Origin of the sequence: Mesorhizobium sp. M8A.F.Ca.ET.057.01.1.1 (genome assembly GCF_003952565.1) — a bacterium.
Lineage (GTDB): Bacteria > Pseudomonadota > Alphaproteobacteria > Rhizobiales > Rhizobiaceae > Mesorhizobium.
Map to the genome: position 1 here is coordinate 3,137,089 of NZ_CP034454.1, position 229,702 is coordinate 3,366,790.

The 229,702-nt window shown below is 61.8% G+C and carries 202 protein-coding genes, 1 tRNA gene and 21 pseudogenes (2 of these 224 running past the window's edge); 125 read left to right on the forward strand and 99 right to left on the reverse strand.

What is annotated here, in order from left to right; all coding sequences use genetic code 11:
* From glpD to glpK, 8 genes and pseudogenes are all read left to right on the forward strand, one after another.
* Nucleotides 1-872, forward strand: the 3' portion of a protein-coding gene (gene glpD / locus EJ077_RS14625) for a glycerol-3-phosphate dehydrogenase (RefSeq protein WP_208702741.1). 655 nt of this gene lie to the left of the window's left edge; the window shows 872 of its 1,527 coding nt (coding positions 656-1,527); its start codon lies off the left edge, out of view; its stop codon occupies nt 870-872.
* Nucleotides 873-913: 41 nt separating this feature from the next.
* On the forward strand, nt 914-1,993 hold the full coding sequence (locus tag EJ077_RS14630) for an ABC transporter ATP-binding protein (protein WP_208702742.1): 1,080 nt from the start codon (nt 914-916) through the stop codon (nt 1,991-1,993).
* Between the two features lie 10 nt (nt 1,994-2,003).
* Entirely contained in the window at nt 2,004-3,071 is a 1,068-nt protein-coding gene (locus tag EJ077_RS14635) for an ABC transporter ATP-binding protein (protein WP_208702743.1), read from the forward strand.
* A complete protein-coding gene (locus tag EJ077_RS14640; RefSeq protein WP_127872516.1) occupies nt 3,072-3,938 on the forward strand; it encodes a carbohydrate ABC transporter permease in 867 nt (288 codons plus the stop codon). It begins immediately after the preceding gene.
* Nucleotide 3,939: 1 nt separating this feature from the next.
* Nucleotides 3,940-4,859 (forward strand): annotated as a pseudogene (locus EJ077_RS14645) (carbohydrate ABC transporter permease).
* A gap of 1 nt (nt 4,860) precedes the next feature.
* Nucleotides 4,861-5,148: a DUF2160 domain-containing protein gene (locus EJ077_RS14650; protein WP_208702744.1), complete on the forward strand. Its 288-nt coding sequence runs from the start codon at nt 4,861-4,863 to the stop codon at nt 5,146-5,148.
* Nucleotides 5,149-5,227: 79 nt separating this feature from the next.
* The gene (locus tag EJ077_RS14655; RefSeq protein ID WP_127872513.1) at nt 5,228-6,952 is read left to right on the forward strand and encodes an ABC transporter substrate-binding protein; all 1,725 of its coding nucleotides are present in this window, start codon (nt 5,228-5,230) and stop codon (nt 6,950-6,952) included.
* Between the two features lie 91 nt (nt 6,953-7,043).
* On the forward strand, nt 7,044-8,534 hold the full coding sequence (glpK, locus tag EJ077_RS14660; protein WP_208702745.1) for a glycerol kinase GlpK: 1,491 nt from the start codon (nt 7,044-7,046) through the stop codon (nt 8,532-8,534).
* Between the two features lie 67 nt (nt 8,535-8,601).
* Here the strand turns inward: glpK and EJ077_RS14665 are convergent, their stop codons facing one another.
* On the reverse strand, nt 8,602-9,069 hold the full coding sequence (locus EJ077_RS14665) for a BA14K family protein (RefSeq protein ID WP_127278376.1): 468 nt from the start codon (nt 9,067-9,069) through the stop codon (nt 8,602-8,604).
* A gap of 257 nt (nt 9,070-9,326) precedes the next feature.
* Here EJ077_RS14665 and EJ077_RS14670 point away from each other — a divergent pair.
* Nucleotides 9,327-9,402 (forward strand) — tRNA-Lys (locus EJ077_RS14670).
* A 434-nt stretch (nt 9,403-9,836) separates the two neighbouring features.
* On the opposite strand, the gene EJ077_RS14675 is transcribed toward EJ077_RS14670, so the two are convergent.
* Together EJ077_RS14675 and EJ077_RS14680 are read right to left on the reverse strand one after the other, a co-directional pair.
* Entirely contained in the window at nt 9,837-9,992 is a 156-nt protein-coding gene (locus tag EJ077_RS14675) for a hypothetical protein (RefSeq protein WP_208702746.1), read from the reverse strand.
* Nucleotides 9,993-10,105: 113 nt separating this feature from the next.
* Nucleotides 10,106-10,591, reverse strand: a complete 486-nt coding sequence (locus tag EJ077_RS14680; RefSeq protein ID WP_189522883.1) for a hypothetical protein — start codon at nt 10,589-10,591, stop codon at nt 10,106-10,108.
* A 175-nt stretch (nt 10,592-10,766) separates the two neighbouring features.
* Here EJ077_RS14680 and EJ077_RS14685 point away from each other — a divergent pair, with 175 nt between their 5' ends.
* The 5 genes and pseudogenes from EJ077_RS14685 (at nt 10,767) to EJ077_RS14705 (ending at nt 16,959) form a co-directional block, all read left to right on the forward strand.
* Nucleotides 10,767-11,828 (forward strand): glycosyltransferase family 4 protein, encoded by a 1,062-nt coding sequence (locus EJ077_RS14685; RefSeq protein ID WP_208702747.1) that lies wholly within the window; start codon nt 10,767-10,769, stop codon nt 11,826-11,828.
* Between the two features lie 45 nt (nt 11,829-11,873).
* Nucleotides 11,874-14,035, forward strand: a pseudogene (locus EJ077_RS14690) (glycogen debranching N-terminal domain-containing protein).
* 106 nt (nt 14,036-14,141) lie between these two features.
* The gene (locus tag EJ077_RS14695) at nt 14,142-15,947 is read left to right on the forward strand and encodes an alpha,alpha-trehalose-phosphate synthase (UDP-forming) (RefSeq protein WP_208702999.1); all 1,806 of its coding nucleotides are present in this window, start codon (nt 14,142-14,144) and stop codon (nt 15,945-15,947) included.
* Nucleotides 15,947-16,747: a trehalose-phosphatase gene (gene otsB / locus EJ077_RS14700; RefSeq protein WP_208702748.1), complete on the forward strand. Its 801-nt coding sequence runs from the start codon at nt 15,947-15,949 to the stop codon at nt 16,745-16,747. Before EJ077_RS14695 ends, otsB begins: the two co-directional genes overlap by 1 nt.
* Nucleotides 16,747-16,959, forward strand: a complete 213-nt coding sequence (locus EJ077_RS14705; protein WP_208702749.1) for a hypothetical protein — start codon at nt 16,747-16,749, stop codon at nt 16,957-16,959. Before otsB ends, EJ077_RS14705 begins: the two co-directional genes overlap by 1 nt.
* Nucleotides 16,960-16,965: 6 nt before the next feature.
* Here EJ077_RS14705 and dprA read toward each other — a convergent pair whose 3' ends face one another.
* Genes dprA through EJ077_RS14725 form a run of 4 tightly spaced genes read right to left on the reverse strand, consistent with a single transcriptional unit; the run spans nt 16,966 to nt 21,001 of the window.
* Nucleotides 16,966-18,099 (reverse strand): DNA-processing protein DprA, encoded by a 1,134-nt coding sequence (gene dprA, locus EJ077_RS14710; RefSeq protein ID WP_208702750.1) that lies wholly within the window; start codon nt 18,097-18,099, stop codon nt 16,966-16,968.
* Nucleotides 18,096-18,683, reverse strand: coding sequence for a glycerol-3-phosphate 1-O-acyltransferase PlsY (plsY, locus tag EJ077_RS14715; RefSeq protein ID WP_208702751.1), 588 nt, complete (start codon nt 18,681-18,683; stop codon nt 18,096-18,098). The genes dprA and plsY overlap by 4 nt, the downstream gene beginning before the upstream one ends.
* Before the next feature lie 54 nt (nt 18,684-18,737).
* Complete coding sequence (locus EJ077_RS14720) at nt 18,738-20,024, reverse strand: dihydroorotase (protein WP_208702752.1); 1,287 nt, start codon at nt 20,022-20,024, stop codon at nt 18,738-18,740.
* A complete protein-coding gene (locus EJ077_RS14725) occupies nt 20,021-21,001 on the reverse strand; it encodes an aspartate carbamoyltransferase catalytic subunit (protein ID WP_208702753.1) in 981 nt (326 codons plus the stop codon). Before EJ077_RS14725 ends, EJ077_RS14720 begins: the two co-directional genes overlap by 4 nt.
* A gap of 170 nt (nt 21,002-21,171) precedes the next feature.
* Between EJ077_RS14725 and EJ077_RS14730 the strand changes: the two genes are divergently transcribed.
* From EJ077_RS14730 to EJ077_RS14740, 3 genes are all read left to right on the forward strand, one after another.
* The gene (locus tag EJ077_RS14730) at nt 21,172-22,800 is read left to right on the forward strand and encodes a DNA alkylation response protein (RefSeq protein ID WP_135915885.1); all 1,629 of its coding nucleotides are present in this window, start codon (nt 21,172-21,174) and stop codon (nt 22,798-22,800) included.
* A gap of 123 nt (nt 22,801-22,923) precedes the next feature.
* The gene (locus EJ077_RS14735) at nt 22,924-23,472 is read left to right on the forward strand and encodes a hypothetical protein (protein ID WP_208702754.1); all 549 of its coding nucleotides are present in this window, start codon (nt 22,924-22,926) and stop codon (nt 23,470-23,472) included.
* Nucleotides 23,472-23,813 (forward strand): DUF6105 family protein, encoded by a 342-nt coding sequence (locus EJ077_RS14740; RefSeq protein WP_208702755.1) that lies wholly within the window; start codon nt 23,472-23,474, stop codon nt 23,811-23,813. Before EJ077_RS14735 ends, EJ077_RS14740 begins: the two co-directional genes overlap by 1 nt.
* Here the strand turns inward: EJ077_RS14740 and ruvX are convergent.
* A complete protein-coding gene (ruvX, locus tag EJ077_RS14745; RefSeq protein WP_208702756.1) occupies nt 23,731-24,237 on the reverse strand; it encodes a Holliday junction resolvase RuvX in 507 nt (168 codons plus the stop codon). The genes EJ077_RS14740 and ruvX overlap by 83 nt on opposite strands.
* 123 nt (nt 24,238-24,360) lie before the next feature.
* Here ruvX and EJ077_RS14750 point away from each other — a divergent pair, with 123 nt between their 5' ends.
* The 6 genes from EJ077_RS14750 (at nt 24,361) to EJ077_RS14775 (ending at nt 28,820) form a co-directional block, all read left to right on the forward strand.
* Entirely contained in the window at nt 24,361-25,068 is a 708-nt protein-coding gene (locus EJ077_RS14750; protein WP_208702757.1) for a metal-dependent hydrolase, read from the forward strand.
* A 24-nt stretch (nt 25,069-25,092) separates the two neighbouring features.
* The gene (locus EJ077_RS14755; RefSeq protein WP_135880424.1) at nt 25,093-25,509 is read left to right on the forward strand and encodes a hypothetical protein; all 417 of its coding nucleotides are present in this window, start codon (nt 25,093-25,095) and stop codon (nt 25,507-25,509) included.
* A gap of 88 nt (nt 25,510-25,597) precedes the next feature.
* The gene (gene gatC, locus EJ077_RS14760; protein ID WP_127280125.1) at nt 25,598-25,885 is read left to right on the forward strand and encodes an Asp-tRNA(Asn)/Glu-tRNA(Gln) amidotransferase subunit GatC; all 288 of its coding nucleotides are present in this window, start codon (nt 25,598-25,600) and stop codon (nt 25,883-25,885) included.
* A gap of 7 nt (nt 25,886-25,892) precedes the next feature.
* Complete coding sequence (locus EJ077_RS14765) at nt 25,893-26,348, forward strand: GNAT family N-acetyltransferase (RefSeq protein ID WP_208702758.1); 456 nt, start codon at nt 25,893-25,895, stop codon at nt 26,346-26,348.
* The gene (locus EJ077_RS14770) at nt 26,348-27,913 is read left to right on the forward strand and encodes an amidase (RefSeq protein WP_208702759.1); all 1,566 of its coding nucleotides are present in this window, start codon (nt 26,348-26,350) and stop codon (nt 27,911-27,913) included. Before EJ077_RS14765 ends, EJ077_RS14770 begins: the two co-directional genes overlap by 1 nt.
* A gap of 109 nt (nt 27,914-28,022) precedes the next feature.
* Entirely contained in the window at nt 28,023-28,820 is a 798-nt protein-coding gene (locus EJ077_RS14775) for a YdcF family protein (protein WP_208702760.1), read from the forward strand.
* Here the strand turns inward: EJ077_RS14775 and EJ077_RS14780 are convergent.
* The gene (locus EJ077_RS14780; RefSeq protein ID WP_208702761.1) at nt 28,793-29,512 is read right to left on the reverse strand and encodes a DUF599 domain-containing protein; all 720 of its coding nucleotides are present in this window, start codon (nt 29,510-29,512) and stop codon (nt 28,793-28,795) included. The two genes, EJ077_RS14775 and EJ077_RS14780, sit on opposite strands and share 28 nt — an antisense overlap.
* Before the next feature lie 173 nt (nt 29,513-29,685).
* On the opposite strand from EJ077_RS14780, the gene EJ077_RS14785 reads away from it, so the two are divergent.
* The 3 genes from EJ077_RS14785 (at nt 29,686) to EJ077_RS14795 (ending at nt 32,541) form a co-directional block, all read left to right on the forward strand.
* The gene (locus tag EJ077_RS14785; protein WP_208702762.1) at nt 29,686-31,089 is read left to right on the forward strand and encodes an L-serine ammonia-lyase; all 1,404 of its coding nucleotides are present in this window, start codon (nt 29,686-29,688) and stop codon (nt 31,087-31,089) included.
* 77 nt (nt 31,090-31,166) lie between these two features.
* Nucleotides 31,167-31,604: a DUF1489 family protein gene (locus EJ077_RS14790; protein WP_208702763.1), complete on the forward strand. Its 438-nt coding sequence runs from the start codon at nt 31,167-31,169 to the stop codon at nt 31,602-31,604.
* 235 nt (nt 31,605-31,839) lie between these two features.
* Complete coding sequence (locus tag EJ077_RS14795; RefSeq protein ID WP_208702764.1) at nt 31,840-32,541, forward strand: DnaJ domain-containing protein; 702 nt, start codon at nt 31,840-31,842, stop codon at nt 32,539-32,541.
* A gap of 46 nt (nt 32,542-32,587) precedes the next feature.
* Here the strand turns inward: EJ077_RS14795 and EJ077_RS14800 are convergent.
* Nucleotides 32,588-34,050, reverse strand: a pseudogene (locus tag EJ077_RS14800) (SPOR domain-containing protein).
* A gap of 285 nt (nt 34,051-34,335) precedes the next feature.
* On the opposite strand from EJ077_RS14800, the gene EJ077_RS14805 reads away from it, so the two are divergent.
* From EJ077_RS14805 to EJ077_RS14820, 4 genes are all read left to right on the forward strand, one after another.
* On the forward strand, nt 34,336-34,665 hold the full coding sequence (locus EJ077_RS14805) for a phasin family protein (protein ID WP_095774324.1): 330 nt from the start codon (nt 34,336-34,338) through the stop codon (nt 34,663-34,665).
* A 277-nt stretch (nt 34,666-34,942) separates the two neighbouring features.
* Nucleotides 34,943-35,272 carry an ATP-dependent Clp protease adapter ClpS gene (gene clpS, locus EJ077_RS14810; RefSeq protein WP_010909565.1) on the forward strand — a complete coding sequence of 110 codons (330 nt, stop codon included), beginning with the start codon at nt 34,943-34,945 and terminating at the stop codon, nt 35,270-35,272.
* Between the two features lie 6 nt (nt 35,273-35,278).
* Complete coding sequence (gene clpA, locus EJ077_RS14815; protein ID WP_208702765.1) at nt 35,279-37,747, forward strand: ATP-dependent Clp protease ATP-binding subunit ClpA; 2,469 nt, start codon at nt 35,279-35,281, stop codon at nt 37,745-37,747.
* A gap of 280 nt (nt 37,748-38,027) precedes the next feature.
* A complete protein-coding gene (locus EJ077_RS14820) occupies nt 38,028-38,927 on the forward strand; it encodes a phosphatase PAP2 family protein (protein ID WP_245458749.1) in 900 nt (299 codons plus the stop codon).
* 3 nt (nt 38,928-38,930) lie between these two features.
* Here the strand turns inward: EJ077_RS14820 and EJ077_RS14825 are convergent, their stop codons facing one another.
* From EJ077_RS14825 to EJ077_RS14845, 5 genes are all read right to left on the reverse strand, one after another.
* Nucleotides 38,931-39,362 carry an HIT family protein gene (locus EJ077_RS14825; RefSeq protein WP_208702767.1) on the reverse strand — a complete coding sequence of 144 codons (432 nt, stop codon included), beginning with the start codon at nt 39,360-39,362 and terminating at the stop codon, nt 38,931-38,933.
* Nucleotides 39,363-39,436: 74 nt separating this feature from the next.
* Entirely contained in the window at nt 39,437-41,113 is a 1,677-nt protein-coding gene (locus EJ077_RS14830) for a sulfatase-like hydrolase/transferase (RefSeq protein ID WP_208702768.1), read from the reverse strand.
* Nucleotides 41,114-41,210: 97 nt separating this feature from the next.
* A complete protein-coding gene (locus EJ077_RS14835) occupies nt 41,211-42,425 on the reverse strand; it encodes a GNAT family N-acetyltransferase (protein WP_208702769.1) in 1,215 nt (404 codons plus the stop codon).
* Nucleotides 42,426-42,480: 55 nt separating this feature from the next.
* Complete coding sequence (locus tag EJ077_RS14840; protein ID WP_208702770.1) at nt 42,481-43,209, reverse strand: glycerophosphodiester phosphodiesterase; 729 nt, start codon at nt 43,207-43,209, stop codon at nt 42,481-42,483.
* A 14-nt stretch (nt 43,210-43,223) separates the two neighbouring features.
* Nucleotides 43,224-43,688, reverse strand: coding sequence for a RidA family protein (locus EJ077_RS14845; RefSeq protein ID WP_135880413.1), 465 nt, complete (start codon nt 43,686-43,688; stop codon nt 43,224-43,226).
* Between the two features lie 138 nt (nt 43,689-43,826).
* Between EJ077_RS14845 and EJ077_RS14850 the strand changes: the two genes are divergently transcribed.
* The 5 genes from EJ077_RS14850 to tsf all read left to right on the forward strand — a co-directional run bounded on the left by EJ077_RS14850 (nt 43,827) and on the right by tsf (nt 47,571).
* The gene (locus tag EJ077_RS14850; protein WP_208702771.1) at nt 43,827-44,657 is read left to right on the forward strand and encodes a cell envelope integrity EipB family protein; all 831 of its coding nucleotides are present in this window, start codon (nt 43,827-43,829) and stop codon (nt 44,655-44,657) included.
* 36 nt (nt 44,658-44,693) lie between these two features.
* Nucleotides 44,694-44,972, forward strand: coding sequence for a DUF4031 domain-containing protein (locus tag EJ077_RS14855; protein WP_208703000.1), 279 nt, complete (start codon nt 44,694-44,696; stop codon nt 44,970-44,972).
* Nucleotides 44,969-45,580 (forward strand): LysE family translocator, encoded by a 612-nt coding sequence (locus EJ077_RS14860; protein WP_208702772.1) that lies wholly within the window; start codon nt 44,969-44,971, stop codon nt 45,578-45,580. The genes EJ077_RS14855 and EJ077_RS14860 overlap by 4 nt, the downstream gene beginning before the upstream one ends.
* A 177-nt stretch (nt 45,581-45,757) precedes the next feature.
* Entirely contained in the window at nt 45,758-46,540 is a 783-nt protein-coding gene (gene rpsB / locus EJ077_RS14865; protein ID WP_023777441.1) for a 30S ribosomal protein S2, read from the forward strand.
* A gap of 110 nt (nt 46,541-46,650) precedes the next feature.
* The gene (tsf, locus tag EJ077_RS14870) at nt 46,651-47,571 is read left to right on the forward strand and encodes a translation elongation factor Ts (RefSeq protein WP_208702773.1); all 921 of its coding nucleotides are present in this window, start codon (nt 46,651-46,653) and stop codon (nt 47,569-47,571) included.
* A gap of 13 nt (nt 47,572-47,584) precedes the next feature.
* Here tsf and EJ077_RS14875 read toward each other — a convergent pair whose 3' ends face one another.
* Complete coding sequence (locus EJ077_RS14875) at nt 47,585-48,520, reverse strand: LysR family transcriptional regulator (protein ID WP_208702774.1); 936 nt, start codon at nt 48,518-48,520, stop codon at nt 47,585-47,587.
* Nucleotides 48,521-48,636: 116 nt separating this feature from the next.
* Between EJ077_RS14875 and EJ077_RS14880 the strand changes: the two genes are divergently transcribed.
* The 13 genes and pseudogenes from EJ077_RS14880 (at nt 48,637) to lpxB (ending at nt 61,748) form a co-directional block, all read left to right on the forward strand.
* Complete coding sequence (locus tag EJ077_RS14880) at nt 48,637-49,164, forward strand: nuclear transport factor 2 family protein (protein ID WP_208702775.1); 528 nt, start codon at nt 48,637-48,639, stop codon at nt 49,162-49,164.
* Nucleotides 49,165-49,199: 35 nt separating this feature from the next.
* The gene (locus tag EJ077_RS14885; RefSeq protein ID WP_208702776.1) at nt 49,200-50,309 is read left to right on the forward strand and encodes an aldo/keto reductase; all 1,110 of its coding nucleotides are present in this window, start codon (nt 49,200-49,202) and stop codon (nt 50,307-50,309) included.
* Nucleotides 50,310-50,460: 151 nt separating this feature from the next.
* Nucleotides 50,461-51,183 carry a UMP kinase gene (gene pyrH, locus EJ077_RS14890; protein WP_027142616.1) on the forward strand — a complete coding sequence of 241 codons (723 nt, stop codon included), beginning with the start codon at nt 50,461-50,463 and terminating at the stop codon, nt 51,181-51,183.
* A 108-nt stretch (nt 51,184-51,291) separates the two neighbouring features.
* Nucleotides 51,292-51,846 (forward strand): ribosome recycling factor, encoded by a 555-nt coding sequence (frr, locus tag EJ077_RS14895; RefSeq protein ID WP_027142617.1) that lies wholly within the window; start codon nt 51,292-51,294, stop codon nt 51,844-51,846.
* A gap of 32 nt (nt 51,847-51,878) precedes the next feature.
* A complete protein-coding gene (locus EJ077_RS14900) occupies nt 51,879-52,613 on the forward strand; it encodes an isoprenyl transferase (RefSeq protein ID WP_136092093.1) in 735 nt (244 codons plus the stop codon).
* Entirely contained in the window at nt 52,610-53,425 is an 816-nt protein-coding gene (locus EJ077_RS14905; RefSeq protein WP_208702777.1) for a phosphatidate cytidylyltransferase, read from the forward strand. The genes EJ077_RS14900 and EJ077_RS14905 overlap by 4 nt, the downstream gene beginning before the upstream one ends.
* Before the next feature lie 97 nt (nt 53,426-53,522).
* Nucleotides 53,523-54,663 (forward strand): annotated as a pseudogene (gene rseP / locus EJ077_RS14910) (RIP metalloprotease RseP).
* Between the two features lie 217 nt (nt 54,664-54,880).
* Entirely contained in the window at nt 54,881-57,262 is a 2,382-nt protein-coding gene (bamA, locus tag EJ077_RS14915) for an outer membrane protein assembly factor BamA (protein WP_208702778.1), read from the forward strand.
* A 73-nt stretch (nt 57,263-57,335) separates the two neighbouring features.
* On the forward strand, nt 57,336-58,391 hold the full coding sequence (lpxD, locus tag EJ077_RS14920; protein WP_208702779.1) for a UDP-3-O-(3-hydroxymyristoyl)glucosamine N-acyltransferase: 1,056 nt from the start codon (nt 57,336-57,338) through the stop codon (nt 58,389-58,391).
* The gene (fabZ, locus tag EJ077_RS14925; RefSeq protein WP_015317790.1) at nt 58,384-58,851 is read left to right on the forward strand and encodes a 3-hydroxyacyl-ACP dehydratase FabZ; all 468 of its coding nucleotides are present in this window, start codon (nt 58,384-58,386) and stop codon (nt 58,849-58,851) included. Before lpxD ends, fabZ begins: the two co-directional genes overlap by 8 nt.
* A gap of 13 nt (nt 58,852-58,864) precedes the next feature.
* A pseudogene (lpxA, locus tag EJ077_RS14930) lies at nt 58,865-59,697 on the forward strand (acyl-ACP--UDP-N-acetylglucosamine O-acyltransferase).
* Nucleotides 59,684-60,583: an LpxI family protein gene (locus EJ077_RS14935; protein ID WP_245458750.1), complete on the forward strand. Its 900-nt coding sequence runs from the start codon at nt 59,684-59,686 to the stop codon at nt 60,581-60,583. The pseudogene lpxA and the gene EJ077_RS14935 overlap by 14 nt, the downstream one beginning before the upstream one ends.
* Nucleotides 60,576-61,748, forward strand: a complete 1,173-nt coding sequence (gene lpxB, locus EJ077_RS14940; RefSeq protein WP_208702781.1) for a lipid-A-disaccharide synthase — start codon at nt 60,576-60,578, stop codon at nt 61,746-61,748. The genes EJ077_RS14935 and lpxB overlap by 8 nt, the downstream gene beginning before the upstream one ends.
* Nucleotides 61,749-61,780: 32 nt before the next feature.
* Here lpxB and gltA read toward each other — a convergent pair whose 3' ends face one another.
* Both gltA and gltX read right to left on the reverse strand, forming a co-directional pair.
* The gene (gene gltA / locus EJ077_RS14945) at nt 61,781-63,103 is read right to left on the reverse strand and encodes a citrate synthase (RefSeq protein ID WP_015317794.1); all 1,323 of its coding nucleotides are present in this window, start codon (nt 63,101-63,103) and stop codon (nt 61,781-61,783) included.
* Nucleotides 63,104-63,286: 183 nt separating this feature from the next.
* On the reverse strand, nt 63,287-64,711 hold the full coding sequence (gene gltX / locus EJ077_RS14950; RefSeq protein WP_208702782.1) for a glutamate--tRNA ligase: 1,425 nt from the start codon (nt 64,709-64,711) through the stop codon (nt 63,287-63,289).
* A gap of 102 nt (nt 64,712-64,813) precedes the next feature.
* Here gltX and EJ077_RS14955 point away from each other — a divergent pair, with 102 nt between their 5' ends.
* Nucleotides 64,814-67,270: a ComEC/Rec2 family competence protein gene (locus EJ077_RS14955; protein ID WP_208702783.1), complete on the forward strand. Its 2,457-nt coding sequence runs from the start codon at nt 64,814-64,816 to the stop codon at nt 67,268-67,270.
* Here the strand turns inward: EJ077_RS14955 and lexA are convergent.
* On the reverse strand, nt 67,264-68,007 hold the full coding sequence (lexA, locus tag EJ077_RS14960) for a transcriptional repressor LexA (RefSeq protein ID WP_208702784.1): 744 nt from the start codon (nt 68,005-68,007) through the stop codon (nt 67,264-67,266). The two genes, EJ077_RS14955 and lexA, sit on opposite strands and share 7 nt — an antisense overlap.
* A gap of 411 nt (nt 68,008-68,418) precedes the next feature.
* Nucleotides 68,419-69,192 (reverse strand): GntR family transcriptional regulator, encoded by a 774-nt coding sequence (locus EJ077_RS14965; protein ID WP_208702785.1) that lies wholly within the window; start codon nt 69,190-69,192, stop codon nt 68,419-68,421.
* Between the two features lie 153 nt (nt 69,193-69,345).
* Here EJ077_RS14965 and EJ077_RS14970 point away from each other — a divergent pair, with 153 nt between their 5' ends.
* The 4 genes and pseudogenes from EJ077_RS14970 to kynU all read left to right on the forward strand — a co-directional run bounded on the left by EJ077_RS14970 (nt 69,346) and on the right by kynU (nt 73,381).
* Nucleotides 69,346-70,332, forward strand: coding sequence for an ABC transporter substrate-binding protein (locus EJ077_RS14970; RefSeq protein WP_208702786.1), 987 nt, complete (start codon nt 69,346-69,348; stop codon nt 70,330-70,332).
* Between the two features lie 59 nt (nt 70,333-70,391).
* Entirely contained in the window at nt 70,392-71,171 is a 780-nt protein-coding gene (locus EJ077_RS14975; protein ID WP_208702787.1) for an ABC transporter ATP-binding protein, read from the forward strand.
* A 5-nt stretch (nt 71,172-71,176) separates the two neighbouring features.
* Nucleotides 71,177-72,100 (forward strand): ABC transporter permease, encoded by a 924-nt coding sequence (locus tag EJ077_RS14980; protein ID WP_208702788.1) that lies wholly within the window; start codon nt 71,177-71,179, stop codon nt 72,098-72,100.
* Between the two features lie 34 nt (nt 72,101-72,134).
* A pseudogene (gene kynU, locus EJ077_RS14985) lies at nt 72,135-73,381 on the forward strand (kynureninase).
* Nucleotides 73,382-73,439: 58 nt separating this feature from the next.
* Here kynU and kynA read toward each other — a convergent pair.
* Complete coding sequence (gene kynA, locus EJ077_RS14990; protein WP_245458751.1) at nt 73,440-74,276, reverse strand: tryptophan 2,3-dioxygenase; 837 nt, start codon at nt 74,274-74,276, stop codon at nt 73,440-73,442.
* A complete protein-coding gene (locus EJ077_RS14995; protein ID WP_208702789.1) occupies nt 74,273-75,898 on the reverse strand; it encodes an AMP-binding protein in 1,626 nt (541 codons plus the stop codon). The genes kynA and EJ077_RS14995 overlap by 4 nt, the downstream gene beginning before the upstream one ends.
* Before the next feature lie 312 nt (nt 75,899-76,210).
* Here EJ077_RS14995 and EJ077_RS15000 point away from each other — a divergent pair, with 312 nt between their 5' ends.
* Nucleotides 76,211-77,041 (forward strand): alpha/beta hydrolase, encoded by an 831-nt coding sequence (locus EJ077_RS15000; protein WP_208702790.1) that lies wholly within the window; start codon nt 76,211-76,213, stop codon nt 77,039-77,041.
* Between the two features lie 45 nt (nt 77,042-77,086).
* On the opposite strand, the gene glp is transcribed toward EJ077_RS15000, so the two are convergent.
* From glp to EJ077_RS15025, 5 genes and pseudogenes are all read right to left on the reverse strand, one after another.
* Nucleotides 77,087-78,292: a gephyrin-like molybdotransferase Glp gene (gene glp, locus EJ077_RS15005; protein ID WP_208702791.1), complete on the reverse strand. Its 1,206-nt coding sequence runs from the start codon at nt 78,290-78,292 to the stop codon at nt 77,087-77,089.
* On the reverse strand, nt 78,292-78,774 hold the full coding sequence (gene moaC, locus EJ077_RS15010; protein ID WP_208702792.1) for a cyclic pyranopterin monophosphate synthase MoaC: 483 nt from the start codon (nt 78,772-78,774) through the stop codon (nt 78,292-78,294). The genes glp and moaC overlap by 1 nt, the downstream gene beginning before the upstream one ends.
* 2 nt (nt 78,775-78,776) lie before the next feature.
* Nucleotides 78,777-79,589, reverse strand: a complete 813-nt coding sequence (gene trpC / locus EJ077_RS15015; protein ID WP_208702793.1) for an indole-3-glycerol phosphate synthase TrpC — start codon at nt 79,587-79,589, stop codon at nt 78,777-78,779.
* Between the two features lie 3 nt (nt 79,590-79,592).
* Nucleotides 79,593-80,602 (reverse strand): annotated as a pseudogene (gene trpD / locus EJ077_RS15020) (anthranilate phosphoribosyltransferase).
* Nucleotides 80,599-82,491 carry a SurA N-terminal domain-containing protein gene (locus tag EJ077_RS15025; protein WP_208702794.1) on the reverse strand — a complete coding sequence of 631 codons (1,893 nt, stop codon included), beginning with the start codon at nt 82,489-82,491 and terminating at the stop codon, nt 80,599-80,601. The pseudogene trpD and the gene EJ077_RS15025 overlap by 4 nt, the downstream one beginning before the upstream one ends.
* 143 nt (nt 82,492-82,634) lie before the next feature.
* Between EJ077_RS15025 and tpiA the strand changes: the two genes are divergently transcribed.
* The 5 genes from tpiA (at nt 82,635) to EJ077_RS15050 (ending at nt 87,842) form a co-directional block, all read left to right on the forward strand.
* Nucleotides 82,635-83,405, forward strand: coding sequence for a triose-phosphate isomerase (gene tpiA / locus EJ077_RS15030; RefSeq protein WP_208702795.1), 771 nt, complete (start codon nt 82,635-82,637; stop codon nt 83,403-83,405).
* A 167-nt stretch (nt 83,406-83,572) separates the two neighbouring features.
* The gene (secG, locus tag EJ077_RS15035) at nt 83,573-84,049 is read left to right on the forward strand and encodes a preprotein translocase subunit SecG (protein WP_127280483.1); all 477 of its coding nucleotides are present in this window, start codon (nt 83,573-83,575) and stop codon (nt 84,047-84,049) included.
* 208 nt (nt 84,050-84,257) lie between these two features.
* Complete coding sequence (locus EJ077_RS15040) at nt 84,258-85,388, forward strand: L,D-transpeptidase (RefSeq protein WP_208702796.1); 1,131 nt, start codon at nt 84,258-84,260, stop codon at nt 85,386-85,388.
* Nucleotides 85,389-85,656: 268 nt separating this feature from the next.
* Entirely contained in the window at nt 85,657-87,294 is a 1,638-nt protein-coding gene (locus EJ077_RS15045) for a CTP synthase (RefSeq protein ID WP_281040207.1), read from the forward strand.
* 8 nt (nt 87,295-87,302) lie between these two features.
* Nucleotides 87,303-87,842, forward strand: a complete 540-nt coding sequence (locus tag EJ077_RS15050) for a DUF1697 domain-containing protein (RefSeq protein WP_208702798.1) — start codon at nt 87,303-87,305, stop codon at nt 87,840-87,842.
* A gap of 163 nt (nt 87,843-88,005) precedes the next feature.
* Here the strand turns inward: EJ077_RS15050 and EJ077_RS15055 are convergent, their stop codons facing one another.
* Nucleotides 88,006-89,463, reverse strand: a complete 1,458-nt coding sequence (locus tag EJ077_RS15055; protein WP_208702799.1) for an NCS1 family nucleobase:cation symporter-1 — start codon at nt 89,461-89,463, stop codon at nt 88,006-88,008.
* Between the two features lie 251 nt (nt 89,464-89,714).
* A complete protein-coding gene (locus EJ077_RS15060) occupies nt 89,715-90,617 on the reverse strand; it encodes a LysR substrate-binding domain-containing protein (RefSeq protein WP_208702800.1) in 903 nt (300 codons plus the stop codon).
* 385 nt (nt 90,618-91,002) lie between these two features.
* Here EJ077_RS15060 and EJ077_RS15065 point away from each other — a divergent pair.
* The 9 genes and pseudogenes from EJ077_RS15065 (at nt 91,003) to EJ077_RS15105 (ending at nt 101,002) form a co-directional block, all read left to right on the forward strand.
* Nucleotides 91,003-92,390 (forward strand): annotated as a pseudogene (locus EJ077_RS15065) (leucyl aminopeptidase).
* A 39-nt stretch (nt 92,391-92,429) separates the two neighbouring features.
* The gene (locus tag EJ077_RS15070) at nt 92,430-93,335 is read left to right on the forward strand and encodes a proline iminopeptidase-family hydrolase (protein WP_208703002.1); all 906 of its coding nucleotides are present in this window, start codon (nt 92,430-92,432) and stop codon (nt 93,333-93,335) included.
* A gap of 18 nt (nt 93,336-93,353) precedes the next feature.
* The gene (locus tag EJ077_RS15075; protein ID WP_208702801.1) at nt 93,354-95,015 is read left to right on the forward strand and encodes an ABC transporter substrate-binding protein; all 1,662 of its coding nucleotides are present in this window, start codon (nt 93,354-93,356) and stop codon (nt 95,013-95,015) included.
* 107 nt (nt 95,016-95,122) lie between these two features.
* Entirely contained in the window at nt 95,123-96,139 is a 1,017-nt protein-coding gene (locus EJ077_RS15080; protein WP_208702802.1) for an ABC transporter permease, read from the forward strand.
* On the forward strand, nt 96,139-97,110 hold the full coding sequence (locus tag EJ077_RS15085) for an ABC transporter permease (RefSeq protein ID WP_208702803.1): 972 nt from the start codon (nt 96,139-96,141) through the stop codon (nt 97,108-97,110). Before EJ077_RS15080 ends, EJ077_RS15085 begins: the two co-directional genes overlap by 1 nt.
* Entirely contained in the window at nt 97,107-98,066 is a 960-nt protein-coding gene (locus EJ077_RS15090) for an ABC transporter ATP-binding protein (RefSeq protein ID WP_208702804.1), read from the forward strand. The genes EJ077_RS15085 and EJ077_RS15090 overlap by 4 nt, the downstream gene beginning before the upstream one ends.
* 8 nt (nt 98,067-98,074) lie before the next feature.
* On the forward strand, nt 98,075-99,061 hold the full coding sequence (locus tag EJ077_RS15095) for an ABC transporter ATP-binding protein (RefSeq protein ID WP_208702805.1): 987 nt from the start codon (nt 98,075-98,077) through the stop codon (nt 99,059-99,061).
* A gap of 143 nt (nt 99,062-99,204) precedes the next feature.
* The gene (locus EJ077_RS15100; protein WP_135918485.1) at nt 99,205-99,507 is read left to right on the forward strand and encodes a DUF982 domain-containing protein; all 303 of its coding nucleotides are present in this window, start codon (nt 99,205-99,207) and stop codon (nt 99,505-99,507) included.
* Between the two features lie 1,072 nt (nt 99,508-100,579).
* Complete coding sequence (locus EJ077_RS15105; RefSeq protein ID WP_208702806.1) at nt 100,580-101,002, forward strand: hypothetical protein; 423 nt, start codon at nt 100,580-100,582, stop codon at nt 101,000-101,002.
* Nucleotides 101,003-101,168: 166 nt separating this feature from the next.
* Here EJ077_RS15105 and EJ077_RS32085 read toward each other — a convergent pair whose 3' ends face one another.
* The gene (locus EJ077_RS32085) at nt 101,169-102,050 is read right to left on the reverse strand and encodes a hypothetical protein (protein ID WP_208702807.1); all 882 of its coding nucleotides are present in this window, start codon (nt 102,048-102,050) and stop codon (nt 101,169-101,171) included.
* Between the two features lie 275 nt (nt 102,051-102,325).
* Here EJ077_RS32085 and EJ077_RS15115 point away from each other — a divergent pair, with 275 nt between their 5' ends.
* The 4 genes from EJ077_RS15115 to EJ077_RS15130 all read left to right on the forward strand — a co-directional run bounded on the left by EJ077_RS15115 (nt 102,326) and on the right by EJ077_RS15130 (nt 108,611).
* Nucleotides 102,326-103,198: a universal stress protein gene (locus EJ077_RS15115; RefSeq protein WP_245458753.1), complete on the forward strand. Its 873-nt coding sequence runs from the start codon at nt 102,326-102,328 to the stop codon at nt 103,196-103,198.
* Nucleotides 103,199-103,209: 11 nt separating this feature from the next.
* Nucleotides 103,210-104,832 (forward strand): MBL fold metallo-hydrolase, encoded by a 1,623-nt coding sequence (locus EJ077_RS15120; protein WP_208702809.1) that lies wholly within the window; start codon nt 103,210-103,212, stop codon nt 104,830-104,832.
* Nucleotides 104,833-104,933: 101 nt separating this feature from the next.
* Entirely contained in the window at nt 104,934-107,357 is a 2,424-nt protein-coding gene (locus EJ077_RS15125) for a phosphoketolase (RefSeq protein WP_208702810.1), read from the forward strand.
* A gap of 51 nt (nt 107,358-107,408) precedes the next feature.
* A complete protein-coding gene (locus EJ077_RS15130; RefSeq protein WP_208702811.1) occupies nt 107,409-108,611 on the forward strand; it encodes an acetate/propionate family kinase in 1,203 nt (400 codons plus the stop codon).
* On the opposite strand, the gene EJ077_RS15135 is transcribed toward EJ077_RS15130, so the two are convergent.
* The 8 genes and pseudogenes from EJ077_RS15135 to EJ077_RS15170 form a co-directional block, all read right to left on the reverse strand.
* On the reverse strand, nt 108,612-109,133 hold the full coding sequence (locus EJ077_RS15135) for a GNAT family N-acetyltransferase (RefSeq protein WP_208702812.1): 522 nt from the start codon (nt 109,131-109,133) through the stop codon (nt 108,612-108,614).
* Between the two features lie 105 nt (nt 109,134-109,238).
* Nucleotides 109,239-109,885 (reverse strand): annotated as a pseudogene (locus EJ077_RS15140) (helix-turn-helix domain-containing protein).
* 122 nt (nt 109,886-110,007) lie between these two features.
* Complete coding sequence (arcC, locus tag EJ077_RS15145; RefSeq protein ID WP_208702813.1) at nt 110,008-110,931, reverse strand: carbamate kinase; 924 nt, start codon at nt 110,929-110,931, stop codon at nt 110,008-110,010.
* A gap of 1 nt (nt 110,932) precedes the next feature.
* Nucleotides 110,933-111,934 (reverse strand): ornithine carbamoyltransferase, encoded by a 1,002-nt coding sequence (gene argF, locus EJ077_RS15150; RefSeq protein WP_208702814.1) that lies wholly within the window; start codon nt 111,932-111,934, stop codon nt 110,933-110,935.
* Nucleotides 111,935-111,951: 17 nt separating this feature from the next.
* Nucleotides 111,952-113,166: an arginine deiminase gene (locus EJ077_RS15155; RefSeq protein WP_208702815.1), complete on the reverse strand. Its 1,215-nt coding sequence runs from the start codon at nt 113,164-113,166 to the stop codon at nt 111,952-111,954.
* Between the two features lie 13 nt (nt 113,167-113,179).
* Nucleotides 113,180-114,781, reverse strand: coding sequence for an arginine-ornithine antiporter (gene arcD / locus EJ077_RS15160; RefSeq protein ID WP_245458781.1), 1,602 nt, complete (start codon nt 114,779-114,781; stop codon nt 113,180-113,182).
* Nucleotides 114,782-114,915: 134 nt separating this feature from the next.
* A complete protein-coding gene (locus EJ077_RS15165) occupies nt 114,916-115,509 on the reverse strand; it encodes a cytochrome b/b6 domain-containing protein (protein ID WP_367142389.1) in 594 nt (197 codons plus the stop codon).
* A complete protein-coding gene (locus tag EJ077_RS15170) occupies nt 115,487-115,765 on the reverse strand; it encodes a PepSY domain-containing protein (RefSeq protein ID WP_208702816.1) in 279 nt (92 codons plus the stop codon). The genes EJ077_RS15165 and EJ077_RS15170 overlap by 23 nt, the downstream gene beginning before the upstream one ends.
* Nucleotides 115,766-116,022: 257 nt before the next feature.
* Here EJ077_RS15170 and EJ077_RS15175 point away from each other — a divergent pair, with 257 nt between their 5' ends.
* On the forward strand, nt 116,023-116,520 hold the full coding sequence (locus EJ077_RS15175) for a cupredoxin domain-containing protein (RefSeq protein WP_208702817.1): 498 nt from the start codon (nt 116,023-116,025) through the stop codon (nt 116,518-116,520).
* A 142-nt stretch (nt 116,521-116,662) separates the two neighbouring features.
* Nucleotides 116,663-117,646, forward strand: a complete 984-nt coding sequence (locus EJ077_RS15180; protein ID WP_208702818.1) for a zinc-dependent alcohol dehydrogenase family protein — start codon at nt 116,663-116,665, stop codon at nt 117,644-117,646.
* A 14-nt stretch (nt 117,647-117,660) separates the two neighbouring features.
* Here the strand turns inward: EJ077_RS15180 and EJ077_RS15185 are convergent, their stop codons facing one another.
* The 5 genes from EJ077_RS15185 to EJ077_RS15205 all read right to left on the reverse strand — a co-directional run bounded on the left by EJ077_RS15185 (nt 117,661) and on the right by EJ077_RS15205 (nt 122,355).
* On the reverse strand, nt 117,661-118,251 hold the full coding sequence (locus tag EJ077_RS15185; RefSeq protein ID WP_208702819.1) for an NAD(P)H-dependent oxidoreductase: 591 nt from the start codon (nt 118,249-118,251) through the stop codon (nt 117,661-117,663).
* Nucleotides 118,252-118,283: 32 nt separating this feature from the next.
* Entirely contained in the window at nt 118,284-118,670 is a 387-nt protein-coding gene (locus tag EJ077_RS15190) for a hypothetical protein (RefSeq protein ID WP_172231105.1), read from the reverse strand.
* An 85-nt stretch (nt 118,671-118,755) separates the two neighbouring features.
* Entirely contained in the window at nt 118,756-120,009 is a 1,254-nt protein-coding gene (locus EJ077_RS15195; RefSeq protein WP_208702820.1) for an MgtC/SapB family protein, read from the reverse strand.
* A gap of 13 nt (nt 120,010-120,022) precedes the next feature.
* Entirely contained in the window at nt 120,023-120,472 is a 450-nt protein-coding gene (gene trxC / locus EJ077_RS15200; protein ID WP_208702821.1) for a thioredoxin TrxC, read from the reverse strand.
* Nucleotides 120,473-120,501: 29 nt separating this feature from the next.
* A complete protein-coding gene (locus tag EJ077_RS15205; protein ID WP_208702822.1) occupies nt 120,502-122,355 on the reverse strand; it encodes a heavy metal translocating P-type ATPase in 1,854 nt (617 codons plus the stop codon).
* A gap of 165 nt (nt 122,356-122,520) precedes the next feature.
* Between EJ077_RS15205 and EJ077_RS15210 the strand changes: the two are divergent.
* Nucleotides 122,521-125,201, forward strand: a pseudogene (locus tag EJ077_RS15210) (GNAT family N-acetyltransferase).
* 19 nt (nt 125,202-125,220) lie between these two features.
* Here the strand turns inward: EJ077_RS15210 and EJ077_RS15215 are convergent.
* Together EJ077_RS15215 and EJ077_RS15220 are read right to left on the reverse strand one after the other, a co-directional pair.
* Nucleotides 125,221-126,774 carry an AAA family ATPase gene (locus tag EJ077_RS15215; protein ID WP_208702823.1) on the reverse strand — a complete coding sequence of 518 codons (1,554 nt, stop codon included), beginning with the start codon at nt 126,772-126,774 and terminating at the stop codon, nt 125,221-125,223.
* A 53-nt stretch (nt 126,775-126,827) separates the two neighbouring features.
* The gene (locus EJ077_RS15220; RefSeq protein WP_208702824.1) at nt 126,828-127,226 is read right to left on the reverse strand and encodes a c-type cytochrome; all 399 of its coding nucleotides are present in this window, start codon (nt 127,224-127,226) and stop codon (nt 126,828-126,830) included.
* A 175-nt stretch (nt 127,227-127,401) separates the two neighbouring features.
* On the opposite strand from EJ077_RS15220, the gene EJ077_RS15225 reads away from it, so the two are divergent.
* Nucleotides 127,402-128,238, forward strand: a complete 837-nt coding sequence (locus EJ077_RS15225) for a universal stress protein (RefSeq protein ID WP_208702825.1) — start codon at nt 127,402-127,404, stop codon at nt 128,236-128,238.
* 81 nt (nt 128,239-128,319) lie between these two features.
* Here EJ077_RS15225 and EJ077_RS15230 read toward each other — a convergent pair whose 3' ends face one another.
* The 5 genes from EJ077_RS15230 to EJ077_RS15250 form a co-directional block, all read right to left on the reverse strand.
* Nucleotides 128,320-128,766 carry a pyridoxamine 5'-phosphate oxidase family protein gene (locus tag EJ077_RS15230; RefSeq protein ID WP_208702826.1) on the reverse strand — a complete coding sequence of 149 codons (447 nt, stop codon included), beginning with the start codon at nt 128,764-128,766 and terminating at the stop codon, nt 128,320-128,322.
* Between the two features lie 19 nt (nt 128,767-128,785).
* Nucleotides 128,786-129,472 carry a phosphoribosyltransferase gene (locus tag EJ077_RS15235; protein ID WP_208702827.1) on the reverse strand — a complete coding sequence of 229 codons (687 nt, stop codon included), beginning with the start codon at nt 129,470-129,472 and terminating at the stop codon, nt 128,786-128,788.
* A gap of 3 nt (nt 129,473-129,475) precedes the next feature.
* Entirely contained in the window at nt 129,476-129,910 is a 435-nt protein-coding gene (locus EJ077_RS15240; protein ID WP_208702828.1) for a DUF2267 domain-containing protein, read from the reverse strand.
* Nucleotides 129,911-130,029: 119 nt separating this feature from the next.
* Nucleotides 130,030-131,307, reverse strand: coding sequence for a 5-aminolevulinate synthase (hemA, locus tag EJ077_RS15245; protein WP_208702829.1), 1,278 nt, complete (start codon nt 131,305-131,307; stop codon nt 130,030-130,032).
* 134 nt (nt 131,308-131,441) lie between these two features.
* Nucleotides 131,442-132,266, reverse strand: coding sequence for a universal stress protein (locus EJ077_RS15250; protein ID WP_208702830.1), 825 nt, complete (start codon nt 132,264-132,266; stop codon nt 131,442-131,444).
* Between the two features lie 196 nt (nt 132,267-132,462).
* Between EJ077_RS15250 and EJ077_RS15255 the strand changes: the two genes are divergently transcribed.
* Nucleotides 132,463-132,849: a phasin family protein gene (locus EJ077_RS15255; RefSeq protein ID WP_245458754.1), complete on the forward strand. Its 387-nt coding sequence runs from the start codon at nt 132,463-132,465 to the stop codon at nt 132,847-132,849.
* A 91-nt stretch (nt 132,850-132,940) separates the two neighbouring features.
* A complete protein-coding gene (locus tag EJ077_RS15260; protein WP_245458782.1) occupies nt 132,941-133,216 on the forward strand; it encodes a c-type cytochrome in 276 nt (91 codons plus the stop codon).
* A 119-nt stretch (nt 133,217-133,335) separates the two neighbouring features.
* Here EJ077_RS15260 and EJ077_RS15265 read toward each other — a convergent pair whose 3' ends face one another.
* Nucleotides 133,336-133,722, reverse strand: a complete 387-nt coding sequence (locus EJ077_RS15265; RefSeq protein WP_208702832.1) for a translational machinery protein — start codon at nt 133,720-133,722, stop codon at nt 133,336-133,338.
* A 69-nt stretch (nt 133,723-133,791) separates the two neighbouring features.
* On the reverse strand, nt 133,792-134,031 hold the full coding sequence (locus EJ077_RS15270; RefSeq protein ID WP_208702833.1) for a lipoyl domain-containing protein: 240 nt from the start codon (nt 134,029-134,031) through the stop codon (nt 133,792-133,794).
* Between the two features lie 405 nt (nt 134,032-134,436).
* On the opposite strand from EJ077_RS15270, the gene EJ077_RS15275 reads away from it, so the two are divergent.
* Nucleotides 134,437-134,661 (forward strand): hypothetical protein, encoded by a 225-nt coding sequence (locus EJ077_RS15275; protein ID WP_208703006.1) that lies wholly within the window; start codon nt 134,437-134,439, stop codon nt 134,659-134,661.
* Here EJ077_RS15275 and fixJ read toward each other — a convergent pair.
* Nucleotides 134,658-135,272: a response regulator FixJ gene (fixJ, locus tag EJ077_RS15280; protein WP_208702834.1), complete on the reverse strand. Its 615-nt coding sequence runs from the start codon at nt 135,270-135,272 to the stop codon at nt 134,658-134,660. The genes EJ077_RS15275 and fixJ overlap by 4 nt on opposite strands.
* On the reverse strand, nt 135,259-136,815 hold the full coding sequence (locus tag EJ077_RS15285) for a PAS domain S-box protein (protein ID WP_208702835.1): 1,557 nt from the start codon (nt 136,813-136,815) through the stop codon (nt 135,259-135,261). Before EJ077_RS15285 ends, fixJ begins: the two co-directional genes overlap by 14 nt.
* A 185-nt stretch (nt 136,816-137,000) precedes the next feature.
* On the opposite strand from EJ077_RS15285, the pseudogene EJ077_RS15290 reads away from it, so the two are divergent.
* The 5 genes and pseudogenes from EJ077_RS15290 (at nt 137,001) to EJ077_RS15310 (ending at nt 141,940) form a co-directional block, all read left to right on the forward strand.
* Nucleotides 137,001-137,809, forward strand: a pseudogene (locus EJ077_RS15290) (universal stress protein).
* A complete protein-coding gene (gene mgtA, locus EJ077_RS15295; protein ID WP_245458755.1) occupies nt 137,809-140,439 on the forward strand; it encodes a magnesium-translocating P-type ATPase in 2,631 nt (876 codons plus the stop codon). Before EJ077_RS15290 ends, mgtA begins: the two are co-directional and overlap by 1 nt.
* 22 nt (nt 140,440-140,461) lie before the next feature.
* Nucleotides 140,462-140,917 carry an NUDIX domain-containing protein gene (locus EJ077_RS15300; protein WP_208702837.1) on the forward strand — a complete coding sequence of 152 codons (456 nt, stop codon included), beginning with the start codon at nt 140,462-140,464 and terminating at the stop codon, nt 140,915-140,917.
* A gap of 95 nt (nt 140,918-141,012) precedes the next feature.
* Nucleotides 141,013-141,282 (forward strand): DUF6455 family protein, encoded by a 270-nt coding sequence (locus EJ077_RS15305; protein WP_208702838.1) that lies wholly within the window; start codon nt 141,013-141,015, stop codon nt 141,280-141,282.
* Between the two features lie 109 nt (nt 141,283-141,391).
* Complete coding sequence (locus EJ077_RS15310) at nt 141,392-141,940, forward strand: hypothetical protein (protein WP_208702839.1); 549 nt, start codon at nt 141,392-141,394, stop codon at nt 141,938-141,940.
* A gap of 76 nt (nt 141,941-142,016) precedes the next feature.
* Here the strand turns inward: EJ077_RS15310 and EJ077_RS15315 are convergent, their stop codons facing one another.
* From EJ077_RS15315 to EJ077_RS15325, 3 genes are all read right to left on the reverse strand, one after another.
* Complete coding sequence (locus EJ077_RS15315; protein WP_208702840.1) at nt 142,017-142,715, reverse strand: CBS domain-containing protein; 699 nt, start codon at nt 142,713-142,715, stop codon at nt 142,017-142,019.
* Between the two features lie 132 nt (nt 142,716-142,847).
* Nucleotides 142,848-143,318 carry a DUF2231 domain-containing protein gene (locus EJ077_RS15320; protein WP_208702841.1) on the reverse strand — a complete coding sequence of 157 codons (471 nt, stop codon included), beginning with the start codon at nt 143,316-143,318 and terminating at the stop codon, nt 142,848-142,850.
* 120 nt (nt 143,319-143,438) lie between these two features.
* Nucleotides 143,439-143,672, reverse strand: a complete 234-nt coding sequence (locus tag EJ077_RS15325; RefSeq protein ID WP_208702842.1) for a hypothetical protein — start codon at nt 143,670-143,672, stop codon at nt 143,439-143,441.
* A 185-nt stretch (nt 143,673-143,857) separates the two neighbouring features.
* Between EJ077_RS15325 and EJ077_RS15330 the strand changes: the two genes are divergently transcribed.
* The 3 genes from EJ077_RS15330 to EJ077_RS15340 are packed head-to-tail and all read left to right on the forward strand — an operon-like array spanning nt 143,858 to nt 146,135.
* A complete protein-coding gene (locus EJ077_RS15330; RefSeq protein WP_245458756.1) occupies nt 143,858-144,127 on the forward strand; it encodes a PepSY domain-containing protein in 270 nt (89 codons plus the stop codon).
* Nucleotides 144,127-144,792, forward strand: a complete 666-nt coding sequence (locus EJ077_RS15335; protein ID WP_208702844.1) for a response regulator transcription factor — start codon at nt 144,127-144,129, stop codon at nt 144,790-144,792. The genes EJ077_RS15330 and EJ077_RS15335 overlap by 1 nt, the downstream gene beginning before the upstream one ends.
* Nucleotides 144,792-146,135: a sensor histidine kinase gene (locus EJ077_RS15340; RefSeq protein WP_208702845.1), complete on the forward strand. Its 1,344-nt coding sequence runs from the start codon at nt 144,792-144,794 to the stop codon at nt 146,133-146,135. Before EJ077_RS15335 ends, EJ077_RS15340 begins: the two co-directional genes overlap by 1 nt.
* A 7-nt stretch (nt 146,136-146,142) precedes the next feature.
* On the opposite strand, the gene EJ077_RS15345 is transcribed toward EJ077_RS15340, so the two are convergent.
* The 3 genes from EJ077_RS15345 to EJ077_RS15355 are packed head-to-tail and all read right to left on the reverse strand — an operon-like array spanning nt 146,143 to nt 149,178.
* Nucleotides 146,143-147,654, reverse strand: a complete 1,512-nt coding sequence (locus EJ077_RS15345) for an FAD-dependent oxidoreductase (RefSeq protein WP_208702846.1) — start codon at nt 147,652-147,654, stop codon at nt 146,143-146,145.
* Nucleotides 147,651-148,373: an FAD:protein FMN transferase gene (locus EJ077_RS15350; RefSeq protein ID WP_245458757.1), complete on the reverse strand. Its 723-nt coding sequence runs from the start codon at nt 148,371-148,373 to the stop codon at nt 147,651-147,653. Before EJ077_RS15350 ends, EJ077_RS15345 begins: the two co-directional genes overlap by 4 nt.
* A 25-nt stretch (nt 148,374-148,398) precedes the next feature.
* Nucleotides 148,399-149,178 carry an FMN-binding protein gene (locus EJ077_RS15355; RefSeq protein WP_208702848.1) on the reverse strand — a complete coding sequence of 260 codons (780 nt, stop codon included), beginning with the start codon at nt 149,176-149,178 and terminating at the stop codon, nt 148,399-148,401.
* 216 nt (nt 149,179-149,394) lie between these two features.
* Between EJ077_RS15355 and EJ077_RS15360 the strand changes: the two genes are divergently transcribed.
* The 3 genes from EJ077_RS15360 to EJ077_RS15370 all read left to right on the forward strand — a co-directional run bounded on the left by EJ077_RS15360 (nt 149,395) and on the right by EJ077_RS15370 (nt 150,992).
* Nucleotides 149,395-149,913, forward strand: coding sequence for a cytochrome b (locus tag EJ077_RS15360; RefSeq protein WP_208702849.1), 519 nt, complete (start codon nt 149,395-149,397; stop codon nt 149,911-149,913).
* Between the two features lie 4 nt (nt 149,914-149,917).
* Nucleotides 149,918-150,613, forward strand: a complete 696-nt coding sequence (locus tag EJ077_RS15365; RefSeq protein WP_208702850.1) for a VIT1/CCC1 transporter family protein — start codon at nt 149,918-149,920, stop codon at nt 150,611-150,613.
* Between the two features lie 163 nt (nt 150,614-150,776).
* On the forward strand, nt 150,777-150,992 hold the full coding sequence (locus tag EJ077_RS15370) for a DUF1858 domain-containing protein (protein WP_208702851.1): 216 nt from the start codon (nt 150,777-150,779) through the stop codon (nt 150,990-150,992).
* Between the two features lie 3 nt (nt 150,993-150,995).
* Here the strand turns inward: EJ077_RS15370 and EJ077_RS15375 are convergent, their stop codons facing one another.
* Complete coding sequence (locus EJ077_RS15375; RefSeq protein ID WP_208702852.1) at nt 150,996-151,697, reverse strand: Crp/Fnr family transcriptional regulator; 702 nt, start codon at nt 151,695-151,697, stop codon at nt 150,996-150,998.
* 128 nt (nt 151,698-151,825) lie between these two features.
* Between EJ077_RS15375 and EJ077_RS15380 the strand changes: the two genes are divergently transcribed.
* Entirely contained in the window at nt 151,826-152,263 is a 438-nt protein-coding gene (locus EJ077_RS15380) for a pseudoazurin (RefSeq protein WP_208702853.1), read from the forward strand.
* A 99-nt stretch (nt 152,264-152,362) separates the two neighbouring features.
* Nucleotides 152,363-153,537: pseudogene (locus tag EJ077_RS15385) on the forward strand (NnrS family protein).
* A 55-nt stretch (nt 153,538-153,592) separates the two neighbouring features.
* Here the strand turns inward: EJ077_RS15385 and EJ077_RS15390 are convergent.
* From EJ077_RS15390 to ccoN, 10 genes are all read right to left on the reverse strand, one after another.
* Nucleotides 153,593-154,462 (reverse strand): SUMF1/EgtB/PvdO family nonheme iron enzyme, encoded by an 870-nt coding sequence (locus EJ077_RS15390; protein WP_208702854.1) that lies wholly within the window; start codon nt 154,460-154,462, stop codon nt 153,593-153,595.
* A 52-nt stretch (nt 154,463-154,514) separates the two neighbouring features.
* Nucleotides 154,515-155,621, reverse strand: a complete 1,107-nt coding sequence (gene nirK / locus EJ077_RS15395; protein ID WP_208702855.1) for a copper-containing nitrite reductase — start codon at nt 155,619-155,621, stop codon at nt 154,515-154,517.
* Nucleotides 155,622-155,820: 199 nt separating this feature from the next.
* A complete protein-coding gene (ccoS, locus tag EJ077_RS15400) occupies nt 155,821-155,976 on the reverse strand; it encodes a cbb3-type cytochrome oxidase assembly protein CcoS (RefSeq protein ID WP_208702856.1) in 156 nt (51 codons plus the stop codon).
* Nucleotides 155,973-158,261, reverse strand: a complete 2,289-nt coding sequence (locus tag EJ077_RS15405) for a cation-translocating P-type ATPase (RefSeq protein ID WP_208702857.1) — start codon at nt 158,259-158,261, stop codon at nt 155,973-155,975. Before EJ077_RS15405 ends, ccoS begins: the two co-directional genes overlap by 4 nt.
* Nucleotides 158,258-158,755, reverse strand: a complete 498-nt coding sequence (locus EJ077_RS15410; RefSeq protein ID WP_208702858.1) for a FixH family protein — start codon at nt 158,753-158,755, stop codon at nt 158,258-158,260. Before EJ077_RS15410 ends, EJ077_RS15405 begins: the two co-directional genes overlap by 4 nt.
* Nucleotides 158,752-160,311 carry a cytochrome c oxidase accessory protein CcoG gene (gene ccoG / locus EJ077_RS15415; protein ID WP_208702859.1) on the reverse strand — a complete coding sequence of 520 codons (1,560 nt, stop codon included), beginning with the start codon at nt 160,309-160,311 and terminating at the stop codon, nt 158,752-158,754. The genes EJ077_RS15410 and ccoG overlap by 4 nt, the downstream gene beginning before the upstream one ends.
* A 189-nt stretch (nt 160,312-160,500) precedes the next feature.
* Nucleotides 160,501-161,364: a cytochrome-c oxidase, cbb3-type subunit III gene (ccoP, locus tag EJ077_RS15420; RefSeq protein WP_208702860.1), complete on the reverse strand. Its 864-nt coding sequence runs from the start codon at nt 161,362-161,364 to the stop codon at nt 160,501-160,503.
* Nucleotides 161,365-161,366: 2 nt separating this feature from the next.
* A complete protein-coding gene (locus EJ077_RS15425; RefSeq protein WP_140619244.1) occupies nt 161,367-161,516 on the reverse strand; it encodes a cbb3-type cytochrome c oxidase subunit 3 in 150 nt (49 codons plus the stop codon).
* Between the two features lie 12 nt (nt 161,517-161,528).
* Complete coding sequence (gene ccoO / locus EJ077_RS15430; protein WP_208702861.1) at nt 161,529-162,260, reverse strand: cytochrome-c oxidase, cbb3-type subunit II; 732 nt, start codon at nt 162,258-162,260, stop codon at nt 161,529-161,531.
* A gap of 10 nt (nt 162,261-162,270) precedes the next feature.
* Nucleotides 162,271-163,881: a cytochrome-c oxidase, cbb3-type subunit I gene (gene ccoN, locus EJ077_RS15435; RefSeq protein WP_208702862.1), complete on the reverse strand. Its 1,611-nt coding sequence runs from the start codon at nt 163,879-163,881 to the stop codon at nt 162,271-162,273.
* A gap of 246 nt (nt 163,882-164,127) precedes the next feature.
* Between ccoN and EJ077_RS15440 the strand changes: the two genes are divergently transcribed.
* Nucleotides 164,128-164,535, forward strand: a complete 408-nt coding sequence (locus EJ077_RS15440) for a hemerythrin domain-containing protein (protein ID WP_208703007.1) — start codon at nt 164,128-164,130, stop codon at nt 164,533-164,535.
* A 6-nt stretch (nt 164,536-164,541) separates the two neighbouring features.
* On the opposite strand, the gene EJ077_RS15445 is transcribed toward EJ077_RS15440, so the two are convergent.
* Nucleotides 164,542-165,270, reverse strand: coding sequence for a Crp/Fnr family transcriptional regulator (locus EJ077_RS15445; protein WP_208702863.1), 729 nt, complete (start codon nt 165,268-165,270; stop codon nt 164,542-164,544).
* A gap of 163 nt (nt 165,271-165,433) precedes the next feature.
* On the opposite strand from EJ077_RS15445, the gene hemN reads away from it, so the two are divergent.
* Nucleotides 165,434-166,783 (forward strand): oxygen-independent coproporphyrinogen III oxidase, encoded by a 1,350-nt coding sequence (hemN, locus tag EJ077_RS15450; RefSeq protein ID WP_208703008.1) that lies wholly within the window; start codon nt 165,434-165,436, stop codon nt 166,781-166,783.
* A gap of 103 nt (nt 166,784-166,886) precedes the next feature.
* Here the strand turns inward: hemN and EJ077_RS15455 are convergent.
* From EJ077_RS15455 to EJ077_RS15465, 3 genes and pseudogenes are all read right to left on the reverse strand, one after another.
* Nucleotides 166,887-167,230: pseudogene (locus EJ077_RS15455) on the reverse strand (DUF779 domain-containing protein).
* Between the two features lie 67 nt (nt 167,231-167,297).
* Nucleotides 167,298-168,815 (reverse strand): aldehyde dehydrogenase, encoded by a 1,518-nt coding sequence (gene adh, locus EJ077_RS15460; protein ID WP_208702864.1) that lies wholly within the window; start codon nt 168,813-168,815, stop codon nt 167,298-167,300.
* Between the two features lie 141 nt (nt 168,816-168,956).
* Nucleotides 168,957-169,925 carry a GAF domain-containing protein gene (locus EJ077_RS15465; RefSeq protein WP_208702865.1) on the reverse strand — a complete coding sequence of 323 codons (969 nt, stop codon included), beginning with the start codon at nt 169,923-169,925 and terminating at the stop codon, nt 168,957-168,959.
* A 410-nt stretch (nt 169,926-170,335) separates the two neighbouring features.
* On the opposite strand from EJ077_RS15465, the gene EJ077_RS15470 reads away from it, so the two are divergent.
* From EJ077_RS15470 to EJ077_RS15505, 8 genes and pseudogenes are all read left to right on the forward strand, one after another.
* Nucleotides 170,336-170,977, forward strand: coding sequence for a hypothetical protein (locus EJ077_RS15470; RefSeq protein WP_245458758.1), 642 nt, complete (start codon nt 170,336-170,338; stop codon nt 170,975-170,977).
* 579 nt (nt 170,978-171,556) lie between these two features.
* Nucleotides 171,557-173,344: a DNA ligase D gene (gene ligD / locus EJ077_RS15475; protein WP_245458759.1), complete on the forward strand. Its 1,788-nt coding sequence runs from the start codon at nt 171,557-171,559 to the stop codon at nt 173,342-173,344.
* Nucleotides 173,345-173,579: 235 nt separating this feature from the next.
* A complete protein-coding gene (locus EJ077_RS15480; protein ID WP_245458783.1) occupies nt 173,580-174,497 on the forward strand; it encodes an ArdC family protein in 918 nt (305 codons plus the stop codon).
* Nucleotides 174,494-174,865 carry a DUF2958 domain-containing protein gene (locus EJ077_RS15485; protein WP_208702867.1) on the forward strand — a complete coding sequence of 124 codons (372 nt, stop codon included), beginning with the start codon at nt 174,494-174,496 and terminating at the stop codon, nt 174,863-174,865. The genes EJ077_RS15480 and EJ077_RS15485 overlap by 4 nt, the downstream gene beginning before the upstream one ends.
* Nucleotides 174,866-175,035: 170 nt before the next feature.
* A complete protein-coding gene (locus EJ077_RS15490) occupies nt 175,036-177,168 on the forward strand; it encodes a ParB/RepB/Spo0J family partition protein (RefSeq protein WP_208702868.1) in 2,133 nt (710 codons plus the stop codon).
* Between the two features lie 137 nt (nt 177,169-177,305).
* A pseudogene (locus tag EJ077_RS15495) lies at nt 177,306-181,614 on the forward strand (strawberry notch-like NTP hydrolase domain-containing protein).
* Nucleotides 181,611-182,651, forward strand: a complete 1,041-nt coding sequence (locus EJ077_RS15500) for a DUF7146 domain-containing protein (RefSeq protein WP_208695150.1) — start codon at nt 181,611-181,613, stop codon at nt 182,649-182,651. The pseudogene EJ077_RS15495 and the gene EJ077_RS15500 overlap by 4 nt, the downstream one beginning before the upstream one ends.
* A gap of 340 nt (nt 182,652-182,991) precedes the next feature.
* The gene (locus EJ077_RS15505; protein WP_208695151.1) at nt 182,992-183,918 is read left to right on the forward strand and encodes a DUF2493 domain-containing protein; all 927 of its coding nucleotides are present in this window, start codon (nt 182,992-182,994) and stop codon (nt 183,916-183,918) included.
* A 279-nt stretch (nt 183,919-184,197) separates the two neighbouring features.
* Here the strand turns inward: EJ077_RS15505 and msrB are convergent, their stop codons facing one another.
* From msrB to EJ077_RS15520, 3 genes and pseudogenes are all read right to left on the reverse strand, one after another.
* Nucleotides 184,198-184,668 (reverse strand): peptide-methionine (R)-S-oxide reductase MsrB, encoded by a 471-nt coding sequence (msrB, locus tag EJ077_RS15510; protein ID WP_208695152.1) that lies wholly within the window; start codon nt 184,666-184,668, stop codon nt 184,198-184,200.
* 134 nt (nt 184,669-184,802) lie between these two features.
* A pseudogene (locus tag EJ077_RS15515) lies at nt 184,803-185,434 on the reverse strand (glyoxalase).
* A gap of 116 nt (nt 185,435-185,550) precedes the next feature.
* A complete protein-coding gene (locus EJ077_RS15520; RefSeq protein WP_208695153.1) occupies nt 185,551-186,855 on the reverse strand; it encodes an epoxide hydrolase family protein in 1,305 nt (434 codons plus the stop codon).
* Nucleotides 186,856-186,997: 142 nt separating this feature from the next.
* Here EJ077_RS15520 and EJ077_RS15525 point away from each other — a divergent pair, with 142 nt between their 5' ends.
* Nucleotides 186,998-187,402 carry a hypothetical protein gene (locus tag EJ077_RS15525; protein ID WP_208695154.1) on the forward strand — a complete coding sequence of 135 codons (405 nt, stop codon included), beginning with the start codon at nt 186,998-187,000 and terminating at the stop codon, nt 187,400-187,402.
* 63 nt (nt 187,403-187,465) lie between these two features.
* Nucleotides 187,466-188,458 carry a helix-turn-helix domain-containing protein gene (locus tag EJ077_RS15530; RefSeq protein WP_208695155.1) on the forward strand — a complete coding sequence of 331 codons (993 nt, stop codon included), beginning with the start codon at nt 187,466-187,468 and terminating at the stop codon, nt 188,456-188,458.
* 541 nt (nt 188,459-188,999) lie between these two features.
* Here EJ077_RS15530 and EJ077_RS15535 read toward each other — a convergent pair.
* The 3 genes from EJ077_RS15535 to EJ077_RS15545 all read right to left on the reverse strand — a co-directional run bounded on the left by EJ077_RS15535 (nt 189,000) and on the right by EJ077_RS15545 (nt 191,241).
* On the reverse strand, nt 189,000-189,224 hold the full coding sequence (locus EJ077_RS15535; RefSeq protein ID WP_031257363.1) for a helix-turn-helix domain-containing protein: 225 nt from the start codon (nt 189,222-189,224) through the stop codon (nt 189,000-189,002).
* A gap of 492 nt (nt 189,225-189,716) precedes the next feature.
* On the reverse strand, nt 189,717-190,175 hold the full coding sequence (locus EJ077_RS15540; protein WP_208695156.1) for a MucR family transcriptional regulator: 459 nt from the start codon (nt 190,173-190,175) through the stop codon (nt 189,717-189,719).
* Between the two features lie 484 nt (nt 190,176-190,659).
* Complete coding sequence (locus EJ077_RS15545; RefSeq protein ID WP_208695157.1) at nt 190,660-191,241, reverse strand: amino acid synthesis family protein; 582 nt, start codon at nt 191,239-191,241, stop codon at nt 190,660-190,662.
* Nucleotides 191,242-191,404: 163 nt separating this feature from the next.
* On the opposite strand from EJ077_RS15545, the gene EJ077_RS15550 reads away from it, so the two are divergent.
* From EJ077_RS15550 to EJ077_RS32795, 9 genes and pseudogenes are all read left to right on the forward strand, one after another.
* A complete protein-coding gene (locus EJ077_RS15550) occupies nt 191,405-193,204 on the forward strand; it encodes a helix-turn-helix domain-containing protein (RefSeq protein ID WP_208695158.1) in 1,800 nt (599 codons plus the stop codon).
* A 176-nt stretch (nt 193,205-193,380) separates the two neighbouring features.
* Complete coding sequence (locus EJ077_RS15555; RefSeq protein WP_208695159.1) at nt 193,381-194,358, forward strand: flavin reductase family protein; 978 nt, start codon at nt 193,381-193,383, stop codon at nt 194,356-194,358.
* A gap of 22 nt (nt 194,359-194,380) precedes the next feature.
* Nucleotides 194,381-195,892: an aldehyde dehydrogenase gene (locus EJ077_RS15560; RefSeq protein ID WP_208695160.1), complete on the forward strand. Its 1,512-nt coding sequence runs from the start codon at nt 194,381-194,383 to the stop codon at nt 195,890-195,892.
* 28 nt (nt 195,893-195,920) lie between these two features.
* On the forward strand, nt 195,921-196,997 hold the full coding sequence (locus EJ077_RS15565) for an LLM class flavin-dependent oxidoreductase (protein WP_208695161.1): 1,077 nt from the start codon (nt 195,921-195,923) through the stop codon (nt 196,995-196,997).
* Nucleotides 196,998-196,999: 2 nt separating this feature from the next.
* A complete protein-coding gene (locus tag EJ077_RS15570) occupies nt 197,000-197,827 on the forward strand; it encodes an alpha/beta fold hydrolase (protein WP_208703011.1) in 828 nt (275 codons plus the stop codon).
* 259 nt (nt 197,828-198,086) lie between these two features.
* Nucleotides 198,087-198,920 carry a transporter substrate-binding domain-containing protein gene (locus EJ077_RS15575; protein ID WP_135867623.1) on the forward strand — a complete coding sequence of 278 codons (834 nt, stop codon included), beginning with the start codon at nt 198,087-198,089 and terminating at the stop codon, nt 198,918-198,920.
* Between the two features lie 53 nt (nt 198,921-198,973).
* Nucleotides 198,974-199,948: an amino acid ABC transporter permease gene (locus EJ077_RS15580; RefSeq protein WP_208695162.1), complete on the forward strand. Its 975-nt coding sequence runs from the start codon at nt 198,974-198,976 to the stop codon at nt 199,946-199,948.
* A pseudogene (locus EJ077_RS32790) lies at nt 199,945-200,393 on the forward strand (ATP-binding cassette domain-containing protein); the annotation flags it as partial. The gene EJ077_RS15580 and the pseudogene EJ077_RS32790, both read left to right, overlap by 4 nt.
* A gap of 21 nt (nt 200,394-200,414) precedes the next feature.
* A complete protein-coding gene (locus EJ077_RS32795) occupies nt 200,415-200,687 on the forward strand; it encodes a hypothetical protein (RefSeq protein WP_416859559.1) in 273 nt (90 codons plus the stop codon).
* A gap of 506 nt (nt 200,688-201,193) precedes the next feature.
* On the opposite strand, the pseudogene EJ077_RS15590 reads toward EJ077_RS32795, so the two are convergent.
* A pseudogene (locus tag EJ077_RS15590) lies at nt 201,194-201,385 on the reverse strand (glyoxalase); the annotation flags it as partial.
* Between EJ077_RS15590 and EJ077_RS15595 the strand changes: the two are divergent.
* The 3 genes from EJ077_RS15595 to EJ077_RS15605 all read left to right on the forward strand — a co-directional run bounded on the left by EJ077_RS15595 (nt 201,357) and on the right by EJ077_RS15605 (nt 203,188).
* Nucleotides 201,357-201,983 carry a hypothetical protein gene (locus tag EJ077_RS15595; RefSeq protein ID WP_208703189.1) on the forward strand — a complete coding sequence of 209 codons (627 nt, stop codon included), beginning with the start codon at nt 201,357-201,359 and terminating at the stop codon, nt 201,981-201,983. The pseudogene EJ077_RS15590 and the gene EJ077_RS15595 overlap by 29 nt on opposite strands.
* 263 nt (nt 201,984-202,246) lie before the next feature.
* The gene (locus tag EJ077_RS15600; protein ID WP_208695163.1) at nt 202,247-202,741 is read left to right on the forward strand and encodes a hypothetical protein; all 495 of its coding nucleotides are present in this window, start codon (nt 202,247-202,249) and stop codon (nt 202,739-202,741) included.
* A gap of 54 nt (nt 202,742-202,795) precedes the next feature.
* Nucleotides 202,796-203,188: a hypothetical protein gene (locus EJ077_RS15605; RefSeq protein WP_208695164.1), complete on the forward strand. Its 393-nt coding sequence runs from the start codon at nt 202,796-202,798 to the stop codon at nt 203,186-203,188.
* 405 nt (nt 203,189-203,593) lie between these two features.
* Here EJ077_RS15605 and EJ077_RS15610 read toward each other — a convergent pair whose 3' ends face one another.
* The 4 genes from EJ077_RS15610 to EJ077_RS15625 all read right to left on the reverse strand — a co-directional run bounded on the left by EJ077_RS15610 (nt 203,594) and on the right by EJ077_RS15625 (nt 208,199).
* A complete protein-coding gene (locus EJ077_RS15610) occupies nt 203,594-205,678 on the reverse strand; it encodes an ATP-binding protein (protein WP_208695165.1) in 2,085 nt (694 codons plus the stop codon).
* On the reverse strand, nt 205,675-206,985 hold the full coding sequence (locus EJ077_RS15615; RefSeq protein ID WP_208695166.1) for an SIR2 family protein: 1,311 nt from the start codon (nt 206,983-206,985) through the stop codon (nt 205,675-205,677). Before EJ077_RS15615 ends, EJ077_RS15610 begins: the two co-directional genes overlap by 4 nt.
* A 527-nt stretch (nt 206,986-207,512) precedes the next feature.
* On the reverse strand, nt 207,513-207,752 hold the full coding sequence (locus EJ077_RS15620; RefSeq protein WP_245458423.1) for a helix-turn-helix domain-containing protein: 240 nt from the start codon (nt 207,750-207,752) through the stop codon (nt 207,513-207,515).
* A 246-nt stretch (nt 207,753-207,998) separates the two neighbouring features.
* On the reverse strand, nt 207,999-208,199 hold the full coding sequence (locus EJ077_RS15625; protein ID WP_416859524.1) for a helix-turn-helix domain-containing protein: 201 nt from the start codon (nt 208,197-208,199) through the stop codon (nt 207,999-208,001).
* A 158-nt stretch (nt 208,200-208,357) separates the two neighbouring features.
* On the opposite strand from EJ077_RS15625, the gene EJ077_RS15630 reads away from it, so the two are divergent.
* Nucleotides 208,358-208,867 (forward strand): helix-turn-helix domain-containing protein, encoded by a 510-nt coding sequence (locus EJ077_RS15630; protein WP_245458424.1) that lies wholly within the window; start codon nt 208,358-208,360, stop codon nt 208,865-208,867.
* A gap of 16 nt (nt 208,868-208,883) precedes the next feature.
* On the opposite strand, the gene EJ077_RS15635 is transcribed toward EJ077_RS15630, so the two are convergent.
* The 4 genes from EJ077_RS15635 to EJ077_RS15650 all read right to left on the reverse strand — a co-directional run bounded on the left by EJ077_RS15635 (nt 208,884) and on the right by EJ077_RS15650 (nt 212,535).
* Nucleotides 208,884-210,137: a CapA family protein gene (locus tag EJ077_RS15635; protein ID WP_208695167.1), complete on the reverse strand. Its 1,254-nt coding sequence runs from the start codon at nt 210,135-210,137 to the stop codon at nt 208,884-208,886.
* A gap of 75 nt (nt 210,138-210,212) precedes the next feature.
* The gene (locus tag EJ077_RS15640; RefSeq protein ID WP_208695168.1) at nt 210,213-211,061 is read right to left on the reverse strand and encodes a transporter substrate-binding domain-containing protein; all 849 of its coding nucleotides are present in this window, start codon (nt 211,059-211,061) and stop codon (nt 210,213-210,215) included.
* A 51-nt stretch (nt 211,062-211,112) separates the two neighbouring features.
* Entirely contained in the window at nt 211,113-211,862 is a 750-nt protein-coding gene (locus EJ077_RS15645) for an ABC transporter permease (protein ID WP_208695169.1), read from the reverse strand.
* 13 nt (nt 211,863-211,875) lie between these two features.
* The gene (locus EJ077_RS15650; protein WP_208695170.1) at nt 211,876-212,535 is read right to left on the reverse strand and encodes an ABC transporter permease; all 660 of its coding nucleotides are present in this window, start codon (nt 212,533-212,535) and stop codon (nt 211,876-211,878) included.
* A gap of 271 nt (nt 212,536-212,806) precedes the next feature.
* Between EJ077_RS15650 and EJ077_RS15655 the strand changes: the two genes are divergently transcribed.
* The 4 genes and pseudogenes from EJ077_RS15655 to EJ077_RS15670 form a co-directional block, all read left to right on the forward strand.
* Complete coding sequence (locus tag EJ077_RS15655; protein WP_208695171.1) at nt 212,807-213,748, forward strand: LysR family transcriptional regulator; 942 nt, start codon at nt 212,807-212,809, stop codon at nt 213,746-213,748.
* Nucleotides 213,749-213,796: 48 nt separating this feature from the next.
* Nucleotides 213,797-214,174 carry a hypothetical protein gene (locus EJ077_RS15660; RefSeq protein WP_245458425.1) on the forward strand — a complete coding sequence of 126 codons (378 nt, stop codon included), beginning with the start codon at nt 213,797-213,799 and terminating at the stop codon, nt 214,172-214,174.
* 39 nt (nt 214,175-214,213) lie between these two features.
* A complete protein-coding gene (locus tag EJ077_RS15665) occupies nt 214,214-215,275 on the forward strand; it encodes a DMT family transporter (protein ID WP_208695172.1) in 1,062 nt (353 codons plus the stop codon).
* 23 nt (nt 215,276-215,298) lie between these two features.
* Nucleotides 215,299-215,532: pseudogene (locus EJ077_RS15670) on the forward strand (DUF892 family protein); the annotation flags it as partial.
* 278 nt (nt 215,533-215,810) lie between these two features.
* On the opposite strand, the gene EJ077_RS15675 reads toward EJ077_RS15670, so the two are convergent.
* From EJ077_RS15675 to EJ077_RS15690, 4 genes are all read right to left on the reverse strand, one after another.
* Entirely contained in the window at nt 215,811-216,113 is a 303-nt protein-coding gene (locus tag EJ077_RS15675; RefSeq protein ID WP_208695173.1) for a hypothetical protein, read from the reverse strand.
* Between the two features lie 26 nt (nt 216,114-216,139).
* The gene (locus EJ077_RS15680) at nt 216,140-216,346 is read right to left on the reverse strand and encodes a KTSC domain-containing protein (RefSeq protein ID WP_208695174.1); all 207 of its coding nucleotides are present in this window, start codon (nt 216,344-216,346) and stop codon (nt 216,140-216,142) included.
* 12 nt (nt 216,347-216,358) lie between these two features.
* Complete coding sequence (locus tag EJ077_RS15685; RefSeq protein WP_208703014.1) at nt 216,359-216,664, reverse strand: hypothetical protein; 306 nt, start codon at nt 216,662-216,664, stop codon at nt 216,359-216,361.
* 99 nt (nt 216,665-216,763) lie between these two features.
* The gene (locus EJ077_RS15690; RefSeq protein ID WP_208695175.1) at nt 216,764-217,936 is read right to left on the reverse strand and encodes an alpha/beta hydrolase family esterase; all 1,173 of its coding nucleotides are present in this window, start codon (nt 217,934-217,936) and stop codon (nt 216,764-216,766) included.
* A 269-nt stretch (nt 217,937-218,205) separates the two neighbouring features.
* Between EJ077_RS15690 and EJ077_RS15695 the strand changes: the two genes are divergently transcribed.
* From EJ077_RS15695 to EJ077_RS15710, 3 genes are all read left to right on the forward strand, one after another.
* Nucleotides 218,206-220,944 carry a caspase family protein gene (locus EJ077_RS15695; RefSeq protein WP_245458426.1) on the forward strand — a complete coding sequence of 913 codons (2,739 nt, stop codon included), beginning with the start codon at nt 218,206-218,208 and terminating at the stop codon, nt 220,942-220,944.
* A 419-nt stretch (nt 220,945-221,363) separates the two neighbouring features.
* Nucleotides 221,364-222,461, forward strand: coding sequence for an OmpA family protein (locus EJ077_RS15705; protein WP_208695176.1), 1,098 nt, complete (start codon nt 221,364-221,366; stop codon nt 222,459-222,461).
* An 80-nt stretch (nt 222,462-222,541) separates the two neighbouring features.
* The gene (locus tag EJ077_RS15710) at nt 222,542-223,708 is read left to right on the forward strand and encodes a caspase family protein (protein ID WP_208703017.1); all 1,167 of its coding nucleotides are present in this window, start codon (nt 222,542-222,544) and stop codon (nt 223,706-223,708) included.
* Nucleotides 223,709-223,761: 53 nt separating this feature from the next.
* On the opposite strand, the gene EJ077_RS15715 is transcribed toward EJ077_RS15710, so the two are convergent.
* Nucleotides 223,762-224,229 (reverse strand): DUF6931 family protein, encoded by a 468-nt coding sequence (locus EJ077_RS15715; RefSeq protein ID WP_245458427.1) that lies wholly within the window; start codon nt 224,227-224,229, stop codon nt 223,762-223,764.
* 283 nt (nt 224,230-224,512) lie between these two features.
* Here EJ077_RS15715 and EJ077_RS15720 point away from each other — a divergent pair, with 283 nt between their 5' ends.
* Complete coding sequence (locus EJ077_RS15720; protein WP_135864711.1) at nt 224,513-225,016, forward strand: OmpA family protein; 504 nt, start codon at nt 224,513-224,515, stop codon at nt 225,014-225,016.
* Between the two features lie 83 nt (nt 225,017-225,099).
* Here the strand turns inward: EJ077_RS15720 and EJ077_RS32800 are convergent.
* The 4 genes and pseudogenes from EJ077_RS32800 to EJ077_RS15740 all read right to left on the reverse strand — a co-directional run.
* Nucleotides 225,100-226,325: pseudogene (locus tag EJ077_RS32800) on the reverse strand (caspase domain-containing protein).
* A 231-nt stretch (nt 226,326-226,556) separates the two neighbouring features.
* A pseudogene (locus EJ077_RS15730) lies at nt 226,557-228,985 on the reverse strand (peptidoglycan DD-metalloendopeptidase family protein).
* Entirely contained in the window at nt 228,982-229,413 is a 432-nt protein-coding gene (locus EJ077_RS15735) for a DUF1036 domain-containing protein (protein WP_245458429.1), read from the reverse strand. The pseudogene EJ077_RS15730 and the gene EJ077_RS15735 overlap by 4 nt, the downstream one beginning before the upstream one ends.
* Before the next feature lie 81 nt (nt 229,414-229,494).
* Nucleotides 229,495-229,702 (reverse strand): annotated as a pseudogene (locus EJ077_RS15740) (protein kinase); it runs 2,497 nt beyond the window's last position.

Genomic DNA, 229,702 nt, shown 5'->3' on the forward strand with positions numbered 1-229,702 from the left:
TGCTGTCCGGCGTTGTCGGACAGAATGACGTTCACAACGTCCGCCTCGTGCAGGGCAGCCACATCGTCATCGCCAAGAAGTTCGACGATCCGCGCGCCTATTTCTTCCAGAACAGGGACGGCCGCATCATCTTCGCCATTCCCTACGAGGACGAGTTCACGCTGATCGGCACCACCGACCGGGATTATCCCGGCGATCCGCACGATGTGAAGATCAGCGATACCGAAATCGATTATCTCTGTGCCGCGGCGAGCGAGTATTTCGCGGTTCCCGTCAAGCGTTCGGACATTGTCTGGACCTATTCGGCCGTGCGTCCGCTTTATGATGACGGTGCCTCCAAGGCTCAGGAAGCGACGCGCGACTACGTGCTGAAGGCTGATGGCGGCGAGGGCGCCGCGCCGCTGGTCAACGCGTTTGGCGGCAAGATCACCACCTACCGGCGGCTGGCGGAATCAATGCTGGAGAAGATCGAAGGTTTTCTCGGCAAGCGCGGCAAGCCGTGGACATCCGATGCGCCGCTGCCTGGCGGCGATTTTCCGGCCACCGGTTTCGATGCGCAGGCGGCGAAGCTGAAAAGCGCCTATCCTTTTCTCGACCAGCGTTTGGCCCGCCGGTTGACCAGGCTTTACGGGACGCGTGCGCAGGCTTTGCTCGGTTTGGCCAAGTCGATTGCCGATCTCGGCCGCAATTTCGGTGGCGATCTGCACGAGGCCGAAGTGCGCTATCTCATTGAAAACGAATGGGCTGTCACGGCGGAAGACGTACTGTGGCGACGCACCAAGCGCGGCCTGCATCTTAGCCGCGAGCAGGTCTCGGTACTCGATGAATTCATGCGCGGCATAAGCCGGCAGCATGTCGCGGCCGCCGAATGAAGAGGTTTTGAGCTGATGCGGAAAGCCTGGGAGGAGGCGTCATGCTGGAACTGAGAAACGTCACCAAGACGGTCGGTGCGGTCGAGCACATACGCGACGTGTCGCTGACGCTTCAGCACGGCTCGCTCAACGTTTTGCTCGGGCCCACGCTTTCCGGCAAGACCAGCCTGATGCGGCTGATGGCCGGCCTCGATGTGCCGACTTCCGGCTCGGTCTGGTTCGACGGCCAGAATGTCACCGGCACGCCGGTGCAGAAGCGCAAGATCGCCATGGTCTACCAGCAGTTCATCAACTATCCGGCGATGACAGTCTATGACAACATCGCCTCGCCGCTCAGGGTGGCCGGTGTCGAGCAGGGCAAGATCGACAGCCAGGTGCGCGAAGCGGCAGCTCTCCTCAAGCTGACACCCTATCTCGACCGCACGCCGCTCAGCCTGTCGGGCGGCCAGCAGCAGCGCACCGCGCTGGCGCGCGCCATCGTCAAGAATGCCAGCCTGGTGCTGCTCGACGAACCGCTTGCCAACCTCGACTACAAGCTGCGCGAGGAATTGCGGGCCGAACTGCCGAGGATCTTTGCCGCTGCCGGCACCATCTTCGTCTATGCCACCACCGAGCCGCATGAGGCCCTGCTGCTCGGCGGCAACACGGCAACGCTGTCGGAAGGCCGCATCACCCAGTTCGGGCCGACCATCGACGTATTCCGCAAGCCGGTCGATCTGGTGACGGCCAGGACCTTCGCCGATCCGCCGCTCAACAGCATCGTGCTGGCCAAGAAGGGCGCGGACTTTCTGCTCGAGGGCGGCGTCAAGCTGCCGGTGCCCGCGGAACTCGTCGGCATCGCCGATACGAACTATACGATCGGCTTTCAGCCGCACCATCTTTCGCTCGACCGGCCCAATGCTTCCGCGGTGCCAGTGCGGGCAAAGGTCACCATCACCGAAATCACCGGGTCAGAGAGTTTCATCCATCTCGACTTTGCCGATGCCCGCTGGGTCATGTTGACCCACGGCATCAGGGATTTCGAGACAGACGCGGTGGTCGAAGTGTTCATCGATCCGCGTCACATCATGGTCTTCGACGAGCACGGCCGAGCCGTGACCGCGCCGAAGCTGGCGGCTTAGGAGGGGCGATATGGCACGCATCGACGTCAACCATGTCAGGCATTCCTATCTGCCGAACCCGCGCACGGATGCCGATTTCGCGCTGCGCGAAGTGCATCATACCTTCGAGGATGGCGGCGCCTATGCGCTGCTTGGGCCGTCCGGCTGCGGCAAGACCACGCTGCTCAACATCATTTCAGGGCTGCTTCATCCCTCGCATGGCCAGTTGCTGTTCAACGGCAGGGACGTGACCAATTTGTCGACGCAGGAGCGCAACATCGCGCAGGTGTTCCAGTTCCCGGTCATCTACGACACCATGACGGTCTACGACAATCTGGCGTTCCCGCTGCGCAACCGCGGCGTGCCGGAGGCCGACGTCGACCGCAAGGTGCGCGAGACGCTGGAGATGATCGACCTGGCCTCATGGGCGAAGAAGAAGGCGAGGGGCCTGACCGCGGACCAGAAGCAGAAGATCTCGCTAGGCCGTGGCCTGGTGCGCTCGGACGTCAACGCCATCCTGTTCGACGAACCGCTGACCGTTATCGATCCGCACATGAAATGGGTGCTGCGCTCGCAGTTGAAGCAGCTTCATCGCCGCTTCGGCTACACGATGGTCTATGTCACGCACGACCAGACCGAGGCGCTGACCTTCGCCGACCAGGTCGTCGTCATGTATGATGGCGGCATCGTGCAGATCGGCACGCCGGCGGAACTGTTCGAGCGGCCGCGCCACACTTTTGTCGGCTATTTCATCGGCTCGCCAGGCATGAATGTCGTGCCGGTGGCAATCGAAGGCAGGACGGCGACGCTCGGCTCGCAACGGATCGAATTGCCTGGGGTGCCGAAGGCCATCGCCGGGGCCGTCGAGCTTGGCATCCGCCCGGAATATGTACGGCTCGGCCGCGACGGCATGGCCGTTTCAATCAGCAAGGTCGAGGATGTCGGCCGCCACAAGGTGGTGCGCGCCAGGCTGGAGGGCCGAGAGATCGCGGCCGTCATCGGCGAGGACGAGACCGTTCCGGCCGAACCGAAAGTTCGTTTCGACCCGGCCGGCATCAACATCTATGCCGATTCCTGGCGTGTCGAGATGGGGGCATAGATGGACAAGACCTGGAACAACAAAGCCTGGTTCCTGGTGCTGCCGGTGCTGGTGCTGGTGGCCTTCACCGCCGTCATCCCGCTGATGACGGTCGTCAACTATTCGGTGCAGGACACGTTCGGCAACAACGTCTTCACCTGGGCCGGCACGGAATGGTTCGAGGAATTGCTCTCCTCCAGCCGCTTCTGGGAAGCGATGGTCCGCAACCTCGCTTTCTCCTTCATCATCCTGGCTATCGAGGTGCCGCTTGGCGTCTTCATCGCGCTCAACATGCCGAAAAAAGGCTGGGGCGTGCCGGTTTGCCTGGTGCTGATGTCGCTGCCGCTGCTGATACCGTGGAACGTGGTCGGCACCATCTGGCAAGTGTTCGGACGCAACGACATAGGTCTGATGGGCTATTACCTCAACGCGATCGGCATCGACTACAATTACGTGCAGGATCCGTTCGACGCCTGGGTGACGATCATCATCATGGACGTCTGGCACTGGACCAGCCTTGTCGTTCTGCTCTGCTATGCAGGACTGGTCTCGATCCCGGATGCCTTCTACCAGGCGGCCAAGATCGACGGCGCCTCGCGCTGGGCGGTGTTTCGCTACATCCAGCTGCCGAAAATGCAGCGCGTGCTTTTGATCGCCGTGCTGCTGCGCTTCATGGACTCGTTCATGATCTACACCGAGCCCTTCGTCGTCACCGGCGGCGGTCCGGGCAACTCGACGACGTTCCTGTCGATCGACCTCGTCAAGACTGCACTCGGCCAGTTCGACCTCGGTCCGGCGGCGGCGATGTCGCTGGTCTACTTCCTCATCATCCTGTTGTTGTCATGGGTGTTCTACACCGTGATGACCAATTACGACGCGGAGCGCTGACATGGCTGGCGCCAACGAACGCACCGAGCGCAATGCAATGAACGGGCCCGCCGCCACCGAAGGGCTCGCCAGTTCGCTGTCACAGAGCGAACTCGACAGGCGGATGCGCCGGCGCGGCGAGGAGTCGCGCTGGTGGTGGATCGTGCCGACGCTCTACATCATCGTCCTTCTGCTGCCGATCTACTGGCTCATCAACATGAGCTTCAAGACCAATGCCGAGATCGTCAACTCGCTGACGCTTTATCCGCACGCGCCGACGATCGCCAACTACGTCACCATCTTCACGCAGAAGGCCTGGTATTCCGGCTACATCAACTCGATCACCTATGTCGTCATGAACATGGTGATTTCGGTATCGGTGGCTCTGCCGGCGGCTTACGCTTTCTCGCGCTATCGTTTCCTTGGCGACAAGCATCTGTTCTTCTGGCTGCTGACCAACCGCATGGCGCCGCCGGCCGTGTTCGCGCTGCCGTTCTTCCAGCTCTATTCGGCCTTCGGCCTCATCGACACGCACATAGCGGTGGCGCTGGCGCACTGCCTGTTCAACGTGCCGCTGGCGGTGTGGATCCTGGAAGGCTTCATGTCGGGCGTGCCGAAAGAAATCGACGAGACCGCCTATATCGACGGTTATTCGTTCCCGCGCTTCTTCCTCAAGATCTTCATGCCGCTGATCGCCAGCGGCATCGGCGTCGCCTGCTTCTTCTGCTTCATGTTTTCATGGGTCGAGCTGCTGATCGCCCGCACGCTGACCACGACCGACGCCAAACCGATCGCTGCGACCATGACGCGTACGGTGTCGGCCTCGGGCATGGACTGGGGCTGCTGGCAGCCGCCGGCGTTTTGACGCTGATCCCCGGCGCGCTCGTGATCTGGTTCGTGCGCAACTATATCGCCAAGGGTTTTGCGCTGGGGAGGGTGTGACATGAACCTCGACTTTTCCTGGATGGCGTGGACCTGGCCGACGGCCGCGTTCTTCACCGTCGTCGCGCTGCTTCTCCTTGGCATGGGCGTTTGGGAATACGCTTCGCCGGGTGGCAATCCGCGCGTCGGCGTGCTGCGCTTCGAGACGACGCGCGGCGACCGTCTGTTTCTATCGCTGCTTGGCAGCGCCTTTATCCATCTCGCTTGGCTGGGTCTTGTCGGACCGAGCCTCTGGTGGGCTCTCGCTCTCTCCGTGGTCTACGCCATCGGCGTGTTCCGCTACGTATAGAGGGGGAAACTGTTGGAGCGGCCGCGTGCCGGCGGTCGCTCCAGATCGCACTTGAAACCTAAAACAGTGGAGGAAACACATGCGACGGCAATTTTTAACATCAACAACGGCCCTTGTCCTGTTGCTCGGCGTAGGCAATGCCTATGCCGGCATGGATGAAGCAAAAGCCTTTCTGGACAAGGAGATAGGCGGCGTGTCGACGCTATCGCGCGCCGACCAGGAAAAGCAGATGCAGTGGTTCATCGACGCCGCCAAGCCCTTCGCCGGCATGGACATCAAAGTCGTGTCGGAAACCTTGACCACCCATCAGTACGAGTCTCAGGTGCTGGCGCCGGCCTTTACAGCCATCACCGGCATCAAGGTCACGCATGACGTCATCCAGGAAGGCGACGTCGTCGAGAAGATCCAGACCCAGATGCAAACCGGCCAGAACATCTATGACGGCTGGGTCAACGATTCGGATCTGATCGGCACTCACTGGCGCTACCAGCAGGTGCGCAACCTGACCGACTGGATGGCGGGCGAAGGCAAGGATGTCACCGATCCGATGCTCGATGTCGACGACTTCATCGGCACCAAGTTCACCACTGCGCCGGACAAGAAGCTCTACCAGCTTCCCGACCAGCAGTTCGCCAACCTCTACTGGTTCCGCTACGACTGGTTCAACGACGAGAAGAACAAGGCCGACTTCAAGGCCAAGTATGGCTACGAACTCGGCGTGCCGGTCAACTGGTCGGCCTATGAGGACATCGCCGCGTTCTTCACCGGCCGCGACGTCAACGGCAAGAAGGTCTATGGCCACATGGACTACGGCAAGAAGGATCCGTCGCTCGGCTGGCGGTTCACCGACGCCTGGCTGTCGATGGCCGGCAACGGCGACAAGGGCCTGCCGAACGGCGTGCCGGTCGACGAATGGGGTATCAAGGTCGATGCGAATTCGCGACCTGTAGGCTCGTGCATGGCACGAGGCGGCGACACCAATGGACCAGCATCGGTCTATGCCATCCAGAAGTATCTGGATTGGCTGAAGGCCTATGCGCCGCCGGAAGCCCAGGGCATGACCTTCTCCGAATCCGGCCCCGTGCCGTCGCAAGGCAATGTTGCCCAACAGATCTTCTGGTATACCGCCTTCACCGCCGACATGGTCAAGCCGGGCCTCCCGGTCATGAATGACGACGGTACGCCGAAATGGCGCATGGCGCCGTCTCCGCACGGCTCCTACTGGAAAGACGGCATGAAGCTCGGCTATCAGGATGTCGGTTCCTGGACGCTGATGAAGTCGACACCGACCGACCGCGCCAAGGCCGCCTGGCTCTATGCGCAGTTCGTCACCTCGAAGACCGTCGACGTGAAGAAGAGCCAGGTTGGTCTGACCTTCATTCGCGACTCCACCATCCATGACAAGAGCTTCACCGAACGTGCGCCGAAGCTCGGCGGCCTGATCGAGTTCTACCGCTCGCCGGCCCGTGTGCAGTGGACGCCGACCGGTACCAACGTGCCGGACTATCCGAAGCTGGCGCAGCTTTGGTGGCAGAACATCGGCGACGCGTCCTCTGGTGCCAAGACGCCGCAGGAAGCCATGGATTCGCTTTGTGCCGACCAGGAAAAGGTCCTGAGCCGTATCGAGAAATCCGGTGTCCAGGGTGACATTGGTCCGAAGATGGCCGAAGAGCACGACCTGGCCTATTGGAACGCCGATGCGGTCAAGGCCGGCAATCTCGCGCCTCAGCTGAAGCTCGAGAACGAGAAGGAAAAGCCGCAGACCATCAATTACGACGAACTGGTCAAGAGCTGGCAGAAGTAACACGGTCTATGCGGGCGTTCGCGCCCGTGTGAAATTGGGGGAGGCGGCGCGTTGCCGTCTCCCTTCTTTGTATCAAGGCGGAGGATGCGGAATGAGTGGTTTTGTGCTGGCCATCGACCAGGGAACGACATCGACCCGGGCGATCCTGTTCGATGGCCAGATGAAGGTCGTGGGTAGCGGGCAGAAGGAATTCACCCAGCACTATCCGGCCTCCGGCTGGGTCGAACATGATCCGGAAGAGATCTGGGCAAGCGTCGTGACCACCGTGAAGGCTGCACTGAAAAAGGCCGGCCGTACGGCTGCTGATGTCGTGGCCATCGGCATCACCAACCAGCGCGAGACCGTCGTCGTCTGGGACAGGGCGACGGGCAAACCGGTCCACAACGCCATCGTGTGGCAGGATCGGCGCACCGCACCGCTCTGCCAGAAGCTCAAGAAGCAGGGGCTCGAGAAGAAATTCACCCGCAAGACAGGACTGCTGCTCGACCCCTATTTCTCGGGCACCAAGATCACCTGGATGCTGGACAAGGTGAAAGGGGCAAGGCGGCGCGCCGAGGGAGGCGAGTTGCTGGCGGGTACCATCGACAGTTTTTTGATCTGGCGGCTGACCGGCGGCAAGGTTCATGCCACCGACGCCACTAACGCCTCACGCACGCTTGTCTACAATATCGAGAAGAATGCTTGGGACGACGAACTGCTTTCCATCCTGCGCATCCCGGCCGCGATGCTGCCGGAGGTAAAGGATTGCGCCGATGATTATGGAATCACAGAGAAAAACCTGTTTGGCGCCGAGATAAGGATCCTTGGCGTTGCCGGAGACCAGCATGCCGCGACCATCGGGCAGGCCTGCTTCGAGCCGGGTATGATGAAATCCACCTACGGCACCGGCTGTTTTTCGCTGCTCAACACCGGCAGCGATCTGGTGCGTTCGAAGAACCGCCTGTTGACGACCATCGCCTACCGGTTGAACGGCAAGACCACCTATGCGCTGGAAGGCTCGATCTTCATTGCTGGTGCCGCGGTGCAATGGCTGCGGGACGGCATCAAGGTGATCGGCAAGGCCGAGCAGAGCGGCAAGCTGGCTGCCGAGGCCGATCCGACGCAGAACGTCTACCTTGTGCCGGCTTTTGTCGGACTTGGCGCGCCGCACTGGGATGCCGGGGCGCGGGGCGCTATCTTCGGGTTGACCCGAAATTCCGGTCCTGCCGAGTTTGCCCGAGCGGCTTTGGAATCAGTCGCTTACCAGACCCGCGACCTGCTCGACGCCATGCACAAGGATTGGAAGGGCCCCAAGTCAAAGACCGTGCTCAGGGTCGATGGCGGCATGGTGGCTTCGGACTGGACCATGCAACGCCTCGCCGACATCCTCGATGCGCCGGTCGATCGGCCGACAATCCTGGAGACGACCGCGCTGGGGGCGGCCTGGCTCGCCGGCTCGAAGGCGGGCGTGTGGCCCGCCGCGCAGGAGTTCGCTAAAAGCTGGGCGCTCGAGCGGCGGTTCAAGCCTGATATGGACGCGTCCAATCGTACTGCGAAACTAGCAGGCTGGCGTGATGCAGTGCGCAGGACACTGAGCGCATAAAGGAAAGGCCCGCGCCGTTTCCAACGCGGGCCTTCGGCTCACACACTTTTAGGCCACTCATACTCACTCAGTAAGGCGAACGGCACTCCCGACGAGGACCATTGTTCGGCTGGAAGGTGTTATCCGAAGCGCGGTAGCTCCGATAATGATCGTAGCACCACTGCACATGGGCATTGCCTTCATAGACGCGGTTGTTCTCATTGACGATCGCGCCGGTGATCAGGGCGCCAGTCGCGAAGGCAGCGAGCGGGAACCAGTAATCCCCATGACGGCGATAGCCGCGGCGATATTCCCGATAGCCGCGATGACCATTCCAATACATGTCACCGTTGCGGCTGAAGCTGCGATTGCGCGAGAAATTGCGGTCGAAGGAGCGGTTTCTCCGCCATTCCCGGTATTGCACTGTCTGCATGTCCGACGTTGTCGCCTGGGACAATGGCACGTAGGCCGGCTGGGCGTTGACCGGCACCACCTCCGCCGCGACGAATGTGGCCGAGAGCGTGGCGGCTAGCAGACCCGTTGTCACTCTATTCATTGGTCTTCTCCTCGAAGGTTTGGCGAACGTCCCTTTGGCGGAAAACGATGGTGCTTCGGATTTGTTCCGCCGTGTTGGCAGCCGTTGCCGGACGGAAACCGAAACCGCGGGCTGCTCGCCTGGACCCGGGGAACAAAAGCAAGGGGCAGCGATTTAGGGCAAAGAGCGGGTTTGAAACCCATCTTTTCCGGTTGACCGGTCGCGGCACTCTCCCTATGTTCCGCGCAATTTCGGGGGCGGCCTTTTCGAGCCCGCGGGAGCGCGTAGCTCAGCCGGTAGAGCAACTGACTTTTAATCAGTAGGTCATGGGTTCGAATCCCATCGCGCTCACCAAATCAGGTCTCAGTATCCGTAAATCTGTGTCAGCTCGGTGTTCGCAAAATTGAGGCGGGCAGGCCCAAGGCTTTCCGCGATCACACCATAGGCTAACGCGATCACACAGTTCACAATAGAACTACAAGCGGTCGATTCCTTCAGGGATGTAGCCACTCCAAAAGCCCGTCGCAGGTCGCTCCTGTGGCGGGTTTTTCATTAACCAGGGACTGAGGGGCCACGGCGTACGGCATTGTGACCGTCAGCGCCCCGTGCAGCCTTGCACTAGTCGCTGGGGGACAAGCAATTGGCTGTCGCGCATTTGAACCCCGTCCATGTATTTTAGCATCTGCTTGAATTTCTTCTGAAGCAGGATCATGATGCAACAGGTTTGAAGGGGGTAAAGCGTCATGGAATTCGCAAGCTGCTATGACCAAAGCGCGAGCATCTTTGCGTCAACGATGTTCTTGAACATCACGGCGTTTTTCATAATTCTGGCCGCGTTTGCCGTTGCACGGCTGGTTGTAATATCCGGCGAAGGTTCCGTGAACCGGCTTCAGATCGCGTAAAGCCCCGGGGCATATGGCCGGAAAGAAGGTGATCGCGGTCAAGGACTGGACTTGCGCTATAAGCGACGAGCTTGGCCGTGTGGTCCTGACGATCAACCGACTTAAGGTGACGGGGTTTTCGTTATGATGACGACGCCCCGACGAGCAGTGACCCCTTAGACGCTCCGTGACAGGTGCACGTCCAAGACGGCGGCTTTCTTGGCGATCAGTCCTTCCAGGTCCGCGTCGGATCGCTTGGTGCCGGTCCGTTCGCGCAGCAGGGAGATCACCGCGCTCATCGAAAGTTGGGCGGTACGACCGCTCAGGATGGCATCCACCGCGCCGGCAACATCCGGGGTTTCCGTCGGTGCTCGCATGATCGGTTCCTTTCTGTTCAAGTCGGCCTCGGCGCCGCCGGCTGGTCCCCGCACGCCCCGGTCGAAGATGACGGCCAGGCCGTTCTTTACGGCGAGTGCGGCGACCATGTCGTCAAGGTCGTGATCGGAAAGTGCTGGCTCCGAAGGATCGGGTTTCAGGGTTCTGCGGATCACTCGGGCAGCCTGGTCCGTCGACACAAAGCCAAAGTGCCGTTTTCTGGCCTCGACATATTGTTCGACGATCATGCTCAGACGCCGGGCTGCGATATCCCTGGGTTGCTGCATCTGGACCTCCTTCGGCTGCCGTAAAGCGCAAAGCCGGCATTGCCGACAGGAGATAGGGCGGCCCGTCGAATCAAACAGGGGACGGCTCATTCGACGCATCTTCCAATGATTCAGGAACGATCCCGGCCCTGATGCATTTTGGCTCTATGACCAGCTCATTGAGGGACGCCGGGACATGAAGATCGCCCATGTCGCACCACTTTACGAATCGGTGCCGCCAAGACTCTACGGGGGCACCGAACGCATCATCTCATATCTTACCGAAGCGCTCGTCGACCTCGGCCACGACGTGACATTGTTCGCCAGCGGCGACACGAAGACCTCCGCAAAACTGGTGCCATGCCGCGAAAGGGCGCTTCGTCTCGATCCCCGTCCGCTGAAGTCCGAGATCGCGGCGCATCTGGCGATGCTCGACGAAGTGAGGAAACGGGCCGACGACTTCGACGTCGTCCATTTCCATCTCAGCCATTTCCTGCATTTTCCGTTTTTCCGCGATATTCCACAGCGCACCGTGACGACGCCGCATGGCAGGCTGGATTACGCGGACCTCGCGCAGGCCTATGACCGGTTTCCGCGGTTTCCCATGATTTCCATATCCCGCAGCCAGCGGGCGCGGTTCGCGTCCGCGAATTGGCTGGCGACAATCTATCATGGGCTGCCGCTGGGGCTTTATGAGCCCGATTTCGAGGCAGGCACGGATGGCGCCTATCTGGCGTTCCTCGGCAGGATGTCGCGCGACAAGCGGCCGGACCGGGCGATCGAGATCGCTCGCTGCACCGGCCTGAAACTGAAGCTCGCCGCCAAGGTCGGCGATGGCGACCGCGCCTATTTCGAGGAAGTCGTGCAGCCCCTGATCGATGGCGACCGGGTCGAGTTTGTCGGCGAGATCGGCGAGGACCAGAAGAGCAGGTTTCTGGGCAATGCGGCCGCTTTGCTGTTTCCCATCGATTGGCCCGAACCCTTCGGGCTTGCGGTGATCGAGGCCATGGCCTGCGGAACCCCAGTCATGGCCTGGAGTTGCGGGGCCATGCCCGAGATCATCGATTATGGGGTCACCGGCTTTGTCGTCGAAACCATCGAAGATGCTGTCGCCTCGATGCCCGATCTCCTGCAACTCGACAGGCGAAGAATAAGAACGGTCTTCGAAAGGCGGTTTTCCGCCGACAGAATGGCCAGGGATTATGTCGCGGCGTATTCGCGGCTGACCAATGGCGTCGAGGAGAGCAGAGCCTCGTAGACCGTCACCCCGTTCGGAAACCAGCACGGGACAATCTTCTTGACCATTACCCAACTCGACGAGCGAAAGCTCGATCCTGCAATAGCACTGGCTTCGCTGGACGAAACCGCCCCCAGGGAGCCGCATCGGCTTTATGCTCTCAAGCATGGCGATTGCTTTGCCGTCGCCGATGCCTATGGCGACATACGTGGCGCCGGCGACGGCTTCTTCCGCGACGACACGCGTGTGCTTTCAGAATTTCGCCTGACGGTTGGCGGGCGGTCGCTGTCGTTGCTTGGCGCATCGCTCAGCCAGGACAACGTCCTGTTCACCACCAACCTGACCAATCTGCCGATCGAGAGCACCGCAAGCCGCCAGATTCCGCAGGGCGCGATCCATATCGAGCGCGCCAGGCTTCTGTGGGAGGAAAGGCTGTATGAACGCATCACGCTCTCCAACTACAGTCGGGAGCATTCGACGGTCCTGGTGTCGCTGCGCTTTGGTGCCGATTTTCGGGACATGTTCGAAGTCCGGGGCTCGACCCGGTCCAAACGCGGCACCGCCCACACGGCCGAGATCGACGGGAACTCGGTCGTGCTCCGCTACGAAGGCTTAGACAAGGTGGTACGAACATCCGCGATATCGTTTTCGCAGACGCCCGATCAATTGACCTCCGAGCGGGCGGATTTCTTCATCGCGATTACCAAGCGAAGCAGCCAGACGCTTTACGTGGAAGTGGGCGGCGAGACGTCAGACCGCCCCGAAAGCCGGCGGTTCCGGGCTGCCGCCGCCCGCGCCCGTTTCGGCATGCGCGCCAAGCGCCGGCACGGGGCGACACTCCACAGTTCGGGCCGCGTCTTCAATGATTGGATGGAGCGGGCCCGCGCCGATGTGGCGTTGCTCACGACGGAATTGGCGACCGGCCCTTACCCATACGCCGGGATTCCATGGTTCTCCACCGCCTTCGGCCGGGACGGCGTGATTTCAGCTCTGCAGATGCTTTGGCTCAATCCCGGCCTGGCTCGTGGTGTTCTTGCCTTTCTCGCCCAGCATCAGGCGACCGAGACCTCCCCTTCAGCGATTCCGAGCCCGGCAAGATCATGCACGAGACCCGCAAGGGCGAGATGGCGGCGCTGAGTGAGTTGCCGTTCGGCCGCTATTATGGCGGCGTCGACACGACGCCGCTCTACATCCATCTCGCCTGCGCCTATGCGGATCGCACGGGAGACACGGCTTTCATCGACGGCCTGTGGCCATCGCTGTGCGCCGCCGCCGAGTGGATCGAGACAGCCAGTCGCTCGACAGGGTTCCTTACCTACCAGCGCGCCGCGGAGTCCGGCCTTGCCAACCAGGGATGGAAGGACAGTTTCGATTCCGTGTTCCATGCCGATGGCCGCATTCCGAAAGGACCGATCGCGCTGGTCGAGGTGCAGGGCTACGTCTTTGCAGCATTCCAGGGATTGGCAAAGCTTGCACGGCTGCGCGGCGAAGAGGAGCGGGCCGAAAATTGGGAAGTGCGCGCCGATGTCGTTCGCCAACAAGTCGAACGCCATTTCTGGATCGAGGACCTCAGCTACTACGCGTTGGCGATCGATGGTGATGGCCAACCCTGCAAGGTGCGCACGTCCAACGCCGGCCACCTGCTGTATGTCGGCCTTCCCGATCCGGATCGCGCACGCATGGTCGCCGACCAGCTGCTGTCGGCTTCATTCCATTCCGGCTGGGGGCTGAGGACGCTGGCCGACGACGCGATCTTCTTCAATCCGATGTCGTATCATAACGGGTCCATCTGGCCGCACGACACCGCGATCTGCGCCGCTGGACTGGCGCGCTACGGCATCCGCGACAGCGTGGTGCGGTTGATGAGCGGGACCTTCGAATCCGCGGTTCATTTCAACATGCGGCTGCCCGAACTGTTCTGTGGGTTCACGCGCGCCGCCGGCGAAGCGCCGATTGCCTATCCAGTGGCTTGCCTGCCGCAGGCCTGGTCCGCAGGCTCCGCCTTCATGCTCATGCAGGCCTGCCTCGGCCTTCAGGTCGACGGTCGGACGAACGAAATTCACGTGACCCAGCCGCGTTTGCCGATCGGTATCGACAATCTCGTCATTCGTCATCTCTCGGTAGGACATGTGGCGGTGGATCTGACGTTTCAACGCGTGGGAGATCGCGTCGGCGCCTTCCTTGCGGATGCGCATGAGGGACTGGTGCCTCTGGTGGTCAGAAGTTGAAAAATCGGAACCATCATGTGTGCGGAACGTTGGATCACCACGCCAAGGATGCCGGAGTTCCTGTCGGTGGACCTGCCGCATCCCATTGAAAGGTAATCAATTCGAAATGCCCGACAACAGTTCGTACCTGGTCGTCCCGTCGGCCGCACTGTGGCTCTTCATTCTCGCAATTGTCGGTATCTTATGCATCGCGCTTGCGGTGGTGGTGTCACGGGCGCGTCGGACCAGAAACACGAAGCTCGCCAGTTTCGAACCGGGGCCCGTTCGCGGTCCATTGCCGGAATTCGAAAAGAATGGGCAATCCGCGACCGCCGCGCTCGTCCAATGGTCGCCGGAAACTCTGCGTCACATTTTGGCGAAGGAACTTCCCGATGCGCAGGTGATCGTGGTTTCAAATCGCGAACCCTACATTCATAACCGCAAGGGGGACGATATCGAGCTGGTCGTGCCTGCCAGCGGGCTGGTTTCAGCGCTGGAGCCGATTACGCGTGCCTGCGCCGGCACATGGATCGCCTATGGCGGTGGTTCGGCCGATGCGCTTGTCGTCGATGAAAATGACCGCGTCGAGGTGCCGCCTGAAAATCCTTCCTACACGTTGCGCCGCGTCTGGCTGAGCGAGGAAGAACAGCAAGGCTATTATCTCGGCTTTGCCAATGAAGGGCTCTGGCCGCTGTGCCACATAGCCTTCACCCGGCCGATATTCCGCGCCTCCGACTGGGAGGCCTATGAGGCGGTCAACCGCAAATTCGCCGACACCGTTGTTGCGGAGGCCCGCAACGAGCGGCCCATCGTGCTGGTCCAGGACTATCACTTCGCGCTGTTGCCGCGGATGATCCGGGAGCGCCTCCCGGAAGCGATCATCATCACCTTCTGGCACATTCCGTGGCCGAATTCCGAGGTGTTCAGCATCTGTCCATGGCGCGAGAAGATTCTCGAAGGGCTGCTGGGCAGTTCAATCGTCGGCTTTCATACCCAGTTCCATTGCAACAACTTCATCGATAGCGTCGACCGCTTCCTGGAGAGCAGGATCGAGCGTGAGGATTCCGCTATCTCCTATGGCGGCCAGATCAGCCTGGTTCACGCCTATCCGATTTCAATCGAATGGGAGCCGCCGCATCTGAGCAAACTGCCTGCCGTTGCAGAATGTCGCCAGCTCATTCGCGAAAAATTCGGGCTGGCCGAAAACGTCAAGCTCTGCGTGGGCGTCGAACGCCTCGACTATACCAAGGGCATCCTCGATCGTCTCAACGCGCTCGATGAGCTGCTGACCCTGCATCCGGAATGGATCGGCAAGGTCGCGTTCCTGCAGATCGCCGCGCCCAGCCGCGGCACCTTGCCTGCCTACCAACAATTGTACGAGGAATGTCTGCGCCATGCCGAGGATATCAACCAGCGCCATGGTCGTGACGGCTATACCCCCGTGGTGCTGGTGACCGAACATCACTCGCAAGCGCAGGTGTACGAGATCTACCGGGCCGCCGACGTCTGCATGGTCACCAGCCTTCACGACGGCATGAACCTGGTTGCAAAGGAATTTGTTGCGGCGCGCGAGGATGAACAGGGCGTGCTGATGCTCAGCATGTTCGCCGGCGCGTCGAAGGAATTGCTGGAGGCGCTGATCGTCAATCCCTACGACGCGGCGATGATGGGCGACGCCCTGCTGCAGGCCTTGACCATGTCACCGGAAGAGCAACGTCAGCGCATGCGACGCATGCGCGAGGTCGTGCGCGAAAACAATGTCTATCGATGGGCGGGCAGCATGCTGTTCGACGCGGCGCGCCTGCGCAAGCGAGATGCGGTCGATCGTGCCGTTAGCGCCACCCCACGTTCTCCTGGCTCCAGTTCTCTTGGCCCCAGTTCTCCCCGCAATGTGATATCGCTGCTCGACCGCAAGCGCGTGGCTGCGCTGTGATGTCGGCATTGTCAAACTTGACCGAACCCAACGTCCCGCAGGATGCGTGGGCCTTGTTCCTCGATATTGACGGCACGCTTCTCGAACATGCCGCGCATCCGGATGCGGTGGTTGTCGGCGACGAGTTGCGGACGCTGTTGGCGGGGCTCGAATTGCAATTGGGCGGAGCTCTGGCGTTCATCACGGGACGGTCGATCGCTGCTGTCGACCATCTTTTTCAGCCCCTCAGATTGCGCGCCGCCGGGCTTTACGGCCTTGAGCATAGGCTCACGCGTGATGGTCCGGTCGAGGCGGCGGGAGAGCCGGCCGACATTGCCGCACTTGCCGAGGAGATCGAAGCGGAGCTGGGCAGTGCGGACGTCTATATCGAGCGCAAGGGCCCGATCCTGGCAATCCACACACGCGCGGCACCGCACTTGTTGCAGCGCGCGACGCAACTGATCGAGCAGGCGCTGGACAGGTTGCCCGTGGGGTATCGGGTGCTGGCCGGCAATGCCGGCGTCGAGTTGATGCCGTTGGAGGCAGCGAAGGGAGCGGCAATCAGGCGCTTTTTGGATCTGCCGGCTTTTGAGGGGAGGCGGCCGGTGTTTCTGGGCGACGACACATCCGACGAGAATGGTTTCGAGGCCGTCAATGAGATGGACGGCATTTCGATCCGGATAAAACCGCGCGGACCGACAGCGGCGCGCCATGCGCTGGCTGACGTTGGCGAGGCTTTGGCTTGGCTGGGTGCGGTGAGCCAGAGCAATTTGGGTGGATCGACCGGTCTGGTCCATCCCTTGAATCGAAGGAGTCGGTGATGACCCAATTCACCAGTCTCATCCGGGAGATCATTCCTGCTTGGCTACTCCGGCGGTCGCTCCCGAATGCGCACGAGGGCGAGCCGAGTTTGGATCCGTCGCGCCCGCCGGACGCGGACGAGGTCTGGCTCCAGTTTGTCCAAAAGGATCTCTTTGACGCCAACACACAGGATTACGCCGAGGCGGAGGATAAAAAGACCGACCGGCACTGAGGCGGGTTAGCCGTCTCCGAAAACCAGCGAAACATTGCCGCCGGCGTGGCGTTCAAGCCGGCCGGCGAGGTCGAGTTCAAGCAGCACCATGAAAACCTGGGCGGGGTGCAGGCCGGTGTGGCGGATGATCTCGTCGACCGGCACCGGTGTCGGCCCCAGCGCTTCGATCACCTTGGCTCGGTCGCTCTCGCCTGGTGGCGGTGTGGCCGAAAAGTCTGGTGGGTCCTCAAACGGCGGCGGATCGGGCGCCCGCATACCGGTCAGCGGAAGGATCGCCCTGGAAATGTCGGAAGCTTCGGTGACCAGCGTGGCGCCGTCCTTGAGCAGGCCATTGGTGCCGGCTGCGCGCGGATCGAGCGGGGAGCCGGGCACGGCAAAGACCAGTCGGCCCATCTCGCCGGCAAGCCTGGCGGTGATCAGCGAGCCGGAGCGCTGCGCAGCCTCGACCACGACCAATCCAAGGGCGGCACCGGCGACAAGGCGGTTGCGGCGCGGGAAATCCTGGGCACGCGGCTGCCAGCCGAACGGCATTTCCGAGATGACGGCGCCGCGCTCGGTGATGTCATCGCACAGGCCGGCATTTTCGGGCGGGTAGGGCAGGTCGAGGCCACCGGCGAGCACTCCGACCGTACCGGTCAAGAGACTGCCCTGATGCGCTGCCGTGTCGATGCCGCGCGCCAGGCCGGAGATGATGCCGTAGCCGTCTCTTGCGAGATCGGCTGCCAGCATGCGCGCCATCTTGATGCCCGCGAGCGACGCGTTGCGCGCGCCGACGATCGCGACCCCCGGCAACCGGAACACCGCGGCATTACCCTTGAGCGCCAGCAGCGGCGGCGGATTGTCCATGCTGCGCAGCAGCGGCGGGTAGTCTGCCTCGCCGATGCCGACAAAGCGTGCACCGACCCGCCGCGCGGCCTCCATCTCGGTCTCGGCTTCGGCCAGGGAAGGGATGCGCACGATCCGGTTGGCGCCACCGGAAATCATCAGTTCCGGCAGCATTTCCAACGCGACCTCGGCCGAACCGAAACGGTTGATCAGGTCGCGAAAGGAGGCCGGGCCGACATTCTGGGTGCGGATCAGCCGCAGCCAGCTCAGTCGCTGGCGATCGGTGAGACGCGGCCCGGCGGCCGGTTCGCTCACCCCTTGGCTCCGATCTTGCCTTCGGTGCCGGCCATCAGCCGCGAAATGTTGGCCCTATGCTTGATGAAAACGATGATGCTCATCACCACGAACAGCGCTGCAACCTGGGGTGTGCTCATGAAGTAGAGGGCGATCGGGACGACGACGGCTGCCGCAAGCGCTGCCAGCGAGGAGAAGCGAAACAGAAAAGCCATCACCAGCCAGACGACGGCGAAGATCAGCGCCACCTGCCAGGCGAGGCCGGTCAGCACGCCGAGATAGGTCGCGACGCCCTTGCCTCCTTTAAACCCCAGCCATGCCGGAAACAGGTGCCCCAGAAAAGCGCCAAGCCCAGCCCAGACCGCCGTTTCAGGCGCGAAATGGCCTGCTATCAGCACGGCGGCCGTGCCCTTCAGCGCGTCAAGCAGCAAGGTCGCGGCGGCAAGCCCCTTGTTGCCGGTGCGCAGTACATTGGTGGCTCCGATATTGCCGGAGCCGATCTTGCGCACGTCACCGAGGCCGGCCGCGCGGGTAAGCAGCAGGCCGAACGGAATTGAGCCCAACAGATAACCGAACACCAACGCCAGGATCAGGCCATAAGTCATTGTTTCCCCCGCATTTCCCCCGGCCATGCTCGATGTCGCATGGCTATTGCCGGCTCAGGCGGAAAACACTGTGCGGCCCGCCACCAGCGTTTGCAAGACCTTGCCTTGCAGCCGTGCGCCTTCGAAACAGGTGTTTTTCGAGCGCGAGCGGATGCCGCTTTCACTGACGATCCAGGGTTCATCGAGATCGACAAGCGCCAGGTCGGCTGCCGCGCCCGGCTTCAGCGTGCCGCCGGGCAATCCGAACAGCCTCGCCGGCGCGGTGGACAAGGTTTCGATCAGCCGGAGCAAAGGCACATCGCCATTGTGGTAGAGCCGCAAGGCGGCGCCCAGCAGGGTTTCGAGGCCGATGGCTCCAGCCGCGGCGTCGGCGAAGGGCAGGCGCTTGGTGTCGACATCCTGTGGATCATGCGAAGAGACGATGACATCGACCGTACCGTCCCTGACCGCCTCGATGACAGCCAGCCGGTCTTCCTCGGCGCGCAGCGGTGGTGTCAGGCGGAAGAAGGTGCGGTATTCGCCGACGTCGTTTTCATTGAGCGACAGATTGTGGATCGACACGCCCGATGTCACTGCCGCGCCGTCGGCCTTCGCCCGCGCCATGGCGCTTGCCGCCATGGCCGTCGAGATCTTCGCGGCATGGTACGAACCCCGCGTCAGCCGCGCCAGCGCAAGGTCCCGCTCGAGCGGGATGGATTCGGCTTCACGCGGAATGCCGGAAAGACCGAGCCAACTGGCGTACAGGCCTTCATTCATGACGCCCGATGACCCAAGGTCGGCATCCTGCGTTTCATGGACAATGGTGGCGCCGAAATCGCGCGCGTAGGTCAGCGCGCGGCGCATCACCAGCGCGCTCGATATGGTGTGCCGGCCATCGGTGAAGGCGACCGCGCCGGCCTCGCGCAGCAGGCCGAACTCCGTCATCTCGCGCCCGTGGAGGCCCTTGGTGATGGCGGCGGCCGGAAAGATGTTGACGACGGCCGTATCCTTGGCGGTGCGCAGCACGAATTCGACCAGCGCCACATTGTCGATCACGGGGTCGGTGTCGGGCATCATGACGATCGACGTCACCCCGCCGGCGGCCGCGGCGACACTGGCCGAAGCGATGGTTTCGCGATGCTCGCCGCCCGGCTCGCCGATGAAGACCCGGCCATCGATCAAACCTGGCATGATCGCCTTGCCGGCACAGTCGATTGCCGTGGCGCCGTCAGGGACGCCCTGGTTCAGCGCCGCCTTGCCCGCGGCAACGATTTTCTTGCCATCGACTATGACGGAGCCGACTTCGTCGATGCCGCGCGAAGGGTCGACGATGCGGGCGCGTTCAAAGACAGTCGTGCTCATGCGCCGCGACCCTCTTGATTGCGGCCGTCTTGATTCCGACGGGGATCAAGCAGCGCTTCCATCACCGCCATGCGCACGGCGACGCCCATTTCCACCTGTTCCTGGATGACGCTTTGCGGGCCGTCGGCGATTTCGGAGGCGATCTCGACACCGCGGTTCATCGGGCCGGGATGCATGACAAGCGCGTCGTCCTTGGCAGCCTTCAGCTTCTCGGCATCAAGGCCGAAATAGCGGAAATATTCGCGCACCGACGGCACGAAGGCGCCTTCCATGCGCTCGCGCTGCAAGCGCAACATCATCACCACATCCGCGTCCTTCAAGCCTTCCGCCATCGAGCGGCAGACGATCACGCCCATCCTGTCGATGCCCGAGGGCAGCAGCGTCGAGGGCGCCACCACCCGCACCTGTGCGCCGAGGGCGTTGAGCAGCATGATGTTGGAGCGCGCCACGCGCGAATGCAGGATGTCGCCGCAGATCGCCACGATCAGCTTCGACAGTGGACCCTTGGCGCGGCGAATGGTGAGCGCGTCGAGCAGTGCCTGTGTCGGGTGTTCATGCGCGCCGTCGCCGGCATTGACAACCGAGCAGCCGACCTTCTGCGCCAGAAGAGCCGCGGCGCCCGCCGACTGGTGGCGGATGATCAATATGTCGGGCCGCATGGCGTTCAATGTCATTGCGGTATCGATAAGCGTTTCGCCCTTCTTCACCGAGGAGCTTGCCACCGACATGTTCATGACATCGGCGCCGAGCCGCTTTCCAGCCAGTTCGAACGAGGACTGCGTGCGGGTCGAGGCTTCGTAGAAGAGGTTGATCTGGGTGCGGCCGCGCAGCGTCGAGGTCTTTTTCTCAGACTGCCGCGAGATCGCGACCGCCCGATCCGCCCTGTCGAGCAACAGCTCGATGTCGGCGGGCGAAAGATCGCTGATGCCCAAAAGATGGCGGTGAGGATAGAGTGGCAGGGACGAAGCGTCGGTCATCTCAAGGGGCTGCTATAGGGTGCAGATTTCGCGCCCGCAAGCACCCGCTTTGCATTGACGCCGTTCTCCCCGGTATTTTCGTCGCGCGCGCAGCAGCGCTTGGCTATATCTAGCCGACGGCCTCGGATTCGAGGCTTCCCGACGATAAGGCCTTTCTAGAAGGATTGGGCGTGACCGACGACGTAACGAACCAGCCGCCGCCGCTGACGGGCGGCAACGCCTGGCGAGGCGATCCGTTGCTGATCCAGCTTGCCGAGCGCTTCTCCGATCCGGTGCGCAAGGATCTCGACGGGCTTGGCCGTTTCGTGCTCACGCAAGAAGCGCAGGAACTGGCGCGCCTCGCCAATGTCGAGACGCCTAAACTCAGGACGCACGATCGCCAGGGACGGCGCATCGACCTGGTCGAATTCCATCCTGCCTACCACGCCTTGATGCGCCGTTCGGTGGCCAACGGCCTGCACTCCTCGGTCTGGGAAAATGGCGATGCCGAGATTGGCCGCCGCCATCAGGTGCGGGCCGCCCGTTTCTACCTGACGGCGGAACTCGAGACCGGGCACCTGTGCCCCATCACCATGACCAGCGCCTCGCTGGCGGCATTGATGGCCAGCCCAAAACTGTTTCGCGAATGGGCGCCGCGGGTGACGACCCGCAAATACGACCAGAGCCAGAAGCCACCGGTCGAGAAGACCGGACTGACGCTCGGCATGGGCATGACCGAGAAACAGGGCGGCACGGATGTGCGTGCCAATGTGACCAGGGCGGAACGCGTCGGAAGCGGGTTCTACCGCCTGACGGGACACAAATGGTTCATGTCGGCGCCGATGTCGGATGCCTTCCTGGTGCTGGCGCAGGCGCCGGAGGGGCTGTCGTGCTTCCTGGTGCCACGTGTGCTCGGCGACGGGTCGGGGAATGGCTTCCGCTTCCAGCGGCTGAAAGACAAGCTCGGCAACCGCTCCAACGCGTCTTCCGAGGTCGAGTTCGTCAACGCCATCGGCGAGATGGTCGGCGAGCCCGGCGCCGGCGTCAAGACGATCATGGACATGGTGACGCTGACCCGGCTCGACTGCGCGGTGGCGTCTTCGGCGATCATGCGGGCGGGGCTGGCCGAAGCGATCCACCATGCCCGCCATCGCCAGGTGTTCGGAACCAACCTGATCGAGCAACCGCTTATGCAGCGCGTGCTGGCCGACATGGCGCTCGATGTCGCCGCGGCGACCGCGCTGTCATTCCGGCTGGCGCGTTCCTTCGACGAGGCGGCAAGCGACCGCGGCGAGGCGGCGTTCGCCCGCGCCATGACGCCGGTCGTCAAATACTGGGTCTGCAAGATCGCGCCGCCGCTGCTCTACGAGGCGATGGAATGCCTTGGCGGCAATGGCTATGTCGAGGAAGCTCCGCTCGCCCGCTATTACCGTGAAGCGCCTGTCAACGCGATCTGGGAAGGATCGGGCAATGTCATGGCGCTCGACGTGCTGCGCGTGCTTGGCCGCGCGCCCGGCCTTTTCGAAGAGGTGCTGGGTGGCATCGACCGCGACCTCGGCGCCGGCGGGCGCGGCACGATCGGTGTTCTGAAGGCGGCCATGCAGGTCGCTTCGACCGACGAGGGCTCGGCCCGGCTGCTGACGGAACAGCTTGCGCTGTCGGCGGCGGCCGCCGAGTTGCGCCGGCTGGGGGCAGGGCGGATCGCCGATGCTTTCGTCGAGACGCGGCTCGCAGGCCAGTGGCGCAATACCTACGGTATGCTCGATTCGCGTCACGATGCGCGCATGATCATCGATACGCTCTATCCGCCGGTGAATTGACGGGGATGTCGCTCGCCGAGGGCGTTGCCGACGCCCACCGTTGCCGTTAACCTTAACAAATGGTTTCCATTGCGGTGACGAACCGCAAAGCCCACTGTCATTCCTGTCGAAGCAGGAATCACGATGCGACACGTATTGACCTCCTTTCTGTCGGTGCACTGGGCGATCGTTTTCGCTCTGCTCGCGCTGATCTGTATCGATGGAAATCGAGGTGTGGCGGCGGCTCTTGGCGTACTCGGCGTGACCGTCGAGAGCGCCCGATTGATCAATCTGGAGAACATCGTCGTGGTCGCCCCGCTGGCGACCGCATTGCTGGTCGTGGCGGTGCTGTTCTTCTGGGCCTTTGTCGATACGCTGATCAATGACGCGTCCAGTCCGGGTGCCGACAGCGTCGTTCGCATCGCCTTTATTTCCGCTTCCGGCGTGATGTCGATGATCCTGATCGGCGGCGCGGCCCAAGGCATCAACGGTCTGTTCATGGTGGTGGCGGTGCAATTGGCCGCACTTCTGGCCTCCTATGTCGCGATGCTCGCCGAACGACGGTCGGTAGCCGCATTGGGTGAGGACGATTTCCACGCCACCGCGCACAGCATGGCGAAGGCCGCGGCGCACAATTCACTGCTCTCCCTGATATCGGGCCGGACCGGCCCGAAGGGCAAGGGAGGTCGCTGATGCGTTATATCTTCGGAATGTGGGCCGCCCCGATGGCAATTTTCTGGGGCTGGTTCTATCTGTCGGCCAACGACATCAATTTCGGCTACGTCATGTTCAGCCGGCAGACGCACGACTTCTTCTTCCAACTCTACGGCCAGATTCTGGGCATCGACCCATCGATCATTCCCGGAATGGTAGCGAAGACTTGCGTCTTCGACGGGCTTCTGCTGATGGCCTTGTGGGCGTTCCGCAGGCGTCGTGAGATTTTGGGCTGGGTCAGCCGGAGCTGGACGGGTCCGGTTCCGTTCGATCGGCTGCATCGAGCGACTGAAGCCGGTCCAAAACTCCCTGCAGAATAAAGGCGGCTGCCGCCGAATCGATCTTGCCGGCGCGTTTGGCGCGCGAGAAGTCCATTTCTATCAGCGTCCGTTCGGCCGCCACCGTCGATAGCCGCTCATCCCAGAACACGAAGGGCAGGTCGCTCAGTTGCGCCATGTTGCGCACGAAGGCGCGGGATTTCTGGGCGCGTGGGCCTTCGGATCCATCCATGTTGATCGGCAGGCCGATCGCCACCGCACCGACATTCTCCTTCTCCAGCAACGCCAAAAGGACGGCCGCGTCGAGCGAGAATTTCTTTCTGAGGATGACCGGGCGGGGATGAGCGAAGGAGAAACCCCGGTCGGAAACCGCGACACCGATCGTCTTGTCGCCGAGATCGAGCCCCGCCAGGGTCCTGCCGTCGGCGAGGCGCGCCGGCAATTGTTCAATCGTGATGACAGCCAACGGTTTTCCCTCGTCTTTTCGGTAGCACGCGTCTTTTCGAGTGCGCGGCGGACACTATACCCTTTGATCTCGGGGCTAGCGGCGTTCTATCCTCTGGCTCGGCAAAAATCGAGGAATGCATTGATGAAATTGACCTGGTACGGCCACTCGGCCTTCCGCATCGAAACCGGTGCCGCGAAAATCCTGATCGACCCTTATCTGATCGGCAACCCGTCCTGGACCGGCGGTTGGGAAGGGCCGGCCGAAGGGATCACGCACGTACTTTTGACGCACGGGCACAGCGACCACATCAGCGGCGCCGTGGAAGTGCTCGGCAAGAGTGGCGCCCAACTGGTCGCCAATTTCGAAATCTGCATGTATCTCGTCGGCAAGGGCGTCAGCGACAAGAAGATCAATCCAGGCAACATCGGCGGCACGGTCGATTGCGGCGGCTTCACCACCACCTTCGTCCAGGCGCTGCACTCCTCCTCATTTGGCGAAGACGGCGGCAGGAACGTCTATCTCGGCAATCCGGGCGGGCTCGTCCTGCATTTCCCGGATGACCGCACGCTCTATCATATGGGCGATACCGACATCTTTTCCGACATGGCGCTGATCAACGAGCTGCACGAGCCGAAGATCGGCATCGTCCCGATCGGCGACCGCTTCACCATGGGCGGCGCGGTGGCAGCCCTTGCCTGCCGCCGCTTCTTCAAATTCGACACGGTTGTCCCTTGCCATTTCGGCACGTTTCCGATGATCGATCCGACGCCCGAGAAGTTCGAAGCCGGCTTGGAAGGGTCGGGCGTCAAGGTCGCGTTGCCGAAGATTGGCCAAGCGATTACCATCTAGAAACTACGAAAGCGGAACAAACCCATGGCGTTGGGGCGATCTCTTTGCGTGTCGATGGTTGTCGCGGCGTCGCCCGCGCTCGCCGCCGATGATTTCATCGACGGCGTCTATCTGCAGTCCGAGGAGCTTTGTGGACAGGCCAGGAAGGAGACGCTGCAGACGCTTGTCGATGCCGGCAACATCGTGCTTTCGGTGCATGGCCTGCAGGGCGTCGAATATAGCTGCGAGTTCGTTCAAGTCAGCAAAGCGACGCGCTCGCCGAGCTGGGCGGTGACAGCCATCTGCCAGGAACCGGGCTACGTCTTTCCGGATGTCCTGTCGGTGACGCGGATCAGCCCGACGCAGCTCGATCTCGTCTCGGTCCGACCCATCGACGATGAGAGCGAGGCGAGCGGTAACAGCGGCAGCTATTATCTGTGCGAGGGCGTTGCCCTGCCATGAAGCTGTTTGCCCGATTGTCGGCCGGCGCATGTTGCGCGCCGCGCGCCGCGCCGCTATAGCGCGATCTGGTTTTCCCCGAGGCTGAAGCATGTCCGTTGATGTCAAGACAGTGAAGCGCGTCGCGCATCTCGCCCGCATCGCCGTGAGCGAGGAAGATGCCGAGCGGATGACCGGCGAGTTGAACGCCATATTGGGCTTCGTCGAACAGTTGAACGAGGTCGATGTTTCCGGTGTCGAACCGATGACCTCAGTGACGCCGATGGAGATGAAGAAGCGCGCGGATGCCGTCACCGACGGCAACAAGGCGGCCGACATCGTCGCCAACGCACCGGCGACCGACGAGAATTTCTTCCTCGTGCCGAAGGTCGTGGAGTAAGGCGGCGATGGCAATCGAGATCGCCATCGAGACGCCGCTGCAGGACGACGTGCGCGGCCTGGTGAGTGAGCTCGACGAAACCTTGCTCGAATTGACGCCGCCGGAGCATTGCTACCATCTGACTGTCGAGCAGATGGCGGGGCAGGACACGACGGTTTTCATCGCTCGCGATAATGGGATCGCCATTGGTTGTGGCGCGCTGAAGCGGCACGGCGACGCGATCGGCGAGGTCAAGCGTATGTATATCAGGCCATCGCATCGCGGCCGCAAGATCGGCGCCGGCATCGTCGAGAGGCTCGAGGCGCTGGCGCGCGATGAAGGATTGAAGCGGCTGGTGCTGGAGACCGGTGATCGCCATCCGGCCGCCTGGACCGTCTATGAACGTGCCGGGTTCTCGCGCTGCGGGCCGGTGCTCGATTATCCCGATTCCGAGTGGTCGGTGTTTTACGAAAAGAGCCTATGATGAGCGACCTGACCCGACTGACGATTTCGCAGGCCCGCGCCAAGCTGCGCGGCAAGGAAATCACCGCGACCGAACTGACGGAAAGCTATCTCTCGGCGATCGATCGCGCCAATGCCGCGCTCAATGCCTATGTCGCGGTCACCGGCGACAAAGCGCGCGACATGGCCAAGGCATCCGACGCCAGGCTGGTCAAGGGTGAGGGCGGCGCGCTGGAAGGCATCCCGCTGGGGATCAAGGACCTGTTCGGCACCGAGGGCGTCCATACCCAGGCCTGCAGCCATGTGCTCGATGGCTTCAAGCCGCGCTATGAATCGACCGTCACATCCAATCTGTGGGCCGATGGCGCGGTCATGCTGGGCAAGCTCAACATGGACGAGTTCGCCATGGGCTCGTCCAATGAGACCTCCTACTATGGCCCGGTCATCAATCCGTGGCGGCGTTCGCGCCTCGATACGGTGGTGATGCCGACGACACATCAAGGGGATGGCGGCTTCGTGTCGGCCGGCGGCACGAGGACCCAGCGTAGCCTCGACAATGCACAGCTGGTGCCAGGTGGGTCTTCCGGTGGTTCGGCGACTGCCGTCTCGGCCTTCCTGTGTGCCGGTGCGACGGCGACCGATACCGGCGGCTCGATCCGCCAGCCAGCCGCCTTCACCGGCACGGTTGGCATCAAGCCGACCTACGGCCGCTGCTCGCGCTGGGGCATCGTCGCCTTCGCCTCGTCGCTCGACCAGGCCGGGCCGATCGCTCGCGACGTGCGCGACGCTGCCATTCTTTTGAAATCCATGGCCTCGGTCGATCCGAAGGACACGACGTCCGTCGACAGGCCGGTGCCGGACTACGAGGCTGCGATCGGCAAGCCGATCAAAGGCATGAAGGTCGGCATTCCCAAGGAATACCGCGTCGAGGGCATGCCGGAGGAGATCGAGGCCCTGTGGCAGAAGGGCATTGCCTGGCTCAGGGACGCCGGCGCCGAGATCGTCGACATCTCCCTGCCGCACACCAAATACGCACTGCCGGCCTATTACATCGTGGCTCCCGCCGAGGCGTCGTCCAACCTCGCGCGCTATGACGGCGTCCGCTACGGCTTGCGCGTGCCGGGCAAGGACATCGTCGAGATGTATGAGAAGACCCGCGCCGCCGGCTTCGGCCGCGAGGTCAAGCGCCGCATCATGATCGGCACCTATGTGTTGTCGGCCGGCTATTACGACGCCTACTATCTGCAGGCACAGAAGGTGCGCAATCTGATCAAGCGCGACTTCGAAAACGTCTTCGCCGCCGGCGTCGATGTCATCCTGACCCCGGCTACACCGTCCGCCGCCTTTGGCATCGCCGACGAGGACATGGCGGCCGATCCGGTCAAGATGTACCTCAACGACATTTTCACGGTCACCGTGAACATGGCCGGTCTGCCCGGCATTGCCGTGCCCGCCGGCCTCGATCCCAAGGGGTTGCCGCTCGGCCTGCAATTGATCGGCAGGCCGTTCGAGGAAGAGACGCTGTTTCAGACCGCCGCCGTCATCGAGCAGGCGGCCGGCACCTTTCAGCCGGAGAAATGGTGGTAAGGGTATCGCTGGTCTGACGCATGGCCCCGAAAATCGCGATCGATTTTCGGATAGGATCATGCGTAAAACTGAAGCATTACGGCGTCCTTGACGCTGTAAGGGTTGAGCGATGTTCTACTATCTTTCCAAGGTCTTCTGGTTCTTCATCCAGCCACTCAATCTGACAATCTTCCTGCTTTTGGCAGCGCTGATCGCGGGAATGATCGGCCGGCGGCGACTTGCCGTCACCGGCAGTGTGCTGGCGTTTCTGATCCTTGCGCTGTCGGCCTGGACGTCGCTCGGCGCCATGATGCTCAATCCGTTGGAGGAACGCTTTCCCAAGCCGTCGCTGCCGGAGAAGGTGGACGGTATCGTCGTGCTCGGCGGCGGCTTCGAGGGTGCTATCAACCTCGCGCGTGGCGGCCATGAATTGAACAGCAGCGGCGATCGCATGGTCGAGACCGCAATTCTCGCCCTGCGTTTCCCGCAGGCAAAAGTGGTGGTCTCCGGTGGAAACGGCTCCCTGGTCTTCGATGGCGAAGGTGATGCCGACACGGCGCCGCGCCTGCTCGAGGCGCTGGGTGTGCCGGCCGACCGTCTGATCCTCGAAGACAAATCCCGTAACACTTACGAGAACGCGGTCTTCAGCCGCGAACTGGTCAAACCCAAGCCGGGCGAGACATGGCTGCTGGTGACATCAGCCTTTCACATGCCTCGCGCCAAGGCGCTGTTCGACAAGGCCGGTTTTCCAACCGCTCCATGGCCGGTCGACTATCGCACCTCGGGCAAGGAAGGCATCGGCCTGTTCCGAGACAATCCGTCCGATTCGCTGCAGGCGACCACGATGGCGGTTCGCGAGTGGATCGGACTTTTAGCCTATTGGCTTTCCGGGCGCATCGATCAGCCGTTTCCGGCGCCGGGCGGCTGACCGATGACGGCGCGCCGTGCCTCCGAGAAGAACTGGCGCCGCACCAGGACGGCCAGCAGCAGAAGCGTCGAAAGCACGAACACCAGGGGATCGACGAACCAGCCGAGATAGCCGATCGAGAAGAACACGCCGCGCAGGCCCGAGTTGAAATGCTTGCCCGCCAGCATGTTCATTTGCGTCGCGCGCCACACGGCCGTTTGCGTAACCGGATTGCGCGAGGCTTCGCCATGCGGGATCGGCACCGCGCCGATCAGGATCGAGCAATAGTTGAACAGCCGGTAGGCCCAGCCGAACTTGAAGAAGGAAAAGGCGAGAATCAGCCCCAGCCCCAGCACCTTGATCTGAAAAGCGGCTCGATCCGGCACGCCGCCCAGCGGGAGGTCGCTGAGAACCTCGATGACGCGGTCCGACGCGCCAAGCAGGGCGAAACAGCCGCCGAGCGCGATCAGCGAACTGGAGGCGAAGAAGGCGGTTCCCTGCTGCAGGCCGCTCATAATGGCGGTGTCGACGATGCGGATCTCGCGCTCGGCCATGGTGCGCATCCAGGCCTCGCGTTGCGCATTCATGGCGGTCGTCAGCGACATGCGGCTAACCAGCTTGCCATCGGACGCGAGCGTGTGCAGCACCCATGCAAGGAGGAAAAAGCCAAGCGCCGCGAGATCGGCCGCCGACAGATAGGAGGAATCGCCCATGGTTGAGTTTACCATATCCAGTGCGATCGCTTCGATCGCCGCATATGGCGACAAACAATCAATGTCGCTGCAGGAGCAAACAAGGTCGGCAGGTGCTGCGCCGCGATCGTCAAAAGAGCGGAAACATCCCGGGAGTTCCTATATGTAGTCCTCGACGTGACCCAGGAGACAGCGTGTTCCTTTCGGTTTTCGACCTGTTCAAGATCGGCATCGGCCCTTCGAGTTCGCACACGATGGGCCCGATGACGGCCGCGCGCCGCTTTCTCGACGAGGTCGCGGGCGACGACTGGCCGCGCCCGGCCGGCACCAAGGTCGCACGCATCGGCGCCAGCCTGCATGGATCGCTCGCCTATACGGGCGTCGGCCATGGCAGCGATCGTGCCGTCATTCTCGGCCTTGCCGGAGAGACGCCGCAGACGGTCGACCCCGATCAGGCCGATGGCATTGTCGCCCGCATCACAACCGACAAGCTGATTTCACCGCCCGGTCACCCCTCCTACCATTTCGACCCGGCCACCGATCTGGTGCTCGACCGCAAGACGCCGCTCACCGGTCACGCCAACGGCATGGCGTTCCATGCCTACGACGCCGGCGGCCGGTTGCTGCTCAAGCGCATCTACTATTCCATCGGCGGCGGGTTCGTGGTTTCGGAAGAAGAGCTGCAGCGGATGAAGGTCAAGGGCTCGGTCACGACCGAGGGCAAGAAAGTGCCGTATCCCTTCAAGAACGCGGTCGAGATGCTGAAGATGGCGGCCAAGAGCGGCCTTTCCATCGCCGACATGAAGCGCACCAACGAGGAAACGCAGATGTCGCGCGAGGAGCTCGACACCGGCCTCGACGCCATCTGGGGCGCCATGAAGAGCTGCATCGACCGCGGCCTGTCGCAGGACGGAATCATGCCGGGCGGGCTGAAGGTACGGCGGCGAGCCAGGCAGCTCCATGACAAATTGCAGGAGCAGTGGCAGCAGAACCGGCCGAACCCGCTGCTCGCCAATGACTGGCTGTCGATCTACGCAATGGCCGTGAACGAGGAGAATGCGGCCGGCGGGCGGGTGGTCACTGCGCCGACCAATGGCGCGGCGGGCACGTTGCCGGCGGTGCTGCGCTACTGGCTGCATTTCCATCCCGAGGCCGACCAGCCGAGCATCCGCGATTTCCTGCTGACGGCAGCGGCGGTCGGCGGCATCATCAAGTCCAATGCGTCCATCTCCGGCGCCGAGGTCGGCTGCCAGGGCGAGGTGGGCTCAGCCTCGGCAATGGCGGCCGCCGGCCTGTGCGCCGTCATGGGCGGCACGCCCGAACAGGTCGAGAATGCCGCCGAAATCGCGCTCGAGCATCATCTCGGCATGACCTGCGACCCCGTCGGCGGGCTGGTGCAGGTACCGTGCATCGAACGCAACGCGCTGGGTGCCGTCAAGGCGGTCACGGCCGCGTCCCTGGCGATCAAAGGCGACGGCGTGCATTTCGTGCCACTCGATGCCGCGATCGAGACCATGCGCCAGACCGGCCTCGACATGAACGAGAAGTACAAGGAAACCAGCCTTGGCGGTCTTGCCGTCAATGTCGTGGAGTGTTGAGAGCTTGCCCAATCCGGCACTGTGGAGAAGTCCGCCAGGCCGTTGACGTCTCGGCGCTCCGGACTAAACCTTAGCGCATGGCTCTCAATCTCCTAAAGCTTTGCGTCGGCTGCGACAGTGTCGAGGATCTCGAAGAGTGGATCGCCTTCCGTCTCGACGAACGCCGCCGTGCCGGCGAACCAGCCGAACACTGGCACACCACCCGCATGGTGCCGACACGTGGCGACGAGGTCACCGATGGCGGTTCGCTCTACTGGGTGATCAAGGGCAGCGTGCAGTGCCGCCAATTGATCACGGAAATCCGGCCGTTCATCGATGACGACGGCATCGGTCGCTGCCATCTGATGCTCGATCCCGAGGTGGTGCGCACCGACTGGCAGCCGCGCCGCGCCTTCCAGGGCTGGCGTTATCTGAAGCCAGCGGACGCCCCGGCGGATCTCGGCAAGGGCAAGGCGGGGTTGGTCGAGATGCCGCCGAAACTCAGGCGCGAGCTGGCCGATCTCGGCTTGCTCTAGACATTTCTGGCCCTCAAACTTGCCTCGCGCTGGACTTGCAAGCGACGCGACAACGCCACATCTTGAAATCCATGCGCGATGAAGAACTGTCGAAGTCGACAAAGGCCGCGGCGTTGGAGTTCGTATGATGGTCCTCTTCCAGCGGGGGTAAAGGCCATGATTCTGGCGCAGAAAAAGTGTTGAAGGACATCACGCGGCTGTCAAGGCGGACAGGATACCTGCGGGGCGGTGGGAAATGTTAGGCGCAATTATCGTTGTGGTCGCGTTGTTGCTGGTGCTCCTGGGGATGGCGACGGCCTTTCTCCGTGCGGATCCGGCGCAACTCGCAAGCGGGATGAGGACCTTGGGGCCGATCCTGCTGGCGCTGGTCGGCGGCGCCGTTCTCCTGGTCGGGCGTCAAGGCATCGGCGGCATCATCCTGTTCGTGGCAATCGCCTGGTACGGCGCCACGCGTACCGGGCGGCCAAATGCCACGCCAGCTGCTGGAAAACGCTCAACCGTGCGGACGGCGGCACTCGAGATGGAACTCGATCACGATACGGGCAGCCTTGAAGGGCTGGTTCTTGCCGGTCGGCACGACGGCAAGATGCTTGGCTCGATGACCCAAGCGGAATTGCAGCATCTCTACCGCGAGCTCTCCGGCGATCCGGAGAGCCGCCAACTGCTAGAGACGTATCTTGACGGCAGATTTCCCGTCTGGCGCAAAAACGCTGAGACGAACGGTGGCGAAGGGCTGGGTGTTGCGCCAGGTCCGGGCGCCATGACTAAGGAGGAGGCCTACAAGGTCCTTGGTCTTGAAGCGGGGGCCGCCGCGGCGGATGTCCGCAAGGCGCACCGCCGCCTGATGCAGCGCCTGCACCCCGACATCGGCGGCACGTCTTTCCTGGCGGCGCGAATTAACGAAGCCAAGGACGTCTTGCTCTCCAATCACAACTAGTCTCCTTCGACGCAATATTTTTCCGGGAGATATCTTCCACGCAGTCCTATTGCTGGACGGCGTAGCACTCGATTTTCTTCTTCTTCAAAGCGGTGCAGGCCTTCCATGCGGCGTCCTTCGACCCAAAGCCGCCGAAACGGGCGCGGTAGTAAGTGACGCCGCCCTTGTCGAAAGCGACGGTGAAGCCGGAAGCGTCGGCCAGCACCTTGGGAGCCTGCTTGGTGGTCGCGTCGAGGAAAGCCTGGGCTTCTGACTGGTTGGGCGAGGAGGCAACCTGGATGGCCCAGCCTGACGGAACCGAAGCGGTGTTGACGGGATCGACGGCGGCCGGGGCGGGCTCGGTATAGGCGGCCACGACCTGTGCGGTGGCGACCTTGGGGCGGAGACGATAACCGTCTTCACCTTCTTTGCCGGGACAACCAGCTTGGGCGCCTCTGCCTCGGCTGTATCCTCGTCCTCGCTGTCGCCCTGGGCAACTGTCGCGTCGTCCGCGACAGCCGTGGTCGCGTCGTCCGCGGCAGCGTCGTCCGCGGCAGCCGTATCGGCTTCCGCCACGGCCACCGGCTTTTCGTCCGGGGTCGGCGCGTCATGCTTGGGCAGGAGAACCTTCGCAAGTGCCTTGATTGGATTGCTGTCCGCCTTGGCAACCAGGTCGCCGCCACCGCGGGTCGAGGCCCTCGGCAGATAGGTGTTGATCAGGCCGGCCATCTGGTTGTCGCGGCTGCCGCCCGACGTGCCGCCCATGACAACGGCGACAAGGCGGCGGTTGCCGTCATTAACGGACGAGACGAGATTGAACCCGGAGGCGCGAGTATAGCCGGTCTTGATGCCGTCGACGCCCTTGATGCGCCCGAGCAGGCGGTTGTGGCCATTGATGCGCTGGCGACCGTAGAGAAAGGACCGCTGCGCGAAATAGCCGTAGTACTGGGGGAAATGTTCCCGCAGCGCGATGCCAAGGGTGGCCATGTCGCGCGCGGTGGTGAACTGTCCCGGATCAGGCAGGCCGTTGGCGTTGCGGAAGACGGTGCCATTCATGCCGAGCTGCCGTGCCTTGGCCGTCATCATGCGGGCGAAATTGGTTTCGTTGCCGCCGATCATTTCGCCAAGCGCCGTCGCCGAGTCGTTGGCCGACTTGGTGACTATCGACAGGATCGCCGTCTCGACCGTGACCGATCCGCCCGGCTTCACGCCCAGTTTGGTCGGCGCCTCGGCGGAGGCATGAGCCGAAAACACGACCGGCGAGTTTCTGCTGATCTTGCCCTTCGCCATCGCTTCGAAGGTCAGATAGAGCGTCATCATCTTGGTCAGCGAGGCAGGATAGCGCCGGCCATCCGCGTTTGCCGAATAGAGCACCTTGCCGGTCTTGGCGTCGACGACGATGGCCGCCGACTTTGCCGCCAGCGACGATGCCGCATCCGCGACGACGAATGTCATCGCCATGGCGAGGATCATGATCGTTTTGAGAGGGGACGCGGATTTGGAAACGATGCCCGACAACGCCTGACGCACTGGTAGTTCCTTTGAATTTCTCGTTGCGCTGGAGGCGGCAAAGGGATCCTGCCTCGCTTCCGGCCAAGCTAGCGGGGCAGCGTTACCAATCCGTTTATGGTAACCGCCGCGTTCACCATTTTCTGGTGGTTTGAGCCTTCCTTTATTCGAATTTTAGCCATTGCCGGTGCCAGCGGGGTGGCGAGCCCTTGAATTCTTGACTTTTGTGCGGCGCACAATATATTATCATGCATTGCACAACGGCGCTCGGGGCAGGGCGCTTCAACCGTCCAGGGAGAGTACGAAATGACCCAGACCTATGAGGACTTCAGCAAGTACGGCAAGGAATTCGCCGACACCGGATTGAAGAGCTTCGCCTCTTTGTCCAAGGGCGCGCAGGCGATCGCCACCGAGGCCGGGGAATACACCAAGAAGAGCTTCGAAGCCGGCAGCGCCGCGTTCGAGAAGCTGTTCTCGGCCAAGTCGCTGGACAAGGCGATCGAGATCCAGTCCGACTATGCCAAGCAGTCCTATGAGGCGTTCGTCGCCGAGGCCACCAAGATTGGCGACCTCTATGCCGAACTCGCCAAGGAAGCCTACAAGCCGTTCGAATCGATCGTTGCCAAGGCGAAGTAATTTTCGCCCGACAATTTTCAGATCCAGCCCTTCGTGGGTGGGGCAGAGCCCGGTCGTGGAAACGCGACCGGGTTTTTTCATGCCAGTTTCCGATCCGCGACAGCGTAGCGCTTCACGAATGCGAAAATCCGCCAAGTTGGTCACCTAGCCATATTGTCAGCTAACCAGAAGGGCTTAAAATCGTGCATCGAACACCTACATGTCGAACTCGCATGAGGATTCGAAGAGGCAGGATTACGTGACGATCGGTTTGACTGCCACGAGACGAGTGGCGCGGATGCAAAACGGCGGCGGCGACGGCAATGAGGCCGGCCGCGGGACGGCCGTTATCACGCGCACCAAAACCAAGACCAAAAAGCCCAGCCTTTACCGGGTCCTCATCCTTAACGACGACTACACTCCGATGGAGTTCGTGGTTCACGTGCTGGAGCGTTTTTTCCAGAAGGACCGCGAAGCCGCCACACGCATCATGCTTCATGTTCACAATCATGGAGTGGGCGAGTGCGGGGTCTATACATTCGAGGTGGCCGAGACCAAAGTGTCCCAGGTCATGGATTTCGCCCGACAGAATCAGCATCCGCTGCAATGCGTGATGGAGAAGAAGTGAGGTAACATGCCGGCTTTCTCCCAAGGCCTGGAAAAGGCGCTTCATCAAGCGCTGACGCTCGCCAACGAGCGGCACCATGAATATGCAACCCTTGAACACCTGCTGCTCGCTCTTATCGACGACACCGAGGCGGCCGCCGTCATGCGCGCTTGCAACGTCGATCTCGACGAGTTGAAGCATACCGTTCTGACCTACATCGATACCGAGCTCGACAATCTGGTCACCGGCTATGATGAGGATTCCAAACCGACGGCCGGTTTCCAGCGCGTCATCCAGCGCGCGGTGATCCATGTGCAATCATCCGGCCGCGAGGAAGTGTCGGGTGCCAACGTGCTCGTCGCCATCTTCGCCGAGCGCGAGAGCCATGCCGCCTACTTCCTGCAGGAACAGCAGATGACCCGCTACGACGCGGTCAACTACATCTCGCATGGCATCGCCAAGCGCCCCGGCGCGTCCGAGAGCCGCACTCCGCGCGGCGCCGATGACGAGCAAGGCGGCCAGAACGGCGCCGAGCCGCAGGAGGAAGGCGGCAAGAAAAAGCAGCAGCAGGACGCGCTGACGGCTTACTGCGTCAACCTCAACAACAAGGCCAAGGCCGGCAAGATCGATCCGCTGATCGGCCGTGAGAGCGAGATCAACCGCACCATCCAAGTGCTGTGCCGCCGCTCCAAGAACAACCCGCTCTATGTCGGTGATCCCGGCGTCGGCAAGACGGCGATCGCCGAAGGCCTGGCCAAGCGCATCGTCGAGGGCGACGTGCCCGAAGTGCTGCACAATGCCACCATCTTCGCGCTCGACATGGGCACACTTTTGGCCGGCACGCGCTATCGCGGCGATTTCGAGGAACGGCTGAAGCAGGTCGTCAAGGAGCTCGAGGATTATCCGGGCGCCGTCCTGTTCATCGACGAGATCCATACGGTGATCGGCGCCGGCGCGACTTCGGGCGGCGCGATGGATGCGTCGAACCTGTTGAAGCCGGCGCTGTCTTCCGGCGCTATCCGCTGCATCGGTTCTACCACCTACAAGGAGTTCCGCCAGTTCTTCGAAAAGGACCGGGCCCTGGTGCGGCGTTTCCAGAAGATCGACGTCAACGAGCCGACCATCGAGGACGCCATCGAGATCATGAAGGGCCTGAAGCCCTATTATGAGGAATTCCACAAGGTGAAGTTCACCAACGAGGCGATCAAGGCCTCGGTGGAGCTGTCGGCGCGCTACATCAATGACCGCAAGCTGCCGGACAAGGCGATCGACGTGATCGACGAGACCGGCGCCTCGCAGATGCTGGTGCCGGAAGCCAAGCGCAAGAAGACGATCGGCATCAAGGAAATCGAAGCGACGATCGCTACCATGGCCCGCATCCCGCCGAAGACGGTTTCGGCCGATGACGAGAAAGTACTGCAGGGCCTGGACATCGAGCTCAAGCGTGTCGTCTATGGCCAGGACACCGCGATCACCGCGCTGACCTCGGCGATCAAGCTGGCACGAGCCGGCCTGCGCGAACCGGAAAAGCCGATCGGCTCCTACCTGTTCTCAGGGCCGACTGGGGTCGGCAAGACGGAAGTCGCCAAGCAGCTCGCCGCCTCGCTCGGCGTCGAACTGATCCGTTTCGACATGTCGGAATATATGGAGCGCCACACCGTCTCGCGGCTGATCGGCGCGCCTCCCGGCTATGTCGGCTTCGACCAGGGCGGCCTTTTGACCGACGGTGTCGACCAGCATCCGCACTGCGTGCTGCTGCTGGACGAGGTCGAAAAGGCGCATCCGGACCTGTTCAACATTCTGTTGCAGGTTATGGACCACGGCAAGCTGACCGACCACAATGGCAAGCAGATCGACTTCCGCAATGTCATCCTGATCATGACCACCAATGCGGGCGCATCCGATGCGCAGCGCGCGGCGATCGGTTTCGGTTCGACCAAGCGCGAAGGCGACGATGTCGAGGCGATCAACCGGCTGTTCACGCCGGAATTCCGCAACCGCCTCGATGCGATCATCCCGTTCGGCTCGCTGCCGGTGCCGGTCATCCACCAGGTGGTGCAGAAGTTCGTCATGCAGCTGGAAGCTCAGCTTTCCGAACGTGGCGTCACCTTCGACCTGTCGCCGGATGCGATCGCCTGGCTCGCCGACAAGGGCTATGACGAGCGCATGGGTGCACGGCCGCTCGGCCGCGTCATCCAGGAGCACATCAAGAAGCCGCTGGCCGACGAGGTGCTGTTCGGCAAGCTCAAGAAGGGCGGAACGGTGCGCGTCACCGTCGAGAAGAAGGAAACCGGCGAGACCGGCCTGAAGCTCGAATCGCTCGCCGACGAGGCGCCGGTGAAGCCCAAGAAGGAAGAGCCGGAAGACGCGCCGAAGCCGCCCAAGGCGGTGGCCAAGACGCCTGCGGCAAAGAAGGTCGTGGCGCAGAAGCCGGAGCCTAAGGGCAAGGACGGTGGCAAGCGCAGCCTTGTGCCGCAACTGCCCAGAAAGGGCTGAGCCTGGCGAAAGTCGAAAAAAGCCCCGGAAACGGGGCTTTTTTCATTGGAGCGGCTCATGGAAAGGCGCGCCGCCAGCGCTGCGGGCGGGGGGGCGAAGTACGTAAGCGGCTTCTAATATAGTGCGTTCGGCTGCCTTCAAGAGAATCTTGGATGCGTACTCCGCGATCCATTAGCCCTCCTAACTGTCGACGGCCAATTTTCACTCGGAATTAACGCCGCTTGGCCATTTTCCAAACATGGTCTTACTACCCGCAGAACGGACAATACTGGCTGTCGTTTTGGCACTGGCCGCTGTCTGCTTGTTCGTTGCGTGGGACAAGGACATCACCGTTGCGCTCGATGGCTATGGTTTTTCCACCGGCTTTGCCATCGTCATGACGGCCCTTGGACAATTCTATCGCCGGATCCGCAAGGCCGAGCGGATCGCGCTTACCGCGCATGCCCTGGCGCTGTTCATCCTGTTTTCAGTGGTCGCCTCGCTCTTCAATCTTCTGCTCTTGCCACGCTACTCGGCGCCGATGGACGCCAGTCTGGTGTGGATCGATTCCTGGTTCGGTTACTCGTGGCCAGCTGCCTGTGGGTGGATTTCTCGATACCCATTCCTTTCGGATGCTCTCAGGCAGGTCTACAGTCTGACGCTGGCTCAGGTCCTGTTTGTCTTTCTCTTCCTGGGTATGGCCAATGACCGGCGGCAACTGCACGCGGCCATGTTCGCAATGGTTTTTGCGGCGCTGGCCACCATCTTTTGCTGGGCGCTGTTTCCGTCTAGCGGGGCTTCCGCCTACTGGACCTTGGACCCTGAAATCGATCGCGTTGTTCGGCCCGTGGTCGATTCCGCTTATGGAGCGGAATTGAATCGCCTGCTTGTTGAAGGCATCAAGGACATTACAGCCATAAAGGTGACCGGTCTGATAGGATTCCCTTCGTTCCATACGGTGATGGCGCTGATGTCTCTTATCGCGATCTGGCCGTATCGCTTTGCACGTTTCGCGCTGATCCTGGCCAACGCCGCACTGTTGCCGGCAATTCTCATCCATGGCGGGCACAATCTGATGGACGTGTTCGGCGGCACGGTGATTACAATAGTCTGCTGGCGACTGGGGCTGCTGGCATTTGAAGCGCAGCAATGCTTGCCATTGCCGGTGGCCAAATGCGAGGCGTTGCGAACAGAGGGCTGAGCGTCACTGCCCAGCCAGCGCAGCCCGTATCTTTGCGGCGTTCTCAGCCAACACCTCTGGCTTTTCCATGGCGCCCGTGTGCGGCTTCAAGGGGATGCCGTCGAATCGGGGGACGACATGGACATGCAGATGGTAGACAGTCTGCCCGGAGGCCGGCTCGTTGAACTGCATGACGGTGACACCATCGGCATTGAGGGCTTTCCTGACCGCCAGCGCCACTTTCTGAACGACGGTGAAGAGCGGACCAAATGTCGAGAGGTCGGCGTCCAGCAGATTGCGCGACGGCGCTTTCGGCACCACCAGCGTATGGCCCGGTCCTTGCGGCATCACATCCATGAAAGCCACGACAGCCTCGTCCTCGTACACACGGTGCGAGGGTATTTCGCCGCGCAGTATCCTTGCGAAGATGTTGTCGGTGTCATAGGCCTCAGTCATGGCGAACGCTCCGGAGTGTGTCTTGCCGTCCGGTGTAGCGAAGCCGCCTCCGAGCGGCAAGATGAAGCGCCATGCTATCGGCGGAGATCGACCATGCCTGCTTCAACGAGGGTGCGATGGAAGCGTCTTTTGCGCGGCGAGCCACTGTCGAAATAGGAGGCGGCGCAGTCGTCCAACAGGGTGGCCCGCGTGGCGAAAACCGGGTCGAGCGGAAGGCCGGCCGCCACCAGGGTCAGCGTCGACAGGAAGGCGCAATCGAGGATCGGCGGGGCCATGACATCGTCCGGCGGCCGGCAGTTCACGGCTTCGACCGCGTAGAATGTCCGATGCAAGGCCGGGTCGGAAGGCGGCAGTCCGGTCAGCGCCGTGGTGAATGATGGCTGGTGGTCGCCGTAGCGGACGATGATCGCCGGCTGGCCGTTCAGCATCATTTCGAACCGTCCGCGAAACATGGCGTAGGCTTCGACGCTCTCGGCCAGCCGCACGGCATATTCGCCATAGAATGGAACGCCGCTTGCCGCGATGGCTTCGTGGCGCAGGTCGGCATGCCTGTCGATCGGGAAGACGCGGCGGCGATGGTCGCCATGGTTCATCAAAGTGGCGATCGAAAGGAAGGATGGCTTGCCGGCCGCGATCCGTTTCGAAAGCTGGTCGAGCGCGTGATCGTAGAGTTGCTCGTCATGACTCTCCCGCTTCCAGCGTTCGGCGTCGAACGGCGGCGGCAAGGTTTCGGCATAGCTGATCGCGTCGAAGCCGACCGATTGGTAGAACCGGCCGCAATTGACGAAGGAAGGCCGGTCGCAGCTGACATGGGACACGCTGTAGCCGATACCGCTCAGCGTGGATGGAAGCGTATGCCGCATACGTCCGCTCAGAAGGTGGTAGACGTAGCGGCTGTCATTGCCGAACGATAGTGACGACAGGCCGGTCAGCACCGAGAACTCGGTCTGCAGGGTGCTGCCGCCGAAGACGTCGACATGCAGCGCGCCGGAGAGGGCACCAGGCGGCGTGAAGAACCGCCCGAACGCATTATTGACCGCCAGGCCGAACCGCCTCGGGTCGAATGTCGATTCATGCAGGATCATGACGATGTGCGGCATTCGTTCGCCCGCCGGTCGTCTTGACGGCACGGGCGGCAGGAGCGGCAGTGGATCAGGGTCGATATCGACGAACGCCGGACGCCGCGACGGCCCCGCGCCGAACCATGAGGCGACAAAGGCGGAAAGATGAACCCTGTCGCCGGTCAGATGATGAAACCGAAACCGCTTCGGACCACCGCTCGCCCAGAAGACGCACAGATACACAAGCACCGCCGCGCTGAACAAAGCAAGGCGCTGCGGGAGCGGCAGCGCCGGTTCGGCGAGCATCAGCGCCATGGCAAATATCCCCAGGACGGTCGCGATCATGGCCGCGAGGGCAGGGACCATCATGCGCGCATGGTCGGCCAGCACGCTTCGAAAGCTGCTTGCCGCGAGATGATAGATGTCGCCGGCCAGGAGATTGAAGCCGAGATGGCGATACTTCAGTTTGGAAACGATGCCGATGATCGCCGTCAGCACCACTGCCGCCCACAGGGCGACGATATTGCCCGGGAACAGGAGATGCGCGGCGCCGAAAAGGAGAAAGAAGGTCGCGAAGCCGAGCGGCCATGCCGTGCGTTTGCCCTCGAGCCAGGCAACCAGTGGCGGCGTGACCAACAGTCCCGCCGCGCCAAACCATTGCCCGACACCCAGAGATGCCAAACCCTGCATGTTTCCCCCTGGGCGCTTGCGCACCCACGTCCCCGGGGCATGGTTTAGCGGATTCCGTCCTGACGGTAAACGGCGTCAGCAGGCACGCAAAAGCCTGCTATTCCCCGAGATCTTTGCGGAACGGGGTATGTTCTTCCAGATATTCGCCCATCCGCTCCACCTCGCGCCGTTCGCGCCCGAGATAATCGGCGACCGCTTTGCGCAGGCCGGGGTGGGCAATGTAGTGCGCCGAATGCATGGTCACCGGCCGGTAGCCGCGCGCCAGCTTGTGTTCGCCTTGCGCGCCCGCTTCGACCACCTTCAGCTTGCGTTCGATGGCGAAGTCGATGGCCTGGTGATAGCAGACCTCGAAATGCAGGTAGGGGTGGTCCTCGATGCAGCCCCAATTGCGGCCGTAGAGCGCATCGGAGCCGATGAAGTTGATGGCGCCGGCAATGTAGCGCCCGTTGCGCCTGGCCATCACCAGCAGAATGTCGTCCGCCATGCGTTCGCCGATCAACGAGAAGAACTGGCGGTTCAGATAGGGGCGGCCCCATTTGCGGCTGCCAGTGTCCATATAGAAGGCGTAGAAATCGTCCCAGGCCTTTTCGGTCAGGTCCTTGCCAGTGAGCCAATCGATCGTGATGCCATCGGCGAGCGCTTCGCGCCGTTCCTTCTTCATCGCCTTGCGCTTGCGCGAGGCAAGCGTGGCGAGGAAGTCGTCATAGGTGGAAAAACCTTCGTTGAAGAAATGGAATTGCTGGTCGGTGCGATGCAGGAACCCTGCGGCCTCCAGCGTCGCGACGTCGCCCTCCTGCGCGAAAGTGACATGTGCCGAGGATACGCCGAGTTTGTCGGTCACCATTTTGAGCCCGGCGGCAAGCCCAGCCTTCACCGCATCCTGATCCTCACCTTTGCCGACCAGCAGGCGAGGGCCGGTGACGGGCGTGAACGGCACGGCACTTTGCAGTTTGGGATAGTAACGGCCGCCGGCGCGTTCGAACGCATCCGACCAACCATGATCGAACACATATTCGCCCTGGCTGTGCGACTTGAGATAGCAGGGAACCGCACCGAGCAGCCTGCCTTGCGCGGTCTCCAGCCGCAGGTGATGGCCTTGCCAGCCAGTGCGCCGCACGGCGCATCCGGAATCCTCCAGAGCGCTCAAAAAAGCGAATGAAACGAGCGGGTTATACCCGGCTTCCGCATCGCCGCGCGTGGTTCCGGCAAAGCCGTTCCATTCATCGCAGGTAAAGGCGCCTATACCGGCGGCGATGCGGATCGAATAGTCCGCATTCGCCGTTTGTCCGTCGCCGTCGTCGCCCTGATCCATGAGGCTTATTTAAGCTCCATTCGGGCCGCTACAAGTCACGTTTCGGGCACCCTGCTCAGGCGACTTTGACCAGGTCGGGTTCGAACCCTTCGAACGTCATCTGATCGGCATATCTAAAGGTCAGGTCGACTGCCGGTTGGTCATGCACCGTCCAGGTGATGACAGGCATTTTGAGCTTTTCGCGCACGAAGCTGACAAACGGGTTCGGCAGATCGCCGGCGGCGTAGGAGGTAAAGGAGAGATCGTGAGCCAGCATGGAGAAATGCGCTTCGATCAGCTTGGCGTCCTTGCCATAGGCGGTCAATCCGGCCGGAATGCCGGGCGCGTGTTTGGGGAAATCGCGGATCAGCCAGTGATCGAACGACATGATCGCAGCCTTGCCCTTGTAGCGCTTCAGCATCTTGCCGACGCGCGCCACCAGGCCTTCATCGCGGCCGGGAGTTCCTTTCAGCTCGACGACCATGGGCACACGACCGTCGACAAGGTCGAGCGTTTCCTGAAGCGTCGGCACGTGATCCGCCGTGCCGCCAACCTTGAGCGCGGTCAGTTCGGCCGCGCTGCGTTGCCAGACGAATCCGTCCTGCCCGGTGAGCCTTTGCAGATCATCATCATGGATGACGATGGGAACGCCATCCGACGACAGATGCACGTCGCATTCGATCGCGTAGCCGCGTTCGGCCGCGGCAGCGAAGGCGGAAAGCGTATTTTCCCAGCGCGTCTTGTTCATGTCGTGAAAGCCGCGATGGGCAACCGGCCGGGCAGTCAGCCAGGAGAGGTCGGTCATGTCTGCACCTTCACTTATTCGACTTCGAAGATCGCTTCGATCTCCACCGCGGCATTAAGCGGCAGGGAGGCGGTGCCGACGGCGGAGCGTGCGTGCTTGCCGCCTTCGCCGAGCGCGGCAACCAGGAAATCAGAGGCGCCGTTGGCGACCAGATGCTGCTCGACGAAATCGGGGGCCGACGCCACGAAGACGGTGATCTTCACCAGGCGGCGGATCTTCTCGAGGTCGCCAAGTGCCGCCTTGGCTTGCGCCAGGATGTTGATGGCGCAGTATTTCGCCGCGTCCTTGCCGCTTGCCGTGTCGACGTCGCGGCCAAGCAGGCCGCTCGCCTGGAGCTTGCCGTCCTTGAGCGGCAATTGTCCCGCCGTGAACAGCAGGTTGCCGGTCCTGCAATAGGGAACGTAGTTGGCGGCAGGCGCGGCGGCAACAGGAAGCGTCACGCCGAGATCACTTAGCCGCTTTTCGATTGTTTCACTCATTGCTTTTCCCTATTGCTGGAAGGTGCCGTGCTAGCCGGGCCGAAATTGCTATTTTTGCCTCGCTTCCGCCACGACTTTTTTTAAGCTGGACCATCTTTCCCTGCGGCCTGCCATCAGCCGCGACGATTGGAGTACCTCATGCGCGCAACGCGCCTTGCATTCCACGCCGTTCTGTTGTCGGCGCTGTTCCCTGTGGGCTCCGCTTTCGCCGTACCGGCGCTGCAGGCGCATCGCGCCGTCTACGATCTCACCCTCAAGAAGGCGGATGATCGCTCCGGCATTACCGGCATCACCGGCCGCATGGTCTACGAGTTCAATGGCTCGGCCTGCGAAGGCTATACGGTGAAATTCCGTTTCGTCACCCAGATCGCGACCAACGACAACACCAAGCTGACCGACCAGCAGACCACCACGTTCGAGGACGCGGAAGGCAAGATGTTTTCTTTCGTGACGAAGTCCTTCGTCGACCAGAACCTCGACAAGGAGGTCAAGGGCGTCGCGACAAAGAATGCCAAGGGCCTGAAGGTCGATATCGACAAGCCGGAGAAGAATAGTCTCGAACTCGCGGCCACCCAGTTCCCGACCCAACATCTGGTCGAGCTGATCGGCAAGGCCGAAAAAGGCGAAAACTTCTACCAGACCAACCTGTTCGATGGCTCGGAGGACGCCAACAAGGTGATGACGACCACGGTTGTCGTCGGCAAGAAGACCGAAGCCGACAAGGCCGATCCGGAAGCGCCGGCACTGGCGAAGCTTGCCGCCGACAAATATTGGCCGGTCGACATCGCCTATTTCGACGACAGTGCCCAGAACGGCGAGGAAGTCCCGGAATACCGGATCAGCTTCAAGCTGCACGAGAACGGCATCACCCGTGATCTCGTCATGGACTATGGCGACTTCTCCATGACCGGCAAGCTGGTCAATCTGTCGCTGTTCGACCAGACAAAGCCTTGCCCGGTATCGAAATAGCGGCGAGGCGCAAGTGAGCTGGCCGTGGCGGGCTTGATGGCGGTCTATGTCGATGCGGCGATCTGGAAGTGGGCCGGCCATCGCTGGTGCCACCTGATGGCCGACGACACCGACGAGCTACACCGGTTCGCATCGCGGCTTGGCGTGAAACGCTCGTCCTATCAGGGGCCGCCCAGGACATCGGCGCCACACTATGACATAACCGGCTTCGAGCGCGACCGCGCGGTACGGCTCGGCGCCATCGAATGCAGCCGCGAGGAGATCGTCGCGATCTTCCGGCGCGTGCGGGTGCCCAACGGAAAGGCCAAACCATGACACCAACGGCATTTCTGGCTTATTGCGCCGCAGTCACGCTCGCCGCCGCCACACCGGGACCCGCGATGTTCGCCGTCATCACCAATGGCGTGTCGCGTGGTTTCCTTCGCGCCTTCATAGCCGGCGTTGGGGTCGCCGCCGGCGATGCCGTACTGGTCACTCTGGCCCTGCTCGGGCTGGTGGCCCTGGCCCAGACATTCGAATGGATCTTCCTCCTGCTGAAATATGCAGGCGCCGCCTACCTGATTTTTCTCGGCATCAGGATGTGGCGGGCCTCGACCGCGCAAACGAATGAGCCGCAGACGGCGTGGACGAGATTGTCGCGCTTCTTCTTCCTTGGTGCGTCGATTGCGCTGGGGAACCCGAAGGCGATTCTGTTCCATGCCTCGATCATGCCGTTGATCCTCAATCTCGACACGCTGACGTTTGTCGATGGCCTGCTGGTGGTGGCCGTCGTCATCAGCGTCAATATCCTCACGATGGGTGTCTATGCCGGGCTTGCTGGCCGGGCTTCGGGCTGGTTCAGGACGCCCAGGCGCATGCGGCTGATGAACAGGTTTGCCGGCAGCGCCATGATCGGCACCGGAGCGCTGATTGCCGCACGCTAGACGTTAAAGCGCCACACGGCTTGCGTTCGCAGCACTTCCCCTCTATATGCGCGCTCATTCCACACACGGACTTTGGTGTCTGCCCGGGAGAAATCCGGCTGAAACCTCCGGTGGCGTTCGAGGATTTCGGTCCAAAAATGCCTGTGTCCGTGGAGGCTAACCGGAAAGGAAATGAGAATGGCACTGCCTGATTTCAGCATGCGCCAGCTTTTGGAAGCTGGCATTCACTTCGGCCACCAGACCCACCGCTGGAACCCGAAGATGGCGCCTTACATCTACGGCGCACGCAACAACATCCACATCATCGACCTCTCGCAGACGGTGCCTTTGCTGCACCAGGCGCTGAAGCAGGTTTCCGACACTGTTGCCAAGGGCGGCCGCGTGCTGTTCGTCGGCACCAAGCGCCAGGCGTCCGACATCGTCGCCGATGCGGCGCAGCGTTCGGCCCAGTACTACGTCAATTCGCGTTGGCTCGGCGGCATGCTGACCAACTGGAAGACGATCTCGAACTCGATCCAGCGCCTGCGCAAGCTCGACGAGATGCTGGCCGGCGAGGCGCAAGGCCTGACCAAGAAGGAACGCCTGAACCTCGACCGTGAGCGCGAGAAGCTCGACAAGGCGCTCGGCGGCATCAAGGACATGGGCTCGACGCCCGACCTGATGTTCGTGATCGACACCAACAAGGAGGCGATCGCCATCCTCGAGGCGAAGCGTCTCGGAATCCCGGTCGTCGCCATCATCGATTCGAACTGCGATCCGGACAAGATCGACTTCCCGATCCCCGGCAATGACGACGCGGCCCGCGCCATCCAGCTCTATTGCGACCTGATCGCCAAGGCTGCGATCGACGGCATCGCCCGTCAGCAGGGCGCGCTCGGCGTCGACATCGGCGCTTCGGTCGAAGCTCCGGTCGAACCGGCGCTCGATCCGGCTCCGGCGTCGGAAGCCCCCGAGGCTTGATAATCGAAGGCCGGCTTGCGGCCTTCATCTTTCTCATATTTTGGCACGCTAAACAGACGCACCGTCGAGATTCGATGGTGCGTCGGCGCATTTGAAACAAAGAGGCGACAATGAGCATTTCGGCTGCACAGGTCAAAGAACTCCGCGACTTGACCGGCGCGGGCATGATGGACTGCAAGGCGGCGTTGAACGAGACCAACGGCAACATGGAAGAGGCCGTTGACTGGCTGCGCAAGAAGGGCATCTCCAAGGCCGACAAGAAGGCCGGCCGCACCGCCGCTGAAGGCCTGATCGGCGTCGACAACGGCGTGCGCGAAGCCGCCGTCGTCGAGGTGAATTCCGAGACCGACTTCGTCGCCCGCAATGCCGCCTTCCAGGAAATCGTCGCCAACGTCGCCAAGGTGGCGCTTGCCTACGGCACGACCGAGGCTGTCGCTGCCGCGAAGTATCCGGGCTCCGACAAGTCGGTCACCGACACCATCAAGGACGCTGTCGGCACCATTGGGGAGAACCTGGGCTTCCGCCGCTCGGCCAAGCTGACCGTGCCGCATGGCGCGGTTGCGACCTACGTCCACAATTCGGTTGCCGATGGCCTTGGCAAGCTCGGCGTGCTGGTCGCGATCGAGACCACCGGCAACGAGCATGCCGCCAACGCCTTTGGCCGCCAGGTCGCCATGCATGTCGCCGCCACCAACCCGATGGCGCTGACCGCCGAGCAGATCGACCCGGCAGCTGTCGAGCGCGAGAAGGCCATCTTCTCCGACCAGGCGCGCCAGTCCGGCAAGCCGGAAGCGATCATCGAGAAGATGGTCGAGGGTCGCCTGCGCAAGTTCTATGAGGAAGTCGTGCTCTTGAAGCAGGCCTTCGTGCTCAATCCCGACATCACCGTCGAGAAGGCGCTGAAGGATGCCGAAAAGGACATCGGCGCGCCCGCCAAGATCACGGCCTATCTGCGCTTCGCGCTTGGCGAGGGCATCGAGAAGGAAGAGTCCGATTTCGCCGCGGAAGTCGCGGCGGCGGTCAAGAAGTAAGCGTCCTACCGCATTATTGCGACTGTGTTTTTCGGCCTGATGTCCGCAGGGATGTCAGGCCGATTTCGTTTGCGGTGTCGATAAAGGCCCTGAGCTTGGGCGCCATCGCGGCGCGGCGCGGGAAGTAGAGGAAAAGGCCGGGTTCCTCGATCGCCGATTGCGGCAAGACTTGCACCAAGCGACCGGCCCCGAGATCCGCGCGCGCCAGCGGCTCGAACAGGTAGGCCAGGCCTACTCCGGCGAGTGCAAGATCGATGGCGGCGAGCGAGTCCGTCACGATGGCCGTACCGCTGGTTTCCATGACGACATCCTTGCCATCCCAGGTCAAATCCCAGCGATAGAGCGCACCCGAGCGGACAAGCCGGTACCCGATGCAATTGTGGTTCGCGAGATCGGCCACGCTGCGCGGACGCCCACGTCGTCCGATATAGGCGGGAGAGGCGACGATGACGACTTTGAAGGACGGCGTCAGTCGGATGGCCACCATGTCCTGCGCGATCATCTCGCCGAGTCGGATGCCCGCGTCAAAACCTTCGCCGACGATGTCGACCAGCCCCTGATCGGCAAAAATCTCCACCACAATGTCGGGATAGCGCTCGGCCATCGCGGCGACGACCGGCGTCACCGCCAATGGGATCGCGATGTTGGAGGCATTGATCCTGAGCAGGCCGGACGGCCTGCCCTTGACGCTGCGGATGCGGTCCATGCGCTCGGCAATATCCTGGAGGGCAGGGGCGGCCGTTTCCACCAGCGCCTTGCCGGCCTCGGTGAGCGAAACGCTGCGCGTCGTGCGCGCAAACAGCGGCTGGCCCATCCGCTCCTCGACGAGGCGCACCGCATGGCTGACCGCCGACGGGCTCATACCGAGTTCGGCCGCCGCAAGCGCGAAACCGCCGCGTCGTGCAACGGCGACGATGACAGGCAGATGAGAGAGCAGATCCCGATCCATTCATGAATAATATCGCATGGTCCTTGCGAACAATGCAATCTTATCGATGCCAAGACACCGATCCATATTGTCGCCGACACATCCGCGGTTGGCTGATGGCATCGAGGAGAAGAGACATGAACGCGTTGAAGCACCTAACTTTCGCGGCCGGCGTGGCGTTATCACCGGTCGATGCCGGCGGGGCGGAACCACCCGGCTGGCAAGCGCTCGCGGACGAACGCGCGGTCATCCGCATCGCCGATGCCATCGACCGCGCGGTCGACGCGCAGGACTGGAAACTCGCTCGCAGCTATTTCGCGGACCGGGTCACCGCCGACTTCAGCAGCCTGTCCGGCCAGCCCGCGGCCAACATTGCGTCCGACGATCTGATCGGCGTCTGGGCCGGCAATCTCAAGGGCAGCAAGACCAGCCTGCACCTGCGCACCAATCACCAGGTCGTTATCGAGGCCGACAGCGCGACCGTTCTGTCGAACGGCTATGCCTGGAACCGGATGGAGGGCAATGGGGATCCGCTCTGGGAAGTCTGGGGCACGTATGAGCACCACCTGACACGTTCTGGCTCCGTCTGGAAGGTCGATGGCTTCGCCTTCCGCATGATGCATGAACGCGGCAATCCCTGGGTCAAGGCGACTCCGGTCCAATGACGCCCGCATCAACCGGATCAGGATCGGAGAAGACAATGGCGATGAGCTACTACACTCTCGGCAACAGCGGCCTGCGCGTCAGCCGGCTGGCGCTGGGCACGATGACCTTCGGCACGGAATGGGGCTGGGGCGCGGACCGGGACACGGCGCGCGCGATGTTCGACGCTTATGTCGAGGCCGGCGGCAATTTCTTCGACACCGCCGACCTTTATACCGGCGGCACGGCCGAGACCTGGCTCGGTGAATTCGTGGCCGAGCGAGGCTTGCGCGACAAGGCGGTGATCGCCACCAAATTCACCATGAACTCGAACCCCGGCAATCCGAACGCCGGCGGCAATGGCCGCAAAAACATCATGCGTGCCGTCGACGCCTCGCTGAAGCGGCTGGGCACCGACTACATCGATCTCTATCTCATGCATATCTGGGACAGGCTGACGCCGGCCGAGGAAGTGCTGCGAACGCTCGACGATCTGGTTCGGGCGGGCAAGATACGTCACATCGGCCTGTCCGACGTGCCGGCCTGGTATGCCGGACGGGCTCAGGCGATCGCCGAACTGCGCGGCTATGAGCCGATCTCGGCGTTGCAGCTCGAATATTCCCTGGCGGAGCGTGCCATCGAGCATGAATTCGTGCCGTTCGGGACACGCCATGGCGCCGGCATCATGGTCTGGAGCCCGCTGGCCAGCGGGCTGTTGAGCGGCAAATACCGCCCGGCGCAAGCGGGCAATGCCGGCCGGCTCGACGGCTTCCGCAACACCACCCATCCAGGCTTCCAGAAATTTACAGAGCACAATTGGGCTGTTGTGGCGGAGTTGGAGAAAGTCGCCGCCGAGCTCGGCCGCGGCATGGCTCAGGTGGCGCTCAACTGGGTGGCGACACAACCAGGAATTGCCACCGTCATCCTTGGGGCAACGAGGCTTTCGCAGTTGCAGGACAATCTCGCGGCGCTCGATTTCTCCATACCGCCCGCGCTTCGCCAGCGGCTGGAAAAGGTGAGCGGCACGCCGGCGCCGTTCCCGCATTCCTATTTCGGTCCCGAGATCCAGGTTCGTGTCGCCGGCGGTGTCGTGACCGGCGACAAGCCGTCCGGTTATGCATTGCCGGTCGTGGTCGAAGGCGAGGCCGTTGCCATCAGCAGCAATTGATCCAAAACGCCTGGAATTTTGCACAAGGGCGCGGCGTGACATCGCTGCGCCCTTCGTGTATCCGGTCAACCCGTCATGACAGCACCGCCGGGCGAAGCAGGAGGCCTTTTTCGCCTTCGGAGCTTGCCGCGCCGGATTTTCGAGGAACCAGATGACGGTGAAGCCCCTCTACCGACGTGTTCTGCTGAAGGCTTCGGGCGAAGCGTTGATGGGCGAACAGCATTTCGGCATCGACGTCTCGGTCGTCGACCGCATCGCCGGCGACATCGCCGAGGCGCGCGCGCTGGGCATCGAGGTGGGTGTCGTCATTGGCGGCGGCAATATCTTTCGCGGCGTGGCCGTCGCCTCCAAGGGTGGAGACCGCGTTACCGGCGACCATATGGGCATGCTTGCCACGGTCATCAATTCGCTGGCGCTGCGCACATCGCTGAACAAGATCGGCGTCGACGCCGTCGTGCTGTCCGCTATCGCCATGCCCGAGCTTTGCGAGAGCTTTTCGCAGCGCCAGGCGACCGCCTACATGAACCAGGGCAAGGTGGTGATATTCGCCGGCGGCACCGGCAATCCGTTCTTCACCACCGATTCGGCTGCCGCGCTCCGTGCGGCCGAAATCGGCGCCGACGCGCTGTTCAAGGGCACGCAGGTCGACGGCGTCTATTCGGCCGATCCGAAAAAGGACCCCAGCGCGACGCGTTTCGAGCGCATCAGCCACGCCGAAGTCATAAATCGCGGCCTTTCGATCATGGATACGGCTGCGATTGCACTTGCGCGCGAAAACAACATTCCGATAATCGTCTATTCGATCCACGAAAAGGGTGGTTTCGGCGATATTCTGAGGGGCGGCGGCCGCTGTACGGTCGTCGCGGACGAGTGATCCGGGGCCTGATCCCGAAGAAGGGAAGCCGGGTTTCGAAATCAGGCTCGAACACGGGGCCTTGCCCCGAAGCAGTGAACCCGCGGCAGACGGGTCGAGGAGACTAGAATGAGTGGTGAGTACGACGATCTCAAGCGGCGCATGGATGGGGCAATCGCGGCGTTCAAGCATGATCTGGCCTCGCTGCGGACCGGCCGCGCCTCCAGCAACCTGCTCGACGCGATCCAGGTGCAGGCCTATGGCACCACCATGCCGATCAACCAGGTGGCCAACGTTACAGTGCCGGAGCCGCGCATGATCTCGGTCTCGGTCTGGGATAAATCGATGGTCGGCGCGGTCGACCGCGCGATCCGGGAATCCAATCTGGGCTTCAACCCGATCGTCGACGGCACCAATCTGAGGATTCCGCTGCCGGAGCTCAACGAACAGCGCCGCAAGGAGTTGGTCAAGATTTCGCACGGCTATGCCGAAAACGCGCGTGTCGCCGCGCGCCATGTGCGGCGCGACGGCATGGACTTCCTGAAGAAGGCGGAGAAGGACGGCGACATCAGCGAGGACGATCAGCGCAAGCGTTCCGACCAGGTCCAGAAACTTACCGACGAAACCATCAGCACCATCGATCATCTGCTTTCCGACAAGGAAGCTGAAATCATGCAGGTTTAGGGTTGGCCCTTGGCTGACCCGAAAGCGAGATCATGACAACGCCCGCGCATGTCGCGATCATCATGGATGGAAACGGACGCTGGGCCAAGGCGCGCGGCATGCCGAGGCTCGCGGGTCATCGCGCCGGCGTCGAGGCGCTGCGCAAGGCGGTGCGTGCCGCCCCCGGTCTCGGCATCTCCTTCCTGACCGTCTACGCTTTCTCGTCGGAGAACTGGTCGCGGCCGAAGTCCGAGGTCAGCGACCTTATGGGTCTTTTGAAGCTGTTCATCCGTCGCGACCTTGCCGAGTTGCACCAGAGCGGTGTGCGGGTCAGGATCATCGGTGACCGGGCAGGGCTGAAGGCGGACATCAGGGGGCTGCTCGAGGAAGCCGAATCGCTGACGATCCACAACACCTCGCTGACGCTGGTGATCGCCTTCAATTACGGCGGGCGCGACGAGATCGTCCGCACCGCGCGCAAGCTTGCCCTGGCCGTGGCGCGCGGTGAAATCGACAGCGAGGCGATCACCGCCGAAAGCTTTGCCGGCTCTCTCGACACCCAAGGCATTCCCGATCCGGAACTGGTCATCCGCACCAGCGGCGAGCTCCGCCTGTCCAACTTCCTCTTGTGGCAAGCTGCCTACAGCGAACTCGTCTTCCTGCCCTGCTACTGGCCGGACTTCAACCGCGAGCACCTCGCCGAGGCCTTGCGCGAATATGCCGGCCGCGAGCGCCGCTTCGGCGGACTAGGCCCGCAAGACGTCGCTTCGCGACCGGCCGCGGGATGAGCAACCTTCAGCTGCGTGTGATTTCGGCGGTTGTGCTCGCCATTGTCGCCCTTGGCCTGACCTGGCTTGGCGGCCTGCCTTTCCGGCTGCTGTGCGCCGTCATGTCGGCAATGATCTTTTATGAGTGGACACGTATGTCGCGGCCCGCCGCGGCCGAAGGGCTTGGTTTGCTGCCGGAAGCGCTGATGGTCATTTTCGTCGGCGCCTTGATCGCTGGCCTGTCCGCATTGTGGCTGCTGCCGCTCGTCATGATTCTGGTTGCGATAACGGCGACCAGCGCAGGACTTCGCAAGATCGGCCAGTGGGACGCTGGCGGCCTTGCCTATGCCTGCGTGTCGGGACTGTCGCTTGCCCTGCTGCGCGATGGCGACCATTCGGGCCTCGTCGCCATCCTGTTCCTGTTCGCGGTCGTCTGGGCAACCGACATTTTTGCCTATTTCGTCGGACGCGCCGTCGGTGGGCCCAAACTGGCGCCGTCGATTTCGCCAGGCAAGACGCGTAGCGGCGCGTTCGGCGGGGCGGTCGGTGGCGTCGTCGCGGGACTTCTGCTGGCAGCCATTGCCGGCGCCGGCAACCTGGCGTTGCTGGGCCTTGTGGCGCTGGTGCTGTCAGTTGTCGCCCAAGCCGGCGACCTGTTCGAATCCTGGGTCAAACGGCGGCACGGCTGCAAGGATTCCGGCGTGCTCATTCCTGGCCATGGCGGCATCATGGATCGTGTCGACGGGCTTGTCGCGGCCGCTCTTGCCCTATACGTCATCTGTTGGATTTCTGCGGGCGCCGACCATCCGGCACAGGGGCTGTTTCCCATTTGAATGGTGTCATGCCACGATCTGGCGCCGACGTGCCTTGGATTCGCCTGGATTGATGTCACAGTCACGGCGCGACCGCGGAAGAATTTGAGGGCCTGAGTTGAACGAGATTCTTCACGCGATTTTCAGCACGGAAGGCCTCTTTCTCGGCACGCTCGTGCCGTTTCTCTTCGTGCTGACCGTGGTGGTGTTCGTTCACGAGATGGGCCACTACCTCGTTGGCCGCTGGTGCGGCATCGGGGTCAAGGCCTTCTCGATCGGCTTCGGTCCGGAGCTCATCGGCTTCAACGACAGGCATGGCACGCGCTGGAAGCTTTGCGCCATACCGCTCGGCGGTTATGTCAAGTTTGTCGGCGACATGAGCGCCACCTCCAGCCAGCCGACATCGGAAGAGCTCGAAACGCTGACCGAGGAGGAACGCAAGGTTGCCTTCCACACCCAGGCGATCTGGAAGCGCGCGGCAACGGTGGCGGCCGGGCCTCTGTTCAACTTCCTGCTGACGATCGTGGTCTTTTCCGTGCTGTTTGCCTCCTATGGGCGTTATGTCGCGGAACCCATGGTGGCGGAGGTTACCGCCGACAGCCCGGCGGCCAATGCCGGCATTTTGCCTGGCGACCGATTCGTCAGCGTCGACGGCAGCAAGGTCGAAACCTTCGGAGACGTGCAGCGGCTGGTTTCGGGCCGGGCCGGTGACACCATCACCTTTGTCATGCTGCGCAACGGCAAGGAGGTCACGGTGACCGCATCGCCGCGGCTGATGGAGCAGGAGGACGCGCTCGGCAACAAGATCAAGGTTGCGGTGATCGGCGTCGTCAACAACAAGGAACTCGGCCAGCCCCGTCTCATCACCTACACCCCGTTGGGGCAGTCGCGGCGGCGGTTGAGGAAACGGGCCACGTCATCGAGCGCACCGGACAGTTCCTGCAGCGTTTCGCTGTGGGGCGCGAGGACAAGTGCCAGCTGGGTGGCCCGGTCAAGATCGCCGACATGGCCGGCAAGGCTGCCAAACTCGGTTTCGAGTGGCTGGTGCAGCTCGTCGCGCTGCTGTCCGTCGGGATAGGCATCCTAAACCTTTTGCCGATTCCCCCCTCGACGGCGGCCATCTGTTGTTCTACGGGGTGGAGGCCGTCATCCGCCGGCCAGTGTCGGAACGGATGATGGAAATGGCCTATCGGGCCGGTCTGCTTGTGGTGCTGTGCTTCATGGGGTTCGTGTTCTGGAACGATCTCTTTGGGTGCTGAAATCATGAAGGAATTTGGCCTGGGCATGGGCGATGTTGAGACGCCGTTTACCATGCACGGGGATATGAGTGACGCGAAAGCCACGCAACAGGGTTAAGTAAATACAAATTAACCAGAAGCCTTGCGTGTAGGGAAAATCCGGTTAATACGGTAGGGGAAATGACCGCACGTCCGGTTTTCTCGCCGTGGGGACTACGAGAAAAGGTTATTAAGCCCGATGAAGGCAGCATCCAAGTTTCTAAACGCCGCGTCAGCGGCGGCACTGTCCGCCGCTCTGGTCGTACCAGGTGCGCTCGCAGTGCAGTTCGTTGCCACATCGGCGGCCGAAGCCGCTGTCGTAAGCAGGGTTGAGGTGAGCGGCAACCAGCGTGTCGACGCCGATACCATCCGCAATTACATCACCATCAAGCCGGGCAAGGCCTTCTCCAGCTCCGATGTCGACGCGGCCGTCAAGGCGCTGTTCGGCACGGGCCTGTTCTCGGACGTCCAGATCAATCAGGTCGGTTCGACCCTGGTGGTCAAGGTTTCGGAATACAAGGTCGTCAACCAGGTGCTGTTCCAGGGCAACAAGAAGCTCAAGGACAATGCGCTGCAGATGGCGGTTCAGCTGAAGCCGCGCGGCACGTTCTCTCAGGCTACGCTGGATTCGGACGTCGAGGCGGTCAAGGCTGCCTACAGGCGCATCGGCCGTGACGATGCCGGCGTGACCGCGCAGGTCATGGAGCTCGGCGACAACCGCGTGAACGTGGTCTTCCACGTCACCGAAGGCGATCGCACGCAGATCGCGGCAATCAATTTCGTCGGCAACAGCGCCTATTCCAGCCGCCGCCTGTCGGACGTGATCAACACCAAGCGTTCATCCTGGGTCTCGTTCATCCTGCGCGACGACGTCTATGACGAAGACAAGCTGCGCGCCGACCAGGAACTGCTGCGCCGTTTCTACTACAATCACGGCTATGCCGACTTCCAGGTCGTGTCCGCTGTCGGCGAACTCGACAGCGCGACCAACAAATACACGGTCACCATCACCGTCCAGGAAGGGGATCGTTATAATTTCGGCGACATCAGCGTCGAAAGCACGATCCCGGAAGTTGACTCGAAGTCGCTGGAATCGGTGGTCGAAACCCGCAAGGGTGATGTCTACAACGCCAAGGATGTCGAAGACTCGATCATCGCGCTGACGGAAAAGGTGGCCGGTTCCGGCTATGCCTTCGCGCAGGTGACGCCGCGCGGCGACCGCAACTTCGAGAACCACACGATCTCGGTGGTCTACACGGTCGACCAGGGCACCAAGGCCTATGTCGAGCGCATCGAGATTCGCGGCAACGATCGCACGCGTGACTATGTCATCCGCCGCGAATTCGATGTCAGCGAAGGCGACGCGTTCAACCAGGTGCTCATCCAGCGCGCGAAGAAGCGTCTGGAAGACCTGAATTATTTTGAAAAAGTCGACATTTCGACCGTGCCTGGCTCGGCCCCTGACCAGGTCGTGCTGGTTGTCGATGTGGTCGAGAAATCGACGGGCGAGTTCTCGGTTGGTGCGGGCTATTCGACCGGCGGCGATTCGGCTGGACCGTCCGTCGAGGGTTCGATCACCGAGCGCAATTTCCTCGGCCGCGGCCAGTTCATCAAAGTGTCCGCCGGTGGTGGCAAGAATTCGCGCGACTACAGCCTGTCCTTCACCGAGCCTTATTTCCTCGGGCGGCGCATCGCTGCCGGTTTCGACATCTACAAGTCAACGCGGGAATACAACAACAACTACGACAGCGACACCGTCGGCGCGACGATCCGCTTCGGACTGCCGATCACCAACAGCATCACGACCCAGCTGGCGTACAACATCTCGCAAGAGAAATATAAGGTCGACAACAGTTGCGGTCCTACCAGCGACGTCGATCCCGACGGCACCTGTAACATCTCACAGGCCGTCCTGGACGGCATCGAACAGAGTCCGTGGATCAAGTCCTCGGTCAGTCTGGGGCTGGTCTACAACACTATCGACGACATGAAGAACCCGCATGAGGGTATCTACGCCAACACCACCGTGGAGGTCGCGGGTCTTGGCGGCGATGCCAAGTTCGTGAAACTCACGGGCCGTGCGAGCGTTTATCAGACACTGTCCGAGCAGCTTGACCTTGTCGGCCTCGTTTCAGGTGGCGCCGGTCATGTCGAGGGGTACGGCAACGACGGCGACCTGCGCATCTTCGACCACTTCCAGAGCACCGATCGCATGATCCGCGGCTTTGCCTATGGTGGCATCGGTCCTGTCGCTTCCGGTACCAGTGGAGATCATCTGGGCGGCACGACCTATTTCAACGCGTCGGCCGAAGCGCAATTCCCGCTTCCGGTTATTCCCGAGAGCTTCGGCTTGCGTGGCGCGGTGTTTGCGGATGCGGCGACGCTCTACGGCAACAAGATTGCCGATCAGTCACTGGTCAATCAGGACTCGACCGGCTTGAAGATACGCGCCTCTGTCGGTCTTGGCCTGATGTGGGCCTCGCCGTTCGGCCCGATCCGTATCGACTATGCTATCCCGGTCAAGAAGGAAGCGAGCGACGACGTGCAGGAATTCAACTTCGGCATATCGACCCGCTTCTGATCGGCGGCCTACGATGCTCCCGGGTTTTGGATCCGGGAGAAATGTTCCGACCTAGCTGGATATAGCTTCTGGAATGACCGATCCGGTGTTCTTCGCGCCATCACGCCGGTATACGGCGGCCGAAGTCGCGAATCTGACCGGCTCGGTGCTTGTCGATTCCGGCCAATCCGACGTTTCGATCGAAGCATTGGCGCCAGCCAGTGAAGGTGGCGCCAACGCGCTCGTGTTCGTCGACGGCAGGCGCAATTCCGCGCTGATGCCGTCGCTGCGGGCGGCGGCGGTGCTGTGTCCCGCGGAATTCGCGAACAAGGCGCCTGCCGACATCGCCGTCCTGATCCATCCGCGGCCGCAACAGGCTTTCGCGCTGGTTGGGCGCCTGCTGTTTCCGACAGCCGCCACGCCGGGGCCGATGACCGGCGAAACCGGCGTTTCGCCGCATGCCCATGTCGACCCGACCGCCCATGTCGAAGCCGGCGTCGTCATCGAGGCCGGCGCCGTCGTCGGGCCTGGCGTCTCGATCGGCAGCGGCACCGTCATTGCGCCGAACGCCGTCATCGGACAGTCCTGCCAGATCGGCCGTGATGGCTATGTCGGCCCGGGCGCCAGCATCCAGTACGCACTGATCGGCAATCGGGTCATCATCCATGGTGGCGCCAGGATCGGCCAGGACGGCTTTGGCTTTGTCGGCGGCGCCAAGGGCCCGGAACGGGTTCCGCAAATCGGACGCGTCGTCATCCAGGACGATGTCGAGATCGGCTCCAATTCCACAGTCGATCGCGGCGCCATGTCCGATACGATCATCGGGCAAGGCACCAAGATCGACAATCTCGTGCAGATCGCCCATAACGTCCGCATCGGTCGCAATTGCATAGTAGCCGGGCTTTCGGGTATTTCCGGTTCCGTGGTGGTCGGTGACAATGTCACCATGGGCGGCGGCGTCGGGCTTGCGGATCATCTGACGATTGGTACAGGTGCCAAGCTTGCCGCCAGAAGTGGATTTATGAGCAATGTTCCCGCCGGCGAGATATGGGGTGGCTATCCGGCGCAGCCGATGGCGGAAGCCATGCGAGAGATAGCCATGTTGCGCACGATGGCCAGGGCACGCAAGCAGGGCAAGGACAATGGCTGACATGGTGGCGGCGACAACGCTGGAAGCGGTCGACATATTGGGGCTGATGAAGCTCCTGCCGCACCGTTACCCCTTCCTCATGATCGACCGCATCGTGGACATCGATGGTGACGACTCCGCTATCGGCATCAAGAACGTGACCATAAACGAGCCGCATTTCCAGGGGCATTTCCCGGAGCAGCCGGTGATGCCGGGCGTGCTCATCGTCGAGGCTATGGCGCAGACGGCCGGCGCCATCTGCATTCGCAGCCTCGGGGCGTCGAAACCGTCGCTGGTTTATTTCCTGACCATCGACAACGCCAAATTCCGCAAACCGGTCGTTCCCGGCGACCAGTTGAAGATCCATGTCAAGAAAATCAAGAAGCGCGGCAACCTGCTCAAATTCGCCTGCGAAGCCCTGGTCGAAGGTACCAAGGCGGCCGAGGCCGAGATTTCAGCCATGATGGTCACCGGCGACTGACGATCGAGTGCCTATGAAAATCAAGACGTCAATCCATCCTTCCTCCGTCGTGGAAGAAGGCGCCCAAATCGGCCAGGGGTACGCATTGGGCCGTTCTGCCATGTCAGCGCCGATGCTGTGATCGGCGACGGTGTCGAACTGGTCAGCCATGTCTCGGTGATGGGCGCCACCACTATCGGGGCGTCGACCAAGGTCTATCCGATGGCGATCTTGGGCGCACCGCCGCAGAACACCAAGCACAAGGGCGGCCGCACCACGCTGGTCATCGGCGCCAACTGCACCATCCGCGAAGGCGTGACCATGCATGTCGGCAGCGACACCAGCCGCGGCGAAACGACGGTGGGCGACAATGGCAATTTCCTTGCCTACGCCCATATCGCCCATGATTGCGCGGTCGGCAAGAACGCCACCTTCGCCAATGGCGCGACGCTGGGCGGACACTGCGAAATCGGTGACAACGTCTATATTGGCGGCCTCAGCGCCGTTCATCAATTCGTGCGTGTTGGCGACAACGCTTTTCTTGGCGGGTGCTCGGCTTTTGTTGGTGATGTCATTCCCTATGCCATCGCGGTCGGCAACCGCGCCAGCTTGCGCGGCTTGAACATCATCGGCCTCAAGCGCGCGGGTTTGCCGCGTTCCGAAATCTATCTGCTGCGCAAGGCCTATAAGACGATCTTCGACCGCTCCCGCACCGTCGGCGAGAATATCGAGTTCGCCAAGGCCGAGTTCGCCTCGTCACCGACTGCAATGAAGATCATCGACTTCATCACCAGTCGCGGCAAGCGGCACTATGCGGTGCCATCGCTCAAGGGCGGCGATGGCGACGACACCGATGACGAAGGCTGAGACGGCCGCGGCTGGTCTTGATCTCCCGCCTGATGCCAGGGTCGGCATCATCGCCGGCGGCGGCAGCCTTCCGGTCGAAGTCGCCGCCGGTTTGGCCGAACAGGGTCATGCGCCCTTCATCGTGCTCATGGACGGTGAGGCCGACCGTCTGGCTGAGTTGTGCCGGTACGAGCATGATACCCTTTCCCTGGAGGCGATAGGATCGCTCGTTCCACTGCTCAAGCGCAACCGGATTACCCATCTGGTGCTTGCCGGCGAGATAAAGCGCAGGCCAAGACTGACACATCTGCGCCCAAGCCTCGGCCTGCTCGCCGTGATACCCGTCGTTGTCATGGCGTTGGCGCGTGGCGACGATGGGCTGCTCAAGGTGGTGGCGCGCGGGCTAGAGGCCCGGGGGATAAAGGTGGTGGGCGCCCACGAGATCGTGCCCAACCTTGTCGCCGCCGAAGGGGTGTTGACCAAGGCCGCGCCTCTGAAATCGGACTGGCGCGACATCGAGGCAGGTTTTGCCGCGGCAAAGGCAATCGGGGCGCTGGATATCGGCCAGGCGGCAATCGCGGTCGGCGGCCGGACCATTGCGCTTGAAGGCATTGAGGGCACGGCCGGATTGCTGGACCGCGCCAGGCTGCTGCGCGGCCACGGTCGTATCGCCGGCAGGACGCGCGGCGTTCTGGTCAAATGCGCCAAGCCTGGCCAGGAGCTGCGCGCGGATCTTCCTTCCATGGGGCCGCAGACGGTAGAAGCAGCGCATGCGGCCGGGCTTGCGGGTATTGCCGTCGAGGCGGGGCGCTCCCTGATCCTCGAAGGTCCCGCAACCCTCTCGCGTGCCAATGAGCTCGGGCTGTTCATCGTCGGCCTGGCCGCAGCGGAGTCCGGACATGGCTGACAGGGCGCTGAAGATCGCGATCGTCGCGGGCGAGGAATCAGGCGACCTGCTTGGTGCCGACATCGTCCGGTCGCTCCGCCAGGCTACGGGGCGCGAGGTGCAACTCGTCGGCCTTGGCGGCCGTCATCTGCAGGCGCTTGGGCTGGTTTCTCCGTTCGACGCCGGCGAGGTCGCGCTGATGGGGTTCAGCGCCGTCCTGCGTGACCTGCCGCGTCTGATGCGGCGGATCGGCCAGCTGGCGGGGATGGTTGCGGATGCCAAGCCTGACTGCCTCGTCACCATCGACAGCCCCGATTTTTCGCTGCGCGTCGCCAAGAGGGTGCGCGCGGGCAACCCGTCGATCCCGATCGTCCACTATGTCTGCCCGAGTGTCTGGGCATGGCGGCCGGGCAGGGCGGTGGCGATGAAGCCCTATGTCGACCACATACTGTGCATCCTGCCGTTCGAGGTGAAGGAGCTCGATCGACTGGGTGGTCCGCCCGGCACCTATGTCGGGCATCGCCTGTCGCATGATCCGGGCGTGCTCTCGGCGGCAAAGGCCCAAGGCCAGCCGCGTGATCTTTCACCGGACCGCGTGAAGACGATGCTTGTCCTGCCCGGCTCGCGGCGCGGCGAGGTGCGGCGGTTGCTCGAGCCCTTTGGCGAGACCGTGTCGATGTTGCGGGCTCGCGGGCACCGGCTCCGGCTGATGCTGCCGACGGTGCCGCACGTCGCGGATACTGTGCGGTCCGCGGTCACGCGCTGGGACGAAAAACCCGAGATCATCCTTGAGCCCGAGCGCAAATGGCAGGCCTTCGGCAAGGCCGACGCGGCGTTGATCGCGTCCGGCACGGTGTCGCTGGAACTGGCATTGTCCGGGGTGCCGATGATCTCTTGCTACCGGCTCGACCCTGTCGCGCGTGTCGTCGCGCCATATCTCGTTTCCGTCTGGTCGGCGCTGCTGCCCAACTTGATCTCGGATCGCGCCTTGATCCCCGAGTTCTACAACGAGTACGTCAAACCGAACAATCTGGCGCGCCAGCTGGAAGCGCTGTTGGCCGACACTGGCATGCGCGCCTGGCAGAAAGACGGGTTTGCCGAGATCACGCGGCGCATGGCAACGGACAAGCCGTCCGGTGAGATCGCCGCGAGTGTGGTCCTGCGTCATATAAAAAAGGCGCCCTGACGGACGCCTCTTTCAGTCATGAGCCAGCGCGCTCACCGCTTGGCGATCGGCACGTAGTCGCGCTCCGGCGCGCCGGTGTAGAGCTGGCGCGGGCGACCGATCTTCTGGCGCGGATCCTCGATCATTTCCTTCCACTGCGCGATCCAGCCGACCGTGCGGGCGACCGCAAACAGCACGGTAAACATGGTGGTGGGGAAGCCCAGCGCCTTCAGCGTGATACCGGAGTAGAAGTCGACGTTCGGATAGAGCTTCTTCTCGATGAAATAGGGATCGGTCAGCGCGATCTTTTCCAGCTCCATCGCGATGTCGAGCAGCGGATCGTCCTTGATGCCGAGCTCGCCCAGGACCTCATGCGCCGTCTTCTGCATGATCTTGGCACGTGGATCGTAGTTCTTGTAGACGCGGTGGCCAAAGCCCATCAGCCGGAACGGATCGTTCTTGTCCTTGGCACGCGCGATGAATTCCGGGATGTGATCGACATGGCCGATCTCGCCCAGCATGTTGAGCGCCGCTTCATTGGCGCCGCCATGGGCTGGGCCCCACAAGCAAGCGATGCCGGCGGCAATGCAGGCGAAGGGGTTGGCGCCTGAAGAGCCGGCCAGACGAACGGTCGAGGTCGAAGCGTTCTGCTCATGATCGGCATGCAGGATGAAGATGCGCTCCATGGCGCGCGCCAGCACCGGGTTGATCTTGTATTCCTCGCACGGCACGGCAAAACACATATGCAGGAAGTTTGCCGCGAAACCGAGATCGTTCTTCGGATAAATAAAGGGCTGGCCGATGTGGTACTTGTAGGCCATGGCGGCGATCGTCGGCATTTTGGCGATCAGGCGCATGGACGCAACCATGCGCTGATACGGGTCGGAGATGTCGGTCGAGTCGTGATAGAAGGCGGACAGCGCGCCAACCACGCCGCACATCACCGCCATCGGGTGCGCGTCGCGGCGGAAGCCGGTGAAGAAGCGCGACATCTGCTCGTGCACCATGGTGTGGCGCGTCACACGGTAATCGAAATCGTCCTTCTGCGCCTTGGTGGGCAGTTCGCCGTAGAGCAGGAGATAGCAGACCTCGAGGAAGTCGCCATGTTCGGCCAATTGGTCGATCGGGTAGCCGCGGTGCAGGAGGATGCCGGCATCACCATCGATGAAGGTGATCTCCGACTCGCAGCTTGCCGTCGAGGTGAAGCCGGGGTCATAGGTGAAAGCCCCGGTGGTGCTGTAAAGCGAGGCGATGTCGATGACGTCAGGTCCGACCGAGCCGCTTCGCACCTTGAATTCGTGAGTCTTACCGGCGAATTCCAGCGTTGCCGTGGCCTCTTGGCCGCCCACATCCAGTTTTTTCGCAGCTTCGGTCATTGCAAACTCCTTCTTGTTTCCTCATGCCGGCAAAGGCAAATTCCGCAGAGCGACACGTCGAAATCACCGCAATGCGCGTATTCGCCACCGCATTCTAGGAGGTGCGTGCCAGATTGGGCCAAGACACAATGTTGCACTGCGAAACGCGCCTTTCAATGCCAATCTTCTTGGGCCAGTTTGCTCCTAATCGATTTGATCCGCTATGCGGGCCAGGCTTTCCTCACGCCCCAGCACGGCCAGCACGTCGAATACACCCGGCGAGGTGCTTTTGCCGGTCAAGGCAGCCCGCAACGGCTGGGCCACGGCACCAAGCTTATGGCCGCCAGCCAGGGCGTACTCGCGGATAGCGGCCTCAGCCGTGGCCGCCGTCCACTCACCCGACAGCGACTTCAAAGCTTCGTGAGCGCCGCGCAGGATCTTGCGGGCATCGTCATTAAGCAGGAGCGCCGCCTTGTCGTCGATCGGCAGCGGCCGCGCGGCAAACAGGAAGGCCGCGCCATCGACGAGCTCGACCAGCGTCTTGGCGCGCTCCTTCAGGCCCGGAAGGGCTGCCAGCAACTGCGCCTTGTTCTTCTCGTCGAGGCGCGCCGCCATCGCCGGGCCGCCCTCCAGATAGGGCAAGGTGGCGATGAAAATGTCGAACAATTCGGAATCGGCCATGCGGCGCATATGGACGCCGTTCAGCGCCTCGAGCTTGGCGAAATCGAAGCGCGCCGCGCCCTTGTTGACGTCGCCGATGTCGAACCACGAGATCATATCCTTGATCGACATGATCTCGTCGTCGCCATGGCTCCAGCCCAGACGCGCCAGGTAATTGAGCAGGGCCTCCGGCAGATAGCCCATGGCGCGATAGGCCTCGACACCAAGCGCGCCGTGGCGCTTCGACAGCTTAGCGCCGTCGGCGCCATGGATCAGCGGGATATGCGACATCGAAGGCACCTCCCAGCCCATGGCGTTGTAGATCACGGTCTGGCGGGCGGCGTTGGTCAGATGATCATCGCCACGGATGATGTGGGTGACGCCCATGTCGTGATCGTCGACGACGACGGCGTGCATGTAGGTCGGGTTGCCGTCCGAACGCAGGATGATGAAGTCGTCGAGATCCTTGTTGGGGAAGCGCACCTCGCCCTGGACCCGGTCCTGCACCACCGTCTCGCCGTCGGCCGGTGCCTTGATGCGAATGGCACCCCTGACGCCGGCGGGTGCCTCCGATGGATCGCGGTCACGCCAGTGGCCATTATAGCGTGGCGGCAGGCCCTTGGCGCGTGCTGCCTCGCGCATCGCCTCGAGCTCGGCTGGAGTCTCGTAGCTGTAATAGGCCTTGCCCAGGCGCACTAGGTCCTCGGCCACCTCACGATGGCGCGGCGCGCGCTCGAACTGGGAAACCGCATCGCCGTCCCATGTCAGGCCGAGCCAGGTCAGGCCGTCGAGAATGGCTGATGTCGCCGCATCGGTCGAACGCTCGCGATCCGTGTCCTCGATGCGCAAAAGCATCGTGCCGTCGGTATGCTTTGCATAAAGCCAGTTGAACAGCGCCGTACGCGCGCCGCCAATGTGCAGATAGCCGGTGGGCGAGGGGGCAAAACGGGTGACGACCTTGTCGGACATGAAACTCTCGGAAATCATCTGAAGCGGGGTGCGGTTGCGCGGACTTTCGCGCGTCGCGCGTTCATGTAGCATAGGGTGTCGAGGGCGCAAGGGGCAGACCCGATGACTGGACGAGGCCGGAGCTCGGATCGGGGCGAGGGCGCCATTGTCGGCGTCAGCGAGCGGTCCCTGTTTGCGACGCCTCCGGCGATCCCGCTGCCGTCGCCGCTCGTGGCTGCGCCGGCAACCCAGCCGTTGCAAGCTGGCTTGCCAGCGCCAACTCCGTCTCCTGCTGCACGCAGTATTGTCCGCGTGCGCCGGCAAATGGGCCTGGTATCCTTGCCTCGCCTGCGCCACGGCTTGGCCAAGGCGGCGGAGCTGGAACTCGACCGGGGCATCGCCTTCCTGCTGGTGCCGGTCTGCCTGGCCGTCGGGGCGATCGGCTACTTTTCGCTGGCGACCGAGCCCGATTTTGCAAAGCCCGTCGCGGTCATGGTGCTGGCGGCGACCTGTGCGTTCGTCTCGCGCTCCTGGCCGAAAACCCATCTGTGTTTCATGGCAGTGCTGTTGTGCGCGTTGGGCCTGCTCGCGGCGAAGGTCGAAACATGGCGAGCAGGAACCCGGATGCTGGGTTCGGAAATCTCGACTCAATTGACCGGCCGCGTGGTCTCGCTCGAGGAGATGGAGAGCGGCCGCATCCGGTTGACCATGGACGTGATTTCGACCGCCCGGCCGAAATTGCGCTATGCGCCGGAAAGGGTCCGGCTTTCGGCACGCAAGATACCGCCGGAAATGACCGCTGGCTCGCTTATCACAGGCTACGCCAAACTGCTGCCGCCGACCGGTCCGGTGCGGCCGGACAGCTACGACTTCTCCTTCGACAGCTATTTCGCAGGCATCGGCGGCAGCGGCTTCTTTCTCGGTAATCCAACGGTTGTCGCTACCGACGATGGTGAGATGCCGCTGTCGGCACGCCTTTTTTCAGGCATCGAAAATGCCCGCGAAGCCATCGCCGACCACATCAGGGGCAGCATTGGTGGCGCCGAAGGCGAGATCGCGGCGGCGCTGATCGTCGGCGTGCGCGCCGGCATTCCCGATGAAATCAACGAAGCGATGCGGCGTACCGGCATCTATCACATCATCTCGATTTCCGGATTGCATATGGCGCTGGTCGCCGGCACCATCATGGGTCTGCTGCGCGGTGCCTTCGCGCTGTTTCCAGACTTTTCCGCGCGCCGGCCGGTGAAGAAATATGCTGCCGCCGCCGCACTTTTCTCGATCGCCGCCTATCTCGTCATTTCCGGGGTCGTCGTAGCGGCAGAACGCAGCTTCATCATGTTGGCGGTGATGCTGATCGCCGTCTTGTTCGATCGCGCGGCGCTCACCATGCGCAACCTGGCGATCTCGGCGATCGCCGTCATCCTGGTTTCCCCGCACGAGGTCGTCGGCCCGAGCTTCCAGATGTCGTTCGCGGCAACAGCGGCCCTGGTTGGCGCCTATGCCGGCTGGGCGGACCACCATGCGGGCAAGACGAAGCCACCGCCGCCGAAGCGATCCCTTCCCGGGTTCCTGATGCGAAAATTCCTGCTGGCGACAGGTGGATTGGCCATGACGTCCATCATCGCCGGTAGCGCGACGGCGCTGTTCGCCATCTGGCATTTCCAGCGGGTGTCGCCGCTCAGCCTGTTCGCCAATCTGGCCGTCATGCCGATCGTGTCGCTGGTCGTCATGCCTTTTGCGGTCCTCAGTTCGCTGGCGATGCCCTTCGGTGCCGACGGTCCGTTTCTCTACGTGATGGGTAAAGGCCTGACAGCGATGATCGCCGTATCGTCATGGATATCGGAGCGCTCGCCAATCGATGGGGTAGGGCTGATCTCGCAGCAATCCGTGCTGCTGGTGGCCGTCGCGCTGGTCATCGCGACGATGGCGACGACCTGGCTGCGGCTCGCGGCGCTGCCATTCGCACTTGCCGGTCTGTTGACTGTGTCGGACATACGCACGCCCGATGTGCTGATCTCGGAAGACGCGCGGCTGGTCGCCCTGCCGATCGGCAATGGCGAACTGGCCGTCAACCGGGAACGTCCGAACGAATTCGCAGCCGACAACTGGAAACGCGCTCTGATCTCCGAAACAATCGTCAAACCGGAAATGTTCGACAAGGCGGACGGGCAATTCGATATTGCCGCTCCCACCGACCTGCCGCAGGGATCGCCGTTCTATTGCCGCGAAGGCCTTTGCCTTGCCAGGCACCCTTCCGGCGCGATCGTAGCCTATGTCGAGGATCGCAAGAACACCTGGAAAGCCTGCGCTTTCGCCGACCTGATCGTCGTCAATGATGCGACCGCCTATGACGCCTGCCACAATCCGCTGGTTCTCGTCGTCACGAAACGGCAACTCGCCCGCAAGGGAAGTGCTGCCGTCTTCTTCGATCCCCAGTCGGCTACAACTCCGGCTGCGATCGAATTCGCTGTCGAGGGACCATACCGGCCCTGGCACGAGCAGCGAAAATTCTCACGCGAGGCGAGGGGGCTGCCGCCCTATAAAAAGCCCGACAAGTCCGATGGCAAACCGTCTCAGTAGCGCCTGATCAGCCCGACAAGCTTGCCTTGTACCTTGACCCGGTCCGGCCCGAAAATGCGCGTTTCATAGGCGGGATTGGCGGCTTCGAGCGCGATCGAGGCGCCTTTACGGCGGAACCGCTTCAGCGTCGCTTCCTCCTCGTCGACCAGCGCCACGATGATTTCGCCCGGACTTGCCGTATCGGCATTGCGGATGATGACCGTGTCGCCGTCGAAGATACCGGCCTCGATCATCGAGTCGCCCTTGACCTCCAGCGCATAGTGCTCGCCGCCCATGATCATATCCGGCGGCACCGAGATCGAATGGGTCTGATGCTGGATGGCATCGATCGGCACACCGGCGGCGATACGGCCCATGACCGGGATGGACACGGCTGAAACCGCATCGTCGTCATTGCCGGCGGCAGGCAGGCGCGAAGGGGCCGTCACGGGCTTGAGCTGGCGGCCAAGATTGTTTTGACCAAGGCTGCCCTGGATGACGCTTGGCGAGAATTTCTTCGCCGCGTTCAGGCCGGGCGCGATCGAATCCGGAAGCCGCAGCACTTCCAGCGCACGCGCCCGATTGGGTAGCCGGCGAATGAAGCCGCGTTCCTCCAGCGCCGTGATCAGGCGATGAATCCCGGATTTGGAGGCAAGATCGAGCGCTTCCTTCATCTCGTCGAAGGAGGGCGGTATCCCGCTTTCCTTGAGCCGTTCGTGGATAAACATCAGCAGTTCATGTTGCTTGCGTGTCAGCATGGCGGCCCCCAAGGCATTGAACGAAGGTCTGAACCGGAATCGAAAAAACAAACCCAGAACAAACACTATCTGTTCCAGTTGTGTTCCGCAACCGTTTAAAGTTTAATGAAGTTGTTAAGGCGTCTGAAGTTTTTTGTCCGTGACCGCGCGCCGAAACCGACCTTTTCCGCCATCGGCAGGCTCATTGAAATCGTTATGGTTAATAGGCTGTGGCCCATCCTCTGCCCAGACTTGGCATCAGCCATTTCGGAAGGCTTTTGCCGGTCGGATCGTATAGTTTATCGGTCCGCTACTCGCGGAACGAAACGAAACCAAAACGCCAACGACTGGTGGCCTCGGGGCTGCGATGGACCCAGGCGTCCGGCCCCCTGCGACCAGCGCGTGCGAATAGGTGTCGCGGAAGCGCCGAAGTCATCCCGAACCCGCTTTCAAGCTGCCGGCGCGGGCGGCGTATTTGGTAGCGCCGCTGTCTTCGCTGTGGACATAGACGTGCAGGGTGTAGCCGATATGGGCCGCCATCAGTGCCTTGGCCCGCTCGACGTCACGATCGAGTGCCGCTTCCATAATCGCGGTATGATGTTCGATCGCAATCGCTTCGCGCAGTGCCTCCATCGCCTCTTCGTAGCCATCCTTGAGGCCGGCCGCGGCCCGCAATGTCGGCGCCAGACCAAGAAAACGATGATGCCGCCGCAGTTGATCCGAGATCGTCGAGCGGAAACGCAGCAGCCAATCGCATGTGGCGGCGCTCAGCAACGCCGCATGGAAAGCCTCGTGATTCTCGTCCCATTTGTCGACGGCCGCATCCGAGGGATCGTCGACCGCGGTCTTGCAACGGGAGAGCCGGTAGTGGGCGGTGACCACGGCATCCTCCCACTCCTTGCCGCCTTTCTCCATCGATTCGAGGAACAGCGGGATCTCGACCACCATCCTGGCGCGCGCCAGGTCCTCCAGTTCGGCTCGCGACACCGGAGCCACGGTAAAACCGCGGTTGCTGATGGCGGTGACCAGGCGTTCGGCCTCGAGCCGCGACAAGGCTTCGCGTAACGGCGTCCAGCCGACGCCATAGGTCCCTCGTAGCGCACTCAGCTTCAGCGGGGCGCCGGGCATGAGGCGCGTGGTCAGGATATCGCGCCGCAACAGCTGATAGGCTGCCTCCGTCTTTGTGGAGCTCGTTTTGTCCTGCATCGCGGTCCGTCCAGCGTCGGGCCTGCGAAAATTATATATGAAGTTGGGTCATGGCAAGAATTATATATAATGTTTGACACGCAGCGAGGGACTGACCATGATCGCTGCAAGTGCGGCCCGATGGGCGGCACCAATCAAATCTGGGAGGAAATGATGTTGAAGTCGAAATCTGCTTGGCTGTCGGGATTGGCCCTGGCAGGGGCATTGATCATCAGCGCCGGCAGCGCCGCCGCCGACCAGATACGCGTCGGCATTGCCAATTTCGGCGAGCATCCCCAGCTCAACGCCGCCATAGCCGGCTTCAAGAAGGCGCTGACGGACAATGGCTTCGTCGAGGGCAAGGACGTCGTCTACACGGAAAGCCATACCAATTTCGATGCATCGCTGGTGCCGCAGATGATTGCCAAGCTGCAGGCCGAGCAGCCCAAGCTGATCTACACCATCACCACGCCGGTCTCGCAGATCGCCAAGAAGGCGCTCGCCGGTTCCGGCATTCCGATCGTCTTTGCCGCCGTCACCGATCCAGTGGCGGCCAAGCTGGTGCCGTCGTGGGACGCCGGAGACGAAGGCATGACCGGCGCCAGCGATCTGCAGGACGTCGCCGCGGTGATGGCCTTCACCAAGAAGTTGCTGCCGAACGCCAAGCGCTTCGGCGTGCCTTACAATCCGGGCGAGGCCAATGACGTTGCCTTGGTCGAAAAGATCAAGGCGGCAGCGCCCGCCGCGGGCTTCGAGGTGGTGGAGGTCGGCATCGACAACGTCAATGACATCCAGCAACGCATCGCTTCGCTCGCCGGCAAGGCCGACGTCATCTACGGCCCGGCCTCGAACCTGATCCAGCCGGCGATCGCCGCTGTCTCCGCCGCCGCCCGCCAGGCCGGTATCCCGGTCGTCAACTCCGATGACAGCGCGGTCCGCAACGGCACCGTGCCGGCGAGCTTCGCGGTCAATTACACGCAGGTCGGCATCAACGCCGGCAACATCGCCGCAGAGATACTCAAGGGCAAGGATCCCAAGACGATCGCGCCGTCGCGGCCGGCCTACAAGGATCACATGGCAACGATTTCCCGCAAGGCGATGGCCGCGTTCGGCATCGAGATACCGGCTTCGATGGCCGATTGCGGCTGCATCGTCGACTGACGTCGGAGCTGCATGGGTGACGGCGTGAGCGCCGTCACCTTTCAGGCCAGGGAGGAACGATGCTCGAAATCCGATCCGCGCGCAAAGTATTCTACAAGGGCCAGGCCGACGAGAAGGTCGCGCTGGACGGTCTCAGCCTGTCGCTGGCCACGGGCGAGTTCGGCATCGTCATCGGCTCCAACGGGGCGGGCAAGAGCAGCATGCTCAACGCCATTTCCGGCGCTCTGATCCTCGATTCCGGCCAGATCCTGATCAATGGCGCCGATGTGACTGATATGCCGGTGCACAAGCGCGCCGCGAAACTGGCCCGCGTCTTCCAGGATCCGATGCGCGGCACCGCCGCCAGCATGACGGTCGCGGAAAACATGCTGCTGGCTGATTTGCGCAGCAACAAGCGCACCTTGCGCCAGGGGCTGAACGCCACGCGGCTCGCGTCCTACAAGGAACGCCTGTCGATACTGGGCCTAGGCCTCGAAAACCGTCTCGACACGCGCGTCGACCTGCTCTCGGGTGGACAGAGGCAATCCCTGTCGCTGATCATGGCGGTCGGCGGATCGCCCGACTTGCTGCTGCTCGACGAGCATACCGCGGCGCTCGACCCGCGCACGGCCGAGATGGTCATGCGGGCAACGGTGCGCGCCGTCAGCGCGCTGAAACTGACGACGTTGATGGTGACCCACAACATGCAGCATGCCGTCGACTACGGCAGCCGGGTGATCATGCTCGACGCTGGCCGCGTCCTCCTGGAGGTCACAGGCGAAGAGAAGGCGAGGGTCACGGTTATCGATCTGATCGGCCATTTCTCCATCAAGACCGACCGCATGTTGCTGGCGAGCTGATCATCATGGGCTTTATTCAGGACGTTCTCACCAGCTTCGTCGCGATCATGCCGGTCACCCTGGCGCAAAGCCTGATCCTGGCCTTTGTCGTGCTCGGGATCATGATTCCGTTTCGCATGCTGAATTTTCCCGATCTCACCAGCGAGGGCGCCTTTCCGCTGGGCGGCTGCACCTGCGGTGTTCTCCTTGCCGCCGGCGCATCGCCCTTGGTCGGCATCGCCGCCGCCCTTGTTACCGGCTTCGCGGCGGGCTGCTGCACCGCCTTCGTCCATCTGCGCTTCCGCATCCACACGCTTCTCGCGGGCATCCTGATGATGACAATGCTCTACAGCATCAACCTTCGCATCATGGGCAAGTCCAATCTCTCCGTGTTCGGCTCGCCGACGGTGTTCGACTGGGTACCGTTCGCGCGGCCGGGTTTTCCCGTCAGCAAGATCGTCGTTGCGGGTCTTCTCTCGCTGATCGCCTTCATGCTGCTCTACATGTTCTTCAGGACCGAGAAGGGGACGGCTGTGCGTGCCGTGGGCGCCAATCCTGACATGGCCGAGGCGCAAGGCATCAATGTCTGGGCTGCCACCATAGGCGGTGTCGGGCTGGCGAGCGCTTTTTCGGCTTCAAGCGGCGCGCTGATGGTGCAGTCGCAGGGATTTGCCGACGTCAATATGGGCCTGGGGATCCTCATCAACGGCCTTGCCGCGCTGATGATCGGCGAGGCCGTCGTCGGCAAGCAGACGGTCTGGCGCCAGCTGCTGGCGCCCTTCGCCGGCGCGATCATCTACTACCAGCTGGTGTCGTTCTGCCTTGCCGCCGGCATGCCACCGCCCGATCTGAAGCTTGCCACGGGTCTGTTCGTGCTCGCCATGCTTGCCTTGCCTAGCCTCAAGCGCAGCCGTGGGCCGGCGCCGGCGCGCGAAGCGATCCGTGAATAACCAGGGCGTGGATAATCAGGGAATGTCACAAATGATGCACGCAACGCTCGATCTCGCAGACGTCGAGGCCATGGATGCGGCGGACCCGCTGCGTGCCATGCGCGACCAGTTCATTTTGCCGGAAGGCGTCATCTATCTCGACGGCAATTCGCTTGGCGCCGCGGCACCCGCCGTCTTCAACGAGCTGCAGAAGGCCGCCGCCCAGGAGTGGGCGCAGGATTTGATCCGCGCCTGGAATACTGCCGGCTGGTTCGACATGCCGGTGGCACTTGGCGACCAGCTCGGACGGCTGATCGGCGCCGCGCCCGGTCAGACCGTGGTGTGCGACACGACCTCGATCAACATCTACAAGGTGCTGCATGCCGCACTCGGCATGCGGCCGGACCGGTCGGTCATCGTCGCCGAGGGCGACAGCTTTCCAACCGATCTTTACATGGCCGAAGGTGTGGCATCGACGCGACCCGGCACCGTCTTGCGGCTCGAGGGCGTTGATGCGCCGACCATTGAGGAACTGATCGACGAGCGCGTCGCCGTCATCCTGGTCAACCATGTCAATTACAAATCCGGCCAGTTGCGCGACATGGCGGCACTGACATGCAAGGCCCATCAGGCCGGCGCGCTGATCGTCTGGGATCTCTGCCATACGGCCGGCGCCTTGCCGGTCGAGCTCGACAGCGCCAATGCCGATTTCGCCATCGGCTGCACGTACAAATATCTCAATGGCGGCCCGGGAGCGCCAGCTTTCATCTACGCCGCCACGCGTCATCACGACAAAGTCCAGCAGCCGCTCAGCGGCTGGTGGGGGCACGCGCGGCCCTTCGCCTTCGAACAGGGTTATGAGGCCGGCAGCGGCATCCGCCGCTTCCTGTGCGGCACGCAACCGGTCTTGTCGATGCGGGCGCTCAAGGGGCGCTGGATATCTGGGACGATGTCGACATGGCGGCGGTGCGCAAGAAGAGCATCGCGCTCACCGACCTGTTCATCCGACTCGTCGAGACCAGATGCGGCGCCTACGGCCTGGAGCTGGAAAGCCCGCGCGATGGCAAGCAGCGCGGCAGCCAGGTTTCGTTCCTCCACCCCAACGGCTACCAGGTAATGCGGGCGCTGATCGAGCGCGGCGTGATCGGCGATTTCCGTGCGCCATCGACGATTCGCTTCGGCTTCACGCCGCTCTATGTCGGTTACGCCGATGTATGGCAGGCGGTCGAGGTGTTGGAAGATATCCTGCGCACCGGCGCGTGGAAGGACGCGCGCTTCGCGGTCAAGACCGCGGTGACCTGAAGAGTCGGCGCAATTCCAGGAAAAGTGTCGCGCCGTTTTTCAATCCGCACCAAGGAGCTCAGAGCCGGGTACGGACGTTCCAGAGTTCCGGAAACAGGACGACCTCGAGCATCTTCTTGAGATAGGAGGCACCCGACGTGCCGCCGGTGCCGCGCTTCAGGCCGATGATGCGCTCGACCGTGGTGACGTGGTTGAAGCGCCATCGGCGGAAATAATCCTCGAAGTCGACCAGCTTCTCGGCCAGCTCATAGAGCATCCAGTAACGCTGTGGATCGCGGTAAATGGTCTGCCAGGCAGCGAGGACCTCTTCGTTTTCGCCGCGCGTCTCGCGCCAGTCCGTGCGCCTGGGATCGGCGCCGATGTCGAACCCGTGGCGTGCCAGAAGCAGCAGCGCTTCATCGTAGAGCGACGGCTCGGTCAGGATTGCCTCCAGCCTGTCCGTGAGGTCCGGCCGGTGCTTGTGCGGCCCGAGCATGGCGAGGTTGCGATTGCCGGCCATGAATTCGATCGCGCGGTACTGCCAGGACTGGAAACCCGAGGACTGGCCGAGCGCGTCGCGGAACTCGGTGTATTCGCTGGGCGTCATCGTGCGCAGCACGTCCCAGGCGTTGTTCAACTGCTCGAAAATGCGGGCGACGCGCGACAGCATCTTGAAGCTCGGTTCGAGCCGGTCGGCACGGATCGAGCGGATCGCGGCGCCAATCTCGTGCAAGGCGAGCTTCATCCAGAGTTCCGATGTCTGGTGCTGGATGATAAACAGCATCTCGTCATGCGCCGACGACAGCGGCGCCTGCGCGTCGAGTACTTTCTCCAGGTGCAGATAGTCGCTGTAGGACATGCGTTCGTGGAACGACATCTGTGCGCCTTCGGACGCCGGATCGTAGGGCTCGCTCAATTGATTTTCTCCGTGCGCAGCCGGAAGCGCTGGATCTTGCCGGTCTGGGTCTTGGGCAGCGCGGCGATGAATTTGACCGAGCGCGGATATTTGTAGGGCGCGATCGTTGCCTTCACGTGATCCTGCAGGCGCTTGACGGTCATCGCGTCCGGCGAAACACCTTGCACCAGCACGACATGCGCCTCGACGATCTGGCCGCGCTCGCCATCCTCGGCGCCGATGACTGCGCATTCAGCGACATCGGGATGCGAAAGCAGCGCCGACTCGACCTCGGGTCCGGCGATGTTGTAGCCGGCGCTGACGATCATGTCGTCGGAACGCGCGGCGAAGTGGAAGAAGCCGTCCTCATCCTGCGTGAAGGTGTCGCCGGTGAGGTTCCAGCCGTCGCGCACATAGTCCTTCTGTCGGTCATCGGCCATGTAGCGACAGCCGGTTGGCCCGCGCACCGCCAGCCGTCCGGTCTCGCCACGCGGCACTTCGCGCATGTCGTTGTCGACGATGCGCGCCTCGTAGCCGCCGACCGGTTTGCCGGTCGAAGCCGGCTTCCTGTCGTCAAAGCGGTTGGAGATGAAGATGTGCAGCATTTCGGTGGCGCCGATGCCATCGAGGATCGGCTTGCCGGTCTTTCGTGTCCACTCTTCGAAGACCGGAGCCGGCAAGGTCTCGCCGGCGGAAACGGCAACACGCAGCGATGACAGGTCGGCACCCTCATCCATGGCCTTCAGCATGGCGCGGTAGGCGGTCGGCGCGGTGAAGGAAATGGTCGCTTTGTAGGTCTCGATAATGTGGATCATGTTGGGCGGCGTCGCCTGCTCCAGCAGGGTCGCCGCCGCGCCGAAGCGCAGGGGAAAGATGGCCAACCCGCCAAGGCCGAAGGTGAAGGCGAGCGGCGGCGAGCCGACGAAGATGTCGTCCGGCGTCACCTGCAGGACTTCGCGGGCGTAGGCGTCGGCGATGATCAGCAGGTCGCGGTGAAAATGCATCGTCGCCTTCGGCACGCCCGTCGTGCCCGAGGTGAAGCCGAGCAGGGCGACATCGTCGCGGCCGGTGCTGACGGCGGTGAAGGTGACGGGCTTGTCGAGGGCGACGCGGTCGAGCTCGGCATCATGGTTGGCGGTGCCGTCGAAGCCGATCACCTGCTTCAGGAACGCGCTGTCCTTGGCGCAGGCGGTCATCTCGTCCATCAGCCTGGTATCGCAGAGCGCGATCGTGATCTCGGCCTTGTCGACGATCTTTGTGAGTTCGCCGGCACGCAGCATCGGCATGGTGTTGACGACGACGGCGCCGACCTTGGTGGCGGCCAGCCAACAGGCGACCATGGCCGGGTTGTTGGCGGAGCGGATCAGCACCCGGTTGCCTGGCTTGACGCCATAATTCTCGACCAGCGCGTGGGCGAGCCGGTTCGTCCAGTCGGACAGTTCCTTGTAGGTGCGGCGGCGGCCATTGCCGATCAGGGCGGTGTGGTCGCCGAGACCCTTCTCGACCAGCCTGTCGGTCAATTCGACACCGGCGTTGAGGTGTTCTGGATAGTCGAAGCCGTCGAGCAGGAAGTCGGGCCATTGTTCGGGCGGCGGCAGATGATCGCGCGTGAACGTGTCGGTATGCGCTGAAGGCCCAAGCATGTCGCCGCTGTCCCTGTCTGCTGCCCGGCCAGAGTGCGGGGCACCTGGCCGGAGGCGGTGGATCTGAAATTCCCATCTTTCGCGGAAGGCTCGTGCAGCCGGCTACACCTGCTCGACCATGTCGCCGGAAAGGTGACGATTGGCAGATTCGGACAGCACAGCGGACCTCCCATTGTCGACTGTTCCGCAGGCAGGATCGCACCAGTCGAAATTTGTTTCAAGCCTAAAATGTTTTTGCCTTGGAGCATTGACGCTTGACGCGGCAGTGGCCATTGCTAGCGCAGAAACGACGCCGCTTCGGGGAGGGTGCCGATGCCACACCATCACATTGCCGACTGGGACAATGCCTACGCCAACGGCGCCAATATCGCCGGCAGCGACCGTTGGCCGGCCGCTTGGGCGGAACCTGCACAAGCGTTTCGCGATGCGTTGTCGGCGCAGGGCCGGGCACGTATCGACATCGCCTATGGCGATCGTCCGCGCAACCGCTTCGACCTCTTTCTGCCCAAGGCCGCGCCGAGGGGCCTCGTGGTGTTCATCCATGGCGGCTATTGGATGGAGACCGACAAGAGCTTGTGGTCGCACCTCGCCGGCGGCGCGGTCGACAACGGTTTTGCCGTGGCGATGCCGTCCTACACGCAGTGTCCGGACATACGCATCGCCGGCATCGTCACCGAAATCGGGGCGGCTATCAGCAGGGTCGGGGCAATGGTCGACGGGCCGTTGGTTCTGACCGGACATTCGGCCGGTGGACATCTCGCCAGCCGCATGGTGACGGTGACCACGCCTTTGGCTGCCGATGTCGCGCGGCGCATACGCCATGTCGTTTCGATTTCAGGCTTGCATGATTTGCGCCCGCTGATGCGCACGGACATGAACGCGACGCTGAAAATCGATGAGCGTGAGGCGCAGATGGAAAGCCCGGCACTGCTGCGCCCCCTGGATGGTGTCCGTATCACCTGCTGGGCCGGCGGCGGCGAGCGTTCCGAATTCCTGCGCCAGAATGCGTTGCTGGCCAACATCTGGACCGGACTGGGTGCAATTACCAATGCCGTGGTCGAACCCGATCGGCATCATTACGATGTTGTCGATGGCCTTGCCGATCCAGCGCACGCCTTAACGCGGACTTTGATCTCGGAATAGCCGAGATCATTTTGTCCTGTTATCAGCTATTTATGAGATAATTCTTCAACGCAACATCAGAACGCTGCAAGCGTCTCCAGCAACAGATGCGGGAGCAAAAGGCGCGCGCACGACCAATCCGTTGGCATCGGCAAGCATCCTCAGCATCGAAGAATCCTGGATGCCGAACGGCATTGCCACCAGTTCGCCGCGGTCTTCTTGGACCACCGCCCGCACATAATCCTGGCGCAGATCGTTGGCCGCCATTGCGGCGCCCAGCCGCGCTTGGCGGATATCCTGATGATGATGGCGACCGCCGAGCCTCGCCAGAAGCGGCTTCAGGAACAATTGCGAGCAGACCAGGCTTGCCACCGGATTGCCGGGCAGGCCGATGCATCTGACATCGCCGAGGCGTCCGAACATCAGCGGCTTGCCAGGACGCATGGCGATCTTCCAGAAGCCGAGGGTCATGCCTTCGCAGGTCAGCACGTCATGGATAAGGTCATGGTCGCCCACCGAGGCACCGCCCAGAGTGACGATAACATCGGCGCCGGCGGCCACCGCTTTCCTGACCAGGGCGGCGATGGCGTCCATGCGGTCAGCGGCGATACCGAGATCGAGCGCGCGCGCACCGACCGACTGTGCTGCCGCGGCGACGCCATAAGCGTTGGACGAGATGATCTGGTCCGGCCCGAGTTCGCTGCCGGGCGGCAACAGCTCGTCACCGGTGGCGATGATGGCGACCAGCGGCCGTTTCACCACGCTCACTCGCGGATGGTTGGCCGATGCCGCTAGCGACAATGCCGCAGGGTCGAGGACGCGTCCCTTTTCCAGCAGCACGTCGCCTTTAGAAAAATCGAGGCCGACGCGGCGGATGTGACGCCACTCGGTGGTGGGCTCGAACACTTCGATGTTGCCACCGCCGAGATCTCTGACATTCTCCTGGATGACGATTGTATCGGCGCCATCAGGCAGCGGTGCGCCGGTGAAGATGCGCACGGCCTGTGCCCGGCCGACCGTGCCGTCAAAGCCACGCCCTGCCGGCGCCATGCCGATCACCGAAAGTTTCGACGGCACCGACGCCACGTCGGCGGCTCGCACCGCATAGCCGTCCATGGCAGAAGCGTTGAACGGCGGCTGGGTGCGAAGCGCCACCACAGGTTCCGCCAGCACACGATCGACAGCCTCGATGAGAGGGACGCTTTCGCCGGCCAGCGACACGGCACCATCGAGCAGGCGTTCGAGCGCCTCGGCAACCGGAACCAGCGTCATCAGGCACCTGCCTTGTAGTCGCCGGACTTGCCGCCGGTCTTTTCGACCAGCCGGATACCTGAGATGACCATGGCCCGGTCCACCGCCTTGGCCATGTCGTAGATGGTCAGGCAGGCCACGGACGCGGCGGTCAATGCTTCCATCTCGACGCCGGTCTTGCCGGTGACGCGCGCCAGTGCCGTGACCCTGAGGCCGGGCAGAGCATGGTCTGGCTCGATGTCGACGGAAACCTTGGTCAGCAGCAGAGGGTGGCAGAGCGGGATCAACTCATGCGTCTTCTTGGCCGCCATGATGCCGGCGATGCGCGCTGTGCCAAGCACGTCACCTTTCTTGGCGTTGCCGGCGAGAATGGTCTTCAATGTCTCGGGCTGCATGGAGACGAAGCCTTCGGCGATCGCGGTGCGCGTCGTCTCTTCCTTGTCGCCGACATCGACCATGTTGGCCTCGCCCTGCGCGCCAAGGTGCGTGAGGTTGGCCGCCACGATCAGATTGCCTCGGCTACTGCCTTGCCCGTCAGGAGCAAGCGCGTCGCCGCGGCGACGTCCTGTTGCCGCATCAGGCTTTCGCCCACGAGGAAGGTGCCGATGCCGCTCTTCCGCATCCTGAGGCAATCGTCATGGGTGAAGATGCCGCTCTCACTGACCAGCAGGCGATCGGCGGGTACCATCGCCACCAGCCGTTCGGAGGTCTCGAGGCTGGTCTCGAACGTTCTCAGATTGCGGTTATTGATGCCGATCAGCCGCGACGACAATTTCAACGCGCGCTCCGTCTCGGCCTCGTCGTGCACCTCGATCAGCGCATCCATGCCGAGTTCGAACGCGGTCGTTTCCAACTCATGTGCCAGGGCGTCGTCAACGCTGGCCATGATGATCAGGATGGCGTCCGCTCCCCAGGCGCGGGCTTCATGGACCTGGTAGGAATCGAACAGGAAATCCTTGCGTAGCGCGGGGAGGGCGACGGCTGCCCTTGCCCTGGTGAGGAATTCCGGCGCGCCCTGAAAGGACGGCCCGTCCGTCAGTACGGAAAGGCAGGCGGCGCCGCCTTTTTCATAGGCCTTCGCCAATGCCGGCGGATCGAAGTCCGCACGGATCAGCCCTTTGGAGGGGCTTGCCTTCTTGATTTCAGCGATCAGGGCGAAATCGCCGGATCTGCGTTTCGCGTCGAGCGCCGCCAGAAAGCCGCGCGGTGCGTCGGCGTCTTTTGCGCGCGCCTTGATCTCTGCGATCGGTACGCGTGCCTTGGCGGCGGCGATCTCGTCGCGCTTGTAGGCTTCGATCTTGCGCAGAATGTCAGACACGGTTCACCCGTTCGAAATTTCGACCAGCCGGTCGAGCACCTGCAGCGCCCGGCCGCTGTCGATCGCCTGCGCGGCGATGGCGATGCCGTCACCAAGCGTCGCCGCCTTGCCCGCAATCACCAGTCCGGCGCCGGCGTTCATCAGCACCGTGTCGCGGTAGGCGCCGGCTGCGCCGCCCAGCATATCGCGCAACGCCTTGGCGTTGTAGGCGGCGTCACCACCGCGCAGCTCGTCCTTGGTGTGGCGCTTCAGTCCAACCTCTTCAGGGGTCAGCGTAAAGCTGCGTATCTCGCCGCCAACCAGTTCGGCAACCTGCGTTTGCCCGGTGGTGGTGATCTCGTCATAGCCGTCGCCATGGGCGACCCAGGCATGCTCGGTGCCGAGCGCCTTCAGCGTCTCGGCCACCGGCATGATCCATTCCGGCAGGAACACGCCAACCATCTGCCGCTTCACCCCGCCGGATTGGACAGCGGGCCGAGGAGGTTGAAGATGGTGCGGGTGCCGAGTTCGACGCGTGTCGGGCCGACATGTTTCATCGCCGGATGGTGCGCGGGCGCGAACATGAAGCCGACGCCCGCCTCGCGAATGCAACGGCCGATGAACTCGGGCGAGAGGTCGATCTTGACGCCGAGCGCGATCAGGACATCGGCCGCACCGGTCAGCGAGGACAGGCCGCGATTGCCGTGCTTGGCGACCGGCACGCCACTGGCCGCAATGACGAAGGCTGATCCCGTCGAGATGTTGACCGAGTGCGAATTGTCGCCGCCGGTGCCGACGATGTCGATGGCGCCGTCAGGGGCATCGACGCGAAGCATCTTGGCACGCATCGTGGCGACAGCACCTGAAATTTCGCTGACCGTCTCGCCGCGCACGCGCAGCGCCATCAGGAAGCCGCCGATCTGCCCTGGGGTCGCATCGCCCGACATGATGATGTCGAAGGCCTCGCACGCCTCCTCGAAGGACAGGGCGGTGCCGGTCGCGACCTTGGCGATATGGGTTTTCAGCGCGCTCATCTTGTCGAGGCTTGGGCAACGGCGGCCTGGTCGATGCGGACATCGTATTGCGTCTGCAACTGCGCCACCAATTGGTCGAGCAGGTCGTCGGACATGCCGGAGGTGAATGATTTCTGCGCGTCGTCCGGCACCGAGCTGGCGTCGGCGCCTGCCGGTTCGAACACTTCGGCGACCTTGAACAGGATCTGGCCGTCGCCGGTGGGCGAGGGGATCAAGCCGCTGCCGCCTTCGCCGACGCCGAACATCCCGGCGGCGCCCTCCTTGCCGAAATCGGCATCATCGGCCTCGCGCTTCAAACCGCGCTTGGTCTGCTTTTCCAGCTTGAGTTCACTGGCGATGACATCGAGCGTGGCGCCGGCCTTGAGCCGCTTCTCGAGTTCGTCCGCCTTGGCGGCTAGCCGCTTGGTGGTCTCGGCTGCCGTCCAGTCGGCGACCACCTTCTGGCGCACCTCATCAAGAGTGCGGTCGCGAGCCGGTGTGATCGAACCAACCTCATAGAAGACGAAGCCGTTGTCCGCCGTGGTCAGCGCTTCGTTTTCGGTGTTGGGTTCGGCATCAAAGACGGCCTTGATCAGCGACGGCGATTCCGGCAGGTCCTTGACGATGGAGCCATCGGGCCTCAGGCCATTGCGATCGATGGCGTCGACAGTGATGTCCTTAAGCTTCAATTTGGCGGCCGCGTCGGCCAGCGAACTGCCCGATGCACGGGTGTCCTCATAATTGTCGTGCACATCCAAAAGGATGCGGCTTGCCTCACCCAGCGCCAGGTCCTTGCGAATCTGGTCGGACACTTCGGCGAGCGGCTTCACCACCTCCGGCTTGATCTCAGTCACGCGCAGCAGCACCGGACCGAAGGTGCCCTGAACGACCTGGCTGACTTCATTGGCGTTAAGCGCGAAGGCGGCATCGGCAACCGCCTTGTCGGCGATCTTGTCCTTGGCAAGCGTACCAAGCAGGATATCGGCCGGGGTCTTGCCTTCGGCGGTCACCAGCTTGTCGAAGGTGGCGCCGGCCTTGAGCGAATCGAGCGCTGCCTTGGCGGCATCCGGCGTCTTGAACACAAGCTGCTCGATGGTGCGCATTTCGGGCGTGGTGTAGCGCGCCTTGTTCTTGTTGTAGTCGTCACTGACCTGCTGGTCGGTGACCGCGGTCGGATCCATGATGTCCACCGGTTCCAGGCGAACATAGGAGAATTTGCGGTATTCAGGTGCGGCGTAGGTTTTCTTGTTCGCCTCGAAATAGGCCTGGAGCACGCTGTCGCTCGGCGCCTCGATTGGCTCGACCAGCGTCTTTGGCAATGTCAGGTAGTCGACGGTGCGGTCTTCACCGCGGTAGAGCGCGACTGCCTTGAAGAACGTGTCCGGCGCCTTGAGGCCGTCCGAGACAGCCTCGACGATCTGCTGGCGCACCGCCACCTGGGCGCGGTTCTTCAGGTAATCCTCGGGCCGCATGCCGACCTGGTGGAGCATGTAGTCGAATGTCCGTCGGTCGAACTGACCGCCAGGGCCCTTGAACGCCGGATCTTCGCGGGTGAGTTCGGCCAGCCGGTCCTTGGAGAGGCCGAGGCCCAGCTTGCGTGCCTGTTCGTCGAGAACGGCACCGGAGACGAGTTGCGCCAGCACCTGATTGTCGATGCCGAGCGCCTTTGCCTGTTCATGAGTGAGGCGCTGACCGAACTGCTGCGACATGACGGCGAGCTGGCGGTCATAGGCAAGGCGGTATTCGTTGATCGATACCTTGGTTCCACCAGCGGTTATCACCGAATCGTGGCCCGCAAAGCCGCCCATGAGCTTTCCGGAGATGCCCCAGGCAGCGAAACTGACCACCAGCAGCGAAAGCAGCGTCTTCGCGACCCAGGTACCCGCCGCGCTTCTCAATATACCAAGCATGGTTACTTCCGATTTATGCGCATTTTCGCATGCGCCGAGTCTGAAACAAGCGCAATAGCGCCCTTCCGGTCCACTGTCGATTGCTTTGTGGCCTGATTTTGGTAGTGAGGGCCAGAGCCTGATATCGCCCGGAGAAGCACACCATGACGCCAGGAATTCGCCCGCTTGTCGCCGGCAACTGGAAAATGAACGGCACCAGCGCCTCGCTCAACGAACTCAGGATGATCGGCAACGGTTTCATGAGCGGGCTCGACGCCGAGACCGAAGCACTGGTCTGTGTTCCCGCGACGTTGCTTTCCCATGCGGCGGAGATCCTGTCGCGCACGCCTGTCCATGCCGGCGGCGAGGACTGCCACCCCAAGGAAAGCGGCGCCTATACCGGCTGCATCTCGGCGGAGATGCTGAAGGACGCGGGCGCGAGCCATGTCATCGTCGGTCACTCCGAATGCCGCGAACAACGCGGCGAGGACGATGCGACGGTCCAAGCCAAGGCCACCGCGGCCTGGCGTGCCGGACTGGTGGCCATCGTTTGCATCGGCGAGACGCAGCAGCAGCGTGAAGCGGGCGCCACGCTGGATGTGCTGTCGCGCCAGGTCGAAGGCTCGGTGCCGCCGAGCGCCACGCCGTCCAATACCATTATCGCCTACGAGCCGGTGTGGGCGATCGGCACCGGCCTGACGCCAACGGCGGCCGATGTGGCCGAGGCGCATGCGCATATCCGCGAAAAGCTGTCGGAAAAGCTGGGGACCGCCGCTGCCAGGATGCGCATTCTCTATGGCGGCTCGGTCAAGCCGTCCAACGCGGTCGAACTGCTGGGCGTCAGGAACGTCGATGGCGCGCTGGTCGGCGGCGCCAGCCTGAAAGCGGCTGATTTCCTGGGTATCGCCGAAGCCTATCGCAGCATTGCAGGCTGAGATCCATGACGATGGGCGGGTCCCATCCCGTCCGAATTCGTTGCAAAGGGCGCGTTGCTTCCCATATTCCGGCCACGGGCTTGGAAATGCCGTGAAAGCATTGTATTGAGCCGCCTCCAATTCACCGGTCGTGTCCGCGGCCGGGCAAGGCCTTGCCAGGATAAACTATGCAAACCGTACTGATCGTCATCCATCTCATGGTCGTGCTCGCCCTTGTCGGCGTGGTGCTGCTGCAGCGTTCCGAAGGCGGCGGCCTGGGCATTGGTGGCGGATCGGGCTTCATGACGGCGCGCGGCGCGGCCAACGCATTGACCCGGGCGACGGCGATCCTGGCGGCAGCGTTCTTTGTGACGTCGCTGACCTTGTCGATCATTGCCCGCTACGGCGAGAAGCCGATCGACATTCTCGACCGGGTTCCCGTGACCTCGGACGGCGCCGGCAAGGGCGTGCTCAACCAACTGCCTGGCACCACCACCCCGGCTCCCGCCGGCACCACCACGCCGACGCCGCCATCCGGAAACGACGCCGCCGCAAAGCCTCCGGCAACGGCCCCGGCCACTGCCCCCGCCGCAGGCTCAACGCCGCCGGCCACCAATGGAACCACCAACACGGCGCCGGCGGCGCCCCAGGTTCCGAACCAGTAAACCTCGACGTTTCCAAACCGCGATCTGTGATCGTTTGAACACAGTCGCGGCAAATGCTGCGCGATCACGAAGATTCCACGGGCAGCAGTGCGGTCTCGCGCTTGAGGCATCCGCGCTTATTCGACTATAGATTGCACGCGGCATTTTCGGCGTCCTTGGGGGACGCTGGGCGACGCCGTGGGAAGCATTGAACGATCGGATCTTCGCCATGCAGCTTCGCAGCTTCATTTTCCTGGGACTTTGCGCCGCAATCGGCATGAGTTCCCCGGCCTTCGCCGCCATGCCGGCAAACATGGCCGCACAACAGCCGGTGTCGCTTGAAAAAACCGACGCCATCCCCGTCGCGGCCAAAAGCGATGCGACGCAGTTGAAGCTTCTCAAGAAGAAGAAAAACCCGACGCCGGACGATCTTGCCCAAATCAAGAAGATCGAGGCCAAGATCGTTGCCGACAAGGAGAACGCCAAGGCCAAGGCGCTCGAGGCCAGGAAGCTGGCGATGCGCGAAGCGGCGAAAGCCAAGGCCGATGCCGCACGGCAGGCCTTCCTGGCCCAGAAGGGCAAAAGCGCACCGTCGGCTGAAGTGGCCGAGGCCAAGCCAGCCAAGAAGACCACCAAGATCATCGAACCGATTGAACCCGTCACGCCGATCCAGTCAGCAGAGCCTATCCCCGCCGAAGCGATGAATGTCGCTTTGACCGGCAACAATGGCGAACTGCGCAGCGAGGTCGTCGGCGGCCAGAAGCAGTCGAGCGGCGGCCTGTTCGCCGGCCTGTTCGGTGGAACCTCATCGGGCTCATCGATCAGCTATCTGCCCGAGACCCGCGCGCTCGATTCGGCACTTGCCCAGAGGAACGCCAAGAAGCCGTTCAAGGTGAAGCCGGAATTCGTGCCTCAGGACGTGGAATTCACGGGCTATGATGCCGGCACGATCGTCATCGACACCAGCGCCCGCCGGCTCTATCTCGTCGAATCGTCCACAACCGCGCGTCGCTACGCCATCGCGGTCGGCCGCGAAGGGCTGCAGTTCAAGGGCACGGTCGCGGTCGGCGACAAGCAGGAATGGCCGCGCTGGATCCCGACCCTCGACATGCAGAAGCGCGAGCCAAAGCACTACGGCCAGTACAAGGACGGCATGGCCGGCGGCGGACAGAATCCGCTCGGTGCCCGCGCCATCTATCTCTATGACGGCAAGAAGGACACGCATCTGCGTATTCACGGCACCATCGCGCCGCAGTCTATCGGCACCAGCGCCTCCAATGGCTGCTTCCGTATGATGAACGAGCACGTCATGGACCTCTACAGCCGCGTCCGGGTCGGCACCAAAGTCGTCATCATCTGACGTTTCCATCATCATGCCGAAAGGGCCGGCTCAGCCGGCCCTTTTGTTTTGCTTGGAGCGGTTCACCGTTTGATAGAATCGCCGACCTGCTCTAAGTCTTTGTTTTTACGCCAATTCCGGACGAAAGGTCCCGATCAAAACCCGTTTTGGTCGGGATCCTGTCCGAAAAACCGGATTCCATTTTAGGGATCATGGTCCGAGCGCCTTCTTGGGAAAAGCCTTCGCGGCGGTTTTTTCTCTGGCGGAATCAATCCGGCCGCGTTAAGCGATGACTCCCATGGCGCGATATGTATTCATCACAGGCGGCGTGGTTTCCTCACTTGGAAAAGGCATTGCCGCAGCGGCCCTTGGGGCTCTCCTGCAGGCGCGAGGCTATCGCGCACGCATCAAAAAACTCGATCCCTACCTCAATGTCGACCCCGGCACGATGTCGCCGTACCAGCATGGCGAGGTGTTCGTCACCGATGACGGTGCCGAGACCGATCTCGATCTTGGTCATTACGAGCGCTTCACCGGCCGTTCCGCCAATCAGCAGGACAACATCACGACCGGGCGCATCTACAAGAACATCATCGAGCGCGAGCGGCGTGGCGACTATCTCGGCGCGACCGTGCAGGTCATCCCGCACGTTACCGACGAGATCAAGAACTTCGTCCTCGACGGCAATGACGACTATGATTTCGTGCTGTGCGAGATCGGCGGCACGGTCGGCGACATCGAGGCGATGCCGTTTCTCGAGGCAATCCGCCAGCTCGGCAACGATCTGCCGCGCAACAATGCCGTCTACGTGCATCTGACCTTGATGCCCTATATCCCGACAGCAGGTGAGCTGAAGACCAAGCCGACCCAGCATTCGGTCAAGGAATTGCGCGGCATTGGCATTGCGCCCGACATTCTTCTGGTGCGCGCCGACCGCGCCATTCCCAAGGAAGAGCGCCGCAAGCTGTCGCTGTTCTGCAATGTCAGGGAGAGCGCCGTCATCCAAGCGCTTGACGTGCCACACATCTACGACGTGCCGATGGCCTACCACAAGGAAGGTCTCGATTCGGAAGTGCTGGCGGCCTTCGGCATCGACCCGGCACCCAAGCCGCGCATGGAACCATGGCAGGCTGTGTCCAACCGCATCCACAATCCGGAGGGCGAGGTCACCATCGCCATCGTCGGCAAGTATACCGGCCTCAAGGATGCCTACAAATCGCTGATCGAGGCACTCTCGCATGGCGGGCTGGCCAACCACGTCAAGGTCAAGCTCGACTGGATCGAATCGGAAATCTTCGAAAAGGAGGACCCGGCGCCTTGGCTGGAGAAGGTGCACGGTATCCTGGTGCCCGGGGGCTTCGGCGAACGCGGCTCGGAGGGCAAGATCCTTGCGGCGAAATTCGCGCGTGAGCGCAAGGTGCCGTATTTCGGCATCTGCTTCGGCATGCAGATGGCCTGCATCGAGGCGGCGCGATCCCTGGCCGGCGTCGAACATGCCTCGTCGACCGAGTTCGGCCCGAGCAAGGAACCGGTCGTCGGCTTGATGACCGAATGGCTGAAGGGCAACATGCTGGAAAAGCGCCGGGCGACCGGCGATCTCGGCGGCACCATGCGGCTCGGCGCCTATCAGGCCGAGCTGGCCAAGGGCTCGAAGATCGCCGATATCTATGGCGACACCCAGATTTCCGAACGTCACCGGCACCGCTACGAGGTCAATATCGATTACAAGCAGCGCCTGGAGGATTGCGGGCTGGTCTTTGCCGGCATGTCGCCTGACGGCGTGCTGCCGGAGACGGTCGAGTATCCTGACCATCCCTGGTTCATCGGCGTACAGTATCACCCCGAGCTGAAGAGCCGGCCGCTCGATCCGCATCCGCTGTTCGCCAGCTTCATCGAGGCGGCGGTGGAGCAGAGCCGGCTGGTCTGACTGATTCCATGCGGACTTATGTCGCGCTCCTCTACAGCATCATCCTGGGAGAGGGGCGGCGGGTCGTCATGTCCGACCTCAAGGCGATGGCGGAAGGCATCGGCCTGAAAAATGTCCGCACCTTGGTGGCGACCGGCAACCTGGTGTTCGAGAGTGAAAAGATTTCGATCGCCACGCTTGAGACACGCCTGGAGGTCGCCTTCGAAAAGGCCTTTGGCCGCCACGTCGACATCATTGTCCGCAGCGCCAGCGATTGGCTGACACTCGCAGCCAGCAATCCATTCCCGGCTGAATCGGTGGAAGCCGGCGACCAGGTCGCGGTGCGCGTAATGCGCAAACCTGTAGCCGAAGATGCCATATCGGGTCTTCAGACCCGTGCCGCCGGGGACGAAAAGGTGCTTCTGGTCGGTGGCGACATATGGCTTGTGTTTTCGCGCGAGAGGCCAAGTTCGCGCCTGCTCGCGGCCACCAATCACAAGCGCCTCGGCGTTGGCACCTCGCGTAACTGGAATACGGTGCGCAAGCTGGCTGAAATGGTCGGCGGATAGCTCTCCTTCCCCCTTTGTGGGGGAAGGTGGATCGGCGCGATAGCGCCGAGACAGATGAGGGGTGTTCCAGCGGAGTGAGACGTCGGCGTTCCCTGGGACACCCCTCATCCGACCTCGCTTCGCGAGGCCACCTTCTCCCACAAGGGAGAAGGGTAGTCGGCGCTCAAGCCTTCGCCGTCTTGGCACCGGCGCCCACGGCCGCGGTGCGGAGCACGTAGTAGATGACGCCGGCGATCGCCACGCCGAAGAACCAGCCATAGACGCCCCACCAGGACGGCAGCCAGTTGGTGAAGTTCGGCAGGATCGAGGAGAATACGGCGCCGATGCCGGCGGCGATGAAGGCATTGACGTGCCAGCCGCCCTGGAAGCGGAATTCGCCGTCCTCGCGGTAGAGCGCCTCGACGTCGACCTCGCCCTTCCGGATCAGATAGTAATCGACCATCATGACGCCGAAGATCGGCCCCATCGTCGCGCCGATGATGTTGACGAAAGAGGCGGCGCTGCCTTCCCACGGCGCGAAGGGATAGAGCACGAGCGCGATCAGCGCGGCGATGTAGCCACCCTTCTTGAAGTCGATCTGACGCGGGAAGACGTTGGAGAAGTCGAACGCGGGTGAGACGAAGTTGGCCACCACGTTGATACCCAAGGTCGCCACCGCGAAGGTCAAGGCCGCAAGCGCAGCCAGGAACCAGCTGTCGAACTTGGCCGAGATCTGGTCGGGATGCAGCAGCACTTCATGGTAGACGTCGTAGGCGGCGATGGTGGTGACGCCGGCGACCAGCGAGAACAGGATGAGGTTGACCGGCAGGCCCCAGATATTGCCCTTGCGCAGCGCCGCCTGATCGGGCGCATAACGGGCGAAATCGCAGAAATTGAGATAGAGCGCCGAAAAATACGTCACCCAGATCGCGGCCACCGCGAACAGCGACGTCCACGAGCCCGGCGTTCCAGGCACGCCGGCATCCTTGGTCTTCTCCAGAAGCACGTCCATCGGGATGTCGCTGGTGAAGGCGAAGGTTCCAGATTTGACGCAGAGATAAATGGCCAGGAGCAGCATCATTACCCAGACGGCGGGTCCTGCCCAATCCTGGAAGCGGCGCACCGTCTCCATGCCTTTCTGGATGATCAGCAGTTGCAGCGCCCAGATGACGACGAAGCAGATCACCTCCAGCCCGGAATGGCCGAGGAAATGCGTGCTGGCGTTGAAATCGGCGAACCATTGCGAGCGGATGAGCAATGCGACGATGGCGCCGGAGGCGGCGGCAGTCTGCGCGCCGTACCAAAAGCAGGCGACGATGGCGCGCACCAGTGCCGGAATGTTGGCGCCCCAGATGCCGAAGGAGGCTCGGGCCAGCACGGGGTAGGGCACACCGGTTTTCACACCGGCATAGCCGACCATGTTCATCAATGCGTAGATGATCAGCGAGCCGATGCCGATGGCGATGATGAAATTGACGAAGCCGCCGCAGAACAGAAACAGGCTGGCGGCGAGATAGTAGCCCCACAGGCTATGGACGTCCGACGTCCAGACATTGAAGATCGAGAACGGTCCCCAGTTTCGAACCTTGGCGGGAGCGAGGTCTTCATTATACAGGTCAGGCGATGCGCCTTGTATCGTCATTGCAATATCCCCTTCTTGCAGCACGCGCCCTCACGCGTTGACCGCAGAGGTTACGCCTGACGCAGGGGAACCGACAAGCAACCGATTTGCCGGCTTTGGCCTTAAAGATATTCAATGCGAACCGCGATTATCGGCAGACGGTGATGGTGAGCCGCTTTTGAAAAGCGCCCATCTTTCGATTCGAATTTTCGATCCACGGCGTCAGGTTGGATGAACCCGCCTTCCCAACTTCTGTCGGCAAGAGCGGCAGCCTAGGCGATGGCCATCACCCGCTTGTGGTCCTCGACTTCGGAAAGCAGCCAATCCTGAAACAGGCCGGTACCCGGCTTGTTGCCGATACTGCGGCGCTGATGCAGGTAGATGCCGGCCGGATAGGTATGGCGGGCGCTGAACGGGGCGACCAGCTTGCCTTGCTGCAGCAGATCCTGGGCCATCATCGTGTCGGCAAGCGCTATTCCAGCGCCATTGATGGCCTCGCGCATGATCAGCGTGCAATCATCCAGCGTCGTGCTGGATTTCGGCGTCGTGTCCAAAACGCCTTCCTGCTCCAGCCAGCGCTTCCATCGCATGGTCTCGCATTCGTGGATCAGGTGGTGGTTGACCAGATCGGCGGGCGACAGTAGCGGCATCGGCCCTTCAAGCAACGAGGGTGCACAGACCGGCGTCAGAACCAGCGGGATCAGCAGCGTCAGCGCCGGGCCGGCCTTGTAGACGAACTCGTCGACAATGGCCAAATCGAAATTGGCCCGCTTGCCCGATGTCGAGATCTCCAGATCCACGGTCGGATGCTGCCGGCGAAAACTCGGCAATCGGTCCGCCAGCCAAAGGTTCAGGACAGCGGGCACGCACAGGACCCGGACACGCTGGGTCCTGCCGTGGCTCGGGCCGTCGGCGAGACTGACATCGTCGGTGGCGCGCCAGATGGCCTCGAACGCCTCGGAGAGGCTGCGCGCATAGTATGAACCCCGGATGGTCGGGGTTATCTGGCGAAAGCCGCGCTCGAACAGGTCCTGGCCGAGATTGCGTTCGAGTGCACGGATGTGGCGGCTGATCGCCGAGGGCGTCAAATGCAGCTCCTCAGCCGCATCCTTGATGCTGCCGAGGCGTGCGGCGGCCTCGAAAGCGCGCATGCCGTTAAGTGAGGGTAGGGCCATCGGCCGATCATGAATTGTCAGTTGAGTTTTTGTCAATCGACATGGACAAAATTGGCGTTTGATCGCCTGGCCCGTTCAGAGATACCCAAGAGGTAAGAGCAACTAAGTCGTCTCAAGAAAACGGCTATTCGGGAACTTCGGCACCATTCCACCAACGGCGGCGACCGGTTTGACCGGCTTACACCGGTGGCGGCGAAGCATTGCGCAACCGTCAAGCAGCGCTTCGGCCAAAGCCCCGCAATGAGGAGAACGCCCGCCTATGCCTCAATCGCCAGTGCCGGTCTTTGAAACGGCGGACGAAATTTCCGCGGAAACCTCCGTCGTCGTGATCTTGCAGACTGCCCAGACAGGCTTTGGCCCGCGGGCAATGGCACTAGACACCGAAATGAGCGGGATCCTCTCCCGAGCCTGTTCCGATGTGGCCCTGCTGGCTGAATCCGGCGCCTGCATCGATGTCATCGCCCCTCAGGCGGTATCGGCCCGGCGCGTGATCGTCCTGGCGCTTGGCAAGGCCGAGGCCGTCACCGCGCTCTCCTTGACGCGTGCCGGCGGCCTGTTGGCCGCGCATCTGGAAAGCAAAGGGGAATGCGCGGCTACCCTGATCCTGGATGCCATCGCGGGCGTCGATCTGCCCGGCGCCGAAATAATGGCGCGGGTGGCGCTCGGCATGCGGCTGCGGCGCTATCGTTTCGACATGCGCAACCGGCGCGCGGGAGCGGGGGCCGATCGGACCCTGCGGGTGCAACTGGTCGGAGCCGGCGGTCCGGCGCTGAATTCGGCGCTGGCACGGATCGATGCGATCGCGGATGGCGTCGAATATGCGCGCACGCTGGTCAACCTGCCGCCGAACCATCTCCATCCCGACAATTTCCACGATCATCTGGAGCCATTGCGCGAAGCCGGCATCGACGTCGAGATACTCGATACGGCAAGGCTCGGGGAACTCGGCATGAACGCGATCCTGGCTGTGGGATCAGGCTCGGTGCGACCCCCGCGCGTCGCGGTCCTGCGCTATCGCGGCAAGGGTGCCCCGCACAGCCGCTGGCCTTCGTCGGCAAGGGTGTCTGTTTTGACTCCGGCGGCCTCTGCATCAAGCGCGGCGAGCAGATGTTCGATATGAAGGCCGATATGGGCGGCGCGGCTGCGGTGGTCGGCCTGCTGATCGCGCTCGCCCGGCAAGGCAGCCCGGTGCACGCGGTCGGCGTGCTCGGCATTGCCGAGAATATGCCGTCGGGCACCGCGCTGAAGCCACGCGACATCATCACGACAGCGTCCGGCCAGACCGTTGAAGTGTTCGACACGGATGCGGAAGGACGCCTGATCCTGGCCGACTGCCTGTACTATACCGCCTCGCGCTTCAATCCGTCGGTGATCGTTGACCTCGCCACTTTGACCTATTCGGTAATGCGCGGTCTGGGATCGGTATTCGCCGGCCTCTTCAGCACAGACGACGCCATCGCCTCGCGGATGATCGCGGCCGGGGAAGCGGTCGGCGAGCGGTTTTGGCAGTTGCCACTCGACCGGGCTTACGACGAGGGACTGCAATCGCCGTTCGCGGACCTGCGGCATCACGCCAAGGACATGGAAGACGGTGACGCGCCCTACGCCGCGGCATTCCTGCGTCATTTCACCGAGGATCGGCCCTGGGTGCATCTCGACATTGCCGGCAAGGAACTGGCCGATGCGGATCGGCCCCTTGGTCGGCAAGGCGCCACGGCCTTCGGCGTGCAGATGCTGGAAGAGTGGGTTCAGGCCAGCCGGGCGGCGAACTAGGTGACGAACAGCATGTCTTCAACCACGCAACGAGCCGCGATGTCACTGGAGATCGTCACCAGGCAAGGTCGGGCCGGCTTCGGCGACTACGAAACCTGGTATCGGGTCAGTGGCGAGCTGGATACCGGGAAGGCTCCGGTCGTTATTCTCCATGGCGGGCCAGGTGCCGCCCACAATTACGTCGATGCCTACAAGTTGCTTGCCCGAACTGGCCGTGCCGTCATCCACTACGACCAATTGGGCTGCGGCAATTCCACCTTGCTGCCTGACAGAGGCGCCGATTTTTGGACGCCCAGGCTGTTCATTGATGAACTTGAAAACCTCGTCGACCATCTCGGCATCCGCGGCGGCTTCCACGTGCTCGGACAGAGCTGGGGCGGCATGTTGGGCGCTGAGTATGGGGTGACGCGGCCGAGGGGCCTGAAGTCGCTGACCATCGCCAACTCGCCGGCTTCCATGAAGCTTTGGGTCGAGGAGGCCAGCCGGTTACGCGCGGACCTGCCCAGCGATGTACAGGAGACGCTGACCCGGCACGAGCAGGCCGGCACGACGGATCATCCGGACTACCAGGCAGCGACGATCGTGTTTTACGAGCGGCATGTCTGCCGGGTCGTTCCCTTCCCGCCCGAGGTGGCGGAGACCTTCGCTCAGGTCGTACGCAATCCGACCGTGTACAACGTCATGAACGGTCCGAACGAATTCCACGTCATCGGAACGCTGAAGAGCTGGAGCATCATCGACCGGTTGCCCGCCATCGATGTTCCCACGCTGATCATCTCCGGCCGTTACGACGAAGCCACGCCCGCGACCGTGCAGCCCTTCAAGGACGGCATCAAGGGATCGCGCTGGCAGGTCTTCGAGCATTCCAGCCATATGCCGCATGTCGAAGAGCAGGATCTATGCATGCGGGTGGTGGGAGACTTCCTGGACGACAACGACAACTGAGAAAAGGGGAACTACGACATGAAGAAACTGCTTCTGGCGGCATCGGCCGCGGCATTGCTGGCCGGCATGTGGGTGGCTCCGGCGCAGGCCGAGTACCTCAAGGAACATCGAGGCGGCACTATTCGCCTGCTGGCGCGCTCGGCGGCCGGAACGCTCGATCCGCATATCAATTACACCGACCAGGGCTGGCAAATGTATCAGCCGATCTATGACGGGCTGGTCGCTTTCCGCAAGGCCGAGGGCATGGACGGCTTCACCATCGTCCCCGATCTCGCCGAGGCGCTGCCGCAGGTCAGCAATGACGGCAAGACGTTTACCTTCAAACTGCGCAAGGGCATCAAGTTCTCCGACGGCAAGGATCTCGGCGTCAAGGACGTCGTTGCTTCCTTCCAGCGCATCTTCAAGGTCTCCGGACCGACATCCGGAACCTTCTATGCCGGCATCGTCGGCGCCGACAAATGCCTTGCCGACACCAAGAGCTGCACGCTGGAAGGCGGCGTTGTCGGCGACGAAGCGGCCGGCACGATCACCGTCAACCTGACCAAGCCGGACGCCGAGATTCTCTACAAGCTTGCCTTGCCGCACGCCGTGGTCCTGCCGGCGGACACGCCCGCGGAAGACATGGGCTCCAAGCCCATCCCCAGCACCGGCGCCTACATGATCTCCGCCTTCGATCCCAACAAAGGCATGACGGTGACCCGCAACCCCAACTTCAAGCGGTGGAGCGAGGAAGCCCAGCCCGACGGCTACCCTGACGTCGTCCAGTATGATTTCGGGCTCTCCGAGGAAGCCGCCGTCACCGCGATCCAGAATGGGGAAGCCGACTGGATGTTCGACGCGCTGCCCAGCGATCGCCTTGGCGAACTCGGCACAAAGGCCATGGACCAGTTGCACATCTCGCCGCTTTCGGCGTGGTGGTATGCGCCGCTCAACAATCGTCTGGCGCCGTTCGACAATGAAAAGGCGCGCCAGGCCGTCGCCTATGCGATCGACCGCAACACGCTGGTCAAGCTGTTCGGCGGCAAGGTGCTCGCCTCGCCGGTATGCCAGGTTCTGCCTCCGGATTTCCCCGGCCACGAGGACTACTGCCCCTTCACCAAGAACCCCGGCGCCAAATGGTCGGCGCCTGACCTCGACAAGGCAAAACAACTCGTCCAGGAATCGGGCACCAAGGGCCAGAAGGTGACCATTATCGTCGAGGACACGGCCATTTCCCGGTCCATCGGCGTCTATCTGCAGAGCGTGCTGACCACCATCGGCTATATCGCCGACGTCAAGCCGATCTCGTCCAACATCCAGTTCACCTACATCCAGAACACCAACAACAAAGTGCAGATGTCCGTTACCCAGTGGTACAAGGACTATCCCGCGGCTTCGGACTTCCTGAACATCCTGTTCAGCTGTGCCTCGTTCCGCGAGGGTTCGGACGCTTCGATCAACATCGCCGGCTTCTGTGACAAGGATATCGACGCCAAGATGCAGAAGGCATTGGACCTAGGCGTGACCGACCAGAAAGCCGCCGACAAATTGTGGGCTGAAATCGACAGGCAAGTCACGGACAAGGCACCGGCCGTCGGCCTCTTCACGCCCAAGCGGCTTGACTTCGTCAGCAAACGCGTTGGCAATTTCAAGTTCAACCGGCAGTTCAACTGGATGATCACCCAATCCTGGGTACAGTAATGGCCTGGGTACAGTAATGGCCTGGGTACAGTAATGGCCTGGGTACAGTAATGGCCTGGGTACAGTAATGGCCTGGGTACAGTAACGAACCGCGGAGGGGCACGTCCGTGTCGAACGAAGCTGTCGCCATGCCGCACAAGACGCGAGGGCCTTGGGCCGTCGCGTTTGCGAAGCTGGCAACGGACAGGGCCGCCATGGCGTCCCTGGCCGTGTTCCTCCTCATCGTCTTCGCCTGCCTCGGCGCGCCTCTCTACGCGAAATGGGCAGGAACCGACCCGTTCGCCTCGACGCTCGACGCCGTCATCCAAATCGACGGCGCCGACGTTCCGGTGATGGAACAATCGACAGAGGGGCTCGGGCTCGGCTACACGCCGCTCGGGCCGACCTGGCGGCTCGGCAATTATTTCCTTGGCGCCGACAGCCAGGGGCGCGATGTCATGGCCCGGATGCTCTATGGCGGGCTGAGCTCGCTGCTGATCTCCGGGGCGGCCACCATCTTCACTCTGATTCTGGGCACGGCGGCGGGATTGATCGCGGGGTATTTCGGCGGCGTCACCGACACGGTGCTGTCGCGCTTGCTGGATGTGCTTTGGGCGTTTCCGATCTATCTCCTGGCGATTTCGCTTTCCATCGTCACCATCGCGCAAGGCATCTCGATCGGGCCGATCGAGATCGAGTCGGGCAGTCTGTGGCTGCCGGTCATCATCATCGGTATCGTCTACATACCCTATGTGGCGCGCCCGATACGCGGGCAGGTCCTGTCGCTGCGCAACAGCGAGTTCGTGCTCGCCGCGATCAATCTGGGGGTGCCGGGGCCGCGGATTCTGTGGCGCGACATCCTGCCCAACATCACCACCACGCTGATCGTCTTCGTGCCGCTGATGATGGCATTGAACATGCTGACGGAATCGGCGCTTTCCTTCCTTTCGATCGGCGTGCAGCCGCCCGCCGCGAGCTGGGGCACCATCATCCAGGACGGCCAGGCGCTGCTCTACACCAGGCCATTGGTGGCGCTGGTGCCGGGCCTGGCGATCGCGGTTTCCGTCATGGCGCTCAATGTCTTCGGCGACGGTCTGCGCGATGCGCTCGACCCGCGCTCCAAGGTTCGGCTGGGGCGCGACTGATGATCTACGCCATCCTGCGCCGTTTCGGTCAGATGCTGTTCGTGATGTTCGGCATCTCGGTCATCGTCTTTCTGATCTTCTTCGCGACCCCGGGGGCCGACCCGGCGGCGCGCATCGCCGGCCGCAATGCCTCGCCCGAGGTGCTGGAGGCGGTGCGCCACAGCTTCGGCTTCGACCGGCCGCTCTACGTGCAATATGTGAAAATGATGGAGAAGATCTTCGTCACTGGCGATCTGACCTCCTTCGTCAATCGTGGCTGGAAGGTGGTGCCGGCGGTCATGGATTCGATCCCCGTCACGCTCTCGCTGGTGTTCGGAGCGGCGATTCTGTGGGTGGTTGTCTCCATCGCCATCGGCATCGTCGCTGCCGCCACCCGCGACAGCTGGCTGGACAAGCTGCTGATGGCGTTGGGTCTGCTCGGCATTTCCATGCCGGTCTACTGGCTGGGGGAGGTGATGAACCTGATCACCCAGAGCCGCTACCACGACAGCTGGGCGTTCTCCTGGGTGCCGCCGCTCGGCTACAAGAATTTTTCCGACGATCCGAAAGGCTGGTTCCTGACGCTCGTCATACCTTGGATCACGCTGGCCATCCTCTACATCGGCATCTACGGGCGGGTGTTGCGCGCGGCAATCATCGAATCCATGCAGGAAGACTATATCCGCACCGCCCGGGCCAAGGGCCTGTCGGAGACGCGTATCCTGCTGCGCCACGCCTTGCGCACGTCGCTCATCGCCTTCGTCACCCTGTTCGGCCTCGACTTCGGCGCGCTGGTGGGCGGCTCGGCCCTGCTGACCGAGGTGGTATTCGGGCTGCACGGCATCGGCAAGCTCACCTATGACGCGCTGCAGAACCTGGATCTGCCGATGATCATGGCGACGGTGATGTACGCTTCCATGTTCGTGGTGGTCGCCAACGCGGTTGTCGATTTCGTCTACATCCTTCTCGATCCGCGCCTGAGGACATCATGATACTGTCGGTGCGCGACCTCAGAGTGTCCTTCCGGACCGGCGACGGCCTGGTGAGGGCCATCGATGGCGTTTCCTTCGATCTGGCGGAAAGCGAAATTCTCGGTGTCGTCGGCGAGTCCGGCTCCGGCAAGACAGTGTCGCTGCTGGCGGTGATGGGGCTGATCACCGATCCCAACGCGATCATCGAAGGCTCGATCCGCTACAAGGGCCGCGAGCTGGTCGGACTGCCTGCGCGCGAACTCAGGCGCCTGCGGGGCAACGAGATCGCGATGATCTTCCAGGATCCGATGACGGCGCTGACGCCGGTCTACACGATCGGCTGGCAGATCGCCGAGCAGATCCGCGCGCATCGCGGTATCAGCAAATCCAGGGCCATGGAGCGGGTGGAGGAACTGCTGGCGGAGGTGAATTTTCCCAACCCCCGCGAAGCGATGTCGCGCTACCCGCACCAGCTCTCCGGCGGCATGCGGCAGCGGGCGGTGATCGCGATGGCGCTGTCCTGCAACCCGGCACTGCTGGTGGCGGACGAGCCGACCACCGCGCTCGACGTCACCGTGCAGGCCGGAATTCTCGATCTCGTGCGCAAGCTGCGCTCGACGCACAAATCCGCCGTCGTCTTCATCACGCATGACATGGGCGTGGTCTCCGAACTCGCCGATCGGGTCATGGTCATGTATGCGGGCCGCATCGTCGAACGCGGCAGCCGCACGGAGCTGTTTTCCGACCCGCGACACCCCTATACGCGTGCATTGCTTGGTTCGATCCCGCCGCTGACCGGTGCGAAACCCCGCCGCCTGCCGGCTATTCCCGGGTCACCACCATCGCTGCTGCGATTGCCGCAAGGCTGCGCCTTCGGGCCGCGTTGCCCGGTCCGGTACGAGACTTGTCTAACCGACAAGCCCGATCTTGGCGCCGCCACGCACGCGGCGGCCTGCTTTCGGGTGGCGCAGGCATGAGCGGACCGATGATCGACAAAGACCGCCCAATCCTCGAAACACGCTCGCTCGGCAAGCGCTTCTCGATCGGCACGCGTTTTTCAGCCGAAGGCAGGCGAACCGTCCACGCGGTCGACAATGTCTCGCTGACGGTGCGGCGCGGCGAAACCGTCGGATTGGTCGGGGAGTCCGGATGCGGCAAGTCCACGCTGGCGCGCTGCCTGGTCAGGCTCTACGACATTTCGGACGGTCAGCTTCTGTTCGAAGGCGACGACATCACGTCGAAGTCGCTGTCTGAACTGAGGCCGCTGCGGCGGCGCCTGCAAATGGTGTTCCAGGACCCGTCGGCTTCGCTCAATCCGCGCCGGCGCGTCGGCGACCTCGTGGCCGAACCGCTGCGTATCCACGGCAAGCTTTCATCGCGCGAGATCACCAACCGCGTCGCGGAACTGTTCGACCTCGTTGGATTGTTGCCGGACCATGTCATGCGCTTCCCCCATGAATTCTCGGGCGGGCAGCGCCAGCGTGTCGGCATCGCGCGCGCCATCGCCCTCAATCCCGACCTCGTCGTTCTCGACGAACCGGTCTCGGCGCTCGATGTGTCCGTACAGGCGCAGATCGTCAACCTGCTTGCCGACCTGCAGGAGAAGCTCGACCTGACCTATGTCTTCATCGCCCACGATCTGTCCGTAGTGCGCCAGGTCTCGACTCGCATCGCGGTCATGTATCTCGGCTCGATCGTGGAGGAGGGACCAGCGGAAGAGGTGTTTTCAGCCCCCGCCCATCCTTACAGCCAGGCGCTGATCTCGGCGGTTCCCGTCGTGGAGACGACGCCCGGCGGGACGCGCAGGCGCATTATCCTCACGGGCGATGTACCCAGCCCGCTCAACCCGCCATCCGGCTGCCGGTTCCATCCCCGATGCCCAATAGCGGTCGAGCGGTGCCGTACAGAGCGGCCCGAGTTGAACGAGTATAGGCCCGGCCGCAAGGTGGCGTGCCACTTTCCAACGGTATAAGCAAACATCCCGCCTTGTACCGCGGAGGGCCGCATCCGGTTGGAAAATTCTTCAAAAATTCAGTTTTCCGCGTGGAACCAACCGACGGGCGGCGCGTTTCATTTGGTTCGACCGAGCGCATCTCGATCGACCGGGAGGAAACAATGGACTACCTGCATTTCTTTTCGCCCGTGCGGATATCGCGCGGGCAGGGGCATCCTGTAGAGGAAGTGGATAGTGTCGCCGAGGCGATGGTTTTCTTGCGTAAATGGCCGACGGGACGACGTGGGCCAGTGTATCAGTGCGCGTTGAATTGCTGCTCGGCCGCCCTGTCGGGACAGATGTCGCCAGAGGAAGCAAGGAAGGCGTTCATCGGCTTTGCCCGGATCACGCGGCTTCTCGACGATGACATGGCATTGCCGATGGGCAGCGACAGCATGGCGAGCATACACGCGCTACGGCGCTAGGTGCTGGATTGTCTTGAACTCGACGCTGCGTCCGCGACGGCCGCGGCGGGTTTTTTGTGCGCCCTTGCCCTACTGTGATGCGCGATGGATTCGTCCGCGCCGGGCCCAGGTCCCGCGCTGAACTTGCAAGTTCCACCATTTGCGTCATCTCTCCCTGAAAGCCTCTGAGCCTACCTTGGCGAGTGGTGAGAGCAGATAGTCGATCACACGGCGGCTGTCGGTTTTGATTTCCACGCTCACCGTCATCCCCGACGTCAGAGGGATCATCTCTCCGCTTACGTTCATCACCTGCTCATCGAGCGCGATAGCGGATGCTTATGAACACTATGGGACACTAGATTCGGTTCTGGGATAGGGTGCGAGGCATCGACATCTGGCACCCGCGCCTTGACAGCCCCAGGACAAGCGCTCAAGTCCTGAACGGCAGCCTTATGCCTGTTGGTCAGCCGTAGGGGCGAGCTTATCCGTTGGCTGGAAGCAGACATTTCATCCGATGCTCGACTCCAGCCGTCCCTTATAACCAGGGCAGCGGCTATCGCGCCGCCTCGGCGACTTCCTTCGAGGAGATCGTGCGCAAGTCCGAAATTATTGTGATCTGTCTTGGGCGCGTCTGAAATTACCCCGCCTTTGGTCGAAAAGTCGTTACCGGTAGCCAAACGTGGCCGGCGATACCCGAGAATGACTGTCAGCCTGTTGTCAGGTTGGATTCGCTATTCCGTACCGGTGACGGCCGCAAGCCGTTGTGGCCTGAGGGTCGAAATACCCATCGCATTGCAACTTCCCCCATCACCTGAAAGGAGGCCTCATGCATCGCGTTCTCATTGTAGCCGCCTTCGCGGGCACGTTCGCCGGACGTGTTCTGGCTGCCGCAGTTGGTAGCTTTGTTGGACAAGCCAGCAACAGCGACTGCGAGGGACTGCGGTGCCCGCCGGGCCCGAGCACGCTCACGATAGGGCTCTCACCTTTAGCGGTCGCTAAAGTTTCTTCGGTGTATTTAAGCGCATGGTAATATACGCGGACCGATAAAATCGAATCGCTCACATCGGGGTGGCAAGCTGTATTGGAGGAATCGATGAAAAAATTTCCCTTGTTGTTGGCGTCCTCGGTAGGTGTGCTGGGCGTTCTCATGACGGCGAGTGCATTTGCAAGCCAGGTCTCCGATCATGGTGGTACTGCGACCGCCACCGCATCAAATGGCGACAGCCAGGATGCCAGCACCGGCGTGCAGGATGATGATAATGCGGTCGAAAATGAAGCCAGCAACGGCGACCAGAGTGACGACAGCGTCACCGCCGGCCAGCAGCAGGGTGACGACGATCAGGCTGAGAACTCCGGTGATGACAGCAGCGACCATCAGAGCGGCGAGCATACAGCGGGCGACAGCGGCGGGGGTGGCGAGGGCGGTAAAGGTGGTGGCGGTGGTGGCGGTGGTGGCGGCGGCGGCGGTGGAGACGGCGGTGGAGACGGCGGCGGCGGTGGCGGAGGTGACGACTGATACCGCGACAGTCAGGCTGGCGGCATCGACGAAGTTTCTAAGTTGACTATAGACACCCCGTACTCAAGCCCGCTGGCTCCGCCGGCGGGTTTCGTACCTTGGGACGATGCATGCCATTCGGGCAGCATGTGCCGATTGCAGGCGATACCGGGCGATGGCTGCAGCTCTAGTTGGTCTGCAGCAGCAAACCGAGGATCTCGACTTGAGGCAGCGACCGACCCTTGGCATAAAAGCGGAGTGAGAAAGAAACAACAGCGTACATGACGGCCATTCGCCGCTGAGGCAATTTCGGCCAATGTTGTCCCGATGCAGATGCGGTCAGGACGGAAAACAAATATGTCGACAGGGCATGAGTTTGGCTGGGGTTCCTGGAAGCTTTTCGAACTTCTGGGTTGGCGAGCCTGTCAAGTTCATCCTGCGTCGGCCGCCTGTCGCGTTCGTTGCCCTTCCCAACGAGGCCAAGCCTCTTCAGGGCGATACGCGCCAGATCAATCGGTTCGACCCTGACTGGTAGACCGTGAACCGCAGCGGCATGAGCCAGAATGAGTTTTACAAAGCCAACGTCGATGCCGAGGGTCATCGGACAGCCACCTTGGGTGGCTCTATCACGACCAAATCGAATGAGCCGTTCGCGATCGAGAGACGCGATGCTGCACTTCCCCAAATGCCTCTGCAGCATATCCAGGGCTGCGGCCTTGGAGCGGCGAGGGGACTTGCCTACATCGCACATGTCGTCGATATGAAGGTCTATGAGGTCGCCGAACGTCTTTAGGCGCGCTATGCGGGACTTGGTCGGCGTCTCACCGCGATCGACCTGGCGCTCGGTTTCGGTTTGCCCAGCGCCGTGCGTCGTCTCGGCGCAGACGGACCCGGACACGCCAGGAGCCGGACGAGAGTTTTGTGTAGGTGGCCATTTTTCGTGTGCGCTCCGTGTGCCCTGACAGATCGAAACGTGGCGAAAAGGGTCGTATTTTGGCGTAAAGTGGCGCAGCCGCGATTGCGACCAACGAATTGATATTAAGAAAAAATGCTGAAGAATCAAGAGCATAGACTCGCCATTGCGCCGATGATGGATGGGGCGGACAAATAAGTAAAATCAGATAGTTATGGGAGATCGTGTGCAAAAACTGCACACGAAAGCTCTGCTTCTATTCTATTTCTGATCCTGCGATAGACCCGCCGATCAGCGGGGTCAGAAACTTGAATCTGTTCGAACTCCCCGGGATCGATGAAGCTGTAAATTACGAATTCACGATTGACGGGCAGCATTTGCGCTAGGTCAAAGCTCGCCTCGCCCTTTGCAACTACAGGATGTTGCCAAGGATGGCAGTGAGCCGTCCGACGATGGAGACGATCCCGATGAAGTTGATGGCATCTCTGTCCTTGGCGACCTATCCAGACGCGAGTTCCTCGAGAATCGCAGCGAACGCGGTCGCTCTCGTCCAGCAGATCGACGCGGCGCTGCATGTCGTTGCCATCAATGTCGACATCCCCGACGTTTCGAACGCGCTCTCAAAGTACTTGCTGGACCTTCCCTACAAGATACAAGAGGTCGAGGCGACCAGCCGCAAACGTGGCAAAGACCTGCTCAAGGCAGTAACCCAAGAGGCCGCGCGCGGGGGTGTGACCCTCACCACGCAGGAGTTGACCGCACCACCGGCCTTGATGGGCGATGTTGCCGCAAACCACTCCCGCTATTTCGATGTCTGTCTGGTGGGCTGGGCGCCTGCCAAACAGACGGCGCGAATGCTAGCCGAGGCGATACTGTTCAGCTCGGGTCGACCGACCCTGCTTCTTCCCGACTCCCAAGACATCGAGGTCCTTGGACATGTCGTTATCGCCTGGGACGGCAGCCGAGTCGCTGCACGGGCTGTTGCCGACGCGCGGGCTTTTCTCGAACGTGCCTCGATGGTCACCGTCGTGACCGTGACCGACGAAAAGCCGCTTCCGGGGCAGGGCATCGGCGAACGCCTTGCGCTGGGCTTGAGGATGCGTGGTCTGGTGGCCGAGGCCGTCTCTATCCAGGCAGGGGACAGTTCAATCGGAACGGCGCTTCAGGAGCATGCTCTCAAGATCGGCGGCAACCTGCTTGTCATGGGCGGATATGGTCACTCCCGCATCAGGGACTTCGTGCTTGGCGGTGCCACCGAACGCATTCTCGCGGATCTGCGCCTGCCTGTTCTGCTGTCGCATTAGGTTGTGGCGAGATGAAAGGCGACACTGATCCTATCCTGCGTTTCCACGGCGCGGCCCATGGCGTCACTGGCTCATGTTATGAGATCGAGAGGCCGCATTCGCGCATCCTCATCGACTGCGGCCTATTCCAGGGGTCGAAGTCCGAACGGGAATTGAACTATGGTGCGTTCCCGTTCCCACCGGAAGCGATTGACGCCGTCATTCTGACGCATGCGCATATCGACCATAGCGGCCTCTTGCCGAAACTGGTGAAACGGGGCTTTTCTGGTCCGATCCATACGACCCGCGCCACCATTGATCTTTGCTCGGTCATGCTGCCGGACTCGGCGCATATCCAGGAAATGGAGGTCGAGCACCTGAACCGTCGCAACGCGCAGCGCGGGCGCCCGCCCGTCGAGCCGATCTACAGTCAGCAGGATGCCGCCGCGTGCATGACATTGTTTCGGGCCTTGGAATATGGCGAATGGACCACCGTCGCCGAAGGTCTCCGCATCCGCTTCTGGAACGCTGGCCATCTACTCGGTTCGGCATCTGTCGAGCTGGAGATCGACCGACACGGTGCGCCGCTGCGCATCATATTTTCGGGCGACATCGGTCCGGGCCACAAGCTGCTTCAGACCGATGCGGAGGGGCCCGCCGACGTCGACTATCTGATCTGCGAATCGACTTATGGCGACCGCGACCGGCCGGACGTTTCGCCCGAACAGCGGCGATCCCATCTCGGTGACATCGTGCGTGGCGTCGCCGAGGCGGGCGGTCCCCTCATCATACCGTCCTTTGCTGTCGAGAGGACGCAAGAACTGCTGGTTGATCTGTATTTGCTCATGACGACCGGTGCCGTGCCGACGGCTCCAGTCTTCGTCGACTCGCCGCTGGCGACGCGTGCCAGTGCGATTTTCGAGCGGCATGCCGACGAGATCGAACAGGGTGACGTGCTGCGTCAGGCCCTCAACTCGAAGCAACTGCGCTTCACCGAGACGGTGGAACAGAGCAAGGCGATCAACCGCCTGAGCGGTTTCTTCGTGGTGATCGCCGCCAGCGGCATGTGCGACGCCGGGCGTATCCGCCATCATCTCAAGGCCAATCTCTGGCGCCGGAATGCGACGGTGATGATGGCCGGATATCAGGCCCAGGGGTCACTCGGCAGAATACTGCTCGACGGGGCGCGGCGCGTGCGCATCCAGGGTGCGGAAATCGAGGTTAAGGCACACATCAGCCTGTTCGACCTCTATTCCGGCCACGCCGACGCCAGTGAACTGGTCGCTTGGCTCAGGGCCCGAACTCCGGTGAGGCAGCAGGTGTTCCTGACGCATGGCGAGGAGGCTGGACTCAACGGCCTGCGTGGCAGGCTTGCAGGACTGATACCCGACGACAAGATCATTATCCCGAGGCTAGACGATGCTTTCCAATTGACCCCCGGTCGCAGTTTGCCGGTCGAGATCAACGAGCCCCGCCGTCTGAAGCCGGAAAAGATTGCCCGCCTCGACTGGCACAATGACCTTTCAAAGCTTCTCCTCGATATCAATGAGGCGGTCAGCGCTGCAGCTGACGAACGAGGTCGCGCAGCGGTGGTCAGGCGCGTGCGCAGAGCGCTTGAGGACAAGGACGCGAGGGGCCGCGAAGCGATGAACTGAACGCGCGCGAGCGCGTTGGTGTCCATTCGCTGCAGATCGACGAACACTGGCTCATGTCGCAGTTCAGGCGACAGGGCGCTAACAGGCGATGGGAGCCGGACATGACCGAGCATACGACAATACCAGCTTCCGGCGACCGGCTTTCAGAGCGCCAGCTGCGCGACATTGATGCCTATTGGCGCGCCGCCAACTATCTGACGATCGGCCAGATCTATCTGCTCGACAATCCGCTGCTGCGCGAACCGTTGCGGCTGGAGCACGTCAAGCCGCGTCTCCTCGGCCACTGGGGAACGTCGCCGGGTCTAAGTTTCATTTACGCGCACCTCAACCGCGTCATCCGCCTCAGGGACACGAATGTGATCTACATCTGCGGCCCCGGCCATGGCGGCCCGGCAATGGTGGCGAACACTTATCTCGAGGGCACGTATAGTGAGCTAAATCCCGATATTTCGATGGATGAGCAGGGAATGCGCAAACTGTTCCGGCAGTTCTCGTTTCCCGGCGGCATCCCGAGCCATGCCGCACCAGACGTGCCCGGCTCGATCCATGAGGGCGGCGAGCTGGGCTATTCGCTCTCGCATGCCTATGGCGCCGCCTTCGACAATCCCGATCTGGTCGTTGCCTGTGTTGTCGGTGACGGTGAGGCGGAAACAGGGCCACTCGCCACTGCATGGCATTCCAACAAATTCCTCAACCCCGCGCGCGACGGGGCTGTTCTGCCGATCATGCACCTGAACGGCTACAAGATTGCCAATCCGACCATCCTGGCCCGCATTCCCGAAGACGAATTGCGGTCGCTGTTCGTTGGCTACGGCTACGAGCCGTTGTTCGTGGAGGGCTATGAGCCGGCCCTTATGCATGAGCGAATGGCGAGCGTCCTCGACGATGCGTTTGATCGCATCCAGGTTATCCAGCATGCGGCACGCAACGGATTTGCGGCGACCGCGTCACGGCCGAGATGGCCGATGATCGTGCTGCGCAGCCCCAAAGGGTGGACGGGGCCGAAAGAGGTTGACGGCCTAAAGACCGAGGGCTTCTGGCGGTCCCACCAGGTTCCGTTGTCAGGTCTTGCGGAGAACCCCGCCCATCTCAAGCTGCTTGAGGAGTGGCTGAAAAGCTACCGCCCCGAAGAGCTGTTCGATGCCGCCGGCGCTCCTGTCGCCTCGATCAGCGCCACGGCACCGGCGGCATCAAGACGGATGAGCGCCAACCCGCATGCCAATGGCGGCCTACTGCGCAGGTCTCTCGATCTGCCGGCGTTGCAAGATCACGCGATTGCGCTCGAGCGCCCTGGCGCCATCAAGGCCGAGTCGACGCGGGTCATGGGCAGCTTCCTGCGTGATGTCATGCAGTTGAACGAGGCCTCGAAGAACTTCAGGATCGTCGGCCCGGACGAGACTGCCTCAAACCGCCTTCAGGACGTGTTTGAAGTGACCGAGCGTGGCTGGATGGAAAAAATCCTGCCCGAAGACGTTCATCTCGGGCGTGATGGCCGGGTCCTCGAAATCCTCTCCGAGCACACCTGCCAGGGCTGGCTGGAGGGCTACCTGCTCACCGGGCGCCATGGCCTGTTTTCCTGCTACGAGGCGTTCATCCACATCGTCGATTCCATGTTCAACCAGCATGCGAAATGGCTGGATGCCTGCCGCGACATCCCTTGGCGGCGGCCGATCGCATCGCTGAATTATCTGTTGTCGAGCCATGTCTGGCATCAGGAACACAATGGCTTCAGCCATCAGGATCCCGGCTTCATCGACGTCGCTCTCAACAAGAAGGCCGATGTCGTGCGGGTCTACCTGCCGCCGGACGCCAACACCTTGCTCTGCGTGACCGACCACGTGCTGCAGACGTGGAACCGCATCAACGTCATCGTCGCCGGCAAGCCGCCGTCTTGGCAGTGGCTGTCGATGGACAAAGCAATCGTTCACTGCAGGGCAGGGATCGGCGTCTGGGACTGGGCGTCAACAGACGATGGCGCTGAGCCCGACGTCGTGATGGCTTGCGCTGGCGACGTCCCAACCCTCGAGACGCTAGCTGCAGTGCAGATCTTCACGCAAAAGGTTCCTGATCTCAGGATCAGGGTGGTCAACGTCGTCGATCTGATGACACTCCAGCCAAAGGAATATCATCCGCACGGTCTGTCGGATCGAGATTTCGATGCGCTGTTCACCGCCGACAAGCCGGTCATCTTTGCCTATCACGGCTATCCCTGGACGATCCACCGCCTGACCTATCGACGCACCAACCATGACAACATCCATGTCCGCGGCTACAACGAGGAGGGCACGACCACGACACCCTTCGACATGACGGTGTTGAATGGCCTCGACCGGTTTCATATCGTCAAAAGCGTCCTCGACTGGGTTCCGCGATTGAAGAACATGCGGGTCGCCCTGAAGCAGACGATGGACAGCAAGCTGCTTGAACATCGAGCCTATATTCGCGCCCATGGGCAGGATATGCCGGAGATCCTTGCGTGGAAGTGGGAACAGGATCCTGATGCGGCGCCGAAGCGTCCAGTTTGAGCGGATGCCCGTTCGCAAGCGCATAGGGGCGGCAACATATCGGATGGCTTCATGACCGATGCGGTCCTTGTCCTGAACGGCGGTTCTTCGAGCCTGAAGTTCGCCGTCTTCGAGCGACGAGGCGAACTCCCCCTGCTGCGCGGCAATGTCTCCTCTCTCGGTCAACAACCGCGGCTGCGTGTCGAGGTCGCGGCCGGCAGGCCCAAGATCGACAGGAGCTTGGGCGAAGCACCGATCGATATGGCGAAGGCATTCGCGGCGGTTGCATCCGTGCTCGCAGAAAACGATCTCCTGCGTCGGATCGACAGGGTAGGGCACAGGATCGTTCACGGCGGGCGTGACTTTACCGAAGCGACGCTGCTCGACGACCGCGCGCTCAAAGCACTGCGCCTGCTCGAGCCGTTGGCGCCCATCCACCAACTGATCAATCTCGAGATTGTCGCGCTGGCTGCTAAACTATTGCCGCAAGCCCTCCAGATCGGGTGCTTCGACACAGCGTTTCATTCAACAAGGCCGGAGCACGCCAAAATTTATGGGCTGCCGCGCGCGATGACTAACGCGGGCATCGTTTCTTACGGCTTTCATGGGCTGTCTTACAGCCACATCGCTGCGAAGCTGCGTGACCGATACGGTGCGCGCGCCGGCGGTCGCGCGATCGTTGCCCATCTCGGCAGCGGCGCCAGCCTGTGCGCCATGGACGCCGGACGAAGCGTCGCCACGACGATGGGGTTTTCGACGCTCGACGGCCTGGTGATGAGCACGCGTTGCGGCGCGCTCGACCCAGGCGTCATCTTCCATTTGCTGCAGGAACGGCGACTGTCTGCGGACGAACTGGTCACGCTTCTGTACGAGCAATCGGGCCTGCTCGGTGTGTCTGGAATATCGGGTGATATGCGAACGCTGATCGCCTCAGAGGATCCCGCCGCCGCCGAGGCTGTCGATCTATTCGTTTATCGAATCGGACGTGAGATAGGATCGCTGGCCGCTGCCATGGGAGGACTGGACACGCTGGTGTTCACGGCCGGCATCGGAGAGAACGCGCCGTTGATCCGGGAGGGGATTTGCGTTGCCGCTGCCTGGCTTGGAGTCGGTCTCGACGAGGAGCGAAACCGAGAAGGCGACGAGGTGGTCAGCAATGGGACTTCCCGCGTCGATGTCCTTGTCATTCCAGCGGATGAAGAAAGAGCTGTGGCCGCGGAAATGCTCGTCTTTCGATCTGCCGCGTCCACAATGGCCCGCGAAGGACCGCGTTAGCTAAGCTTCTGATCGCGCCCCCAACTCCCGCCGAACCAGAACAAGCGTTGCATCGTCGGGATCGGTCGTGACGGTGAAACCCATGTCGCGCTCGACCTCGATCGCGGCACGATTCTCACGGCTCTCGATCGACTCGATGGTTTCGAGGCCAAGGTCTTCGGCATATTTCGCGATATAGGCAAGCAACTCCCAGCCAACGCCCAGATGCTTGCGATCCGCGCGAATGCAGATCGCGACCTCACCGGTTCGGTCGGCACGATCGCTTGCCAGCGTCGCAACGGCGATCAGCATCCCGTCGGTCGAGAAGGCCAGAAAATTATGGATATGCGCGTCGTCTGAACGCGTCATCGCCACCAGCCGTTCATGCGAAACTTCCTTCATGGCGCCGAGGAAGCGGAAGCGCAGGTCTTCCGGAGTCACATGGGTGAAGAATTCCGCCAGGGTTGGCTCGTCCTCGGGCCGAGCAAGGCGTACTTCGAAACGAAATCCAGTACGTGTGGTAATTGCGCCGTTCGTGGACATGGGTGGAACTCTAATCCTGAGTTTTTCTGAATGGCCGGATGCCGCGGAACCAAGTGGATATGGCTTCCTTTGGATATCTCCGTGCCACCGTTCGACGATGTCTGGTCATTCGCTCATGCAATGGAGCGCGTCGTGCTTGACGATTTCGATGCTGCGCAGGTTGAGGAGGCGGATGACGCCCTTGTCCTTCAGCCGGGTGAAGACCCGTGACACGGTCTCGATGGTGAGGCCGAGATAGTCACCGATATCCATACGCGACATTGGCAGTTCCACCTGCCGCAAGCCGCCCTGGCGCTCCGCCATGTCGACAAGGAATGCAGCCACGCGTTCGATGGCGTTCTGGCGACCGAGAACCAGAAGGTGTTCCTGGGCCCGGGTCAAACCCTTGAGCGCCAAGGGCAGCAGCTGGCGCGATATGTCCGCGCCGGCAGTGAGTCGCAAGACACGGACAGCGGTGGCGTTGATTGACTCTGCAAAGAAATGATGTGTCGTGTCAGCCTCGAAGCCGAATGTCTCTCCAGCCAGGTGAAAGGCGCTGATCTGCCGGCGGCCGTCGGCAAGCAGGCGGTAGATGCGCACGGCGCCGAACTCCACCTGATAGAAGGCACCGGCCTTCTCACCCTGAGCATAGATTTCCGCGCCGGCGGGAAAAAGCTGACCGGCTGCAGAGGCGCGGGGTCGAAAGCGTCCGGCAGGCTTGGCTGAGCAGAATGCGACGACAATGAAATTCTGGAGGCTGTGTAGGCGTGCATGGCTGTTTTCCCGGTTGTTCCGTGACACAGCAATCGCGCGAATCCGCTCGTCGCGAAATTCGGTTATATCCCTACGGGAAACTACTTAGGACGGAGCGGACGTCCGGTTGAAAGCATCGATATCACGGGTGAAGCGGCGCGCCGGCTTCGAACCACGTTCCGCACTCGCCTTTGACAATTTTGACGGCATCATCCAGCTTGCCGATGGCGGCAGGCTTGCCCATTGCTTTAGCGAACTCGATTGCGGCACGGACCTTCGGCCCCATAGAGCCCGCTGGAAAATTTCTTTCAGATATTTCCCCGGAGCTCACGCGCCGGAGCGCCCGGGCAGTCGCTGTTCCGTAGTCGACATAAACGGCGTCGACGTCAGTCAGCATCAGCAGCATGTCGGCCTTCAATTGACGCCCAAGAAGCGAACTTGCCAGATCCTTGTCGATAACCGCCTCCACGCCGCAAAGGCTGCCATCATATCGGGCTATCACCGGAACCCCGCCGCCGCCGGTGCAGATGACGATCACACTGTGTTCGACAAGGAACGAGATCACGGATGCTTCCAGGATCTCCAGCGGCTTGGGCGAGGGCACAACACGGCGCCATTTGTCGCCATCGGGCGCAATCTGCCAGCCGCGTTCCTCGGCAAGCCCGCGGACCGTTGCCTGATCGTAGACCGGGCCGATTGGCTTCGTCGGATGAGCGAAAGCCGGATCATGGGGATCGACCCTCACCTGCGTCAGCAGGGTCGCAAATAGCCTCTCTTTGAGGAGGTTGCCGAGTTCCTGCTCAATGACGTAACCGATCATGCCTGCGCTTTCGGCGCCGAGCACGTCGAGTGGAAATGTCCGGCCATCCGAAGTGGCTGCTGCCTGCAGGGCCAGAAGTCCCACCTGCGGACCGTTGCCGTGCGTGACTACGATCGAGTGCCCTTCGCCGACGAGTTTGGCCAATACAGCCGCAGCGCGCACGATGTTGGCGCGCTGGTTCCCGGCCGTCATCGGTTCTCCACGGCGTAGCAGTGCGTTTCCGCCGAGCGCAACGACGATAAGCATCTCAGTTGCCGATCGTGGCGACGAGCAAGGCCTTGATCGTATGCATGCGGTTCTCCGCCTGGTCGAAGACGATCGACGCAGCCGACTCGAACACCTCGTCGGTAACCTCCATGCAGTCGATACCGTATTCCTTCGCAACGAAGGCGCCGATCTCGGTATCGGTGTCGTGGAATGCCGGCAGGCAATGCATGAATTTGACGTGGGGGTTGCCGGCGGCAGCCATCACTTCGCTGGTAACGCGGTAGGGCGTCAGAAGGCGAATGCGCTCGGCCCAGCCGGATTTGTCCTCGCCCATCGACATCCAGACGTCGGTGTAGATGAAATCAGCATCCTGGACGCAGCCCGTCACGTCTTCATCGAGCCGGAAGCGGCCGCCGCTGCGCTGCGCCAGCTCCCGGACATGGGCGCAGAATTTCTCGTCCGGCCAGAGTTCCTTCGGGGAAGCGATGCGCATGTCTATGCCGACCTTGGTAGCTCCAAGTGCCAGCGACAGCGCGACGTTGTCCCGACCCTCACCAACGAAGGTAACGGTCATGTCCGATAGATGCTTGTGCGTGAATTCACGCATGGTCATGAGGTCGGCGAGGATCTGTGTCGGATGCGCCTCGTCGGTGAGACCGTTGTAGACCGGCACGCCGGCATGCGCGGCAAGCAGATCGGCCTGGTGCTGGCCAAAGCCGCGATACTCGATCGCATCATACATGCGGCCGAGTACGCGCGCCGTGTCCTTCATGGATTCCTTGTGGCCGATGTGGCTGCCGGTGGGGCCGAAGTAAGTGACATGGGCACCCTGGTCATAGGCCGCCACTTCGAACCCCGTCCGCGTGCGCGTCGAATCCTTTTCGAAGATCAGGGCGATGTTCTTTCTGACAAGCCGCGGGATTTCGTGACCGGCAAGCTTGGCCGCTTTGAGATCGGCGGCGAGCTTGAGAACGAACCGGATCTCTTCCGCAGTGAGATCGTCCAGGGTAAGGACGGAACGGCCGTGAAGATTGATGGACATCGGGAATTCCTCTCTGGTCAGATCGGATCGCGGACAATGGGACAGGTCATACAGTGACCGCCGCCACGGCCGCGGCTGAGCTCCGCGCCCTCGACCGTGATCACTTCAATCCCGGCGCGGCGCAGCAGCGTGTTGGTGTAGACGTTGCGGTCGTAGCCGATGACCACGCCAGGCTCGACCGCGACGACATTGTTGCCATCATCCCATTGCTCGCGCTCGGCCTCGTATCGGTCGCCGCCGGTGGTGATGATGCGCAGCGATTTTAGTCCAAGAGCTTCGGCAACCACGGCCGTGAACGGTTTTGCCTCATCGGTGACCTCGACCGCCGCCTCTCCATCGCCCGGCCGCAGGGAGAAGGTGCGCAACCGGTCGACCACCGGCGGATACAAGGTGACGAGGTCGCGATCGCAGAAGGTGAAGACGGTGTCGAGATGCATGAAACTGCGGTCGCGCGGCATCAGTGCGGCAATCACGCGCGTGGCCTCACCGGCTGCGAACAGCTTGCGGGCCAGATCGCCTACCGCTTGCGGCGTGGTGCGCTCCCCCATGCCGACGAGGACCGATCCACCTCCAATCGGCATGACATCGCCGCCTTCAAGGCTGGTGCCCGTGCCCAAGTCTGTCGACACGAAAGGAGTACCGCTCTCGCGAAAGCGGGGATGGAAGCGGTAGACGGCTTCGACATTGGCCGCTTCAGGGCGCCGAGCCGGCCAGTACATGGAATTGACCGAAACAGAACCGTAGATCCAGCAGGAGCTGTCGCGGGTGAACAGCTGGTTCGGCAAGGGCGGCAGCACGAAATCCTGAGGCACGAGCGTCCTTCCGGTCAGCCCCTTGGGTTCGAAAGGAAGCTCCGCCCGGGCAATGCCGCCTACAAGGTAAGACGACAGTTGCTCCGGCGGCATCTCGTTGAGCCATCCGCGCATTTCGTCGACCATGTCGAGCCCGACGACGCCGGGATGGACCCGGCGGTCGAGAAGCCAGTCGCGGGCCTTGGCCAGGCTCATTGTCTCAGCCAGGAGCTCACCGAAAGAATGCACCAGTACGCCACGTTCACGCAACGCGTCGACGAAGACATCGTGTTCCTGACGGGCGCGCTTGACCCACAACACATCGTCGAAAAGCAGCGCCTTGCAGTTCTCCGGCGTCAGCCTGCGCAGGCTGAGGTCCGGGCGATGGACCATCACCTCGCGCAGGCGGCCGACCTCGGAATGGACACCCAGGCTTGTCATCACGCCAATCCTCTCACAGCGGGCTGATGGCGCCGGTCCACATCTCGTAAACGGCGAGGATAGCGACAGCGATGAGGGTTCCGGCGAGTGCCGCTTCGGCAGTATGGAACACACGCTGATCAGTTTCGCGGCGCGCCCAGATGTAGAAGATAATACCGGGCGCATAGAGGATCGCGCACATGAACAAGTATGCAGGTCCTGCTGCGTACACGAGCCACAAACCGTAGACCGTCGCCAGCAACCCCGCAAAAAGCGGACCGGCGCGCTGCTCGCCGCTCGCGTAGCTCTCTCCCGTCAACGCGAGCTTGGCCGCGTAGGCTCCGGAAAAGATGTAAGGAACCAGGATCGCCGCCGAGGCGATGTAGAACAGCGCCTGGTAGGTGCTTTGGGCGAAAAGCGTAATCACCAGGAAGGCCTGGACGAGCAGATTGGTGATCAGAAGCGAGGTCGAAGGCACGCCACGCGAGCTTTCATGGCCGAAGAATTTGGGCATCGTGCCATCCTTGGCGGCAACATGCGGGATTTCGGCGGCCAGCAGCGTCCAGCTGAGGAAGGCGCCCACCACGGACACGACAAGCGCGACGTTGATCAGGATGGCGCCCCAGGGGCCGACAACCGCCTCCAGGACACCCGCCATTGATGGGTTCTTCAGCGCGGCAAGTTCCGGTTGGCTCAGGATGCCAAGCGAGAGCAACGACACCAGGGCATAAAGCGCGAGGCAAGTGACGAAGCCGAGTACTGTCGCCATGGCGATATCCTTGCGGCGTTCGGCCCGACCAGAGAAGACGCTGGCGCCCTCGATGCCGATGAACACCCAGAGCGTCACCAGCATGGTGCTTTTCACCTGCGCGGTGATCGAGCCGAGGCTGGCATTGCCGAGACCGGTGAAGTCGAGAGACCAGACCTGAAGCTTGAAAGCAACGGCAACAACTCCGACGAACAGGACGATCGGAGCAATCTTTGCAACCGTGACGATGAGGTTCACGATGGCAGCCTGCCGGATACCGGCGAGAACCAGGACGTGGATCAGCCACAGCAGGATCGAAGCGCCGAGCACCGCCTGCCAGGTGTTTCCGTCGCCGAAGGACGGAAAGAAATAGGACAGGGCGCTGAACACGATCACCGCGTAGGAGACGTTGCCGACCCAGGCGCTGATCCAGTATCCCCAGGCGCTGGTGAAGCCGATGAAGGGGCCGAAGCCGGCCTTGGCGTAGGCATAGGGCCCGGCATCGAGCTCAGGCTTGCGGGTCGCAAGCGATTGATAGACGAAAACCAGCGCCAGCATGCCGACCGCGGTGATCGCCCAGCCAATCAGAATTGCGAGGGGACCAGCACCAGCTGCCATATTCTGCGGCAGGCTGAACACGCCGGAACCTACCATCGAGCCGATCACCAATGCGGTAAGGGACCCCAATCGAAGTTTCGTTGGCGCTGCGGTCGTGACTTTCGGAACCGGGATGTTGAAATCAGCCGTGGTCATGATGCTCTCCCCAATCTGAAGGCTCTGATGGGAGGCAATAGATAGGAAGACAGGACTGACAGCTTTGATGCGGGTCAATAAGCGGTTGCTGAATAGAAAGAGTGGCGTTGGTGTTCCGGTTTCTGGTCGCCGCACCAATGCCTGCTCTTATCTTGTCCGCTACGCCCATGTCGCATCGCGCGCTTCCAGGGCCATGTTGAACAAGGAGCGACCGACTTGCGCCCCCGAAATCGGCCAGGGCGCAAATCGGGTTTGATCTATTGGGGTCGTCAGGCGATGTCCGTCGGCTCGGCTTTGCGTTTTCGCCCCGTGATCATGGCCCGCACGAGGTTTTCGCGATGGCGAAAGCTTGCCAGCGCGACGCCGCCTATATGGAAAAGGACCAGCACTAGTAAGCCGTGTGCGCTGAGGCTGTGCGCCGCTTCGACCCACGACACGCCGAAATAGCCGTCCGTCGACATCAGCCAGCCGGTCAGCGCGGTTGACCCCATCGCCGCGATCAACGCGACCACCATTGCGCCACCGGCCGGGTTGTGGCCGATGTAGCGAGCTTCCCGACCGCTCAGTATTGCCGAGAGATAGCGCACGGTCGCCGGGTCGTGCACGAATTGAGAGAACCGCGCATAGGGCGTGCCCAGCACGCCCCATACGAGCCGAGTCACGATCAGCGCGGCAGCGGTGTAGCCGGCCCAATGGTGAACGTCCTCGGAGGAATGGGAGGTGAGCCAGGCCGTGATGAAGCTGAGCACCAGCGCCCAGTGAAAACTCCTCACAACCCGGTCCCAGACACGCACCATCTCTTGAGATGGCTGCGCGTCCGTGGCTATCGAAACGTTCGGATCAATCTTCGCCGGCTTCGGCATTGTCGAGCTTTTCAAGGGTCTCGGCATTGTAAGCCAGATTGACTTTCTTGCCGGCCTTGTCGACCGCGTAAACCTCGTAACAACCCTTCTCGACCTTGATCTGGCGGACGGTCAGGCCTTCGCCGGTCAATTGCGCCTCGAGCGTTGCTTTCGGCTTGAACTGTGATTTCGGGGCGGTGCTGCAGCTGCCGCCGGCGGCGAGCGCCGGTCCCGCAATCATGCCGGCGAGAGCGGCGAGGACGAGTGTGCGATACATGATGGCTCCATTCGGGATTGGGGCGCCGATGTTGCGCCCGCGGGTGGGATTTCGATCGGTCCTGTCAGACGGCGATTTCACCGTCATTGGTCGAAATAACGCGTTCAACCTGACAACTGGCTGACATTTGGGCCGGAGTCGCAGATCGGGCTCGCGCCGGTCAGTTTGATCTGGCGCAAGGACGGCGGGTCATGCAGTGAGCAGGATGACTGCCAGGATGTAGAGCGCTTCTGCTGCCGTCCTGAAAGAGGATCACCATGAAAACCATATCGAGGAGAACAGTGCTCGGGATTGCTGCTGCAACGCTCATGGCCGGCAGTGCCGGCGTTGCCCACGCTGCTTCGCTTGTACAGATCTCGCTGTGGGACAAGGGCGCAAGTACGGAGATGCCGATGGGTCTCGCTTATGCAGCGCCAGGACTCGATCTCGCCAAGGCGACCATGGGCATCAAGGCTTTGCCCGGTGCGGTGAAGGCCGGAGAGGTCACATTCAATGTGAAGAATGACTCCAAGGACACCGTTCACGAAATGATCGTGATGTACCTGGCCGATCCGGGCAAGCCGCTTCCTTACGTTGAGGCCGAGAACCGGGTCGACGAAGACAAGGCCGGCGACAAGGGCGAGGTATCGGAGCTCGATCCCGGCAAATCAGGCACATTGACCGTCGAACTCAAGGCTGGAAAATACCTGCTCATCTGCAACGTGCCAGGTCACTTTGGTGCCGGCATGTGGACGGAGTTCACCGTCGATCCATAGACTCCAGAACAAGGCAGCGCCAAGAGCCTGTGGCTTGTCGCAGTTTTCGAAAGCTTGCCGGGATCGCATCCCATCGCCTGATGTCGGTATAGCGGACGAGTGGATCGCAACCGGCTTCGTTTGTTTCCGGATGGAGCGCGTCATGAGAGCAATGGTGCTCGAAAACATCGGCACTCCGTTGAAACTTGTCGACAGATCCGACCCCGTACCGGGGGTGGGCGAGATCAGGTTGAAGGTCGAGGCATGCGCTGTCTGCCGGACCGATCTGCATGTCATTGATGGCGATCTGCGTCATCCAATATTGCCGCTGATTCCCGGTCACGAAATCGTCGGCATCGTCGATTCCGTTGGCAAGGGCGTGGCGCGTTCCAGGATCGGGCGGAGAGTGGGTGTGCCATGGCTCGGGCACACTTGCGGGCGTTGTCCTTACTGCGCCTCAGGACATGAAAATCTTTGCGATCAGCCAGATTTCACGGGCTACACACGCGATGGCGGCTTTGCCAGCCATGTCATTGCCGACGCGCAATTCGCCTTCGATCTCGACGGGGATGCCGACCCCGTATCGCAAGCGCCGTTGCTTTGCGCCGGCCTGATCGGCTGGCGATGCCTGAAGAAGGCGGGCGACGGCCAGCGGCTCGGGATTTACGGCTTCGGCGCTGCCGCCCATATCGTCGCTCAGATCGCGATCTGGCAAGGCCGCGAGATTTTCGCTGTCACCCGGCCCGGTGACGAGCAAGCACAGGATTTCGCGCGCTCGCTTGGAGCGACCTGGGCGGGCGGTTCGGATCAACTTCCGCCCGCGCAGCTCGATGCCGCGATCATCTTCGCTCCCGTGGGCGGCTTGGTGCCAATGGCGCTTGGTGCCGTCCGCAAGGGCGGCCGGGTGGTTTGCGGCGGCATCCACATGAGCGACATTCCGGCCATGGCCTACGAATTGCTCTGGGAAGAGCGTGAACTGTTGTCGGTTGCAAACCTGACGCGCCGCGACGCCGAGGAGTTCTTCCCCATTGCCAAGCGCGCGCAGGTGCGCACCCACACCAAGGCCTACCCGCTGGAACAGGCCAATCAGGCACTGGACGATCTCCGGCAAGGCAGATTGAGTGGCGCCGCCGTCCTGGTGCCGTGATTGACAGTTGAGGATTATCTGGCCCGCTTTCCCAGATCTCGCATTTGTTGGATGCACTTCGCGCGGGTCGCATCGCTGGCGCCGGCGACCATGCCGAACAAGGTCTCGCGCACCGGGCTGATGCCGACAAAATGCAGGATGCTTCGCTTCATGCCGGCGATGCCGTGTCCAAGAAACCATAGCCGGTAAAGAACGGAAGGCATGCCCATCGTCACCACAACGCGCGCGGAGCGGCCGCGAAGCAATGTCTTGGTGAAGCCGCCACCCTTGTCCGGATAGGCAAAGGCCGTTCCCGGCCGCATGACCTGTTCCAGAAATGCCTTGAGCATGGCCGGCATGGTCCCAAGCCACAGCGGAAATACAAAGACAATGTGCTCCGCCCAGACGATCGCTTGGGCCGCGTCCTTCAACTCATCGGGAATCGAACCGTGCTCGAACTCCTGCATTGTCCGCAGCATCGGAAAATCGATCGCCGCCAGATCGACCCGTCGAACGGCGTGCCCAGCTTTCTCCGCGCCCTCGCCATAGGCCCTGGCGAGACCGCGGCAAAGGCGGTCCGGGGACGGGTCGGGATGGCCGACCACAATCAGGATGCGTCGCGACATGGCCTACTCCCAGTGAGCCTGACGTTTTCTCGTCAGGGCCGCTCCACCCTCGCCACCTGATAGGTGTGCATGGCGCCGTTGCGCTCGATCGACACGTATTCGCCCGTCACGAACCGTTCGTCGCCGAGATGAAAGCCGATCTCGTCGTCGCGATCGCCGTCGGCGTAGTCGAAGAACCACTGTCCGCCGGGCTTGCGCCTCAGCCGGCCGATCAAATCCTCCTCGCCGGTACGAAAGCGGCGAACACGGCAGGATGCCCTGTGCGACTTCCACTCTTCGGCATCGATCCGGCCTTCGCCAGTCAAGGGCGCGAGCACGTCGTACCCTTCTTCACGATCCCCTTCCGGGTGACCCTTTTCACGGGCTAACAGCAGCCGGACATGGCGGAATTTCGGAGTGAGGTCCTTCAAACTGGTCATGGCGAACTCCTTTCACGGAGTTTCATAGAGCGGTGGCTGGGCATAGCCCTTGATCCGCATCAAAGAAGGCTCGATCGCCACGCTTCTAACCGAGACCAAGCAACAACGTGGCGCCGTAGCCGGCGGTCGCAGCGGCGAAGGTTGTGCCGGCCAGCGGCAACCAGAACCCGATCGGCCCGGCAAATACCGCCAATGACAGGCGACCGATCGCATTTGCCGCCAGTGCCGCCAGCACCGCTTGGCCGATGGTCCCTACAGGGACCGAATGCTTGACCAGCCGCAAGGCACTCAGCACCGAGACGTCGACATCGAACGCGCCTGCCAGCGCGGAAGTAACCAGCAAGCCACGGCCACCGAATTGGGCTGCCAATGCAGCGCTTGCGGTGGCGACAACCGCGAAGAGCAGTGCGAACAGCAGCAGGGGACCCAACTCGAATGGATTGCGCGCAATAGCGCTGCCTTCTCCATTGCCGCTGTCGCGCGCCATCAGCAATGCGCCGCAGACAGCGAACGCGAGCGCGGCTGCCACCGCCGCGATAGCGACCGAAGCGAACACGCCTGGCTCGATGATCAGAACCACGGCGCAGACGCGGAGCACCGAAACCGTTGCAGCCAGCGATGCCGCCCCGGCGAGCGGCAGCCGATTGGTTGCATTTGTGGCGTTGCGGCCAAGCGCCAAGGTCACCGCTGTGGAAGAGACGATCGCACCGGCGAGCGAACTGGCCAGCAGCCCGCGCGTATTTCCCAGAACGCGAACAGCCACATAGCCGGCGAACGATATCGAGGCCATCAGCACCGTCAGGAACCAGACTTCCCAAGGATTGAAACCGCCCCACGGGTCCATCGTCCGGTTCGGCAGCAAGGGCAGGACGATCGCCGTCATCGCCGACAGGATCAGCGCCGATCGCAGCTCGATCCAGGTCAGTCGCTTCAGCAGGCCGTGCAGGACCTCTCGGCTGGCCAGGATTGCCGCGAATGCCGCCCCTCCGGCGGCTGCAGCCCGATAATCGCCAGCGACGGAAAGCGACCCAAGCGCAAAAACGCCCAAGCCCGCGATCACGCCCGTGACGCTGAAATCCTCGTCATAGGCAGCTTCGCGTGCCTTGTACCAGGCAAAGATTGCCGCAAAGGCGATGAACCCGCCGACCAGCACGGATACAGCGCCGACGGCGTTGGCAAGCGCAGCGAGAACACCGCCGAGCAGGCCGGATATGCCGAATGTCCGGATGCCAGCTGTGCGACTGCGATCGGGCGCATCCCGCTCCTGCCAGCCACGCTCCAAGCCGACAAGAAGACCTATTGCGAGGGCCAGTCCAAGCCGGGCGATGAGCGGATCCATTGGCGCCGCGACTTCAGGCCGCGACCGTCGGCAGGCGGTCGCGAACCCACCTGACAATCTGACCTGCCGTCATCGCGCCGGATGTGCGCGCGACTTCGCGGCCGCCATGGAACAGGATCATGGTCGGGATGCCACGGATGCCGAGCCTAGCCGCGACAGCCTGCTCATTGTCGGAGTTGAGTGCGATCAGGCGAACATGCGGTTCCAGTTCACTTGCCGCCGCTTCATAGGCTGACGCCATCATCTTGCAGGGGCCACACCACGGTGCCCAGATGTCGACAACAACGGGCAGGCTGCTGCGCGCGATCTGATGATCGAAACCAGCGGCGTCAACATCTTCGGGATGCCCCGAAAACAGCCTGGTCCCGCACTTTCCGCATTTCGCCTCACTGGCATTGCGGGCGGGTGGCAGGCGGTTGACCCCACCGCATTTGCTGCAAACCACCAGATTTTGCTGTGCCATGGCAATTCACCGTTTTTTGTTCTCGACCACTATGCGCGCCACAGATGGCCATCGCCAAGGGTGCGCAACGCGTTCAGGATAACCGCCACGTCGATCCCTTCCTGAAGCAGCGCTCCGGCAACCGGCGTGATCTGCCCCATGGCCGCCGCGATCATTGCCAACCCGGACAACGCCAGCCCGGCGGTGATGCTCTGCAAGGCGATCGATCGCGTTCGCCGTGCAATCCGGACCGCATCGGCAACCGGCTGCAGCCTGTCGGTCAGCACGATGACGTCCGCCGCCTCTGAGGAAGCGGTGGCACCACGTGCGCCCATCGCGACGCCGACCGTTGCAGCCGCAAGCGCCGGGGCATCGTTGATGCCGTCGCCGACCATCATAGTCGGTGCCGAGGCTTTCTCGGCTGTGATCGTCGCAACTTTTTCGGCAGGCGTCGCATCGGCGACCAGGGCGTCGAGGTCGAGCAAGGCGGAGATGCGCTTGGCCGCGATGCCGTCGTCGCCCGTGAGCATGACCATGCGCGTTATGCCGTTAGAACGCAGTCTGCCGAGTGTATCATGCGCATCAAGACGCAGGGCGTCGCCGAACGTGAAGACACCGGCAAGCCGTCCGCCGAGTGCTACAAAAACCCTGAGTACGGGCTCGTCCCGGTATTTTTCTTCGCCGCTTTTCGCCCAGCCGGGCAACGGCTTGTCGGCGAGCACGAGAGCCCGCGATCCCGCCACGATAGCCACGTCGTCGACCCGGGCCTTCAGGCCGGCACCGCGATGCTCGTGGACATCACGCGGATGCGAAAGCACCAACTGCCTGCCGCGCGCCGCCCGGATGATCGAGTCGGCGAGCACATGGTGCGAGGCCTGTTCCAGGGATGCCAACAGCTGCAGCAGATGATTGGTGTCGCGGCCGGGTGCTGCTTCGATCTCGATGAGCTCGGCGCCGCCGATGGTCAAGGTCCCCGTTTTGTCGAAGATCGCGGTTCGGACTTGCGCAAGCGCCTCCAGAGCCGCGCTGCCTTTCATGAGGATGCCGGCACGCGCGGCGCGCGATACGCCACCGATGAAGGCAACGGGCGCGGCGAGGATTAACGGGCAGGGCGTGGCGACGACCAACACTGCAAGCGCTCTGATTGGGTCGCCGGAAACATACCAGGCGGCACCGGAAACCAGCAATGTGACCGGCAGAAGAAACAGGGCAAAGCGGTCGGCCATGCGAATGAACGGGGATTTAGCGGTCTGCGCTGCAGCCACCATGCGCACGATCGCGGCATAAGTGCTTTGTTCCGCGAGAGCAGAAGCCCGCATGTTGAAGGTCTCGCCGGCGTTGACGGTGCCGCTGCGCACGGCATCCCCTGCGCTCCGTCGTTCCGGCAGGGGCTCTCCGCTCACCGCCGACTCATCGAGCGAGGCCGAAGCATCGAGCAGGATGCCGTCAACGGGAAGCAGTTCGCCGGCCCGGACCCGAAGCTCGTCACCGACAGCCACGTCCTCGACGGGGATGGTTTCTGTCCCCAGCGTTGACGTTCGGTGGGCGACACGCGGCGATCGGTCGGTCAATGCCTTGAGGCTCCGCTCCGCGCGGCCGCGAGCGAAATCCTCAAGCACGGTACCGCCGGCATACATGATCGCGACTACCACCCCCGCCAGGGGCTGGCCGAGCAGCAGGGCGGCGGACATTGACACCAGCGCAATCGCATCAACGCCGAAGCGGCCTATCCAGAAATCACGCAGGATAGAGATGGCGAGAGCCGCCACCACGGGCAAGGTCGCCACCGTCCAGATCGTGTTGGCTTCAAGGGGGGCGAGCCCGGTTCGCCACGCTCCGATCCCAATGGCGAGACCCAGGATGGCAATGACCAGCAATGCGCGTCGCAGGGTGGACTCGTTCATGCGATGCCTTTCGATTTGATCGATGCTCGCCATTATCGCGAGCGCTGACGGAGCGCGTCGAACTCGGGCAACAGCTAATCGCGAGAACCGGAGAACGCTTTGATCCAACGCAACGAACGGGCAAGATCGACGAGCGATCATCGTTGCGAATAGGAGGCACCAGGGGTGACGATCCGAAATCTCGAACATGCGTTCGCCCCGAAGTCCGTTGCTGTCTTCGGTGCGTCGGTGCGCGAAGGCTCCGTCGGCCGTGTCGTTTTCGACAACATCGTCAGCGGCGGCTTCGGGGGCGAGATCTGGCCGGTCAACCCTAAATATTCGCGGATCGCCGGTCGGCAATGCTATCCCAAGGCGGCCGATCTGCCTGATGTCCCAGACCTTGGTGTCATCGTCACGCCGCCAGAGACTGTTCCCGGCATCGTGCGCGACCTTGCTGAACGGGGCACACGGGCGGCGGTCGTTATCACCGCCGGGCTTACGCGCGAAAATGGCCTGCGCCAGGCGATGTTGGACGCTGCCAAGCCCACGCTCTTCCGCATCATCGGGCCGAACACGGTCGGACTGATGATACCGCCGGTGAAGCTTAATGCCGGATTTGCGCATTTGGCTGCCAGACCCGGCAACATCGCGCTGCTGTCTCAATCCGGCGCCATTGCCACATCGTTGATCGATTGGGCGGCCGACAACAATGTCGGCTTTTCACAGATCGTCTCGCTCGGCGACATGGCGGATGTAGACGTGGGAGATTGTCTCGACATGCTGGCGGGCGATACACACACACGCGCCATCGTGATGTATCTTGAGACAATTCCCAATCCGCGCAAGTTCATCTCGGCCGCCCGTGCGGCGGCGCGGATCAAGCCCGTGATCGCAATAAAATCGGGCCGGCACGAGCAATCGGCCAAAGCGGCTGCGACCCATACCGGAGCGCTATCGGGGGCCGATCGTGTCGTCGATGCGGCATTGCTGCGCGCAGGCATCCTGCGTGTCAAAGGCCTGACCGAGCTGTTTGATGCCGCTGAAACGATCGCCCGCTTCACTCCGCTCAAACGAGCCCGTGTCGGCATCGTCACCAATGGCGGCGGGGCAGGGGTATTGGCTGTCGATCAACTCATGGACTGCCAAGGGGAACTGGCCGCGCTATCACCCGCCACCATCGAACGCTTGAATGCCACACTGCCTTCAACATGGTCGCACGCCAATCCGGTCGACATCATCGGCGATGCCTCGCCGGAGCGCTACAAGGCCGCCGTCGAAGCTGTAGCGGCCGACCCCGGAACGGACGTCGTCCTGGTGATGAATTGCCCAACAGGTCTGGGCTCGCCGCTTGCCGCGGCAAGCGCCGTGGCGGAACTCACAAGGGAAGGGATGGTCGCCGGCAAACCGGTCCTGACCTGCTGGCTCGGGGAACAGACGGCGCGCGCCGGGCGGCAAATCCTTCAAGATGCCGGCATTGCCAGTTTCGAAACGCCCGCTGATGCTGCAACGGCAGTCTCCTATCTGAGCGAATGGTCGCGTGCCCAGCGGGCATTGATGCGCACGCCCTCAAGCAGCAGCGAGGAGGTCACGAGCAACCGGGACGCCGTACTCGCCATATTCAGGCAAGTCGCGAAGGACGGGCGGCGAATGCTGACAGAGCCCGAAGCCAAGGCAGCGATTTCCGCCTACGGCATCCCGGTACCCGAGACGATCGTCGCCAGATCCCCCGCCGAAGCCGAAGCAGCGGCCGGCCGGCTCTTCAAGACGTCTGAACAGATCGTCGTCAAGCTGCTGTCCGAGGCGATCTCGCACAAGTCGGACATTGGCGGGGTGGTGCTTGGCATTGCCGACGCCGCTGCTGCCGGGGAGGCGGCACGCGCAATTGAGGCGCGCGTGCGCAAGCACGCACCGCAAGCCAATATCGAAGGCTATGCCGTACAGCCAATGGTGGTGCGGAAACAGGCGCAGGAACTCATTCTCGGCATGAACCGGGATCCGATTTTCGGGCCGGCCATTTTGTTTGGAGCAGGCGGCGTCTCCGTCGAGGTGATGGACGATACAGCGATAGCATTGCCGCCGCTCGACGACGTTCTTGCCGGTGACCTGATCGGGCAAACGCGGATCGGTCGCCTGCTGGCAGGCTTCCGCGACCGCAGGCCGGCGCACCGGCAGTCCATCATTGCAGCCCTCAACGGCCTGTCGCAGATGATCGTCGACTTTCCGTGCCTCGTTTCGATGGATATCAATCCGCTGCTAGCCGATGCCGACGGCGTGATTGCACTCGACGCCCGCATCGAAATTGAGCCGGGAAGCGTGGAGGAGCTAGGGCCAAACCCGGCGCTTGCGATCAGGCCCTATCCCTCGGGTTGGGAGAAGGCGTTTTCGGCATGCGGCGCTGGCTATCACATCCGACCGATCAAGGCGGTGGACATCGCGCTCTATCCGGAATTCCTTGATAAAATTTCGCCTGACGATCTGCGCCTGCGTTTTCTGTCGCCGCGCAAGAGCTTCTCCGACCAGATGCTGAAGCGGCTCACCCAGCTTGACTATGACCGCAACATGGCTTTCGTCGCATTGGACACGAGCACTGGCGCGCTGGCGGGCATCAGCCGGATATCCTGCGACCCCGACTGCGTCAGTGCCGAATACGCCTTGCTGGTGCGGACGGACTTGCAGGGCATGGCCTGGGTTGGGAATTGCTCAGCCAGATCGTCGACTATGCAAGAGCGGATGGGATCCGCCGCATCGAAGGCATCGTGCTGAGCGAAAACAGCAAGATGCTGGCCATCTGCCGCGAGTTTGGCTTCTCGATCACGCATCTTCCGAACGACCCGGGCCTTGTCGAGGCCAAGCTCGAACTCGGTTGAGATCGATCGTCCGTACCATTCAAGAGGCTGTGCGCAGGATGTCGGAGGCATCGTGCGCACAATATCTCCTCAATTCGGCGACGATGTCGACGAGCTGTCGATCGGAGTCGGTGCTGCGCCAACTGGCCTGGCTGGCATTCCGCTGGAATTGACGCGACAGGATATCGACCGTGGCGTCCGAGGGGCCGCCCTTGCGTTCATTGACCCGCTGCCAAAGGACTATTGGATCCGCCTCCAGCCAGAAGGCGGAGAATGCGATACCTCGGTCGCGCGCTGCTTTTTCAATCCGCTCACGATCGGCCGGTCTGTCGAAAACCGCATCAGCGACAACCGAGCCGCCCTCGGAGAGGATCAGGCCGGCTCGCCATGCCATTTCGTTGTAGACCCGTTCGGACACCTCAGGTCGGTAGGCCTTGTCCGGCAGCCTGGTCTCAGCAGCCACGCCGTGCATCGCCTTGCGGATGCGGTCGCTTTCGACAATTCGTGCGCCGGGCGGAACTCCAACATAGGCAGCGAGCGCCTCGGCGACCGTCGTCTTGCCGGACCCACTGAGGCCGCCGATGGCAACGAGCCGCGGCTCTGTCTCCTGGAGAAATGTCAGGGCCAGTTCGAAATAGGATCTCGCCTCGGCAATCAACTTGTCGCTATCGGCGCTGCCTTCCTCGACCTGTGTCGCGGTGACGTGGGCGCGCACGGCAGCCCGCACGGCCATGAAGAAGGGCAGTAGGATGCAACCGTCTTCATCGTCGGCCTCGTCGAGATAGCGGTTCATCACGAGATTGGCGAAATGGGGGAGGCCGCGATGCCAGAGGTCCATCAACAAGAAGGCAAGGTCGTACAGGACATCGATGCTGGCGATCTGGTCATTGAATTCGATGCAATCGAAGAGGCGAGGCTCGCCATCAAAGAGGCAGATGTTGCGCAGGTGCAGATCGCCATGGCACCGGCGGATCTTGCCAGCGGCCTCCCGGCGGTCCAGCAATCCGGCATGCCGGGCAAGCGCGGTGCGGAAGGCCCGGGCAAAGGTCTCGATCTCCCGTTTCGTAAAAACACGGCTGGTGCTAAAGCCGGCCTCGTTGATGTCGAGCACGCCCATCAAATTGAACGAGCCGGTGCCATTGTGGACCTCTGGCGCTGTGCGATGAAATCCTACGATCATCCGTGCGACGGCAGTCATCAGGGCAGGCGTCAATTCTCCCGCGGTTGCCATTCGATCGAGAAGCTTCGACTGGTCGAAGCGGATCATCTCGATCGCCGCGTCGAGCATTTGGCCGGTGCCATCAAAAGCCAGTCTGTCGTCGGCTTCCCGGGTGATGCGACGCACCCTCAGATAGAGGCCGGGAGCGGTTTTCGAGTTCAGTTCCACCCCTTTCTCGCAAGCGGCCAGCCTCAATGCCGGCGTCGAGAAATCGACATAGGGGAGCCTGACCGCCCGCTTCATCTTGTAGGCGCGTTCGCCAGTCAGAAAAATGCGCGAGATATGCGTCTCGATCGCCTCGACCGGCCCGGTGGCGCCATAGGAGGCTGGATCAAGCAGGAATGCGACAACGGTTTGCTGGTCGTCAACAACCATGGCCGGTCTCCTCGATGCCTGTGTCGTGCGGAGACTGTTTGCGCCATCCGCTGTCATTGCTGCAGTGTCTCGACATAACCGGCCAGATCATGGATTCGCTCTCTGGTGACAATCTCGCCGGCATTCGGGCCATATTTCTTCACGTCGCCGGGCAGGAATTGGCTGCCCCACACAGGCATGTCGCGCTCGCCATGCGCCGGCACCATGGTGCGACCGTCGATCACGGCATAAACGCGCCAGTAGGGAAATTCGCCGCCATTGCGCCTGGAGAGGCGTGTCAGGTCGCTCGGCCGCTTCAACAGCTCTTCGCCCAACGGGCCATCGCCCTTGCCTTCGGGACCATGGCAGACGGCGCATGAGTTCATGTATTCGCCCTTGCCGTCGCCGAGTTCCTGGGCGCCGGCCGCGTTGAAGGCCAATCCTGCCAAAACCGCCATGATCAGGAATCTCATGTGTGTTCCCCGATTGGTCGGCTGAAACCTACAGCGTCGGTTTGGCGGTGCGTTGATGCGGATCAAATGCCCCCGCAGTCACCGTGTTTGATTCAACGCAATGAAAGCGCCGATCGCCCTCGCTAATAACCGAAACCACGACTGACCCTTCAAATCGAAATCAGGAGTTGCCGCCGTGACTTTCAGGACACTGCTTACAGTTACCGGGCCGAACCAGGGTGAAGGCGATCTAAAGCTAGCCGCGTCGCTGTGCGAACAGGTCGGCGCCCATCTCTCCGTGCTTGTTCTCGAACTGGCCGCACCGCCCTCTGGCGGCGAGTATGCCGCTGTCGTCTCACCGGCCTGGCTGGAGGAACGCCAGGCCGAACTGAAAAGGCTGGATAAGAGAATTTCCGACGTCGCCGGCTTTCTTTCTCAGACCCCGGTATCGGCCGATCTGAGCAACGATTATCCCGACATGGGTTGGGCGGACGACGTCATCGGAAGGCGTGCGCGCTACGCCGATCTTACCATTCTCGGACCAGAGCTGCTGGCAAGCCATACGCTGAAGGATAAAGTCATCGAGGGCACACTGTTCTCATCGGGAAAGCCCATTCTGCTTGTTCCCGAGGGCTCGCGCCCGACGCTGAAGCCAAAACGCATCCTCGTTGCATGGGACGCCCGCCTTGAGTCATCGCGCGCTGTCCGCGAGTCGCTCGATATGTTGAAAGGCGCCGAAGATGTGCGCCTTGTCATCGTCGACCCCATCGAAAACGAATTTCATCATGGCGAGGAGCCGGGTGCGGATGCCGCGGCCTATCTTGCCCGCCATGGCGTGAAGGTTACGGTCGAGCGGCTGCCAAGCGCGAACCATTCGGTTGCCGACGTGCTTCGCCAGCATGCCGGCGACGTTGCGGCCGAGCTGGTAGTCATGGGCGCCTACGGTCATTCCCGGTTGCGCGAGCGGATTTTCGGCGGGGTCACCAAGTCGATGCTTGCGGGTCAATCGCTGCCGGTCTTGATGGCGCGATAGCAATTCAACGGTAAAGAAAAAAGCGCCGGTGCAGATTGCGCCGGCCCTTTCATTTCATTCTCGCAAGACTTGATGGGGCGACTACTCGCTTGCTTCTCGTCCAGACACCTGCTCGATCAGGATCCGGAAGAAAACGTGCGGTGCACTGTCGGTTGTAGGAGGAACGACCGGCTTGAGTGCGCCAGGCTCCCACCAGTCGGAGTGCTTGCTCAAGACCGACCAAGCATGATCCCGCTCAAGCTTGTGGCCAATTCGATCCGGCAACTCTTCGTATCGGCCGTCGGCAACGACACTTTTCCATCCTCGCCCCTGACCATGTTCATCGACCTGCACGGACACCAACGGATTGGCCCGCATCCATTCGATTTTTTTGCCCGGCATGGAAAACGCGTAAAGATGAGCGTCCGAATGGGCGTAGTAGAAGGGCACGACATAGGGTTGCCCATCCTTCGCGCATGCCAAGCGGCCCACGCGATTGGCCGTCAGCAATTTGGTACATTCCAAAGCAGAAAGCGTGCGGATTTGCATCAGTGCGATCTCCTGTTCTTCACGGCTTTTGAATCAGGCCGGAAACGTGCCGCTGGCCAGTCTTGTACAGCTGGGCAGCCTCGTCCATAGCGGAGACAACGTCGTTGTCAGAGAGTGGTGGGAACCGCAGATAGTGATGGCTCAAGGCCCGGAACTGTCCTGGCCGACTAAGGCAGACCACACGGTCCGCTTCCTGCTCCAGAGCGGCGACCGTCTCTTGCGGTGAAACGGGAACTGCCACGACGATTTCCCTCGGTGATCGGCGCTTGAGGGCGCGGATCGCGATTTTCATGGTCGTACCGGTTGCGGCCCCGTCATCGACGATGATCGCGATCCTTCCCGCGATCGACATCGGTTTATTCCTACCTCGATAGGCAGCGCGCCGGCGTTCGAGTTCAGGACGCTCATTTGCAATCAAGACACGTAAGGCGTCGTCGTCGAGGCCATAGGTCTCGACAATTTCACGGTTCAGCACGACCTCCCCAGGGTCGCCATCGACGATTGCGGCAACAGCCAACTCGGGATTGCCCGGGGCGCCGACCTTGCGGACGATAAGCAGGTCAACAGGAGCGTTGAGGGCTTTGGCCACTTCCACTGCGACGGGCACGCCGCCACGTGGCAATGCCAGTATGACGGGCCGATGCAGTTGAAGCCTGCTCAATTCCAGGCCAAGCTTCACTCCAGCGTCTTCCCGGTCACTGAACATCGATCAATCCACCGGCCACAGTTTTCGCAGCGACTTCTTCATCGAGTTTCTCACCTGCACGATCTCGCCATGCGAAATGTGGCGGTCGAGAAGCTTGAACACGGCGCTGATCGCGACATCGAAATCGATCTCCTCATCATAGCCGAAACCGTCTCTGACGCTGACAATGAAGTCGCGCTTCGTGCGTTCACGCGCAGGCGCCGACGGGTTCCAGCCTTCGAAATAGATGCCGCGAACCAAAACAGGCAGTTGCGCCGACAGATCGGCCATTTCCGCCGGCGACAGCCAATCCCGCACCGTGTGCAGGACGGATCTCAGGAGACGGCACGCGCTCGGCTCGCTCCAGCAGAGGTCCTTGGCGAGCTCCTTGACCCATTGTTGCGCCTGCTGGCCAGCGTGCGTGAAGTCAGCAAAGGATGTGTGGGAAATATGACCCATGGCGATGCTCCTCGAATATTTGAATCCCATTCTCAGGCATCGAAAGGCTTTGAGCATTGAGCAGGATCAAATTGCCCATAGGCGAAGGAGATGAAGGCCGTTTTGAGCAGGCGGCAGTTTCAGCCGCCGGATTTCTGCACCAGCAGTGGAACGATCCGATCGCTCTTCGCCACAGCGGGCCGGCCGGCTGAGCCGTAGGGAATGCCGAGCGCATCCCAGGTCTCGACCAGCGCGTCCTGCAATCCCGCGATCAGCACGTCGGAATGGAACGGCGTCGGCGTGATGCGCAGCCGCTCCGTGCCGCGCGGCACGGTCGGATAGTTGATCGGCTGGATGTAGATGCCGTGCACGCCAAGCAGGCGGTCGCTCGCCATCTTGCAGAGCTCGGGATCGCCAACCAGCAGCGGCACGATATGGGTCGGCGATTCCATCACCGGTAGGCCTGCGGCGGACAGGATCTGCTTGGTCCGGGTCGCCTGCTGCTGCTGGGCGTCGCGCTCGGCCTGCGAATGCTTGAGATGGCGGATCGAGGTGGTGGTGGCGGCGGCGATGGCCGGCGGCAGCGCCGTGGTGAAGATGAAGCCCGGCGCGTAGGAGCGCACAGCATCGATGACCGCACTGGTGCCGGTGATGTAGCCGCCAAGCGTACCAAATGCCTTGGCCAGCGTGCCCTGGATGATGTCGATGCGGGCGGCCAGTCCCTCGCGTTCGGTGATGCCGCCGCCGCGCGGTCCATACATGCCGACGGCATGGACCTCGTCGATATAGGTCATGGCATTGTAGTGTTCGGCGAGCTCGACGATCTCTCTGATCGGCGCGATATCGCCATCCATCGAATAGACCGACTCAAAGACGATCAGCTTGGCGCGCTCACGGCCCGCCGCCTGCAGCAGGCTTTCCAGATGCACGACGTCGTTGTGGCGGAATATCTTCTTTTCCGCGCCGGAGCGCCGCACACCTTCGATCATCGAGGCATGGTTCAATTCGTCCGAGATGATCAGGCAATTGGGCAGAAGCCGGGCTATGGTCGAGATCGACGCCTCGTTGGAGACAAAGCCCGAGGTGAAGACCAGTGCCGCGTCCTTGCCATGCAGGTCGGCAAGTTCATGCTCGAGCTCGACCAGCGGGTTCGAGGTGCCCGAAATGTTGCGGGTGCCGCCGGCGCCCGACCCCATTTTGCCGGCTGCTTCCTGGAACGCGGCGATGACGTCCGGGTGCTGGCCCATGCCGAGATAATCGTTGGAGCACCAGACGGTGATTTCCTCGGCGCGGCCGTTGGAACGCCATATGGCGCGCGGAAACTTGCCCGCGATGCGCTCAAGGTCGGCGAAGACACGATAGCGACGCTCCGCATGGAGCTGGTCGATCGCTTCTTCGAAGAACCGCTGGTAGTTCATGTCCGAATTTCCTTGTTTGCTCGCCGTTGCGCTGCGGGCATCGGCTACACCGTACCTGGCAAGGGTTGGACGTAACCCTTTGAGGGAACGGAGACCTTGATTCATGTCAAAATCACGGCTCCAAGGCTCCTTCCTCAGTTCGATATGAAGCGATGCAATGATCCGTTGCGCAGCACAGAACGCGTCACGCCACCAAAGGTCCTCTCCAGTACCCGGCTATGACCGTAGCCACCGAGAACAATGAGATCGGCCGCAATATCCTGTCCGATCTGCAGGAGGATTTCCGCCGGTTCGGAGCGGCGCGCATCCAAGATTTCCGATCGCGCCTTCACCCCGTGGCGCGTCAGATAGAGTTCGACATCCGCTACGTTTTCCCTGGGCCCAGTATTCCCATTGTCTACGGTCGCGATCACGACATCCCTGGCGGTGATCAGGAAAGGCATAGCGTCGATGACGGCACGTCGCGCTTCCCGGGTATCATTCCACGCAATCAGGATGCTTTCGGCCTTGATCGGCGCCAATGGGTCGGATGCCACGAGTATAGGACGGCCGGCCGCAAGGATGAGACTTGCCGAATCCAGCATACGATGACGGTCGACCACCAGATCGGCCGAAGGCGAGCCAGTGAGGATCAAGTCGGCGGCACGCGCATTGAGTGCAAGTTGGCGCGTGGGATTGCCTATCTCTCCGCGCCACGAGGCACGATTGCTGCCTTTGACGATGCTCAGGAATTCCTCTCTCAGGCAGTCGAGGCGACCTTCTATCTCCTCCACCTGACACCACAACGCCTTGGTCGCGGCCTGGTCATCAGTGCCGGTCGGCAGGACGAAATGCGGCTCCGCGGCGCAGAAGCCAATCAGGTCGGCCTCGAGTCGTTGAGCAAGATCCCATGCCATCGCGATGCGTGGCGCGGCGATTGCGTCCGCGTCCAGTTGAACCATGATCGTCTTGAAAGCCATCGCGTCATTCCATCTGCGGTTGACGCGACTTGGCCATCAAATAGAGGGCGGCACCTTGATGCGGGTCAAACGCGCAACGAAACCGGTTGGTGCCGGCACGCTCGTACAGTCCTCAAGGCCATAGGGTTGATCCTGATCAAGGACACGACGACGAATGGCGTCAACGTCGCGCTGTGGGATTCAGAACGGAGTATCGATGATGCACACCCAGCCCGAACCATCCTCATTCGCCACACAATTGTTGCCGATTGCGGGAAATGGCCAGAAGTTCTTCCTTGCTGCCGCGTCTCTTCAAGTGCACGCCTTCAAGGCAATGATGCGCTACAACGTCGAAACGCTGGCATTTCTGAAGCATCGTTGCGAACAGGACGTCAAGCTGGCCGACGATCTCATCACCGGTCCGGAGTTCAATGACGCTTTCGACATCTTTGCTGCTTTCCTGCAGAATGCGACATCGCAATATGTCAGCGAAGCCGGAAAGGTCGCGACACTGACCTGCAGGGTTGCTTCGGAAACGGCCAAGCGGGTTCGCGACGAAGCCAGAACCGCGATCGAGGACGCAGCGGCGAAGACAGTCGCGTAGATCGGCAATGCGGAGGTCGTCAAACATGACCAACTTTTGCAGGCGTCGTCGTCTGCCGGCTTCCGTCCTTGCACTGATGCTGTTCGGACATATGAATCCAGCTCTGGCCGATAGCTTAACTGATCACGGAAAGGCGTTGGTGGAAGTCAATTGCGCCCGCTGCCACGCCATTGGAAAAACCGACAAGAGCAGCCATCCTGACGCCCCGGCCTTTCGCACCTTGTCAAAGCGATATCCGATCACCGATCTCGAGGAGGCCCTCGCTGAGGGGATTTCGACTGGCCATCCAGACATGCCTGAGTGGATCGCCAGCCCCGACCAGATCGACGCAATCATCGCTTACATCAGCACCTTGCAGCAACCGTGATCGGGGCTGTGGACGCGGCAGCCCACCGAACCTGACGCCCCCACTGCACAATGGATGCTATCGATGGAGGCTATCGATCTGATGGCCGTTAACGCGCCAGCAAACCGGCGCGTACCAAGCTAGTGCAACATCCTGTCAGCTGCACGGAAGAACGACCGAGCATGCGCCACGATCTGGGCCTCTGTGGGATGGTCGGCAGGTTCGACGCCGATGATGCGATCCTTCAAGTGGGCATGGTGGTCGCGTATATGCTTTGCCAACTCGTCTTTTGCCGATCCTGGCCCTACGATCAGCCATTCCTTCGCCGGCTGCAGCGCCGCGACGATGTCCTGGTAGAAGGACTGGTTTTCCGGTGCACGCTTGCCGTCGACGGTGCCTGCCTTGTTGTGGGTCTGATGATGCGCAAGCGTGGTGGCAAGCCTAAGGCTCGCGGCCGATTCACGATTGAAGAAAAACACCTTGGCTTGGCGATGGTCCAGCCAGGCAACGGCATGTTGGGCCTGCATATTGATACATCCTTGAGGCTATAGTTGAGGAATGAGCGCAATCAACCCGAAAAGACGTCCTCACGCAGGCTAAGACTCCAGCGTTGCCAGGATCGAGCCGGGCTCGATGACGGTATTCGCAGTGGCGACAATCGTCGCGCGGCCACCTGCCGGTGCGACAATCTCGTGCAGCGCGTCTTCAACGCGAACTTCGGCTATTCGCTCTCCGGCCTTGATTGTGTCACCGCTCGTAATGAACCAGCGCTCCATGATGCCCTCCGGCAACATGCTGGACGCCCACAGGGCTTCATCGACCTTGATATAGCGCATCGCAATTCTCCCTATGCCGGCGAATGATATGCGTTCGCACAGCAGGGTCCTTGATCCCGATCAATCGGCGCACGACGCAGGGTACCGCAATCGCGCGGCGTTTGACGGCGATCAATTTCTGATGCGGCAACTGTCCTAATGATGGCCGACCGTCGACGGAGGGAGGTCATGAAGCATTACAGGGAAAGGCAGCCGTCGCGATGAGCGTCCGATCAGATATTGGCGCTGCGTTCTCAATCAATTGGGTTGCCCGCGCCGTGATCGGTACCGATGCCGATATGGCGTCTGCCGCAAGAACTGTTAGCCACGTCGGCCCGACGTCCGGCAACGCGTGTGCTGTTTCGACGATTCCAGAAAATGATGCAGATCAATGCGCAAGGCATAGCTTGCGAAGATTTTGATGCGATGTGGAACCCTATCCTAAGCGCACCTTATGGTCGCCATCTCGAACTCGCCGTCTTCGACGAGGAGGGGGCGCATGCGCTGGTATTTCCCTGCATAAAGAGCCGCGAAGGTTGGAAACATGCCGCCACCGGCGCCCGTGTCGACATCCGTCCGACCCACTGGCGCGAGTGGGATGAGGAGAAAGTTCAGGCCAGCACTGGCAACCCTATCGAAGGTTCTCCCTAGGGTCGGGATTCCACGATCAGCGCCATGCGCACGAGATGTGACAGGCTGCTTGCGCCCATTTTGCTCATGACATTGGCCCGGTGGATTTCGACCGTGCGCGGGCTGATCCCCAGATCGTGGGCAATCGTCTTGTTCGGCAGGCCCGATACAAGTCCATCCAGGACCTGCCGTTCGCGTTCTGACAAGGTCGACAGACGCGCGCGGATATCCGCAGACTGGGGATGCGCCGCGTTCGCCTGGTTCCGGTTGGCCAGCGCGGAGCGGATCGCCTCGATCAGAATTTCGTCGTCGAACGGCTTCTCAATGAAATCGGCGGCGCCTTCCTTCATGGCCTGAACGGCAAGCGCCACGTCGGCATGGCCCGTCATGACAATAACCGGGATTGTATGTCCGCCCGCTCTGAGCTGGCGCAGGAACCCGATGCCGTCTATGCCCGGCATGCGCACGTCGGTGACGATGCAGCCGTCGAGATGGCTAGTCGCCGTTGAGAGAAAAGCGGTGGCCGATTCGTGTAGGCGAACCGCGAAGTCTGCTGTTGCCAGAAGAAAACCGAGCGATTTGCGGACGTCGACATCGTCGTCGACCACGTGCACCAGATCACTGTCGGCCATTTGTGATCTCTTCCTTCTCCACGATGCGCAAGGTGAAGCGGAAAGCGGTTCCGCCGGCCGGCATGACCTCGGCCCATATATGGCCACCGTGCGATTCAACGATGGTGCGGCAAATGGAAAGGCCGACACCCATGCCTTGCTTCTTGGTCGTTACAAACGGCTGGAAGAGCTGGGCCGAGACCTCCGGCGCGAGACCTGGACCTGTATCGATCACGCTCACCTCGGCCACCCCATCATCCCGGGCAATGGTTGTGACTTTCAATTCGCGGCGCGGCGCGTCCTGCATGGCTTCCACTGCGTTGCGCATCAGGTTGAGCAGAACCTGCTGAATCTGGATGCGATCGGTCAAGACCAGTTCGGCGGCAGGGTCAAGCTTGTAGCTGACGAGAAGGTTTATCTCCCGGGCGCCGACCAGGGCTAAGGACGAGGCTTCCTCGATCAGAGCCGGCAGCCGTTCGACCTGACGCTCGCTTTCGCCCCTGGCTACAAAATCCCTCAGGTGACGGATGACGTCGCCTGCCCGCAAGGCCTGCTCAGCTGCCTTTTCCAAGGCTTCCCGCATCAAAGGCGCATTTTCTTCCGCACTCTTCTCGAGTAGCCGACGACTGCCCTTGAGGTAGTTTGTAATCGCGGTCAGTGGCTGGTTGATCTCGTGGGCCAGAGTCGAAGCCATTTCGCCAAGCGCGGTAAACCGCGCCATGTGCAGGAGCTCCTGCTGCTGCTCCTGGATTCTCGCTTCCGCCCGGTGGCGTTCCGTCAGGTCGCGGCAAAAGCCGGTAAAGAAGCGTCCGGTTCCCGGATGCATCTCGCCGACCGAAAGCTCCATTGGGAAAGTCGTACCATCCTTGCGTGCGCCGGTAACGGTGCGGCCGACCCCGATGATCCGACGTTCTCCCGTCGTCAGGTAGCGAAGCAGATAGGCATCATGCTCGTCGCGATAGGGCGAAGGCATCAGCATATTGACGTTTTTACCAATGACCTCGCCTGACTGATAGCCGAACAGCGTTTCGGCAGCGGTGCTGAACGACTGGATCCGGCCCTGTTCGTCGATGACGACCATTGCGTCCGGCACTGTGGCCAGGATCGATCGCAAATGGTCCTCACGCAACCGAAGTGCGGCGTTCGCAAAGGACAGGTCGCTGACATCCGTGCCTTCAATGAAGATCGCGGTGACACGGCCATCGTCAGCCTTGATCGGCTGATAGACGAAATCCAGGATGCGTTCTTCGACCGGCCCGTCAGCTCTGTTGCGAAGGCCGACCTTTACGCTCTGGCCCCTGTACGGCTCGCCGGTCGTGTACACATGGTCCAGATGTTCGAAAAACTCATGTCCCTCAAGCTCGGGAAAGGCGTCCCGCACTGACTTTCCAATCACTTTCCTGTGGCCGATCAATCGCTGGTAGGCGGCATTGGTCAGTTCGAAAACGTGACCTGGCTCGCGCAGGAGCGCTATAAAGCCCGGAGCCTGATCGAACATTTGCGACAACAGTGATTTCAGTGTCGTCCCGCCGGGCGACAAACTGAGCGCTTCGTCTTTGATCACCTGAAGTTCCTGGGTTCGAGACGGTGCTACCGGGGTAATTATCACTTCTTGCCGCACACGCAAAACGGATCGAGCGACGGTTTCGGGCGCAGATGCAGTTGGCGATCTTTGACGCGCATCAAGGCATTGGACGCGGGCGAATGCAATTCATCACGCATTCCATCGTTCAGCGAAAGGCGTCCGCAATGTCTTACAAGTCAATCATCGTCAACCTCGCCATCGATGCGCCTCCTGCACCCATTGTAAAGGCGGGGGTCGAACTCGCGGAGCGGTTCGGAGCCCGTCTTATCGGCTTGGCGGCTGCGGATGTTCCCCCTTGGTCGCGACCGGCGAAGGCATGGTCTACGAAGGCGAGATCATGCAGATCCAGCGGACGGAGATCGAAAAGCGGCTTGCCGAACTGCGTGCCGAGTTCGAGAGGCTGGTTCCTGCGTCGATCTTTAGCGAATGGGGCCAAGCTGTTTGCAGCCCGACCCGGTTCCTCAGCGTTTCGGCCAGAGCGGCAGATCTTATTATTACCGGCCAGGCAGGAGACAATGTGTTTCGCACCGTGGATGTCGGCAGTCTGACACTCGGTGCCGGGCGTCCGGTTCTGGTCGCCGCCACCAACGTCGAGCACGTCCTTGCTAAAACTGTTGTCGTGGCGTGGAAGGATACGAGGGAGGCGCGGCGAGCGATGGCTGATGCATTGCCTTTCCTGGCCAAAGCCAGCGAAGTCGTGATTGTCACGATTGACACCGACCGCAACGAAAGCATTCGCGACAGCCTCGCCGATGTCGCGGTCTTTCTTGAGCACCATGGCATCAAGGCGCGAACCGAGCTGATCGCCGGTGAGGCTGATGGCGACCGGTTGCTGACATTCGCACGCTCGATCCATGCCGACCTCATCGTCTCGGGCGCTTATGGCCATAGCCGCTTGCGGGAATGGGCGTTCGGCGGCGTCACCCGCACGCTGATCGAGGAGAGCGGCATCAACCGCTTCATGTCGTATTGATGATAGGCGAAGCCGGCCAGCAACCCGTCTCGCCAGAGGACGGTGCCTATTGGTCGATCGAGACCAATGCCCTCCTGCTACGCCTTGAGACCTCAGCCTCGGGGCTTGCTTCGTCCGAAGCGGCGTCGAGGCTCGCAAAATTCGGCCGAAACACACCCGCGTCGACGTCAAGCGCGTCGGCCCTGGCAGTGTTTGCCCGCCAGTTCCGCAGCCCGCTGGTCCTGATCCTCATTTTCGCGGCCAGCGTGTCGGCCTTCGTCGGGGAGGGCCAGGAGGCTGCGATCATCGGCGCGACCGTGCTGGCAAGCTGCGTCCTGAGCTTCACCCAGGAGTACGGTGCGTCGCGGGCGACCGAAGCACTGAAACAGCGTATTTCGCGCAAGGCTATAGTGTTGCGCGACGGCGCCGAGTGCTCGGTCGTCGCCGAAGAGATCGTGCCGGGCGACGTGATCCGGCTTTCGGCCGGAAACCTCATCCCTGCCGACGGTATCATTCTGGATGCGCGCGATTTCAATGTCAGCGAGGCCGTGCTGACCGGTGAAACCTTTCCCGCCGTGAAGACACCGGGACGATCGGCGCCGGATGCCGCGCTCACACTGCGCACCAACGCGGTCTTCACGGGAACATCCGTCCGCAGCGGTACCGCGACCGTGCTTGCAGCCGCAACCGGCACCCGCACGGAATTCGCGTCGATCGCCGCGGCCCTGGAGCGACAAATCCCCGAAACGGGGTTTGCCCGAGGCATCAGGCTGTTCGGCTATCTGATGACCGAGATCATGCTGGCGATTGTCATCCTGGTGTTCTTCGCCAACCTGATGCTGCATCGGCCGCTCATTGAATCGCTGCTGTTTTCGCTGGCACTGGCGGTTGGCTTAACGCCGGAACTCCTTCCGGCCATCATCAGTGTGACGCTGGCTCGAGGGGCTCGCGCCATGGCGGCCAATGGCGTCATCGTGCGCCGTCTCGATGCCATCGAGAATCTCGGCAGCATGGATCTGCTGTGCACCGACAAGACCGGCACGTTGACGGAAGGCGTCATCCACCTCGACGGATGGCTCGACGTCGATGGCAATCCGTCAACCGATGTTCTGCTCTGGGCACGTCTCAACGCGACCCTGCAGACCGGACTGAAGAACCCGCTGGACGAAGCAATCGCCGGCGCGCCGGCCGAAAGCTCATCATTGGCCGCTTTCACCAAGGTCGACGAGGTTCCCTATGATTTCATCCGCAAGCGGCTATCCGTTGTTGTGCGGAGCAAGGATGCTGAAGATCTTCTGATCACCAAAGGCGCCGTACTAAACGTCCTCGAAACCTGCGGCTTCGTTAGAACCGCGAAAGGGCTGGAACCCCTCGATGAGAAGCAGCGTTCGGCGATCGACGAAAAATTCCGACGCTGGAGCGCGGACGGCTACCGCGTTCTGGGCCTGGCAATCCGTCGGTTTGAGAGCCCGAAAACGTTCGGCAGGAAAGACGAGATCGATCTCGTCTTTGCGGGCTTCCTGCTTTTCCTCGACCCGCCAAAGAAAGGCGTCAAGGAGACGCTTGCCGAACTCGCCCAGCGCGGCATCGCCGTAAAGGTCATTTCTGGTGACAACCGTTACGTTGCCGCGCATCTCGCCCAGGCGATCGGCTTGCGCGCTGACAGGATCATGACCGGCGAGGATCTGTCGAAATTGACCAAGAGCGCGCTCTTCGCAGGCGTGCAGCACACCGACCTCTTCGTCGAGATCGACCCCAACCAGAAGGAGCGCATCGTTCAGGCCTTGCGGAGCAGGGGCCATGTCGTTGGTTACCTTGGCGACGGTATCAATGATGCGCCTGCCCTTCATGAGGCAGACATAGGCATCTCGGTCGACAGCGCCGTCGATGTCGCGCGCGAAGCGGCCGATATCATCCTACTCAAACAGGATCTGGGCGTTCTGGTGCGCGGCGTCGACGATGGCCGCAAGACCTTCGCCAACACGATGAAGTACATTTCCATCACCACCAGCGCCAATTTCGGCAACATGATCAGCATGGCTGTTGCCTCGCTGTTCCTGCCTTTCCTGCCGCTTCTGGCCAAGCAGATCCTGCTCAACAATTTCCTTTCCGACGTTCCTTCACTCGCCATTGCAAGCGACAACGTCGATCCCGACCAACTGCGCCGGCCTCGCCACTGGGATATCCGTTTTGTGCGGCGGTTCATGATCAGCTTTGGCCTGGTCAGTTCGCTGTTCGACTTCGCGACCTTCGCATTCCTTCTGTTCTTTGCGCATGCCACGGAGGCCGCATTCCAGACCGCGTGGTTTGTCGAGTCGTTGCTGACGGAGCTTGCCATTGTGCTCATCGTGCGCACGCACAGGGCTTTCTGGGCGAGCCGTCCAAGCCCGTTGCTTGCCTGGCTTACATTGGCTGTCGGGATTATCGCGATCATGATCCCCTATCTGCCGTTTGCAGCCTGGTTCGGCTTCGTGCCCTTGCCTCCGCCCGTGCTTGCCGGGCTTGTCGCAATTACCGCGCTCTATCTACTCGCCTCTGAGGCGACCAAGCGCTGGTTTTTCGGACAAGAGAACCGCAAATCGCACCGGAAGTGGGCTGGGCAGGCGATTGAAAGAGCGGCCAAGCCTCATGCCGCCTACCCGAAATCATAGGGCCGTGCGGAGGCTTGAAGCGATGACGAAAAGAAGCGCAGGCATTCTGCCCTATCGAGGATCGAACAAGGGGCTCCAGGTGCTGCTTGTCCATCCTGGAGGCCCGTTCTGGCAAAGACGCGATCTTGGCGCCTGGTCGATTGCCAAAGGCGAGTATGACGAAAGCGAGCTACCCGAGGCAGCGTCACGGCGGGAATTCAGGGAAGAGACAGGCTGGGAGCCCAAGGGAACCCTGCCCACTCTGGGTCAATTGCGCCAGCGAGGGGGCAAACTCATCACGGCATTCGCGTTCGAAGGGGACTTCGATACCGCGACGTTGCGCAGCAACCTGTTTGAGATGGAATGGCCACCACGCAGCGGTCGGGTACAATCGTTTGCCGAGGTCGATCGTGGTGAATGGCTGGACTTAACACTGGCCAGGGACAAGCTGGTTGTCGGTCAACGGCCTTTTCTCGACCGCCTCGTCGCTTCGGTTTAGCGCTCAAGAGGTTGTCAGCTGATCGCTCGTTGATCGAGATCAACGCCGCCCGCCGCCAACATGCCAATGATGGCCAGTAGGCAGGAGTGATCACCATGACCTTTCTCGATTACCTGATTTCAGTTGATGCCAGAACCGCATTGATGGACCGCATGATGCGGAAGCTCGGCGTTGACAGACAATTGAAAGTCGTAGCCGACCACGCCGCCGTCACCAGCCGCGCCGTGGAACGCTGCCGTTCCTGCGGGCATCAGGACGAATGCTCGGTCTGGCTCGACGAACATCAGCAAGCCGATAACCCGCCAGACTATTGCCGCAACAGCGACCTGATCGCTCGACTGCAGCATGCGGCCGGCCAACGCTAGCCATTCGAGTAACTCAGCCTGGACGATATCGTGCTGTCCGTGTTCTGACGAGAGTCGACGCAAATCGAGTTTTGCAGTTGATAGGTTTGCATTCCACGGGACCAGGCAGTTGGACACTCTATTCTTTCTGGAAGCATTCCTGCTCTTTGTCGCTCCAGGGCCAACCAACGCTCTTTTGATGGCGGGGTCGGTCAAGCGAGAGAAAGCGGTCAAGCTCTTGGCCGCTCAGGCATGCGGATACGGGATCGCATCCGCGTGCTGGTTTTCACTGCGTCCCTTCGTGTCGCCCGACGCCATTCATATTCTCAGGCTGGTAGCAGCCGGATGGCTCGTCGTTCTTGGCCTGCGTCTGACGGCGAGCGCCCGAATCAACGTTTCCTCAAGCGGCGACGCCATTTCTGTTGCGGTGACCAGTGCTCTCAATCCGAAGGCCTTCATCTATTGCTTGGCTATCGTTCCGATAAACATCGAGCCGCGCGCGCTCGGAATCTTCTGGATTGCGCTTCTGGGGATGACAGCCGCCACCGGATCGGTGTGGCTTTTGCTGGGTCGGCGCTTCAGCGGAGGCAAAACATTGGTAGAAAAAGTTGCGGGCGCGGCGCTTATTGGCTTTGCCCTGCTGCTTCTTCGACCATTGATAACCCTGGTCGCGCCCTAAGCGCGGCGAAGCCTTGGGCGAGGACTAGCAACGCAGAGAGGCAGTGGTGCCTCGCTGCGGATCAATGTCTACTCCGCTACGAAACAAGGATGACCGACACGGGATCGGCGCAGAAGAGATTATCCTTGACAGCATTGACGCCGGCGACGTTTTCGGCGGCGACTATCGCTGCCTGGCGCTCGCGTTCGTCGAAGATGGCGCCGCTCAGTGTCACCACACCCTTGTCCACCATCACGTTGATCAAATCGTTGCCAGCCCATTTCTGCCTCGCAAGCTCGGTAGCGATGTTCTGCCGAATCTGTTCGTCATCGATGACCGTAGCGGCTCCATCCGGAAGGACGCCGAGCAATGCCCGTAGAAGATCAGAGCGGGTGATGATGCCGACGATTTTTCCAGCTTCGACGACCGGAATGCGTTTGACATGGTGACGCGTCATGAGCTCGACGACTTTCGCGAGCGATGCTGCAGGGGATGCCGTCACGACATCTTGCGACATCACCTCCTCAACCCGTCGACCATTGGCGCGGACATATTCGTCGGCGGCCTTTCCGGGGCTGACGAGAAACTCCAGCCAGCGCGAGCGCTTGCGCTCCGTGCCCAGTTCCTCGCGTCTCAGGAAATCGCCCTCGCTGACGATCCCCACCAGCCTGCCGTCGTTGCGAATGACGGGGAGGCCGCTGACCTTTCTGGAAAGCATCAACCCGGCAGCCTCGGCGATCGACGCTGACGGGTCAATGCCGACGACTGGCTTGCTCATGATGGCTTCGGCTTGCATGTTCGCTCTCCGGAGTTTTTCCAACCTCCGGCTTATTTAGATTTCACATGCACGAAGCGCCTTGATCTGAATCATTTGTCGGTGGAGGCAAATGGTCCAAAGCTGGGTCGTGAATGACGGGGCGCGAACCGGTCAACCAGCGATCGCGGCGGCCTTGGCGACGTTCACGCCAAGGTCGTAGACAAGCAGTCCACCATAGTAGGCCGTCGCAGTGACCAGAAATGCTCCGCAAATCTCGATCAGAGGAATGGCGATCGTTACAACCCGCATGTCACGGTTCCGCATCCAAAGCACCAGGCGCACGATTCCCCAGATCAGAAAGGCAAAGGCAGTGATGCCTCCCAGGCTTTCGTGGATCTCCGCGATATCGCTGCTGAAGCCGGCCGCTTCGGCATGATCCAGGGCAAGACCTCCGAAGAACCAAGTTCCGATAGCGAACACTCCGGCAGCCAGGGCCACAAAAGTGGAGATCGTACCGGCGCCCGATCTCCTGGTGACGGCGCTGCCGCCAACCAGCGCGACAAGGTCGATAGCCACGAGCAAGTAGATCAGAACAATAGGAAAATGAACTAGAATGGGGTGGATATGTTGAATGGGGATCACGAAAACTCTCCAGAAATTGGCAAGGGACTTGGATAATTTGCCGGCTTCGCCGCGAGCCTTGGCTCACGACATTGGCAAGCGTTATGTGCTGTGGCGGGCCACGCCCCCCGAAGGGGAGACCTAGTCGTTTTCGTCAGCCTCTTCGCCTTGCTGGTCGTCACACGCATCGTCGCCGCCCTTGATGGCTTTCGGGGTGGAGGCGTCCTGCATGGGGATGGCCTGCAGATCGATCGGACCGGATGGCACAACAGACGATGACGCCCCACATGATCCTTTGTCCGATTCAGCGGCTGCCGGCAGGGCAAAGATCGTGAGGCTTGCAAGTGCTGCAAGAACAAGCATGGAGTTGCGCATGGTCTCGTATCCTTCTCGGCGCGGCCATGATTGGACGCGATGATGCCCTGATAAGGACCCTTTGCTTGCTGTGGGCTGAGGATAACTGACAGCAAATTGAAAGCTGCAACGTGCGACATGCCTTGCCGATGAAAAGACAATGGAAGCATTTGGCGGTGCTGGGTCTCGCGGGACTTGTCCTGGCAATGCCTCTCGCTGCCCGTGCCGACGAGGACGACGACGGCGACCATGACCGGGCGCGGGATCTCTATGAGCACGGCGAAATCAAAGGCCTTGCCAACATATTGGACATTGTCCGAGCCAAGGCACCCGGCGATGTTGTTGCGGTCGATCTCATCCGCAAGGCCAACAAATGGGTCTACCGGTTCCAGGTCGTCGGTGCCGATGGCCGGCGAAGGACCGTCGAGGTCGATGCCGGAGCCGGAGTCATCATGCGCGATGGGGAGGGCGACTGATGAAGATACTCCTCGCCGAAGACGAACCCCGTATCGCTGCCGATATCGCGACCGCCCTCAGGGCGTCCGGAATGGCGGTCGATATCGTAAAAGATGGTGAAGCCGCCTGGTTCGCGGGCGATGTCGAGACTTATGACGCCGCGATTCTGGATCTCGGATTGCCCAAGCTCGACGGCCTCACGATCTTGAAACGTTGGCGGGCCAACGCCCGCCGGTTTCCGGTTCTCATCCTCACCGCAAGGGGGATGTGGACGGAGCGCGTCGAGGGCATCAACTCCGGTGCGGATGATTATCTCCCCAAGCCTTTTGAAATGGAAGAACTGCTCGCCAGGCTGCGGGCTATCCTGCGCCGCTCGGCGGGGCAGGCGGCACCCGTTTTGAGGTCCGGTCCGCTGCTTCTGGACACGCGCCAGATGCGCATTTCGCTTCGCGGCATTCCCGTTTCCCTGTCGCCGCTGGAGTACCGGCTTCTGGCGTTTCTGATGCATCATGCGGGACGGGTAGTGGCGCCGACCGAACTGGCTGAGCATCTGTACGATTCAGGCAACGACCGCGATCCAAACGCGATCGAGGTCATTGTGGCGCGGCTGCGACGCAAGCTCGGCAGCGATGTCATCGAAACGCGACGCGGGTTCGGGTATCTGACGCCCGATGATACCGCCTGATGGGCAACTCGATCCGCTTCCGGCTGTGGTTGGCTGCAACCATCTCGGTTCTTGTCGCACTCGGCATCGCCGGCGCCGGCTTGCGCTATCTGTTCGAACTTCATGTCGAGCGGCGCGTGGTGGGCGAGCTGATGGTCGACCTAAACGAGTTGATCGGTGCAACGACCTTTACAAGCGATGGCCGCCTTGCTGTGACCCCGGTGCTGACCGATCCGCGGTTTGCCAATCCACTGTCCGGTTACTACTGGCAGGTGGAGGACATCGCCACCGGCAGCCTCGAGCGTTCGCGATCGTTGTGGGACGCCAAGCTGCTCCTGCCCGCCCGGAGCACAAGTGGTGGGCTGCGAACGGTCGAGGAGTTCACGGGCCCGGGCGGAGAACTCAGTATTGCGGTCGAGCGTACGATCATCGATGCCGGAGGCCGATCCTTTCGTGCCATCGTGGCGGAAGATCATCGAACCGTTGAGGTGTCTGTAAGCGAATATGTTCGCGATCTTGCTCCGGCTCTCTTGATGCTCGCTGCAGTTCTCATGGCCGCGTTTTTCATCCAGATCACCATCGGCCTTGCGCCTCTGGTGACGTTGCGGGTCGCCGTCGGAAGCGTGATTGCGCAGCGAACGGCACGGCTCGATGTGGTGGCACCAAGCGAGGTGCAGCCGCTCGCCGACGAAATCAATCGTCTTCTTGATTCCCAGGAGAAGGCGCTGGCGCGGGCGCGCTCGCGCGCCACAGATCTTGCGCACGGCCTCAAAACGCCGCTGCAAGTGCTGTCGGCCGACATCCGTGCTTTGCGCAAGAAGGGTGAGACGGATCTGGCCGACGAGATCGAGAAGATCGCAGGAGCGATCCGGCGCCATGTCGAGCGGGAGCTCGCGCGCGCCCGCCTCGCACCCGGAGTCTCCGGCAAGGCATCCTGTGGGGTATCGGACGTCGCGGCGGGCGTCATTGCCGTCGTCAAACGGACGCCAAGCGGCAAGCAGCTTTCTTTCAGGATGGAGGTCGCGGAAGATCTGATGGCGCCAATCGACGAAGGCGACCTGTCAGAAATCCTGGGTAATCTGGTCGAGAACGCCGCGCGCTATGCAAAGTCGTCAGTCCATGTCGATGCATCCGCAACCGCGGGTGAAGTGATCGTCACTGTCGCCGATGATGGCCCAGGCATACCGGATGCCGATCGGGAGTCCGTCTTGTCGCGTGGCGTCCAACTCGACAGCAAGGGCGGGAGCGGCGGTCTTGGCCTGGCCATAGTTTCCGACATCGTCGAAGCTTATGGCGGCCGCCTTGCCATGGCCAACGCCGATCCGGGTCTGGTCGTGACCATTTCCCTGCCGCGACACAGTTAAGCGTGCTTCAGGCAAAGCCCGGGAAATAGTCGACCTTTATCTTCGAGCGGCGAACTCCCATGGCCAGCAGCTTCTGGCGCAGCGCCTTGACCATCGCCTGCGGGCCGGAAATGTAGAAAGTGCGCTCGAGGTAATCAGGTATGGCGAGACGTATCAGTCGCTCGTCGATGTATCCGGGATACTGGCCGCGCTCGCTACCGCGCGCCACAGCGTGGACCGTCTTGATACCAAGTGCCTGCCTGGCCGCGCCAAGCACGTCGCGATATGCGATGTCCTGCTGTCCCTCGGTTCCGTAGAGGACGACGATCGGTCGCCGCTCCTTGCGGTCGAGCAGATACTGCAGCATCGAGCGGAACGGCGTGATGCCAATTCCTCCGGCAAGGAAAGCGATCTTGGTCTCACGCCTGGTGGGCAGCGTGAAGTTGCCGGCCAGTTGCGCGGCGTGGATCGTGCTGCCTGGCTTCATGGTCATCAATTCGCGCTTGAAGGCGCTTGATTGCGGATAGAACTTGACGCCGAGGCGGACCGTTTCCTCGGTCGGGGCCGAGGCCACCGTGAAATAGCGGCGGTTACCGCGATTGTCGGCACGATCGAGGCCAAGCGTCCATTCGAGATACTGGCCGGCCTCAAAGGCGAGCTTGCGCGGCGACCGGAAGATGAAGTCAAAGCTGTCGACGGCCGATTGCTCGATGCGTTCGAGCGTCAGCACGAAGCGTCCCTTGGGACCTGCCGCATAGGCAAACAGGTTGCCAGCGAGCAGCGCCAGTTCCGGTGTGAAATAGAACGAGCCGATATGGATGTTGGGAGCAAACAGGAAGCCGACGATGGCGGCAAAGACGATGCGCGCCCAACGCATCGTCGGCGCCGTCAGTGGCTCGGTCAGCATGACGAAGGCGAAGAACAGCAGAGGCGACGAACCAAACGTCTCCGCAAGCGCGGTCCAGTACTGCGACGGGTCGCTGGTTGCCAGAATAGTCGCAAGCGCCACCATCACAAAGGTCGACACAAGATCAAGCCGGCGCAATTTGCGGACAATGAGCATGCCGCCAACGAGCACGAGTGGAAGTAGAGGCAGATTGCCGCCAACCCACCAGGTGGCCGGTTGGTCGAGCAGCAGCGCGGACAGCGCCACGCCCAATGCAGCCGGATTGAAAAGGTGCTTCCGGCCGACGGCGAGAATGAACTTGGATGAAATCGCCCAGACGGCTGTGAATGCCACTGCCGCGATTCCCTTGATGTCCGTGGTGGCTACCGGATCGAGGATGAGCGCAAGGATTAGCGCGGTGATGTAGACAGACTCGTTGTTGGCCGGGACCGCGAAGACATGCGCAAAGACCTTGTTGGCGACCCAGCAGGCGGCCAGCGCCAGTGCCGCTGTGAAGGCGAGCGCAATCGGATCATGTGGCACCAGCTTGACCAAGCTGAGCACGAACGCCGCCCCGACCAGCGCCATCAGATAGTAGAGGACCAGCCTGTACATCGTCAGATGATCGAGGACACGGTCGATGGTTTTGATCATGGCAGGCAAAGGGCTCCGAACCCAGTTGTCGGCGTGGCGCGGCCGTTGGTGTCTATGACATAGCCCTCCAGGCCAGGCGTCTGCTCGATGAAGAGAATGCCGTGCCTTCCCATGGCGAAGGCTGCGGTGGCGAAACGATCGGCTTCGAGCACATCGGCGCCGATGACGGTCAGGCTGACAATGTCCTGGATCGGACTGCCAATCCCATGAGGGTTGTAGATGTGTTGACCGCGGACATAGGTGCCGGAGGTTGCGACGCCGCGACCTCGTGGATAGACGATCTTTACGATCTCATCCGCGTTGAAGGGATTGCGGATGCCGACGCTCCAGTCATGACCCGAAGCATTCTTGCCGCGGGACTGGATATCGCCGCCCGCCTCGATGAAGAAATCGCTGATGCCGGCCCGTTGAACAATCCCGGCCGCATTGCGAATTGCCCAGCCCTTGACGATGCCGGAAGGATCGAGCGACCCGTTGGGCTTGCGAATGTCGAAGTATCCGTTCGTCTGGTTTTTCGTCTGTTGGGCCAGAGCGAACACTTCCGTCAGCTCGGCGCTCCAGTCGATGACCGGAACGTCGCCGCGGTTGATGGCCGTGATCTCGCTGTCGGCCCGGTATGTGCTGAAGCGCCGGTCGATGTGCTCGAAATAGCCGAAGACCGTCTCGATCAGTTCACCGTTCGACGCGCCGCCGATGTCGACAGAAACGGGCATGCCCATCAAAATTCGCGTTTCGCGCATGGACCTACGATGACGCTTTCTTCAGCGCGCCGCGCAGCGACTGGATGAAAGCCTTGCTGGTTAGCGTTGCGCCCGAAATAATGTCGACATTGGCGCTCTGGGCGCTGATCGCTTCGTCTCGCAGCATGGGCAGCGCCTGCCTGTTGATGCTGACGGAGGTCCTGCGGTCGGAGGGATATTTCAGCACTTTCAGCGCTGTGAGCTGCCCGCCTTGTACGAGGGCCTGGATCTGGATGATGCCGTAATAGGCGTCAGCCGTGGGGCCGGTGTAGACGCCATCGGCATAACCATGCGCCGCGAGCTTCATGCCCACCCGGACGACACGTACTGGTGCATCCGCATATGCTGGCCTCGGCTGCGGGACTGGTATGTAAACGGCCGGAGTTACGGCGAATGAAGGTGCTGTTGACGAAGGATCGATGACAGCCTGTACCACTGGCTGTGCCGGTGGCGTTGGCAACGGTTGCGGTGCCACCGGAACCACTGTGCGCTTAACTGGATCATTTGGCCGTTCGGCGGGCACTGCTATGCCAGCCGTCGTTTCCCGGGCAATCGGGAACCTTGTTCTGAACCGGGAATCGAGAGGCGCCGGGGAGGTGCGAAGCACCGGCAAAGCCGCAGCGGATGCAGGCTCTTTTGGCTGCACGGAAGGCGCATTTGCTGCGTCAGCCGGCAGAGCTTCGCCGAGCACATCGTTTGCCCGATCCTTGCCCTTGCCGGCCTGATCCCAAACGTACGCGCCGGAGGCGGCGATCACCAAAAGTGACAGGGCAATCTGTTTCATCGGAATCGTGTTTCCACATTGAACCTTGCAGAGACGGCCCATCTGGTCCGCTTCGGAGGCAATATCGCACGACCAAGCTGACAACTGGCTGTCAGCCGGAGTCGAGCTGCGAGTGGGCCGTGAGAGCTTGAGGGGACGGCAATTGACTTGTCCTAGATCAAGATTGTTGCATAAGCAGCGAGGTAGGAAGAGTTCTCTCAAACGAGGTAGCTGCCTGTGACTATTGCCAACGAGCCGGCCGGATACACCGGAACCCAGATATTGCTACATTGGACTATCGCGGGGCTGATCGTGCTGCAGCTTGTAATCGGTGAGGACATCAAACCGGCTTACCGGGCGTTCTCGCGTGGCACCGAGCCGGCAGCTGCAGACATCTTCAACGCGAATATTCATGTCTATGTCGGTTTGGCCGTTCTGGTGCTGGCGATCTGGCGGATTGCAGTCCGTCTACGGGATGGCGTGCCGGCGGCGCCTCCCGAAGAAAGCGTCCTGCTGAAGCGGATTGCCGCGGCCGCCCATTTCCTGCTGTATCTTTTCATTTTCGGGATGCCGATTACCGGGATCCTGGCATGGTACTTCAGCTTTCGAGCGATGGGGGACATCCACGAACTCGCCAAGCCGGTGATCATCATTTTCGTCGGCCTCCATGCCGCAGCGGCGCTGTGGCAACATTTCTACGTGAAATCGGATGTGCTGGTCAGGATTCTGCGACCTGCCGGACGGCGCACGCGGTGATGTCATGAGCCGGCTGCACAATGAAAACCATCTCGTATCGCGCGTCGGCTGGTTGCGCGCCGCCGTGCTCGGCGCCAATGACGGCATCGTCTCGACGGCCAGCCTGATCGTCGGCGTGGCGGCAGCCAATGCCGCGGCCACCAATGTTCTGGTGGCCGGCGTCGCCGGACTGGTCGCCGGCGCGATGTCGATGGCGGCCGGCGAGTATGTCTCTGTCAGTTCGCAGTCCGATACCGAACAAGCCGACCTTGCGCGTGAGAGAGGGGAGCTGGCGACGCAGCCGGATTTCGAGCGACAGGAACTTGCGGACATTTATATCAAACGTGGCGTGGAGCCAAAGTTGGCCTTGCAGGTCGCCGACCAATTGATGGCGAAGGACGCGCTTGGCGCCCACGCTCGTGACGAACTCGGTATTTCGGAGGTGACGACGGCGAGACCGATCCAGGCCGCACTGACCTCTGCGGCTACATTTTCGGTTGGCGCGGCCATGCCATTGGCGATGGTGCTTGTTTCGCCGGCCGCCTGGCTTGCCGCAACGGTGTCTGTTGCCTCGCTCCTGTTCCTGGCGGCTCTGGGCGCCATTGGGGCCAAAGCCGGCGGCGCCAATGTGTTGAGGGCAACGGTTCGCGTTACCTTCTGGGGCGCCCTGGCAATGGCGTTGACTGCCGGTATCGGTGCCGTCGTCGGGACTGCCATCTGACCCGTTTAAGATCTCTATCGGTCGATGGCTGCGGGTGCCTTTCCTCGCGCAAATAATCCTGCCCCGAGACGGTTCACCGCTGGTTCGTGAAGTTGCGAAAGCACAACGAAGGCGGCGTGGGCGGGGTCTATGATTAGGCTTCGCAAATCGCGGAGACTGCATCTTGAAGGAACTCAGTTCGATCGGTCCCGATATGGTCGTCGACGAGATCATGAGAAAATGGCCGGCAACGGTGGCAGTCGTGCTGAGCCACAGGATGCTTTGCGTGGGCTGTCCGATCGGGACTTTCCATACCGTGGCCGAAGCATGTCGTGAGCATAAGATCGATGAAACCCGCTTCATTCTGGACTTGGAATCGGCCGTTCGGGGAGAACGGTGAGGATCACCCCTTGTCCCGGTTCTCGGCAAGAACCACGAGGCGATGCGCATCCTTGACGGTGACTTTCTGGCGGCCACTGACGATTATTCCATTGTCTTCCCACTTGCTGAGCAGCCGGCTGACCGTGTGCAACGTCGTTCCCGTCATCTCGGCAATATCCTGCCTGGAAATCGGGAAGTCGATTTCGATCCCGACGTCGGTCTTTCGGCCGGTCTGATTTGCTAATCGCAGCAACGCATGCGCAACCCGCTGCTCCACCTGTTCCGTGGACATCTCCACCACCCGCGTCTGGGCCTCCTGTAGCCTGGTTCCTACGGTCTTGTACGTGGTTGCTGCAAACGCTGGGAATCGTCGCGTCAGCTCCGGCCAAAGAGCGTTCGCCCACCCCAGCACCACGCAGTCCACTGCGGCGATGGCGCTGGCGGGGTACGTTGTCCGACCGAGGGCAGCGGCGACACCAAAAATCTCGCCTTCGCTGATGTACCTGGCGATGACCTGCTGTCCGTCCGGTGTGGTGCGGACAACGCGTATGTGGCCGGCGACCAGCACGAAGAAAGAGTGGGCCTCGGTCTCCTGCTCGAAGATCGCGGAGTCCTTGGCGTAGCGGGATGACCGGGCGCTTCGCAAGATTTCGTTCTGCTCGTCGGGCGTCAGCCCCTGGAAGAGCGGCAGTCGCGAAATCAGCGATCGGTCCAACGCAGCCAAGCGGATCCCCCACGGTGCCTTCACCTTTCTTATCCCGAGTTTGCGCCAGCGCAAATTGTCCCCAACCGCGTCAGGCTAAATGGCGTGGAACGGCGCCATGCCGCGAAGACGAAACAAAGGACAAATCGATGAAACTCTCCATCCTCGCCGCCGCAATTTCCATCCTCGCGCTCGCCGGCGGTGCAAGCGCGGAAGAGCACGTGGTGCAAATGCTCAACAAGGGTGAGAAAGGCGCCATGGTTTTCCAGCCGGCCTTCGTGACGGCAGCACCAGGCGACACCGTCAAGTTCGTGCCCACCGACAAGACCCACGACGCGGAGTCGATCAAGGGCATGCTTCCGGACGGCGCTGAGCCTTTCAAGGGAAAGCCCAGCGAGGAAATCACCGTTACGCTGACGAAGGAGGGCATCTACGGCGTCAAATGCGCGCCCCACTACGGCATGGGCATGGTCGCGCTGATCGTCGTCGGCAAGCCCGTCAATCTCGATGCCGCCAAGGCGGTCAAGCATCCCGGGAAGGCAAAGACGGTGTTCGCCGACCTGTTCACCCAGGTTCCGGCCAACTGATCGGCATGAGACAGCCTGCCCGCCATAAGCTGGCGGGCACGGGCCGGACGGACCGAGGGCGGCGGTTCATCCGGCTCTTTTTATTTGAGGATGCAAATCATGGCAGTTTCACGTCTTCGGAGCTATTGCGGCCCCGCGTTTCTCTCCTATGGGTTCAGGCCCTTCTTCCTGCTCGGGTCGCTTTATGCGGCGCTCTCCATTCTGTTCTGGCTGCCGATGTATGCGGGCGAACTCGATGCCCACAGTGCGTTTGTGCCGGTCGACTGGCACATCCATGAGATGCTGTTCGGCTATCTGCCAGCAATCCTGACCGGGTTCCTGCTGACCGCCATCCCGAACTGGACCGGCCGGCTGCCCGTGCAAGGTCTGTCGCTGCTGGCGCTGGTTGTCCTGTGGCTTGCAGGCCGCGTCGCGGTCTTCTTCTCGGCGGATCTCGGCTGGCAAGCGGCCGCCGTGATCGATGGCTCTTTTTTGTTTGCGGTCGCCACCGCGGCGGCACGCGAAATCATCGCGGGACGGAACTGGCGAAATCTCAAGGTGCTGCTGCCTCTTGCCGTTCTGGCGGGCGCCAACGGCGCGTTCCACATCGAGGCGCACCTTGAAGGAATATCGGATATCAGCCGCAGGCTCGGCATGGCTGCGGCGATCATGCTGATCTCGCTGATCGGGGGCGCATCATTCCGAGCTTCACCCGCAACTGGCTTGTCCGCGAAAATCCTGGCCGGCTGCCTGCGCCGTTCGATCGTTTCGACAAAGCATCACTTGTCATCTCAGCCACGGCGCTGGGAGCATGGACGTTCGCTCCCGACCACGGCGCATCAGGAACGCTCATGGCCGTTGCGGCAGTCTGCCAGGCGTGGCGTCTGCAGCGCTGGGCTGGCGAACGTACCTTGCGGGATCCACTAGTGCTCATCCTCCATCTTGCATATGCCTTTGTGCCGATCGGTCTCGCCTTCGTTTCGGCCTCGATCTTCTTTCCTGCGATCGTGCCGGCTGCTGCAGGGCTCCACGCGCTCGGAACTGGTGCGGTCGGCGCCATGACGCTTGCTGTGATGACCCGCGCGACGCTCGGGCACACCGGGCTGAAGCTGAAAGCTGGACGGGGCGCCTTGTTTATCTTCGTAGCCGTTCTGCTCGCCGGATCATTGAGAGTTCTGGCCGCCTTCGTCCCCAATGGCGCGGTAATCGACATGGCGGGTGCTGCCTGGGTGGCCGCATTTGCCGGCTTCGCTCTGGTCTACGGGACTGCATTGATGATGCCAAAAGCTCGGTAAGGCGATGCACCGAATCCGGCGACCGCCGAAACGCAAGCGAAGCAGTTGCTCCTGATCAGGCAATGCCGAGGCGGGCGAGGATACGGTTCGCCCACCCCTGATGGTCCAAGACCAGCCTGAACCCCAGATTGTCGGGAGGCGTGCCAACAGCGCACCCGCCGCTCTTTCCGTCGCTGACGAAGTTCGACATGTAGGCTCTGTGGAGCCCCTCGAGGACGTGGACGCCGCAATTGTCGACCGAGCTCGCAATGCCGTTTCCGTCGTCGGCCAGCGTGGTGCGCACATAGCAGGTCGAAGTCCACTCCCAGACGTTGCCGGAAAAGTCCGCGAGGCCCCGGGAATTCACTCTATAGGAGCCACGGCTCCTGGGCAGCGGGTCCGGCTTGCGATTGAGGTCAAGCTCTGCCTGGTAGCTGGTGAGCCAACGCCTGGCGGGATTGTTGGCATCGTTCTCGACACCTTCAAATTCCCCTGCGAACCGCTCTGCCGCGGCATAGGCCCACTCTTCGTCGGATGGCAGCCGCCATTGGCCGCCGGTCACTTCAGAATACCAACGCGCATAGGCAACGGCGTCGAGATAGCTCACTCCGGTCGAGGGGGCGTCACGCGGAACCGAGCGGGTCTCCTCCGCTGGTCGACAGGCGCCAGCCGACACACACTCCGCGTAGTCAGCAGCGCTGACTTGATAGACCATGATCTCAAGCTGTCCGTTGATTTGCAGCTGGACCTTGGGATTGGCTTGCGGGCGTCCGTCTTTAAGGAACTCGCCCGGCATCGGATAGGTGATTGAACCGCCAGGCAAGCCAACCGTTGTTGCAACGGCGTGAGGCTGTCGATGACCATCAGATGCCTGCATCGAGAGCCCCACCGGTACGGCTGCGGCCATCATTGCGATCGGTACAAACTTCAGGATCAGAGGTGACATGTCTTTTGTCCATGCCCGGACAGGGGCACTGTCCGGGCAATAGGAGTGCCGTTCAGTTGATGGCGACAGGTCTGGGCGCTTCGACCTGCGTCATCAGGTCGTCGTTCCAGTCGCCCTCGACCTTGAAGTGAGCGGTTGCTCCGAGTTCCACGGCTTCGATCAGATTGTGATTCACGTAGGCGTAGACTCCCGGCTGCCGAAAGGTATAGAGCGCCGAGCCCGCCGAACCGCCACGGATGAACCAGGTCTCCAGATCTTTGGCAGGAGGGTTGGCGAATTTGCCCTGTTCCCAGACATAGTCGCCGTGGCCGCCGATGAGATGCGGTCGCGTATCGCGATTGGCCTGAGAATGAACGATGAGCACTGTTTCACCCACCTTGGCCGTCATTGCGTTGTCGCCGGTCAAGGATCCGAACTTGCCGTTGAAGACCACATGCGTCGGAATCAGCCCACGCATCACCTTCACGATGTCATCGTAGCCGTCGCCGGCCGATTCGTAGCTCTTGAAGTTGCCCTTCTCGTCGCGAGGAATATAGAAGTCGCTCTCACCGATATAGAAGACCTTGTCGTATTTGACCGGTTCGCCCTTGTCGTTCCTGAGCCCATCGCGCGGTAGGATCATGATAGCGCCGCTCATCCCGGAGACGACATGCCACGGGATCATCGCGCCGCCGGGTGCGCAGTGATAGACGAATGTTCCGGTCCGCGTCGCCTTGAAGCGCAAAGTCACCTGTTCGCCAGGATTGATCAGCGTGAGACCGCCGCCGCCCAACGCCCCGGTCGCGGCGTGGAAGTCGATGTTGTGGGCAAGAGAGTTGGTATCGGGATTGATGAGCGTCAGTTCGACATAGTCGTCCTGATGCACGACCATCAGTGGCCCGGGAATCGAACCGTTGTAAGTCATCGCATTGAGCGTCGTGCCGTCGGCATCGATGACGACCGGCTTTTCCTCGATCCTGATGGTGAACTGAACGATCTTCGGGCCACTCTTGGCGACCTGATCGTGCGGATGCACAAAGGGCGGTGCGACGAGCTCGACCTTTTCGCGCGCGAGCCCTCGAATGTCTGCCTTTTTAGCCATTGCCGAAAATGCGGGCAGTGCCGCCACAGCAGCAGCGCCCACCGCCGCTCCGAACAGAGCTTCGCGTCGCGTGATCATCTAAGTCTCCTGTCTCTCAACCGTTGCTGATGAGCAGAACTTATCTGACCTGACGCAGTGCTTCTTTGCGCTGGCTCAAATTGGTGGAGTTCAGTCTTTGGAGGGCAAGAGCCTCGGACAAATCGATCTTGCGAGTCATAGTCGAGATGGACAGGTACGTGGCCCGGTCTGTTGCAGCAGCGCCGTCACCAGCACATGGCTAGCTGCCAGATTTATCTTCACGATCGATAAGGATCCGCTCTGCGGCTCCATCGAGATCTTCGTACTGCCCGCTCTTCAAAGCCCATAGGAAGCCCCCCAGTCCAAGCGCACCGAGAAAGAGGGCCACAGGTATGAGGTAGGCAAGGGTTGTCATGTGGATTGAGCCAGTTCGTTGATGCCGGAACGCCTGTCCCGCCGAGCATTCTCCGCTGGCGAATCTGGCATTGAACCCTGCAGCCGCAGCGCGTTGCCGATGACCAGCAGCGATGAGGCCGACATCGCGATTGCCGCGATCAGTGGCGTGACATGGCCGAGAATGGCGATCGGCACGGCGACGGCATTGTAGACGATCGCGATCGCGATGTTCTGGCGGATAAGGCTTCCCGCCTTACGCGAGACGTCCAACGCGAGAGGCACCGCCAGAAGGCTCTCGCGCAGGAACACGAAGTCGGCCGCATTGCGGCCAATGTCGGCGGCGGTCGCAGGAGCGATCGAGACACGCGCCGCGCTCAGGGCAGGCGTGTCGTTGAGACCGTCGCCGACCATTAAGACCTTGTGTCCCTCTTTCGCCAGGGTCTCTATGCATTCGACCTTGCCGGACGGCAGCAGACACGGAACGAAGTCGTCGATGCCCAGCATTTTCGAGACTTCGTCGCAGGCGCCAGCCGTGTCGCCCGACAGCATTTGCACCGACACCCCAGCGTCGTTCAATCGCTCGATCGCCACCCTGGCGTCGGCCCGCGGTGCATCCTCGAAATCGAAGGTGGCGACAATGAACCCATCTTTTGTCAGGACCGTTCCGCCAAAGCCATGTTTGCCTTCACCGCCGGTCCGAGCCTTCCATCCAGCCCATCCGCGTCGACCTAGCCGCCAGGTGCCTTCGGCATCAGTAGCTTCAATTCCAAATCCCGGGTGCTCGGTGACAGCGTCGAATTTGTGTTGCCCGCCGGGAGCGGCAAGGCCGGCTATGGCCTTTGAAAACGGATGGCGAGAATGCACGGCCATGTCTGCCGCGATTGCCAGCATGCCCGGATCAATCGAGCCCGCATTGACCAGCCGGGGCTGTCCGAGCGTGAGCGTTCCGGTCTTGTCGAAGACCGCTGTATCAATCGTTGCCAGGCGCTCCATCGCCGAACCGTCCTTGACCATGATGCCGTTCTCGAACAGGCGGCGCGCAGCCACCACCTGCACGATCGGCACGGCCAGGCCGAGAGCGCATGGGCATGTGATGATGAGGACGGCGATAGCAATGGTTATCGCCCGGTGCCAGTCGCCGGTCGCAGCCATCCAGCTAAGGAATGTCACGAAGGCGGTGAGATGAACCATCGGTGCATAGAGCGCTGAAACGCGATCGGCGATGCGGCGATAATGTGCGCGGCCGCCCTCGGCTGCTTCCATCAGCCGAACCATTTCCGCCAGGAACGAACCCTTCGCGGCGGCGCTGGCCTCGATCGTCAGCGGGCCCGTGAGATTGAGAACACCGGCCTGCACAGCTTCGCCTGACGCGACGCTTCGGGGCGTGCTCTCGCCTGAGACCAGCGAGCAGTCAAGATCCGACGCCCCATGTATGATCTTGCCATCGACGGGGATCCTTTCGCCGGCTGCGATCAGCAGCAGCATGCCTGGCTCGATCTCGCCAACCGGCAGGTAGTCGCGTGCACCATTGCTGCGCAGCACCATGGCGCCACGCGCCGCCAGCTGCGACAGGCCTTTCACGGCGGTCCGGGCACGCTCGCGCATGACATGATCCAGCGTGCGGCCGATCAATAGGAAGAACAGCAGCGATACCGACGCGTCGAAATAGGCGTGATCGCCATGATTGACCGTCTCGTAGAGGCTCATGGCGTAGGCAAGCGACACCCCGACCGCGATCGGCACGTCCATGTTCATGCGGCCGTGGCGCAACGCATTCCAGGCCGAGCGGAAGAAGATGCCGCCCGCGAAGGCGAGTGCAGGAATGGCGATAAGCGCCGAGACCCAGTGAAACAGGTCGCGGGTAGCACCCTCAGCACCGGACCAGACGGAGACCGAAAGCAGCATGATGTTGCCCGCTGCAAAACCGGCAACCGCGACCGCGCGGATCAGTTCCGATAGCGTCTTGTCCCTCTCATCGGCCTCGGGGGCGAACAGGTGTGCCTGGTAGCCGAGCCGCCAAAGTGCGACGACGAACGGTGGCACCTCGTCACCACGCCACCGGACCGAGACCCGTTTCGTCGACAGGTTGACGCGGGCGCTCTCGACGCGATCGAGCTTTCCCAACGCCGTCTCGATCGTCTGGATACAAGCTGCGCAATGAACGCCCGGCACCGAAAGATCGGTCTGGCGAAGGTCATCGCCAAGCGATCGGCTGGCCAATTTGATCTCTTGGCTGGATGGCAGGACTGATGTGGTGCTGCCCAGATCCAGCGCCATTTCAGCGCCTGGTGCACAACAGCTCATTGCAACGCTCCATGAGAAATCATGATCCTGCGGACGTCGCGGTAGGGTTTGTCCAGGCTGGCGTCGGCATCGACCTCGACGATCCAGACACCGTCCTTCGGCATGTGCTGGGCAGCGAATTCCTGGCCGGAGGCGAGGGCGAGCGTGACCGACTCGTCCTCTTTCTCGTAGGCGGGATGGCGAAACAGCACCTTGACGCCGTGCAAGGGAACCGGGTTGCCGGCGCTATCGGCGAGGCTGTAGCGGACCTCGCCCCATGCGATGGTCAGTTTGCCGCTCCAGCCAAGTGCTGCCTGCGCACGCCCCTCCTCGGCCTTCTTGTTGAATTGCTGGCTCGCCACATAGGTGTTCTCGACGACGAGCCCGGTCCAGCTCGTGTTGGCGAGCATCGCCATGGTCAGATTGACCGCGATGACCACGCCGAAAAAGGCAAGGATGGTGAATAGCATGTGCCTGCCGGTGAACTCGCGGGGTTTTTGTGTTCCGACGCTCATCTTGCGGTCTCCGGCGCGTTGAAAGTGGCGGTGTATTCGTCCGACTCGAAACTCGCCTTGTCCTCGACACGGAATTTGAAGGTCTGCGCTGTGCCGTGGATCTGATCTGCTGGTTGGCGTACGAAGACTTTCAGCATCTTCAGGCGATCGGGCTCGACCGGAATGGCGAAAGAACGGCCTGCCGGGATGTCATCGCCGACCACGCTCATCTCCGCGCCTTGCAAGCCTTGAATCGTGACGACGATCGTCCTTGGCTCGGGGATCATGTTGAGCAGCTTGACGGTGTAGCCGTTGCGGATCGAACTGTCGGACAGCGTGACGAATTGCGGATTGCGGTCATGCAGCACGTTGACTTCGAGCCGGTCGCGCGTCAGCAGCGAATAGAGCAGGCCGAGGCCGATCAGCGACCACAAAGCCATGTAGACGTAAGTGCGCGGTCGAAAGATCTTGCGAATATGGAAATGCGCGACCTTGTCGGAGAACAGGCCATCAGCGGTCCTGATCAAAGACGGTTTGACTGAACTGGAGCCGCCCGCGGTCGCCAGCATCATGTTGGCGTTGTAATCGGAGAGCGTCGCGTAGGAGATCAGCCCGCGCTCCCGGCCGAGCTTGTCCATGACGCCGTCGCAAGCGTCGATGCAAAGCGCGCAAGTGATGCATTCGAGCTGCTGGCCGTCGCGAATGTCGATCCCCATCGGGCAGACCGCGACGCAGGCATTGCAATCGACGCAGTCGCCGACGGACTGCGCCGCGGCTTGCACCTTCTTGGCGTGACGCGAGCGCGGTTCGCCGCGCCAGTCATTGTAGGTGACGGTGAGGGAACTCTCGTCGAGCATGGCTGCCTGGATGCGCGGCCATGGGCACATGTAGGTGCAGACCTGCTCGCGCATCAGCCCGCCGAACATATAGGTCGTCGCCGTCAGCACAGCGACGGTGATGTAGGCGGCGGGCGCCGCGGTGCCGGTGAAGAGTTCGCCAACCAGCGTCGGCGCATCGGCGAAATAGAAGATCCAGGCGCCCCCGGTCGCTGCGCCTATGACCAGCCAGATCGCATGTTTCGATACGCGCAGCATGAGCTTGCGCGCGGTCCAGGGGCCAGCGTCGAGCTTCATGCGCGCATTGCGATCGCCCTCGATGGCCCGCTCGACGACCAGGAACAGATCGACCCACACGGTCTGCGGGCACGCATAGCCGCACCAGGCGCGACCGACAGTCGATGTGATCAGGAAAAGACCGACGCCGGCCATGACCAGAAGGCCGGCGACATAATAGAATTCCTGCGGCCAGATCTCGATGAAGAAGAAATAGAAACGGCGATTGGCGAGATCGAGCAGCACGGCCTGGTCCGGCGCAAACGGGCCACGGTCCCATCGCAGCCACGGCGTCAGGTAGTAGATGCCGAGCGTGATCGCCATCACCAGCCATTTGAACCGGCGAAAGCTGCCCGAGGCCCGCTTGGGGAAAATCTTCTTGCGCGCGGCATACATTGGCTGGCGCACCTTGGCGGAGTTGACCGCCTCGGCGTCGAGCCGTTCTACCTGGGTATTGTCCAGCACATGCGTCTCCACTTACGCGGCCGGCAATCTGCCCATGCCTGGGCTGCCGGCTTAGGGAAGTCTTGCCGCAGGGCAGGGCCAGGCGCGTTGATGCAAGTCAAACCGGATTGCTGGAATGGGAAGTCGAGGCCCTGCAAAGCCGGGCCTCGCCGCTTGGGCGGTGAAGGGGAGAGAATAGGTCCCCGCTTCCTATTCTCCGCCGCCAAGCGAATGAACGTAGACCGCTAGCTCTTTGACTTTGGTCTCGCCCAGGCGCTCGCCCCAGGCCGGCATGACGCCTTGCTTCGGTGCGCGGACCTGGGCGGCGATGGCTGCCTCGCCGGACCCGTAGAGCCAGATGGCATCGGTCAGATCAGGGGCGCCGAGCTCTCTGTTGCCTTTTGCGTTGTCGCCGTGACACGCGACGCAATTTTCGGCAAAGACCTTGGCGCCAGGCCCGATCAGGCTTGCGTTCTGGATCTTGCCGGAAAGGCTGGCAACGTAGGCGCTGACCTGAGCGATCTGGTCGGCGGTTATGATGTCGCCAAAGGCAGGCATTTCCGACAAGCGCGTGTCTGGATCGGACGCAAAGCGGATACCATGCGTGATCGTCTGCTGGATCTGCTCGGCCTTGCCGCCCCAAAGCCAGTCGTCGTCGTTGAGATTGGGAAAGCCCTTGGAGCCCTGGGCACCGGAGCCGTGACATTGCACGCAATTGACCTTGAATGCGGCGCCACCTGCAGCGACTGCGAATTCGCGCAAGGCATCGTCCGCGGCTATCTCCGAGACGCTCTTGGATTGTACCGCCGCGACATATTTGCCTTTGGCGGCTTCGGCCGCGGTCAGCTCGCTCTTGACCTCGCCGCGGCTGGAATAGCCGAGCACACCCTTCGTCGCCGAGTGCAGCAGAGGCCATGCCGGATACGCGATGGTGTAGCCGATCGCCCAGACGATGGTGATGTAGAACGTTACCACCCACCAGCGCGGAAGCGGGTTGTTCAGCTCCCGGATGCCATCCCATTCGTGGCCGGTGGTCGAGACGCCGGAGATTTCATCGATGTGCTCGTCGCTCATGATCACTCGTCCTCAAGGGGAATCCGGGCAGCTTCGTCGGCCAGCTTGCGGCTGCCGGGGCGGAGTGCGAAGGCAATTGCGCCAACAAAGAACAGCGCCATTGCAACAAGGCCCCAGCTGTCCGCAAATTCTCGCATCAAGTTGTAATTCATGGATAAAACTCCTCAGCGGTAGCCGGCGGCTTCGTCATAGTTCTTGAAATCGACCAGCGTGCCGAGCATCTGCAGATAGGCGACCAGAGCATCCATTTCGGTGACTTGTTGCGGATTGCCATCAAAGTCGCCGGTCTTGGCTTTCGGGTAACGCTTCTCGAGGCCGGATGTGTCGGCGTTAGGATCTGCCTGCGCCATCAAATCGGCATTGGCATGCGCGATCATGTCGTCGCTGTAGGGGACGCCGACGCGCCTGTTGGCGACCAGATGCGTCGAGAAATCCTTCACCTCGATCGGGTTGTCCTTCAGGAACCCGTAGCGCGGCATGATCGATTCCGGCACCACCGAACGCGGATCCGTGAGGTGTTCCACATGCCACAGGTTCGAGTAGCGGTCGCCAACCCGGGCGAGATCCGGCCCCGTGCGCTTAGATCCCCACTGGAATGGATGGTCGTACATCGACTCGGCAGCCAGGCTATAGTGACCGTAGCGTTCGACTTCGTCGCGGAACGGCCTGATCATCTGGCTGTGGCAGAGGTAGCAACCCTCACGCACATAGATGTTGCGCCCGACAAGTTCGAGCGGCGAGTAGGGGCGCATGCCTTCCACTTTCTCGATCGTGTTGTCGAGATAGAAGAGCGGCGCGATCTCGACGATGCCGCCGACAGTCACCACAAGAAGGGAACCAACGAGAAGAAGGGTGGCGTTCTTCTCGATGATCGCGTGTCTGTCCATCAAGCCCATTGTTGGCTCCTTATTCGGCAGGCTGAACGGCGGGAATCGAGCCGGGCATCGGCTGCTCCTCGCGCTGGTATCCGAGGATGGTCATGGTGATGTTCCAGGCCATGAGCAGGGCGCCGGAGAGGTACATGGCTCCGCCGATGGCCCGCATGACATAGTATGGGTGCATGGCGGCGACGGTTTCGGCGAAGGAGTAGACCAGGAAGCCCTGTTCGTCGTACTCGCGCCACATCAGGCCCTGCATGATGCCGGACACCCACATCACGGCGGCGTAGACGACGATCCCGAGTGTCGCCAGCCAGAAGTGCCAGGTGACGAGCCTCAGGGAGTAGAGCCGTTGACGGTTCCACAGCTTGGGCACCATGTAATAGATCGCGCCGAACGAGATCATGCCAACCCAGCCGAGCGCGCCGGAATGGACATGGCCGATAGTCCAGTCGGTATAGTGCGACAGCGAGTTGACCGTCTTGATCGACATCATCGGACCCTCGAAGGTCGACATGCCGTAAAAGGCGATGGCCATCACCATCATGCGGATGATCGGGTCGGTGCGGAGCTTGTCCCAGGCGCCTGACAGCGTCATCAGGCCGTTGATCATGCCGCCCCAGGACGGCATCCACAGCATGATCGAGAACACCATGCCGAGCGTCTGCGCCCAATCGGGCAGGGCGGTGTAATGCAGGTGATGCGGCCCGGCCCAGATGTAAAGGAAGATGATTGCCCAGAAGTGGATGATCGACAGCCGGTAGGAATAGACCGGCCGGTTCGCCTGCTTCGGCACGAAATAATACATCATGCCGAGGAAGCCGGCCGTGAGGAAGAAGCCGACGGCATTGTGGCCGTACCACCATTGCGTCAGGGCGTCCTGGACCCCGGAAAAGGCAGAATAGCTCTTGGAGCCGAGGAAGGAGGCCGGCATGGACAGATTGTTGACCACGTGCAGCATCGCGATGGTCACGATGAAGGAGAGGTAGAACCAGTTGGCGACATAGATGTGTGGTTCCTTGCGCTTCAGGATCGTGCCGAGGAACAGGATGAGATAGGCGACCCAGACGATGGTCAGCCAGATGTCGACATACCATTCGGGTTCCGCATATTCGCGGCTCTCGGTGATACCGAGCAGATACCCAGTCGCGGCCATGATGATGAAGAGCTGGTAACCCCAGAAGACGAACCAGGCGAGATCGCCGCCGAAAAGGCGGGCGCGGCAGGTGCGTTGTACGACGTACAGAGACGTGCAAAGCAGCGCATTGCCGCCGAAAGCAAAGACAACGCCTGACGTATGCAACGGCCGCAAGCGGCCGAAATTGAACCAGGGCGGGATGTTGAGATCTGGGTAGGCGAGCTGCAGCGCAATGACCACGCCGACAAGCATGCCGACGACACCCCAGAACATGGTGGCGATCGCGCCGTAGCGGATTGGACCATCCATGTAAGCGGATGGATCGATCGGAGCGGTTGCTTCGAAGCTCGTGTTGCGGATCAGGATGGCGATAAAACCGAGCAGCACGAAAAACAGCACCCACATATGCTGCCGGAATGGCTCGTCTACGCCGAAGCCGGCGGCCACCAGCGCCGCAAATGTGAAGAGGCCCAAAGCGAAGATTGGTGTGCCGAACTTCATGAGATTTCCCCGACTTCGGATTCCTATGCGCGGACGCTATCCGCTAGACACCAATTCAGCAGTCGGGTTGTCGCCGCCTTGATCCATGTCAAAGCTCAGTGCTCTCGGATTGGGCAGCGTTGGTTTGCAAATGACAGGAGGTCGCCTTTGAGCGGGAACAAAGGGCAGGAATCGTCGCTGTTGGAAGCGGGCGATGGAAATCCCGCACCAGCTGATCGACCCGGAGAAGCGATCCCGGCGGCGGTGATGAAGCGCGCGCACCGGGAAAAGCTGCAACTCTGCGATGCTTTGGAGAAAATTGCTGATGCGTTGCCCAATGTCGATCGTCTGAGGTGCCTTGGCACGGCCAACGCGATCATTCCGCTGCTACGCGAGGTTCATCGATATGAAGAGACGGTCATCTTTCCCGCCTACGAGGAGGCCGTGGGCGCAAGTAGTGCGAACCTTGCCTCAACCCGGCGACTGCGGGCCGAACATGCGGAAGATGAATGCTTTGCCGGCGAGGCGACCGAGATCCTGCTTGCGATCGGCCACGGCAAAACGATCGACAACGCCGAGGCTGTTGGATTCATGTTGCGCGGCTTCTTCGAAGGCCTGCGCCGGCACATCGCCTTTGAGCGCGAACACGTCTTGCCGATGATCGGGCTTCGTTGATGGATCCTAAGCGCCGGAGCGGCGCTGCAGCCGATTCAAACTCTCGACAGTAACATGCCTGTTATTCTCGATCCGGATCACGCCGTCTGATCGCAGCCTAGTCAGCTGGCGGCTGACGGTTTCGATAGTCAGGCCGAGGAAATCGGCGATGTCGGCGCGGGTCAAAGGCAGGTCGAAACTTGTCGACTGGGCGGCCGGGTCAAGCGCGGGGTCGATGTTTCTGGCGATCATGAGAAGAAAACTCGCCACTTTTTCCGAAGCACTCTTGCGGCCCAGCGTCACCATCCAGTCGCGGGCGTCATCGAGTTCCTTCAGCGTCTGCTTGAAGAGACGATGCTCCAGCCCCGGCGATTCCTTCATCATCCGTTCGATGGCGGCTTTTGGAAACGAGCATAAGGAGACTGCGGTTGCAGCTTCGGCGTTGATCGCGCTTTCCACCTTGAATGGCCTTCCCAGAAAATCGGGCGCAAATTGAAGCCCGACAATCTGTTGGCGCCCGTCTGAAAGGCTCTTTGTCAGCTTGACCACGCCGGATAGCACGTTCGAATAGCTGTCGACGGCCTGGGCGTCGCCAATCAATTCCACGCCCGCTTCAACGAAACGCCTCGACGAGGTCTTGGCGAGGCTCACCAACTGGTCGGGATCGAGCGCACCGCAAACGCCACGGTGCCGCGCTTCGCACGATTGGCAAAGCACGGGAATGCCGGCGCTGTGTACATCCTGACGCACTGTCATCGTGGTCGTCCGAGCAACCAAAGTCCTCCCCAGGGATATAGCATCGGGCGAAGAAAAAACCTTGCGGCAGTTTGTCCGCTGGCGATGGGCATTGACCGAAATCAAGGCGGCCGTTGCCCCTTATGAGCAATTTCGCGCGACACAGCCCGGAGTTGATAGCGACATGCGGCCAGAATTAGTTGCCAGACTTGGTGAGAACGTGCCGCGGTACACGAGTTACCCAACGGCGCCGCATTTTCATCCAGGCGTTGATGCCGCTGTGTGTCGAGGCTGGCTGCAGGCGCTCAACGAGGGTGACGAGATTTCGCTCTATCTGCACATACCCTATTGCGACAAGCTTTGCTGGTTCTGTGCGTGTCATACCAAGCAGACACGCCACTACGAGCCGGTGACCGCCTTTCTCCGCTCGCTGCATGCCGAGATTTGTACTGTCGCCAGTCTTGTTGAAGGTAAGGGCCGCGTACGTGCCGTCCATTTCGGCGGCGGTTCGCCGACGATGCTCAAACCCGAGGATATGGCGGCGCTCGGGACCGTCTTGCGCGACAGCTTCGCGTTTCTTCCCGGCGCCAAGGTCAGCGTTGAAATCGAACCCAACGATATGGACGATGCCCGCCTCGATGCACTCGCCGAAATCGGCATGACAAGGGCGAGCCTCGGCGTCCAGGACTTCGATCCGAAGGTGCAGAAGGCAATCAACCGCGAGCAGAGCTTCCTGCAGACCAAGACGGTTGTGGACGGCGTTCGTTCGCGCGGCGTCGAATCAGTCAATCTGGACCTGCTCTACGGCCTGCCGCACCAAACCCGGGAGAGCGTTGCTTCTACCGTCGCGCAGGCACTGACGCTGGAGCCCGACCGGATCGCGCTTTTTGGCTATGCCCATGTACCGTGGTTCAAGAAACATCAGACGATGATCGACGAAGCATGGCTGCCCGGTCCCGCCGAACGGTTTGCCCAATCGCAACTGGCCGCGCAGGCGATCGTGGACCAGGGCTACGAGGCAATCGGGCTCGACCACTTCGCCGGACCTGGCGACGCGCTGGCGATTGCGGCCCGCGCGGGGACCTTGCACCGGAATTTTCAGGGGTACACCGAGGATCGCTGCGAAACCTTGATCGGCCTTGGCCCGTCGTCCATCAGCCAGTTTCGCCAAGGCTATGCACAGAATATGCCATCGACCGCCGAGTATGGCCGCATGGTGGTCGACGGTGGGTTGGCTTCAGTCCGCGGGATCGCTCTTTCCAACGACGACCGCGCTCGCGGCTGGGTCATCGAGAGGCTGATGTGCGATTTCGGTTTTTCGGCGATCGACTTGGTTGAGCGCTTTGGCGAATCCGCTCAAGCGCTTCTCGGCAAGGCAAGTTCCATCGCCCTTCTTGATCCTGCCCGGTTGCTTGAACTTCACGGTGACCACTTTGTCGTACCGATGGAAAGCCGCCCCTTCGTCAGGACCGTCGCGGCGAAGTTCGACAACTATTTCGAAACTGGCAAGGCCAGGCATTCGGTCGCGGTCTGAGCATCGGCCGCGGTCAGAAAATGCGCGCCGGTCTTGAAGGTCCGATGTGGTCTTACTGCGGTCAGATGATCTGAGGATCATTTGCGAAAGTCAGATGGGAAACCTACATCCTCATCGGAACAACGCAGATAGTCGACCGCGTCAGGAAGCGCTGTTCCCGCCCGTTGTCGAGCGAGAACATGCCGCCGCGCCCTGGCACATGTCGATAACGAGATCGGTATGCTTCCAAGCCTCGAACTGTGATGCTCCGATGTAGAACGGAGCACCGCCGATGTGTCCAAGCAACACATCCTGATCGCCGACGATGAAGCCGGCTTGCGGATAGCACATCGGCGAGGAGCCATCGCAGCAGCCGCCGGATTGATGGAACAGCACCGCGCCATGTTCGGCAACGATCTCCGCGATCAGTTTAAGCGCTGCTGTCGTTGCGGTGACCTTCTCTTGCATTGGCTTTCCCCATTTCGACTCATAGGCGCAGCCTCGTCGAAGCCGCGCCTATGAGCCAAAGAGGCGATCAGAAGAAGCCGAGCTTCTTTGGGCTGTAGCTGACCAGCATGTTCTTGGTCTGCTGGTAGTGATCGAGCATCATCTTGTGGGTCTCACGGCCGATACCGGACTGCTTATAGCCGCCGAAGGCGGCATGCGCGGGGTAGGCATGGTAGCAATTGGTCCAGACGCGGCCAGCCTGGATTGCCCGGCCGAAACGGTAGGCGCGGTTGCCGTCGCGCGTCCAGACGCCGGCGCCGAGACCGTAGAGCGTATCATTGGCAATGCTTTGTGCTTCGTCGTCATCCTTGAAGGTCGTGATCGAAACCACCGGCCCAAAGATCTCCTCCTGGAAGATGCGCATCTTGTTGTGACCCTTGAAAACCGTGGGCTTGACGTAGTAGCCGCCCGCCAGATCGCCGGGCAGAAGGTTGCGCGCCCCGCCGGTCAGCAACTCGGCTCCTTCTTGCCGGCCGATGTCGATGTAGGACAGGATTTTCTCCAACTGCTCGGACGAGGCCTGCGCGCCGATCATCGTCGCGGGATCGAGTGGGTCGCCCTGCACGATCGCCTCGACGCGCTTAAGGGCGCGTTCCATGAAGGTGTCGTAGATCGATTCATGGATGAGCGCGCGGCTCGGGCAGGTGCAGACCTCGCCCTGGTTCAGCGCGAACATGACGAAGCCCTCGATCGCCTTGTCGAAGAAGTCGTCGTCTTCGGCAACGACATCCTTGAAGAAGATGTTGGGTGACTTGCCGCCCAGCTCAAGCGTGACGGGGATCAGGTTCTGGCTGGCATACTGCATGATGAGCCGGCCTGTCGTGGTCTCGCCGGTGAAGGCAATCTTGGCGATGCGCGGCGACGAGGCGAGCGGCTTGCCGGCCTCGAGGCCAAAGCCGTTGACGATGTTGAGCACGCCTGGCGGCAAAAGATCACCGATGAGGTCGGCCCAGAGCAGGATGGCGGCCGGTGTCTGCTCGGCCGGCTTCAGCACGACGCAGTTTCCGGCAGCCAGCGCGGGAGCAAGCTTCCAGCACGCCATCAGCAGCGGGAAATTCCATGGGATGATCTGGCCGATCACGCCGAGCGGCTCATGGAAATGATAGGCAACGGTATCGTCGTCGATCTGGGAGAGGCTGCCTTCCTGGCCACGCACCGCGCCAGCGAAATAGCGGAAATGATCGATGGCCAAAGGCAGGTCAGCTGCGGTCGTTTCACGGATCGGCTTGCCATTGTCCCAGGTTTCGGCGCAAGCGAGGAGATCGAGGTTTTCCTCCATGCGGTCGGCGATGCGGTTGAGGATGAGCGAACGCTCAGCCACGCTGGTGCGCGCCCAGGCGTCCTTGGCCGCGTGTGCCGCGTCAAGGGCTGCCTCGATGTCCTGGGCATCCGAACGTGCGACTTCGCACAACAACTGACCGTTGACTGGTGAGTAGTTCTCGAAGTAGCGGCCGGACCGCGGCTCGGCCCATTTGCCGCCGATGAAATTGCCATAGCGCTTGTCGAAGGGCGCCTTGACCGAGCGTGAAAATTCAACCTTGTTCATGTGTTCCTCCCAAAGCGGACGTCGCGGGATGCGACGCTTGGGAAGAGACTTGCGGTTTCCGCCCGTAGTTGTCACCGCGCCGGTCACGGCGGTCGGGTATGATGTGTCGCAGAATTGCGACAGTCACGAGAGCTTGGGCGTTCAGTGTGACCGGTGGACGTCCAGGCGATTGAGTTTGCGGTGAAGCGTCGCGCGGCTGATGCCAAGCGCCTGAGCCGCGGCCGAGACATTTCCGTCAGCGCGAGCGAGCGCACGCTGCAGTGCTCCGCGCTCTGCCTCGGCGAGAACTTTGGAGCCACTCTCAGCCCAGCCGAGAAGATCGGCGGCGGGCATCGGTTTGTCGAGACACTCCTGGGTAATTCCAAGCGCCAGGCGGGCAGAACGGGTCGCGCCGACAACCAGATCGTCCGCATCAACGGCGACAAGCGCGCCGGAGCCTTTGTCTGCCACCGGCGCCAGCAGAATTCGCGCCTTTGGGAACGCCATCTTGAAGGTTTCACTCTCGATCCGGCGGACCGCGTCGACCACAGCCATCGAAATGAGATTGGCGAATGCCTCGGTCAGATCTGCCCGGCAGGATGACACGTCAAGCGCGGCTACAAGATTGCCCTCATGATCATAGATCGGAGCGGTGGTGCAACTGAGCAACGTGTTTCGTGTATGGAAATGCTGGTCACGGTGGATTGTCAGTGCGCGCTGCTCGACCAGACAGGTACCGATCCCGTTGGTGCCCTGGCTTTCCTCATTCCAGACGGAGCCAGTCCATAAACCCCAGGAGTGAAACGTCTCGTCGTCGACGGGCGCGCCGCGCCGTTCGACAGGGACGCCGTCACGATCGGCGAGCAGGACACAGCATCCGACGCCGCCCACTGCAAGATAAAGACGGTCGAGGCTCGATCGGGCTGCGCTGATGAGCGGTTCGATGCTTTGCCGGGCCTGCGCCAATTCGGCCTCAGTCAGATAATATGGAGGGCTGCAGTCAGCTGGATCGAGCCGATGCAAATTGGAAGACCGTCGCCATGAGGCAACCAGCGCGGACTTCGCTGCAGCGTCCGAGGCGATCGCCGCCTGGATGCGGTTAGCATGGTCACCGTATGGAGCTTTGCCCATACTTATCCTCCAACCTGATGTCCTTCCTCCCGATCAAACCGGTCTGCGGCTGGATCAGCACATAGTCAATTCGTCGAAAGGAGCAGAAAGGCAGCTCTCTACCCCATCGAGAAGCCCTACCAACGGAATGCCGTGCGTTCATTGATTCAGAACAAGTCTGAGCGTCGACCGGTCAGAAATGCTCGCCGGCCTTGAATGGCCCGACGCGGGCGCCTGCAGCGATCAGGTAGGCGGTTGACCATCCAATAAGCAAAAATCCGTTCAAACCCTCAAGCGCATATCGCCTGGACGCGGCGTCTGGACCTTGAGTCCTCGTTCCTGGCAGAACTTCACGATCAAGGTGAAGTTCCGTTCCGTGTAGAAATCATCCGGAAGAGCAACCTGGTGTGGCCAGTCACGATCGATGACCGATGGCGTCGGTCAGCTACGCCCTTGGAGGGCCGTACCTGGCAATTTCCCGCAACGGCGAACAAAAGAGAACACATGTCAAGCATGCCCTTGACGAGGGAGGAATATGTTCCTTAATTCGGGGTGATCTAGAGCAGCAAAAGGACTATGGCTCGGCGTCAATCGCGCCGGCCGGCGAAGCTATGGCAAAAACTGCGGAAGACAATTTTCGGATCGAGGTATGGGATCGCGACGAGCAGGCTCTGTCAGAAACCATTTCGCGTTCCCCGGATTCTTCGGTGAGCCAAGCAGCCTGGCAAGCTGCCATCCGGCGCCGGCCGGGAATGTTGCTGATCCACTACAACAGTCGGCATGTGATGGAGAAAATCCTGACACCAGGCGAGGTCAAGATCCCACCGCAGGCCATTATCGATGGCAGCGTTCACGCTGGCCTGGATGTGGCACTCGGAGATCTTCGCGAATGGCATGTGTTGCGGGCCTGGTGCAGATCCTGTTCGCACCATGCAACGGTAAAGCCAGCCGGGCTCATCCAACGCTACGGAAAAGGCGCTCTGTTCAGTTCGGTCGAGCGAGCGCTCTTCTGCACAAGTTGTGACAGGGGAGGGCCTGTCAGGCTGGAAATTCACATGCTGCCACGCAATTGAAGGGAGTCAAAGGGATGCAAACCTCATCGATTTCTTTCAGATCAATTTAGGCGTTGGAGCTGGTGAATCGCTTTGTCCACGGTCGGCAGCCGGACTGTCGGGAACCGGAAATCCGCTCGATCTTAGCCGGTCGGCTTCGACTCAAAACATGCGGACCACCGAGGACGGGGACAGTCGGTCCCGCGTCCCGTCCTGCGGCCGGCGCTATGCTGACACTCCTACGGCTGTCCCGTTCACCGCCCGCGGCGGAGGCGAATTTCCTCCGTCCTGCGCGCGGCAATCGTCCGTTTTACGGACGCGCGCAGGATTGCGGCTTATACGCCGTTCTTTCTTAGAGCGCCGACGGTCGCCGGCGCGAAATGCTTGGGCATGGAACGGAATGCCAGGCAGGGTATTGAATCGGACGATGTATCCGAGTTCCGCATGTCGGCTGTAGACGGCACCTTCAGCATCAGCAAAAGGCGCACACGGCGCAGAGACTCAGAATCTGTCCCTACATATCCGCTGCCGGGGTTTCGGTCCTTCCAGCTCTGTACATTGACAGACCACATACCGGTGGGCGGGGATTGGCTCTTCGAGATGAAGTTCGACGGCTATCGTGCCCAAGTCGCCATCTCCGGCTCGAACGTCGTCGTCTATACCCGCAATGGCCACGACTGGACCCGACAGTTCAGGGTGATCCTGCCGCCGCTTCAGAGACTTACAAAAGGCGCGGTGCTGATCGATGGTGAGATCGTCGCCATCGACGGCCAGGGCCGCACGAACTTCTCCATGCTGAAAACCGGCATTGCCGCGGGTATGCCTCTCAAGTTCTACGCCTTCGATCTGCTCGAATTCGATGGCGAAGATCTGTCGAACCAGCCGCTGCTCGAACGCAAGGCGCGACTTGAGTCCCTGCTGGGCGCGCGCCACCCTGACGACAGCCTGCAATTCTCCAGCCACATAGTCGACCAGGGCAAAAGGGTGTTCGACGCCATGTGCGAGGGCGGCCACGAAGGCGTCATCGCCAAGCGCGCCGACAGCTCCTACGTCGGCGACCGCACCCGGAGTTGGCTCAAGATCAAGTGCACGAAGCGACAGGAATTCGTCGTCGGCGGGTATCGTCCAAGTGACAATGGACATGGCATGGCCTCGCTAATCCTCGGCACTTACGACAATGGCAAGCTCATCTATCGCGGCCGCGTCGGCACAGGGTTCACCGCGCCGATGCGCAAGGACATCCTCGCGAAGCTCGAGAAACGCCGTGTTGAGAAACCGGCTTTCGCATCCGTTCCGAGAGACATTGCCCGCCGTGCCCGATGGGTGAAGCCCGAGCTTGTTGCCGAGATTACATATGCTGAAGTGACACCGGACGGCAGCTTGCGGCATCCAAGCTTTGAGGGCATGCGCGAAGACAAGCGAGCCGACCAGGTGATGATGGAAATGCCGAAGACGGCGGCAACTCTTGGCTCCGCCAGTCTCGATCCGACAATTGGCAAGGAGATCGCCACTGCTCTTGGAGTCAAGCTGACGCATCCAGACAAGGTCATGTATCCGGGGACCAAGGTGACCAAGGCCACACTCGCCGCCTACTACGCCGCGGTCGCCGAGAAGATGCTGCCGCACATCCAGGATCGGCCGCTGTCGCTGGTGCGTGATACCGACGGCGACCTGCAACAGACCTTTTTTCAGAAGCACAGACTGCCAGGCATGCCCAAGGCGATCCATGACGGCCAGTTGGAGAAAATGTCCGGTAAGGAAAGCCGCATCTTGTGGGTCGATGACCTGGCTGGGCTGATCGCAGGCGTCCAGATGAACGTTCTCGAATTCCACATCTGGGGAAGCCGTCGCCAGCAGCCGGGTCTCCCGCACCGCATGGTCTTCGACATCGACCCCGACGAGGGCTTGGGCTTCACTGCCGTCAAGCAGGCAGCCGTCGACATTCGGGGCATTCTGGAAGCGCTTGGACTGCAGTCGTGGCCGTTGCTGTCCGGCGGCAAGGGCGTTCACGTGGTCGTGCCGCTCGTCCCGGTGGCAGACTGGGACGAGGTCAAGAGCTTCTGCCAAGACTTCGCCGAACTACTGGCCCGCACAGATCCGTCGCGCTTCGTGGCCAACATGAGCAAGGCGAAGCGCAGAGGCCGAGTATTTCTCGATTACCTGCGCAACGGCCAGGGCTCCACTGCAATCTGTCCCTGGTCGACCCGGGCGCGCGCGGGGGCGTCGTGCGCGGTGCCCGTCAGCTGGGAGGAGTTGCCCACCTGCGAAAGCGCCAACGGTTTCGATGTTTTCGCCGCCGCCGCGCGGGCTCAGCTGCCCGATGCCTGGGAGGGCTATTTTGACGTCGAGCAAACGCTTACCGACCGCATGCGCCAGGCAGTCCGGTAGGAATAAGCATACTAGATGGTCAGAGACATTTGCAGATTTGGCGCGGACCGCCTTTCCCTCAAATTCGAGAGCGTCCCCTTCTGCGGAAGGCTCCGCAACGCCGTCTAGAGTGAGAGTACGGACCGGTTTGCCGTGACGGTTGAAAGCTGGAGGAGAGGCCTCCGGCGCCCGTCGCGGAGAACCGCGATGTCCAGTCGCTAACGCCGGCGCCGACCGGGCAAGTCTCTATGACGATATCACCAACAAGATTATCGCCGAACTGGAAGCCGGCCGCTTTCCCTGGGTGCAGCCCTGGGGCACGGCTGCGGCGCAAGCGCCCCTCGCCATGCCGGCCAATGCGGCGACCGGCCGCACCTATTCAGGGATCAACGTCCTGATCTTGTGGGGTGCGGTCGTCGAGCATGGCTTTCCCGTCCAGGGCTGGCTGACTTTCCGCCAGGCGCTATCGCTGGGCGGCCATGTCCGCAAGGGCGAACACGGGACCACCGTCGTCTATGCTGACCGCTTCATCCCTGACGACGAGAAGCATCGCGCGCGGGAAACCGGCGAGGCGGCACAGGCCATACCGTTTCTGAAGCGCTTCATCGTATTCAACGTGGCGCAATGTGAAAATCTGCCCGACGATCTGGCCGCGGCTCCGCCTGCACCGGAACCCGGACTGATCGAGCCTGCGGTCGAGGCGCTGATCAAGGCGACAGGTATCGATTTCCGCATCGGGGGCAGCAGTGCCTATTATGTGCCGGCGCAGGACTACGTGCGGGTGCCGCCCCCGCAGGCCTATTTCGAGGCCATCGACTGGCACCGCACCGCCCTGCACGAACTCGGCCATGCGACCGGCCATGCCTCCCGCGTTGGCCGTGACCTCGGCGGCGCCTTCGGCACCAAGAAATATGCTTTCGAGGAACTCGTCGCCGAGATGAACGCAGCCTTCTGCTGCGCTTCGCTTGGCATCGTGCCGACCGTGCGCCACGCCGACTACTTGGCGTCCTGGCTCAAGGTCCTGCGCGAAGACAACCGCGCCATCGTTCGTGCGGCCTCCCAGGCCAGCAAGGCGGCCGACTGGCTGCTCGCCTTCCTGCCGCAACCAGGCAGCGGAGCCACGGGAGGCTCCGCCGAGGTCGATGAGACCGAGATCGACAGGAGGGCGGCATGATCCTCCTCACCGACGAATTGCGCGAGCGCCTCCTCGCAAATGGCCGCGAGCACAACGCCGATCACGCACCGGTCGTGAAGTTCTTCAATCCGCTCGGCGAAGGAACCTGGCTCGCGACCGAGCTGGATGCTGATGGCGACACCATGTTCGGTCTCGCCGATCTCGGCTATCCCGAGTTGGGCAGGTTCTCACTCCTCGAGATGACGTTGGTCCGGCTGCCCTTCGGCATGGGCATCGAGCGCGACATTCTCTTTGCCACCAACCTGCCGATTTCGGCCTGGGCACAAGCCGACCGCCGGTCCGGAAGCATTCGCGATGCCGAACGCATCCTCTGCCACGCCACCCAGTCTGGCCGGGATGGCGCGTGAGATCTCAGCTTGAAACGCGCAAAGCCGCAGATGCGCAAAGCGTGTCTTCAGCCTTGTGTCCCTTCAGATTCGCGAGCGGCGCAGTCCTCAGAGTGAGAGGGCTGCGCCTTCCTTTGTGACGGGTTTGGAGGTTGAGAGAGTCTCGGCCGCCCGTCGCGGAGATAGTCCACATGGCTACGCCCAAGCAGAAGATCACCCTCAACGCCTCGCGTGATATCCCCTTCAACAAGCTGATGCTGAGCCAGTCCAATGTCCGGCGCATCAAGCGCGGGGAAACGATCGAGGACCTTGCCGCCTCGATTGCACGGCGTGGCCTGCTCCAGAGCCTCAACGTCCGGCCAGTTTTGGATGGCGAGGGTAACGAGACCGGCATCTTTGAGGTGCCGGCTGGCGGGCGCCGCTATCGCGCGCTGGAACTGCTGGTCAAGCAGAAGCGCATGATCAAGACCGAGCCCGTTCCCTGCGTCGTCAGCGATGCTCACAGCGCGATCCCGATCGAGGAGGATTCGCTTGCCGAGAATTTTCAGCGCGAGGATTTACATCCGCTCGACATGTTTCGCGCCTTCCAGACCCTTCACGACCAGGGCGCCAGCCATGAGGAGATCGCGGCACGCTTTTTCGTCCCCGCAACGTTCGTGCAGCAGCGCCTGAGGCTGGCCAGGGTTTCGGCCAAGCTGCAGGAGGTTTACGAGCAGGATGGCATGAAGCTCGAGCAGCTCATGGCCTTTACCGTGACCGACGATCACGCCCGTCAGGAACAGGTCTGGGAGGCTCTCGAAAACTCCTGGTCGAAGGAACCGCAGCAGATCCGGCGTCTGCTGACGGAGACTACGGTGCGCGCAAGCGATCGACGGGCGCTGTTCGTCGGTGTCGACGCGTATGTCGCTGCTGCCGGCGTGGTGCTGCGCGACCTGTTCGAGGCCGACAATGGCGGCTGGCTGCAGGACCCCGCTCTGCTCGACCGCTTGGTCCGCGACAAGCTGAAGTTGATCGCCGACGAGATCGCGGCGGAGGGCTGGAAGTGGATCGTGGTCGATATCGATCTGCCTTATGGCCATAATCACGATTTGCGGGCACTGGCCGGCATCCCCGTCGATTTGACCGACGCGGAGCGGGCGGAACGCGATGCCCTGCGCGCGGAGTACGATCGGCTGGAAGCCGAGTATGGCGAATCCGACGAACTGCCCGACGAGGTCGATCGGCGCCTCGGCCAGATCGAGACCGCGCTTGAGGCCTTCGAGAGCCGGCCGATGAACTACGATCGGGCCGAGATCGGCCGGGCCGGTGCCTTCATCAGTATCGACCGCGACGGCGACCTCGTCGTCGATCGCGGATATGTGCGCCCCGAGGACGAAGCGCCGGAAGCGGTCGACGGCGACGCCGCCGAGCCCGACGGTGCGACCGAGAGCGAGGATTGCAGGGACGATCCTTCGGTTCGCCGCGCCACCATCACCATCGGCGCGCAAGCGTCCGAGCCCGATGAAGATGACGGCGACGCCATCAAGCCGCTGCCCGAGCGCCTGGTCATCGAACTCACCGCCCATCGCACGTTGGCGCTGCGCAATGCCGTGGCCGAGAACCAGCATGTGGCCATCACGGCGCTGTTGCATAGGCTCGTCCTCGACACCTTCGGTCAGCGTTCCGCGACCGGCTGCGTCGAGGCGTTCGTCCGACATATCCACCTGCCGACGCAGGACGCCGACCTGAAAGACAGCCTCGCGGCCAAGGCGATCGATGAACGCCATGAGGCTTGGAAGGGCGACATCCCGCTGGGTGACGACCAGACTCTGTGGGCTTGGCTCGACAATCTCGATGAAGCCAGTCGGCACACACTGCTGGCGCATTGCGTCAGCTATGGGATCAACGCCCTGTTCGAACGGCCTAACCCCTATGGCAGCGGCGTTTCCCAGCATGGGCTCGATCAGCGCCTGCGTGAAGCCGATCGGTTGTGCCACGCCACCGGGCTTGACATGGTGGACGCGGGCTGGCGGCCGACGGTCGATAATTATCTCGGCCGGGTCACCAAGTCCCGCATCCTCGAAGCCGTGCGCGAAGGCGCCGGCAAGCAGGCGGCCCAGCTCATCGACCATCTCAAGAAGGGCGACATGGCCAAGGAGGCCGAACGCCTCCTGGCCGATAGTGGCTGGCTGCCTGAACCGCTGCGCCTCAGCGGCGATGACGCGCAGGCAGCGCAGCCGGATGAGGGCGAGGAACCTGACCTGCCCGAATTCCTCGCCGGCGATGACGAAGACGACTCGGCGGCAGCCGATGAGGTCATCGCTCACGCGGTCGCTGCGGAATAGCACCCATCGACGGGGTGGCTCCGGCCTCCCGTTTCCTTTCACCTCGCCCTCGTGGCCCGACGCCCTGTCGGGTCTTTTCGTTTCAGGAGACATCCATGTGCGCCCACATCGTCTATGACAACGCCCCGCTCGGCTCGCTGACCCGCTACTCGGACGGCACCCCCAAACCGCCCGCGCGCTTTGCAGCCGGCGCTATCTTCGCCGCCGCCGGCCTGCTGCTTCCCCGTCTCGAACGCGGCGAGTGCATCGACGCGCCAAAGCTGCGCTCGGCGATGGAAGCCGCATTCGGGGCCTCCGACGCTGCCGGCGCCTGGCACTGGAAGCAGGCCTACGATGCCTGCGAGGCCGCGACGGTCCTTTTCCTGCGCAAGTACGGAAAGGCGTTGTTCCGCCAGGCCGCGTCGCCGGCTATCCGACTTTCCGCATTGTCGAAGATCGCCGGTCTCATGCCGACGCATACCCGCCGATCCGAAGAGGCGCAGACCTTCCAGCAGATCTCGACGCCGATTCCGCTCGGTCTGGTCGCGGCAACGGCCGCCGCCATCACGCCCGCCGACCGTGTGCTGGAGCCTTCCGCCGGCACCGGGCTCCTCGCCATCCTGGCCGAGACAGCCGGCGCCTCGCTCGTCCTCAACGAGCTTGCCGAGACGCGCGCGGCACTTCTATCCTGCCTCTTTCCGGCCGTCTCCGCCAGCCGCTTCGACGCCGCCCAGATCGACGACCATCTCGATCCCGGCGCCGTGCCGAGCGTGGTGCTGATGAACCCGCCCTTCTCGGTCATGGCCAATGTCGAGGGCCGCATGGTCGACGCGGCCTGGCGGCATATCGCCTCGGCGCTGGCGCGTCTTGCGCCCGGCGGGCGGCTGGTGACGATCACCGGTGCGAACTTCGCGCCCGATCATCCGGCCTGGACTGCCGCCTTCACTCGCCTGCAGGAACGTGGCCGCATCGTCTTCTCGGCTGCCATCGACGGTTCGGCCTACGCCAAGCATGGCACGACCTTTCCGACACGCCTCACCGTCATCGACAAGCTCCCGGCGGACGATCCCACCGTCTTCGCGTATGCTCCCGGCATCGCTCCGGATGCGGCGACGCTCCTCGCGTGGATTGAGGAGCGCCTTCCCGCGCGGCCGCCGGTCGTGATGGCCGCCGTTTCCAGCGGGGCATCGGCGGTCGCCGCATCCCGCACCGTACACGGCTCTCTCACACGCGCGGCGAGAACCACGCCACGCATGTCGATCGCCGAACCGGAAGCCATCGACGTCGCCTATGAGGCTGTCGACTGGCAGGCAGCCGAGGACGGCCAGATCAGCGACGCCATCTATGAGGTCTACGGGCTTCAGGTGATCCGCATCCCCGGCTCTCGGGCTCACCCCACCCAGCTCGTTCAATCGGCGGCCATGGCCTCGGTGGCGCCACCCAAGCCGAGCTACCGGCCGCGCCTGCCGAGGAATGTCCTTGACCTGCTGTCGGATGCGCAACTCGAGACCGTCATCTATGCCGGCGAAGCCCCATACCGAATATCTCGCCGGCGCCTGGACCCTCGACGACACATTCAACGTGGTGAGCGCCGCAGCCGAAGACACCGCGGGGGCGGTACGCTTCCGGCAAGGCTTCATGATCGGCGACGGTACGGGTGTAGGCAAGGGCCGCGAGTCCGCCGCCGTCATTCTCGACAACTGGATGAAGGGCCGGCGCAAGGCGGTCTGGATCTCCAAGTCCGACAAGCTCATCGAGGATGCGCAACGCGACTGGTCCGCACTCGGCATGGAGCGCCTTTTGATCACACCGCTCTCCCGCTTCCCGCAGGGCAAGCCGGTCACGCACGCGGAAGGCATCCTATTCACCACCTATGCCACGCTGCGCTCCGACGATAGCGGCGAGAAGGTTTCGCGGGTCAAACAAATTGTTGAATGGTTGGGCCCGGATTTCGATGGGGTTATCATTTTCGATGAGGCGCACGCCATGCAAAACGCCGGTGGCGGCCAGGGCGAACGTGGCGACGCCGCCCCCTCCCAGCAAGGCCGCGCCGGGCTGAGGCTGCAGCACGCCCTGCCGATGGCTCGCGTCGTCTATGTCTCTGCCACCGGCGCCACCACCGTGCACAATCTCGCTTACGCCCAGCGGCTCGGCCTCTGGGGCGGCGAGCTTTTTCCATTCTCGACGCGGGCCGAATTCGTCGAGGCAATCGAGGCCGGTGGCGTGGCGGCGATGGAAGTGCTGGCGCGCGACCTCCGCGCGCTCGGCCTCTATACGGCCCGCTCGCTCTCTTTCAACGGCGTCGAATACGAACTGCTCGAGCATGAGCTGACGCCTGAACAGGTCCGCATCTATGACGCGTACGCTGGTGCCTTCGGCGTCATCCATAACAATCTCGATGCGGCAATGCAGGCGGGCAACATCACCGGCAGCACCGGCACGCTCAATGCCCAGGCAAAGTCGGCCGCACGCAGCGCTTTTGAAAGCGCCAAGCAGCGCTTCTTCGGTCATTTATTGACCAGCATGAAGACGCCGACCCTGATCCGCTCCATCACCCGCGATCTGGAGGAGGGCCATGCGGCCGTTGTCCAGATCGTCTCGACGGGCGAGGCGCTCATGGAACGGCGGCTGGCCGAGCTGCCGACCGAGGAATGGAACGACGTCCGAGTGGACATCACGCCCCGCGAATACGTCCTCGACTATCTCGCCCATTCCTTCCCGGTGCAGCTCTATGAGCCCTTCACCGACTCCGAAGGCAATCTGTCGTCGCGCCCGGTCTACCGCGATGGCCAGCCCGTCGAGAGCCGCGAGGCGGTGGCCCGGCGCGACGAGCTGATCGCCAAACTCGCCAGCTTGACGCCTGTCCCGGGCGCACTCGACCAGATCGTGCAGCATTTCGGGGTGGACATCGTGGCCGAGGTCACCGGTCGCTCGCGCCGTATTGTCCGTAAGGGCGAGCGCCTTGTCGTTGAAAACCGTGCCGGGTCAGCCAACCTCGCCGAGACGCAGGCCTTCATGGATGACCAGAAGCGCGTTCTGGTTTTTTCGGACGCGGGCGGAACGGGGAGGAGCTATCACGCCGAACTCTCAGCCCGGAACACGCGGCTGCGTGTGCATTATCTGCTCGAAGCCGGCTGGAAGGCCGACACCGCCATTCAGGGCCTGGGCCGCACGCATCGCACCAATCAGGCGCAGCCGCCGCTCTTCCGGCCGATCTCGACCAATGTGAAGGCGGAAAAACGCTTCCTCTCGACGATCGCCCGCCGTCTCGACACATTGGGCGCGATCACCCGTGGCCAGCGCCAGACCGGTGGCCAGGGCCTGTTCCGGCCAGAGGACAATCTGGAAAGCCACTATGCCCGCGATGCGTTGCGGCAACTCTATCTGCTGATCGTACGCGGCAAGGTCGAGGGCTGCTCGCTCGAGCGTTTCGAGGCGGCGACGGGTCTCAAGCTAATAGATGCCAATGGCATCAAGGACGAGTTGCCGCCGATCACCACCTTCCTCAACCGCCTGCTCGCACTGACTATCGCGCTGCAGGAGGTGCTGTTCGGTGCCTTCGAGCAACTGCTGGCGGCGCGCATCGAGGGCGCGATCGCGTCAGGCACCTACGATGCCGGGCTGGAGACGCTGCAAGCCGAAAACTTCGTCGTCACCGATCGGCAAGTGATCTACACCCATCCGCGCACCGGCGCCGAAAGCCGCCTGCTCACGATCTCCGAACGCAAGCGCAATCGGCCCGTCACGCTCAATGCGGCGCTCGATCATCTCCGCGATCCGCGTGCCTTACTGCTCATCAACGAGCAATCGGGCCGCGCCGCCGTGCAGATCCCGACACCCAGCGTCATGCTCGACGATGGCCAGGTCGAGCGCCGTGTCCGCCTGATCCGGCCGATGGAAGGCCAGAACATGCCACTCAGGGCCATGGGCGAAACGCGCTGGGTCGAGGCCGACCACGAGGCGTTCATAGCTGCCTGGACGGCCGAAATCGCCGGGGTGCCAGAGTTTTCGGACTCGGTCTTGCACATGGTCACCGGCCTGCTGCTGCCGATCTGGAAGCGTCTGCCCAACGAGTCGACCCGCGTTTATCGGCTTCAGACCGACGACGGCGAGCGGCTCATCGGCCGCCGCGTCTCACCGGCATGGGCCGCCAACGCCTCTGCGACGAACGCGGTTGCGCTGCCGCCGGAGCAGGCGTTTGCGGCTCTGATGGACGGCCGGACCATCCTCAATCTTGCCGAGGATATCCAGCTTCGCCGCAGCCGTGTCATGGGCGCATGGCGCATTGAATTGTCAGGCTTCACCGACACGATGCGCGAGCGCCTTACCGCCTACGGTCTCTTCCATGAGATCATTTCGTGGAAGCTCAGGATGTTCGTCCCGATCGACGCCAACGGGCTCGCCGTGCTGGAGCGCGTGCTCGACCGCTTCCCAATCGAGCGGGCCAGTGAGCGGGAGGCTGGATGATTCCGCGTCACGCTGCATCCGACCTCGCACACCGCCTCGGCGAATATGCCGAGGCGGTGTGCCGCCACTACCTCTCCAATGGCCGTCGCCAGGGCAACTATTGGACCGTCGGCGACGTCCGCAATGCGCCGGGCCGCTCGATGTTCGTGCGTCTTCAGCCATCCCCGAAGGGACCGCCAGGCAAATGGACCGACGCCGCTACCGGCGAGCATGGCGACCTGCTCGATGTCATCCGCGAATCCCTCGGACTGGTCAACTTCCGGGACGTCGCCGACGAGGCGCGCGTGTTTCTCGCTATGCCAGATGCCATGCCACCCCTAATGGCTGAACCGATCACGCAGGTCCCCATTGGATCTCGGGAAGCGGCTCGCCGACTGGTCGCCATGTCGAAGCCCATTATCGGCACCCTTGTGGAAACGTATTTGCGTGGACGTGGCATTACGACTTTGCGCGGAACCGCAGCCTTGCAGTTCCATCCACACTGCTACTACCGGCCAGACGATCATGGACCGACCAAGACCTTGCCGGCGATGATCGCCGCTGTCACCGACCTCGATGGACATCTGACCGGCGCGCACCGCACCTGGCTCGCTCCAGACGGCGCCGGCAAGGCACCAGTCGACACGCCGCGTCGGGCAATGGGTGACCTTCTCGGTAACGCCGTCCGCTTCGGTGTACCCGGCAGCGTTATGGCGGCAGGCGAAGGCATCGAGACGACGCTATCGCTCAGATGCGCCTTGCCCGACATGGCGATGGCTGCGGCACTCTCGGCAGCCCATCTTGCCGCTATCCTATTCCCGCCCAACCTGCGGCGGCTCTATGTCATCCGCGACAACGATCCGGCCGGTGACGGTGCCCGCGACACATTGGTGGAGCGGGCAACAGACGCGGGGATCGAGGCTATCGTGCTGTCGCCGGCGACGGACGACTTCAACGAAGACCTCCACCATTTCGGACTTGCCGCCGTCCGGGCCTCGATTGCGGACCAGCTCATGCGCAAAGATCGCATGCGCCATCTGACACAGGCGCCGGCGTGAGCGGTGAGGGGAAGCGCGGCGCACGGTGCCGGTGCGGCGCATGGATGCGTGGCCCGTCGGCAGAGAACCGCGACCCGGCCTTCAAGAGGGCGATCGGGCCCACGAACTGGCCGGCTAGGCAATGGCGGCGGCCGACAATTTTCCGGCGGCGCGCGACTACTCGCGAATGGCGGTGATTGGGTGCGACGCCTTTCCATCGCGAGCCAAAATAGCCGGCCGCCGCCATCCTCCGCTGCGCTCCGGCCCTCCGCTTCGCTTCGGGTGTCGGCCCGTCCCGCCCGTGGGCTCTCATCGCCATGAAGGCCGCGAGGGTCGCGGCCAATCCGACGGGAGCATCCCCATGAGCGAGCACGACGACACCGAACTGCCCCACGCCGCTTCTCCGACCGATCACCTCCTCACCGAACTTCAGCTCTATGGCTGGCGCCCATTTGCGGACGAGCCCGATACGCGACCGCTCCCCGCTGGCGACCACGTGGCCGGAGCCGTAGCCGACATCTTTGACGCCCTCATCGCCACCCTGGCCGACACGCGCCTCGAACCCGACCTCGATGACCTGCTATGGTCCGTCACCAATGTCTTCCACCGCGCTGTACAACGGATCGAACGGCAACTGGACGACAACGAGCAGGCCCAGCGCCGCCTGCAGCGCGAACAGGACGGCAGCGAGATCAAGGCGGTTGAACTCGAGACGCTCACCGCCCAGGGCCAGACCATGATCGAACGGCGCGACGCCTTCGAGCTCATGCGTGACCAGGCCACCGACCACTACGATCAGTACACCGGCTCAGCCTGGCGACCGCGCTCGGGGTCGATCGTCAACCACCACCATCTCACCGCCGCGATGATCGATAGCCGCGACTTCCTCGCAGCCAGGCGGCGCGCGGAAACTGAGGTCATGTTACCCGCCGGCCCGAAGATCGCCTTCTCCGGCGGCGATACCGCCGATCACGAGCTGATCTGGGCAAAGCTCGACCAAATCCGCGCCAAGCACCCCGACATGGTGCTGATGCACGGCGGATCACCGAAAGGCGCCGAAAAGATCGCCGCCCGCTGGGCCGATCATCGCAAGGTGCCGCAGGTCGCCTTCAAGCCCGACTGGAGCAAACATGCCAAGGCCGCCCCCTTCAAGCGCAACGACCAGATGTTGGCGGTCGTGCCGATCGGCGTCATCATCTTTCCGGGCACCGGCATTCAGGAGAACCTCGCGGACAAGGCCCGCAAGCTCGGCATCCCGGTCTACCGGCTCGGCAACGGCGGCGCGTAAGCGCCGCCGGAACCTATCCGTCCGATAAAGAGCCGAGGAGGCAGGCCATTCTTCAAGCCACGTCGCTCTTATCCTTTCTCGTAAGCTTCTCACCGAAACTGACGTACGCCCCTAATGACTCGAATGGCCGCTTTGCGCCTCTATTCCGGCATAGAGGTGAGCCCTGTGGCCCTCTGAAAGCGGACATACCGCGACCCACGCTGGAGGTCGCAGTTGCGCCTTATCTGTCGTTGGCCCAAACGCAGCGTTAATCGTCGCGGATGGTATCATCCTTCGAGTTCAGCCACTCCACAGTTCACCCTCGGGACGACCTCGGCTGAGTTTGTCCGGCAGCGGTGCCCCGGCAGGTGTGAACTCAAGAGATCCTGAATTTATACAAAAACGCTCCCGTGTCGGAGGAGGGCCATCCGGAAAAACATGACCTTGATGCGCGCCGCAACGAGCGCAAACAATCTCGGTTCTGACAATGCCAAAGCGCCTATCTTGGATGCTCCGGAGATGATGCTGAGCGACTGGCGCGGTGAAACTTGGCCAGCCTGTGCCGCTTTCAAACTTCGCGAGCGCCCTAAACAGCGGCAGCCCGCATAAACGGCAGGTGTACACCCCTTCGCGTTTCTCGTGGAGGAAAACACCACAGAATGGAGGCTCCTCGCCATGTTCGAGCAGCAATCGCCGCTCTTCGTCGCTGAGGTCAGCCTCCAACTCCCGCATTTGCGTACTGGTGGGAGGCGTTAAGTCGAAGTTTCGCATTGATGTTACCCCGTCGTTCAATCTCGCCGATTATCGTTGACGCCTTCGATCCAGTCCTCAAACAGGCTATTCGACAAGAGCACGATCCAAAGTTGCGGTGTCGCTATTCCCTATGCGCAATCAAGGAGACTTCCTCATAGCGGCAGCGGCTTGCCGGCCTGCTCCGCCACCATGTACTCGGCATACCAGTCCGGCCAATTTTCATCTCGCTGTCCGCCTGTCCGCTTCTCATGCTCGCCATGGGCTTCCGATGCGCGCCGCAGTCCGGCTGCAAGCTCAGCAGACGAGGCATAAGAAGTGTTGTCGTGATCCACGCGGTTGGGCAGCCGCCCAGTAACCTCCTGCAGCAGCCAGCCGTTTCCTGCGGGGTCGCTGAACGAGGCCCACGAGGCGTAACTGCGCCGGTCAGGATGCGGGCCACTGACACGGCATCCACGATCGGAATAGTGATACACTTCGCTCACGTCGACCCCGCGACCCGCAAGCTCTGCGCGCGCTGCTCGATGTCGGGTACAACGAGATAAAGCCCGCGAGTGACGCCTTTGCCGAAGATGATCGAGCACGGAGAACCTGGAGGTGTAAACTGGATAACCCGATAGTCATCGCCCACCGCGTCGGCGTCGAGCCTCCATCCAAGACTGCCATAGAAGTGCTTGGCGCGATCGACATCCGAAACAGGAATGACTGCGACCTCGAGCTTCAAGTCGACCGTTGGCGCTGCTCGGGGCGATATCGCGGTTTCGCCGCAAGTCTGATTATCAGTCATGTCGATTTCCTCCGTTTCAAAGTTCCTTGTGAGTTCATGTGAGGCGGACCGGGCCACCGCATTTGCCCGGTCCGCTGAGTGATGAGCGGGACGGTGATCCGCCGCCGCCGCCCCCTTCAGATCTCCTGGCGCAGCGGGCGGAACCCGGCACGTACCTCGGGCACGAAAAGCGCCGGCTGTTCCCAAGCAGCGAAATGCCCACCTTTGGGGAGCTTGTTGTAGTAAATGAGTTTGGGGTAAGCCCGCTCAGCCCAGCTGCGCGGAGTCTGGAATAGGTCGTCCGGGAAGGCGCTCACAGCAACCGGGATGGTGACGCCTTTGACATTGAAGAATCCGAACCCTGCGCCCTCGGCGAGCCGCTCCCAATAGAGACGGCCGGAGGAGACCCCTGTATTCGTCAGCCAGGTGAGCGTGATGTTGTCGAGGACATCATCCCTCGTCAGACCTTCAACCTGCCCGTCAAACGAGCGTGCGATGAGCTGCAGGCTGCGCGCGTCGTGGTCGAGCAGATAGGCGGCCAGGCCGACGGGAGAGTCTGCAATCCCGTAAAGCGTCTGCGGGCGCAGGCCCATTTGGTAGGCGTAGCCGACGCCTTTCGTATAGACGAACTTCAGGTGCTCGTAGGCTTGCTGCTCTTCGGGGGAGAGACCGACCGGCGCGGGCGCGCCAGCGCCGGCGGCTTTGTCGATGTCGGGTGTGATCACGCCGGCCATGTTGGTGTGGATGCCGAGCAGTTCCGGAGGCGCCTGTACCCCCATCGTGTCGGTGATGATCGCACCCCAGTCGCCGCCTTGGGCGACATACCTGTTATAGCCGAGGCGCTTCATCAGGACATTCCAGGCGCGTGCGATGCGCAGCGGTCCCCAACCCGTTGTGGCCGGCCTGCCCGAGAATCCGTAGCCGGGAATTGACGGGATCACTACATCGAAGGCGTCTGATGCAGTCCCGCCATGCGCGGTGGGATCCACCAGCGGATCGATGATCTTCAGCTGCTCGATGACCGAACCGGGCCATCCGTGCGTGATGATCACCGGCAAGGCGTTTTCGTGTTTCGAGCGGACGTGGATGAAGTGAATGTCCAGGCCGTCTATCTTGGTGATGAAGTTCGGATAACTGTTGAGCCGTGCTTCGACCTTGCGCCAGTCGTAGTCCGTCGCCCAGTATTCCGCGAGCTTCTTCATCGTCGCGAGCGGCACGCCCTGCGAAAAGTCGGTCACCGATTCACGGTCGGGGAAGCGAGTGGCCTTAACGCGCCGGCGAAGATCGTCGAGTTCCTCCTGCGGGATGCTGATGTTGAAGGGAAGGATGGCGTCGCCGCTCGATGCGGCGCTCACTGTTCCGGGAAGCATGCTGATGGCCCCAGCAGCAGCGGTGGCTGCAAGTATGTCGCGCCTTGTTGGCGATGAGGTTTTCGTGGACATGATATCCTCCTGGTGTCCGATTAACCGGGATAGGAGGATTCAAAATCACTCTCTCCGCTATGCAGGATGCGAATGATCACTGCATTCGCTTTCTGCATAGTCTGGCTGCTGCGTTTCGCTAAGTTTAGTTGCGAGGTTTGCGATGGCCCATCGGGAATTCGAGTCAAGTCTAAGCGCCGCCGAATGGGAAACACTCCGAACCAGCGTGGTCCTAGTCTGCCGGGAAGGACTTCGCGCACTATTTCAGACAGACGCAAACTGGGATAAAACTGAGCAGGCACTGCTGCTCCTCGGTAGGCGCGCACAGAGCACGGGGAAAGGCGACGATCTCGCTCTATCCCTCTTGGCGGATTTGGCAGACGACGCGACTCGCAAGCTCACCGTCGCTCGAGCGAGGGAGACGTTCGACCAGGTGCCGGAGAGCAAGTTACGTAGGAAGACGGAGGAGGCGGCGGAGATCGTAGACCGGAAATGCCCCGAACAGTCCTTTCGCTTTAGGGCGACACTCGCGCTGGTCTCGATGTTCGCAAGTGGTGAATTGCGCTGACGGAGACGTCTCTGCTATTGGCCGCAGCCGACTTTAGGGAATTCATGCCTTTCACGTTGGAGCGTGGCCATCGAATTCCTATCAAAGCATCGCATTTTTGCGAGCGGTGACCTCGACGAGGGCGCCCAATTTGCAGGCCAAGTTTGGGAGCGAAATCGGAGCATCAAGACCGACGACCTCCAATATGCCATTCGATGGAACCAGCTCGACATGGAGAACATCGGTTTCTCCTTTATCGAGCATGACTGTGCAGTAGATCTCACCGCGCAAGGTCCTCTCTCCGACCACTTCCGAGTTTTCTTTCACGAGGATGGGTCAATCGGACATTCGGTGAATGGCAAGAAATTTGACTCCCATGGCGGAAACGCGGTTATGCACGCGCCGGGCACCGATTTGCATCTCGACATCAACCCGTTCAAACTTCTTCTGTTGACCGTCGACGCCAGTGTCATCAGGACGGCTATGCGGCAGCGATTTCGCAAGCTGCAGCCATTTTCAGAATGGGTCGGCTCCTTACCAGAGGGCGCCCGACTGGACACCCTGCGTTCCACGGCAAAATGGATGGCCTGCGAAGTCGAACGGACCAGTTCACCTCTCGGCGAGGCCGGTAAGCCGCGGTTACATGCGCAACGTCTGCTCGTTAGTCTCATAGTAGAGTGTCTTTCGGAGGCTTCTCCGACAGACTCCGAACCAGTACAAGATATCAGCCACGCGCAAGTCCATCTCGCCAAGGAATGGATCGATGCCCATTTGGCGGACGTAATCGGGATCGACGAGGTCGCAACCGCCATCGGCGTTGGCATCCGTTCGCTGCAACAAAGCTTCAAGCGCGTCCACGGTTGCTCGCCGCACGAGTTTGTCATTGAACGGCGAATTGAGGCGGCGCGGCAGAAGCTCTTAGCCGCGACTCCGGAGGCGACTGTCACCGCGATAGCAACAGATCTCGGCTTCTTCGAGCTGGGGCGCTTTGCTGAGCGCTATCGTCAGCATTTCGGCGAAACACCCTCAGCGACGCTCGCGAGACGCCGCGCGCGGACACTAAATGATGATGGATAGCAGGATGGATTTCCGCTGTCCGACAAGGGGCTGATCATCGTCGGCCGCGGGAGGCTCAAGGTCCGCTTCCAAGAGTCCGAGCCTCCGAAGCCGACCGACCACTTACGGCCCCATTTCAGCCATCCCAATCGCAGCCCAGTAGGGCCGTTCCCCAGAGCAAGGTATCGTTTCAGCGAGCAGCGATGCCGATATCTCCGGCGCTCAGCAGGTTCGTCAAAGGGTGCAGCGGCGCGAAATTGACGCTGCATTGTGGGCAGGGGGATCCCGCTCGCAGAGATCGAGGAGGCGTCACCGAGATCCTTCTTATGCACCCGTCGCAAGGCGTAGGAAACACGCAAGTCCCTCATTCCGAAGGAAGTTCAGTTCGAAACGTGACCCATCGTGATCCAGAGCTCGCGAGGGGTACCGAGCGGGATCGTTGTGGAACTTCCTGTCGCCGTAATCTATCTTATTGACATATATTGCAAAAATCCTTGTCTCAGAGCACGTTAGGAGCGGCTTTTGGGGGCGGTATTGGATGCTCCTCCGCCACTAATCACGCTCACTCACCGCCGTTCATGCTGAATCGCTTTGACGCCCGGCACGCGACTGTATTCTTTTGATCCCACGTCTCGAGTTCCTCAATTGGGTACAACACGGCTTTGCCAAGCTTGACGTACGCCGGTCCAATCCTCTTGGCTCGCCAATTTCGCAGCGTTCCAAGGGAGATGCTGCCACGATAGCGTTCCGACACTTCCTCAGCTGTCAAAAACTTCCTGTTGTCCATCAAGCTCTCCATATGTCCGACGTCGGGAACATGTGAGCAGGCTCAAGCACGTTCTCAGACCCTGGGTCATGCAGTGGCGCGGACATGAGTGGGGATGTGCGTTGTAAATAAAAGCCGCTGAGCGAGGGCGTAGAAGCAGGGGATATGCCTGGATAGAAATGGGATCAACTGCCAATGCGATCTCCGGCACCATCGCCTCGACCCGCTCGTGCTTGGAGTTGACGTGGAGTCGACGAATTGGAATGAGGCGACGCCTGTCGGCGAGTTGAGCCAGCCAGGAAGGCTGAACTGGGCGAGCGCAGGGAACGCGAACCGGCACTGCCGCAGATTGACCGACCGACAATTGACGTGATCATCTATTGCCGCCCGCTAGAAATAAGGCCGGCGCCCTCGCTGGGAGGTTGCCCGAATGACGCCGGCCAGACGGTCCTTTTCAGGTCCGCCGCTCTCCAGACATAGCTGAGTCTTTCCGTTACGTCAGGTGGTGGCGAACTACGCTTTGGCTTTTCGCTTCGCAGGTGCCTTCTTGGCTGGTGCGACGGGTTCAGCTTTGCGGCCAAGCCCGATGGACTTCGCCAGTTGCGAGCGCTGAGCGGCGTAGTTCGGAGCTGTCATAGGGTAGTCGTGCGGCAAGTTCCATTTGGTGCGATAGGCGTCCGGTGTCAGGCCGAAATCCGTGCTAAGATGCCGCTTCAGGGATTTGAACTTCTTGCCGTCTTCGAGGCAGATAATGAAGTCCGGCGTCACCGACCTCTTCGGATTGACCGCCGGAATTTGCGGCTCAACGACAGGCGGGGTCGGCGTGCCAAGTCCGGACAGCGAAGCATGAACCGATGCTATCATTTCCGGCAAGCCAGAGACCGGCAATGGATTGTTGCTGACATATGCGGAGACAATGTCGGCGGTTAACTCAGCCAGTTCGGCAGAGCGGGTATCGGATTCGTGGGTCATTGGTGGTCCCTTTGTCGGATTTGTCCCCTCTCTATTGTTTGATGATCAACGACGCAACCGCCCTCCTAAGCCTAGTCTGTCGAACTGCAGTGGAGCCGGCGCGGAATTCGTAAGGTCTTCGGACAACCCTTTGATGTTTTTCAGAAGTAGTCGCTATCGTAGAACGAAAGACCCTCCTGGAGCGAAGTTGCCCGCCCATCATCCCGTTTAGCTGGGGTTCCTGGAAGCTTTTCGAACTTTCTGGGTCACTCCGCAGTCCGAATTGCGGGTGCTCATGGACAAAGTAGGATACTAGATTCGGCTTTGCATGGCTCTGTAAGGGATCGACCCCCTGCCACGTTGCGCCCGATAGCGCAACGGCACGACTTCCAAGTATCATGTTTGGAACGGCAGCTTCGCGCCTGATGTCGGCCTTTGAGGCCAGCTGCGCCGATTCTCGAAAGCGGACATCATCGACGACAGCCCAGGGGATGCGGCGCAAGCATCACATCGCTGCTTCCTGCTCCATCTCTTTCATGTCCTGAAAGCGGTCCGCAATCCGTGGGTGAACCCGTCCGCCGTCTGCCGCGCCAATGGCCACGACGATCTCGTCGGCAGCCGGTCCGTCAGCGATCTGGAAGTTGGCGGTGATGAAATGCGAGCGGCGGCCGTTCTCGCTCTTGTGCATCATCGGCAGCGACAGCAGCGCGCCAGGCGCGTTGCGTGTGTTGCAGAATTCGAGATAGGTCGTGCCGCCGACGGCGTCGCGGAAGACATTGCCGAAGCGCAGCGTGTGGATCATGGCCGAGGCGTGCTCGATCTCGCCGGCGGTTCCGACGGCGGCCGCCTTGCCGTAGCTTTCGATGCGTTCCGCCGGCATCAGCCCAATCAGGCGGCGCGTCAATTCCTGCCCGAGTCGGGGTGCGATGGCGACAATCTCTGGCCGCAAATCCTCGACGAAGCCGCGCCCGGCCCATGGATTGCCCAAGACGGCGGCGACGACGATCGATGTCACCGGCCTTGCGGCCGCCCTGCTGCCTTCGAAGTGCACTTCCTCGATGAAGGTACAGATCTTCCGCAATTCCATGATTTGGCCTCTTAAGTGAAAGCTCAAATCTAGTAGGCGCCGATCGGCGGGTATTCCTCCGGTTCGTAGGAAGAATCGGCGTGCGCCCCGCTTGGAAGCGGTGTAGCGTTGGTACATCCGCGACGGCTAAAATTCGCCCTTCGCGAGTGGCGGAAGATCAGGCGTGGACCACGAGTCGCAAATTCTCTCCTTGCGGGACGCCGCCAGCCTCATCAATTCGGGCGGCGATCTCCAGTCCGTGCTGCGCGACCTCGTGCTGGCGGCCTGCCGTCATGCCAAATGGACGCTGGGCTCGATCATGGGCATCGATGCCCCGCATGGCCACGCCTATGTCATCGTGCGCCACGATCCGACGCTCATTCACCGCACGCTGCCCGACCGCTGGGAACTGGCCACCAGTCCATCGATCGTCGCGCTCAACCGCAATGAGCCGGTTTATATCAGGGACGCGCGGGTGTCGGAGGAGTTTCCGGGCTATCGCCGCGAGGCCTTCGAGCGCGACTACCGCAGCGTGCTCGTAATGCCGATGAACTGCGTCGACGAGGACGGCCGGCCGATGGTGCTGACCGTCGTCTCGCGCGAAATCACCGAAGTGACGGCGGAGGATATCGCCTTCATCGGCATGATCGTGCATCTGGGCGAGATCGCGGTCGAGAAGCAGCATCGGCTGCGCCAGGAGAAGCAGGCCGGCGAACGCCTGCAACGCGCGCTTTCGGCGCACACCTCGCTTCTGCAGCAGGCCTTGTCGGACGGGTCGGTGGTCTCGCTCGCCGAAAAGGTCAGCGAGCTTCTGCCCAATCCGGTGGTGGTGATCGATTTCCATGCCAATCTGGTCGTCGCTGGTCGTTCCCCGAGCGAGGCCCATTTCGACATCGCCTCCTGGCAGCAGGCGGTGAGCGGAACGCTCAGCCGAAAGATCTTCAAGATAGCGCGTGGCGCGTCCGACGGGCGCCACGCCGAGACGCTGTTTGTCGATGACGGCAAGCGCCAGCTCAAGCTCTCGGTGCGCATCGAACCGCTCACCATCGACGCCGAAGTGGTTGGCGCGCTGATGATTTTTCCGACGCCGCAGGCATCGGGCCAACTCGACCAGATGCTGCTCGACAGCACCAAATTCGCGCTCAGCGTGCAGATGATGCGCAGCTTCGTGCGCTTCCGTTTCGAGACGCGTTCGTTGACCGAGCTTTTCCTGGAGGTGGCGGAGCGCCGCTGGCGCGACGAGGCCGACATCGTCAATCGCGCCCGCCGGCTTGGGCTCGACTTGACCGTTGCGCAGAAGATGATCGTCGTCGATCTCGCCGAGCAGGTGAAGGATGGTGCCATCGGCCTTGCCGATCCGCATCATGCGCTCGTGCGTCTCTTGCAGCAGGCAGGCATTGCCGGCACGGCAATCGCGGTGGAGGATGGGCTTGTCTGCCTGGTTCCTGCCGATGCCGGGCAGGACGGCGCGCGCTTCGCGAAATTGCCGCACAGGATCGCGGCCGAGCTCGGCCGCTATTTCGAGCGCGAGCCGGTGGTCGTGCTCTCCGAGGCCTGTGCCGCGCTGGCCGATTATCCGATCGCCTGGGAGCGGTGCCGCCGCATGATCCGGATCGGCCGTTCCTTCGGCCGCACCGGTGTTTTTGCCGGCCAGAATTTCGGTCCGCTGCCGATATTGGTTGCCGCCGCCGACGCTCCCGACGTGCGCGGCTTCGTCGAGGACAGTGTCGGCGCCCTGATCGCGCACGACCGCGAGCACGGCACGCCCTATCTGGACACGCTGTTTGCGTATCTGCGCGAGGGCTGCCGCAGCCAGGCCTGCGCCGACGCCATCGGCCTGCACGTCACCACCTTGCGCTATCGCCTGTCGCGCATCGAGGAACTGTTCGGGATCCGTCTCGACAAGCCCGAACAGCGCTTCGCGGTCGAACTTGCGATCCGTCTCAGCGGCATCATCGACAGCCGCGTGCCGGCAGCCCGCTAGACTCCCTTGACCCCGCCACCCCTGTAGCGACACGGCAGCCACCGCAAGCACAGGCTTGTCGCACCTGCATTTGCTCGGGATAAAAGCAGCACGCCGCGCCATCTTTCCTACAGACCGGAGGAAGAACGCCGGCCGGCTCCTGCCTAGCTTTCCATCCGACACTTAGGAGGAAAGCAATGGCGGACGCGGTGGCACAAAGGACGATCGATCCGATCGCCTTGCGTCGTGCCTTCGGCACCTTCGTCACCGGCGTCACCGTCATCACCACGCGCGACTGCGACGGCAATCCGCGCGGCATGACCGCCAACTCCTTCACCTCGGTCTCGCTTGAGCCGCCATTGCTCCTGGTCTGCGTCGGCAAGGCGGCGGCGAGCTTTCCCGCCTTCAACGAAACACGGTCCTTCGCAGTCAATTTCCTGCATGAAGGCCAGGTCGATGTTTCTTCAGTGTTCGCGTCCAAAGCGGCGGACAAATTCCAGTCGGTCAACCATGACCGCGCCCACACTGGCGCGCCGATCCTCACCGACAGCCTGACATGGTTCGACTGCACCGTTCACAACCGCATCGAGGCCGGTGACCACATCATCCTGATCGGCCAGGTCCAGGCTTTCGGCACCAGCCCATCGGCGCCGCTCGGATTTTGCCGCGGCCGTTACGCCAGCGTGAAGGATCCGCTGCCTACCGGCTGGCTGGCCTCGCAGGACATGATCATCGGCTATCTGGTCGAAGCCGGGAACCGCATCCTCTTGCGCAGCGACGGCAAGGGACGCTGGGTGCTGCCGACGGCGCGGCGCCGCAAGGCCGACAGCCAGCTCGTCCTCGATGGCGGCGATGCGCTGAGCCTCGTCCCTGAAAATACCTTCCTCTATTCGGTGTTCGACGTCGCCGACAGCGACCCGGGTTATCTCATCTACCGCGCCGAACTGAGCCGTGAGAGCGCTGAAGCCGCGCTGCCGGATGGCCACGCCTTCTTTTCCGTCGACACGCTGCCCTATGAGCGGATCGCCACGCATGAACTGCGCGCCATGCTGCGGCGCTATGCGCGCGAGCGCCAGGACAAGCGTTTCGGCATCTACATCGACACCGGTGATGGCGGCCGCGTCGCCATGATCGACGGCCAGTCGCAATCGTGGACGCAGGCCGAGTCCGAATAATGCTCCACGCAGGACAGACAGTATGAAAACGACGGTCGGATCGCTCGAAGGCTCGCGCCAGAACCTGTTCATCAACGGTGCGTTCGTGGCGCCGAAAGGTGGGCAGTACATCGACAGTTTCGACCCGACCACCGGCAAGCCCTGGTATCAGTTCGCCGAGGCCGGTGCCGAGGACGTCGGCGCGGCCGTGGCGGCAGCGCGCGCTGCCTTTGCCGCTCCAGCCTGGCGGCGCATGACCCAGACCGACCGCGGCAGACTGGTGCACCGGCTGGCGGAGCTGGTGCTCGAGCACGCCGACGAGCTGGCGCTGATCGAGACACGTGACAATGGCAAGCTGCTCAAGGAAATGCGGGCGCAGATGCGCGCCATGCCCGACAGCTACACTTATTTCGCCGGGATGGCCGACAAACTGCTTGGCGACACGATTCCCGTCAACAAGCTCGACATGCTCAACTTCAACCTGCGCGAGCCGATCGGCGTCGTCGGCATGATTACGCCATGGAACTCGCCGCTGATGCTGCTGACCGGCACGCTGGCGCCATGCCTTGCGCTCGGCAACACGGTCGTCGTCAAGCCGTCCGAGCATGCCAGTGCTTCCACGCTCGCTCTGGCCGAGCTGATCATGGAGGCTGGCTTTCCCGCCGGCGTGGTCAATGTCGTCACCGGCACCGGCGCCGTGGCCGGGGACGCGCTGACGCGGCATCCAGGCATTGCAAAACTCGTCTTCACCGGTTCGACGGCGACGGGCCGTCGGATTGCTGCCAATGCGGCGGAGAACCTTATTCCCTGCTCGATGGAGCTCGGCGGCAAGTCACCGCATGTCGTCTTCGGCGATGTCGACATCGACCATGCCGTCAACGGCGTCGTCTCCGGTGTCTTCGCGGCGGCGGGGCAGACCTGCGTCGCCGGTTCGCGCTGTTTCGTCGAGGCCAGCGTCTATGACCGTTTCGTCGAGGCGCTGGTCGAGCGCACGAGGCGCGTGCGGGTCGGATTGCCGACGCTGGAAGAAACCGACATCGGTCCGCTGGCGCTGTCGGCGCAGCTTGCCAAGGTGGAAACCTATGTCGCCTCGGGCGTGCGCCAGGGCGCCAGCATCGCAGCCGGCGGCAGGCGGCCGCAGGCGGCCGAGCTTGCCGGCGGCTGGTATTTCGAGCCGACCGTGATGACCGATACCGATAACGGCATGGACGTCATGCAGGAAGAACTGTTCGGTCCTGTCGTCGGCGTCATGCCGTTCTCGTCGGAAGACGAGATGATCCGTCTCGCCAACGACACACGCTATGGGCTCGCCTCCGGCATTTGGACGCGGGACATCAACCGCGCGCTGCGCTTCGCCAGGAATGTCGAGGCCGGCACCGTCTGGATCAACACCTACCGCGCGTCCTCCTTCATGTCGGCCAATGGCGGCTTCAAGGAGAGCGGCTATGGCCGGCGCGGCGGCTTCGACGCCATGGAGGAGTTCTCGCGCCTGAAGAACGTCGTCATCGACTATTCCGGCGCCATGCAGGACCCCTTCGTTATCCGCCTTCGCTGACCAAAGCCGACGCACTGGGGAGACCGAGATGAAATTCGCCGTTTCGCTGACCATGGAGCGCTTCTCGCCCGACATGCCGATGTCGAAGGTGAAGAGCAATCTGCTCGACCTGGCGCGCCTGGCCGACGAGGGCGGCTTCGAGACGCTGTGGACGGCGGAACATCACACGATCGAATGCACGATCTCGCCCAACCCGCTGATGACGCTGACCTGGCTTGCCCAGCATACCGAGCAGATCCGGCTCGGCACCTCGACGCTGGTCGCGCCCTACTGGAGCCCGATCCGGCTGGCAGGGGAGGGGGCACTTTGCGATCATCTGACTGGCGGGCGGCTGGAGTTCGGCATTGCGCGCGGCTCCTACCAATACGAGTTCGACCGCATGGCCGGCGGCATGCCGCAGCAGGAAGGCGTTGCCTATCTGAAGGAGTTGGTGCCGGCGGTGAAGAAGCTGTGGGCGCAGGATTATGCCCATGACGGCCACTACTGGAAGTTCCCGCTCGCCGCCGGCGTGCCGAAGCCGCTGCAGAAGCCGCATCCGCCGATCTGGGTGGCCGCGCGAGACCCTGGTACTTTCGACTGGGCGGTCGGCATCGGCGCCTCGATCCTGTCGACGCCCTTGTCGGCGCCGGCGGCCGAGATCGCCGTGCTCGGCGAGAAATTCCGCAAGGCCGTCGCCGATCATCCAGAGGTGCCGCGCCCGCGCCTGATGATGCAGCGGCGCACTTGCGTCTACGAACGGGCGCAGGACTGGGAGATCGCGGTCGGGCATGCCATCGACTACGGCCGCGCCTTCGAGAACCTGTTCCAGAACATCGGCACCGTGCAAAACGGCTTTCCCGAAGCCGTCCCATACGAGAGCATCAAGGGCAAGGACAACTACAATCCCGAGAACATCCGCCGCAACCTGATGTTCGGCACACCGGACGAGGTGATCGAGAAACTGCTCGACTATGAAGCGGCGGGCGTCGACCAGTACTGCCTCGGCCTGACCTTCAACCTGCCGTTCGAGCTGCAGAAGAAGACGATCAAGCTGTGGGTCGACGAGGTGATGCCGGTTTTTGCCGCGCGCGAGCGCGACAGGGCGCGTCAGGCGGCGAGGGCGTGACCATGGCGCGCTCCGGCCAGCTCGATGTCGAGGGCGTGCTGCTCAACTGGCGCCTTGAGGGTGAGGGCGGCGTGCCGTTGGTCTGCATCCATGGCGTCGGCTCCTATCTCGAAGCCTGGAATGGCGTGGCGGGCCAACTGAGAGATCGCTTCGCGGTTCTCACTTTCGACCTGCGCGGCCATGGCCGCTCTAGCCGGGTCAAGGGCCGCTACGAGATCGACGATTTCGTCAAGGAGACGCTGGCGCTGGCCGACCATGTCGGGTTTTCCGCCTTCAATCTGGCCGGCTTTTCACTGGGTGGCCTGATCGCGCAGCGCCTGGCGCTGACGCATGCTGAGCGCCTGCAAAAACTGGTGCTGCTGTCGACGGTCGCCGGCCGCACGCCTGAGGAGCGGCACGCGGTGCGTGGCCGGCTGGCGGCGCTGATGGCGAGCGACGGCTCGGCGCATCATGCAGCCTCGCTGTCGCGCTGGCTGACGGAGCATTTCCAGGACAAGAACCCGGTCGTCATCGCCGAGTTGCGCCGGCGTGACGCCGAGAACGACCGCGACTGCTATGCAGCGGCCTATCGCGTTCTGGCCGAGACCGATTTCGGCGGCATTCTCGACCGCGTCACCTGCCCGACGCTGATCGTGACCGGCGAGGACGATCAGGGTTCCAGTCCGCGCATGGCACGGCTGATGCACGAACAGGTGCAAGGGTCGCAACTCGCCATCCTGCCCGGACTTCGCCATTCGATCCTGATCGAAGCGCCGGCTCGGGTTGCCACCGTGATGGGCGATTTCCTGCTGGACGCCGACCGCGGGAAAGGGGTCACCGCCGATGAATAGCAGCCTTCGCGATGCGGCAGAGAATGTCGGACAGCAGGTGCTGTACGAGGGCTCGCAGGCAACAGGCCGGGACCTTCCCTGTGATCGGGGGAACGGCGACGGCAAACATCCTCCGCGACATCGGAAGACCGGACCGGCCGCGACGTCGCTAAATCCGCGTGGGAGAGGACGCCGACCTGGTCGGCACGAAATTGCGACATCACGACCGGCTGAACGGAAGTGACAGCAAGGGACTGAACAACAACAGGGGAATACGCATATGACAATCTGGAACAGACGACTCGTAACGATGGCCGCGGCGGCGCTTGCGCTTGGCGCATATCCTGCTCACGCAGGCGCGGTGCTCGACCGCGTGATGGCGGCCGGCACGCTCAACGTGGCGACCGATGCCAACTGGGCGCCGCAGTCCTTCGTGAATGCCAGCAACGAGCTGGACGGCTTCGATGTGGACGTCGCCAAGGCGATCGGCAAGCACCTCGGCGTCAAGGTCGAATTCATCACGCCCGGCTGGGACATCATCACCGCCGGCCATTGGGCAGGGCGCTGGGACATGCATGCCGGCTCGATGACGCCGACCAAGAAGCGCGCCGAGATCTTCGATTTTCCGGCAGTGTACTATTACACACCGGCGGCCGTTGCCGTGCACAAGGACAGCAAGGCCAAGACGCTGGCCGACCTTGACGGCAAGGTGGTCGGCGCCACCAGCACCTCCACCTTCGAGGCCTATGCCAAGAAGGATCTGACGCTCGACGCCGCCGGTGCGCCGCCATTCGAGTACAAGCTCAACCCGAAGGAAGTCCACTCCTACGAGAATTCGACGACCGCCTTCGACGACCTTCGCCTCGGCGACGGCGTTCGCCTCGACGCGGTGGTCTCTTCACTGCCGTCGATCCTTGATGCCGAGAAGGCCGGCTACCCGATCAAGCAGGTGGGCGATCCGGTCTTCTACGAGCCGCTTGCGATCGCCATCGAACGCGGCGATCCCGAACTCTCCGCCAAGATCGCCGACGCCGTGAAAGCGATGAAGGCGGACGGCACGCTGAGTAAGCTTTCCGAAAAGTGGTACGGCCAGGATTATTCGAAGACAAACTAGCTTCTCAAAAGGGGCCTGCCTCCGGCAGGCCGCCGAACAGCCGGTGCTCAAAAATGCTCTATCCGGATACCGTCGAAGCCGAAATCCTCGTCCACAAACCTTGGTTCGTGGCGACGATGTTCGGCGTCGTTCTGCTGCTCTTCATGGCTTTCAACATGTCGGGCACCAGCTTTGCCGAACTGATGCGTCCGGTGATCGGCGAACCGTCGGTGAGTGGCTTCTACGGCCGCTTTGCGATTGCCTTCGCCATAGCGGTGATCTTCACCTTGAACGTCGTGCTGATCGGTTTCGCGCCGCTCAAGTTCCAGATCTGCATCGTCTGGCTCGAACTGCTGCTCCTGTTCATCGCCTTCTTCGAGACGTTCCATCTCAGCCTGCCCTTCATCAGGGAGAAGCTGCCGTTCCTGATCAGCCAGGGCGTTGTCACCACGCTCTACGTCTCGGCGATTTCCATCGTCATCGCCTCGGTCATCGCGGTCGCCGGCGCGGTTGCCAAGCTTTCCAGCAATGGTTTCGCTTACGCCATCGCCAGCTTCTACACCTCCTTCTTCCGCGGCCTTCCGCTGCTCATGCAGGTGTACCTGATCTATCTCGGCTTGCCGCAACTCGGCTTCGTTATCAACGCGGTGCCTGCCGGCATCCTGGCGCTGTCGCTCTGCTACGGCGCTTACATGACCGAGATCTTTCGCTCCGGCATACAGAGCATCGATCGCGGCCAATGGGAGGCGTCGCGCTCCATGGGCTTCGGCTTCACACTGACCATGCGCCGCATCATCCTGCCGCAGGCGCTGCCGGTCATCATTCCGCCGACGGGCAATCAGTTCATCTCGATGTTGAAGGATTCCTCGTTGGTCTCGGTCATCGGCGTGTGGGAGCTGATGTTCCTGGCGCGCACGCTCGGCCAGAAGACCTTCCAGCACATGGAGATGCTGATTTCGGCCGCCATGATCTACTGGATGCTGTCCATCTGCCTCGAACTGATCCAGGCGCGGATCGAACGGCATTACCACAGGAGCAAGGTGCGATGAGTGCTCAGGCCATCATTGAAGCCAAGGCCGTCTCCAAATGGTACGGCCAGTTCCACGCGCTGAAGGACATCAACCTGACGGTCCACAAGGGTGAACGTATCGTCATCTGCGGCCCATCTGGCTCGGGCAAGTCGACACTGATCCGCTGCTTTAACCGCCTCGAGGCGCATCAGTCCGGCGACATCGTCGTCAACGGCGTTGCCCTGCATGGCAAGATGAGCAATGTCGCCGCCGTGCGCTCCAACGTCGGCATTGTCTTCCAGCACTTCAACCTGTTTCCGCACATGACGGTGCTGATGAACTGCATGGCCGGCCCCATGTGGGTGAAGGGCGTGACGGAAAAGAGGCGCGCAACACCGCGCTCAAGTTCCTGGAACGGGTCCGCATTCCCGAGCAGGCTAACAAGTTCCCCATCCAACTGTCCGGCGGCCAGCAGCAGCGCGTGGCGATCGCCCGCAGCCTGTGCATGAAACCCGATGTCATGCTGTTCGACGAACCGACCTCAGCGCTCGACCCGGAAATGGTCTCCGAGGTGCTCGAGACGATGACGGGGCTGGCGCGCGACGGCATGACCATGGTGTGCGTGACGCATGAGATGGGCTTTGCCCGGGCGGTGGCAGACCGGGTCATCTTCATGGACGCCGGCCAGATCGTCGAGGAGGGCACGCCCGACGAGTTCTTCAGCCGCCCTTGCCATGATCGAACGAAGTTGTTCCTCAGCCAGATTTTGAAGCATTAGCCTTCCTGGAAATGGCTGCGTTTCGACCTGAAGTTCGGGAAACGGAAGGTCCGCTTTCGGCCCCAAAGCAGCTAGGCCGCAATGCGCCTCAGTTCGGACGTCAGCATGAGGTTTTTGGTCGCTTGAGAGCGGACATTCAAATGAGACCGCCGTAGTGTGCCCGCTGAGCCGAAGCGCCTGTCGAGGTTCGGAATGTCGACCAGAAAGCTGACCGTCCCGATATCCGCGGCGCGTTGACCAGCAACAAGTGATTTCACAGGCACTCACCCAATTGGCGGGCATCTATGTGTCGATCACAGCTTCCGCTGGTTCGCGGAGTTTGCGCGTACAGTGCGCCCAACGTCGCGGTTGGTCAGCCGATGCTCAAACTTGCCGGAGAACATTCCGGCGTTTGAGCCAGGAGCAGTTGCGCCAATACACCCGCGGAAGTTCAGCTGCACATCGTGACCGAGCTGGAGACGGGCGTAGATGCGCCGTCGTCGATGATGACGACGGCGCGTCGCTCCTCATACCGGCAGGGCATTTCCGGTCTGCTCTGCCACCATGTACTGGGCGTACCAGTCCGGCCAGTTCTCGTCGCGTTGGCCGCCCGTCCGCTTTTCGTGCTCGCCATGGGCGGCAGCCGCACGTCGCAGCGTGGCCGCGAACTCGTTCGCCGAGGTGAACATCGTGACGTCGGTGTCCACGCGTCCCGGCAATGAACACGATAGGACCAGCCTCCTCCAGACCATTCTGAAGGTTATGCAGGTTTCGAACGGCATTTACACGATTCACCGTAATATCGAAGGAAGCGTTGAGAACGCTCGCGAGCAAGGCGCCCAGGGCGCACCCCTTTGGACCATGGTCCACCCAGTCGCCGGACGAACAGAGATTCCGAAGTTTGATTCCTCCGATTTTGTGCCGTTTGCCGTCTCTGGACGTGCCGACCTAATAAACCGAATAATCATGATTTCCAACAGGTACGAGGCGACCGAAAGCGGTTTCCGCGAATACAGCGAACGCCGCCTCAGCTTCCAAGATCTAGCAGGTCCATATACCACGCTCGGCCCGTCAGGCCAGCATATGACCGCGTTCCCTGAGGATGTCGCTGCTCAAGCGCAAATGCGTGCCTACGAACTAGAGCAACTGATCACCCAGGTCCGTGATTTCGCGAATAAAGATCTCGAAGAAAGCAAATCCCTTTGTTCTGACATCGATAAATTTGCAAAAGCCTATCTCAAAGGCAAAGGTGGGTTCGTATCGCTGGGTCTTGATGAGGTGAAACAAGACGTCGGTATCGCTGCTGCAGGGCACTAAAGAGCGAGGACCCGAGGACCGGAAAAGGGACGATTCCTGTAATGGCTCACATAAACGCGCAGTAGATGACTGACGAAGCATTGAATGGCTACGAGGGCATGATGAATGAATGCGTCGTAAAGGTGGAAAAGTTCACCCCACTTTGCCGTGCAAATTTGATCCGAAAGGAATTGGACCAACGTGGGAAGGTCAAGTTGGTTTCGGGGTCATATGATGACGTTGGCAAGGCCTTGATCCACCGGATCGCGCGGTAGAACGGGCTGATGTGGGATCTTCTCGGTCTCGTCGCTGCCACCGGCGTGCTCTCAGCCGCATGGACGACATTGTGGACGTGGGTGGCCGAGGGCCGCCAGCGAAAGGCGAACGCCCGCTATGTCGCAATGCGGGCGGCCATCTCCTTGGAAGACTATGCCATCCGGTGCTGGCAACTCCTTTACTCAGGGCCGGAACATCTGAAGCAAACCGGTTCGCCTATGGCCCAGGACGTGCCAGAGCTGGAGTCAATGCCCGATAGCGCTGATTGGGTGAACGTCGATCCCACCCTAGCGAACGAAGCCCTGTCCTTCTCGAACTCCGTTTCGATTGTGCAAATAATAGTCGCGCACGCCCGCCACCTCGAAAATAACCCGTTCGATGCTGAGACCTATGCAAAAGAGCGAGGCCAGGCAGCGTGGGCCATCGCCGAACGGTTGCGGCGCAAGTATGGCCTTGACGACAGGGCAGATCAAAGGAAGCAGCTCGCGGAATTGCTGATTTAAACAGTTCTGTCGGCTATGGAAATGTAGGCATCTTTGTCGGGGAGAGATAGACCAGTGGCGAACCAGTTCACAGACATCAAGATCAAGGCACTCGACGATAGCGCGTCAGGCCCTTCAGGCGAGGGTGCGTTGATGCGGCTAGTGCTCCGCCTGTCTCAAAGCGCGCCAGCGCCTTGGTCCCAGTATTTCAATAAGGCATGGCAGCAACACATTTACATGATGAAGCGCAGGGCGTCCGTGTCGGGCGACAGGCTCGAAATCATCTGCATGCCCAATGAGCTTCAGGCGGATCACATACCAGAGCTGAATAAGATTATTACCCAGACCAACGCCGCGTATGGGGCCTACGCTGCCGAACAGACCCGTCTCAGGCAGAAAACGGCAGATGAATCACAGCGCCAGAAGGACGATCTCGCCAAGCTGAAGGGCCAACTGAAGTTCGACTGATCAGCCGCCCTTAGAATTCGCGGCCTTGCTGTCGCAGGGCGGACCGGCGTGCAACAGCCCTGCTGGTAACCGCGCATGTCAGACAAGGGAAAGCCAGCCGCGAGTTGTACCGCTTGCTTCTTGCTTCCCTCGGTCCCGCACTCCCGCGAGCGGCGCGGGAGACGCCTGCTTTCGGCCGTCGGCGCTGCAGCGGCAAGCTGAAAGAATCGAACGACGTCACTTCGGTCAGTTTGACGCCATTGTTGGGGAAGATCGCAAAGCGCTTGTTGATCTAGCTTAGCGAGATCGGCTGAGATCTGGATGTCAGCTTTCCACGATGGCATCCTGGAAGCGGCCAGGCCGTAGTCGGCACCATTTCAGACTACCGCTCCGGACTCTTCCTGACATTCATTTTTGCGCTGGTGGTCATGCTCCAGTCCAGTCATTTACAATGTCCAACCAGTTGATCGCTCGCGGGCTCTTTCCGGTCCAGACATCCCAAAAATCGGGATCGGACGACTGCGGACGGTGCTCCTCGGCCAATTCATCCATCTCGACCAGCAGGGGGATCGGCGTTGCCCAACCGAGGAGGACGGCTTGGCGCGAAGGAAGACTAGGAAGCTCTTTCAGCAGTCCAGCGACATTGTCGGGGACAAGGCGTGCAACAAGCGCCTGATCTAGGTCGTTTACAATCCGATGCAGTAGGAAAGTGTTGCACTGCGCCAGAATTGTTGGCGAGAGTTCTGACGGGCGCTGTGACGATAGCATAAGCCCCAGGCCAAACTTGCGACCCTCGCGCGCAATCTTTTCAAACGTCTCGCGACAAAGCTGCGCCGGGTTTTCTGCGGGACCATCTTCGTTCGCTCCGCGACGAACGAAGCTGTGAGCTTCTTCCAGGACCAAGGTCGTCGGGAGCGGCTTGCCATCCGGATGGAGGCGCCGATAGCGCTGCAATGCCTCGAATGTCAGGCGGCCGAGCACAGCGACCACGACATGAACGATCTCCGAGGGCACCAAAGAAAGGTCTATGATCGCGACCTGACCATTGGCTGAGGCGTTGCTGCCGACGATGTCATTCAGCCAGATATCGAACGAGATTGCCGGTTCGCTGCTCACGACCTGGCCAAGCCTGGCGTCCGCCAACATCCCCCGGATACGCATACCCAGAGTGCTGACAAAGCCAGCCAGTGCGCCGCCTTCGGTTGCCGCGATCTTTTCCAGATGTTCGGGTAACATTTGGACATTAAATGGGATTGGCGCGTCTTCGGTAATCTGGGCTGCAGCGAAGGCGTCCTCGACCAAATCGACGAAGCGCTGAAGTTGGTCTCGTACGCTTTCTATATCTTGGACTGAAAAAGCGTTGAACCATTCCCCCGATCGACGAGAGTTCGCAGTACCAAGAACCGCCGCGCTGATCTCCTGCAAGGTCGTGCGATGTTCCCCATCCACAGTGTCCGCCATCTCTCCGCAATCGGCAGCTATGTTGTCGAGCAAGTCACCGCACTGGCGCCGGTTTCCGGCGCTGCCAGCATACCGCGACGCACCGTCCGCTAGCATAGCGTCGATCATCACGCGGTAGGAGTAAATATACCTGCGGACAATCGCCTCACGAGGCGTCCCGTCAAGCTCCCCGTTTTTCAGCTCGCGGAGCGCCTGCAGAAGCAGCGGACGCTGAGCTCCCGGGCGAGCAAATGAAACTGCCGTCCACTCGTGCCCATTCCAGAGCCATGCCGGTATGCGCAGCGGTCGCTCGCCATTCAGTTCATCGATAGGGGGAACGCGAAACACTCGGACGTTGGTATCCCTGTCCGCGAACGCCTTCGCGTATTCTCCGTTTGGGTCGAGAATAACGAAGCGGGCATTGGGGGCCTGGACCCCGCCTTCCAACGCCAATTGCGCCGCATCGAGCGACCAGCGGATCAGCCCAGCCACCGAACAGGATTTGCCGCTGCCGGTGTTCCCGAGCACGGCCACATGACGGCCGAAAATCTTGTCTGGGTCGACCATGATCGAGGTATTTGCGGCAAGCGGCGATGAGCCAATCCGAACGCGCCTATCCTTGTCTTTGGCGCCCACGATTGCGGCGATCTGTTCGGGGGTTGGGATTAGGATCTGATCGCCGACGGACGGAAAGGCTACAACGCCTCGGCTCAGTTCATAAACGCTTGTCTTGGCCCGCCGATCGCGCCGCACAGTCAGCGTTCCGATCGGTGTCAGCGACATCTTGCGCAGAGGGAACGGCAGGTCGATGAGGCCGAAGTCCTTCAGCCCCGAACGCTTGGGATAAGGCGACCGCTCGATACCGATCCAGGTGACGTAGGCGACGGTTGCGCCTGCTTCATTTGGGACCAGCACATAACTATTAAGCCGGGGAAAACTTGTTGGCGTCCCGGTATTGAGTGCGGTTGACTGCGGCGCGTCGAGGTCGAGCAGAACACGGATCTCATCCGAGGAAATCGACTCAACGGTGCCGATGACAAGTTCCGCCAAACGTTCAATCGGTGAGCTCATGCAATGCTGCCTGTATTGGGAGCATGGCCCGCCCCAGCGCCGGCGGCGGCCGTTGACGCAACGGGCATATCAGCGAACGCCCGGTTCTTAAGGAGCTCAGACATGCGTCCCGTGATATAATCCAGCGCTGGTTTGGGAAGGTAATCTTCAACAAGGTGCTGCAAGCTCGCGAAATGCCGGCCTGCCATTAAGCTGACCTGCGCGGGCCGGGTCTGTGTCAGAAAGCCTTTGACGCGGTCGTCGAGATCGAATGCGAGGACTACCAGATGCGCTGATGGCACCGAAAGCATATCGTGCAGCACTCTGTTGATATGATCGTCACCGAAACCGTAGCCATAGGTGACCACGACGGAATTAGGCCTGCAAGTCGCTGACGCGAAATCGCGAAACAGCTCGGCATAGGGGTACTGTGTGGTCTCCACGTCTTTCGCAGGGTTTGGATAGATCATCACAGTGTCGACCGGTGACGCCGGGAGGCTTGGATGGTCTTGCGGAGCACCGAACGGCGTCTCGGCGCGGTAAATGCGGCGTGTTGCATAATCGAAACGCCAGTCCAAACTGCCGTGAAGTTTCGTCAGCCGGACCACGCCCTCCATGAAACGCGGCTCCCCACGAATACCGGGGGGATTGTAGTGGTAGTCTAGCTCGATGCGGGTATTGCGGAAAAGGGGCCGGAGGGTACCCACGAACCGGTCAATGATCCTAAGGCCCGCATCATCGCAGCCTCGTTCAATCAGTCGGTCGTAGTTAGTTGTGAAGATGTGCAGGCGCTCGCGCGATGCGGCCCGACTCGCAAAACTCAGCAGAAACGACTGAAGCATCGCTGATGCCGGTGCGCTGTCGGCGTCGGCAATTCCCTGCTCGGTTGCCAGCAACGAATAGAGAAACGCATCCATAGCCTTGTTAACGTCATCGCGGACCGCCTTCGCTGCGGCCTTATCGATGATACTAAGCCCTTCGAGGACGGCGATGGCGCTGCGCAACTGGTCCTCGATGTTAGCCTTTCCGCGTCCCATCTTCTTGGCGCTAGCGGTAGCATGCTCCATAATCGCCTGAGCGTGCGCGGATTTGCCGCCGGCGGTTTCCATACCCGTTGCGGTGACGCCAGCCGCAAACGCTACCGCAGTGGTGAAGCCGCTACCGAGCAGCAGATTGAGATGCTCGGCCTGGAACACCGCCGAGAGCCAGGGTTCGATCTTGCGCCGATGCAGCGCTACGAACTGGTCGAGCTCATCGGCGTTCGTCGGGATGGCATCGAAAGTCTCGCTGGACGATCCAACCTGATAGCCGTGCGCCTTCCATTCCATGCATCCCCCCAGTTGCAAACTTGCCACAAGTCAGCGTTTCGACCGAGACAAAGATACCCGAACGCTTAGGCGTTGAACACTTTGCACTGGCTGCGACACCTTTGCAGCGATTTTCTTCACAGCAACCCATGAAATGACTTTAAGGCAACTGTGGCCAATTTTCAGATACGGGATCCGGATTCCTCAAAACCCCACTTTCGGTCGGTTACGCAATGACGCTCATCGCAAGATGTTGCCAGTCCGAATATTCCGATAGCTGCCATTTGCAATGGCCGCCGATCGTTGAACTGAGGCAAGCCTGCTGACGTCGACACACATGAGCGGTAATCTATGTTCGTCTTTTGTGCTTCGAAAGTCGCATAATTGGCAGACTGGAATTGTAGCGCATTGGGCACCGGCAGCGCGTTTGACCTGAACCGACATAGCGGTTCGACTGCGTCGCTTCATGTCACCTATCGCATGCTCCCGGGCAAAGCGCCCCGAAGTTCGTGTCAGATTGGGCCTTCGAAGCGTTGCGTTCTGATCCGCTAGCGCCGTTTTGCCAATCGCACGCCAGCACCGCCGCCGTTCTCCGGAATAAATTCTATACCCGCAGCTTCGAGCGCTTCACGAATGGCACCGAGGTTGTTGCGATGTGGCACGCGCAATCCTCGTTCGAAATCCACAACCGTAGCGCGCGAGACATTTGCTGATTCCGCCAGTTCAGCTTGGCTCCAGCCGAGCATCGCTCTGGCGCCTCTGCATTGCTCCACGGAAATCTGGCTCATCAAGCTAAAATCAGTCTTTTTGGTTGACTTTGGAGCAGCTGTCAGCTTAAATGACTGACGTTAGACAAATTACAATCAACTTGACGGGCGTATGGCGGGAGCATCTGCCCAAGGTACCCACACCCAAGCTTCAGCGAACACGGATCATGGCTGATTCCGACAATACCACGACTTTGCCTCTCGTCACCCGAGCAGGAGGTACCTTTGGCAGTGCAATTGTGCGAACCCTTTCCGCCAACGGGACATTCAAGCACGAGGATCCAAGAGCCGTACACCTTCACCCTTTTGGCCGGCGGACAGGAATTCGACACCCGCTTTTGTCAGGGCCGCCTCAATTGCCTGCAAAGTGCTGATCCGGGAATCGACCTTGCCGTTTTCCAATCGGGTTAGCGCATTCAGCGACACAATCGCCTTGTCGGCAAGTTCCTGCTGCGACCAACCAAGCAAGGCCCTTGCGGCTCGAATCTGTCGTGGACTGACCATGGGTCCACAATCGGCAGCCCGATATTCTTCGCCACCTATAGGGTTATTTTGCACCCTATAAGGTATATTAAATGCCGATTCGATCAGATCACGTGTGACTAGTGGAGTATCGAAAGGCCTTGTTGAAACCGCAACGCTCCGTCCTCCTTGGCACGGGGCCGAAGCCAAAGATCGACAGTGACCCTCATCCTGCCGATCAGCATGTCGGCAGGCAAATTGCTGCCGTTCGCGTCCAGTCGGACGTCTCGCAGGCCCAGCTTGCCCGATCCATAGGCATCAGCTTCCAGCAGCTCCAAAAATACGAGAACGCGAGGAACCGCGTGAGTGCGTCGATGCTCTACGAGATCGCCAGCTCGCTCGGCGTACCTGTCGGCCGCTTCTTCGAAGGCCTGCCGGGAAACGATGAGGCCCGGGTCGAGGCGCGGCCCCTCCCGGTCGATGAGCGCCTGGATTTCATTGCCAGCGCGGAAGGGCGGCGCCTGATCGAGGGACTGGTGAAGCTTCCGCCGCGAGTGCGCGGTCGCGTCTCGGCCCTGATCGCAGCGCTAGGAGACGAACTGGCCCTGCCAGAAACAGAGGCGGATAGCGAAACGGCCGGCGAATCCGCTCCGGCCGGATGCAAGGCCGTCTGACGGCCGGTCGGGCCTGTCAGCCGAATTTTCGTGCAGCGGGCAGGGCGATGCGGCCGCAAGCCGAGGATACTTCGATTTCGACGCCAAACGCACGCGAGCGGGTCGCGAATCCCTCGAGGATGTCTCGCGCCGCGCTTCCCGTGACGGCGACGGGCACCAGTCTGCCCGTTGCTGATCCGAGAGACTGAGCTTCCGGCCCGATCACGACGGGCAGGAGATCTATTCCTGCCAGGTTTCCGCCCGCATCATAGCCGCACGCGGCGACGATGCTTTGCCAGACTTCCGGTGGATCCCATTCGTTTTCGTCTGGGTGGACGTGGAATAGGAAGTTTCCGAGGCCGTAGAAGATCGGCGAGCCGTTGTAGATTTCCACCGCCTGCAGTACCGGCGCGCCGTGGCTGACGAACAGGTTGGCGCCGGCGTCGATGCACATCCTGGCAAAGGTCTGCACCCAGCGCGGCACGTCCTGCCAACCAGGTTCCCAATGATGGTGGTGCAGATAGGCAATGACGAAATCGCCTTGTGCCGCCGCGTGCCGGATGGCGGACAGGTGGACACCCGCGCTCCGCTGATCGACTTCGATCAGACGGCCGAAGTCGGCGGCTTGCGTGAACACGGTGCCGTAGAAATTGATCTCCTTGCCGCCCAACACCTCTACTGGGTCCTCCGGTTGCGCATAGTTGGCCAGTTCAAAGGGGGAGCTTTGCAAATGCGCGCCCAACCTTGCCAGTCTGCGAAAATGTCCGTCCGGCACCGCCATCTTGCGAACGGTGTTCAGACGATTGACGCCGGGCCGAGCCGGCCGGAAGGCCGTGCGGTCTTCAGCATACATGTTGGTCGGGCCGGGGCCCGCATCCATCGCAAGAAGCGCGACCTCACGCGCGCCCAGGCGGCGGCGTCCCGGTTTTCTGGCCTCCGTCTCGTCGGTTCCGATGCCGGCATGCAGGAAGCCCCGCGCTTCCACCTCGTCAAGCGTCGAGAGGATACCGCCGGCGCCGAGATCGAAGGCGTGGTTGTTTGCGAGCGCAAGCGCGTTGAAACCGACGGCCTGCAATGCGTCGAGCACTTCAGCCCTGGAATATCCGAAGTATTTGCCCTTGGTCGGCCACCCGCCGTGCTTGCCGAGGATCGTCGATTCGAAGTTGGTGAAGACGACGTCGCCTTGGCGCAGGAAGTCCGCAACCGCAATGAAACGTTCGTCTTTGACGCCACGAATGTCGTGCTTGATCAGGGATTGGCCGGTAACGACCGCGCAGAACTGGTCTTTCATGGAACTCGCCTTGAAGGAGGGGAGGGCGCCGGCGTTTCGGCCAGCGCCACGTCAAATGTCGAAGTCGGTTGCCGCCTATTGCGAGACGGCAGGTGAGATATCGCTCTTGAACCATTTCAGGCTCAGCGCCTTGATCGTCCCATCCTTAGTGGCCGCTTCGATGGCCGCGTTGAACTTGGTGAGCAACTCGGTATCGTCCTTGCGCATGCCGGCGCCGACGCCCGGTCCCCAGAGCCCGCCTTTCAGTTCAGGGCCGAAAAACACCACATCCGAACCGGCAGGCGTCTCCAGAAAATCCCGCCAGGTGAAATAGTCGGCCAGACCGCCGTCGATGCGACCCGCGGCAAGATCGAGCTTCATGTTGTCCTGGCTGTCATAACTGCGAATGGTCACGACATCGCCCAGCATTTCCTTGACGACTGCTTCCGAATTCGACGAGCGCAGGGCCCCGATCGCCTTGCCGGCGAGTGTCGATCTGAGGCGTTCGATGGTCGCCTTTTCCTTGTCGCCGATGCTCGAGAGGTTGACCTTTTGCTTGATGTCACCAGGATCGAGACCCAGGTCCTTGCGCACAACGAACTGGTTGAAGCCGGTGGCGTAGGGAACGGAGAACGCGATCTTCTGCTTGCGCTTTTCCGTGATCGCCATGCCGGACATGATGACGTCGAACTTGCCTACAAGCAGTGCCGGAATGATCCCGTCCCAATCCTGCGGGACGAAGGTACATTTGATCTGGATGCGACGGCACAGCTCCTGTCCGACATCGATATCGTAGCCGTAGAGTTGACCGTTCGCGTCGGTGCTGTCCCAAGGCGGCGAAGCACCTTCGGAGGCTATTGAAATGACGCGCTCGCTTTGCGCGCTCGCCGGGAATGCCGACATCAGGGATGCGATAGAAACAGCAATAGCCAGGGGTATGCGCATGATGCACCTCTTCGTTGGTTAAGATGGAAAGGGCCGCCAAAAACCCGCGGGTCAGGGCAGGGGCGTCGTGATCTCTGGGTCAGGTAGGGCGGGGCGCAATCGCGCCTTTCGACGTCGCACCGGATGGCCGTCGGTCGAAAGCCATCGCTCCAGCAACTGGATCGCTTTCACCGCGATCGACGTCAGCGATAGATAGATCGCTCCGGCGACGATGAAGATCTCGTACGGTGCGAAGGTGGTGGACACCATCTGTCGCGCCATGCCGGTGATCTCGAGCAGCGTTACGGTGCTCGCCAGGGACGAGCCCTTGATCATGCCCACGACCTCGTTGCCGTAGGCCGGGAGCGATATCCTGAAAGCGATCGGGAAGGTGACCAGGCGAGCGATCTGGAAGCGTCTCAAGCCCAGAGACGTGGCCGCCTCGGTGACACCTTTAGGCACGGACTGGAGACCGCGGCACAGGATCTCGGTGGTGTGTGCCGCGCTGTTCAGCGAGAATGTCAGAAGGGCGCACCAGAAAGGGTCGCGCAGGATCACCCAGAAGATGCTGGCTCGCACCGCTTCGATCTGAGCGAGGCCGTAATAGAGCAGGAAGAGCTGAACCAGCATCGGCGTGCCGCGAATGACATAGGTGTATGCCAGCACTGCGAGCGAGAGGCCGGGACGTCCGAACGCGCGGATGAAGGCTAGCGGCACGGACAGAAGAAATCCGGCCGTCAGCGACAAGACCGTCAGGGTCAATGTGAGACCAACGCCCGAAGGCAGGACAACCATTGCGTCAAACATCAGGCCGAGGTTCATGGGTCGCTCCCTCCTACCGGCCGAGTGCCGGATAGCGCCGCTCGGCCAGCCGGACCGACAGCAGCGTGACGGTGGTCAGCGAGAGATAGAGAGCGGAGGCCGCAAGGTAGAAGGTCAATGGCGCGCGCAAGGATCCAGCCCCCACATACGCAACGCGCATAATGTCGGTCAGGCCGACGATCGAGACCAGCGCGGTGTCCTTGAAGAGCGAAATCCAGAGATTGCCATAGGCGGGCAGCGCCAACCGCAGCATCTGCGGTCCGATGACAAACATCCAGCGCTGCCAAGCGTTGAGCCCAAGCGACTTTGCCGCTTCGGTTTGACCCGCAGGCACAGCCGCAATCGCGCCGCGAAACACTTCGGTGGCATAACCGCTGAAGACGACCGAGAGCGCGATAACGCCTGCGGTGAATGCGTTCACCTCCACGTACCGGCCGGCGATCTTGCTGGCGAGCGTGGTTCCGCCGAAGTAGATGAGCAGGATAATGAGAAGTTCTGGCACACCACGGACAACCGTCGTGTAAGCCGTGACGACTGCGTTGACGCGGGGTAGGGTCGTGCCCTTCGAAATGGCCAGAAACAGCCCAAATGCCGTACCTAGGCAGCCGCTGACAAGCGCAAGGCCCATGGTGACGGTGAGTGCGACAACAAACTGAGTAGTAAAACCACCCATGGGGCGCTTTCCTCGACTCGCAATACCGCAGGATACGCCGGCGCTTTGTCGCGTGGACTCAGACGTATAACCCAAGGTTGCGCATTGTTATATTTGTAATTCGGGGTTAATTGGAGGTATTGCCCAATTCTACCGCTTGAAATTACACACTCAATCTATAATTTTTATTATTTTATCTAAAACGCACCGTTATATACTGAGGCGGCTCGTTGCTCCCCGGGTTGGCGGTATCTGCTTTCCGGGTGGGCGTTATTAGGAAAGGAGCCCAAGGATGGAGTTGCTGCAGAGCGACCTGAAGCTCCGTCAACTGAAGGTGTTCCGAGAAGTGTTGCGGGCCGGTTCGACAAGGCGAGCGGCGGCAGCGCTCGGGATAAGCCAGCCAGCCGTCAGTCAACATGTGAAGCAACTCGAGACCACGCTCGGCATCACACTCTTCAAGAGATCAGCCAACCGCATCGTCCCCTTGCAGGAAGCCTGGGAACTCCTGCGAAACGTGGAACTTGCCCTGACGTCGCTGGGTCGGCTGGAAGCGTCGATCTTCGCTATGAAGAACGAGGAAAAGCAGAGGATTGCGATTGCAGCGCCTTCTGTTTTCGGTTTCGTGACCTTGCCCAAGGTCGTGGCGATCATCCACTCAAAGACCGCCTCGAATGTGCGGTCACTTTCGGGAAGCTACGAGCAGATCGGCGAGCACATCCTGGCAGGGCGTGCCGAACTCGGAATCTCGAGGCTGCCCCTGGATCCAAGTCTGTTTGAGTGGGCGCCGCTTGGGTCGGCACGAAACGTATGCATCTTCCATCCCGACCACCGCTTTTCGAAACAGGCCTGTATCGAGGCTCACGACCTGGCAGGCGAAACGATCGTCGATATCGATCCCCAATTCGCCGCCCACCAAATGAACTTCAATGCGCTGCGCTTCGCCGGCGTTGAGCCGGACATACTGGTGGAGTTCGATTGCAACGGTCACGAAGCCGGATACGTTTCGGCTGGCCTAGGCATTTCGATAACCAACGAGATCATCGCGCGTGAGTACGCTGCGTTTCACTTGGGAATAAGGCCAGTGGAGCCGTCCGCGCTCTATCACTACGTTGCGATTTGGCAGAAGGGCCGGACCTTTTCCAGCGCATTGAATGTCTCGCTCGAGGCGATCATCGCTGCGTTTTCCGCGGAACCGCCTGCGCGAAGTCGAACGTGGGACCACTGCCTCCGCTAGGGGCCAACCACGGCCGGGACAAATGGCAGCTGCTGGTTCTGCTCCCCGTTGCCGCTCATCGAGCGAGCCATCCGCCTCAATCCCCTGGCCCCACCCTGGTACTTCGGCATGCTGGGCCGCATTCTGTTCACAGCTGGCAGGCACAGGGAAGCCATCGCTGCGCTGCGCAGAAGTATGCTGGATTCTCCAAACGTGCTGCTATTTTTGGCGCTGGCCCATAGAGCCGCAGGTGGAATCGCGGAGGCGGCTAAGATCGAAGCCCGCTTGAAGGGCGAGTTTCCGGACTTTTCACTTGAACGCTTCATTGCGAGCTATCCCGTGAGTAACCCCGAAGCGGTTCTCGCCATTCGCTACGCCGCTCAACTTGCAAAGCGCGATTCTAGCCGTCGTCGCCTTTCGGCAAATCACTGCCACGTGACTGAGTGACAGCCTTGTCTGAGTGCGCGGGTGATGTAGGGTTGTGCGATGTCAAAGGAGCACTCGCATCTCTGGCCCGGCGTACCGTTAGCGCTCGGTTCTGCTGCCCTCTTTGGGGCAGTATCGCCGCTCTCTAAAGTCATCCTTGAAGCAGTGAACCCGATAATGCTCGCAGGGCTGCTCTACCTTGGCGCAGGCCTCGGGCTTGGCATATTATGGCTTTCTCGCCGGGCGTCTGGCCGGGCTCAGAACGAAGCGGGGCTACAGCCATCGGATGTTCCATGGCTATGCGCAGCCATTGCCATGGGTGGGGTGGTCGGACCCGTACTGCTTGTGTCAGGGCTCGCGCTGACCACGGCGTCGAGCGCGGCTTTGCTTCTCAACGTGGAAGGATTGGCTACGATGGCGATCGCGTGGCTGGTCTTTCGGGAGAACGTCGATCGGCGGCTTTTGCTTGGTGCCGGCGCCATCCTATGCGGGGCCATTGTGCTGTCATGGACCGGTCAAGGCGTAACCCTCAATAGTGGGGCGCTGCTTGTCGTCGGGGCCTGCGCGGCATGGGGGATCGACAATAATCTGACACGCAAAATCTCAGCTGCGGATCCGGTGACGATTGCCACGCTGAAGGGTTTGGTGGCTGGGACCTTAAACGTCAGCCTGGCGCTGCTCTATGGCTCCGCGTTGCCCCAAGCATCTTCGTTCGGAGCGGCGGCTGCAGTGGGCTTTCTTGGCGTCGGAGTGAGCCTCGTGATGTTCATTCTGGCCCTGCGTCACCTGGGCACAGCGCGCACCGGCGCCTATTACTCTCTGGCACCGTTCATCGGGGCGCTTCTGGCCATTTTGCTCCTTGGAGAGCCTGTTACCGTCCGCCTGCTGGTGGCGGGCGCTCTCATGGCTGTTGGCCTATACTTTCACTTGGCGGAGCGTCACGAGCACGAGCATGAGCATGAGGCGCTTGAACACGAGCATAGCCACGTCCACGACGAACATCACGATCACCCCCACGATGGTCCCGTAAGCGAGCCGCACTCTCACAGGCACAGTCACGTGCCGATGACACACAAGCATCCTCACTACCCTGATCTTCATCACCGGCATGAACACCACTAGGCGGCGTCCATTCGCGGGGACTAGCCGACGGGCTGATGGAGGAAGCGTCAGGGACGGCCCTGGACGCAGGCTTGCTAGCGGCCTGCCAAGCAGTCGAGCATTACGAAATTTCCCGGTATGGCTCGTTGCGGGAATGGGCAAAGGAACTCGGGCATGACGAGGCGCACAAGTTACTGAGCGAGATACTTGACGAGGAGAAGGCTACTAACAACAAGCTGACGAACCTTGCGATCACGTCAATCAACAGGGCAAATTGATCACTTGGTTTTTCAATTGCCTGCGGACCCCATCTTCGCCACTCGGTTTGATGGCGAACATCGAAGGCGGGCTTCAGATCCGCGGAAGTGATGGTTGAGAAAAAGGCTCTGGGTGAAACGCCGGGGGCCATTTAACGGGTCGCCCCGTGGAGCGCTGTGTGCGATTCGCCACATTGTCGGTGTGCGCGCCTTTAACGAGGAGAGTGGAAGCCGAACCGCGGCGTCGCTGGTGACCGCCAATTGCCGGATGAGCGTCCTGCGCGGATGACCGAGGGGGTCTAGGTGATCTCGTAATAAAAATCGCAAATCAGGTCCGCGACCTTTACCGCCTCAAAATCAGTCATGTGCGCCGCCGTCTCCACCGCGACCTTTTCCATATCGTCTTGATCGACCGCGAGAAGATCCAGCAATTTGGCAAACTTGATTTTGAGCTCTCGGTCACCGTCGAATTCATCGATAGTGACGTTCAAGATGAGTGTGTTCGCATCTATCAACCGCGTCTGAATGCTCTCGGAAGACGCTGCTAGCGAGCGGATTGCCGCGAAAAAGTGCTCCCGCGCATTGGTATATTTGTCATCCATTTCGGTACCTATCGGGAAAAATATCGCTAATCCTCCGAGATCAGCCGGTAGCGAAAACGGTCCCGGATGTGGTCATTGAAGAAGCGGCCTTTCGCAAAGGCGTTTCGGAATGCGGTGTAGACCTCCACAGGGACACCTTCGTAGTCATAGCGCTTGCCGCTCGCAACGAACCACACGGAGAAAACCTGGCTGTCGGGATCGTATTCGCTCTTGCGGATCGACGTGGAAGGCATGATGCGACCCCCTCAGACGAGCGCCATCGGCATGTAGCGGATGATAACCTGGTCCTGCCGAAATCTCCGTTCGAGTTCGGTTCGGCGGTCGTGCCAATCCGCCAGATCGATTTCCTCAGTCATCACCTCGAAGATTACGATGTCGTCTCTGTCGGATTCCTCGCCTTGCCGCCACAGGCCCTCCGCAGGCGCCTGAAGATAAGCCGTAGCGCCTTTGAAACGGCTTGCCAGTTCCTCCTTGATCCGATCGAATTCTTCTCGCGGGAAAGGCCGGCCGTCGTTGTCGGCTCGAGGCAGCAGGATTTGGATAAGGTACATGCGGCCACTCGCTGAATGGCAGTCAACGCTTGCGAAGGCGACGCGTTCCACTGTGCAATAGGGTGTCAGAGATCCGCTGAGCAAAGCCGAGCATTACACTTACCGCATCAGGCCAGCTGCGCGCAGAGCATCCTCGATGATCGTTTTTACAGGTCGAGCCTGCGATCCTTGGAAGTCATTTGGAGCCGGTGTCGCAGGCTTGGCCTTCGCCGGTTCCTCACCTGCCCGAAGATGAGATGTTGGTGGCGTCTTCTCAGCCTTGGGCATAGGTGACCTTGACGAAGCGGATCTAGCCCTCGCTGACCATCTCGCATTGTCGGCATCGGCGAGACCCCAAAACCTCGCTATCTCCCGGGTTGAAGAGATACCTACGTCGAGCATGTAAGGTCCGGCATTGCCGAGACCGTCGCCGATAGGCGTGCCGTGCCCCATGCCTAAGACCATATTTACCTCGATCTTGGCTTCTCCGGCATCATCAGCCCAGACCTGCCTGCCGCGTCCACGCTCGCTCGTCGAATGGGTCGGCGCTTTGTTGAGTTTGTGCGCGCCGCGCCACTGAGCAGCGATGGCGTCTGCGTTTACGGACGCAACAGTGCGATCGGCGGACCCGTGCCAGATGGAAAGCCTGGGCCACGGCCCATTATTCCTGGAGGCTTTCCGGACAAGCCGCTGCAGTTCTTGCTCGGACGGGCCGCCGTGGCCGCGCATGCGATCAAATGCTTCCGGAATGGTTGTAGCGCAACCGAAAGGCAAGCCCGCGATGATGCCGCCGCCGGCAAACACTTCAGGATAGTTGGCGAGCATCGCGGCGGCCATGGCACCCCCGGCCGAAAGACCGGTAACGAATACCTGCTGTCGGTCCAGGCGGTGGGAAACGACCATCGTCTCGATCATCTGCCGGATCGAAAGGACCTCACCACGATTGCGCGCCGTGTCTGCAGGCAGGAACCAGTTGAAGCAGAGGTTCGGGTTGTTGGCGCGTTGCTGTTCGGGATAGAGCAGCGCGAAACCGGTCTCTTCGGCGAGCTGGGACCACCCGGAGTGGTAATCGTAGCCGGCGGCGTTCTGGGTGCAACCGTGCAGCACGACGACGAGCGGCGCGCCATCCGGGAGATCAGCTGGTCGATAATATCTTGCCTGCAAGGCGCCGGGGTTGGAGCCAAAATTTTCGAGGGTGGAGAGGCGGTTGGCGGATGTGGAAGAGGTGGGATGCATATCTTGTTCTAGGTGTAATGCCCTGAGGCGGGTGATCGTATCGGAAATTTTTCGCATTCGGCCCCTACTTGTTTTCGGCCCGGGTGTTGAAGGGCGCCAGGTGCAACGCGCTCACAGCAAGATCGTTGCTGCACTGCACAATTAATAGGGAAGGCCGGGCGAAGCCGCCTGCACGCGGTGCCGTTCGCCGATGACAACGCCGGTCCAAGGCACGAACACGACCAGCATTGTCGCGAGTGCCCAGGCCGGTGGGCTCCCAAAGCGGGTATGACAGCAGGTCCCGGCCGTGCAGCAACCAGCCTTGCGGGGCCCAATACCGCTGCAGGATGGGTCGCAATCGCCCTAGCTTATTGCGGTGCCCACGTCACTGGGCTATTTTAGCAGTTGTGGGAACTGCATCTCCCATCCATCGCGGGTGCGACCTTGCCGTTTCGGCAGATTGTGAAGTCTTTAACAGACCAGGTGTCGCAAGCTATGTCTTGTGCCCTCCAGGTCATGAGCAGTTAAGGATGGCCATGCTGCGGTGTTTTGCGTTCATTGCGGCCCTGATGCTCGCGAGCTTCACGGCGTTCCAAGCTTGTGCCGATCGAAGGGTGGCCCTAGTCATCGGCAATTCCGAATACCGCGAGATTCCGGCCCTCAAGAATCCGGACAAGGATGCCGAGGACGTGTCGAACACCTTCCGGCTGGCCGGATTCGATGTGTTCGTCGCCAAGGACCTCACCAAGATCGAATTCGAAAAGCAGTTTCGCAACTACCTCGCGGCGGCGGACGGCGCCGATCTGGCGATCGTGTACTATTCCGGCCATGGCTTTCAGATCGGCGGTGAAAATTTCCTGATCCCGGTCGATGCATCGCTCAAGAACGCGGCCGACATTGAGGTCCAGGCCGTCAAGCTCGATGATGTGCTGCAGCAATTGAGGACGAAATCGAAGATCCAGGTGATCATCCTCGACGCTTGCCGCAACAAACCGTTTCCGCGCAAAGATTATTGGTTGCGAGACCAGCTAATCGTTGCTGGGAACACCGGCCTTGCGCAGGTTAAAAGTTCGCTGAACACGCTTATAGCCTTCGCCACCGAGCCCGGTGCCGTCGCCTATGACGGAAGTGGCGACCTCAGTCCTTTTTCCTCCGCCTTCTCCCGTCGCGCGCTGGCGCCGAACCAGGAGATACGCTCGGTCATGGCGGCCGTTCGCCGGGATGTGGTCGAGGCTACCGCCGGTAAGCAGGTGCCTTGGGAAAACTCATCGCTGATCGACGAGGTCGTCCTCATGCGTCGCGCCAGCCGGCCCGCACTGCCGCCCGTGTTGGAAAAGGTCGTGCCGTCCGGCGTCGGCCCTGTCGCGCTCGACCTGCCGGAGCCGCTGGATGTCGATGGCGGCCCGGTCACCGTCAGCATCGAGAGACCGCCGGCGCTCGGGCGTCTGATTTTGGACGGCAATCCGGTTGCGGCAGGTGAGCCGATCGCCGGCAAGGATCTTCCGCGATTGCAGATGGACGTGCCCAAGGGCGCCGGCGTCCAGGAACAAGTCGACATGCTGGCCTATGCCACACGCGACGATTGGGGCGGCGAATCCCAAGGCATCCTGGTCTTCCGGGTCAAGAATGGTGAGGGGGCCGATGGCCAGCAACTCATGGCCTCGCTCGAGTCCGAGCAGAAGCAGCAAGCGGTGGAACGCGGCATTCACGTTGCCGGCGCCGCCGAAGCGATCGAAAACCGTGAGGTCCGCGTTCCGGTCGGCGTCGGCCCGGTTCCGTTGCAGCTGGACTTCCCAACCACGGATCCGGCGGTCAGCCTGAAACTTGCGGGCTATCCGGCAACGGGAACTCTGTCGCTGCCGGATCGGACCTTGTCCCCGGATTCGAGCCTGATGGCCGATGAAGTCGACCACTTGCGCTACGAACCCCAGATCGGCGCCGTCCAGCCACTGATAGTCGGCTTCGAAATCAGGGCCGACAACGCGTCGTCAAAGCCGGCGACGATGAAGCTTTCGCCAAGCGTCGACCCCTGCGACAGGGAGGCCGGTGAGCCGCTTGACCTGCAGGGCGTAGTCCCCGGCTTGTTGCCGAATGAGATCAGCAGCAACGCCGTGGAGGTCTGCCGGGCGGCGGTGAAAGCCTATCCGGACGTCGCTCGCTTCCACTATCAACTCGGTCGGGCATTGCTTGCGGTTGGTAAGGTCGATGAGGCCAAGAAGGCGATCCAGGAAGCTGCCGACAAGGGGCATGTGCGAGCAGTGTTCGAGCTGGGCTACCTCAATGCGACGGGAACGGGAATGCCGGTCAATCGCAAGCAGGCCAATGACTTCTACGCTGTAGCCTCCGAAAAGGGCGATCCCTATGGGATGACCTCGTGGGGTCGCGCCTTGTTCAACGGCTACGGCGTCGAGCGTGACACCACCAAAGGGCTGGACCTGCTGCTCAAGGCGGCGGCGATGGGGCACACTTATGCCATGAACGATCTCGCCGCCATCTTCACCGAAGGCCGTAATGGCGTGCCTGTCGACGCAACTCGGGCCGTGGCTTTCCTCAAGGCGGGCGTCGAGCGGCAGGACATGTATTCGATGAACCTGCTCGGCCGCAATTATCTCGCCGGCACGGGGGTCGAGAAGGCCCCCAAGACAGCGCTCTCGCTTTTTCAGAAATCGATGGATCTCGGCCAGCCATACGCTCCCGGCAGCCTGGCGCGCATGTACAGGGACGGTGTCGGCGTGCAGCAGGATTTCTCAGAAGCGCAAAGGCTGTTCGAGTTGGCGACGGCGCGCGGCGATCAGTCGGCTGCGTATGATCGCGCAGCTCTGGAGATGCAAAGGGGTGAAAAGGCGGACCAGGCCGTGGCGGCGCGCTACCTTGCTTTGGCGGCGGCGCTCGATCTTCATAACGAAATTCCCGATGCCCGGAATACGCTGGCGAAGTTTGGCGTCAGGGCGAAGACGGCGGCTCTGAAGCAGATGCGTGGGGACCTGAAGTCCAAGATTTCGGCGAACGGCTCGTTGGACGATCAACTGATCAAGACAGCCAGGGCGGTCTGGGAGCAAGCCAACCCGCGCCGGGACTTGTTCTGACAACATGGAGGCAACAGGTGGGCTCGGCACTAAAACAGGTAATCGTCGCAACGGTCCTATCCCTTACGATGGCAGGGTGCACGACCATTGCACCCCCGCTCGAGCCGACGACGACGAAACATCATACGAAGTCGGTTCGCACGACGACCGCGCCAAAGGTGGTCAAGCAGAAAAATGTGACCGCCAAGAAACTGCTCACACCGGTCAAGAACGAAACCACGCCTGTCATTGCACCCTTGGGCGGTGGCGGTGGTGGCGGCGGCGGTGGCTGGGGATAGCGCCTCTACAGCGCACGACGCAGTACAGGGCTATCGTAGGTGACTTTCGCAACGCGCTGGAACTGCTCGCCAAGCAGGAACAAGTGCTCTATGGTTGCGCCGTGCCGTTAGCAGGATCGGGTTGCCTGGCGGGGGCGTTCCATGTTCGAAGTCGTTGCATTCTGGCGAGCGCAAGCAAAAGCGCAGCGTCCTGGCCTGATCATCGCAGCCATATTGGGATTGCTGGTCTTCGGACCGCAGACAGCGAATGCCGCGCCGAACTGGACGCTCGATCCAGACGCTTCGGTGCTTACCTATCAGTCGGTCAAGAAGAACACGATCGTCGAAACCAACAAGATCAGGAATATCACCGGCACGCTGAATTCCGCCGGTGATGCCAAGGTCAGCTTCGATCTCAATTCCGTCGACACGGGCGTTGACCTCCGCAATGTGCGCATGCGATTCCTGTTCTTCGAAACATTCAAGTACCCGACGGCCGAGCTGACGGCAAAGGTGGACCCGGCAGCATTTGCCGACTTGCCGGCCAAACGCCGGATCAAGGCAACCTTGCCGTTCCGGCTCAGCCTACACGGCGTCGACAAGGACCTGGAGGCGAGCGTCGTCGTCACCATGATCAGTGACACTCAGGTCTCGGTTGCTTCCGAGGCTCCCGTTGCGGTGCATGTGGAGGACTTTGGCCTGCTGCCGAACGTTGACAAGCTACAGCAGGCCGCCAATGTGACGAACATAGTGCCTACCGCCTCAGTGTCCTTCGATTTCGTCTTTACTGCCGCCGGCAGCAAGCCGGCCGCGGTGCAGACCGTCGCTGCCGGCACCGCCGATGTCGGTCCCGTGGCCACTGACGCCGCGAAGGCCAATTTCAGCGATGAGGAGTGCCTCAACAGGTTTGCCGTGCTGTCCCGTACTGGTGCCATTTACTTCCGCTCGGCAAGCGCCAAGCTTGATGCCAAGAGCAAACCCTTGCTGACGGAGGTCGAAGGCGTCGTCGGCAAATGCCCGACCCTCAAGGTAGAGGTGTCCGGTTACACTGATTCCGATGGATCGCCCGATGCAAACAAATTGCTGTCGGAACGGCGCGCACAGGCGGTTGCCAATGCTTTGGTCGTCGACGGCGTGCCGCGCGGCCAGATCAGTGCCGCCGGCTATGGTGAGGATAGGCCGGTTGCCGCCAACGACACGCCAAAGAACAAGGCGCTCAATCGGCGCATCGAATTCTCCGCCACGAAGCACGCGAACTGAGGTCGGGGGTGGGCTCCCGTCCATTCGCGTTTTGCGCTGGCTTGGTTCTCGACGCTGGCCTTGTTGCGATTGTCCTGCTTTTGACTTTGACCGCCGCCACCGCCCAGCGCCGTATCGCGCTGGTGCTCGGCAACTCGCAATATCAGCACGCAGCTCCGCTGGCCAATCCTGCACGCGATGCCCAGGCGATAGCCGAGCGCCTGCAGAACCTTGGTTTCGAGGTGGTGTCTGGCTTCGATCTCACCAAGCAGCAGACGCAGGCCACAGTCGCCCAGTTCGCCAAGCAGGTGCGCGGCGCCGATGTGGCGCTTTTCTTCTATGCCGGCCATGGCCTGCAGGTTTCAGGCAAGAACTACCTGCTTCCGGTGGATGCCGCACTCGAGGACGAGACCTCGCTCGACTTTGAGGCCGTGTCGGTTGATTTCATTTTGCGCCAGATGTCTCGCGAGACAAGCATAAGGCTGGTGTTTCTGGACGCATGCCGGGACAATCCTCTGGCCGATGTGCTGGCAAAGACCGCCGGCATCAAGGGTGCAAGCAGTGGCCTTGCGGAAATTCCGATCGAGAATGGCGGCGCCGGAACGCTCGTAGCCTTTGCCGCAAGTCCCAACCAGCTCGCCTATGACGGGTCTGGCGACCACTCGCCCTTCACGACGGCATTGCTCCAGCACATTGGGGAATCCAATGTCTCCATCACCGAAGCGATGAACAGGGTGACAAGTGACGTCTTCAAGACGACCGCCGGCAAGCAACGCCCCTGGATCAATGTCTCTTTGACCACCGAGGTTGTCCTGCACAAGGTCGATCTCAACGCGCCGCTGATCGTCGGCGAGGCGAGCACCCCGCAAGCTGAAGCCGGCTCCGAGACACGCAACACCGGCGCTTCGCCAAGCCAGAATGCCGATCAGCTTGCGCTTGATACTCTGCGTGCGAAAATCCCGAAGCTGGCTACCGACGGTCCTATCCTTTTCGACCGTCCTATCAAGTTCGGCGACCCGGCGATCGACGGCAAGAGCATCGCCCAACTGATCAAGAGCGAACCGCTTTTCAGTCCGGTGGAGGGCCTCGACAAGTCGGTGTGGGAAGGCAAGCACTGCGATAGCTGCCACGAGTGGAATGAGGTCCGGCTCTGCGAGCAGGCGAAGAATTTCGCTGCCAACGACGTCTCGGTCCTGCGCCTGCAGCATCCGCTTGGTACCCGCTTCAAGGTAGCGCTGGCAAGATGGGCGCAAGGCGGCTGCCGATAATGCCGGACTGATGCCGGCGATAGTGGATGGCGGGTAGGGATCGGCGAGTGGCGTTACGCTTCCATCTCCGCCATCCGAATGCCCATTTCGACAAAGGCCGAAAGCACGGCAAAGCGGTCCGCCAGCGAGGCCCGGGCCAGCCCGGCCAGAATTCCGGCATTGACGGCATGGGCGGCAGGAAATCCGGTCGACACCATGTCGAGGGTCGGGTCGCGCCACATCGCTGCCAGGGCGATCCAGGCGGCCGGCGTCGCCGGCGGCAGGTCCAGGGAATTGCTCAAGACCGCTTGATGGTCGGGATTATCAGGTTCGCCGACGCGGTCATGGACAAGCGCCAGCAATTCGAGATCCCGGTCCGCCAGGAACTCGGCGAGATTGCTCAGGCATTCATGTCCCCACCAGACGGCGGCTCGCTCAGGCAGGAGGTAGGCACAGAACGTGACTGCTTCTTCCGGCACGCGCCCGGCAAGCAGGGCTCGGCAAAAATCAATCGGCGGCTGGCCGGTGGCCAGCGATTTCATGTCCCTGGCGATGGCGGGACAAGCAAGAAACAGATCCCGTGCCGTTCTGTATCTGAGTTCATTGGCCATGGCTGCCACACCCCGAGAGCCACCAGAACAGCACTCAAGCCTGTGGCCGAGCGCCGGTCAAGCGCGTCAGTCGTTGGCAGGTGGTGACGAAGGGCGTCATGCGTTTGTTCACAGACAATCGCTTCCCGATTTGATACGATGCGCGCCAGCGAAATCCTCTCAGACAGGAGTGACGGTCATGCGATGGGGCAGTTCAGCCTTGGCATTGGCGGCCATGCTTCTTGCAACGCACGTCCTTGCCGATCCGCTTCAGAAATCGGAAGACATCGTCAAGTTCTTCGCCGGACAGACCGGCAATCTCGGTGCCGCGCGCGGCATCTGCGTCGGCTCGGAGGAAGAGTGCAAGAGCAAGGCCGAGAAGACTGGCTCAGCTCAACAAAAGACCGGTCTCGACATGATGATCAATTTTGCCCTTGATTCCGCGCAACTTGACCAGACGGCTCGCACCGAACTCGACGAGTTCGCCAAGGCGCTGAAGGACAATCGGCTGAGCACGTTCAGCTTTGTCGTTGAAGGTCATACCGATGCAACCGGCACGGATCGCTACAACCAGGACCTGTCGCAGCGGCGGGCCAAGTCGGTGGCAGCGTTCCTCGAAGCGAACGGCGTTGAATCGGCGCGGCTCGAAGCGATCGGCCTGGGCAAGTCGCACCCGCGTGTCGCCAATCCCTACGATCCGGTCAACCGGCGCGTGGAAATGCGCATCAGGACCGAGTAGGCGGTTGCCGCCAGGCTGATCTTTAACAGCGACACTGGCAAGGGATCTCGCCCAAACGCCGGTCACCCCTTGATGCCTTCTGATCAATGTTTGAGCGCGCTGCCGATCATAACGCCGGTGCCGAAAATGAGCGCCCTGGCCAGGAAGTCATTATTGTCTCTCGGCGGCGGTTCGTCGCGCACGATGATCTCGCTGCTGCGCCTGCGCTGGACAACCTGCTGTTGCTTGTGTGGCACCGGCTTCAGGGTACGGGTCTTCTGCACGACCCGTCCCTTCGGCGGCGCCGCAGTCTGCTTGCCCGCCTTCATCTGGTCGATGTCGAGCCTTGCCACCGTGGCGAAGCGGCCGCCCGGGAACTGGTCGAGATACGCCTCGTAATAGGGAATGGCATTGTTTTTCGAGGCCTCATCCCAAAGGCGTTGCTCGACCTCCCAGGATGGGGGATCGGTGGCCACCGGCTCAGGGGCGGGCGAGGCCGACGTCTTGGCTGCATCGGCGATTGGCGCCGCCGCCGCTTGTGCCGCTGGCTTGCCAAGGAAAACCTCGCGCCCCAGCGATGCGTTGTGCCATGGGCGCTGCCGACCTTGCGTGGCTTCTGTCACGTCGCCGCGCACGCGCGTCAGCGCGCTCTGGATCTCGCCCCCGGGCTCGGTGAGGTGCTTGGCCAACGCCAGCGAGTAGGGGCTGTCGACGCCGTTGCCGTCGAAAGCGACAGCACGGTCGCGTAAGCAATCAAGACACCGCCGGCGCCGACGCCGTCTGCCTTTGCATCCACCGGCGCGAGGCGGGCACCGAGCGAGCGGCTCTTGGGCAGCGCCGTGGCCAGCGTGCGAGCCAGCGGATTGTCGCGGCAGGCATCGAGGATGATGATGCCGACGGCGGGATCGGCAGGCAGCGCCGCCATGAACTCGTCGATCTGAACTGTGCGGGTCTTGAGATAGGCGGGTGAGGTCAGATCGGCATCGACCGGTATGAGATAGTTCTTGCCGTCGACCTGCATGCCGTGGCCGGCGTAGAAGATGACCGCGAGGTCCGCGTTGTAGGATTCTTCGGTGAATTTGCTGATCAGGCCATGCATGCCGGCATTGTCCTGATCGACGCCTTCGATCACTTCGAAGCCGGCGTTGCGCAGCGTCGACGCAATCAGGTGGGCATCGTTCGCTGGGTTCGGCAAGGCAACGGCGTTGACATATTTGCTGTTGCCGATGACCAGCGCGACACGCTTGCTCTCGGCTGTTGCGGCCTGGACGCCGAAGGCGGCAAGGATGGAAAGGACAAGTCCGCTCAAAAGGATGGCAAACAGTTTCATGGATCAGCCCTCCGGCCCGTCGGGGCACACTATTGATCTCTGCGCATGCTCAATTCGTCAGGGACAATGTCGCCTCGGCCAAAATGGCTCTCAGGCTTATGTCGCCCCGACGACAGTTTAGGTTCACCGGGTGCACTCTGGCCTCTGCAAATATTTGCCGACATACCAGCCGCCAGTGTCAAAACCGATCGACCAGGCGATCGTTGTGTCGCTTTTGAGCCGGGACGGTCACTAACCTGGCTCAAGCGTCTCTTGGATTGAATTGAGCAGCGCGGTTATCGCCTGTTTGTACTTCTCGAACTCCGGCGACGTCTGCCGGACCTCGGTCGTGGTTGTCGCCGGCTGGGTCTGATCGGTCACCACGCGCGGCACTTTCTGCCCCATTTTCCGCTCGGCCCACTCGATGACGTAGCCGACGGTCTTGCCGGTCAGGAACGGGTTGGCCTGGATCACCGCTGCGCCCAGAACGGCGCTCAATTGCGACGAACCCGGCGCCGCCAGCACCTGGTGCGCCCCCTCCATGCCGAGGAAATGGCAAAGATACAGGCGCCCGGCGGTGATCTGGTGGCCGCGGGCGCGCAGATAGGCCTCGCCTTCGCGCGCCAGGTTACGCACCATTTCGCGCGACAGCGTCGCGTCATAGCGAAGCGCGAGCAGGTCGGCGGGCGAAAGCGATCGGGCAAGGTCGGGACGATAGGTGTTCATCATCCGGATCCAGGTCTTGGTGATGAACTGGCCGGCGCCGGTTGCCGACGAGTTGGGGTTCTTGGCGCGGGCGCTGCCGCCGCTTTCGACGTGAACGATCCGGTCGGTCAGCGTCTCGACCGCGGAATCGCCGGGCCCGCCGGAACTGACGGAAACGGCGGTGGCGACTGCGGTGACTGTCCCGAGCGGGTCGATCGCCTCGCCGTTCTCGTAGAGCTCGAAATGCAGATGCGGGCCGGTCGAAAGCCCTGTAGTGCCGATATAGCCGATGACGTCGCCAGCCTTCACCTTGGTACCGACACCGCCGGCGATGGCGAATTTTTGCATATGCGCATAGCGCGTCTCGCGGCCGTTCGCATGCGTGATCTTCACCAGATTGCCATAGCTGCCGCCATCGCCCTGGAACGAAATCTCGCCGTCGAAAGCGGCCATGACAGGCGTCCCAACCGGAGCCGCCCAGTCGACACCCTTGTGGATCCGAACCGTGCCGAGGATCGGATGCTTGCGTGGGCCGAAGGTCGACGTCATCACCCCGGCGACCGGCGTGACCATGCCGTGGGCTATGGACAGCGAACGGACCTGATCATCGCCCGTCACGCAGGCATACTGGCCGTCGCTTTGCTGATAGACGAAGCAGTCGAGGTTCTTGTCCTTACCGAGGACGCCGACGTAAAGCACCCGTCCGGATATCTCGCCTTGGCCGCGCGGAGTCTGCGAGTAGATCAGCACCAGGCGCTGGTCCTCGCTGGCGAAAGCGTCGAGATCCTGTCCCCTCGACAGATACGTGATCGCTTCGCCGATCACGCTGGTCGGCACCTTGTTGCGTGCCGCGGTCGAGTAGATTGCGTCGAGCAGGCGGTACTGCCGCTTGGGCCCCCCTGGTCCGAGGCACCGGAATAGTTGAAGAGGTCCTCGCGAACCCAGGGGTCGACCCCTGAAACGAAGGCGCCCGCGGCGTTGCGCGTCAGCGTACCGACATAGACGTTCCTTGCATAGACCGAGACCTGCATCAGCGACAGCGTCGTCGTCTCGCGGTTCGGCCGGAAGCCTCGCATGGCGACCACAAAACCGGCCTCGAGCCCATCGCGCTTGAACAGCGCTTTCAGCGCCTCACCCGCAAGCCTGGCGTCCTCCTCGGAGAAATGCGCGTCGAGCGCCACGCTTTCCAGGCTGCGGTCGTTGAGGATTTTCACGAAAGTGTCCTCTGTCGCCGCGAAGCGCTGATATTCGCTGGTGACGGTCGCGGCTGTGGTGTTGTTCTCGATAGCGGTTCTCTTGAAGGCGGGGAGCGCTGCCTCTCCCTGGTCGATGGTCTCGCCCCAGCCGGCCTCGGGGTCGTCTGCGTCGGCTTTGGGCGCCGAACCGGCGGGGATATCGCCCGCATCCGGCGGCGCCTGCAGGTCGTTCGCCAGATCGCCCGGTTGGTCGTTGGGCGCAGGTGCGGGCGAGGTCGGTTGCTGATCGTCTGGTGCTGCAGCGGAGGACTTCGGAGCAGTCTGCCGCTGCGCCTGGAAGAAGGCAAAATCCTCCTGCGTCGACGGGATCGTCGTCATGAACTTTTCGCTGGCGCTCAGCATCACGTCGGATAGAATCTCGATCTGCGGCGAGGCCCCGGAACTATCGAGTTCGGCCGGGCGCGCAACCGTGTGGCCCTTCGCGGCGCTGTCCGCATCAGGCGCCAGCGCGATCCACATCGGGTCACCGGCAAGGTCAATGATGGCCGGCACATAGACCGAGGCGTCGGGCGGCACGTCTTCCATACCTTCGACGGGATGCAGTTCCTCATCCTCGTCGCCGAACGACCAGTTGTCCTTGGTAAGATAGAAGCCGGTGGCGATCGCGATGACGGTGAGCGTTGCAACGCCAGCAAGAACGTGGCGCCAGAGTTTGCGTCTGCGCTCGGCCAAGCGCGCCAGCTTCTTCTGTTTGAAGCTCCTGTCGATGCTGTGCGTCACGGGCTGTTTCCGGTCAGGAAATAAGTCCAGCGCACCTGCTCCAGCGTATCGACCTCGACGAAACGCGCCGCGATGTGACCGCGCTGCCAGCACTCCTCAATGCCACGGATGGAGAAGCGGCGCCGATCAACGCACATCTCGGTCGATCCGTTGAGGATCGCGTGGCCGAACACGTCGGTCGCGTAGAGGTAGATGTAGCGGTTGGCCAGTTCCTCGCGGATGATGTTCACGCAATGGTTGGCGCCGATGGTCCACCAGCCATCGGTCTGATCGGCATTGTCAACCTTCTGTCCGACGGCGAGGTTGACTACGTCGAGCGTCTGGTTGCAGACAGTGAATTCGGCATGCGCCCTGCTGGTCGAGAGGACAACGAGCAGCGCCGCGCCGAACAGCGCGGAAAGTGCCAGGCGGTGGGAGAAGTCCGGCAATAATCGAAACCAACTACGCTTTGTGCGTGACGAGGGCTGGCAAAATGAATGCGAGGGGCGAAGGTCCATCGGCGTTCATATCTATCCGCCGAGCCGGAAATATTTGGCGCTGGCGGAGAACCGCGAGCCGTCGGAGCCGATCTCCTCGAGGATCTTTGGCAAAAGCTCGGAGACCGGTGTCGGTCTCGAGAACATCGCGGCCTGGATGTCCTTCGGTCCGGTGATCACCAGCATGATCTGCGGCAGGGCCTTGCCTGCCGCCTTGTCGGCGGCGCCTAGACCGATCGGG

Excerpts from the sequence above, each read along its gene's own strand:
- EJ077_RS15490 (WP_208702868.1), top strand. The coding sequence starts at position 175,036 with ATGGCTACGCCCAAGCAGAAGATCACCCTCAACGCCTCGCGTGATATC.
- EJ077_RS15555 (WP_208695159.1), top strand. The coding sequence starts at position 193,381 with ATGGCGGACGCGGTGGCACAAAGGACGATCGATCCGATCGCCTTGCGT.
- EJ077_RS14680 (WP_189522883.1), bottom strand. The coding sequence starts at position 10,591 with ATGCAGCAACCCAGGGATATCGCAGCCCGGCGTCTGAGCATGATCGTC.
- EJ077_RS14630 (WP_208702742.1), top strand. The coding sequence starts at position 914 with ATGCTGGAACTGAGAAACGTCACCAAGACGGTCGGTGCGGTCGAGCAC.
- gatC (WP_127280125.1), top strand. The coding sequence starts at position 25,598 with ATGTCCGTTGATGTCAAGACAGTGAAGCGCGTCGCGCATCTCGCCCGC.
- EJ077_RS15220 (WP_208702824.1), bottom strand. The coding sequence starts at position 127,226 with ATGAGATTCCTGATCATGGCGGTTTTGGCAGGATTGGCCTTCAACGCG.
- EJ077_RS15650 (WP_208695170.1), bottom strand. The coding sequence starts at position 212,535 with ATGGGTGGTTTTACTACTCAGTTTGTTGTCGCACTCACCGTCACCATG.
- EJ077_RS15355 (WP_208702848.1), bottom strand. The coding sequence starts at position 149,178 with ATGAAACAGATTGCCCTGTCACTTTTGGTGATCGCCGCCTCCGGCGCG.
- glp (WP_208702791.1), bottom strand. The coding sequence starts at position 78,292 with ATGACGCTGGTTCCGGTTGCCGAGGCGCTCGAACGCCTGCTCGATGGT.
- EJ077_RS15575 (WP_135867623.1), top strand. The coding sequence starts at position 198,087 with ATGACAATCTGGAACAGACGACTCGTAACGATGGCCGCGGCGGCGCTT.
- EJ077_RS15155 (WP_208702815.1), bottom strand. The coding sequence starts at position 113,166 with ATGACAAGCCTGGGTGTCCATTCCGAGGTCGGCCGCCTGCGCGAGGTG.
- EJ077_RS14770 (WP_208702759.1), top strand. The coding sequence starts at position 26,348 with ATGAGCGACCTGACCCGACTGACGATTTCGCAGGCCCGCGCCAAGCTG.
- EJ077_RS15250 (WP_208702830.1), bottom strand. The coding sequence starts at position 132,266 with ATGGCTTTCAAGACGATCATGGTTCAACTGGACGCGGACGCAATCGCC.
- EJ077_RS14825 (WP_208702767.1), bottom strand. The coding sequence starts at position 39,362 with ATGACTGAGGCCTATGACACCGACAACATCTTCGCAAGGATACTGCGC.
- EJ077_RS15565 (WP_208695161.1), top strand. The coding sequence starts at position 195,921 with ATGAAATTCGCCGTTTCGCTGACCATGGAGCGCTTCTCGCCCGACATG.
- otsB (WP_208702748.1), top strand. The coding sequence starts at position 15,947 with ATGTCGGCATTGTCAAACTTGACCGAACCCAACGTCCCGCAGGATGCG.
- EJ077_RS14720 (WP_208702752.1), bottom strand. The coding sequence starts at position 20,024 with ATGAGCACGACTGTCTTTGAACGCGCCCGCATCGTCGACCCTTCGCGC.
- fixJ (WP_208702834.1), bottom strand. The coding sequence starts at position 135,272 with ATGGCCGACAGTGATCTGGTGCACGTGGTCGACGACGATGTCGACGTC.
- EJ077_RS15205 (WP_208702822.1), bottom strand. The coding sequence starts at position 122,355 with ATGAACGAGTCCACCCTGCGACGCGCATTGCTGGTCATTGCCATCCTG.
- lpxB (WP_208702781.1), top strand. The coding sequence starts at position 60,576 with ATGGCTGACAGGGCGCTGAAGATCGCGATCGTCGCGGGCGAGGAATCA.
- EJ077_RS15690 (WP_208695175.1), bottom strand. The coding sequence starts at position 217,936 with ATGCGAAAAATTTCCGATACGATCACCCGCCTCAGGGCATTACACCTA.
- EJ077_RS15445 (WP_208702863.1), bottom strand. The coding sequence starts at position 165,270 with ATGACAGTGCGTCAGGATGTACACAGCGCCGGCATTCCCGTGCTTTGC.
- argF (WP_208702814.1), bottom strand. The coding sequence starts at position 111,934 with ATGTCCATCAATCTTCACGGCCGTTCCGTCCTTACCCTGGACGATCTC.
- EJ077_RS14965 (WP_208702785.1), bottom strand. The coding sequence starts at position 69,192 with ATGCAGGACAAAACGAGCTCCACAAAGACGGAGGCAGCCTATCAGCTG.
- EJ077_RS14790 (WP_208702763.1), top strand. The coding sequence starts at position 31,167 with ATGGCTCTCAATCTCCTAAAGCTTTGCGTCGGCTGCGACAGTGTCGAG.
- EJ077_RS15560 (WP_208695160.1), top strand. The coding sequence starts at position 194,381 with ATGAAAACGACGGTCGGATCGCTCGAAGGCTCGCGCCAGAACCTGTTC.
- EJ077_RS15095 (WP_208702805.1), top strand. The coding sequence starts at position 98,075 with ATGATCGACAAAGACCGCCCAATCCTCGAAACACGCTCGCTCGGCAAG.
- gltA (WP_015317794.1), bottom strand. The coding sequence starts at position 63,103 with ATGACCGAAGCTGCGAAAAAACTGGATGTGGGCGGCCAAGAGGCCACG.
- EJ077_RS14740 (WP_208702755.1), top strand. The coding sequence starts at position 23,472 with ATGCGTTATATCTTCGGAATGTGGGCCGCCCCGATGGCAATTTTCTGG.
- EJ077_RS14795 (WP_208702764.1), top strand. The coding sequence starts at position 31,840 with ATGTTAGGCGCAATTATCGTTGTGGTCGCGTTGTTGCTGGTGCTCCTG.
- EJ077_RS14875 (WP_208702774.1), bottom strand. The coding sequence starts at position 48,520 with ATGGATCGGGATCTGCTCTCTCATCTGCCTGTCATCGTCGCCGTTGCA.
- EJ077_RS14635 (WP_208702743.1), top strand. The coding sequence starts at position 2,004 with ATGGCACGCATCGACGTCAACCATGTCAGGCATTCCTATCTGCCGAAC.
- hemN (WP_208703008.1), top strand. The coding sequence starts at position 165,434 with ATGCGGCCAGAATTAGTTGCCAGACTTGGTGAGAACGTGCCGCGGTAC.
- EJ077_RS15185 (WP_208702819.1), bottom strand. The coding sequence starts at position 118,251 with ATGTCGCGACGCATCCTGATTGTGGTCGGCCATCCCGACCCGTCCCCG.
- EJ077_RS14955 (WP_208702783.1), top strand. The coding sequence starts at position 64,814 with ATGACTGGACGAGGCCGGAGCTCGGATCGGGGCGAGGGCGCCATTGTC.
- EJ077_RS14650 (WP_208702744.1), top strand. The coding sequence starts at position 4,861 with ATGAACCTCGACTTTTCCTGGATGGCGTGGACCTGGCCGACGGCCGCG.
- EJ077_RS15380 (WP_208702853.1), top strand. The coding sequence starts at position 151,826 with ATGAAACTCTCCATCCTCGCCGCCGCAATTTCCATCCTCGCGCTCGCC.
- EJ077_RS15165 (WP_367142389.1), bottom strand. The coding sequence starts at position 115,509 with ATGCCGAAGCCGGCGAAGATTGATCCGAACGTTTCGATAGCCACGGAC.
- EJ077_RS15720 (WP_135864711.1), top strand. The coding sequence starts at position 224,513 with ATGCTTCTTGCAACGCACGTCCTTGCCGATCCGCTTCAGAAATCGGAA.
- EJ077_RS15500 (WP_208695150.1), top strand. The coding sequence starts at position 181,611 with ATGATTCCGCGTCACGCTGCATCCGACCTCGCACACCGCCTCGGCGAA.
- mgtA (WP_245458755.1), top strand. The coding sequence starts at position 137,809 with ATGATAGGCGAAGCCGGCCAGCAACCCGTCTCGCCAGAGGACGGTGCC.
- EJ077_RS15125 (WP_208702810.1), top strand. The coding sequence starts at position 104,934 with ATGACCGAGCATACGACAATACCAGCTTCCGGCGACCGGCTTTCAGAG.
- EJ077_RS15260 (WP_245458782.1), top strand. The coding sequence starts at position 132,941 with ATGAATCCAGCTCTGGCCGATAGCTTAACTGATCACGGAAAGGCGTTG.
- EJ077_RS15040 (WP_208702796.1), top strand. The coding sequence starts at position 84,258 with ATGCAGCTTCGCAGCTTCATTTTCCTGGGACTTTGCGCCGCAATCGGC.
- EJ077_RS15135 (WP_208702812.1), bottom strand. The coding sequence starts at position 109,133 with ATGTCCACGAACGGCGCAATTACCACACGTACTGGATTTCGTTTCGAA.
- EJ077_RS14845 (WP_135880413.1), bottom strand. The coding sequence starts at position 43,688 with ATGAGTGAAACAATCGAAAAGCGGCTAAGTGATCTCGGCGTGACGCTT.
- EJ077_RS14835 (WP_208702769.1), bottom strand. The coding sequence starts at position 42,425 with ATGGATCAGGGCGACGACGGCGACGGACAAACGGCGAATGCGGACTAT.
- rpsB (WP_023777441.1), top strand. The coding sequence starts at position 45,758 with ATGGCACTGCCTGATTTCAGCATGCGCCAGCTTTTGGAAGCTGGCATT.
- EJ077_RS15425 (WP_140619244.1), bottom strand. The coding sequence starts at position 161,516 with ATGAATTACAACTTGATGCGAGAATTTGCGGACAGCTGGGGCCTTGTT.
- secG (WP_127280483.1), top strand. The coding sequence starts at position 83,573 with ATGCAAACCGTACTGATCGTCATCCATCTCATGGTCGTGCTCGCCCTT.
- EJ077_RS15000 (WP_208702790.1), top strand. The coding sequence starts at position 76,211 with ATGCCACACCATCACATTGCCGACTGGGACAATGCCTACGCCAACGGC.
- EJ077_RS15170 (WP_208702816.1), bottom strand. The coding sequence starts at position 115,765 with ATGTATCGCACACTCGTCCTCGCCGCTCTCGCCGGCATGATTGCGGGA.
- EJ077_RS15115 (WP_245458753.1), top strand. The coding sequence starts at position 102,326 with ATGGCAGTGAGCCGTCCGACGATGGAGACGATCCCGATGAAGTTGATG.
- nirK (WP_208702855.1), bottom strand. The coding sequence starts at position 155,621 with ATGATCACGCGACGCGAAGCTCTGTTCGGAGCGGCGGTGGGCGCTGCT.
- EJ077_RS14900 (WP_136092093.1), top strand. The coding sequence starts at position 51,879 with ATGACAACGCCCGCGCATGTCGCGATCATCATGGATGGAAACGGACGC.
- EJ077_RS15365 (WP_208702850.1), top strand. The coding sequence starts at position 149,918 with ATGAGCCGGCTGCACAATGAAAACCATCTCGTATCGCGCGTCGGCTGG.
- ccoN (WP_208702862.1), bottom strand. The coding sequence starts at position 163,881 with ATGAAGTTCGGCACACCAATCTTCGCTTTGGGCCTCTTCACATTTGCG.
- EJ077_RS15275 (WP_208703006.1), top strand. The coding sequence starts at position 134,437 with ATGTGGAACCCTATCCTAAGCGCACCTTATGGTCGCCATCTCGAACTC.
- clpS (WP_010909565.1), top strand. The coding sequence starts at position 34,943 with ATGCAAAACGGCGGCGGCGACGGCAATGAGGCCGGCCGCGGGACGGCC.
- EJ077_RS15175 (WP_208702817.1), top strand. The coding sequence starts at position 116,023 with ATGAAAACCATATCGAGGAGAACAGTGCTCGGGATTGCTGCTGCAACG.
- clpA (WP_208702765.1), top strand. The coding sequence starts at position 35,279 with ATGCCGGCTTTCTCCCAAGGCCTGGAAAAGGCGCTTCATCAAGCGCTG.
- EJ077_RS14880 (WP_208702775.1), top strand. The coding sequence starts at position 48,637 with ATGAACGCGTTGAAGCACCTAACTTTCGCGGCCGGCGTGGCGTTATCA.
- EJ077_RS15025 (WP_208702794.1), bottom strand. The coding sequence starts at position 82,491 with ATGCTTGGTATATTGAGAAGCGCGGCGGGTACCTGGGTCGCGAAGACG.
- EJ077_RS15540 (WP_208695156.1), bottom strand. The coding sequence starts at position 190,175 with ATGACCCACGAATCCGATACCCGCTCTGCCGAACTGGCTGAGTTAACC.
- EJ077_RS14850 (WP_208702771.1), top strand. The coding sequence starts at position 43,827 with ATGCGCGCAACGCGCCTTGCATTCCACGCCGTTCTGTTGTCGGCGCTG.
- EJ077_RS15465 (WP_208702865.1), bottom strand. The coding sequence starts at position 169,925 with ATGGGCAAAGCTCCATACGGTGACCATGCTAACCGCATCCAGGCGGCG.
- EJ077_RS15610 (WP_208695165.1), bottom strand. The coding sequence starts at position 205,678 with ATGAGCTCACCGATTGAACGTTTGGCGGAACTTGTCATCGGCACCGTT.
- EJ077_RS15680 (WP_208695174.1), bottom strand. The coding sequence starts at position 216,346 with ATGCCTTCCACGTCGATCCGCAAGAGCGAATACGATCCCGACAGCCAG.
- EJ077_RS15180 (WP_208702818.1), top strand. The coding sequence starts at position 116,663 with ATGAGAGCAATGGTGCTCGAAAACATCGGCACTCCGTTGAAACTTGTC.
- EJ077_RS15190 (WP_172231105.1), bottom strand. The coding sequence starts at position 118,670 with ATGACCAGTTTGAAGGACCTCACTCCGAAATTCCGCCATGTCCGGCTG.
- EJ077_RS14805 (WP_095774324.1), top strand. The coding sequence starts at position 34,336 with ATGACCCAGACCTATGAGGACTTCAGCAAGTACGGCAAGGAATTCGCC.
- EJ077_RS14640 (WP_127872516.1), top strand. The coding sequence starts at position 3,072 with ATGGACAAGACCTGGAACAACAAAGCCTGGTTCCTGGTGCTGCCGGTG.
- EJ077_RS14975 (WP_208702787.1), top strand. The coding sequence starts at position 70,392 with ATGCTCGAAATCCGATCCGCGCGCAAAGTATTCTACAAGGGCCAGGCC.
- EJ077_RS15525 (WP_208695154.1), top strand. The coding sequence starts at position 186,998 with ATGGCCCATCGGGAATTCGAGTCAAGTCTAAGCGCCGCCGAATGGGAA.
- bamA (WP_208702778.1), top strand. The coding sequence starts at position 54,881 with ATGAAGGCAGCATCCAAGTTTCTAAACGCCGCGTCAGCGGCGGCACTG.
- EJ077_RS15695 (WP_245458426.1), top strand. The coding sequence starts at position 218,206 with ATGGGTCGCAATCGCCCTAGCTTATTGCGGTGCCCACGTCACTGGGCT.
- EJ077_RS15345 (WP_208702846.1), bottom strand. The coding sequence starts at position 147,654 with ATGATCAAAACCATCGACCGTGTCCTCGATCATCTGACGATGTACAGG.
- EJ077_RS14905 (WP_208702777.1), top strand. The coding sequence starts at position 52,610 with ATGAGCAACCTTCAGCTGCGTGTGATTTCGGCGGTTGTGCTCGCCATT.
- EJ077_RS14705 (WP_208702749.1), top strand. The coding sequence starts at position 16,747 with ATGACCCAATTCACCAGTCTCATCCGGGAGATCATTCCTGCTTGGCTA.
- EJ077_RS14840 (WP_208702770.1), bottom strand. The coding sequence starts at position 43,209 with ATGACCGACCTCTCCTGGCTGACTGCCCGGCCGGTTGCCCATCGCGGC.
- EJ077_RS14665 (WP_127278376.1), bottom strand. The coding sequence starts at position 9,069 with ATGAATAGAGTGACAACGGGTCTGCTAGCCGCCACGCTCTCGGCCACA.
- EJ077_RS15390 (WP_208702854.1), bottom strand. The coding sequence starts at position 154,462 with ATGTCACCTCTGATCCTGAAGTTTGTACCGATCGCAATGATGGCCGCA.
- ccoO (WP_208702861.1), bottom strand. The coding sequence starts at position 162,260 with ATGGGCTTGATGGACAGACACGCGATCATCGAGAAGAACGCCACCCTT.
- EJ077_RS15330 (WP_245458756.1), top strand. The coding sequence starts at position 143,858 with ATGCCTCTCGCTGCCCGTGCCGACGAGGACGACGACGGCGACCATGAC.
- EJ077_RS15230 (WP_208702826.1), bottom strand. The coding sequence starts at position 128,766 with ATGCAAATCCGCACGCTTTCTGCTTTGGAATGTACCAAATTGCTGACG.
- EJ077_RS15505 (WP_208695151.1), top strand. The coding sequence starts at position 182,992 with ATGAGCGAGCACGACGACACCGAACTGCCCCACGCCGCTTCTCCGACC.
- EJ077_RS15335 (WP_208702844.1), top strand. The coding sequence starts at position 144,127 with ATGAAGATACTCCTCGCCGAAGACGAACCCCGTATCGCTGCCGATATC.
- lpxD (WP_208702779.1), top strand. The coding sequence starts at position 57,336 with ATGACCGATCCGGTGTTCTTCGCGCCATCACGCCGGTATACGGCGGCC.
- glpK (WP_208702745.1), top strand. The coding sequence starts at position 7,044 with ATGAGTGGTTTTGTGCTGGCCATCGACCAGGGAACGACATCGACCCGG.
- EJ077_RS14735 (WP_208702754.1), top strand. The coding sequence starts at position 22,924 with ATGCGACACGTATTGACCTCCTTTCTGTCGGTGCACTGGGCGATCGTT.
- EJ077_RS15410 (WP_208702858.1), bottom strand. The coding sequence starts at position 158,755 with ATGAGCGTCGGAACACAAAAACCCCGCGAGTTCACCGGCAGGCACATG.
- EJ077_RS14765 (WP_208702758.1), top strand. The coding sequence starts at position 25,893 with ATGGCAATCGAGATCGCCATCGAGACGCCGCTGCAGGACGACGTGCGC.
- EJ077_RS15060 (WP_208702800.1), bottom strand. The coding sequence starts at position 90,617 with ATGGCCCTACCCTCACTTAACGGCATGCGCGCTTTCGAGGCCGCCGCA.
- EJ077_RS15120 (WP_208702809.1), top strand. The coding sequence starts at position 103,210 with ATGAAAGGCGACACTGATCCTATCCTGCGTTTCCACGGCGCGGCCCAT.
- EJ077_RS32085 (WP_208702807.1), bottom strand. The coding sequence starts at position 102,050 with ATGCTCTTGATTCTTCAGCATTTTTTCTTAATATCAATTCGTTGGTCG.
- EJ077_RS15535 (WP_031257363.1), bottom strand. The coding sequence starts at position 189,224 with ATGGACAACAGGAAGTTTTTGACAGCTGAGGAAGTGTCGGAACGCTAT.
- EJ077_RS15240 (WP_208702828.1), bottom strand. The coding sequence starts at position 129,910 with ATGGGTCATATTTCCCACACATCCTTTGCTGACTTCACGCACGCTGGC.
- msrB (WP_208695152.1), bottom strand. The coding sequence starts at position 184,668 with ATGCGAAACTTCGACTTAACGCCTCCCACCAGTACGCAAATGCGGGAG.
- EJ077_RS14860 (WP_208702772.1), top strand. The coding sequence starts at position 44,969 with ATGACACCAACGGCATTTCTGGCTTATTGCGCCGCAGTCACGCTCGCC.
- EJ077_RS15055 (WP_208702799.1), bottom strand. The coding sequence starts at position 89,463 with ATGACGATACAAGGCGCATCGCCTGACCTGTATAATGAAGACCTCGCT.
- EJ077_RS15580 (WP_208695162.1), top strand. The coding sequence starts at position 198,974 with ATGCTCTATCCGGATACCGTCGAAGCCGAAATCCTCGTCCACAAACCT.
- EJ077_RS15325 (WP_208702842.1), bottom strand. The coding sequence starts at position 143,672 with ATGCGCAACTCCATGCTTGTTCTTGCAGCACTTGCAAGCCTCACGATC.
- EJ077_RS15485 (WP_208702867.1), top strand. The coding sequence starts at position 174,494 with ATGATCCTCCTCACCGACGAATTGCGCGAGCGCCTCCTCGCAAATGGC.
- EJ077_RS15620 (WP_245458423.1), bottom strand. The coding sequence starts at position 207,752 with ATGAGCCAGATTTCCGTGGAGCAATGCAGAGGCGCCAGAGCGATGCTC.
- trxC (WP_208702821.1), bottom strand. The coding sequence starts at position 120,472 with ATGGCACAGCAAAATCTGGTGGTTTGCAGCAAATGCGGTGGGGTCAAC.
- EJ077_RS15470 (WP_245458758.1), top strand. The coding sequence starts at position 170,336 with ATGGCGTCGGTCAGCTACGCCCTTGGAGGGCCGTACCTGGCAATTTCC.
- EJ077_RS15235 (WP_208702827.1), bottom strand. The coding sequence starts at position 129,472 with ATGTTCAGTGACCGGGAAGACGCTGGAGTGAAGCTTGGCCTGGAATTG.
- EJ077_RS15085 (WP_208702803.1), top strand. The coding sequence starts at position 96,139 with ATGATCTACGCCATCCTGCGCCGTTTCGGTCAGATGCTGTTCGTGATG.
- EJ077_RS15265 (WP_208702832.1), bottom strand. The coding sequence starts at position 133,722 with ATGCAGGCCCAACATGCCGTTGCCTGGCTGGACCATCGCCAAGCCAAG.
- EJ077_RS14980 (WP_208702788.1), top strand. The coding sequence starts at position 71,177 with ATGGGCTTTATTCAGGACGTTCTCACCAGCTTCGTCGCGATCATGCCG.
- EJ077_RS15050 (WP_208702798.1), top strand. The coding sequence starts at position 87,303 with ATGCGGACTTATGTCGCGCTCCTCTACAGCATCATCCTGGGAGAGGGG.
- EJ077_RS15350 (WP_245458757.1), bottom strand. The coding sequence starts at position 148,373 with ATGGGCATGCCCGTTTCTGTCGACATCGGCGGCGCGTCGAACGGTGAA.
- EJ077_RS15315 (WP_208702840.1), bottom strand. The coding sequence starts at position 142,715 with ATGCAAGCCGAAGCCATCATGAGCAAGCCAGTCGTCGGCATTGACCCG.
- EJ077_RS14885 (WP_208702776.1), top strand. The coding sequence starts at position 49,200 with ATGGCGATGAGCTACTACACTCTCGGCAACAGCGGCCTGCGCGTCAGC.
- EJ077_RS15570 (WP_208703011.1), top strand. The coding sequence starts at position 197,000 with ATGGCGCGCTCCGGCCAGCTCGATGTCGAGGGCGTGCTGCTCAACTGG.
- EJ077_RS15705 (WP_208695176.1), top strand. The coding sequence starts at position 221,364 with ATGTTCGAAGTCGTTGCATTCTGGCGAGCGCAAGCAAAAGCGCAGCGT.
- EJ077_RS15305 (WP_208702838.1), top strand. The coding sequence starts at position 141,013 with ATGACCTTTCTCGATTACCTGATTTCAGTTGATGCCAGAACCGCATTG.
- EJ077_RS32795 (WP_416859559.1), top strand. The coding sequence starts at position 200,415 with ATGAAACCCGATGTCATGCTGTTCGACGAACCGACCTCAGCGCTCGAC.
- EJ077_RS15195 (WP_208702820.1), bottom strand. The coding sequence starts at position 120,009 with ATGGATCCGCTCATCGCCCGGCTTGGACTGGCCCTCGCAATAGGTCTT.
- EJ077_RS15665 (WP_208695172.1), top strand. The coding sequence starts at position 214,214 with ATGTCAAAGGAGCACTCGCATCTCTGGCCCGGCGTACCGTTAGCGCTC.
- EJ077_RS15130 (WP_208702811.1), top strand. The coding sequence starts at position 107,409 with ATGACCGATGCGGTCCTTGTCCTGAACGGCGGTTCTTCGAGCCTGAAG.
- EJ077_RS15635 (WP_208695167.1), bottom strand. The coding sequence starts at position 210,137 with ATGAAAGACCAGTTCTGCGCGGTCGTTACCGGCCAATCCCTGATCAAG.
- EJ077_RS15070 (WP_208703002.1), top strand. The coding sequence starts at position 92,430 with ATGTCACTGGAGATCGTCACCAGGCAAGGTCGGGCCGGCTTCGGCGAC.
- EJ077_RS14755 (WP_135880424.1), top strand. The coding sequence starts at position 25,093 with ATGGCGTTGGGGCGATCTCTTTGCGTGTCGATGGTTGTCGCGGCGTCG.
- EJ077_RS14750 (WP_208702757.1), top strand. The coding sequence starts at position 24,361 with ATGAAATTGACCTGGTACGGCCACTCGGCCTTCCGCATCGAAACCGGT.
- EJ077_RS15255 (WP_245458754.1), top strand. The coding sequence starts at position 132,463 with ATGATGCACACCCAGCCCGAACCATCCTCATTCGCCACACAATTGTTG.
- pyrH (WP_027142616.1), top strand. The coding sequence starts at position 50,461 with ATGACGGTGAAGCCCCTCTACCGACGTGTTCTGCTGAAGGCTTCGGGC.
- EJ077_RS15655 (WP_208695171.1), top strand. The coding sequence starts at position 212,807 with ATGGAGTTGCTGCAGAGCGACCTGAAGCTCCGTCAACTGAAGGTGTTC.
- EJ077_RS15300 (WP_208702837.1), top strand. The coding sequence starts at position 140,462 with ATGACGAAAAGAAGCGCAGGCATTCTGCCCTATCGAGGATCGAACAAG.
- EJ077_RS15100 (WP_135918485.1), top strand. The coding sequence starts at position 99,205 with ATGGACTACCTGCATTTCTTTTCGCCCGTGCGGATATCGCGCGGGCAG.
- fabZ (WP_015317790.1), top strand. The coding sequence starts at position 58,384 with ATGGCTGACATGGTGGCGGCGACAACGCTGGAAGCGGTCGACATATTG.
- frr (WP_027142617.1), top strand. The coding sequence starts at position 51,292 with ATGAGTGGTGAGTACGACGATCTCAAGCGGCGCATGGATGGGGCAATC.
- ligD (WP_245458759.1), top strand. The coding sequence starts at position 171,557 with ATGAAGTTCGACGGCTATCGTGCCCAAGTCGCCATCTCCGGCTCGAAC.
- EJ077_RS15685 (WP_208703014.1), bottom strand. The coding sequence starts at position 216,664 with ATGTACCTTATCCAAATCCTGCTGCCTCGAGCCGACAACGACGGCCGG.
- arcC (WP_208702813.1), bottom strand. The coding sequence starts at position 110,931 with ATGCTTATCGTCGTTGCGCTCGGCGGAAACGCACTGCTACGCCGTGGA.
- gltX (WP_208702782.1), bottom strand. The coding sequence starts at position 64,711 with ATGTCCGACAAGGTCGTCACCCGTTTTGCCCCCTCGCCCACCGGCTAT.
- EJ077_RS14685 (WP_208702747.1), top strand. The coding sequence starts at position 10,767 with ATGAAGATCGCCCATGTCGCACCACTTTACGAATCGGTGCCGCCAAGA.
- EJ077_RS14830 (WP_208702768.1), bottom strand. The coding sequence starts at position 41,113 with ATGCAGGGTTTGGCATCTCTGGGTGTCGGGCAATGGTTTGGCGCGGCG.
- plsY (WP_208702751.1), bottom strand. The coding sequence starts at position 18,683 with ATGACTTATGGCCTGATCCTGGCGTTGGTGTTCGGTTATCTGTTGGGC.
- EJ077_RS14695 (WP_208702999.1), top strand. The coding sequence starts at position 14,142 with ATGCCCGACAACAGTTCGTACCTGGTCGTCCCGTCGGCCGCACTGTGG.
- EJ077_RS15600 (WP_208695163.1), top strand. The coding sequence starts at position 202,247 with ATGTGGGATCTTCTCGGTCTCGTCGCTGCCACCGGCGTGCTCTCAGCC.
- tpiA (WP_208702795.1), top strand. The coding sequence starts at position 82,635 with ATGACGCCAGGAATTCGCCCGCTTGTCGCCGGCAACTGGAAAATGAAC.
- EJ077_RS15270 (WP_208702833.1), bottom strand. The coding sequence starts at position 134,031 with ATGCGCTATATCAAGGTCGATGAAGCCCTGTGGGCGTCCAGCATGTTG.
- EJ077_RS14780 (WP_208702761.1), bottom strand. The coding sequence starts at position 29,512 with ATGGGCGATTCCTCCTATCTGTCGGCGGCCGATCTCGCGGCGCTTGGC.
- EJ077_RS14995 (WP_208702789.1), bottom strand. The coding sequence starts at position 75,898 with ATGCTTGGGCCTTCAGCGCATACCGACACGTTCACGCGCGATCATCTG.
- EJ077_RS15075 (WP_208702801.1), top strand. The coding sequence starts at position 93,354 with ATGAAGAAACTGCTTCTGGCGGCATCGGCCGCGGCATTGCTGGCCGGC.
- EJ077_RS14725 (WP_208702753.1), bottom strand. The coding sequence starts at position 21,001 with ATGACCGACGCTTCGTCCCTGCCACTCTATCCTCACCGCCATCTTTTG.
- EJ077_RS15340 (WP_208702845.1), top strand. The coding sequence starts at position 144,792 with ATGGGCAACTCGATCCGCTTCCGGCTGTGGTTGGCTGCAACCATCTCG.
- EJ077_RS15405 (WP_208702857.1), bottom strand. The coding sequence starts at position 158,261 with ATGAGCTGTTGTGCACCAGGCGCTGAAATGGCGCTGGATCTGGGCAGC.
- EJ077_RS14775 (WP_208702760.1), top strand. The coding sequence starts at position 28,023 with ATGTTCTACTATCTTTCCAAGGTCTTCTGGTTCTTCATCCAGCCACTC.
- lexA (WP_208702784.1), bottom strand. The coding sequence starts at position 68,007 with ATGCTGACACGCAAGCAACATGAACTGCTGATGTTTATCCACGAACGG.
- ccoS (WP_208702856.1), bottom strand. The coding sequence starts at position 155,976 with ATGACAACCCTTGCCTACCTCATACCTGTGGCCCTCTTTCTCGGTGCG.
- EJ077_RS15045 (WP_281040207.1), top strand. The coding sequence starts at position 85,657 with ATGACTCCCATGGCGCGATATGTATTCATCACAGGCGGCGTGGTTTCC.
- EJ077_RS15105 (WP_208702806.1), top strand. The coding sequence starts at position 100,580 with ATGAAAAAATTTCCCTTGTTGTTGGCGTCCTCGGTAGGTGTGCTGGGC.
- EJ077_RS15545 (WP_208695157.1), bottom strand. The coding sequence starts at position 191,241 with ATGGAATTGCGGAAGATCTGTACCTTCATCGAGGAAGTGCACTTCGAA.
- EJ077_RS15090 (WP_208702804.1), top strand. The coding sequence starts at position 97,107 with ATGATACTGTCGGTGCGCGACCTCAGAGTGTCCTTCCGGACCGGCGAC.
- EJ077_RS15215 (WP_208702823.1), bottom strand. The coding sequence starts at position 126,774 with ATGGTTGTTGACGACCAGCAAACCGTTGTCGCATTCCTGCTTGATCCA.
- adh (WP_208702864.1), bottom strand. The coding sequence starts at position 168,815 with ATGAACAAGGTTGAATTTTCACGCTCGGTCAAGGCGCCCTTCGACAAG.
- EJ077_RS15440 (WP_208703007.1), top strand. The coding sequence starts at position 164,128 with ATGAAGCGCGCGCACCGGGAAAAGCTGCAACTCTGCGATGCTTTGGAG.
- EJ077_RS15715 (WP_245458427.1), bottom strand. The coding sequence starts at position 224,229 with ATGAAATCGCTGGCCACCGGCCAGCCGCCGATTGATTTTTGCCGAGCC.
- EJ077_RS14655 (WP_127872513.1), top strand. The coding sequence starts at position 5,228 with ATGCGACGGCAATTTTTAACATCAACAACGGCCCTTGTCCTGTTGCTC.
- EJ077_RS15615 (WP_208695166.1), bottom strand. The coding sequence starts at position 206,985 with ATGGAATGGAAGGCGCACGGCTATCAGGTTGGATCGTCCAGCGAGACT.
- hemA (WP_208702829.1), bottom strand. The coding sequence starts at position 131,307 with ATGAACTACCAGCGGTTCTTCGAAGAAGCGATCGACCAGCTCCATGCG.
- EJ077_RS14935 (WP_245458750.1), top strand. The coding sequence starts at position 59,684 with ATGACGAAGGCTGAGACGGCCGCGGCTGGTCTTGATCTCCCGCCTGAT.
- EJ077_RS14855 (WP_208703000.1), top strand. The coding sequence starts at position 44,694 with ATGGCGGTCTATGTCGATGCGGCGATCTGGAAGTGGGCCGGCCATCGC.
- EJ077_RS15675 (WP_208695173.1), bottom strand. The coding sequence starts at position 216,113 with ATGGATGACAAATATACCAATGCGCGGGAGCACTTTTTCGCGGCAATC.
- EJ077_RS15640 (WP_208695168.1), bottom strand. The coding sequence starts at position 211,061 with ATGCGCATACCCCTGGCTATTGCTGTTTCTATCGCATCCCTGATGTCG.
- tsf (WP_208702773.1), top strand. The coding sequence starts at position 46,651 with ATGAGCATTTCGGCTGCACAGGTCAAAGAACTCCGCGACTTGACCGGC.
- ccoP (WP_208702860.1), bottom strand. The coding sequence starts at position 161,364 with ATGAGCGACGAGCACATCGATGAAATCTCCGGCGTCTCGACCACCGGC.
- EJ077_RS15520 (WP_208695153.1), bottom strand. The coding sequence starts at position 186,855 with ATGTCCACGAAAACCTCATCGCCAACAAGGCGCGACATACTTGCAGCC.
- EJ077_RS14970 (WP_208702786.1), top strand. The coding sequence starts at position 69,346 with ATGTTGAAGTCGAAATCTGCTTGGCTGTCGGGATTGGCCCTGGCAGGG.
- EJ077_RS15645 (WP_208695169.1), bottom strand. The coding sequence starts at position 211,862 with ATGAACCTCGGCCTGATGTTTGACGCAATGGTTGTCCTGCCTTCGGGC.